This is a genomic window from Stenotrophomonas sp. YJH_SMC_17 (genome assembly GCF_059371655.1).
Genome location: NZ_JCAFUU010000001.1, coordinates 171,757 through 390,073 on the forward strand (window position 1 = coordinate 171,757; position 218,317 = coordinate 390,073).

Consider the following 218,317-nt stretch of genomic DNA (forward strand, 5'->3'; position numbering starts at 1 on the left):
CGGTACTGATCTGCGTGGCCGACGACGATGTGGAGACCTATGCCGAAATGCGGCTGCGCTCCAACCGCATCGACATGGGCAAGGTCCACTTCACCACGGCCGCCTACGACGATACCTGGCTGCGCGACTCCGGCCCGATCACCCTGCGCCGCGCCGACGGCGGTTTCCAGCTGCTGGACTTCCGCTTCACCGGCTGGGGCGGCAAGTTCGATGCCACCCTGGATGACCAGCTGGTGGGGGTGCTCGACCAGGCCGGCGTGTTCAACGACGCGCCAGTGCGCAGCATCCCGTTTGCGCTGGAAGGCGGCGGCATCGAAACCGACGGCGAAGGCACCCTGCTGACCACCTGGAAGTGCCTGCACGAGCGCCACCCGGACCGCGACCGCGACAGCCTGAGCGCCGACCTGGCCGACTGGCTGCAGCAGGACCGCGTGCTGTGGCTGGACCACGGCTATCTGGAAGGCGACGACACCGACGCGCACATCGACACCCTCGCCCGCTTCGCTTCGGTCGACAGCATCGTCTACCAGGCCTGCGACGACGAGAGCGACTCGCACTACGCCGAGCTGCAGGCAATGGGCAACGAACTGGCCGCGCTGCGCACGAAGGATGGCCAGCCGTACCGCCTGTTCCCGCTGCCGTGGGCCCAGCCGGTGATCGACGAGGGCCGCCGCCTGGCCGCGTCGTATGCCAATTACCTGATCGTCAATGGTGCGGTGCTGATGCCGGCCTATGGCGATCCGGCCGATGACCAGGCCCGCGACGTGCTGGCGCAGGCGCACCCGGGCCGCGAGATCGTGCAGGTGCCCTGCCGCTCGCTGATCTGGCAGAACGGCAGCCTGCACTGCATCACCATGCAGCTGCCGGCAGGGCTGTTGAAGGCCTGATGGATGACGTCGGGCCCCGCCCGGCGCCGCTTTTGTAGAGTCGAGCCATGCTCGACTGGCCTTTTGTAGAGCCGAGCCCACGCTCGGCTGGGGCGCTCGCGCAACCGGAGCAGAACGCAGCCGAGCATGGGCTCGGCTCTACAACACCGGCCCATTCAGCGCGCGACACGCCGTTGCCGCCCATCCGCGCTAACATGCAGGTTTTCCCCCGCAGGAACGCCCCGCATGAACTCGCGCAGCCCCCTTACCGTCGCCCTGATCCAGGAGCGCAACCACGGTGATGCCGCCGCCAACCTGGCGGTGATCGAAGCACGCGTGGCCGAGGCGGCTGCGCAGGGTGCCAAGCTGGTGCTGCTGCAGGAACTGCATAACGGTCCGTATTTCTGCCAGCACGAGTCGGTGGACGAGTTCGACCTGGCCGAGCCGATTCCGGGCCCGAGCACCGAGCGCCTGGGCGCGCTGGCGAAGAAGCATGGCGTGGTGCTGGTCGGCTCGCTGTTCGAACGCCGCGCCGCTGGCCTGTACCACAACACCGCCGTGGTGTTCGAGAAGGACGGCACGCTGCTCGGCAAGTACCGCAAGATGCATATCCCGGACGATCCGGGCTTCTACGAAAAGTTCTACTTCACCCCGGGCGACATCGGCTTCACGCCGATCGACACCTCGGTGGGTCGCCTCGGCGTGCTGGTCTGCTGGGACCAGTGGTACCCGGAAGCGGCGCGCCTGATGGCGCTGGCCGGTGCCGAACTGCTGCTCTACCCGACCGCGATCGGTTGGGACCCGGACGACGTGCAGGACGAGAAGACCCGCCAGCGCGACGCCTGGGTGCTGAGCCACCGCGGCCATGCCGTGGCCAACGGCCTGCCGGTGCTGAGCTGCAACCGCGTCGGCCATGAAGCCTCACCGCTGGGTGCGTCGGGCATCCAGTTCTGGGGCAACAGCCACGTGCTGGGCCCGCAGGGCGAGTTCCTGGCCGAAGCCGGCACCGATGCCACGGTTCTGCTGTGCGATGTCGACCTGCAGCGCAGCGAGCACGTGCGCCGCATCTGGCCGTTCCTGCGCGACCGTCGCATCGACGCGTACGGCGACCTGCTCAAGCGCTACATCGACTGAGCCGGAGCCGCGCATGGCCGTCCTCATCCGTGATGCCGGCCCGGCCGACATCGACGCAATCACCGCGATCTACGCGGTGGAAGTGACCGACTTCGTCAACACCTACGAGTACGACATCCCGGATGCGACCGAGATGCTGCGCCGCATGCGCGACATCATCGATCGTGGTTTCCCCTACCTGGTCGCCGAGATCGACGGCCAGGTGGCCGGCTATGCCTATGCCAACACCTACCGCACCCGCGTCGCGTACCAGTGGACCGTGGAGAACTCGGTCTACGTCGATGCCCGCTTCCAGGGCAAGGGCGTCGGCACCGGCCTGCTGCAGGCCCTGATCGACGCCTGCGTGGCGCGTGGCTACCGGCAGATGGTGGCGGTGATCGGCGAACCGACCAATACCGCTTCAATCAAGCTGCACGAACGGTTCGGCTTCGAGCTGGTCGGCGTGTTCCGTGGCCTCGGCCGCAAGCACGGCCGCTGGCTGGATACCGTGCAGATGCAGCGCGCGCTCGGCGACGGCGCCGACACCGCACCTTCCAATGAATGAACCCATGACCGAAACCCTTCCCGAAACCGGCGACGATCTGTTCGCCGGCCAGCCGGTGCGCGTCATCGAACGCGACGGCGTGCGCTACACCCTGCTGGGCACCGCCCATGTTTCGCGCGCCAGCGTTGAAGCCGTGGAGAAAGCCATCGACAGCGGCCGTTTCGACGCGGTGGCGGTCGAGCTGGACCCGCAGCGCCTGCAGGCACTAAGCGACCCGGACACGCTGGCCAAGCTCGACCTGGTCGAGGTGATCCGCAAGGGTCGCGTTGCCCTGTTCGCCGCCAACCTGGCCCTGTCCGCCTACCAGCGACGCCTGGCCGAACAGCTGGACATCGAGCCAGGCGCCGAACTGAAGCGCGCGGTGGAACTGGCCCGCGAACGCGACCTGCCCGTGCACCTGATCGACCGCGAGGTCGGCCTGACCTTCCGCCGTGCCTCGCAGCGGCTGGGCTTCTTCGGCAAGCTGAAGCTGGTCGCGGGGCTCGGCGCTGGCCTGTTCTCGTCCGAGGAAGTGGGCGAAAACGAGATCGAGAAGCTCAAGCAGGGCGACATGCTGGAATCGAGCTTCGGCGAGTTCGCCAGCGAGAGCCCGGCGCTGTACGAGACCATCATCGGCGAACGCGACCGCTACATGGCCACGCGCCTGCGCGAGGAACACAACCCGCAGCAGCGTGAAGTGCTGGCGGTTGTCGGTGCGGGCCACCTTGCAGGGCTGGCGCGTTACCTGGAAACCGACACCGAGGCACCGGCGCCGCTGCGCGCCGAGCTGGAAGCAGTACCGAAGAAGCGCAACATTCCGTGGTTCACGCTGGGCATCCTGGCGATCGTGGCGACCGGCATCGGCGTGGGCTTCTACCGCGGCGGGCTCGGCGTCGGTACCGAACTGCTGGCGACCTGGGCGATGTATACCGGCGGCCTGGCGGGCCTGGGCTGCCTGCTGGCCGGCGGCCATCCCCTGAGCATCCTCACTGCAATCGCGGTGGCGCCGTTCAAGCCGTTCCGCCTGAGCATCCCCACCGGCGCGTTCTCGGCGCTGGTGGAAGCGCGCCTGCGCAAGCCGGCCTACGAAGACTTCCTCAAGCTGCGCGACGATGCGCAGAGCCTGAAAGGCTGGTACCGCAATCGCGTCACCCGCGTGGTGCTGACCTTCATGCTGACCAACATCGGCAGCATGCTCGGCCTGTGGCTGACCACGTTCAAGGTGTGGGGCAAGGTCGCGGGGTAAACCTCAACCGGCCACAGAATCTGTTGCGCCCGAGCCCATGCTCGGGCGGCGCCGCGATGTGGCGAACAGCAGCCGAGCATCGGCTCGGCTCTACCTGGGCACGGCATCTGTAGCGCCCGAGCCCACGCTCGGGCGGCGCCGCAACACGGCGAACAGCAGCCGAGCATCGGCTCGGCTCTACATGGGCGCGGAGTCTGTAGCGCCCGAGCCCACGCTCGGGCGGCGCCGCGACGCGGCGAACAGCAGCCGAGCATGGGCTCGGCTCTACATCGGCACGGCATCTGTTGCGCCCGAGCCCATGCTCGCGCGGCGCCGCGATGTGGCGAACAGCAGCCGAGCATGGGCTCGGCTCTACATGGGAAAACACACGCGGCGAACGAAAAAAAGGGGGAGGCCGCCCCACTACGACCGGCCTCCCCCACACCACAACACGTTGCCGCGCATTACGGTCGAGCAAGCTCGACCACTACACCGGGGTACCCGCCACGACCTCCAGGCCGCGCGCGCGTCGGATCAGCCGCGTCACGGCATTGCGCAGGTCATCCAGCACGGCGTAGATCGTCGGCAGGAACAGCAGGCTGACCACGGTCGAGAACGCCAGGCCGCCGGCAATCGCGCGCGCCATCGGTGCGTACTCCGGGCCGTTGCCGAACATCTGCGTATTGGTCAGCGAGATCGGCACCATCGCCAGGATCGCCGTGCCCATGGTCATCATGATCGGGCGCAACCGCTCGCGTGAGCCTTCCACCAGTGCCTGCGTCCGGCCCATGCCGCCGCGCCGCAGGTTGTTGATGTGCTCGATCATCACGATGCCGTTGTTCACCACCACGCCCATCAGTACCAGGATGCCGATGAAGGACATGATCCCGAACGAAGTGCCGGTGATCCAGAACAGCCAGAACACGCCGAAGATCGAGAACAGCACGCCGCTCATGATCGCCGCCGGGAACAGCAGCGACTCGAACACCGCCGCCATCACCACGTAGATCATCACCAGCGCGATCAGCAGGTTGAACACCATCTGCTGCATGGCCTCGTCATCGTTGCCGTAGTCGCCACCATCGAAGGTGTAGCCATAGCCGGCCGGGAAGTTCATCGGTTTGAGCACCGACTCCATCGCCTTGCGACCGTCCGGCGCGGTGACCTTCTCGGCCAGGTTGGCCTTGATGGTCAGCGTGGTCTGGCGGTTGGTGCGACCGATCTGGGTGGCCGACGAGCCGACGTCAACGGTGACCAGGCTCAGCAGCGGCACGCTGCGGCCATCGCCGGTACGCACGCTGAAACCGGCCAGGTCTTCCGGGCTGCTCTGCTCGGCACCGGCGAAACGCACCCACACCGGCACTTCGTTGTCGCCACGGCGGAACTCGCGCATCGGTGCACCGCGCAGCGCCAGCCCGACAAAGCTGGCCACCTGCTCGGCGTTGAAGCCGAACGCCGCCGCACGCTCGCGGTCGACACGTACCTTCAGCTCACCACCCTTCTCGCCGTTGTCGATGCGCACGTCGCGCAGCTCGGCACGCTGGGCCAGCAGCGGCACCACTTCCTGGCCGATCTCCTGCAGCATCGAACTGGAATCTCCGACCAGCTGCACCTGCACGCCCTGGTTGCCGCCACCGCCGCCATCACCGCCCTGGTTGCCGACGAAGTAGTCGGTCCGCGCCGACTTCGGCAGGCCCTTGCGCAGCTCTTCCTGCAGCGCCTTGATGTCCTTGGCGTACTTTTCGTCCAGGGTGACCACGGTCGAGCTGCCTTCCTGTTCGCTGTACCAGGAATAGACCTGCTTGACGTGCAGGCGTTCACGGTTGGCGTCGATCCAGTTCTCCACCCGCGCCACTTCCTCGGACATCTGCCGGTAGGTGTAGGCGCCCTTCCACATGTAGCCGATGAAGATGTCCTTGCCACCTTCGCCGCCAAACATGTCGACCTTGGTCAGCTTCATCGGCACCAGGCTGACCAGCACCACCAGCACGATGCCGAGCAGGCTCCAGCCGCGATGGCGCAATGACCAGTCCAGCAGCCGGGCGTAGCGGCGCTGCAGGCGCGCGATCACGCCGGTCTGCGAGTGCAGCAGCTTGGGCGTGGCCATGCGCGCGGACAGCATCGGGATCAGGCTGACCGCCACCAGCCACGACGCCAGCAGCGAGACCGAGATGGTGATGGCGATCTGCGCCATGAAAATGCTGATGTTGTTGGTCTCGCCGAACAGGTTCGGCACGAACACGATGCAGTGGCACAGGGTGCCCGCACTGAGGGCGATGGCCACATTGCGGGTGCCGATGATCGAGGCCAGGCGTGGCTGGTCCGGAAGGCGCTCGCGTTCCTGGTAGATGCTCTCCACCACCACCACGGCGTTGTCGACCAGCATGCCCACGGCCAACAGCAGGCCCATCATGGTCAGGATGTTCAGCGTCACCCCGACGAAGTACATGAAGCCCAGGGTGATGGTGAAGCAGATCGGGATGGCCAGGGTCACCATCAGCGTGGACGGCCAATGGCGCAGGAAGAAGAACAGCACGGTGACCGACAGGATCAGGCCGACCGCACCGGCTTCGGCCAGTTCCAGCAGCGAGGACGTCACCGCCTTGCCCTGGTTGTCGATCACCTTGATCTGGACGTCGCGCATCGACGCTTCGGCGCGGATCGCTTCGACCTCGGCCAGCGCCGCGCGCGACACCTCCACCAGGTTGGCGCTGCGCTCCTTGAAGATGTCCAGGCCGACCGCCGGGTTGCCGTCCAGGCGCCGCCCATAGTTCATCCGCGCAGGCTTCAGGCGCACGTCGGCGATGTCGCCCAGGCGCAGGCCCTTGGCGTTGATCACCAGGTCACGCATTTCCTGCAGGTCGGTGATCTCGCCCACCGGCTGCACGCGCACGCGCTGGCCGTTGTCGTCGATCTGCCCGGCCGAGATCGAGAAGTTCAGCGTGCGCAGGCGCTCGCTCAGTTCGTTGATGCTCAGCCCATGCGCGTTGAGGCGGTTCGGGTCGATGGCAATCTCGACTTCGTTCGGCGGCGCGCCGGTGATGTCGACGCGGGCCACGCCGGGGATACGCTCGATGCGCCGCTTGAATTCGCGGTCGAGCATGTCGTACGCGGTGGTCAGGTCGGTGGTGCTGGCCAACCGCACCTTCAGCACCGGCTGGTCGCTGCTGGACCACTTGAACACGTTGTAGCGCTGCAGGTCATCGGGCAGGTCGCTGCGGATCGCATCGATGCGTTCGCGGGCATCGGAGGCGGCGATGGCGATGTCGCGGTCCCAGTCGCTGAACTCGATGAAGATCAGCGCCGCTTCGGAGGTGGCCGACGAACGCATGCGCTTGATGCCGGTCATCGTCGCCAGCGATTCCTCCACCGGGCGGATGATGGTCCGCTCCACTTCCTCCGGGGTTGAACCGGTGTACGGAATCTGCACGAACAGGAACGGCGCGGAGATGTCCGGCAGCGCTTCCAGCGGCAGCCGGAACGAGGCGATCAGGCCGATCACCACCAGTGACACGAAACACATGATGGTGGTGACCGGGCGGCGGATGGAGAACTCGGCAACACTCATGCCGGTTCCTCCGCACCCGCCGCGGTGCCCGCCGCACCCGGCTCGATCTCACCGGCGTGCGTGCGGCCGCGCTCGCGGTAATAGGCATCGCCGCGGCGATCCATCAGGTCGTACACCACCGGGATCACCAGCAGGGTCAGCAGGGTCGACACCAGCAGGCCACCGATCACGGTGATCGCCATCGGCGCGCGCACTTCGGCGCCCTCGCCCATCGCCACCGCCAGCGGCAGGAAGCCGAACAGCGTGCACAGCGTGGTCATGATGATCGGCCGCAGGCGCGAACGTGCGCCCTCTACCAGCGCCTCATGCTTGGCCACGCCGGCCTCGCGCAGCTGGTTGACCTTGTCGATCAGGATGATCGCGTTCTTGGTGACCAGGCCGACCAGCAGGATCAAGCCGATGAACACCACCACCGAGATGGGCTTGCCGGTCAGCATCAGCGCCAGGATCGCGCCGACCAGTGCCAGCGGGATGGTGAACAGGATCACGAACGGATGCAGCAGCGACTCGAACTGCGAGGCCATCACCAGGTAGACCAGGAAGATCGCCAGGCCGAAGGCGAAGATCAGCGACTTCGCCGCCTGCGCCAGCTCCTCGCCCTGGCCGCCGATGTGCAGGCCGACGCCCGCGCCCAGCGGCTGCTCGGCCACCATCTGCTGCACTTCGCGCATGGCAGCGCCCAGGTCGATGTCGCGCAGATTGGCCGAGACCACGGCCACGCGGGTCTGGTCGGCGCGATGGATCTCGCTGGGGCCGGTGGTGGCGACCACGTCGGCGACTGCGTCCAGCGTGACCGGACGGGTGCTGCCCGGATTGACGATCAGCCGGCGGATGCTCTCCACACTGGCGCGGTCGCCTTCCTGCGCCCGCACCAGCACGTCGATCTTGCGGTCACGGAAGCTGTAGCGGGTGGCCACGTCGCCGCGCACCTTCTTCACCACCACATCGGCGATCTGGCGGGTGGTCAGGCCCAGTGCACCGGCACGCTCCTGGTCGAAGCGGATCTGGATTTCCGGGAAGCCCTCTTCCACCGTGGACTTCACGTCGGCGTAGTGCGCATTGCCGCGCAGCATCGCCGCCAGGCGCTGGCCAGCCACTTCCAGCGTCGCCATGTCCTGCCCGCGCAGCTCGATTTCCAGCGGCGTGGAGAAGCTGAACAACGCCGGCCGCGCGAAGTCGACCTGCGCACCCGGATGCTGGCCCATGGTGTCACGCAGGCGCTCGGTGATCTCCGCTTCGGTACGCGCGTTGCCACCGCCTTCCATCACCACGGTCAGCTTGCCGATGTTCTCGCCGCTCTCGGTCGGGCTGGCATCCAGGCGGGTGCCGCTGCCGCTGACGCCATACAGCGAGGCAACCCCCTCGCCGTTGCCGTGGGCCAGTTGCAGCTCACGCACCAGCGCATCGGTCTGCTTCAGCGGCGTGCCGGCCGGCAGCTTCACCGTCATTTCGAAACGGTCCTGTGCCAGCTGCGGAATCAGGTCGGCACCGAGCATCGGCACCAGCGCCATGGTCGCCACGAAGATGATCGTGGCCACGCCCAGCACCTTGCCCGGATGGGCCAGCGCGCTTGGCAGCAGCCGCAGGTAGCCGCGCTCGGCACCGGCATAGGGCTTCATCGCCAGGTCGCTGGCCTTGCGCATCACCGGGCCGACCACCGCCACCACGCCACGCCACGCACGCACGACCAGCCAGGCCAGCGCATAGAAGCTCCAGCGCGCGGTTGCGACGGCACCACGACGACCCAGCGCCACCGGTTTCTGCCAGCGGTTCTGCGGCTGCCACGGTTCGTTCGGCGCCTCTTCCGGGAACGCCAGCGGCGGCCGTCCCTTCAGCGAGCTGAGCATCGGGATCAGGGTCATCGACACCAGCAGCGAGATCGCGATGGCGATCGCCACGGTCAGTGCCTGGTCGCGGAACAGCTGGCCGGCGATGCCGTCGACGAACACCAGCGGCAGGAACACCGCGATGGTGGTCAGGGTCGAGGCGACCACCGCCATGCTCACTTCGCGGGTACCGACGATGGCCGCCTGCAGGATGCCCAGGCCACGCTCGCGGGCCTTGGCGATGCTCTCCAGCACCACGATCGAGTCGTCCACCACCAGGCCGGTGGCCAGCGCCAGGCCGCCCAGCGACATCACGTTCAGGCTCAGGCCCATCTGGCCCATGAAGAAGAACGTGGCGATGATCGAGACCGGCAGCGACAGGCTGATCACGAACGTGCTCCAGCCATCACGCAGGAACAGGAAGATGATCAGGATCGCCAGCAGGCCACCGATCACTGCATCCTTCTTGACGTCGGCGATGGCGTGCTCGATGAAGCGCGACTGGTCCTCGATGGTGGTCATCTCGACATCGGTCGGGAACGTGCCCTTGATCTGCTCCAGGCGCTTGCGGAGCGCTTCGGCGGTGGACACGGTGTTGGCATCGCCTTCCTTGTAGATGGCCAGTTCAACCGATTCCTTGCCGCCCAGGCGGATCACCGCTTCGCGTTCCTTGTAGCCCTGGCGCACGGTCGCCACGTCCTTCAGGCGCACCGGCACACCGTTGGCGACCACGCTGGAGCTGCCGCCGGACGACGCGCTCTGCGCCGCCGATGCCGCCGCGATGGCCGCCGCCGAACCGGTCGACGCGGCGATGTTGAACATCTGCTGCATGGCCGAGTCGGCCGCGCTGCCGTTCGATGCCTGGGTGGTGACCAGCAGGTTGCGGATCTCCTCCAGGTCGGCGAACTGGTTGACGGTACGCACCAGGAAGCGCTGCGAGCCCTCCTCCAGGCGACCGCCGGAGATGTTGATGTTCTCGTCCTTCAGGCGCTTGATGACGGTGTCGATCGGCAGGTTCAGCTGCGCCAGCTTCTGCTGGTCGATGTCGACCTGGATCTCGTCTTCCAGGCCGCCGCCCACCTTCACTGCTGCCACGCCGGTGACCGGCTCCAGCTTCTTCTTCAGGTCTTCATCGGCATAGCGGCGCAGGCCGGTCAGCTCGCGGATCGCGTCGGCATCGCTGGCCGGTGCCACCTTGTTCGACAGCACCAGGCGCATGATCGGTTCGGTGGAAGGATTGAAGCGCAGCAGCACCGGGGCCTTGGCCTCCAGTGGCAGGTTCAGCGCTTCCATCTTATCGCGCACCTCCAGGCTGGCCTGATCCATGTTGGTGCCCCAGGCGAACTCCAGCACCACGTCGCTCTGGCCGGTGCGCGAGACCGACTTCAGCTTGCGCAGGTTCTTGACCACGCCCACCGCTTCTTCGACCGGCTGGGTGATCAGGGTTTCGATTTCGGTCGGCGCCGCACCGGTGTACTCGGTACGCACGGTCAGCGTCGGGTAGCTCAGGTCCGGCAGCAGGTTGACCTTGAGGTTGCCCAGTGCGATCAGGCCGAACAGCAGCAGCGTGACCGTGCACATGGCGATGGTCACGCGGCGGCGGGTGGCGAATTCCACCAGGCCGCCGCGCATGCCGGCGGCGGCGCCGTCGCTCGCCGGCGAGGCACCGTGGTCGTGGCCCGGGGCGGTCATTGCTTGCTCCCGCCCTTGTCTGCGGGCTTGGCGGCGGCTGCAACCGTCTTCGCCTTTGCCTTCGGATCGGCGATCACCTGCACCGTGGTGCCGTCGCGCAGCGCGACCTTGCCGGCGGTGACCACCTGATCACCGGCCGCAAGGCCATCACGGATCTCCACCCACGGGCCCTCGGCGTAACCCAGCTTGACCGGAACGCGTGCGACCTTGCCTTCGCGCACCCGGAACACCGCCGGCTCACCGTCGTCGAGCAGCGCCAGGCGCGGCACCACCAGCGCATCGGCACGCTGGTCGTAATCGATGCGGATGCGCCCGAACATGCCGGGCTGCAGCGCGTGCGCGGCGCCGTCGAAGGCGCTGACCACGCGAAACGTGCCGCTGCCCGAATCCACCACCGGCGCGATGCGGTCGACGGTGCCGGTGAAGCTCTGGCCCGGCAGTGCATCGGCGGCCAGGGTTACCGGCTGACCGGCGCGCAACGTGGCCAGCTCGCGCTCGGGCACGTTGAGGGTGGCCTCCAGCCGCGAGTTGTCGACGATGCGGAAGATCGGGGTGTTGATCTGCACGAAGTTGCCGGTCTTGATCGAGCGCGAAGCGATCACGCCGGAGATCGGCGCCACCACCGTGGTGTAGGACAGTTCCAGCGTGGCCAGGCGGTACTGCGCGCGGACGTTCTCCAGGTCGAAACGCAGCTGGTCGACATCGGCGGCGCTGACCATCTGCTGGCCCACCAGCTTCTGAGCGCGCTGGTAGTTGTTCTCCAGCTTGCGCATCTGCGCTTCGCTCTGGGCAACGGCCAGGCGTGCGCGGTCCGGATCCAGGCGCACCAGCGGCTGGCCGGCGGTGACGCGCTGGCCTTCCTCGACCAGCACCGCCAGCGCCACGCCCGAGGTCTTTGCGACCACCTGCGACTCGGCGCGCGGCTCCAGCGCGGCGGTACCCGTGTAGCTGGCGGCGACCGCGCGGTGACTGGCGACCGCCACTTCGACCGGCACCGCGTCGACCTTCTTCTCCTCCTTGGTCTCGGCGGCCTTGGCTTCGGAATTGGGCCCTGCGGCGCAACCGCCCAGCAGCAGGGAGGTGGAGATCAGCAGTGCGGCAGCGCAGATTCCGCTGCGACGGCCGGACAGGAAGAATGGGTGCGACATCGTCAGGTCCCTGATGGATGCGTGGACAGGTGTTGTAGCAAAGTAATGCACCACTTCACGGCAACACCATATCCCAAAGGTCATGGTGCCTTCACGCCACCGGTGGGAACGACCCCATTTCAGCTAGATGAAACCTGAGGCTATACTCGGGTCGTTCCGTACCCCACGCCGGAACGACCAGACCCGAATCCCCGGAAACGACACCATGCGCCCGCAGCCGCTCGCCGCTTGTCTCGCTCTGGCCGTCCTCCTGCCCTTTGGGGCCGCCGCACAGCCCGCTCCTGCTCCTGCCACACCCGCTCCGGCCCCGGCTCCCGCCGCCGCGCCGGCGCCTGCCGCGCCCACCGGCAACTTCGACAATGGCCGCGTGCTGGCCTACACCTGCCAGGGGTGCCACGGCATCACCGGCTACAAGAACGCCTACCCCAGCTACCGGGTGCCGAAGATCGGCGGCCAGACCCAGCAGTACCTGGCCCAGGCCCTGACCGAGTACCGCCAGGGCAAGCGCCGGCATCCGACGATGCAGGCGCAGTCGATGAGCTTCAGCGAACAGGAGATCGCCGATCTCTCTGTTTACCTGTCCACCGTCAAGTAAGGCCCGCCCATGTCGAAAGCCGCGCATCCGATGCGTCATGCCATCGCCCTGTCCGTTGCCCTGCTGCTGGCCGCCTGTTCGCAGTCGCAGGTGGAAAACAGCGAGAAATCCGCCGCCGACCCGGGCCATGCCAGCGGCGAACACGGCTCTTCTTCTTCGGCCGGCCTGCCCGCAGGCCGCGAGGCCGCCGGTGAAGCCCGCGCCAAGGTGAAGGGCAAGGCCACCAACCAGAGCTGCATCGACTGCCACGGGGCCGACGGCAACGCGCCGATCGACCCGACCTACCCCAAGCTGGGCGGGCAGTACGGTGACTACCTGGCGCACGCGCTGCAGGCCTACCGCGCCGGTGACCGCCAGCACATGCTGATGACGCCGCAGGCGAAGGACCTGAGTGACCAGGACATCGCCGATCTGGCGGCGTACTTCGGTAGCCGGCCCAGCCAGCTGCGGGATCTGCACGGGGTTAAATGACCGCCCCCCGATGGGTGCGGAATCCGCTTTGGTGGGTGCGGACCTTGGTCCGCACTGATGCCGCCATCCACGCATGGCGTGGATCTACCAGCCGAGCGTAGGCTCGGCTCTACAACGTCCGCTGGCATGCCTCGGTAGAGCCGAGCCTACGCTCGGCTGCTCTCCGGTCAGATCACGATGAGCCGAGCGTAAGCTCGGCTCTACATCAATCGGCGCGATCGCTGGCGCCGGTCAACGCTCAGCCTTCCAGCTCTTCCCAGCGCGCGTACGCGGCATCCAGTTCGGCCTGCACCTTGGCCAGCTGCTGGGTGTGCGCGGTCACTTCGGCGCTGCTGCGGGTGTAGAACGACGGGTCGTTCATCGCCGAGGTCAGTCCTTCGACGTCGCCTTCCAGCTTCTCGATGGTCTTCGGCAGCTGCTCCAGTTCGCGTGCTTCCTTGTAGGCCAGCTTCCGCTTGGGTGCCGCCTGAGCAGCTGCCGGCGCGGCAGGTGCTGCGGCCGCCGGCTTGGCGGCGGGGGTCGCGGCAGGGGCTGCCACGCGGGCCGCATAACGCTGCCAGTCGCTGTAGCCACCCACGTACTCGCCGATCACGCCGTCGCCTTCCATCACCAGCGTGGAGGTCACCACGTTGTCGATGAAGTCACGGTCGTGGCTGACCAGCAGCAGCGTGCCGGTGTACTCGCCCAGCAGCTCTTCCAGCAACTCCAGGGTTTCCACGTCGAGGTCGTTGGTCGGTTCGTCCATCACCAGCAGGTTGGACGGCTGCGCGAACAGCTTGGCCAGCAGCAGGCGGTTGCGCTCGCCACCGGACAGGCGGGTGATCGGCGCACGCGCGCGCTCCGGGGTGAACATGAAGTCCTGCAGGTAGGCATGCACGTGCTTGCGCTTGCCGTTGAACTCGAGGAAATCACGGCCTTCGGCCACGTTTTCGATCGCGCTCCAGTCTTCGCGCAGCACCGCGCGGTACTGGTCGAAGTACGCGATCTGCAGATTGGTGCCGGCGTTGACTTCGCCCTTGGCCGGCTGCAGTTCACCCAGCAGCAGCTTCAGCAGCGTGGTCTTGCCGCTGCCGTTGGGGCCGATCAGGCCGATGCGGTCGCCACGCAGAATGGTCGTGGTGAAATCGCGGACCATGGTGCGCTCGCCGAAGGCGAACGAAATGTCCTTGACGTCGATGACCTTCTTGCCGGAGCTGACGCCCTGCGCGGCTTCCATCTTGACGTTGCCGCTGAGGTCGCGGCGCTGCGAGCGCTCCACGCGCATCGCCTTCAGGCGGCGCACGCGGCCTTCATCGCGGGTACGACGGGCCTTGATGCCCTGCCGGATCCATACTTCTTCCTGCGCCAGCAGCTTGTCGAAGCGCGCGTTTTCCTGCGCCTGCGCATTGAGGCGTTCCTCGCGGCGGCGCTCGTAGTTGGCCCAGTCGCCCGGCCAGCTGGTGACCTGGCCGCGGTCGATCTCGACGATGCGGGTGGCCAGCGCACGCAGGAAGCGGCGATCGTGGGTGACGAACACCACGCTGCCGCTCCAGCCTTTCAGGAACGCTTCGAGCCAGTCGATGGCTTCGATGTCCAGGTGGTTGGTCGGTTCGTCCAGCAGCAGCACGTCCGGGCTGGACACGAGCGCGCGGGCCAGCAGCACGCGGCGCTTCATGCCGCCGGACAGGCGACCGAACTCGGCCTCGCCGTCCAGGTCGAGCTTGGTCAGGGTTTCGCTGACGCGCTGGTCCAGGCCCCAGCCGTTGGCGGCGTCGATCTTGGCCTGCACGTTGCCGAGGGCTTCGCCGTCGAATACCTCGGCATGGCTCAGGTGGTGGAACTCGGCCAGCCACTGGCCCAGTTCGCCCAGGCCATCGGCGACGACGTCGAACACCGAGCCAGCGGCGCCGTGCGGCACCTCCTGCTCCAGGCGGGTGACGCGCACGCCCTGCTGCACGCGGACTTCGCCGTCATCGGGCTTGTGGTCGCCGGACAGCAGCTTGAGCAGGGTGGATTTGCCGGCGCCGTTGCGGCCGATCAGGGCGATGCGTTCGCCCGGCTCGATCGACAGTTCGGCCTTTTCCAGCAACAACGGGCCGCCAACGCTGAAGTCGACGTTCTGCAGAGTAATCAGAGGCATCCCCATAGTGTAAGGGCTGGGGAGGTCAGTCGGAATCTCGGCGGCGTGCCGGCCTGCGATTCCGCCCTGTGCGCGATGTCCCCCGACGATGTCTTCGGTAGAGTCGACTTTCAGTCGACTGCTCTTCCCTGAGACCCGCGAAAAGCCCGCGCTGCGCGCGATAGTCGACCAACGGTCGACTCTACAAAACGGCGCTTCTACCCCTCCCCCTCCCCCAGCAACGCCTGCAACCCCGGCAACCATTGCTTGCCCGGGTGGCGTACCAGCCAGAGGGTACGCTGCAGGGGCGGTAGCGGGGTCTCGAGTACGCGCAGGCGGCCCAGCGCCAGCGGCTCTTCCAGTGCGTGACGGGACAGGCAGGCCAGGCCGAGGCCGGCGATGGCGGCCTGCTTGATCGCCTCGGTATTGCCCAGCTGCAGGGTCTGGGCGAAGCCGCGCAGGTGCGGCAACAACGCCTGCTCCACCGCTTCGCGGGTACCCGAGCCGGGCTCGCGCAACAGCCAGCGTGCGCGGCGCAGGTCGTCCAGCGACCAGCGTGCGGGGGCGTCGGCGGCGGCGACGATCACCAGCGGGTCCTGCTGCCAGGCCGTGACCTGGAGGCCACGCTCGTGGCACGGGCCTTCGATCAAGCCGGCGTCGACGTCCAGGCGCTGCACGGCGGCGACCACGCCAGCACTGTTGTCGATGCGCAGATCAACCTCGGCCTGCGGCGCCTGTCGCAGCAGCTCGGCGATGCGCGGCGGCAACAGGTAGTTGCCGATGGTGGTACTGGCGGCCAGCACCAGCCGCAGCGGCGCGCCCTGCCCCGGATCGCCGCCGGCGGCCAGCTGCCGCTCCAGGTCAGCGGCGTTGACCAGCAGCGTGCGGGCAGGCTCCAGCAGCGCGCGGCCGTGGCCGTTCAGGGCCAAGCGGCGGCCGATGCGGTCGAACAACGGGGTACCGAAGTGTGCCTCCAGTTCCTGCAGCGCAGCACTGCTGGCCGACTGCGACAGCGCGATGGCCTGGCCAGCGGCGGTGGTGCTGCCGTGATCGGCGATGGCGACGAAGACCTGAAGCTGGCGCAAGGTCAGGCGCATGTCATTTACCCGCTTGATAGGTAGATTTCACCCATATTATTCGTTTTACAGGTCAGCCATGCAGGCGCACGCTTGCCTGGCCATTCCAGACCTGCCGTTGCCATGAACGCCCCCGCTCTCTCCCCCTGGTCCCTGCCCGCCCTGCGCCAACGCTGGCTGCCGCGCCTGCCCGGCCTGCTGCTGGTCGGCCTGGTCGCGGCGGCGTCGCTGTACCTGGCCGAGCTGCCCTGGCTGCAGGCACACGGCTTGAGCGCGCTGACCGTGGCCATCGTGGCCGGCATCGTGGTCGGCAACATCTTCTACCCGCGGCTGGCACCGAGCAGCGCGGCGGGCGTGGGCTTTTCCAAGCACTGGCTGCTGCGTGCCGGCATCGTGCTGTACGGCCTGCGCCTGACCTTCCAGGACATCGGCCACGTCGGCGTCAGTGGCGTGCTGATGGACGTGCTGGTAGTGGCCAGCACCTTCGGCCTGGCCTGCTGGCTGGGCGTGCGCGTGTTCAAGATGGAACGCGAGGCGGCGATGTTGATCGGCGCCGGCAGCGCAATCTGCGGTGCAGCGGCAGTGATGGCCGCCGAACCGGTAGTGCGTGGCCGTGCGGCGCAGGTCACGGTGGCGGTCTCTACGGTGGTGGTGTTCGGCACGCTGGCGATGTTCCTGTACCCGGCGCTGTATGCGCTGGTGCAATCGCACGGCTGGCTGGTGATGGACGCGCGGCAGTACGGCCTGTTCACCGGTGCGACGGTGCATGAAGTGGCACAGGTGGTGGCGGCCGGCCGTGCGGTCAACGAAGCTGCGGCTGATACTGCCGTGATCACCAAGATGGTGAGGGTGATGCTGCTGGCACCGTTCCTGGTCGCCCTGTCGCTGTGGCTGGCGCGTGGCGGCAAGGCCAGCGCCGACGGCAGCAAGGCACGCATCGTGGTGCCGTGGTTTGCGTTCGGTTTCGTGGCGGTGGCCGGGTTCAACTCGCTGCACCTGCTGCCGGCCGGCCTGCAGGCCGGGCTGGTGCAGCTGGATACCGCGCTGCTGGCGATGGCGATGGCCGCGCTGGGCCTGACCACCCACGTCTCGGCGCTGCGTCAGGCGGGCCTGAGGCCGCTGCTGCTGGCGCTGATCCTGTTCGCCTGGCTGCTGTTCGGTGGCCTGGCGATTCATCAGGGCGTGCTGGCGGTGCTGGGCTGAGCAGGAGCGTGCCGACCAGCGGTCGACACCCACCCGTAGATCCACGCCATGCGTGAATGGCGGGCCCAGTGGGGGGTCAGAGCCCTTTCCTGCGGAAAGGAGGCCGACCCCACCCCATCAGGCGGGACCGGCCGCGCAGGCAGGTACAATGCGCCATGACTGACTTCTCGACCCTGCCGCTGAGCCCGGCCCTGCAGCCCGGCCTGGATGCCCTCGGCTACACCACCCTCACCCCCGTGCAGGCGCAGAGCCTGCCGGCCATCCTCGATGGCCGCGATGTGATCGCACAGGCGCCGACCGGCAGCGGCAAGACCGCCGCCTTCGGCCTGGGCCTGCTGCAGGCCATCGATCCCAGCCTGATCCGCGTGCAGGCACTGGTGCTGTGCCCGACCCGCGAACTGGCCGACCAGGTCGGCAAGCAGATCCGCAAGCTGGCTACCGGCATCCCCAACCTGAAGCTGCTGCTGCTGGTCGGCGGGGTGCCGCTGGGCCCGCAGCTGGCGTCGCTGGAAGGCCACGACCCGCACGTAGTGGTCGGCACGCCCGGCCGCGTGCAGGAGCTGGCACGCAAGCGCGCGCTGAATCTGGGTGCGGTACGCACGCTGGTGCTGGACGAAGCCGACCGCATGCTCGACATGGGCTTCGAGGAACCGATCCGCGAGATCGCCGGCCGCACCCACAAGGATCGCCAGAGCCTGCTGTTCTCTGCCACCTTCCCCGACAGCATCCGCGCCATGGCGCGTGACCTGCTGCGCGATGCGCTGGAAGTGACCGTGGAAGGCGCCGACCAGGCCCCGGCCATCCGCCACCTGTTCTGTGAAGTGGAACCGGCGCACCGGCAGAAGGCGCTGGCCGGCCTGCTGCTGAAGTACACGCCGGAATCGGCGGTGGTGTTCTGCAACACCCGCAAGGACGTGGACGAGGTCGCCAACTCGCTGCAGCAGTTCGGCTTCTCGGCGCTGGCCCTGCATGGCGACATGGAGCAGCGTGACCGCGAGGAAGTGCTGCTGCGCCTGGCCAACCGCAGCTGCAACGTGCTGGTCGCCAGCGACGTGGCCGCACGTGGCCTGGACGTGGAAGAGCTGGCCGCGGTGATCAACTACGAGCTGCCGACCGACGTGGAGAGCTACCAGCACCGCGTGGGCCGTACCGGCCGTGCCGGTGCCAGTGGCCTGGCGATCAGCCTGGTGGCAGGCCGCGAGAAGACCCGCGCCGAAGCCATCGAGGCACAGATGGGGCAGCCGCTGGACTGGCAGAAGACGCCGCTGGCGACGGCGCGCCCGGCCGAGCTGCCGCAGGCAGCGATGCGCACGCTGCGCATCGATGGCGGCAAGACCGACAAGCTGCGCCCGGGTGACATTCTAGGCGCATTGACCGGCGACGCCGGCCTGTCAGCCAAGTTCATCGGCAAGATTGCGATCTTCCCGACCCGCTCCTACGTGGCGATCGCCCGTGAGCAGGCCAACAAGGCCGTGGCCAAGCTGGAAGCCGGCAAGATCAAGGGCCGTCGTTTCCGCGTGCGGGTGATGTAAGGAACAGGGTGGTCGCCGGGCATGGCCCGGCGCTACCGGCATGCCGTGTGTAGCGCCGGGCCACGCCCGGCGACAGGCTCAGAACACCAGTTCGGTGTGCAGTGGCAGGTCCGCTTCCCAGCGTGCGCGGCCGCCGAGGCCGTCCAACTCGACCAGCACGCCGGCACCCACCACCTCGACACCCAGGCGGCGCACCAGCGACAACGCCGCAACCAGCGTACCGCCGGTGGCCAGCACGTCGTCGATGATCGCCACGCGTGCGCCGGCCGGCAGCGCATCGGCATGCACCTCGATGCAGTCGCTGCGGTATTCGAGCGTGTATTCCTCGCGCAGCACCTGGCCCGGCAGCTTGCCCGGCTTGCGCACCGGCACGAAGCCCACCCCCAGTTCCAGCGCCATCGCGGCGCCGAGGATGAAGCCGCGCGATTCGATGCCCACCACCGCGTCCAGCTTCTGGTCGCGCCAACGGTCGGCCATCGCGATGATGGCACCGCGGAAGTCCTCGCCGTGGGCGAGCAGCGGCATGATGTCCTTGAAGAGGATGCCGGGCTTGGGGAAGTCGGCGATGTCGCGCAGGCGGGAGGCCCACTGCGGAGCGACGAGGGCGTCGGTCATGTCACGTTGGCTATCTGATGGCGGCATAGGGTACCTGTTCCGGGCGCCGGCTGCCTGTTGGGGGATGTTCGGCCGGGCTGCGCCCGGCACCTGCAGAGGCCACCGCGCAAGCAAATGCGAAAGCAAATGCCGTATTCCGAGGGATGGAGGGGTGGGCCCGGTTGCGGGGGCCGCTGCAAGTACGTCCATGTAAGCTCGGTCGCCGCATCCATGCGGCTCACGCCCCCGCAACCGGACCCACCCCGCCTTCGATAGTTTCCTGCGATCTGTCGGAACGGCTCGTGGGGTCAGATCCGTTTTCCTGCGGAAAACGGATCTGACCCCATTCTCGTATATCGATATCTGACAGATGTGTCGACCAAGGTCGACACCTACCCACAGCAGCGGGAATCTGTCGGAGGTGGGCGGTGTGGGGCTGCAGGACCGTTGGCGCCATGGATGGCGCCATCGAGCCCCCAGGGACGGGTTTACGGCGTGTCCTGCAGCCCTACACCGCCCCGCCAGACCTTCAGCAATCCAACGCCGCTTTGGCTTTGGCTTTGGCTTTGGCTTTAGCTTTGGCCATGGCCTCTGCGGGTGCAGGGCGCAGCCCTGCCGAAACCCACCCTCAGGAACTGCAGGACAGCATCGAGCAGCCGGCGCGGTTGTCGGCCCACGCCGGGCGCTTGCCGGCAAAGTGCTCCAGCCCGGCGCGTTCGGTATACGGGTCACGCAGTACGTCCTGCAATGCGTGAACACCGCCCAGGTCACCCTGCTCGGCGCGATCGATGGCCTCCTGGGCCAGCCAGTTGCGCAGCACGTACAGCGGATTGGCCGCGGCCATTTTCGCCGTGCGCTCGCTGGCCGACAGCGGATCCACGCGCAGTCGCGCCGCGTAGTCCTGCAACCACTGCTGCAGCGGTGCCTGCACCGACTGCTGGCGCGCCTCGTCGTAGTACACCGCGTCAAGCACGCCCACATCGGGCGACGTTGGATCAACGCGCATCAGCGCGCGCCAGGCCAGCGTCATGTCCATGCTTCCGCCCTGCATCAGCTGCTGCCAGCGCAGGTAGAGCTGCAGGTCCTCATCATCCGCCGCTGCCAGCCCGAGCTTGGCCGCTGCATCGCGACGGGTGCAGGCAACGAACGTGGACTGGTACGCCGCCAGCCCCGCCTGCAACGGTTCGACATTGGCAAACAATGGCGACAACGCCTGCGCCAATCGGCTCAGGTTCCAGTACGCCACCTGCGGCTGGGTGCCGAAACGATAGCGCCGGCCGTGGGCGTCGGTAGTGTTCGGCGTCCAGTCCGGATCGAAGTCCTCGACCCATCCATAGGGACCGTAATCCAGCGTCAGGCCGAGCACGGACAGGTTGTCGGTGTTCATCACGCCATGCACGAAGCCGACGCGCATCCAGTGCGCGATCATCTCGGCAGTGCGCACCGCGATCTGCGCGAACCAGTCAGCGTACAGCGCCTCGCCCTGCCCTTGCAGGCCGGGGAAGTCGCGGGCAATGCAGACATCAACGAGCTCCTGCAGCAACGCGGTTTCACCACGCGAGGCCGGCAGTTCGAATGAGCCGAAGCGCAGGAACGAGGGCGAGACACGGCACACGATGGCGCCGGGCTCGGCACGCGGGTGGCCGTCGTAGAACATGTCGCGCACCACGTCGTCGCCGGTGCCGACCAGCGACAGCGCGCGCGTGGTCGGCACGCCCAGGTGGTGCATGGCCTCGCTGCACAGGAATTCGCGGATGGACGAGCGCAGCACCGCGCGCCCATCGGCACCCCGCGAATACGGGGTCGGGCCGGCACCCTTCAGCTGCAGCTCCCAATGACCGCCATCCGGCGCGACCAGTTCGCCCAGCGAGATCGCGCGGCCATCCCCCAGCTGCCCCGCCCAGTGGCCGAACTGGTGCCCGCCATAATTGGCCGCCCACGGCTGCATGCCGGGGTACAGCGCATTGCCACCGAACACGCGCGCGAAGCCTTCGCTCTCCACTTCATCGGTATCGAAGCCGAGCATCGCCGCCGCCTCCGGCGACCAGGCCAGCAGCGTGGGCGCCGCCACCGGCGTCGGCATCACCGGCGACCAGGCGGCGCCCAGCACTTCGCGGCGGCGCGGGCCGGATTCGGGGTCACCCGGCAGGGCATTCAGCAGGCGATTGTCGAAACGGGGGATGTCGGTATCCATGGGCCTGAGATGGGGGCGACCGCCGCCCGCCTCAATTGCCGCTGAGTGCCTGAAGGTGGCCGCCGTGGGCCTCGGCGCGCTGGTAGGCCGGGCGCTCACCGATACGCTTGAGGAAATCGCGCAGTGCCGGCTTGTCGTCGAGGCCACCGCCCCGTGCGGCCGCAGCCTGGATCGGGAAGCTCATCTGGATGTCGGCTGCGCTGAACCGCTCACCCGCGAACCACGGGCTCTCGGCCAAGCGGCGCTCCATCCAGTCCAGGTGCAGGCGCCGTTGCGGGCCGATGAAGCCACGCTCGGCCTTGTCGGCGATGCTGCGCGCGATCGGGCGGGCGAAGAACGGCATCGGCGCGTTGCGGATGCGGCCCATCACCAGGGTCAGCAACAGCGGCGGCATCGCCGAACCTTCGGCGTAGTGCAGCCAGTAGCGATAAGCGATGCGTTCGGCACCATCGGCCGGCATCGGTGGCGGCGACAGTTGGCGCTGCGTGTCGTAGCGGTCAGCGAGGTAGTCGAGGATCGCGCCGGACTCGGCCAGTACCAGCTCGCCATCCTGCAGCACCGGCGACTTGCCCAGCGGATGCACGCTGCGCAGCTCCGGCGGCGCCAGCAGCGTCTTCGGATCACGCGGATAGCGGCGCAGTTCGTAGTCCAGCCCGAGCTCCTCCAGCATCCACAGCACGCGCAGGGAACGGGAGTTTTCAAGGTGGTGGACGATGCGCATGGGTGGTTCCGCGACGGAAGGAGTCGCCCGATGTTAGCGCGCCCGGCTGCATGCCTTTTGTAGAGTCAAGCCATGCTCGACGTTAGAGAACAGCGGGCAAAAAAAAACGCCGGGAGCTTTCGCTTCCGGCGTTCTGGCTACCAAACGGTAGCAGACGGATTAGACCGCCTGCACCTGGTCAGCCTGCATACCCTTCTGGCCCTGGACGGCGATGAAGGTAACCTTCTGGCCTTCCTGCAGGGTCTTGAAGCCGGTGCCCTGGATGGCACGGAAGTGCACGAACAGGTCCGGGCCGCTTTCCGGGGTGATGAAGCCGAAGCCCTTGGCGTCGTTGAACCACTTGACGGTGCCGGTCTGACGATCAGACATTTGACTAACTCCTGAAACACATGTTGAAAAAAATCGCAGCCACCGGGTATCGGGGCCGAGACTGAGTTGCAGGCGTTGGTAAAGCGGATCGATGAGCGGATCGTGAGATCAACTGCACCAGGCCACGATTCACGGTGACCCTAGCAAACACAGTGGGTCGAACGATACGCGTGTTTTCTGCAAAAAGCGATAGCCCAGACGTTCATGGGCAAACCCCGCCCGCTAGGCGTGGCAAGGCTTGGCAACCGGTCAAGCCTAACCCCGAGTCCCCATTCAGGTTTTTCCTACCCTACACTGGGTAAATGACTGAAGCTGAAACCCAAGCTGAACCCGCCCTCCCCCGCATCTGGGTGGACGCGGACGCCTGCCCCACCGTCATTCGCGACATCCTGTTCCGGGCCGCTGAACGGGTCGGGATCGAGCTGACCCTGGTCGCCAACCAGTGGATCCGCACCCCGCCCTCGCGCTGGCTGCGCTCGATCCAGGTGCCGCAGGGCCTGGACGTGGCCGACAGTGCCATCGTCGAACGGGTGGCCGCCGGTGACCTGGTGGTCACCCAGGACATCCCGCTGGCCGCACTGGTGCTGGAGAAGAAGGCCGTAGCGCTGAACCCGCGCGGCCAGCTGTACACCCCGAACAACATGGCCGAGCGGCTGTCGATGCGCAATTTCATGGAGGAACTGCGCGGCGCCGGGGTGCAGACCGGCGGCCCGCCGCCGCTGGGCCCGCGCGACCGGCAGCTGTTCGCCGCCGAGCTGGACCGCTGGCTGGCGCGGCGACCGGCCCGCTGAACGGGCCTAGTCGCCCTGACCGGGCAGCACCAGGCGGTGCTGGCTGCGGAAGCGCCGTCGCTGCCCGCTCAACGGATCATTAAAGGCCAAGCCCTGCGCCAGCAGCTGCAGGGGCGGCTCGTCCGCCCCCTCCGGGCGCACTCTGAGCTGCGGATACAGGTCGTCGCCCACGATGGGCGCACCCAGCATCGCCATGTGCACCCGCAGCTGGTGCTTGCGGCCGGTTTCCGGCAGCAGCCGGTAGCGCCAGATCGCCCCCTCGGCTTCGACCAGTTCGACCCGGCTGCGCGCATTGGGCTCGCCCGGCACTTCAGCCATGCGGAAGAACGGCTCGTCTGGCGCCAGCCGGCTGTGCCGCAGCAGCGGGAACGCCAGCCCAGGCAGCGCCGGTGCCAGCGCCTCGTAGGTCTTTTCAATGCGGCGCTCGCGGAACAAGCGCTGATAGGCATCGCGTGTCGCCGGCTGGGTCGAAAACAACACCAGCCCCGCCGTGAGCCGGTCCAGGCGGTGCAGTGGTACCAGATCCGTGTTGCCGGTGCGGGCGACCAGGCGCGCCAGCAGGGTTTCGCGCACGTAGCTGCCGGCTGGCGCCACCGGCAGGAAGTGCGGCTTGTCGGCCACCAGCAGGTGCTCATCCAGATGCAGGAGGGTTTCGGCGAAGTGAATCACCGGTTCGTCGGCCACTTCGCGGAAGTACTGGATCTCCAGCCCCACCTGCCAGGGCATGTCCGGCGACAGCGCCCTGCCCTGCACATCCTGCACGCGGCCACGCGCGAACCGGTCCTGCCATTGCGCACGGTCGATGCGCGGGAACCGTGCGCACAGGCCATCAAGCAGGCTGGGCCAGTGGCCGGGTGGCAGCTGCAGGCGGCTGGGCAGGGTCATCGCATCCACTTCTGCGGCGGGAAAGCGTGCAAGCGTGCCACGTTGACGTCCCGCAGACAGCCTGGCAACGGACACCCCGGGAGCAAACCTCTATCATTGTCGTCTTTAGTCCACGGATCCCCCATGGCTCTTACCGCCACCATCCGCAAGGCCGAACTGCAGATCAGCGACATGGATCGCGGCTACTACGCGACCCACAACCTGACCGTGGCCCAGCACCCGTCCGAGACCGACGAACGCCTGATGGTGCGCCTGCTCGCCTTCGCCCTCAATGCCGGTGATCGCCTGGAGTTCGGCCGTGGCCTGAGCACCGACGATGAGCCGGACCTGTGGGAACACGACTACACCGGCGACATCCTGCAGTGGATCGACCTGGGTCATCCCGACGAATCCCGCATCCGCAAGGCCTGCAACCGCAGCCGCCAGGTGCAGGTGATCAACTACGGCGGCAACGCTTCGGAGATCTGGTGGAACAAGCAGAGCAAGGGCCTGGCGCGCTTCGACAACCTGTCGGTGGTCGACCTCGATGGTGCCTTCGTAGAACTGTGGGGCCAGCAGATCCAGCGCGCCATGCGCTGGAGCGTGCTGATCCAGGACGGTGAAGTGCAGCTGCTCAACGATCAGATGCAGCTCGACGTGATCCCTGACTGGCGCAAGCGCGCCAAGGCATGAGCACGATCCGCTGCGACGTGGTGGTCATCGGCGCTGGCGCGGCCGGGCTGATGACCGCGATCACGGCTGGCCAGCGCGGTCGCCAGGTGCAGGTGATCGACCATGCCAACAAGGTCGGCAAGAAGATCCTGATGTCCGGCGGCGGCCGCTGCAATTTCACCAACACCGGCACCACCCCGGCCAACTTCCTGTCGGCCAACCCGCACTTCTGCAAGTCGGCGCTGGCGCGCTACACGCCTTGGCACTTCATCGAGCTGGTCAGCAAGCACGGCATCGCCTATCACGAAAAGGAACTGGGCCAGCTGTTCTGCGACATTTCGTCCAAGCAGATCGTGAAGATGCTGGTGGACGAATGCCAGGCGGCCGGTGCCCAGATCCGCACCGAATGCAGCGTGCAGCGCATCGAGCACGGCAGCGACGGGTTCCGCGTGCACACCACCCATGGCCTGTTCCACTGCGCCTCGCTGGTGGTGGCCACCGGCGGCCTGTCGATTCCGAGCATGGGCGCCACCGGCTTCGGCTACGAGATTGCCCGCCAGTTCGGCCACGAGGTGTTGCCGACCCGCGCAGGACTGGTGCCGCTCACGCTCAGCGGCAAGCACCAGGAGCGGCTGGCCGATCTGAGTGGTGTCGCCCTGCCGATCGAGGCACGCTGCAATGGCAAGCGCTTCCAGAACTCCATGCTGCTGACCCATCGCGGCGTGAGTGGCCCGGCGATCCTGCAGATCTCCTCGTTCTGGCAACCCGGCGATGCACTGGAGCTGGACCTGCTGCCCGGCCAGGATGCCGGCGAGTGGCTGCGCCAGATGAAGCGCGAGCGCCCGGCCGCCGAGCTGCGCACGGTACTGGGTGAGGTGCTGCCCAAGCGACTGGCGCAGCGCCTGTGCGAACACTGGTTGCCCGACCGCCCCGTGCGCCAGCTGGACGAGCCGGTGCTGCGCCAGGCTGCGCAGCTGCTGGGCGCGTTCCCGCTGGTGGCCAGCGGCACCGAGGGCTACCGCACCGCCGAAGTCACCCTGGGCGGCGTGGATACCGCCGAGGTGTCGTCCTCGACGATGGAATCCAAGCGCGTGCCCGGCCTGCATTTCGTCGGCGAGGTGCTGGATGTGACCGGCTGGCTGGGCGGCTACAACTTCCAGTGGGCCTGGGCCAGCGGCCACGCCGCCGGCGGCGTGGTGTGAACCAGATCGCCGTTCGATGCGCGCAAGGGGTGCGCGCATGGACGGTTCGCCGCGCATCGTGTATCTAGTTTCGCAGATTGGGGAGCAGTGCATGCAGAACGCGAACGACATCACCATCCGCCTGCTGATCGTCGATGACAGCGGCGAGAATGCCGAAGCCATCGTCAGCACCCTGCGCAACAGCGGCATCGCGGTGCGCCCGTGGCGCCCGCAGGATGCCGCCGAGCTGGCCCAGGTGCTGTCCAGCCAGGCCATCGACCTGGTGCTGGCTTCGCCCTCGCCGGGTATTCCGCTGCCGCTGGTGGCCCAGCACATTGCCGCCAGCGGCAAGGACATCCCGCTGGTGCTGCTGGCCGAACGCATCGACGAGGACGAGCTGGTACAGGCCAGCAGTCACGGCATCCGCGCCCTCGCCCTGCGCCAGCGCCCCGAGCACCTGCTGGCCGTGGTCCGCGACCAGTGGGTGGACCTGCAGGCACGGCGTGGCCTGCGCCGTATCGAGGCGCAGATGCGCGAGACCGAGCGCCGCTGCGATGCGCTGATCGCCTCTTCGCGGGATCCCATCGCCTACGTGCATGAGGGCATGCACATCCGCGCCAACGACGCCTATCTGGAAATGTTCGGTTACGAGCATTTCGACGACATCGAGGGGATCTCGCTGCTGGACATGGTCGCCGCGCAGCACGTGGAAGGCTTCAAGCAGCTGCTGAAGGGCCTCAGCCGTGGCGAGGCGCCGCCGCCGCAGTACCAGCTCGATGCACGCCACGAAGATGGCAGCGCGTTCCCGGCGACGATGGAATTCACCGCCGCCACCTACGAGGGCGAATCCTGCCTGCAGGTGGTGCTCCGCCGCCGCATGGAGTTCGACCCGGAACTGGCGCGCGAGGTCGAGGACCTGCGCCAGCGCGACCAGGTCACCGGGCTGCTCAACCGACCGACCTTCATGCTGCAGCTGGAAAGCGCAGTGGCCCAGGCCGGGCGCAGCGAGGGCCAGTTCGGCCTGCTGCTGATCGAGCCTGACCACTACGCACGCCTGTTGCCGGATATCGGCCTGGCATCGGCCGACACCCTGATCGGTGCCCTTGCCGCCCTGCTGGCCGAGGTGGGCGGCGAGGATGCACAGCTGGCCCGCTTCGGTGAACACAATTTCGCCGTGCTGCAGGCCGGGCCCTACGCACAGACCGTGGCGCTGGCAGATCGCATCCGCGAAGCCTATGCCGCGCACGTCTTCAGCATCGGCGCGCGCTCGGCCACGGTAACGGTCAGCATCGGTGGCGTGCAGGTGGGCGAGAAGATCGCCAGCATCGGCCAGGTGCTGGCGCGTGCCAGCGAATGTACGCAGGCTGCCGCCGAACTGGGCAATACCTGCCGCATCTTCGACCCGGCCGCCGCCGACCGCGTCGAGGAAGAACGCGTGCTGCGCTGGGTCGCGCGCATCCGTGAAGCGCTGGCCGGCGACGGCTTCCAGCTGCACTACCAGCCGGTGCTGAACCTGCAGGGCGAGCCGCTGGAACTGTACGAGGCCTACCTGCGCCTGGAGCACAACGGCGAGCTGTTGAGCCCCACCGCGTTCCTGGGCATCGCCGAGGAGCACGGCCTGCTGGCCGACATCAACCGCTGGGTGGTTTCGCAGGCCATCGCAGTGCTGGGCCAGCGTGCGCGCCAGGGCCATGCCACCCAGGTGCTGGTGAAGGTGACGCCGGAATCGTTCGACGACCCGCAGATGATCGCCACCCTGCGGCGCGAACTGCAGGCGCAGGGTGTACCCGGCGAACGGCTGTGGCTGCATGCCCCGGAAGCGAAGGTGTTCACTCACCTGCGCAGTGCACAGCAGTTCCTTGCCGAAGTGGCGCCGCTGGGTTGCCGCATCGGCCTGGAGCAGTTTGGTTCGGGGTTGGATTCGTTCCAGCTGCTGGCCCACTTCCAGCCGCAGTTCCTCAAGCTGGACCGCGGTTTCACCAGCGATCTGGCGGCCACCCGCGAAAACATCGACCGCATCAGCCAGATCACCGCACGCGCGCAGGAAGCCGGCATCCGCACCATCGCCGAGTTCGTCAGCGACGCCAATTCGATGACCCTGCTGTTCAGTGCCGGCGTGGACTACGTGCAGGGCGACTTCGTCGGCCCGGCATTGCCGGAGATGGGGTTCGAGTTTGGGTGACGCCTCTCTGTAGAGCCGAGCCACGCTCGGCTGCGGGACTCAAGCGAAGAGCAGCCGAGCATGGCTCGGCTCTACACAAACGAGAAGGCCGGCATTCGCCGGCCTTTTCATTGATCAGGTCATGTCGACCAGATTGTCGATCTTCACGTCCGGGTTGACGTCGGCCTCGTAGTCGACGCCCTCCACACCGAAGCCGAACAGACGCAGGAAATCGGCCTTGTAACCGGCCAGGTCGCTGATCTCGTACAGGTTCTCGTTGGTCACCTGCGGCCACAGCGCGACCACCTTGCCCTGCACGTCCGCCGCCATTTCCTTGTAGTCGGCACGCAGGCGCCCTTCCTCGTCGACCAGCGCGACGGTATGGCCATCACCATCGACCAGATCCTGTCGCAGGCGATCGATCGCCACGCCGTCGGCCTTGCCGCCGTAGAGGATGTCGTACAGCACGTCGAGCTGCTCAATGCAGCCTTCGTGGGTGCCCTTCTCCTTCATTACCTTGAACAGCAGCGACAGGTACAGCGGCATGGTCGGAATGGCCGAGCTGGCCTGGGTGACCACCGCCTTCAGCACCGACACGCGCGCGTCGCCACCGATTTTCGCCAGCTTCTCGCGCAGGCCCAGCACCTTGTTGTCCAGATCCTTCTTGGCGGCGCCGATCGAGCCGTTCCAGTAGATGGCCTGGGTGATCTCTTCGCCCACGTAGGTGAAGGCGGTGGTGGTGCAGCCGTTGGCCAGCACGCCGGCATCGGCCAGCGCGTCGATCCACATCTGCCAGTCTTCGCCGCCCATCACCGCAACGGTACCGGCGATTTCTTCCGGAGTGGCCGGCTGCAGATGGGTTTCGGTCAGCACTTCCTTGTCGGTATCCAGGCCGCGCAGGGTGATCGGCTCACCGATCGGCTTCAGCGTGGAGCTGATGATCTCACCGGTCTTCGGATGCTTGCGCCGCGGCGCAGCCAGGCTGTAGACCACCTGGTCGACCTGGCCAAGATCGGCCTTGATCATCTCGATGGTCCTGGCCTTCACTTCATCGGAGAAGGCATCGCCGTTGATGCTCTTGGCGTACAGGCCGGCTTCGTCGGCGTACTTGTGGAACGCGGCCGAGTTGTACCAACCGGCGGTGCCCGGCTTGGACTCAGTGCCGGGGCGCTCGAAGAAGATGCCCAGAGTCGCGGCACCGCTGCCGAACGCGGCGGTGATGCGCGCCGCCAGGCCGTAACCGGTGGACGCGCCGATGACCAGCACGCGCTTGGGGCCGTTCTGGATCGGCGGGCGCGCGCGGATGTAGTCGATCTGCTGCTTGACCGCGGCTTCGCAGCCGGTCGGGTGGGTGGTGACGCAGATGAAGCCGCGGACGCGCGGTTTGATGACCATGGATACCTCGGGTTGGCAGATGCGGCGCACGGGGCGCTCAGCAGGAATATGGGCGCGCGCCTGCGCGCGCGAACCGCAGGATCGTAGTGCGCGGGGGAAGATTGCACAACCGACGCTGCCGTAGGGTGGTGTTCGTTCTGCAGGGTTGCACCCTGCACCCGCAGAGGCCGGAGCAACGGCCACAGCCAGAGCAACGTCAAAAGCTGGGTTCCTGGCGGTGGGCGGGGTGGGTCCGGTTGAGGGGGACGCTGCAAGTCCCCCTCCGGGGCCCGGCCCAGCCGCTGGCGGCTGTGCGTTCGGGCGCTTGCGAAGCAATGCTTCGCAAGCAAAGCGCCCTCACCCATGTAAGCTCGGTCGCCGCATCCATGCGGCTCACGCCCCCTCAACCGGACCCACCCCGCCTTCGACAGACTTCCGCGATCTGTCAGGACGGCATTCTGCTCTGGTGGGTGTCGACCTTGGTCGACACGGCAGAACTGATCCAAATTTGATCAGCGATATCCGGCAGATGTGTCGACCAAGGTCGACACCTACCAACAGCCGCAGGAAATGATCTGGGGCAGAGCCCCCTGAGTCAGGGGGCGGCCGCGAAGCGGCGGGGGTCTGGGAGCTGGTAAGTGGGGCCCTCGGTTCGCGCAGCGAAGCGTGGGAGCGACAGCTCGCATGCGATGACGCGTACCAGCCCTGCCAACAAAAAACCCCGCTTGCGCGGGGTTCTCTGTGTGCTGCATGCAGCAGGCAATTACGGGCGACGGGCCAGGGCCTCGACGTCCTTCGCCTTCGGCAGCAGATCCTGCTTGCTCACGCGCAGGAAGCCGATCGTCAGCATCGGCACCGCCACCAGGATCGAGGACAGCACCACGATCACCGCACCGATCATGTGCGTCTCGGCCAGGCCTTCCATCGAGCTGCCGCCGTACAGGTACAGGGCCAGCGCGGACAGGAAGAACATCACCGCGGTGATCACCGTACGCGACAGCGTCTGGTTGATCGAACGGTTCAGCACTTCCATCGAGTCCACGCGCAGGCTGCGGAAGTTCTCGCGGACGCGGTCGAAGACCACGATGATGTCGTTGATCGCAAAGCCCATCACCGACAGCAGGCCGGCCAGCACGGTCAGGTCGAACTCACGGCCCAGCAGGGACACGTAAGCCACCGTCACGATCAGGTCGAACATGGCCACGATGCTGGCGGTGACCGCGAACTTCCATTCGAAGCGCACCGCGATGTAGATCAGGAAGCCGGCCAGCATGAAGATGGTGGCGTACAGGCCATTCATCGCCAGGTCCTTGCCGATCTGCGGGCCCACGAACTCGTTGCGCAGCACGGTGGCCTGGTTGTCGGCCGTGGACAGCGCCTTCACCACGGCTGCAGCGGTGGCCTTGTCTTCGCTGGCGGCAGCACCCGTGCCCGGAGCATGTTCGCCGTGCGGCGCCAGGCGGATCAGCAGGTCGGTGTTGCCACCGACGCTCTGCACCTGGGCACCGTCGAAGCCATTCTGCTCCAGCTTGGTACGGACCTGCTCGACGTCCACCGGCTTGTCGAAGCGCGCTTCGATCAGCGTGCCGCCGGTGAAGTCCAGTGCGTAGTTGAAGCCCTTGATGCCGATGATGGCAATCGAGGCCAGGAACACCACGATGGTGACTGCCATGGCGACATGGCGCCAGCGCATGAAGTCGATCTTGGTGTCGTTCGGGAGGATGTGCAGCGGAAACAGTTTCATTGTGCGTGTCGTCCCGTCAGATGGCCACGTTCTGGAGCTTCTTGCGACGGCCGTAGATCAGCGTCGCCAGCGCACGCGACACGGTGATCGCAGTGAACATGGAGGCGAAAATACCGATGATCATGGTCAGCGCGAAGCCCTTCAGCGGACCGGTACCGAATGCGAACAGCGCCACACCGACGATCAGGCCGGTCAGGTTGGCGTCGAGGATGGTGCCGGAGGCGCGCTCGTAACCAGTCACGATCGCGGTCTTGCCCGGCACGCCGGCACGCAGTTCTTCACGGATACGCTCGTTGATCAGCACGTTGGCGTCCACCGACAGGCCGACCGACAACGCCAGGCCGGCGAAGCCCGGCAGGGTCATGGTCGCGCCGAACAGCGACATCACCGCCACCACGATCAGCAGGTTGAACAGCATCGCCGCCGAGGTGATCACACCGAACATGCGGTAGTACACGCTGAAGAACACCAGGGTGAACAGGAATGCGAACACGACCGCGCGCATACCGTTCTTGACGTTCTCCGCGCCCAGGCTCGGGCCGACCACGCGTTCTTCGACGAAGTCCATCGGCGCGGCCAGCGAGCCGGACTTCAGCAGCTTGGCCAGGTCCTCGGCTTCCTTCTTCTGCAGACCGGTGGTCTGGAAGTTCTTGCCGAACACGCCATTGATGTTGGCCACCGAGATCACTTCCTCGTTGACCTTGAAGCCACGCACTTCCTGGCCGTCGACGACGGTCACGGTCGGCACGCGCTCGGTGTAGACCACCGCCATCGGCTTGTTCACGTTGGCGCTGGTGAAGTCGAACATGCGCTGACCGCCGACGTTGTTCAGCGTCACGCTGACCGCCGGCGAACCGCTGTTCGAATCGGTCACGGCCTGCGCACCGACCATCTGGTCACCGGTGACGATCACGCGCTTGTTCAGCAGGATCGGGCCGCGGCCGTCGCGCTGCTGGTAGACCTTGGCTTCCGGCGGGATGCGGCCGGAGGCGATGGCGTCCTGCGCATTGCCCTCGACCACCGCACGGTATTCCAGCGTGGCAGTAGCACCGATCATGCGCTTGGCTTCGGCGGTGTCCTGCACGCCCGGCAGCTGCACGACCACGCGGTCGGCACCCTGGCGCTGGATGATCGGCTCGGCCACACCCAGCTGGTTCACGCGGTTGCGCAGGGTGTTGATGTTCTGCTCGATGGCGCCGTTGGCGATCTGGGTGATCTCGGTTTCCGGTACGGTGACCGTGATGCGATTGCCGCTGACGTCGTAGCCGAGGGTCGGCTGCGCCTTGGCCAGGGCCGCGCGGGCACGCTGCGCGGCATCATCGCCGGCCGACGGGCTGAGGTTGGCCACGATGCTGTTGTCGGCGCGACGCTCCACCGACTGGTAGGCGATGCGCGCGTCACGCAGGGTGCTGCGCACGTCTTCGGTGTAGGCGTCCAGACGCTTGTCCAGGGCAGCTTTCTGGTCGACCTGCAGCACGAAGTGCACACCACCCTGCAGGTCCAGACCCAGCACCATCGGACGACCGCCGAGGTTGGCCAGCCAGTCCGGCACGGTCGAGGCCAGGTTCAGGGCCACGGTGTAGTTCTCGCCGACGGTGTCACGCAGGGCGTCGCTGGCGGCGGACTGCGCCTTCAGGTCCGGCAGGCGGACGATCAGGCTCTCCCCTTCCTTCTCGGCACCGACGGGGGTGATACCGGCCTTCTTCAGGTCGGCCAGCACACGGTCGCGCAGCGCGTCGTCGACCTGTCCGCCACGGTTGGCGGTGATCTGGACGGCCGGGTCCTTCTGGTAGATGTTGGGCAGCGCGTACAGCGCGCTGAGCGCCAGTACGATCAGGATGACGACGTACTTCCAGCGTGGAAATTCGAGCATTGCTTGGGTCCCGCGCGGCGCCATCCCCGGCGCCGCGGTTGTGCATCGGAAAGGGGGTGGCTTACTGGGCCGACTTCAGGGTACCGGCCGGCAGCACGTTGCCGACAGCGCCCTTCTGCACGCGGATGCGCACGTTGTCAGCCACTTCGATGGTGATGAAGTTGTCGCCGATGTCGGTGACGATGCCGGCGATGCCGCCGTTGGTCAGCACTTCGTCGCCGCGCTTGATCTTCTCCAGCATGGCCTTGTGCTCCTTCTGCCGCTTCATCTGCGGGCGGATCATCAGGAAGTACATGATGGCGATCAGGATGATCGGGAACAGCAGCGTGGTCAGGCCCATGCCCTGCGGTTGGCCGCCGGCGGCCTGGGCGTGGGCGGCGGGAATCAGGAAGGCAAGCAGGTTCATCGTTGGTCCTTTGGTTGGGCGGCGCTCCCGTCCCTTCAGGGGCGGGGGTGTCGACCGCGGATCTGGGTCAGCCTTGAAGTATGCCACGGCCCCGGGCGTTCGTCCTTGGGCCGTTTGGCAGGGGGCGTCCGGGTTACAGGGCCGGCGCGACCGCTCCGCGTGCCGCGTAGAAAGACTCACGGAAGGCCAGGAAGGTTCCCGCCTCGATCGCCGCGCGGATGTCGGCCATGAGCTTTTCGTAATAGAACAGGTTGTGCAGCGTGCCCAGCATCGGCGCCAGCATCTCGTTGCAGCGGTCCAGGTGGCGCAGGTAGGAGCGGGTGTAGCCGCCGGTGCAGGCCACGCAGCCGCAGCCCGGCTCGATCGGGTCCATGTCCCGCGCGTACTGGGAGTTGCGGATGCGGACGGTACCGAACGAGGTGAAATAGTGGCCGTTGCGGGCGTTGCGGGTGGGCATCACGCAGTCGAACATGTCCACGCCACGTGCGACACCCTCCACCAGGTCCTCCGGCCGTCCCACGCCCATCAGGTAGCGCGGGCGGTCACCCGGCAGCTCCGGGTCCAGGTGGTCCAGCATGGCGTTGCGCTCGTGCTCCGGCTCGCCCACGGCCAGGCCGCCGATGGCATAGCCGTCGAAGCCGATCGCCTGCAGGGCCTCGGCCGAGCGGCTGCGCAGGTCGGTGTGAACGCCGCCCTGGACGATGCCGAACAGGGCCGCATCGTTGCCCAGCTCGTCATGCGCGTTGCGGCTGCGCTGGGCCCAGCGCAGGCTCAGCTCCATCGAGCGACGGGCGACGTCCTCGGTGGCCGGGTACGGGGTGCACTCGTCGAAGATCATCACCACGTCCGAATCGAGCACCTTCTGGATCTTCATGCTCTCTTCCGGACCCAGGAACACACGGGCGCCATCGGTGGGCGAGGCGAAGGTCACGCCCTGCTCGGTGATCTTGCGGCGGTGGGCCAGCGAGAACACCTGGAAGCCGCCGGAGTCCGTCAGGATCGGGCCATCCCAGCGGCAGAAGCCGTGCAGGCCGCCGTGGTCGGCGATGATGTCCAGGCCCGGGCGCAGGTACAGGTGGAAAGTGTTGCCGAGGATGATCTCGGCGCCCAGCGCGCGCACCTGGTCCGGCAGGATGCCCTTGACCGAGCCATAGGTTCCCACCGGCATGAAGGCCGGCGTTTCCACCGTGCCACGCGGGAAAGTCAGGCGGCCACGGCGGGCACGGCCGTCGCGGGTCTTGAGCTGGAACTGCAGTCGGGACATGGAGCGGTCGTTCAGGCAAATAGTTGCCTATTGTCTCCCAAGAAGGCGTGCGCACCAAGGTGCGCACCCACAGGGGGCCCGCCGCTCCCAGGGCCCCCTACCCCGCCTGCGGGAACAGCAGCATGGCGTCGCCGTAGCTGAAGAAGCGGTAGCGCTGCTCGATCGCGTGCTGGTACGCCTCGAACACCCTTTCCTTGCCGGCGAACGCGGAGATCATCATCAGCAGCGTGCTTTCCGGCAGGTGGAAGTTGGTCACCATCGCGTCGACGCTGCGGATGCGGTAGCCCGGGGTGATGAAGATCTGGGTCTCGCCGGCAAACGGCAACAGTTCGCCATCGCGCATCGCGCTCTCCAGCGCGCGCACCACGGTGGTGCCGACGCCGATCACCCGGCCGCCGGCCGCGCGCGTGCGCCGCACCTGCTGCACCAGCTCAGCGCCCACGTTCAGCCACTCGCGGTGCATCACGTGGTCCTTCAGGTCATCGGCGCGCACCGGCTGGAAGGTACCGGCGCCGACATGCAGGGTGACGTGGCCGAACTCCACGCCCTTGGCCTTCAGCGCCGCCAGCAGCGGCTCGTCGAAATGCAGGCCAGCGGTCGGTGCCGCCACCGCGCCCACTTCGCGCGCGAACACGGTCTGGTAGCGCTCACGGTCATCTACGCCCGGCTCGCGCTGGATGTAGGGCGGCAGCGGCAGGCGGCCGGCGTGCAGCAGCCACTGTTCCAGCGACTCGGGCACATGGAACTGCAGCACGTAGAACTCGCCGTCGCGGCCCAGCACCTCGGCTTCGCCACCGGCGTCCAGGGCGATGCGGCTGCCTGCCTTGGGCGACTTGCTGGCGCCGACCTGCGCTCGGGCCTGCTGGCCGCCGAGCAGGCGCTCGATCAGGATCTCCACGCGGCCACCGCTGGCCTTCTGCCCGAACAGGCGCGCCGGGATCACCCGGGTGTCGTTGAACACCAGCAGGTCGCCCCGCTGCAGCAGCGACGGCAGGTCGCGCACCTGCAGATCGGTGAAGGCGGCCGGTGCCGGTGGCACCAGCATCAGTCGGCTGGCGGAACGTTCGGCCAGAGGAGCCTGCGCGATCAGTTCAGCCGGCAGGTCGTAATGGAAATCGGACTTCTTCAAGGCGGTGGGCGGCAACAGGTCGACAATGGCGCACATTGTACGTCCAGCGTCTGCGAGCCGGTGCGCTTCGCGGCGAACGTCGCGCAAAATGCTGCTATGCAGCAGGTTTCTGCAGGGTTATCGCGCAAAAAAACAAGTGCTAGCATCGAGTTGGAAGTCCGCTGCACGAGCCTGCCCCAAGCGCGCGTGATGACGCGCGTTTTGCTTTTGAAGACCCGTGCGACCCATTGTTTCAGGAGATCTGCAATGAGCTTCATCGAACGCCTCGCCCCCCTGCGCAGCCAGCCCGGCACCCGCCTCACCACCGGCCTGGACGACGCCACCCTGACCGCCCTGTCCGCCCACCACCCGCAGCTGATCGCCGCGGTGGACGCCGCTGCCGAGGAATTCACGCGCGTGCAGGCCGACATGGGGCCGCTGCTGGCGCAGGACGAACAGGCGCAGATCGACGCGATGCAGGACGGCTTCGTCAATTTCTACGCCGATGACGCGGTGACGCCCTACGTGGCGCTGGCCGCGCGCGGCCCGTGGGTGGTCACCCTGAAGGGCGCCGTGCTGTATGACGCCGGCGGCTACGGCATGCTCGGCTTCGGGCATACCCCGGATGCCGTGCTGGAGGCGATGGCCCGCCCGCAGGTGATGGCCAACATCATGACGCCCAGCCTGTCGCAGCAGCGCTTCATTACTGCCCTGCGCGCCGAGATCGGCCACCGCCGTGGCGGCTGCCCGTTCGCCCGTTTCATGTGCCTGAATTCCGGCTCCGAAGCGGTCGGCCTGGCCGCGCGCATCGCCGACGTCAATGCCAAGCTGCAGACCGACCCCGGCGCTCGCCACGCCGGTGCCGCGATCAAGCGCGTGGTGGTCAAGGGCAGCTTCCATGGCCGCACCGACCGCCCGGCCCTGTATTCCGATTCCAGCCGTAAGAGCTACATGCAGCACCTGGCCAGCTACCGTGGCGAGGATTCGGTGATCACCGTGGCGCCTTACGACGAGGCCGGCCTGCGCAAGGTGTTCGAGGATGCCGCACGCAACCAGTGGTTCATCGAGGCAGTGTTCCTGGAGCCGGTGATGGGCGAAGGCGACCCGGGCCGTTCGGTGCCGCCAGCGTTCTATGCCGTTGCCCGCGAGCTGACCCATGCGCACGGCAGCCTGCTGCTGATCGACTCGATCCAGGCCGGCCTGCGCGCGCATGGCGTGCTGTCGATGGTGGACTACCCGGGCTTCGAAGGTCTGGACCCGCCGGACATGGAGACCTACTCCAAGGCACTCAACGCCGCGCAGTACCCGCTGTCGGTGCTGGCGGTGACCGAGCATGCCGCGCAGCTGTACCGCAAGGGCATCTACGGCAACACCATGACCAGCAACCCACGTGCGCTGGACGTTGCCTGTGCCACGCTGGCCCAGCTGACCCCGCAGGTGCGTGCCAACATCGCCGAACGCGGTGCCGAGGCCGTGCGCAAGCTGGAGCAGCTCAAGAGCGAGCTGGGTGGCCTGATCACCAAGGTGCAGGGCACCGGGCTGCTGTTCTCCTGCGAGCTGGCCCCGCAGTTCAAGTGCTACGGTGCCAACTCCACCGAGGAATGGCTGCGCCAGCACGGCATCAACGTGATCCACGGTGGCGAGAACTCGCTGCGCTTCACCCCGCACTTCGGCATGGACAGCCAGGAGCTGGACCTGCTGGTGGGCATGGTCGGCCGCGCCCTGCGCGAAGGCCCGCGCCGCGAGCAGGCGGCGGCGGCGTAAGCCCCCGCTTTTTGTAGAGCCGAAGGCAGCGGCAGGAGCCGCTGCCAACGTCGCTGGCTACGGCCCGGAGGGTGCCGGGCAGGACGACCGGCATAGCCCATGCTCGGCTGGGACATTGCCGCGATCTGAACGAAGAGCAGCCGAGCATGGCTCGGCTCTACAGAAGGCCTCTCAAGGCCTCATACTCTACGCACACCCCGTCCCTGACCGCCTTTTGGTCGGTGACGGGGCGTTTTCGTTTCCGGCCAAGAAACAGGAATATCCATGAAATCGATCTGTGTGTACTGCGGCTCCAACGCTGGCAGCAAGCCGGCCTATACCGAACGCGCCATTGCGCTGGGCGACCGTATCGCCCGCGACGGCCTGCGCCTGGTGTACGGCGGTGGCAACGTCGGCCTGATGGGCACCGTGGCCAATGCCGTACTCGCCGCCGGTGGCGAGGTGACCGGCGTGATCCCGCGCCAGTTGGCCGATTGGGAAGTGGCCCACCGCGGCCTGACCGAACTGGAAATCGTCGGCTCGATGCATGAGCGCAAGTCGCGCATGTTCGACCTGGCCGATGGTTTCGTCGCCCTGCCCGGCGGCTTCGGCACCATGGAAGAGATCTTCGAGATGCTGACCTGGCGCCAGCTGGGAATCGGCAACAAGCCCTGCGCCTTCCTCGATGTGGATGGCTTCTACGCCCCGCTGATCGGCATGATCGACCGCATGGTGGAAGAACGCTTCCTGCACCCGGACCAGCGCCAGGACCTGTGGTACGGCTCGGACATCGAAGAAATGCTGGTGTGGATGAAGAACTACCAGCCGGCCCAGGCATCAAAGTGGATCGACGAAAAGCGCCGCGCCGCCCTGCGTTGAGGTAACCGCACGCGGCAGCTCAGGCTGCCGCGTGCGCCCACGGTGCGGGCCGGCCCAGCAGATACCCCTGGCCGTAATCGCAACCCAGTTCACGCAGTGTATTCCGCTGCGCCTCGGTCTCGATGCCTTCGCCAATGGTCTCGATGCCCAGCGTACGCGCCAGCGACAGCACGCCCTCGACCAGCGCGCGCGTGCTCTGCATTTCCGGGCCATGCAGGCCGGCGATGAAGCTCTGGTCGATCTTCAAGGTGCTGATCGGGAATCGGTGCAGGTAGGACAGCGCCGAGAAGCCGGTGCCGAAATCATCCAGCTGCACCTGGATGCCGCGCTCGCGCAGGCCCTGCAGGATGCGCAGCGTGTGCGGGGCATCGTCGAGCAGCGCCACTTCGGTGATCTCCAGCCGCAGCCGGCGCGGATCGGCACCGCAGCTGTCGAGCAGTCCGAACAGGCGGTCACTGAACTCGGCGGAGCGGAAATGCCGGGGCGAGACGTTCACCGAGACGTAGCCTTCGCCCCCCTGCGCCAGCCCTGCGATGACCTGCTCGTAGATCAGCCAGTCGACCTGTTCGATCAGGCCGCTCTCTTCACCCAGCTCCAGGAATGCGCCCGGCAGCAGCAGGCCACGGCGTTCGTGCTGCCAACGCAGCAGCGCCTCATGACCGACCACTTCGCCGTCGGACAGGCGCACGATCGGCTGGTAGAACGGCAGGAAGTCGCGGTTGTTGATCGCACGGCGCAGATCGGCTTCCAGGTCCAGGCTGCGCATGGCTTCCTCGCGCATGTCCTCGTCGAAGATCGAGCAGCGATCATGGCCCTGTGCCTTGGCCCGGTACATCGCCGCATCCGCATCGCGCAGCAGTTCTTCACCCGTGCGGTAGCGCGGATTCCACAGGGCGATGCCGAGACTGCCCGACGGGAACAGCTCGCGCCCGGCGATCCACATCGATTCCTGCAACGCCAGCAGCAGGCGCTGGCCGAAGTCCAACGCCTGCGCCAGGCCCTGCGGACACTGCAGCAGCACCGCGAACTCATCACCGCCCAATCGTGCAACGACGTCCTCGGCACCGGCCATCGACACGATGCGCTTGGCCACCTCCACCAGCATGCGATCACCGGCGGCATGGCCGATGCTGTCGTTGACCAGCTTGAAGCGGTCAAGGTCGAGGAACAGAACGGCGAACACCGGCCCGCCCTCACGCTTGGCCAGTGCCAGCGCGTCCTGCAGCCGATCCAGCAGGTGCAGGCGGTTGGGCAGGCCGGTCAGGGCATCGTGCATGGCCTGGTGGGTCAGCCGCTGCTCCGCACGCAGGCGCTCGCCGATCTGGCCAAGCAGTTTCTCGTTCACTTCAGCCAGTTCGCGGGTGCGTTCTTCCACGCGCTTTTCCAGCTCGGCATGCGCCGAACGCAGCCGCTGCTGGTCGCGCTGGCGGGCCAGCCCGGTACCGATGTTCTGCGCAACGAAGGTCAGCAGGCGCTGGTCGTGCACGCTGAAAGTGCTGTTCTGGCTGTAGCTCTGCACCACGATCGCGCCGACCACTTCGTCGTCGCGCAGCAGCGGCACGCCCAGCCAGCAGTGCGAGCGCGCACCGTGCTCGCGCACTTCGCCGGCCGCCAGCAGGGCATCGATCTGCGCGCGCGAAGCCAGCAGCGGGCGCCGGTTGCGCACCACGTATTCGGTCAGGCCGCGGCTGAACGGCCGCGGTGCGCGGCTGGCGTTGTGCTCGTCCACCGAATACACGAAGTCCAGGCCGTTACCGGCGGCGTTGACCAGGGCGATGTAGAAATTGCGCGCATCGAGCAGGCGCCCGACCACGCCGTGCACCTGGCCATAGAACTGAGCCAGGCTGTCGGCCGACATCGCCATCTCGGCGATGTTGTAGAGCGCGGTCTGCAGCTGCTCGGCACGGCGCCGTTCGGCTACTTCGTCCTGCAGGCTGCGGTTGGCGCGCTGCAGCTCCTGGGTGCGCCGCTCCACCTGCTGCTCCAGCCGTACCTGCGCCTGGCGGCGGTCCATCGCGGTCTGTACGTGCTGCGCGACGAACCCCAACAGGGCGCGCTCGGCCTCGCCATAGCGGGCGGCACGCTCATAGCTCTGTACCACGATGGCGCCACAGACACGGCCATCGCGCAGCATCGGCACGCCCAGCCAGTCCAGGCTTTCGGGGCCGCGCTGCGGGTCGTGCTCCTGTTCCACCACCTGCGCCAGCAGCTCGCGTGACGGGCCACTGAGCGGCTTGCCATGACGCAGCAGCGCCACGGTCAGGCTGCGCGGCATCTCGCTGGCATCGTGGCTCTGCGAGGGATCGGCAACAAAGTCATCCACCTGGTCGGCGAAGTACAGGAAGCGGATCTGGTCGCGCGCGTCGTCGTACTCGACGATGTAGCAGTTCTCCGCGTACATCAGCGTGCCCAGCACCCCGTGCACGTGGCGCAGCATCTCGCCCATCTCCAGGTCGGCGCCGGCCAGATCGGCGATCTGGAACAACGCCTGCTGCAGCCGCTCAGCCTCTTCCAGGGCCTTGATCTGCCCAGCCTGTCGCCCGCGCTGCAGGGCCAGCTCCATCGCCTGCCGGGCCAGCCCCCACCAGGCCGGCGAAGGCGCTGCATTGGCCACCGACAACAGCAGCCGTGCACCGTCGTACTCCCAACCGTGCTGGCCATCGCCAACGCCGGGTTCCACGAACGCGGCGCCGTCGTTCACGACCGAGGGCCAGCCGCGCTGGCCACGCCCCAGCTGCGGGTCGTCCCAACCGACCCGGACCACCGCCGATTCAGGCAGCAGCGCATGCAACGCCCGCACCAGCGCCGTGCTCAGCACGGCCTCGTGTGGTGGCTCTTCCGCCGGTTCTGCATGCGTGGACAAATGACAATCTCTTGGCGCCGTCTAAGCGGCGCCTCCCCTGAGCCGCCGAGCATAGCGCGCCACCCGGGGGGCAATGGAAGCCCGTAAACCCCGATTCGTGCGCCCGTGCGTTTTTCCTGCTGTCCGCAGCCCCTTCCGAGCCATGAATCTCGCCCTGCCCGCCCCCGCCACCGGCTATGCGCCATCGTCTGCAGGCCTTACCCTGTACGTCGTGGAAGCCAGCGCACTGCCAACCGATGAAGCCTTGATGCTGGCCTGGGCCGGTGGCGACCTGCGCGCGTTCGAGAGCCTGTATGCACGCCACCGCAAGCGCCTGTTCGGCTTCCTGCTGCGGCAGCTGCGCGACAACGCGCTGGCCGAAGAGATCTTCCAGGACGTGTGGCAGCGGGTGATCAGCGCGCGCGCCGGCTGGCAGCCGGAGGCCGCATTCAGCACCTGGCTGTTCCGGATCGCCCACAACCGCCTGAACGACCATTGGCGTGCGGCCCGGCACCGCCCGACTGCCCCGGCCGACGCCGACCTGCGCCTGGCGGCGATCGAAGATGGGCAGACCCCGGAAGCAGAGCTTTCCGAATTCGAACAACGTCGCCGCATCCAGCTGGCGATGGAGCAACTGCCGCCCGAGCAGCGCGAAGTGCTGCAGCTGCGACTGGATCAGGAACTGAGCCTTGAGGAGATCGGCCAGATCACCGGCGTCGGCCGGGAAACCGTGAAATCGCGGCTGCGCTATGCGATGGACAAGCTGCGTGCGGGACTGAACGCATGAACCGAGACGAACACCTGACGCCGGAAGAACGCGAGCTGGCGCGCCTGCTCGGCCGTCGCGCCGAACAGGCACCGCCGCCCGCGCTGGACGCCGCCATCCTGGCCGCGGCCCGCGCAGCCGTGGACGCGCCGGCGGCGGCGGCCGCGCCGGATGCACCACGCAGGCAGCGCACGCGCCCGCGCTGGCCGGCGGTGTTCGGTATCGCCGCCTCGATGGTGTTCGCGATCGGCATCGCCTGGCAGCTGCGTCCGGAACCGCCGCCGGTTCCGGCAGGCGAGGCCGCTGTCGCTGCGGCACCGGCTGCGGCAGACGTCGCGGCCGCCAATCAGGTCGCTGAGAGCAGTGCAGCCGACAGCACGGCTGCCGCTTCGGAAACCGCCGCCGCACCCGCGGCACCGCAGGCAGCCCCTGTTGCCGCCCCTCCGGCACCGTCCGCCGCGCGCGCACCCAGGCCTGCGCCGGCCGAAATCGCTGAAGTACCCGCCCAGGCTGCTCGTTCGATGGCGGCGGATGCGGCCGCCGATACGTCCTTTGCCACGCTCCCGCCCGCCCCGCCCGCCCCGGCCGCAGCGCCGGCAGCAGCACCGCCCGCACCCGCCGCCTACTCGGTACCCGCACCTGCGCCTGCACCTGCACCTGCACCTGCACCGGCATTGGCGCCCGCCCCGGCAGGCGCGTTGAAAGCACGTACTGCCGAGGCGCCGGCGGCCAACGGTGCCGATGCCGGACGGGCGCGGGCGCTGGATCGGGTAGAGATCACCTCGATGAAGCGCCAGGCCCCGAGCCGGTCTGCCCCCGGCATCATGCGCCGTGGCGCCGATCCGGGGCTCAGTGCGGATGCGGTGCAGGCCGAAGTGGACGCCGACGCACAACTGCCGCGCCGCCAGTGGCTGCAGAAGATCCGCGCGCGCCGCGACGACGGCCAGCGCGACCTGGCCCGCGCCAGCCTGGAGCGCTACGTACAGCAGTATCCGGAAGCACGCCTGCCGCGCGACCTGCGTCCGCTGCTGGACGACTGAATCGGACAGTGACCTCCGGCAACCCCGTAGAATGACGGGGATGCCCGATACCCTCGCCCAGCCGGTCAGCCACACGCTGGAAGTCAAACACAGCCGTTTCATCGCCCATGCCACGCCGATCGACGGCGCTACGGCGGCGATGGCATTCCTGCAGCAGGTGGCGGTGATCGACGCCACGCACAACTGCTGGGCCTACCGGCACGGGCAGGACTATCGCTCCAGCGACGATGGCGAGCCCGCCGGCACGGCCGGACGACCGATCCTTGCGGCGATCGACGGCCAGGGCTTCGACCGGGTGATGGTGGTGGTGACGCGCTGGTTCGGCGGCATCAAGCTCGGGGCGGGCGGCCTGGTCCGCGCTTATGGCGGCGCCGCCGCCGAGTGCCTACGCACCGCGCCGCGCCTGCCCCTGGTGGCCATGGCGCGCCTGCGGCTGCTGGCCGGCTTCGAGGATCTGGGCACTCTGCATGCTGCCCTGCCCGCCTTCGGCGCGGACAAGCGCGACGAACAGTTCGACGCCAGCGGGGTGTGCCTGAGGGTCGAATTGCCGGCTGATCAGGTCGACGCATTGAAAATCCGCCTGCGCGACGCCACCCGTGACCGTATCCGCATACAAGATGACGACCAGGATGACTGACAAGGACGACGCTCCCGCTTCGACCCCGCCGCTGCGCCGCCTCGGCAGCCTGCGTACGCTGTGGCCGTTCGTGCGCCGCCACAGCGGCCTGTTCACCGCCTGGCTGCTGGCCCTGGCCGTCTCTTCGGCGGCGACGCTCAGCCTGCCACCGGCCGTGAAGCAGATGATCGATCACGGTTTCAGCAGCGGCGGCCAGATCAACCGCGCCTTTGCCCTGCTCATGCTGGTGGCGGTGGTGATGGCGCTGGGCACGGCCGCACGCTTCTACTTCGTGTCGCTGCTGGGCGAGAAGGTGGTGGCCGATCTGCGCAGCCAACTGTACGCCCACCTGATCCACCTCGGCGCAGGTTTCCATGACCGCAGCCGCAGTGGCGAACTGGTTTCGCGACTGACCGCCGACACCGAACTGCTGCGCAGCGTGGTCGGCTCGACCATGTCGGTCGCCCTGCGCAGCAGCGTGACCGTGGTCGGCAGCCTGGCCATGCTGTTCGTCACCAGCCCGCGGCTGGCGGCGTGGTCGCTGCTGGGCATTCCGCTGGCCGTGCTGCCGATCATCATCGGCGCGCGCAAACTGCGCACCGTCGCCCGCAACAGCCAGGACCGCATCGCCGATGCCAACAGCCTGGCCAGCGAGACGCTGGGCGCGGTGCGTACGGTGCAGGCACATGCGCGCGAGCCGTACGAGCGTGGCCGCTTCGACCACGCACTGGGCGATGCCATCAAGGCCGCACGCCGCCGCATCGGTGCGCAGTCGCTGGTCACCGCCAGCGCCATCCTGCTGGTATTCGGTGCCATCGTCGGCGTGCTGTGGCTGGGCGCCCACGATGTCATCGAAGGCCGCCTGAGCGCCGGCACCCTGGGCCAGTTCGTGCTGTACGCGCTGATCGGTGGTGGCTCGGTGGGCGCGCTGGCCGAAGTATGGAACGAACTGCAGCGCGCGGCCGGCGGCATGGGCCGGATCGGCGAGCTGCTGGAGGAAGACATCGAGATCCGTGCGCCGGCACAGCCGCATGCGCTGCCGCAGCCGCTGCGCGGCGAGATCCAGTTCGACGACGTGGTCTTCCACTATCCGCAGCGACCGGACCAGGCTGCGCTGGATCACTTCAACCTGCATGTGCGCCCCGGTGAGACTGTGGCCCTGGTCGGCCCCTCGGGTGCCGGCAAGAGCACGGTGCTGTCGATGCTGCTGCGCTTCCACGATCCGGCTGCCGGGCGCATCTGCGTGGATGGTATGGACGTGCGCCAGGTCGACCCGGCCGAACTGCGTGGTCAGCTGGCGCTGGTGCCGCAGCAGCCGACGCTGTTCGCCGCCAGTGCACGCGACAACATCCGCTACGGCCGCCTGCAGGCCAGCGATGCCGAGGTCGAGGATGCCGCGCGCGCGGCCGAGGCCGATGGTTTCCTGCGCGCGCTGCCGCAAGGCTACGACAGCGAGCTGGGCGAGCGTGGCGCACGCCTGTCCGGCGGCCAGCAGCAGCGTGTGGCAATTGCACGTGCACTGCTGAAGGACGCACCGATCCTGCTGCTGGACGAAGCCACCAGCGCACTTGACGCCCAGAGCGAGTACGGCGTGCAGCAGGCACTGGAACGGCTGATGGCCGGCCGTACCACGCTGGTGATAGCGCACCGCCTGGCCACCGTGCTCAAGGCCGACCGTATCGTGGTGATGGACCAGGGCCGCATCGTAGCCGAAGGTACGCACGCGCAACTGCTGGCCGAAGGCGGTCTGTACGCTGAACTGGCACGCCTGCAGTTCATCGATTGATGACGGCCGCCTAACATCGCCAGGGCGAAGCTGGCGGCGCATCAACAGCATCCACTGAAGGAGGTGCGCGATGTCGTTCCGTCAGTTCCCGGCCGTCGACAGCCATGGCGAAAGCCACATCATCATCGAGTTCAAGCCCGAGGCGAACGGCAGCGGGCACCATTCCGAAGCCACGCCGCGCTACGAGCTCGACGACGGCCGACTGCTGGTGCGCAATGGCCGCGAATTCACCACCAGTGGTGGCGAGTTGAGGCTGACGATCTGAGGTTCGCGGGGCATGGCTCGGCGCTACCGGATTTCGCATCGCGCTGCCCTGGCGGGTGTCGACCTGGGTCGACACGCTTTTCGCCGGACGCAGCCGTGCACGACTCGACGCCACAAAAAGGCGTGATCAATTTTTGACCAACCATCTTGACAGCCTTGGCTGCCAAGGGTTGCGCGCGGTTATCCACATGTTTGCGCAGAAATCATCCACACCGCCTGTGGATGAATGCGCTCAGCCGAGCACCCGCCCAATGCCGCTGGCGTCCACCTCGGCCGCCGCCGTTGCGATCGCCACCGCATCGCTGCCTGCAACGAATCCAATACGGAAATGGACTTCGCCGCCGGGCGTGCGCGAAGAATGGATCGACGCCAGGCTGATGCGGTGCTGCTCGAACACGTTCAGCAGTTCACGCAACGACCCCGGCCGGTCTTCCGGCAGGTGCACCGACAGCGCATTGCGCTCGGTCAGGTCGGCCAGCAGATAGCCCACCCGTTCAAAGGTGTAGTTGCCCTCGGCCAGCGCCTGCTCGCCGAACGCACTGCGATTGGCCGACAGCAGCTGCTCACGGAATGCGCTGCGTGCAGCGTCGTCACCCTGCCCCACTTGGGCCTGCAGGGCCTGCAGGTGGGCGACCAAGCGCTCCAGCATCGGCGCCACGTACGGGTTGCCGAACTGGATGTCCTCGTAGATCGCCGGGTTCAGTGACAGGATGCGCGAGATGATCGCGGTATCCAGCTCGAACGACGCCGAACGGTAGGGCATCATCGCGGCCAGATCACCCAGCTGCGGCTGATACTGGCGCAGCACGCCGGCCTGGGCCAGGTGGGTCGCATGCACCATCGCCTGCACCAGCGCCATCATCTGGTCGTGGTGCTGCGGCGTGGCGCGCACGCATTCGGCCTGCAACGCCTCGCACAGCGTATCGACCCACGGCTGCCAGTCCTGCAGCCGCGCTTCGCAGACCACCATCACCCGGCCCTTCAAGGTGGGTGCCTTGGGCGGCGCGGTCATCGGGTGCAGCCCGACCACCTCCGCCAGCGAGGCCAACATCGCCTGCACCGGCGCCTCCTTCACCGAGGTCACGTCCAGCCACAGTCGGTCGCGTTCACGGCCTGCGGACTGCCGCACGTACTCGGCGATCAATGCGGGCGTGTGCCGGATCGGCGCCGAGAACACCAGCACGTCGGCCTGCGCCAGCAACTGCTCCGGCGTATGCGATTGCGGATCCGCCGGATCGTGGCCGATCACCGGCAGCTGCATGTGCTGCTGGAAGAAGCCGGTCAACCAGCGCCCGTAGGCGCCAGCACTACCCACGATGCCGACCGTGCGTGGCGTGCGCGTGTGCAAACCGCTCATGCCACGCGTTCGGCGCGGAAGCGCGTGCCTTCAGCCAATGCTGCAGGCGCCGCAGCGATCACGTCGAACTCCTCGAAGCCATGGGCCAGGGTTGCTTCCAGCGCCGCATGGGTACCCGCGATCGCACGCGAGATCGCCTGCTGCATCGATTCACCGCGCAGCAGGAACGACACCACCAGCGACATCAGCACATCGCCGGTGCCGGCCACGTCCACCGGCAGCAGCGGCGAAGTCCATCGCCAGGTTTCCTCGCGACCGACGGCCAGCGTCACCAGTTCGCCCGGATTGCCGCCCACGCTGTGCGCGATCACCCAGTGCGGGCCACGGTCCAGCAGCGTGCGTGCGGCGGCGATGGCATCGGCCTCGGCCAATGCCGGCATGCCGGTGAGGCGATTGAGTTCGAAGGCGTTCGGTGTGACCAGCCACGCATGCGGCAGCAGGCGCTCGGCGAAGATCGCTTCCAGGCCCGGCTCCACATAGGGGCCGGTGTGGGTGTCACCAATGACCGGATCCAGGCAGTAACGCAGCTGCGGGCAGGCCGGCAGGATATCGTCCAGCCAGTCGGCAAACGCGGCGCCGTTGGCAGTGCTGCCGAAGTAACCGGAGACGAGCATCTTCGCCCGCTGCGGCAGGCCACGTTCGCGGGTACCCAGCAGCAGGTCGGCGAACCAGTCGGCCGGCAGCACGCGGCCACGGGTGGTGTCGTAGAACGGCGCATTGCTGAGCAGCACGGTCGGGATTTCGGCTACGCGCACGCCGAGGGCGCGCATCGGTGGCACGGCGGCGCTGTTGCCGGCGTGGCCGTAGACAAGCTGCGACTGAACCGAGATGACATCGATCGGCGACGGGCCGTCGGGCCGCTGGCGGCGGCCGTGGACCAGGTGGCTATCAAGGGATTCGCTCATGACCGCATTCTACGCCCAAGGGGGTTTTCGGCAGGGCTTGCAGCCCTGCACCTGCTCAATGCAACGGCAAAAGCCAAAGCCAGAGCGGCATTCCATGAGATGGCGGGGCGGTGTCGGAGTGCGGGGTGTCAGCGGCATGGATGCCGCTGCCAAGCCTACAGGGACGTACTTGCAGCGTCCCCCGCAACCGGGCCCACCCCGCCATCCCACGGAATGTGGGCTTTTGACGGTGACGTTGATTCAGCAGGTGCAGGGCTGCAAGCCCTGCAAACCCACCCTCCCTCAGTGAACAGCAGGCCGCGACGGCGGCAGCCACGCCGCCACGATGCCGAGCAACGGCAGGAACGCGGTCAGCTGGTAGACGTATTCGATGCTGGTCTTGTCCGCCAGCAGGCCGAGCACCGCCGCCCCCAGTCCGCCCATCCCGAATGCAAAACCGAAGAACAGCCCCGACACCATGCCAATGCGGTGCGGCATCATCTCCTGCGCATAGACCACGATCGCCGAGAACGCCGACGAAAGCACGAAGCCGATCAGCACCGCCAGCACCGTGGTCCAGAACAGATCCGCATGCGGCAGCATCAGTGCGAACGGCGCCACGCCCAGGATTGAAGTCCAGATGATCGGCTTGCGCCCGATGCGGTCACCCAGCGGCCCCCCCAGGAAGCCACCGGCAGCGGATGCGACCAGGAACGCGAACAGGTGCAGCTGGGCCTGCGCCACCGGAATGCCGAAGTGATGGATCAGGTAGAAGGTGAAGTAGCTTCCGATGCTGGCCATGTAGAAGTACTTGCTGAAGATCAGCACCAGCAGGATCGCCAGCACCTTGGCCACGGTGCGCGACGGGTGGCGCGGGGCCATTGACGCGGTGCTGGCCGGACGCGGGGCGCCCAGGTGCAGCGCGTACCAGCGGCCAACATAGGTCAGCAGCGCGATGCCGATCAGTGCGGCGCCGGCAAACCACGACGCGGCATGCTGGCCATACGGCACGATCACCGCCGCAGCGATCAGCGGGCCGAGCGCGGTACCGAAGTTGCCGCCGACCTGGAACACCGACTGCGCGAAGCCATGGCGCCCCCCAGAGGCCAGCCGCGCGATGCGCGAAGCTTCCGGGTGGAAGATGGCCGAACCAATACCGACCAACGCTGCGGCCATCAGCACCACCGCGTAGTTCGGTGCGAAGCCGAGCAGCAGCATGCCGCACAGGGTCGAGGCCATGCCGATCGGCAGCGAGTACGGCGCCGGGCGGCGGTCGGTGGCCGCGCCGACCAATGGCTGGAAGATCGAGGCGGTCAGCTGGTAGGTCAGCGTGATCAGGCCGATCTGGGTGAAGCTGAGGTTGAAGCCGCCCTTGATCACCGGATAGATGGCCAGGATCAGCGACTGCATCATGTCGTTGACCACATGCGAGGTGGAAATGGCGGCCAGCACGCCGGGAGCCACCGGGCGTGAGGGTGTTGCGGGGGAAACCAAGGCAGACATGGACGCAGGTCAGGTTGGGGGCGAGCCACGCATGCTACGGTTGCGCTCTCTTCCCTTCTGCCGCGTTCGGGTCATGGCCTATCGCAAAAAGGACATTGCCGGCGACGTCGACCCGGCCGCACCGTGGCGCGATGTGCCGCTGCACCGCCCGGTCACCTACCGCGTGACCCAATACCCTGCCGGCACCCACATCGCAGGCCACAAGCACCAGCGCCACCAGCTGGTCTACGCCATCTCCGGGCTGATGGTGGTGCGCTCGGAAGTCGGTCGCTGGGTCGTGCCCTCCACCCGCGCGATCTGGATGCCGGCCGGCATGGTGCACGCGGTGGACTGCATTGCCGCCGTGCACATGCGCAGCCTGTACATCGATCCGTCGTTCGCGCCGCAACTGCCGGCCGAGCCCTTCGCGGTGCAGGTGGCACCGCTGCTGCGCGAACTGCTGCAGGCAGCCACCCTGATCAAGGGCGAGCACATCGAGGACAGCCGCGATGGCCGCGTGGTGCGCCTGCTGTTGGACGAACTGCATCGCATGGACGTATTGCCACTGCACCTGCCTGCGCCAAGCGACCCGCGCCTGCAGCGGATCTGCCAACACCTGCAGAAGCATCCGGGTGACGACGCCACGCTGCTCGACTGGGCGCAGGCGCTGGAGGTGGACGTGAAAACCATCCAGCGGCATTTCGCCGGCGAACTGGGCATGACCTTCGGGCAGTGGCGGCAGCAGGCGCGGCTTCTGGCCGCCTTGGAGCGACTGGCGGTCGGCGACAAGGTCATCGATGTGGCGCTGGCGATGGGCTACGACAGCCCGAGCGCGTTCACCAGCATGTTCAAACGGCAGCTGGGGCAGACGCCGGCGGCGTTTTTCCGATGATCCTTTGAACGGCATCCACGCAAGGCGTGAATCCACTGCACCACAAACGACAACGCCGGGCATGGCCCGGCGCTATCGTTCATCGCTTCCGTCGAAAAACTCAGGACGTCATCCGGTCCCAGAAGCCCTTCACGCCGTCGATGAAAGTGGCCGATTTCGGCGAATGCTTGCGCGCTTCCTCGCCGACGAAGGTGGCTTCGAACTGTTCCAGCAGCTTGCGCTGCTCGTTGGTGAGGTTTACCGGCGTCTCCACCACCACGCGGCAGTACAGGTCGCCTTCGCTGCGGCTGCGCACCGAACGCACGCCCTTGCCGCGCAGGCGGAACAGCTTGCCGGTCTGGGTCTCGGCCGGGATGCGGATCTCCGCTTCGCCACCGAGGGTGGCCACGCGCACGGTGTCGCCAAGCGCCGCCTGCGAGATACGGATCGGCACTTCGCAGTGCAGATCATCGCCATCGCGCTGGAAGATGGCATGCTCGCGCACGCGCACTTCCACGTACAGATCACCCGGCGGCGTACCGGCCGGGCCGGCCTCGCCCTCGCCCTGCAGGCGGATGCGGTCGCCGGTGTCGACGCCGGCCGGCACCTTCACCGACAGCACCTTGTCTTCCTCGACACGGCCGTTGCCGTGGCAGGTCTTGCAGGGCTTGGCGATGATCTGGCCGCGGCCGCCGCAGTTGTGGCAGGCCTGCTGCATGGCGAAGATGCCGCGCTGGATGCGCACCTGGCCGCGGCCATGGCACACATTGCAGGTCTCGACCTTGCCGTCTTCGGAGCCACTGCCATCGCAGTCGCCGCATTCGGCCAGGGTCGGGATCTCGATCCGGCGCTCGACGCCGCGCACGGCCTCTTCCAGGTCCAGCTCCATCACGTAGCCGATGTCGGCACCGCGACGGGCCTGGCGCGGACCACCGCCACCGCCGCCAAAGATGTTGCCGAAGATATCGCCGAAGATATCGTTCATGTCCGGACCGCCCGGACCGCCACCACCGCCCATGCCATGCTCGAACGCGGCGTGGCCGTGGCTGTCATACATGCGGCGCTTGTTGCCGTCGGACAGCACTTCGTAGGCTTCCTTGCACTCCTTGAAGGAGGCTTCGGCCGCCGCATCACCCGGGTTGCGGTCCGGGTGGAACTTCATCGCGCAGCGACGGTAGGCCTTCTTCAGTTCTTCGTCGCTGGCGGTGCGGGCAACGCCCAGCACTTCGTAGTAGTCGCGCTTGCTCATAAGGTGAATCAGTTTCCGGAAAGTCGGGATTCGTCAAAGCGGAAGAGCGGAACCAGGTCCGCTCTTGCGTCGGGCGCCCCGACACGCCGGGCGGCGGTCAGGACCCTGGTACGACAACGGGACGCTGGCAGGCAGCGCCCCGTGTCGGTCCGGATCAGGACTTCTTGTCGTCCTTGACTTCGGTGAACTCGGCGTCCACCACGTCATCCGCCGCCTTGCCTGCGTTGCCGGCGTCGCCACCCGGGGCACCACCCTGGTCAGCCGAAGCAGCGGCGAACAGCGCCTGGCCGGCTTCTTCCAGCACCTTCGACTTCGCTTCGATCTGTGCCTTGTCGTCGCCCTTCATCGCGGTTTCCAGGTCGGCCAGTGCCGCCTCGACCTTGCCGATGACATCGCCGCCGACCTTGCTGCCGTGCTCGGTGATGGCGCTGCGGGTGCCGTGGATCAGGGCATCGGCCTGGTTGCGGGCCTGCACCAGTTCCTGGAACTTCTTGTCTTCTTCGCGGTTGGCTTCCGCGTCGGCGACCATGCGTGCGATCTCTTCCTCGGACAGACCCGAACCGGCCTTGATCTCGACCTTCTGTTCCTTGTTGGTCTTCTTGTCCTTGGCCGACACGTGCAGGATGCCGTTGGCGTCGATGTCGAAGGACACTTCCACCTGCGGCAGGCCACGCGGGGCCGGCTCGATGCCGGACAGGTCGAACTTGGCCAGCGACTTGTTGAAGCGGGCCTGTTCGCGCTCACCCTGCAGCACGTGCACGGTCACGGCCGACTGGTTGTCCTCGGCGGTGGAGAACACCTGCGAGGCCTTGGTCGGGATGGTGGTGTTCTTCTCGATGATCTTGGTGAACACGCCACCCATGGTTTCGATACCCAGCGACAGCGGGGTCACGTCCAGCAGCAGCACGTCCTTGACGTCGCCGCCCAGCACGCCGCCCTGGATCGCCGCACCCAGTGCCACGGCTTCGTCCGGGTTGACGTCCTTGCGCGGTTCCTTGCCGAAGAACTCGGTCACCGCCTGCTGCACCTTCGGCATGCGGGTCTGGCCGCCGACCAGGATCACTTCGCTGATGTCGCTCGAACGCAGGCCGGCATCGTTCAGGGCGACGCGGCACGGCTCGATCGACTTCTTGATCAGGTCGTCCACCAGCGCTTCCAGCTTGGCGCGGGTCAGCTTGATGTTCAGGTGCTTCGGACCCGACGCGTCGGCAGTGACGTACGGCAGGTTCACTTCGGTCTGCTGGGCGCTGGACAGCTCGATCTTGGCGCGCTCGGCAGCATCCTTGAGGCGCTGCAGGGCCAGCGGATCCTTGCGCAGGTCGATGCCCTGGTCCTTGTTGAATTCTTCAACCAGGTACTCGATGACGCGGTTGTCGAAGTCCTCGCCACCCAGGAAGGTGTCGCCGTTGGTGGCCAGCACTTCGAACTGCTTCTCACCGTCGACGTTGGCGATCTCGATCACCGAGACGTCGAAGGTGCCGCCGCCCAGGTCGTACACCACGATCTTGCGATCCTTGTTGTCGCCCTTGTCCAGGCCATAGGCCAGCGCGGCCGCGGTCGGCTCGTTGATGATGCGCTTGACGTCCAGGCCGGCGATGCGGCCGGCGTCCTTGGTCGCCTGGCGCTGGCTGTCGTTGAAGTAGGCCGGCACGGTGATGACCGCTTCGGTGACCTTCTCACCGAGGAAGTCCTCGGCGGTCTTCTTCATCTTTTCCAGCACCTTGGCCGAGATTTCCTGCGGGGCCATCTTCTTGCCGTCGCTGGTGGCCACCCAGGCGTCGCCATTGTCATGGGCCAGGATGCTGTACGGGACGTGCGCGATGTCCTTCTGCACTTCGGCGTCGGTGAACTTGCGGCCGATCAGGCGCTTCACCGCGTAGAAGGTGTTCTTCGGGTTGGTCACGGCCTGGCGCTTGGCCGAGGCACCGACCAGGACTTCGCCGTCCTTGGTGTAGGCGACGATCGACGGGGTGGTGCGATCGCCTTCCGAATTCTCGATGACGCGGGCCTTGCCGCCGTCCATGATCGCCACGCACGAGTTGGTGGTGCCGAGGTCGATACCAATGATCTTGCCCATGGGGGAGACTCCTGAGGATGCTTGTTGGGGTCAGTCCGGCCGTTCGGCCGGTGGATGAATACGATGTGGGGGAGGCTCGTGGAACATTCAAGCCATCTCCCGAACGCTGTGTTTCCGGTCGTCCGCCGCGTTCAGCGTCGGGCCGGGTGACGGGTCATTCCCGCCGCCCGGCCCTGCGGGATCAATCGGCGGCCACCACCACCAGCGCCGGCCGCAGCAGGCGCTCGTTGAGCAGGTAGCCCTTCTGGAACACGGTCACCACGCTGCCCGGGGCAGCGCCGGGGGTCGGCACCTGGCTGATGGCCTGGTGGTGTTCCGGGTTGAACGGCTGGCCGATCGGGTCCAGCAGCACCAGGCCGTTGTCGGCGGCGACCTTCAGCAGCTGCTTGTAGGTCAGCTCCAGGCCTTCGCGCAGCGGGTGCGGGTCGTCGCCGGCGGCTTTCAGGCCGGCATCCAGGCTGTCGAACACCGGCAGCAGCTCGCCCAGCAGCTTCTCGTTGGCGAACTTGCGGGCCTGCTCGATGTCACGGGCAACGCGCTTGCGCTGGTTGTCCAGGTCGGCGCGCTCACGCAGCGCATCGGCCTTGACCTGTTCGATTTCGGCGCGCAGGCGCTCGATTTCGTCGCTGGCGCCGGCGGTGGCAGCCGCATCGGCGGCACTCTGCTGGGATTCGATATCTGGCTGTTCGTGGTTCATGTCTGGGTCCCTGGCGGTCACTCTCCGCCTCCAACCACCCTAGTGTGGGCGGGATGCTGCGTTTCAAGCGTCGGATGTTCCCGGCGTGCGTCCGGTCGGTGAAAAGGCCGCGCCGAGCACATCGGCGGTGGCCTGGACCAGCGGGATCATGCGGTCGTAGGCCATCCGCTTGGGGCCGATCACGCCCAGCACGCCCAGCACCTGGCCGTTGGCCGTGTACGGCGCAGTGACCAGCGAGACGCCCTGCAGCGGCATCATCCCGGTTTCCTCGCCGATGAAGATGCGCACGCCCGGCGCCTGGATGGTCCGCTCCAGCAGCTGCAGGATCTCGCGCTTGCTGGAGAACAGCTCGAACAGCTCGCGCAGGCGCTCCAGGTCGGACAGGTCCTGCACCCCCATCAGCCGGGTCTGCCCGGCCACCAGCATGTCGTCGGCCGCCGGCTGCAGGGCCTGCTCGGCCAGCTCGATGCTGTGCGCCAGCAGCTGTTCCAGCTCGGAACGGGCGTCGCGCAGCTCCAGCAGCAGGCGGGTGCGGATCTCGGCCATCGGCAGGCCGGCGAAATGGGCATTGAGGTAGTTGGCCACCTGCTCCAGCTGGCCCGGCGCGAACTCCTGGCGGGTCTCGATGACCCGGTTCTGCACCTCGTTGTCGGCAAACACCAGGATCGCCAGCACGCGGCGCCCGTCCAGCGCCACGAAATCGATCTGGCGGAAGGCGAACTGCTCGCGCCGCGGTGCGCTGACCACGCCGACGAAGTGGCTCATCGCCGACAACAGCTCCGAAGCGCTGCCGAGCAGGGCCTGGGTGCTGCCGCCGCCGGCCAGCTCCTGGCGCAACCGGGCCAACTCGCCCTCGCCCGGCGGCTGCATCTGCAGCAGGCTGTCGACGAACACCCGGTAGCCATGCGCGGTCGGGACGCGCCCGGCCGAGGTGTGCGGCGAGGCCAGCAGGCCCAGGTCCTCCAGGTCGCCGAGGATGTTGCGGATGGTGGCCGGGCTGACCTCCAGCCCGGCCACGCGCGCCAGCGTCTGCGAGCCGACCGGCTCACCGTCCTGGATGTAACGCGCGATCAGCGTGCGCAGCAGATGGCGCGCACGCGGGGCAAGCTGGTCGGGAGAACCGTGCATGGAATCAACCTGTGAGACACGGACACTAGATAATGGCGGCGCATCACCTTGGCAAGTCATTGGACCTCCCTCGCCCGCGTGCTAGCGTTGCGCGGCTGCTGATACCCCCTTACCCATGCTCAGACATCTTTCGATCAAGGATTTCGCCGTCGTCCGCGCCACCGAACTGGAGTTCGGGCCCGGCATGACCGTCGTTTCAGGCGAGACCGGCGCCGGCAAGTCGCTGATGGTCGACGCGCTGGGCTTCCTGTCCGGCCTGCGCGCCGACAGCGGCGTAGTCCGCCATGGCGCCGCCCGTGCCGAGCTTTCCGCCGAGTTCGCGCTGGAGCAGCTGCAGGCCGCGCGCCAGTGGCTGGCCGACAACGAACTGGACGATGAGGAACAGTGCCAGCTGCGCCGCGTGATCCGCGCCGATGGCGGTTCGCGGGCCTGGATCAATGGCCGCCCGGTGACCCTGGCGCAGCTGGGCGACCTGGCCTCGCTGCTGGTGGAGATCCACGGGCAGCACGAACAGCAGGCCCTGCTGACGCGCCCGTCGCAGCTGGCCCTGCTCGACGCCTATGCACGCAACGAAAACGAACGCCGCCAGGTGCGCCGGGCCGCCGCGGCCTGGCAGGCACTGGTCGATGAATCGCTGGCGCTGTCGCAACAGGGTGACGTCAGTGACCGGATCGGCTTCCTGGAGCACCAGCTGCGCGAGCTGGACCGTGAAGACCTGGAGCCGGAGTCGATCGCCGCGCTCGGCGCCAGCCACCGCCGCCAGGCCCACGCCAGCGCCCTGCTGAGCGCCTGCCAGGCGGCCAGCAACCAGCTCAACGGCGACGACGGCAGCTCCGCACTGGACCTGCTGCAGCAGGTACGCCACGAACTGTCACGCCTGATCGAACACGACCCGCGCCTGGGCGAGGTGGATGGCCTGATCGAGAACGCGTCGATCCAGCTGCACGAAGCCCTGTCGCTGCTCGACCGGGTGCACGACGACCTCGACGCAGACCCGGAGCAGTTCGAAGAGAACGAACGCCGTCTCGGCCGCCTGCACGACCTGGCGCGCAAGCATCGCGTGCCGATGGACGAGCTGGGCGCGCAGCGCGAGCGCATGCATGCCGAAGTGGAACAGCTGCGCGGCGCCGACGAGCGCCTGCAGCGCCTGGCCGGCGAGATCGACAAGGCCGCCGCGGCCTGGCGCGTGCAGGCCGAGGCACTGACCGCCAGCCGCCGCAATGCCGCTGCCGAGCTGTCGGCCACCACCACCGGGATCATCGCCGAGCTCGGCATGGGCGGTGGCCAGTTCCTGATCGAGCTGGAGCCGCAGGATGCCGGCAAGCCCGATCCGCAGGGTGCCGAGCGCGTGGAATTCCTGGTCGCCGCCAACGCCGGGCAGCCGCCGCGCGCCCTGCGCAAGGTCGCCTCGGGCGGTGAACTATCGCGTATCTCGCTGGCCATCGAAGTGGCTGCGCTGGACCTGGATGCGGTGCCGACCATGGTGTTCGACGAAGTTGATTCCGGCATCGGTGGCGCCGTGGCCGACATCGTCGGCCAGAAGCTGCGCGCCCTCGGCGAGAAGCGCCAGGTACTGTGCGTGACCCACCTGCCGCAGGTCGCCTCCAAGGGCCACGCGCACTACCGGGTCAGCAAGGCGCCGGTGGAAGGCATGACCCAGAGCGCCGTGGAGAAGCTGGACAGCAAGGCGCGCGAGGAAGAGCTGGCGCGCATGCTCGGTGGCGTGGAAGTGAGCAAGGAGGCGCGCGCCGCTGCGCGCAAGCTGCTGCAGGTGTAACGCCGACCGGGCCGAGCATGGGCTCGGCTCTACAGGAACATCCCGAACGAAACCGACATGTAGAGCCGAGCCCATGCTCGGCTTCTGTCCGCCGGCGCTCTCACCCCAAGGGCCGCGCCAGGTCCACCGTTTCCACCAGGTAATCCAGGAACGCGCGCACCCGCAGCGGCAGGTAGCCGCCCTGCCCCAGAAACACCGCGTGCACCTCTTCCAGGTCACCGGGATTGGCTTCCTCCAGCACCGGCAGCAGGCGTCCGGCGGCGATGTCGGCCTGCACCTGGAACGCTGCCAGCCGTGCCATGCCCAGCCCACCCAGCACCAGCTGGCGCAGTGCATCGCCGTTGCTGGCACGGGCATTGCCGCTGGGCAGCAGCATCCGTTCGCGACCGTCCTGCAGCAGCGGCCACCCCTGCATCGCCCGCGCATGGCCAATGTCCAGCCGGTTGTGCGACTGCAACGCTTCCACGGTGGCCGGCAGGCCATGCCGCTGCGCATAGGCCGGCGCGGCCACGATCATCATCCGCGTCGCGCCCAGCCGCCGCGCCACCAGGCTGGAGCTTTTGAGCGGGCCAGCCCGCACCGCCACGTCGGTGCGCTGCTCCAGCAGGTCGATCACCTCGTCGTTGAGGGTCAGGTCCACGCCCACCTGCGGGTTGCGCTGCAGGAACGCCGGCAGCAGCGGCAACAGGAAATGCTGGCCGAACGGCACATTGGAGTTGACCCGCAGGCGTCCGCGCGGCTCGGCATGGGCACTGGCGCAGCGCTCGGCCTCGTCCAGATCGGCCAGCACGCGCAGGCCGCGCTCGTAGAACGCGCAGCCCTCCGGAGTCAGCTGCAGCTGGCGGGTGGAACGCTGCAGCAGGCGGGTGCCCAGCCGTTGCTCCAGCCGTGCCACCAGCTTGCTGACCGCCGAGGGGGTCATGTCCAGCGTGCGGGCGGCCGCGGAAAAGCCACCGGTCTCGATCACCCGCACGAACACTTCCAGTTCGCCGGATCGGTTGATGTCGGAGCGCGCCATGGTGATGAATCCAGTTCACAGATGATTATCCGTGCGCAGTCTAGTTCACAGATGAGGGCGGAATCACCATGGCCTTCCCTCCACCCAGGATTGCCCGATGAACCGCTTCAGCCAGCTCGCCGTCCCCGCATTGATCGTCCTGTCCGGCGCCGCCAGCGCCGCCCCGGCCCCGCCTTGGGTCGCCAGCTGGCAGGCCAGCCCGCAACCGGTCTGGGGCGCGGATTTCCTGTTCCCGCCCCTGATACCGGCGTCGCTGCACGACCAGACTTTCCGCCAGACCGCGCGCATCAGCCTGGGCGGCACACGCCTGCGCATCCGACTGAGCAATGCTTATGGCACGCAGCCGCTGCGGATCGGTGGCGCCAGCGTCGCTCCGCAGGCCGGTGCGACGCCGCAACAGCTCCGCTTCGATGGCCGGCCAGGGGTGTTGATCGGCCCCGGCCAGGAACGGCTGAGCGATCCGCTGCCGCTGGCTGTGCAGGGTGGTCAGGCGCTGCAGGTCAGCGTCTTTGTGCCGGCGCCGACGCCGCTGCAGACCTTCCACTGGGACGGCCGCCAGACCAGCTGGATCGCCCCCGGCGACCAGCACCTGGCACGCGACCTGAGCGATGCCACCGCCACCACGGCCCGATTGTTCCTGACCGGCATCGAGGTCGAGGCGCCGGCCAGCACACGCAGCGTGGTGGTGATCGGCGATTCGATCACCGACGGCGCGACCGCCAGCCTCGACCGGGACCAGCGCTGGACCGACCACTTGGCCGCGCGTCTGGCACCGCGGGGCATCGCCGTGGTCAACGCCGGCATCTCAGGTGGCCGGCTGCTGCGCGACGGCATGGGCGCATCCGCACTGGCCCGCTTCCGGCGCGATGCGCTGGATCAACCTGGCGTGGCCAGCGTGATCGTGCTGATCGGCATCAACGACATCAGCTGGCCCGGCACCGCGTTCGCCCGCGAGCAGCCCCGGCCCACGCTGGCCGAGCTGCAGACGGGCTATCTCGCGCTGGCCGAACAAGCCCACCGCCGGGGCATTCGGATCGTGGGCGCGACCCTGCCGCCGTTTGCCGGGGCCCTCCCCGGCACGCCGCTGGACGATTACTACCAGCCGGACAAGGACGCCCTGCGCCAGCGGCTCAATGCCTGGCTGCGCTCGGACAGCCCGTTCGATGCGGTGATCGACCTGGACACCGCAATGCGCGACCCAGCCGATCCGTCGCGGATGGCCACCGCGTATGACTCCGGTGACCACCTTCATCCGGGGGATGCAGGCAACCGGGCGATGGCCGGGGCGGTGGATCTGGACGTGCTGCTTGGAGGTCAGGGGTCGGCTGGGGTCGGATCCCTTTGCGCCAGCAAAGGGCTCTGACCCCAGCACGCGACCCGGCAACGAAAAACCCCGGGCAGGCCCGGGGTCTCGTCGCATCTGGCTGCTGGATCGGCCTACTTGCGCTTCTTGCGCACGTACAGCACCAGCGAGTGCTCTTCCAGCTCGTAGCCGTGGTCGGCTGCGATCTTGCGCTGCAGCTCCTCGATCTCGTGGCTCTCGAACTCGATGATCTTGCCGCTGTCCACGTCGACCATATGGTCGTGGTGGCCGCCACGGTCCAGCTCGTAGACGGCCTGACCGCCCTCGAAATTGTGCTTGAGCACGAGGCCGGCGGCCTCGAACTGGGTCAGCACCCGGTAGACCGTCGCCAGGCCGATCTCATCGCCATGCTCCAGCAGCTGGCGGTAGATGTCTTCGGCGGTCATGTGGTGCTGGGCATTGCGCTGTTCAAGCAGCGCCAGGATCCGCATCCGCGGATGGGTCACCTTCAGGCCGACTTTACGCAGGTCGTGGGTTTCCATAGGTCTCCGTTCATTGGCGATTTAGCGCCAGCTGCCTCGGATTGGGTCGCGGTGGCACGCCGGGAGTGTATCATCGGTTTGATTTCCCCAACCGCCAGTCCCGATGCGCAATCTCCTGTTGGTCGCCGCCGTCGCCCTGTCCACCACCGGGTGCGGCATCATCTACAAGCAACCCATCTATCAGGGCAACCTGATCCGGGAAGATGCCGTGGCCAAGCTGCAGGTCGGGCAGAGCAAGCAGCAGGTCACCGCGCTGCTGGGCACCCCGTCCATTCCCGACCCGTTCCACGCCCAGCGCTGGGACTACACCTCCAGCCAGCGCGTGAACCGCCTGGGCCGTACCGAAGTGAAGAACTTCGTGGTGTTCTTCGAGAATGACGCCGTGACCCGTTGGGAAGGCGACTACTTCCCGGGCAACGACAAGGCCCTGGCCCAGCAGACCGTGCGCCAGTTCGGCCGCAACCTGCCGAAGGACAAGAAGAAGAAGGGCCGCTGAGGCTCCTGCCCGTCCGCAGGGACGGGTTGCCGGGATCAACCGCCGAGCGCGCGACGCCGGCGGTTGTCCTTGGGATCGGCCAGCAGGGGGCGCAGCAGCTCGATGCGGTCCCCGTCCAGCAGCGCCTGCTGTGGACGTGCCAGCACGCCATGCACGGCGGCGGCCGGACAATCGGCACTGCCTTCAAGCGCGGCGGCGGCAATGGCGTCGGCGACGGTCGCACCCTCTTCCAGCTGCAAGCGGCGCGACAGCACCCGCTGCGGCCAGGCCAGCACCACTTCGACCTCGATCATCGATCAGGCCTCGTCGGCGACGCGGACGAAATCATTGACCATGCGATCGGCCAGCCCCTGGAAGCCGATCGCCAGGGCCGGACCGAGCAGGCGCGAGCTGGGTTCGAATTCCAGGGTGAGGGTGACCTTGCAGGCATCCTCGGCCAGCGCATGGAACTCCCAGCGGCCGTGCAGCTGCTTGAACGGGCCGTCGCGCAGCTGCATATCGATGCTGTGCGGGCGCTGCAGGATGTTCTCGGTCTGGAACCAGGTGCTGAACGAACCCAGGCCCAGGTCAAGACGCGCCACCAGCCGGTCCTCGCCCTGCTCCAGGATCTGGGCAGCCGAGCACCAGCGGAAGCGGCGCGGATAGGCCTGGACATCGTTGACCAGATCGAACATGCGAGCGGACGAATGCTCGACCAGGGCGCTGCGGCGGATAGTAGGCATGAATACAGGACGTTTCGGCAATCGACCGGGCGGGCCCGAATCGGAGACAATACGGAAATGAGCAAGAACAGCGGCAAGGATAAAGCAAAGAGCGCGACGGCCAACAAGACCATCGCGTTGAACAAGCGTGCCCGCCACGAGTACCACATCGAAGAGCGCTTCGAGGCCGGCCTGGCCCTGCAGGGTTGGGAGGTGAAGTCGATCCGCGCTGGCCGCGGCAACATCATCGACGCCTACGCCTACGTGAAGCGCGGCGAGATCTTCCTGATCGGCGCGCAGATCACCCCGTTGATCCAGGCTTCCACCCACGTGGTGGCCAACGACCGGCGCGAGCGCAAGCTGCTGCTGCACCGGAGCGAGATCGACAAGCTGGTCGGCAAGGTCGAGCGCGATGGCTACACGATCGTGCCCACCGCGATGTACTGGAGCAAGAACAAGATCAAGCTCGAAGTCGCGCTGGCCAAGGGCAAGCAGACCCACGACAAGCGCGACGCCGCCAAGGACCGCGACTGGGCGATCGAGAAGCAGCGCGTGATGCGTCGCGGCAACCGCGACGCGTAAGGCTGTAGCGCCGAGCCATGCTCGGCTTCGGCAAGAAGGGCAGCCGAGCGCAGGCTCGGCTGTAAAAAAGGCGGGTCAGCCCGCCAGCATGCCCTGCCCGCGCATGCGCGGCGCCAGCGCCGCATGCATCACCGCCAGGTGCATCACCACCGCCAGTTCCGGCGCATGGCGATCATCACCTGCGCGCCACTGCCGGGCCAGTTCGGCGGCATCGGCAGGCAACAGCGCCAGCAGCTGGGCATCATCCAGCAGATCGGCAGCGCCCTGCAGCTGGCGGGCCATCTGCCGCGACTGCCATACGTGGACACCGATACTGAGACTGGCCAGCGACATCAGGACCACGGCCAGGCCATGCTCGAACCACTGCGACAGCACTTCCGGACCCCACAGCAGGGCCGCCAGCACCGCAAGGCCCGGCAGGCGCCAGCCCAGCCAATGGATGCGCCCGCGCTGTGACCAATGCACCACCACCGCGCTGGCGACGAGTGCCGCAGCTGCCGTCGCCGGCAGCTCAGTCAGCCAGGTGGCCGCCAGCAGCAGCGCCAGCACCGCCCAGACCCAGCCTGGCGGCAACGCCCGCCGCTGGTAATCGGCACCGACCGGGCCGATCAGCTGTCGCAGGCTGCGTTGTTGGCTTGCATCGGTCACCCACAGTCTCCGTATCTGTCCTGGCTCGGATGGTCGTCGCCAGTGTGTCGCAAATTCGTGCCAATGACGTTACCAATCCGCTATGACGGCGGCTCTACAACTTGTTGCGGATGCCAAGGTGACTGTTCAGGCGTTTTGCCGTAGCATTACCAGCGTTGGGCAGGCTCTGACCGTGGCAACGCGGGATCGGCCCTGTACCTTGCAGCACTGTAGAAACCGGGGGTGCATTGGTTTCGACGGGGGTTGTGAAGTCGCCTGGCGCATGCCGAGGGGGTAGCTTTCCTCGTAAATCCAGCTGCAAAACTCTAGTTGCCAACGACGACAACTACGCTCTGGCCGCTTAAGGCCTAAGCCTCGAAACCGCTTGTGTCCATGCTCGCGGTGTAGAGTCACTATCATGGAATCGCGCTGGGTGGCTGCCTGTCAGTCCGGCACTAGAACACAACAGGCTGGTTCCCGGATGCGCTTTGCACGCCGTGCTGTTCGGGGACGAGATCCAACGGTGAGCTAAGCATGTAGTGCTGGGGATGGAGTGCCTTCGGACGGCGGTTCAATTCCGCCCACCTCCACCAACGAACGGTTCGTCAAGGACCGGAGAAGCCCGGAAACCCCCGCATCACAAGGGTTTCCGGGCTTTTTTATTGTCCGCAGCTGACCGGGGCAATCCGTTTCAATCCATGAGACGGTGGGGGTATATCAAGGGGTATCCGACCGCACCCACTGAAGCGATACCCCCAATGCCTCTGACCGACGCAGCCATCAGGCGCGCCAAGCCCAGCGACAAGCCGCAGAAAATCACCGACGGTGGCGGCCTGTACCTCTACCTCACCCCGACCGGCGCGCGCAGCTGGCGCTGGAAGTACCGCGTCGCCGGCAAGGAGAAGCTGCTGTCGATCGGCCTGTACCCGGATGTCTCCCTGGCGCGCGCGCGCGAGGCCCGCGACGAAGCCCGCCGGCTGCTGGCCCGAGGCGTCGACCCGGGCGCGCAGAAGAAGGCCGCTGCCCTCGCCCAATCCGCCTTGGGCTCGGACAGCTTCGAGACCATCGCCAATGAGTGGCTGGCCACACGCCCCTGGGTGTCCAGCTATGCGGAGAAGGTCGAAGCTTGGATGAAGAACGACGTGTACCCCTGGATTGGGTCACGCTCTGTCGCCGACCTCACCGCGCCTGACTTCCTCCGGGTGGCCCGGCGCATCGAGGACCGCGGCGCGATCGAGTCCGCGCACCGGATCATGCAGAACTGCGGCCAGATCATGCGGTACGCCGTGGCCACTGGCCGGGCCGAGCGAAACCCGGTTGCCGACCTGAAGGGAGCGCTCGCGCCGCCGAAGGAAGCCCACCACACAGCGATTACCGACCCCGTGCAGCTGGGTGGCCTGCTGCGCTCCATCGAGGCATACGGCGGATCTGCCATCACCCGGGCGGCGCTGCGGCTGGCGCCGCTGGTGTTCCTGCGTCCTGGCGAACTGCGGCATGCGGAATGGGAGGAGTTCGACCTCGACGCGGCCGTGTGGACCATCCCTGCCAGCAAGATGAAGATGCTTGCTGCGCACCTGGTGCCGCTGTCCAGGCAGGCGCTGCAGATCCTGGAGGACATCAAGCCGATTACCGGCCGGCACAAGTGGGTGTTCTCTGGCGCCCGCGATGCCAAACGCCCGATGTCGGAGAACGCCGTTACTGCAGCGCTGCGCAACATGGGTTACGACCGCACGATGATGACCGGCCACGGCTTCCGCGCGACGGCTCGTACCATTCTGGACGAGGTCCTGCACTTCCGCCCGGACATCATCGAGCACCAGCTTGCTCACGCGGTGAAGGATCCCAACGGCCGGGCCTACAACCGCACATCGCACCTGCAGGAGCGCGTGCGGATGATGCAGGTCTGGGCGGATTACCTCGATGGCCTACGCGATGGCAACGTGGTGAAGCTGCGGGCTGGATGATGCCTACACGCCGCGCTGCATCTGCTGCAGCCCTGCCCTCACCCACGCCTTGGTGCGGACGTCCCTCGCTCGGGGCTTGGTCTCTGCCGGCGGCTTGCGTGGTTCAAGCGCTGCCTTGATCCGCTCGACCTCCTTCGCCCCAGCCTCGGCCAGACGCCGGGCCTGTTGCTGCTGCTCACGGGTCGGCGGCAGGCCGGGCAGCGGGGGCTCCGGTTCGATCGGCGTGCTATCGGTCAGCCGGGCAACCGCCTGGCGCAGGGGCAGATCAGGGTAGAGCCTGGCCGCACACCAGCGCTCAGCGTACCGCTTCGCCTGCCGGACGTTGACCGCGCGCACTTCCTTCACCTCCCAAAATTTGTGGCCTTCCAGCCATAAGCGCACCCCAGGACTACCATCGAGTTCGACGCCAGCCGTCTCCCGGCCGATGTACCAAAGCGCCCAGCGCTCACCCGTCTGGACCCAGCCAGAACGAATCGGGGCGCTGCGGGAGCCGTGGGAGGACTGCATGGGGGGAAGGATACGAACAGCCATCGCAGATCCTGCGAACAGAGCGGTCACCTAAGACGTCGAGAAGCGTACCAATCGAGAGAATTCGCCTCAGACACGCTCCCGTTGCTCATCATATGCATAATGCGACAGCGTTAAAGGCCGCACGTCGAGAAATTGCAATCCGAGCACCGGGTCCTCCAAAGTCCGAACATCAAAAAGGCACGACTAAGTGAACGCTGAAAGGAAAACTATTGACAACCTGAGGGAGATGGTTTCGCTGCTACGCCCGGGAGGAATCGGCCATGACGACGAGAATTCATTTAAATCGTGGGGATTTCAAGCAGACGGCATCCACGTTGAAACCGCAGGTGCATCAAGATATGTGGAATGCAGCCGTGCTGCACACGAATCAAAAGCAGCCCACGACTACGACTACGCCGATTTCGAAAAGCGAGTAGTCAGCAATTTCTTTAAATCTGTACAAAATGAAGACCCGCCAACAGACAGCGAGCTTAAAGAGTTCTTGAAGACACTTGAGAGCGAGAAAACATTCTCCTGCCTGGTAACAAGAGAGCTTCATGGAGCACACCTTGCCAACAGCTCAGGACCACTGACGCTCGGCCCATTTATTATCTACAACTATAAACTTCACAAAAACCACATTCATCCCAATGCCGAGGTGGATCCACAAATCGATGGCCACGCAGAGTACCTGATAGGAATTAATGTCGAAGCAAAAACAATTGAGCGCGCCAAGCAAAAAGCCGACGAGCAATTTGAGGTATTTGAACGCCTAGTTCGCTTTATGGTCGGCCCCAATACACACTTCGAGGTTAACGTATTTGGCGCTCATGGCAGATACAGCGAGAACGCCTACATTTTCTCGGACGGACGCCCACTGTCTCAACAATTTGCCTGGAAGGGATCAATACAGTCGCTACCACTGGATGACGAACACTTCCGGAAAGAAGAGACCGGAATGAATTTGCTCTGGAATGCGACTAAGAATTCAAGCACCCCAGCCCTCCACCAACGCCTCATGAACGCCGCGAAGTGGCTTGGAGACTCTTATCTAGAAAGCGACAAAGCGAGTGCATTTATTAAGGCCGCAATTGCCCTAGAGGTATTATTCACATCAAATGAAAAGTCCATAATTAGCCCATCTATTTTGAGCTCGATATCAGAATCAGTAGCGTGCATCCTAGGCGATGACCTGAAGACCCGTATATCTTTAGAGAAGAGGTTGAAGGATCACTACAGCACTAGATCCGCCATCGCCCATTCCGGCAAGAACAACGTCAGCCCGTCCGACGTTGAGGAGTTCCGATGGATGGTGCGGCAGGCGATAGCCAGAGTTATGGGCACTCCAACTTTGCGAGACTTGGGAACAATCGAGAAGCTCCATGAGCACCTGAAGTCTTTGAAATATTCGTTTGCGCCAATTCACTGAGCTACGGAAGGCATTTTTTGTCGCATCCACGTCTTAGCTCGACACACCAGCCGATCGGTTCGGTAGGCCTGTCACACGAGCCATTAGGGGGTAGTTAGCAACCATCAGCTGTGACTGCACATGCCTACGCCGCCAACCGGTGCTCATAGAACGGGTGCCGCTTGTCGTCGAAGACCCGGTACAGCGCAGCCAGATTGGCCGGATCCGGGTTGAGCCAGGCATCCACGTGCTCGGGCTTGATGTTGATGACGGTCCGGTCGTGGCCGGCGGCGGCCACCTCGGGCTCGGGGTCGTCGGTGATGGCGGCAAACGACAGCAGATCCGGCTCTTTGCCAGCCGGATCCTTCCAGTGCGACCACAGGCACGCCACCAGCATCGGCTCGCCCGTGCGCGGGGTGAACTGCACCACCTGGTTCTTCCCGTCCGGGCCTTCGACGTTCTCGTAGAACGTGTCGACCACCATCAGGCCGTGGGTGTGTCCGAACGCCGGCGCCCAGAACTTCTCCAGGCTGTCGCGACGGGCGTTGTAGGTGCCGGGGAAGCGCTGGTCGTAGTTGGCCGGCTTGCCAGCCAGGCGGCACTGGTAGCGCATCGGCTTGATGACCAGCTTCCCGCCCTCGGAGACGATCACCGGGGCGTAGACGCCGGGAAATATGCGGCTGTCGCGGTCCTTCGGCTCAACGCGTTGCAGGTCCGCCAGCCGCGCCTTCGCCCGCTCAATCTTGTTGCCGGCGATCCGCACGTCCTCCCGGGCCTTCTTCGTCTCCTTCACCTGCAGCGCGCGCTCAGCGTCGGCCAGCCGCTTGCGATTGGCGAACAGTTCCTGCTCCAGGATGGCGGCCTCGGCCCTGTTCCATTGCTCGACCTCGGCCCACACCGCCAACTCCGCTGGGCTCGCGCCGGCCCGGAAGGCGTCATCCATGGCCTTCGGCGTCTTGGGCCGCTTCTTGCCCGGGTCGTGTGCGTAGAGCGCGGCGAACTCCTGCAGCGACAGGGTGGCGCCGGTCATCCTGACCAGCTTCTGATAGGCGGCGGTGATCTGGGCGGAGTAGCACATGGGCGCAATCTGGCTAACCCAGCGTGTGGCGGCCGTGATGACCTGGCCAGATAACCCAGTCGCCAATCAGTAGCCGGTCATGTCCATCACAGCCATGGCCGCGTTCTGAGAGGCCACGGTGTAGCCGGCCGGCACCTGCGTGCCGGTGTATGGACCGTACTGCCGCATTGACTGCGGGGTCATGCCCAGTACTACCTTATCGCCCAGCACCGCTCCGCCTGCCACGCTGACGTTCTCGCGCTGCCAGTACTGATCCGGGCCACCAGCGCCTGCACGGGTGAAGGTCATTACTGAGGAGAACGCATTGACCAGCGGCAGGACGGCCCACTTCCGTCCACCGGCAGGCATCCCGATGTTGCCCTGCCAGTTGCCATTTCCTGGCCCAGCCCTGAGATCTACCACCCTGGCCACCTTCTTGCCGGCGTCGAACATCAGCTGTTGAGCAGCGTTGTAGATCTTCAAGCCGACGTTGCTGGGAGCGCCTTGAGGCTCGGCAAACACCCACCATTCGACCGTCTCACCAGGCGAGCCGAACAGGTAGATGCCGGCCGGGTAGCCATCAACGTAGTTGATGGCCCCCGGATCGAAGCGCACACACGTGCCGCCGGCACGTCCTTCCGTGGTCGGCCAGCTGGTGCCAGTCGCGCCCAGGTCGTAGGTCCAGACCGTCATACCGCGCGTGGCGTAGACCACAAGCGGCTTGATCCCGTAGCCGTAGGCCAGATACCAGCCCGCCTCGGCCACCGGCTCGCTCACAGGGCGCACCTCGACGTTGAAGTGATCGGGGCCCCGAGGCATTGATCCACACCCGCACGGCGGATCTCGATGCCACTCTGGCTCGCGTCAAAGGCGGTGGACAGCCACATCGCCGAAGGAGCAGCCGCGTGACCGACCACGACTTCTTCGCCGCCATGACCGTCGGCATCCCGCCCATCACCCCGCCCGTCAGCCCGGCGCCCGCGCCGGCCGAGCCTGCCGCCGCACAGGAGACCGAGTAATGCGCCACCTGGCCCTGCCCTTCTACTGCGCGGTCGCAGTCGGCCTGCTCCTCCCCCTGCTCGCTTGGGCCCTGCGCAACCAGGTCGACGCCATCGCCCTCGCCTGCGCCATCGGCGCCGTGTTCTTCGCCTGGCGCTGCTGGGAAGACCTCCAAACCAGCTGGCCGGCGTTCAAGGCCGAGATGCAGCGCCGCAGCGATGAACGACAGCGCGGCCCGCTCTCCGCCGACGACACCCACTGATCCCTGCCCTGCGCTCGCCCCCTGTAGGGCAGGGAACCCGCGCCGGCCGGATTCCACCAGCCGGCAACCCATTCCAGGAGTCCAGCGTGCGTAACCAGCTCGACATCTTCGACCACGGCCCAGCCCGCATGGCAGCGGCCAACCGCGCGGCCGCCGAACGCGCACTGCACGACGTGCAGTTCACCGCCACCGTCCGGCAGGAACGCCACGCGTACTACGTGGGCGAGGCCGAACGCTGGGAACACCTCGCCGCGCACAGCGTGCGCTCCACCAACAGCAAGGACATGCAGGCATGAGCAACGAAAAGAAGACCCTGGCGGACGTGAAGCCCGGTGGGAGGGTGAGGCTGGAGGATCAGGCCATCAGCACCACCGAGCTGCGCCGCAATGCGCATGTTCTGGTGCTGCAGGAGCTGCGTACCCGGTTCACCGATGCCGGCAGCCCGTCGCGCACCGCAGCATTGGACGCGGCTACCTCTGCCCTCTCCGCCCAGCCCTCCCCGGGGGGGCAGGGGGATGCGTTGAAGGCGCTGGATGATCTGGCTGCGTTCTGTAGCGACGACGCAGCAACGGTGGATCGCCACGTCGCCGTGATCCGCGCCGCCCTCGCCGCCCGCCAGCCGGTGGGGGAGCCGGTGGGGTACCGTTCGCGGTACATTGAATCGGATCGAGTGGGCATATGGATGTACCACCGCGAACGCCCAATGTACGAAAGTGACGTTGAGGTGCAATCGCTCTACGCCGCTCCGCCCGCGCAGGCCGTGGACCTGGAACGCTTCCGTCCGGCCGTCATGACTTCGCTGGGTTTGTCCCATCCAAACAGCACCGAGCGCGAGACACTGCGCGAGCTGCTGGACGTGATCGACAGCCAAGCGGTGGGCAATGGCTAGATTAGCCGTTTGCACTTTCCTCCGGCTCGGCGGCCTTAGCCTCCGGCGCAGCCGCCATTTCCGCTCGCAGAATTTTCAACCCAGCCTCCGAGCGAGCGGTCAACCGTTCCATATCGCCTATCGCGGCTTCAGCATGGCCGACGCTATAACGCTCCATCGCTTCTATCGCAGAATCAATAAGATCGAGCAGGTCGAGCCCAAATTTTACTCTGGGGTACGCCATTTCCCTCCAATGTTCCTGAGCTTTCGACTCGATAACGGAAGGTTCTACGCCCGGACTTTGATTGAAAAACTGCCAAGTCGTCAGCACAGACAGGAGCAAGAATGCATCTCTATCGTCGAAACCTTGCAGTCGATCGGCACAACTGCGCAGAAAGACGAGGTCGTTGAGCGGCGTACGGGCCGCAAAACTTGCAACAGTAGAAGAAGCAATCTCTTCTGTAATGAAAGGGCTCCAGGTAAGGAGCTTAGGCACCAGCGCCCGCTTTGCATACGCAAGCTCCCTGGCAAAAGCGCGAGCCAGTTGTGTCGCTATCGTGCGCTGCGCTTGTTTCGTCGCATCCCACTCTCGCTGCTGAATTGCCTCTGCCTTTTCTCGCTCGGCGGTCACAGCCCGTTTGGCTGCTTCAACCTGTGCTCCGGCGGCCTTCAAGGCAACTATCACTGCCGCCAGCGTGGCGATCGCAGCAGCCCATCCGCCGATAGCGGAAACTGCGGCCCAATCGAGATTGCAGGAGGCGGTCGCCTCGAAGCAGGGAGTCAGGTACTGGAAGTCGGACATCTACAGTTCCATCTGTGGAATCTCGCGCATTCTGCCATGCCCGCGACTCCGAGGGACGCTGACTGTGACTGACCAGTTGCTCGCCGCTGCACGGGCCAAGCACACAGCGCGCGTCTTCCTCAGCGAGGCGCGAGCGCGGAGGAATGGCCTTGGCTACTGGTTCTCGTTCAACGCCGCTCAGCGCGCGCGTTTGCGCGCTACCGCCCCCGCACCGCTGCCGGCACCACCGCGCGCAGCTGCACTGCCGGCCCAACTGGACCTATTCGCATGACCGCATCACTGCCCGTTTCCCCCGCCACCGTTGTCGAGGCCACCAAGGCATCGTCACGTGTCGCAGCGGTCGTCACCACCATGCGCCGCCTGGGCGCCGCCGGCGCGCCGATCTCGGCGGACCAGGTTCGGGAGTGGGGAGACATCCTCCTGCAGGATCTGTACTCACAACCGCCCGTGCGCTGGGAGTACCGCAACAAGAGCGACGTGGGGCCAGGGTGCTGGGTGACTGCTACCCCTGAGCACTTCTATCACGCCCCGAAGCGGGGGTGGGTCGTGCGCGCTCTGTGGGAAACCCCGCGCGTCATCCAGCCCGAACGCGACCACCACTTCAAGGGCGGCACCTGCACCAGGTGCGGCGATCCCGAGGACTGGGCCGGGCCCGACTGCATGCCGCTACCCACACCCGTTGACCCGCGCGCAAAGCTGCCATTCGATCCCCGTTGGCTGCTTCAGCCCTTGCGGTGGCTGCGTGACGCCGGACCTGGCGCCCTCAACCGTTACGACCGCGAACACCGGGCCAAGCAAGCTGCCTTCCTGATCGAGCAGCTTGAGGCCCATTACCCGGAGTGCAAGAAGCCATGACCCAGGAACATATCAGCCACCCGCAAGGGTTGCCGAACTGCGCCGCCGGCCACCGAGCGCGCCACATCCACGACAAGCGCTGCGCCTCCGCCGGCGGTGGCCACTTGGTCGAGTGCGCCTGCAGGTCGACCAGCAAGCACGCCGATCCCGACAAGGCCATCGCAGCGTGGCGACGGCTCAACCGGCCAGAGCGCAGCGCGCGCCCGCCCGCGGCGGCTGCGGCGGCCGACAACGTCCTGCAGTTCCAGCTCGGCCTGGCCGAGCGCAAAGCCAAGACCCAGCGCGCGGCGCTGGCTTCGATCTGAAGGAGGACACCATGGCTACTGAGCCGCTCGTTTTCATCAAGATGCCCGAGGTCAGGCGCCGCACGGGTTTGGGAAAGACCACGATCTACGACCGGATCAGTGCCGGCACCTTCCCTGCGCCTGTGCCGCTCGGCGGCAACGCGGTAGGCTGGGTCGAGGCTGAGGTGGACGCCTGGCAGGCCGCACGGGTTGCCGAGCGGGATGGAATTGAACCCGCCAAGGCTGCATAGAGTGGGGGTATTGCTGGGGGTATCGGTTTCCGACACCAGCACCAACCACCTTCACCATCAACAACTTACGTTCATATTGCGGTAGGGCCCACCTCCACCATCTGTATGGCCTGTCGAGGCCGCAAGAAGCCGGATCTCCCGCAACGGAGTTCCGGCTTTTTTGTTTCCCGCCGTCACCCTCCTTCATCAGCGCATGCCGGCAACCCACCCCTACACCTTGTCGCGCTTGAGGTTCCTCGTCCCCTGCCAGGATCATGAGGACCATCCTGGCGTCTGCAACAGGACCCGGATCCATCATCACAGACGCGATGATGGGAAAGACGATGAAAGCGCCGCCCAGCGGCGGGAACAGCGCTTACGCAGGTGGTGTCTGAGCGACGGGGCCAGTTCGGTTCACAGAGTTCATTCCCTTGAGGTGTAAAAAACCTGTGGATGGCTTGGGCAGGAGCGCGGGTACTTGAAACCTGCACCTCCTGCCGCGGAGCATGTGCCAATATCGCCGCACGCGTTGCCTGCTCTCAACAGAAGGACCTGCCATGAAAGCCCCCCTCGCCCTCGCACTGCTCTTCGGCGCATTCGCCGCGACTCCGGCCGCGCACGCCGCCGCACCGGCCATCGCGCCCGCTGGCACCGCCACGCTGGAGGCCCTGCTGGCCTGCAAGGCCGGATCGAACTTCAGCGAGGCCGACGCCATCGATGCACTGCAGGCCGCTGGCCTGGCCAGGAAACCGGGTGGCACCTTCGAGCCGGAGGACACGCCGGTCGCCCTGTTCGGCGGTACCGTCACCAGTGCTGATGTGAACGTGGCCGAGGGCGAGAAGAGCCTCTTCGTCTACTTGAACGGCGTTGACTCCAAGCGACTGGCCAAGGCGTGGTCAGTGACCACGGTCAACGAGCACGCCAACACCGAGGAGCCTTCATACGTGAAGGCCATCGACAAGCGACACACCCTGCACGTGATCGCAGGCGACGACTACGAAGGCTATTCCGCTGCCGTGAAGTGCCAGATCACCCGGTAACGGCACCACCTGCGCTACAGCCAACGCCGCACGCGTTGGCGGAACAACGGATACACCTCGGGGAAGCGGGCCAGCAACGCCCGCTCCTCCGGCATGATCTGCAGCCAGGTGATGTACAGCACGAACAACGGCACAGCCAGCAACGCGATCGCGCTCTGCAGGTACAACATCGCGCCGGCCAGGACCGTCGCCTGGCCCAGATACATCGGATTGCGCGTGTAGCGGTACACGCCGCGCGTGACCAACGCGCTCGATGCCGACGGGCGCAGCGGATTGACCGTGGTACGCGCGCGCTGGAACGCCAGCTTCGGCAGCAGGTTCAACATCACGCCGATGGCCACCACCCCGGTGGCCAGCACTGCCGGCACCGGCAGAGGCAACATCGCACCCGGCCACAGTCGGCTGCCCAGCCAGCCGAGGCCTGCGCACAACAACATCACCAGCGGCGGCGGGATCCGGGTCTCAAGCCACCTCATCGCAGTCCCTGCATCGCTCCATTCACCCCAGTGTCACACGAACCTGCCTGAATCGCTTGCATGGCAGCGGCCCAGGGGCCCAAACCGACCGCCCGGTATCTTCCGCTTTGACAGGCCAACCGCTAGAGTGGCGCCACCGCGCAGGAGGATCGAATGGCTACCACGGGCTTGGGCTTCATCGGCCGCACGACCCTCATCATTATCGTGCTGCTCGGCCTGGGCGGCTGCGCGACGCTGCGCCAGTTCGGTCCATCGGTGCAGGTCGCCTCGGTCACGCCGGGCCAGTACATCGCGCTCAAGCGGGGTGACATCCTCACCACCGGCAAGCTCAGCTCGGCCACGATGGAAACGCTGCGCGTGGCCGGCCTCGATGAAGGCCTCTGCGCCAAGCCCGGCCTGCCCTGCATCGAGGCGATGGAAGCCAGCATCCTGGTGCGCGAGGAAGACAAGCGTTCAAGCCTGGCCGAACTGTGGCTGCAGTACGCGATGACCCTGCCCGCGCCAAAGCGCGAGTACTCGGCTTCGGGCCGCGCCAAGACCGCCATCACCGAACTGGATGCCGACTTCCAGCCGCGCCTGGACGCGTGGATGCAGGTGGCGCGGCAGGCCTACGCCTATCTTTTCTTCACCGAACGCACGGCCAACCAGCGTGGCTTCGAAGACCGCCAGACCCAGGTGCGCGACTATTACAACCTGGCTGTGCAGGAGGCATCGGTGCAGCTGTACAACGCGTATGCGACCGGGCGCGTACGCAATGATGCCAGCCACCTGACGCTGGGTCGCTGGACCTTCGTGCTGGCGCCGCCCACAGACGCATCGCCCTTGGAAACACGCACGCCGAGCGAGCTGGTTCCCGCAGCCTCGCTGTCGTTCACCGGCACGCTGCGCAGCGTGCATCGCCGCGATGGCTTCGGTGCCGAGCTGGTGGCGGTGATGGACGATCCAGCGACCGCCTCGACCACCTCGCCCCCTGCCGCGCAGGCCAGCGCTTCGGCCACGCAGAGCTGGAGCGAGATGCCCTCGCCATCGATGACGGTGCTGTTGCGCTTCTCCGGGAAGAACCTGTGGGAAGTGCTGCACGATGACGAGCCGGAACTGGAGATCCACGATCCCTACCAGGTCACGGAAGTGACCCTGCACGGACAGCAAGTGCCGCTGGCCGCGAACTTCACCGCCGGCTATGCATTGTGGCTGGCCCGCTCCAACTTCAGCCACCAGTCGCTGCGCTCGCTGTTCGGCGGCAAGGGCGGCATCGAAACACCGCATCTGTACATGATGCAGCCCTACGATCCGAACCGCCGCGTGCTGCTGATGATCCATGGCCTGGCCAGCAGCCCGGAAGCCTGGGTGAACGTTGCCAACGAACTGATGCGTGACGACGAGATCCGCCAGGATTTCCAGATCTGGCAGTTCTACTACCCCACCAACATGCCCATCGCGATGAGCCACGATGCGATGCGTCGTACGCTGGCCGAAGTGTTAAGGCACTTCGACCCCAGCGGCAAGGCGCAGGCCTCGCATGACATGGTGCTGGTGGGGCACAGCATGGGCGGCGTTATCGCTCGGCTGATGATCTCTTCCTCGGGCGACCACCTGGTCGATACCCTGCTCGCCACCGCGCAGATGACGCCCGCACAGCGCGAACTGCTGCGCACCAAGGGCGCGCCGGTGCTGACCTTCCTGCCGGAACCGGAAGTGTCGCGTGTGGTGTTCATCGCTACGCCACACCGCGGTACCGACGTGGCGGGCACCCGCCTGGGCCGCTGGATCGGACGCCTGGTGCGGCTGCCCCTGACGGTACTGGAAGACGTGGCCACCATCGCCAACGACGGTCAGATCGACCGCAATGACGGCAAGCACGGCTACCAGATGAACAGCATCCAGAACCTCGACAAGGACGATCCGTTCGTCCGCGCCGTGGCCGACCTGCCGATGTCGCCGAAGGTGCACTACCACTCGATCATCGCGCGCGCCAAGGCCGAGGGCCCGCTGGAAAAGACCGACGACGGGCTGGTGCCGTACTGGAGCTCGCACCTGCCGCACGCGGCGTCGGAGAAGGTGATCGTGTCCGGGCACAGCGTGCAGGAAGCTACGCCGGCCATCGTCGAGCTGCGCCGGATCCTGCATGAGGACATGCAGGAACACGGGCGAGCGGGAAAGTAACCGATCTTTCCTGCGGATCAGGCCGTCGGCGCGCGCCGCGAGAAGGTGCCGTGCAGCGCCGCCGGAATGGCGAAGCCCTCCATGCGCACCTCAGGCTGGAAGGCGGCGCTGGGGGTGAAACGGAATTCGCGTGCCAACAGCGCGCACAGCAACACCAGTTGCGCATTCCCCACCGCCGATCCCACGCAGGAGCGCGAGGGGAAACCGTAAGGCACATAGATGCCGGCGGTGCGCTTGCGGCGCTCGGGCAGCCAGCGGTCGGGATCGAACTGCAGCGGGTCATCCCAGTACTTCGCCGAGCGATGCTGGATGAACGAGCTCAGTTCGAACACTGTGCCTTCGGCGATGGCCTGCCCTTCCACCTGCAGGTCGCAGGCGGCCACGCGACGGTTGTTGAAGGGCGTGGAATACAGTCGCATCACTTCCTTCAGGAAGCGCATGGTGCAGGGAATCCTGGCGATCGGCAGTGCATGGATCTCCGCATCCGAGAGCGGCGCGAATTCCTCCTCGATGCGTTGGCGCCATTGTGGATGCATCTGCAGCGCCAGCAGCAGGCAGGCGGCCATCATGCCAGGCACGCCGGAAATGGCGATCAGCTGCACGGTCACCAGATAGGTGACCTTGTCCAGGCCGATGCGCGCGCGCAGGGTCAGCAGTGACTGCGCGTAGTCCAGCGCCGAACGTCCGCTGCGGACGCGGCGCTTGAGTTCGGCGGCGATCGCCCGCGATTCGCCACGACCGATGAGAAAGTTGCGCAGCAGATGACGCCGATGGATGACCTGCTCGACCTGGGTGCTGTAGCGCAGATGCAGGGCACGCTCGATGGCTGCGGTACCGCGCGCGTCGAGGCCGTCGATCACCAGCGGCACCAGCGGATGCGCCATCACTTTCCACACCGCAGGCGTGGCATCCAGCTCGTGCCCGCACAGTGCGTCCAGGGCCTGCCGCATGCGCGACTGCAGCGCCTCCAGGGTCTGCGCCCCGGTGAGCTCAGCACTGCAGGCGGCGATCAGGCTGCGTACTTCGGTCCAGCGCACGCGCTCGTGCCGGCGGAACAGATCGGCCAGCGACTCGACCACGAACAGGTGCTCGGAATTCTCCTTGTCGACCTTGCCGGCCAGCTCCGGGCAGAACACCCCGATACCGCCCGTTTCCAGTTTCAGCACCGGTCCTTCGCGCTCCACGCGCGCAGCCAGGCGCTCGGCAGCAATGGTGCTGCCTTCATTCGACATCCCTTGCATGCAGTGCGTCTCCGGCAGGAAGGGACTCGAAAGACGAGTCCCTTCGTCTTGCTACCGCTCAATCGCGGGGTTGCCCCGCAGGATCAGAACTCGATCCAGAGCGGCCAGGTATTCCACACACTGCTCTTCTCGTTCGGATGGATATTCAGAGTGACGCGCAATGCTCGGGCGAATCTCTTCATTTTCATTCCTTTGCTTGCTGTGTGGTTATGCCGGGATTATCCCGGCACGGGCTAGATAACACGACATAATCCCGCTGTCCAACCGGCCCGGTGGCGCGACGCAGCATTCCGGCCGGTCGATTGAGGGGAATCCCTCATCGCGCCTGCGCACCCGGCCTCCTATGCTGGGCACACTTTCTCCCCAATGGAGGTCCGCATGAACACGCAGGAACCCAGCCGCCAGCCCAGCCCCGATCCGGCCGAGCGCGACGCGTTCTTCCCGTCGCCCTACTCGCTGTCACAGTTCACCTCGCCCAGGAGCGACCTTTCCGGTGCCGACTACCCGGACGCACGCCGCGACGGCCGCTGGAAGGTGCTGATGATCGCCGCCGACGAGCGCTACCTGCCCACCGCCAACGGCCAGCTGTTCTCCACCGGCAACCATCCGGTGGAAACCCTGCTGCCGATGTACCACCTGGACAAGGCCGGCTTCGACATCGACGTAGCCACGCTGTCCGGCAACGCCGCCAAGTTCGAGTGGTGGGCGTTCCCGCATGAGGACAAGGAAATCGGCGGACTGTACGCGCGTTATGAACACCGCTTCCGCCAGCCGCTGCCGCTGGACGAGGTGGTCGCCGGCCTCGCTGCGGATTCGGATTACGCGGCAGTGTTCATTCCCGGTGGCCATGGTGCACTGATCGGCCTGCCGCAGAGCCGCGCCGTGAAATCGGTCCTGCACTGGGCCATGGCCGAACAACGCCACATCATCACCCTTTGCCACGGGCCGGCCGCACTCCTCGCTGCAGGCGTCGACGAGGCCGATGGCGGCGCGCTGTTCCGCGGCTACCGCATCTGCGCCTTCCCCGATGCGATGGACCGGCAGACGCCAGAGATCGGCTACATGCCCGGGCAGCTGCCTTGGTTCTTCGGTGAACGCCTGGCGCAGCAGGGCGTGCAGATCGTCAACGACGGCATCGATGGCAGCGTGCTGCAGGATCGCCTGCTGTTGACCGGCGACAGTCCGCTGGCCGGCAATGCGCTGGGCAAACTGGCCGCACGTACCCTGCTGGATGCACTGGCCGGGCGCTGATACGGATGACAGCACTGGTGCAGGCGCTGCTGGAACTGGAACGCGCCCGCTCGCTGAGCGCGGTGGGTGCGGTCCTGCGCGGCATTGCAGCCCCCCTTGGCTATGACCGCGTGCTGGTGTTCGCCACCGGCACCGGCCTGGAGCGCGGCACGCAACGCGTGTACTGGATCGAGGGTGACTGGCTCGGCGATGGCAGCGACACCGACCTTGCGCGCTACCTGCACGCCTGCCCGGTCAATCGCCACGTCCTGGACAGCGACGCGGCGTTCTTCTGGAGCAAGCGCCAGGGCGCTCGCGGCGAACGCTATCAGGTAGTGAAGCAGCCGCGTGGCGAAGGCCTGCATGGCCTGCAGGTGCCGGTGTTCGGCACCAGCGGCCTGGAAGGCGCGATCAGTTTTGCGGGAACATCCATAGATGCATCGGCCAGCGCGCGGCTGCAGCTGGATGCTGCTGCAACCGCAGCATTCCGGGCTGCACGCCGTTTGGCCGAATCGCCCGTCGCGCTCTCGGGACGTACGCTGAGCACACGCGAGCGCGAGGTGCTTCGCTGGGTGGCCGCCGGACGCCGGCAGGCCGAGATCGCGGCCACGCTTGGGCTGTCGGCGCGCACCGTGGAGAACCATCTGCGTCGCGCGCGCCAGCGCCTGGGTGTGGCAACCACCGCACAGGCGGTACGCGCTGCCAGCCGACGCGGCGAGATCGAAGACTGATCAGGGCGGGCACTTCCGGCAGCAGGATCCGCGTGTTACACACGCCATGCGCATGTGCGCGATTGCAGAACGCAGGGATGGTGCTCATGAAACTGCAACTGGCCACGATGGCCGCGTTGGTTGTGGCAACTGCAACCCTGGGTCCGGTGGCGGATGCCAATGCCGGAGTACCGGGATCGAGCGTCTCGTGTGTACCCGTGAACGTGGATCGCAACCGCGTCCACCAGCATTGCACGGAGACTTATGTCGACGAACAGGGCAATGTGCACGAAGCCGAGTACTGGATCGACGAGTACGGCAACCCCTATCTGAAGTAAGCCCCCATCGACAAGGAGCGTGAAGATGAGACTGCATGAAGGTTGGTCGGCATGTTCGTTTGCCGCCGTGTTGGCCGTGTCGATGCTGGCCCCGGTCGCCACCACCGCGGCGGCCGAAGTCGTCGAGGTCCAGGAAGAGTGCGTGCCCTTCCGCATCGCTGGCAACGTGTTCCACCAGCGCTGCACGTCGTACGTGCTCTACGACGATGGCACCCGCGAAGTGACCGGGCATTACAACCGTGACGAGAACGGGATGATCTACGACCCCTGATCGCCCTGCGCGGTCCGCCGGGCGGGGCGTTGATCCCCCGCCCGGCATCTCCCAGCCGCCCATCCCGGCATACCGCTGCCTTCGCCTTCCATGGCATGCTCCGTGAAACCGTTTTCATGGAATGGAGGGATTCCACGATGTTGTCGCGTCTCCGTCGCCCTGCGCTGTGTGCGCTGCTGGCGCTTGCTCTACCCGCCGTTACCCTGGCCGCTGCACCGGCACCGCTGAAAGTGATGTCGTTCAACGTCCGCACCCCGGCCGATACCGAACCGGGCAAGCGCTGGCCCGATCGCCGCGATGCGATGGTCAAGGTCATCCTCGATGCGCACCCGGCGGTGATCGGCACCCAGGAGCTGGTGAAGGAACAGGCTGACTACCTCTCCGAGCACCTGCCCGGCTATCGCTGGTTCGGCGAAGGGCGCCGCGGTGGCAGCGGTGACGAACACATGGGCGTGTTCTACGACAGCAAGGTGCTGGCGATCGAACAGTCCGGCAACTTCTGGCTGTCCGACACGCCGTACGTACCCGGCAGCATCACCTGGGGCAACCTGTATCCGCGCATGGTCACCTGGGCGTTGTTCCGACGGCTGGACGATGGCCGTCGCTTCTATTTCATGGACACCCACCTGCCCTACCGCGACGAAGACGAGCCGCGCCGGGTAAAGGGTGCCGAACTGATCGGCAGGCATCTGGCGACCCTGCCGGCCGACCTGCCCGTGGTGCTGACCGGTGATTTCAACAGCGAGCCCGGCGGCGACACCTACAAGGCGTTCACCCGTCTGCTGCAGGACACCCGCACCCAGGTGAAGACTCCGCAGGGCCCGCGCCTGACGTTCCACGATTTCACCGGCAAGGCCACCGTGCAGCTGGACTGGGTGCTGGTGCGTGGCTTCCACGCGCGCCGCTTCCTCACCGATGACCGCCGCATCGGCGGCGTGCTGCCATCGGATCACTTCCCGCTGGTGGTCGAGCTGGACTGGCCGAAGCACTGAACCTGTACGGCAGCCGCGGCTAAGGCGGCGGCTGCCGCGACAACAGGCGGTACAGCGCCTGATGCTGGTTGCGCGCCTGGCAGATGCGGGCACCGACCGCCAGAAATACGGAGATGCCGATCAGGCCCAGCCCCAGCATCGGGTCCTGCAGGCGCATGAAGCCCACCGCAGCAGCCATCGTGGCCAGCACCATCAGCACCACGACCGCCACCGACAGCCCGGCACCGTGAGGTCCCGGATCACCGAACAGCATCCACCGGGTATCTCGTTTGCCATCGGTCATGACCTTCCCTCCCAGAAGCCTGCCCCACTAGTTACACCGTGGACACGTGTTACGGCAGAGTCAGAAGCGTCATAACTGTGATAAGGCGCACAGCATGCGCGACGGCGACCCTGACTGCGGTCGCGAACCGTGGCCTGCAGCGTGCCCCCCGTGCGAGCCGGACGCGTGGCAGCCCGGCATCGGCCCTGAAAGAACAAGGGGACGGAAGCCATCGCTTCCGTCCCCTGCCGGTTACTGCACCTGCGCCACGCTCGGTAGCTGCGGCGACTGACCCCAGCCGCCCAGCGCCTTGTACACGCCGACCACACTGACATTGACCTCGGCTTCGGCAGCCGCCAACGCGTCATCGGCCGCCAGCTGCGTGCGCTGCGCGTCAAGCAGGGTCAGGAAATCTTCCGAACCCTCGCGATAGCGGATCTGCGCCAGCGATTCGGCACGCCGCGCCGCCTGTGCCTGCTCGACCACGATCGCCAGCCGTGCCTGTTGCTTGGAGTAGCGGGTCAGTGCGTTCTCGGTGTCTTCCAGCGCCAGCAGCACCGCCTGCTCGTACTGCGCGGCCACGCCTTCGGCCTCGGCCTTGCTGGCACGCAGGCGAGCACGCACGGTGCCGAAATCGAATGCCGCCCAGCTCAGCGACGGCGTCAGCGACCACGCCTTGTTGTTGCCGTTGACCAGGCCGCTGGCGTCGCCACCGAGGAAGCCGACGAAGCCGGACAGCGACAGCCGCGGGAACAGATCGGCGGTGGCCACGCCCACGCGTGCCGTGGCAGCGGCCAGGCGACGCTCCGCCACGCGCACGTCGGCACGCTGGCGCAGCAGTTCACGGGTATCGCCCAGTGGCAACGCTTTGGCGAAGGCCGGCACTTCATGCGGTGCCAGCATTGCCGTCAACACTTCCGGCCGCTGGCCCAGCAATACCGCCAGACGGTTGCGCGACTGCGTCTCGGCCACTTCCAGCAGCGGTATGTCGGCCTCGATCGCCTTCAGGCGGGCACGGCTGCTCTGCACATCCAGCTCGCTGCCGGCGCCCAGCTCCCAGCGCGCCTCGGTCAGCTTCTGCGTATCGCGCAGGTTCTCCAGCGTGTGCTGGGCCACGGCGATGCGCTTCTGCGTGCCACGCAGCTCGAAGTAGTTGCGCGCCACTTCGGCGGCGACCAGTACCTGTGCATCGGCCAGGTTGGCCTGCTCGGCGTCGAGGTCGGCTCGCGCGGCTTCTGCAGCACGGCGCTTGCGGCCGAACAGATCCAGCTCCCAGCCGGCGTCGAAGCCGAGCTGGTAGCTTTCACTGAACACCCGCTGCCCACCCAGCTGCGGATCGGGTTGCTTGCGGCGGTCGTAGCTGCCGCCTGCGGTGATGTGCGGGGCCTGGTCGAAACGGCTTTCGACGAACACCGCCCGGGCCTGGCTGACGCGGGCCACCGCCACGCGCAGATCGAGGTTGTCCGACAGGGCACCGTGCACCAGTTCTTCCAGCACCGGGTCATCGAACTGCGCCCACCAGCTGGCCACCGGCGAGGTGGTGCTGAATACCGGCTGCTGCGCACCCTGCAGCACCACCGGCTCCTGCACGGGCGCCTTGTAGTTCGGGCCGACGCTGACACAGCCCGCCAGCACCAGGCTGGAGACGGCCATCGCCAACGTGCGGATCACCATGGCAGCACCTCGCCCAGGTAGGTGAAGCTGCCGCTGGCGCCGGATTCACCGATCAGTGCCATTTCCACGCTGGAACGTGCGCCTTCGCTGATTTCGATTTCGCCGTTGCCGCCGTTCATGTCGGTCTTCACGTACCCCGGATGCACGGTGTTGACCTTGATCGGGGTGTTGCGCAGTTCGTAGGCCAGGCTCAGGGTCCAGCTGTTCACCGCCGCCTTGGAGGCGTTGTAGGCCGGGATCTTGAAATCGTAGATGCCCGACGCCGGGTCGGCGTGCAGGGTCTGCGAGCCGAGCATGCTCGATACGTTGACGATGCGGCCGGACTTGGCCTGCTTGACCAGCGGCAGGAACGCCTGGGTCACCGCTACCAGCGCATACACGTTGGTGTCGAAGGTACGCTTCCAGGTATCGAGCGACTGCTCCGACGGCGCCTGCGCCGGGTTCTCGATCATGATGCCGGCGTTGTTGACCAGGATGTCGAGGCGGCCATGGCGCTGGCGCACCTGCTCGACCGCTTCGGCGATGCTGGCCGCATCGGTCACGTCCAGCTGGATGGCTTCCACCGGCAGGCCCTCGGCCTGCAGCTTCAGCGCCTGCTCCACGGCGGTCTCGCGCTTGCGGCCGGCCAGCAGCGTGTGCACGCCGGCCTGGGCCAGCTGGCGCACGGTCTCGGCACCGATGCCGCGGGTGGCGCCGGTGACCAGCGCGATCTTGTTCTGATGGGTATTCATGGATTCATGCCTTGTGAGGGGGAGGCCGCCGCCGGCCGGTGACCGGCGGCGACGGGGTTCCATGTCAGTGGTGGATGGTCGGCTCGCCGTGCTGCACCAGCTGGCCACCACCGTTGCGGGTGACGAACTTGCGCAGGGCGACGTAGAACACCGGGGTGAGGAACAGGCCGAACAGGGTCACGCCCAGCATGCCGGCGAACACGGTGATACCGGTCACCGAGCGCACTTCGGCGCCTGCACCGTGCGACAGCACCAGCGGCACGGTGCCGGCGATGAACGCGATGGAGGTCATCACGATCGGGCGCAGGCGCAGGCGGCAGGCTTCCAGCGCGGCTTCAACGATGCCCTTGCCGCCCATCTCCAGCTCTCTGGCGAATTCGACGATCAGGATCGCGTTCTTGCACGCCAGGCCCATCAGCACCACCAGGCCGACCTGCACGAACACGTTGTTGTCACCACCGGTCAGCCACACGCCAAACAGCGCGGACAGCAGGGTCATCGGCACGATCAGGATCACCGCCAGCGGCAGCGACCAGCTCTCGTACAGCGCAGCGAGCACCAGGAAGGCCAGCATGATCGCCACCGGGAACACAATGAAGGCGGCCTTGCCCTGCGTTGCCTGCTGGTAGCTCAGGTCGGTCCATTCGGTGGTCATGCCCACCGGCAGCACCTTGCCGGCAATCTCGGTCAGCTTGTTCATCGCTTCGGCCGAGGACAGCAGGCGCGGGTCGGCTTCACCAGCCAGGTCCGCAGCCGGGTAGCCATTGAAGCGCAGCACCGGGTCCGGGCCGAAGGTCTGCTTGATGGTGACCATCGAACCGATCGGCACCATTTCGCCGCGGTCATTGCGGGTACGCAGCTTGCCGATGTCCTCCACCGTCTCGCGGAACGGACCGTCGGCCTGTGCGATCACCTGCCAGGTACGGCCGAACTGGTTGAAGTCGTTCACATACGCCGAACCCAGGTAGGTCTGCAGCGTGTCGAACAGTTCGGTGAGCTGCACGCCCTGTGCCTTGGCCTTGACGCGGTCCACCTCGGCATCCAGCTGCGGCACGTTGGCCTGGTAGCTGGAAATCGGGAAGGCCATGCCCGGCGTCTGCGCAACGGTACCCTGCATCGCCTGCACGGCATTCTGCAGCGCGCCGTAACCCAGGTTGCCACGGTCCTCGATGAACATCTGGTAGCCGTTGCCGTTACCCAGGCCGAGGATCGGCGGCGGCATCATCGCGAAGGCGAAGCCTTCCTGCAGCCCGGCGATCTTCTGGTTGATCTCGGCATTGATCTGCGCAGCGGTACGGCCATGACGCTCGGCGAACGGCTTGAGCGGAATGAACGCCACACCGGTGTTCGGCGTGTTGGTGAACTGCAGCGCGTTCAAACCCGGGAACGAGATGGTGTGGGCCACGCCGTCGGTTTCCTGGGCGATCTTGGCGACCTTGCGCAGCATTTCATCGGTGCGCGCGATCGATGAGCCTTCCGGCAGCTTCACACCGGCAATCAGGTACAGCTTGTCCTGGGTCGGGATGAAGCCCGGCGGTACCAGCTTGAAGATCACACCGGTACCGACCAGCAGGATCGCGTAGACCACGAACACCGCACCGCGACGGCCAAGGATGCGGGCCACGCCACGCTCGTACTTCTCCGAGCTGGACTTGAAGAAGCGGTTGAACGGACGGAACACCCAGCCGAACAGGCGATCGATCAGGCGGCTCGGGCCGTCCTTCGGTGCGCCATGGGCCTTCAGCAGGCGCGCGGCCAGCGCCGGCGACAGGGTCAGCGAGTTGATCGCCGAGATCACCGTGGAAATGGCGATGGTGACCGCGAACTGCTTGTAGAACTGACCGGTGACACCGGACAGGAACGCCATCGGCACGAACACGGCACACAGCACCAGCGCGATCGCCACGATCGGGCCGGACACTTCACGCATGGCCTGGTGTGCCGCCGCGGTGGGCGACAGCCCTTCCTCGATGTTGCGTTCGACGTTCTCCACCACCACGATCGCGTCGTCGACCACGATGCCGATCGCCAGCACCAGGCCGAACAGGCTCAGCGTATTGATCGAGAAGCCCAGCAGGTACAGCGCAGCAAAGGTACCGACTACCGACACCGGCACCGCGATCAACGGGATGATCGAGGCACGCCAGGTCTGCAGGAACAGGATCACCACCAGCACCACCAGCGCGATGGCTTCCAGCAGCGTGGAGACCACGGCCTTGATCGAATCGCGCACGAAGATGGTGGTGTCATACACGGCTTCGTACTTGACGTCGGCCGGCATGGTCTTCTGCATCTCGTCCATCGTCGAGATGACATGGTCACGAATCTCCAGCGCGTTCGCACCCGGCGACTGGAAGATACCGATACCGACCGCGTTCTTGCCGTCCAGCTGCGAACGCAGGGTGTAGTCACCCGCACCCAGTTCCAGGCGGGCCACGTCGGACAGGCGCACGATCTCGCCATCGGTGCCGCTCTTGAGCACGATGTCGCCGAATTCCTTCTCGGTCTTCAGCCGGCCCTGGGCATTGATCAGGGTCAGGAACTTGCTGTCCGGCAGCGGTTCGGCGCCGAGCTGGCCGGCCGACACCTGCACGTTCTGCTCGCGCATGGCGCGCACGACGTCGCTGGCGGTCAGCCCGCGCGATGCCACCTTGTCCGGGTCCAGCCAGGCGCGCATGGCGTAGTCGCCGCCACCGAAGATCTGCGCGTCACCCACGCCCGGAATACGCGCCAGCGCGTCCTTGACGTGCAGGCGTGCGTAGTTGCGCAGGTACAGGGTGTCGTACTTGCCTTGCGGCGAGGTCAGGTGCACCACCATCAGGAAGGTCGGCGACTGCTTCTGCGTGGTCACGCCCTGCCGGCGCACGTCTTCGGGCAGGCGCGCCTGCGCCTGCGCCACGCGATTCTGCACCTTCACCGCCGCCGCGTCCGGGTCGGTGCCCGGGCGGAAGGTGACGGTCATCTGCAGCACGCCGTCCGAGCCGGCGACCGACTTCAGGTACATCATGCCTTCAACGCCGTTGATGGCTTCTTCAAGCGGCGTGGCGACGGTCTCGGCAATGACCTTGGGGTTGGCGCCCGGATACACCGTGCGCACGACCACCGACGGCGGCACCACTTCGGGGTACTCGCTGATCGGCAGGATCGGAATCGTGATCAGGCCTGCGGCGAAGATCACGATCGACAGCACCGCCGCGAAGATCGGCCTGTCGATGAAGAAACGGGAAAAGTCCATGGAGGAATTCCTGGGAAAGGCTGACGGCGGGCAACAGCCACCCTGCCCCTCGCCGGGATGACGAAGGCAGGGAAGGCTGCCGCTGGCGCCGGCAGCTAAGCGGGGACGCGGATCAGGAGACGGCGGATCAGTGCTTCAGGGCAGCAGTGGCATCGCGGCCCGGTGCCGGCGCCGGCTGTGGCTGCATCACCACCGCCTTGGCCTGCACCGGCATGCCCGGCATGAAGACCTTCTGCACGCCGTCGATGATCACCTTGTCACCGGCGGCCAGGCCGTGCTCGACGATACGCAGGCCGTCGGCGGTGCGGCCGAGCTGGATGTCGCGGCGCTGGGCCTTGCCATCCTTGTCGACCACGTAGACGTACTTGCGGTCCTGGTCGGTCAGCACCGCCTTGTCGTCGATCAGCAGGGCCTGGAACTGGCCGCTGCCGAGCAGCTGCACGCGGGCGAACAGGCCCGGCGTGAACTGGCGGTCGGCGTTGTCCAGCAGTGCGCGGACGCGGATGGTGCCAGTGCTGCGGGCAACCTGGTTGTCGAGGAAGTCGACCTTGCCCGCGTGCGGGTAGCCTTCTTCACCGGACAGGCCGACCTTCACCGGCAGTTCGCTGTCACGCTCGCTCGGGCGCTCACCCTTGCGTGCCATCTGGGCATAGCGCAGGAAGGTGCTTTCGTCGGCATCGAAGTAGACGAACACGGTATCCAGCGAGACCAGCGTGGTCAGCACGCTGGCGCTGTCGCCGGCGGTGACCAGGTTGCCGGCGGTGACCATCGCGCGGCCGGCACGGCCGTCGATCGGTGCACGCACCTTGGTGAACTCCAGGTTGAGGCGGGCCGCATCCAGCGCCGCCTGCGCGGCCTGAACGGCGGCGCCGGACTGGTCGGCGGCGGCACGACGCTGCTCGGCGGTCTCGGTGGAGATCGCCTGCTGCTCGGACAGCCGCTTGGCACGCTCGGACTCGCTGCGGGCCAGCGTGGCCTGGGTACGTGCCCGGGCCAGCTCGGCCGCAGCGCGATCGTACTCGGCCTGGTAGCTGCGCGCGTCGATGGTGAAGAGCACTTCGCCCTTCTTCACTTCCTGGCCTTCGACGTAGTTGACCTTGTCGATGTAGCCGGACACGCGCGGACGCAGTTCAACGCTCTGTACCGCTTCGACGCGGCCGCTGAATTCGTCCCACTGGCTGACCTGCTTGACCAGCACCGGCGCTGCGCTGACCTGCGGCGGAGGTGGTGCACCGGCTTCTTCGGCATGGCCGCCGCTGCAGGCCGCCAGCACGGCCGCGGCGAGGATCGACACGCCGACCATCGCGATGCGATGGCCGAAACGATGTGGGGTGGTATTGGGGGAAGTCATGGCATGCATCCGTACGGAGGGGTGGTACAGCTATATGAGAACGTGTTGCAAAAATCGGCGCCGCATACTGCGACCTCAACCTTGGTCGAGGTCAAGCGACGCCTGCGGTATCGCGCCACAAAGGGGGGACTTCAAGGTGCAGCAGGCCGCGCGGCAATTCGGCATCGCTGCTGTCACACCGGACGATGGCGCGGTTGTCACGGCAACCATCCAGCAGTGAGACCACGCGGCGGCCGACCAGCAGCGAGCTGGGCCACTCGATGCAGGCGTTGGCGGCGTTGGCCGGCGTGCACACCGGGCTGCACACTTCCAGCATCTGCGCGCGCACGCCCAGCGCCTGCGCTTCCTGGTGCACCACCTGCGCATACATGCGCAGTGCAGCGGTGGTGATCGAGGTTTCGCCGTAGCCCGCCCATGGCTTGGCGTTGGCCGGGCTGCCGATCATCACGTAGCGGCGCGCGTGCACGTTGTCCTGCAGCAGCGGCAGCAGGTGACGCACCGCGTGTACGTGCGGCATCAGATCGGCCTGCATCGCGCCCATCAGTTCATCACCGTTGCGATCGGTCACCCGGCCGCGGCGGTACGGGCCGCCCATCGCGGCGATCACCGCCGCCAGCGGTCGCGGGCGCTGCGCGATGCGTTCGGCCAGCGCGCGCGCCGATCCATCGTCGCTGAGCGAACCCAGCACCGTCTCCAGGCCCGGCTCATCGGCAAACTGCTCGTGCAGTGCCGCCAGCCGGCCCGGGTCGCGGCCAACCACAAGCACAGGGCTGCCGGCCTCCAGCAATGCGCCGACCACGCCCTGGCCGACCGCACCGGTGCCACCGAGAACCAGGACTTCGGGCGTCAGTATCCCATTCACGGGACATTTCCTCCCAAATCCGGGATAGTCCCGATTCGACGCAGGCGGTCGCCCTTGTGCGGGGCCAGGCGGATCGCGCCGCCACGCTGCTGACGCATGGGGGCGGTAAACTCACGAAAGTCCTTGTGCACCAAGGAACTCGGACGGGCTTCGACGGTCATCGCCAGGTCCAGGGTGTTCTGGCCGGCGTTCCGGAGTCGGGCAAGAATGTTGCGCAGGCTCATGGGGGACGGGCTCCAATTAGCGAATGGCGCCACGATAGACCTCAAACCTTTACTTGATTAGTCCTGATTAAGGGGAATAATCATCCCGCACCCGGTCCAATCGTTCTGTCACGATTGTCCCATCCCCGACGTCCAGGACCCCCGACCATGTCCCACGATCTCAACGAGACGCTGATCTTCGTCAAGGTGGTCGAGCAAGGCAGCTTCATTGCCGCTGCCAAATCGCTCGGCCTGCCCAAGACCACGGTCAGCCGCAAAGTGCAGGAGCTGGAAACGCGCCTGGGCGCGCGACTGCTGCACCGGACCACGCGACGCCTCGGCCTGACCGAGGCCGGTTCGATCTATCACGAGCATTGCCAGCGCATCGCCCGCGAGCTAGAAGAAGCCGAGAGCGCGGTGAGCCAGTTGCAGTCCGGCCCGCGCGGCTGGCTGCGCTTCACCGTGCCCTACTCGATCGGCATCACCTGGATCGCCCCGCTGCTGGGCCAGTTCCATGCGCAGTATCCAGAGATCCGCCTGGACATGCACATGGGCAACGAGAAGCTGGACCTGATTGCAGGTGAAGCGGATCTTGCACTGCGCGTGGGTGCCCTGCCCGATTCCAACCTGGTCGCGCGCAAGCTCGGCAGCCTGCGCACGCAGGTGTTCGCCAGCCCGGCCTACATCGAACGCTATGGCGAGCCGCTGCATCCGGAAGAGCTGCAGTTCCATCGCATCCTGGCCATGCGCAAGCCGTACCACACCGGCAACTCCCCGCGCTTCACCTGGCAGCTGGGCGAGAACGGCGGCGAACTGCGCGACTTCCCGGTCACCCCGCTGATGACGGCCAACGACATGTCTGCGTTGAATGGCGCGCTGGTGTGTGGCGAAGGCCTGCTGCTGACCGGCGACGTGATGGCCAAGCCGTTCGTCGAGTCGGGCATGGTGCGCCGCGTACTGGCCGGCTGGACCGGCCCGGAAGTGGACTTCAACGCCGTGTTCGCCGGTGGCCGCCTGGTCTCGCCGAAGGTGCGTGCGTTCGTCGACTTCCTGGTCGAGAAGCTCAACTTCGACGCCAACTACATGCTGGCCCAATGCCCGGGCGCGAAGCTGGCACAGCAGCAGAAGGCGCAGGAAGACGCGGCACTGGAAAGCAGCGGCAAGCGCATCCTGGAGAAGGTGGCCGCTTCGGCGGCATGACCGAGGGTATCCACGCATGGCGTGGAACTACCCCGGCCGCTGTGCAAGCACGTGTTCGACCAGCGCGCGCAGTTTCGGCTCGGATTGGCGACGGCTGGGGTAGTACAGGAAGAAGCCTGCGAACCGCGGGCAGAACGCATCCAGCACGGACACCAGTTCGCCGCGCTGCAGCCAAGGGCGCCAGGTTTCTTCCATGCCGATGGCCAGCCCCGCCCCGGCCAACGCCAACCTGAGCATTACGCCCATGTCGTTGCTGGTGATTTCCGGCTGCACATCGACACTGAACTCCCGGCCGCGCTCCTCGAACTCCCAGCGATAAGGCGCCCTGCCCGGCGCGCTGCGCCAGCCGATGCAGCGATGGGCGGCCAGCTCACGCGGATGGGTCGGCAGCACGTGCGCGTCGCGATAGTCCGGCGAGCACACCACAAGCTGGCGTTGCCGCGCCGACACCGGAACCGCGACCATGTCCTGGGCAATGACCTCGCCCAGACGCACCCCGGCGTCGAAGCCTGCGCCGACGATGTCGAACACGTCGTCGGTCACCGTGATGTCCACCTGCAGCGCCGGATAACGTGCCGCGAACGTGGCCAGCAACGGGCCCGCCAGGAACGCCTCGGCGATGGAGGACACCGCAAGCCGCAATTGCCCGGAGACGGCGGCCTGGCGGCGCACGCTGGCCTCCAGCGCATCGCCCAGCTCCGCCAGCGCAGGGCTGACCGAAACCAGCAGGGACTGCCCGGCGTCAGTGAGGCTGACGCTGCGCGTCGTGCGCTGCACCAGGGCAACACCCAGCGACTGTTCCAGCTTGGCGATGGTCTGGCTGACCGCCGAGCGGGTCACCCCCAGTTGCTGGGCCGCACCCGTGAAGCTGGCGCAATCCGCCACCCGCTGGAAGACCGCCAGGGCATTGAGGTCGATCGGCATTGTTTAGCAACTCTGAACAAGGTGATCAGCAGTAGCCATCTTATCGCGACAAGGTGCGGCGTCTACCGTGGTTGCACCGGGCACGCCCCGGCACTCCCCACTCCTTCAGAGACACTGCCATGAGCCTTTCCCGAACCATCCTGATCACCGGTGCCTCCAGCGGCATCGGCGCCGGCATCGCCCGCGCCCTCGCCCGACCAGGTGCGCGCCTGGTACTCGGTGCCCGCCGAGTGGATCGCCTGCACGCACTTGCCGACGAACTGCGCCAACAAGGTGCCGAGGTGCAGGTCCACGCGCTCGACGTAACCCAGCGGACGCAGGTCGAGGCGTTCGCCGAGGCCGCGCGGCAGCACTTCGGTTCAATCGATGTGATCGTCAACAATGCCGGCGTGATGCCCTTGTCCCGGATGGCGTCGCTGAAAGTGGAGGAATGGGACCGGATGATCGACGTCAACATCCGCGGCGTGCTCTACGGCATTGCCGCCGTGCTGCCCGGGATGATCGCGCAGCGTGGTGGCCAGATCATCAACATCGCCTCGGTTGGCGCACTGAGCGTATCGCCCACTGCAGCGGTGTACTGCGCGACAAAATATGCGGTGCGTGCGATCTCCGAGGGCCTTCGCCAGGAGCACCGCGAGTTGCGGGTGACCTGCATCCATCCTGGCGTGGTCGAGAGCGAGTTGGCGGACAGCATCACCGATCCTGCTGCAGCCGAGCTGATGGTCGGCTACCGCGCCATCGCGCTGCAGCCGGATGCGATTGGACGCGCGGTGCGGTTCGCCATCGAGCAACCGGCCGATGTGGATGTGAATGAGATCGTAGTGCGACCTACCGCGACGGTGTGAGGTGGGGAAAGGACGCGTAGAGTCGAGCCATCGGCGTGCCGGGCAAGCTCGGCACCTACAAAAATGCCGCCTGCAAGGGCGGCATTTTCGGTCCGGCTATGACTGGCTTCCGGTAGATGCCGACCTTGGCCGGCGCCGTTCGCACAAGCCGCGAACGGGAACGCTATCGGCGTGCCGAGCACGCTCGGCACCTGCAAAAATGCCGCCTGCAAGGGCGGCATTTTCGTTCCGGCTACGCCGGAACTGTAACGCTGCGCGTTACTGCTTCAGCGGAATCACGCGGATCTCGACGCGGCGGTTCTTTGCACGGCCGGCGTCGGTGCTGTTGTCGGCAATCGGATACGCCTTGCCGGCGCCCAGGGTTTCGATACGCACGCTCTGCACGCCCTGGCCGATCAGGTACTGGGCGACCGAGTCGGCGCGTTCCTTCGACAGTCGGTTGTTCACAGCGTCGCTGCCGATGCTGTCGGTGTGGCCGACCACTTCGATCATGGTCTGGTTGTACTCACGCAGCGTACCGGCGACGCCATTGAGCGAGCCGTAGAACTGCGGCTTCAGGGTCGCCTTGCCGAAGTCGAAGGTGATGCCGTCCGGCAGGTTCAGCATGATGTTGTCGCCCTGGCGCTGCACATCGATGCCGGTATTGGCAGTGCGCTCACGCAGGGCGCGTTCCTGGCGATCCTGGTACTGGCCGACGGCGGCGCCGCTGAGCGCGCCGATACCTGCGCCGATCAGCGCGTGCTGGCGGCGCTCGGTGGCGCTGTCGCCGGTGAGCAGGCCGGCGGCCACGCCGATGGCGGTACCGATCAGCGCATTGCGGCCGGTGCGGTTCTGCTGCTCGGTCGGGTTGCCGTACTGGTCACTCTGCACATAGGAGCCGCCGGTGGCGCAGGCCGACAGGACGGCCGCACTCATCAGGGCCAGTGCGACGTTGCGGGTGGTGTTGCGGATCATGGGGTTCTCCTTGGTTTCCGGTCGGGCCGACGGCTTGCGGGCGCAAAGAGAATAAACAGGCAAATGCGATGTCGGGATGATGATCCCGCCCGATGACAGGCCCGCGTTCAGCTAACTGACCGGATCGCTCAGGTCGCCCTTTACCCCCGCCCCCGACTGGCGGTAAGCCGCCAGCGCGGCGTCGCGGCCCGCAGCCAGATCCACCAGCGGCGTGCGCGGATAGTCCGGTGCGTGTGCGGCCAGCAGCAGCGGATGCTGCCAGGGCGCAAAGCGTGCCTTCACCGGCAGCGCCGCCAGCTCGGGTACCCAACGGCTGATGTAACGGGCCTGCGGATCGAACTTCTCGGCCTGGGTGACCGGGTTGAAGACGCGGAAGTAGGGTGCGGCATCTGCGCCGGTCCCTGCCACCCACTGCCAGCCCATCGTGTTGTTGGCCAGGTCGGCATCGACCAGGGTGTCCCAGAACCAGCGCGCGCCGTGCAGCCAGTGCGCACGCAGGTGCTTGCACAGGTAGCTGGCAACGATCATCCGCACCCGGTTGTGCATGTAGCCGGTGTGCCACAGCTCGCGCAGACCGGCATCGACGATCGGCACACCGGTGTTCCCGCGCTGCCAGTCGTGCAGCTGCGTGGCACTGGGGTCTGCCCACGGAAAGCGGTCAAAGCGCGGGTTGAGGTTGTCGGTCGGCGTCTTCGGGAAGTGATGCAGCAGGTGGTAGGCAAAGTCGCGCCAGCCCAGTTGGCGCAGGTAGCCATCGATGTCGGCGTCGGTGCCGGCGTTGCGTAAGCCCTCCAGCGCACGGGCGATGCGCCAGGGTGCGATTTCGCCGAAATGCAGGTGCGGCGACAGCCGCGAGGTGCCGACACGGTCCGGGAGGTCACGCTGTTCGCGGTAGCCGCGCAGCGCGCCGTCCTTGAATACCGACAGCGCCTCCAGCGCACCGGTTTCGCCCGGCTGCCAGTGCTCCCAGAAGCCGGTGTCCCAGTCCAGCGTCGGTGCCAGCTGGAGATCATCCAGTACGAGGCTGTCGACCGAATGTGCCGGCAGCGTCTCCGGCGCGGCCTGCAATGCTGGCAAACGCCAATGGCTGAGTACGTTGCGCCAGTACGGGGTGAATACCTTGTACGGCTGTCCCTGCTGGGTGGCGATATCCCAGGGCTCGAACAACAGGCTGCCATTGCAGCTCTGCGCGTCGATGCCCTGCTCACGCAGCGTGCGCTTGATGGTGGCATCGCGTGGCTGGGTCGCAGGCTCGTACTTGCGGTTCCAGTACACGGCTTCGGCGCCGGTCTGCTCGATCAGGGCCTGCAGCGTCGGCAGGCTGTCACCGCTGCGCAGCACCAGCGAGGAACCGCGCGCGCGCAGACCCGCATCCAACGCGGCCAGGGAACGATGGCGCCACGCATCGGAGGCCGCGCCCGGCGCCCACTCGCCTTCTTCGTGCGGCGCATGGATGTAGACCGGCACTACGTCGTGCCCTGCATCCAGCGCGGCCTGCAGGGCCGGATTGTCCTGCAGCCGCAGATCACAGCGGAACCATACCAACGCTACCGACACAGACACCGCCTTTGTTGTTGAAGGCGGACATGATAGCCAGCGGTGGTGAAGGCGCTGCACGCAGACACCCTCTGCTAGGCTGCCGGGCCGCCCCCTCGCTGGACCCTGACATGGATGATCTGCATGCCCCATTCGCCCGCTTCGGCCTGCTACGGGCCCAGCACGAGGGTGACTGGCAGGGTCCTTTCCCGCTGCCGCCTGTACTGGCGCGGTTCTACGCGCAGGTGGGACCGCTGGGTCATGAGATCAATGCGAAGGTGGGCAATGCCGGCATCACCCTTCCGGGCCTCGATGTCTGGATACCGCCGCTGCGGCGTCTGTGGGGTCACCAGGCCGGCTATCGCTGGCATGGCGTCAGCGGCGAGCCGATCGACAACTGGCCATCGAACTGGCTGGTGATTGCCGATCGCGGCGCCGATCCGTTCATCCTCGACCTGGATGACGGCCGTGTGCTGTTCAGCCATCACGGTGCCGGCCTGCTGGATGCCGGCGAGATCGCCGCCGACGTGCCGATTCTGGTGGCCGCGCTGGTGGCCGCCGGCACCGTGTATCTGGATGCGGGTGACGACCTCTACAACGATGACGACGATGGCGGCATCCGCGCCGTGCATGAGGGAAGCGGCGTTGCAGGCGGTTGCGCAGGTGCTGGGCAACCGCCTGGACGCTGAGAGCTTCATTCAATCGCTGATGGGGTGAATCCACGCAGGGCCTGGTTCTACTTTTCGAAGCGCTGCATCGCCTCGCTGATCAGCGCCCGCGCCTCGGCAGCGTTGCCCCATCCGTTGAGCTGCACCGGGTTGCGCCCGGCCGGCAGGTCCTTGTAGACCCGGAAGAACGCTTCGATGCGCTGCCGTTCGATCTCCGGCAGATCCTTCAGATCGCGGATGTTGGCGTAGGTCGGATCCACCTTGTCGGTCGGCACGCCGATGATCTTCTCGTCGTGCTCACCGCCGTCGATCATCTTCAGGTAGCCGATTGGCCGGAAGCGCACGATCACGCCCGGATGCAGGGGTTCGCGGGTCAGCACCAGGGCGTCCAGCGGATCGTTGTCGCCCGCCAACGTGCGCGGCATCGAACCGTAGTTGGCCGGATAGGCGACCGGCATCGACTGGAAACGATCCACATGCATCAGGCCGTCTTCCTTGATTTCGTACTTGGTGAAGCTCCCTGCCGGAATCTCCACCGCCAGATTCACTTCCTGCGGTGCCTGCTTCGGCTGCGCCGCCAGGAAGGGATGCAGCACGGAATCGGCAGCGGTCACCGTACTGGCCAGCAACAGCAGGGCAGCGCCGATGGCGGCGAACGGCAGGATGCGGTGGGGCGTGGTCATCGGCATCTCCTCATTCCCAGCAGCGGTCGGTACGACCCTTGGCGGTCTGTGCGCGCGGGCAGTCGCGTGGCGTAATGCGGCCTTCAGTCAGCTCCGTGCGCTGCTTGCCCCCCTTGGCATCGCGACGCAGCTCGAAGGCATCGTAGAGACGACCGGTCACGGTACGCGCCTCATAGCGCAGGTGCTGTGGGTCGATGTGCAGCACCTGGAACAACTGGGTATCCTCGGCCACCGGATCCATCGTCTTTCGTGCCTCGTCAGAGAGACGGTACTGCTTTGGCCCCGCCACGGTCACCACGTACTGTGGCGGCGCGGCCTGCCCTTCGCCACGGCGACCGTAGGTGTGATCGTGGCCCTGCAGCACCAGATCGACGTTGTGGCGGCGCACCACCGGCAGCAGCACGTCGCGCAGCGCAGCGTTCTCGCGTCCTTCGCGCGGCGAATAGAACGGCTGGTGCAGCAGCACGAGGGTCCATGGCTGCGGATTGCCGGTCAGCACCTTGTCCAGCCATTGTGCCTGTGCCTTGGCGGTGCCCAGATCGAGTGCCGACGTGCCATCGACCACCGCCACGCGCACGCCCTGCGCATCGAACCAGTAGCTGGTCTGCTGTGCGGCGCTGGCGCCATTGCCCGGCAGCGCGAACGTGACCGGCCAATGCTTGCCCAGCACGCGGCGCTCCTGCGGCGTGTCCTCGAACTCCTCGAAGTACTCGTGGTTGCCGATCGCAGGCGCCACCAGCGTTTCCTGCGCCAGCCAGCTGGTCGCAGCAAACCACTCGCCCCACTCGCTGTCATCCATGTTGTCGCCGCCGCTGACCAGATCGCCGGCAAACAGGCTCATCCGCGCCTGCGGTGCAGCCTTCAGCGCGGCACGCACTACCCGGCTGACATGGCTGACGTTCTTGTTCTGGGTGTCGCCGAAGTACAGCAGGGTCAGCGGCTGGTCGGCGGCGGCCAGCGTGCGCAGCTGGTTCCAGGCGCTCCAGCTGCCATTGCCCTGCACGCGATAGACGTACTGGGTATCCGGTTGCAGGCCGCCGATGTCGGCGCGGTGGTGGTGCGACAGCCCGTTCTCGGTCTGCAGCGCGCGTGTCGTGGCACGCGCCTGCCGGATGCCTTCGATGGCCGGTGAATCACCGGCGATGGCAATCTCCAGCAGCGGCGCCTGCACGCTGCCATCGGTGCGCCATGCCACGGCGAAACCGTGGCTGGGATCGGCTGCAGGCGAAGCCACGATGCGGTCAGGCACCGTGGTTGCCGCGTAATGGCGGCTGCCCGCAGGAACCTGGGTGTTCGGTTCAGCCGCGGCGAACGACAGCGACGGCACGGCCAACAGCAGGCCCAACACCAGCGTGTACATCACGCAAGGCCGGCTCATGCGCCACACTCCAGCGGCAGCGCCAGCTGCTTGGCGATGCTTTCCCAGTCAAACGCCACCACGCCCTGGTCGTCGTGCACCGCGTACAGCGCACCGTGCGGGAAGCGTGCGCTGGGTTGCTGCATCATCCAGATGCCGTCGGTGTTGGCCACGGTATTGCCCTGGAATGCGCCCACCGGCTTCAGGGTATGGCGATCGAACAGGTGGAACACGCTGCGCTGCTTGCCCTGTTCGGTGGTGATCCACCAGCCGTCCTTGCCACAGGTGCGCAGGGTCACGCCTTCGGCCTGTGCCTTGAACACATCACGCCCGAAGGTGGTGCCGGTGAAACGCCCCGCCAGCGTGTAGACCTTGAACTCGCTGGCGTAGCTCTCGTCCTCCTCAGCGATCAGCAGGCGGTCGTTCTCGGGGTCGCCCCAGATCGATTCGACCACGCGCAGGGCACCCGCCTCACTGGTGTCACCAATGCTGGCCACACGTTTCGCTTCGACCTTCGCACCGTCGCGGGTCACCTGGTACTGGCGCACGCGCTTGTCCAGCTCCGCCAGCGGCGGCAGGATGTCACGGCCCTGTGCATCCTCGCCGTTGTCCCAGGAGTCGGTGACGTAGACGCTGTAGCCATCGGCACGGCGGTCGACCCACAGCCCGTACGGCTTGCGCAGGTCGTCCGCAGCGAAGGTCGCCAGCGGGGTGAAGTCCGGCAGGCCCAGCACCTGTACGCGGTGATTGTCGCGCTCCACGACCCACAGCAGATCGTCGGTCACCGCGATGCCGTTTGGGCGGTCGAACTGCCCTGGCGCGGTGCCGCTGCTGCCGACGTCGCGCAGGTGCTGGCCGGTGCTGCCGTCGTAGACCACCAGCTTGTCGGTGGCCTTGGCAGTGGCGATCAGCCACAGCTTTCCGTCGGGTGCACGCCAGGCGGCCGGCGAATCAATGTTGTCCGCTGGCGTCATCGGCGAAAGAAACGCCTCGGCGATGGTAACGACCGTGCGACCGGCGGTGGCCTTCGCCGTGGTCGTGGCCGCGGCCGGATCAATGCCGGCGGCCGGCGTGCAGCCCGCCAGCAGGGCAGCCGCCAGCGCCGCGGCCATGACGGTGATGCGACGCCCCGTCACAGTGCCACCTTCAGGCCCAGCGCGTAGGTACGGCCATACTCTTCCATCTGCAGGGTGCGCGAGCGCGTGCCCTGGTACAGCTCAAGCGGCTTGTCCAGCAGGTTCTGTGCTTCCAGGTACATGCTCACGCGCGGGGTGAACTTGTAGTCCAGCGAGAAGTCGAGCTGGGTATTCGGCGCAACGTAGATGTCGAAGGCGCGGCCCTTGCCGATGCTGTCCAGGTACTCGCTGCGGTATACCGCCGCCAGCCGCGTACTCAGACCGTACTTCTCATAGCCGATATGGGCACTGTAGACGTGCTTGGAGGCACGCGGCAGGGTGAAGTCCTCGCCTGAGCGGTCCTTGATGCCGGCATCGAACGTGGTGTCCAGCCAGGTGCCGCTGGCACCGACCAGCAGTCCATCCAGGCCGGAAGGCAGGAAGGCCAGCTGCTGCTGCCAGTTGAACTCGGCACCACGCACGGTGGCCTTGCGGCCGTTGATCGGCTGGGTCACGTCGAAACCGCCATAGGCCGGATCATTGGTGCGCACGGTTTCCACGATGTAGCCGTCGATCGACTTGTGGAACAGGCCCAGCGAGACGATGCCGCTGGTGCCGATGTACTTCTCCACCGACAGGTCGATGTTCTTCGATTCGTACGGGTCCAGTTCCGGATTGCCCAGACGCACTTCCTCGTCACCCCGGCTGTAGCCCACGCGCGGTGAAATGTCACCGAACGAGGGGCGAGATACGGTCTTGTTGGCCGAGGCACGCAGCACCCAATCGTCTGCGGCGTCGTAGCGCAGTTGCAGGCCCGGCAGCACGTTGGTGTAGCTGCTGTTGGCCACGCGCGGGGTGACGGTGAAGCTGCGGCCGTTGGCCGCCGCGTCCACCTGGTTCCCGGTCGCCTTGAACTGGGTGTTCTCCACGCGCACGCCGCCGATGATGCGCAGTGCACCGATGTCCCAGGTGCCCATCGCGTAGCTGGCGAAGATGTCCTCGCTGGCCACGTAGTCTTCTTCCAGCGAGGTCATCGCGTTGCCGCCAATGTCCTGGGGGCGGGCGCTGTACTGGCTGCCATTGGCCGCCCGGAACGCGCGCATCGCCGCCGAGTCCATGCCGTCGCCCAAGGTGCCGTGGCGGTGTTCGGGCGAGGAGGTGCTCCAGCTCGACAGAGCGACCTTGGGGCCGACGCGCAGTTCGTTCTCGTCGACGTTGACGTCGCGGTCGCGCCAGCGGCCCAGCAGGCCGATCTTGATGCTGCCGCTGTCGCCGTCGAAACGCACGTTGACCTGCGCGCTGTGTTCCTTGTCATTCACCTGCTTGGGCGAGAGCACGAAGCGGTCGAAGGCATAGTTGCTGTTGTCCAGCCACTGCGGATTGTCGAAACTGTAGCTGGGCAGGCGGCTGCTCTGGTCAAGCGTGCCATTGAAGGCCTTGCCGTTGAGCTTGAAGCGCGCTTCCATCTCGTCATTCACCCGCTCCTCGGTGCGGGTGTAGCCCACCTTGTAGTCGACCACCGCGTTGGTCAGCGTGTTCTCACCGCCCAGGCTGGCCGCGAAGGTGTTCTCCTTCTTGGTGCGATAGCGCATGCGCTTGTCGATCGAATCCTTAGGCATGCCGTCCAGGCGGTACTGATCGGTACCGGTCTTGACCATCTTGGCGTCGTCGAAGTTGAAGATCACACGCTGGCGGGTTTCGGCATCGTCGAACTGGCTGTACAGCGTGCGCAGGTAGTACCTGCTGTCTTCGTTCGGGCGCCAGTCGAGGTTGAGGTTGGCGCCGATGCGCTTGCGCTCGATCTCATACTTGCGGTGCTGCAGGTTGATCGCGGTGACGTCGCCAGGTGCGGCGTCATCCTCGCCGTCGTACTCCACTTCGGTGTTGTCCGACTCGAACTTGCGCTTCTGATAGTTCACGCCCAGCGCCACGCCGAAGGTGTCGTTGAACACTTCGCTGTAGTTGAAGGCCGCCTTCGGACTGGTCTCGCCGGACAGCTGCTGGTGGCTGCCTTCGATCTTGCCGCGCAGGCTGCGGCCGTCGCGGTCAAAGGCCGAAGCCGATTCCACCAGCACGGCGCCGCCGATGGCATCGCCGGGCATGTCCGGCGTGGGCGACTTGACCACGCGCAGGCGCTCGGTGGAATCGGACGGGATGACGTCCAGCGGGGCGGCGCGACTGGAATCCTCCGGCGTGCCCACGGCGATGCCATCCACGCTTACACTGTTGAGATTGGCATCCAGGCCACGAATGACCACGAAGCGGCCCTCGCCCTGGTCGCGGGTGACGCTGATGCCCGGCAGGCGCTGCAGCGATTCGGCCACGTTCTTGTCCGGGTACTGGCCCAGGGCATCGGAGGACACCGCGTCCTCGATCGCGTCGCTGCTGCGCTTGAGGTCCACCGCACGGATCTGCGATTCGAGCTGGGCGCGCACTTCGATGCGGTCCAGGTCGACCGCATCGGTGGCCACCGCGCCGGTGGCGGCGACCGCCTGCTGCCCGGCGGCCTGCAGCGGTGCCGCAGCCCCCATCGCCAGGGTCAGGCTGATGGCAACGGCCAACGGAGTCTTGATATGCACTGGGAATCCCCATTCCTGTTAAGAATGGGTCTGCACGGTATGTCCGCAAGGTTGCATGGCCGTGACACCGATCTGCACATTTCATGCAGGCCACCTCCGGCGCTGGTTTGGGGTTGGGCGGCCAATCCGGCAAAATGGCGGCCTCTCTCCTTCTTCCCCTTCCCGACCATGAAGATCGTCGAAGTGCGCCACCCGCTGGTGCAGCACAAGATCGGCCTGATGCGCAACGCCGCGCTCAGCACCAAGGATTTCCGCGAACTGGCCAACGAGCTGGGCACCCTGCTGGCCTATGAGGCCACCGCCGACCTGGACACCGAACCGCACACCCTGCCCGGTTGGGCCGGTCCGGTCACCGTGCAGCGCATCGCGGGTGCCAAGATCACCGTGGTGCCGATCCTGCGCGCTGGCCTGGGCATGCTCAGCGGCGTGCTGTCGCTGATCCCGGCCGCCCGGGTCAGCGTGGTCGGCCTGCAGCGCGATGAGGAAACCCTGCAGCCGGTGCCCTACTTCGAGCGCCTGACCGGCCGACTGGAAGAGCGCGATGCGTTGATCCTGGACCCGATGCTTGCCACCGGCGGCACCCTGATCGCCACCATCGACATGCTCAAGCGTGCCGGTGCCCGCCGCATCAAGGGCATCTTCCTGGTGGCCGCGCCGGAAGGCATCGAGGCGGTCAAGGCCGTGCACCCGGACGTGGAGATCTACACCGCGGCCATCGATGCCCAGCTCAACGACAAGGGCTACATCCTGCCGGGCCTGGGCGATGCCGGCGATCGCATCTTCGGTACCCGCGTCGGTTGATCCGGCGAACCGGGGTCAGAGCCCTTTCGTGCCGAAAGGGATCTGACCCCAGGCGCTACCCCAAGCGCTGTACTACAGGCCGGCTGCGGCGGCCGGGGCAGCAATCTTCACGTGGCCTTGCTGCCAGCAGGCCAATGCTCCGCGCACCCGCCACCGCTTGGAGTGTCCCCGATGAAAGCTTCATTCCTGCTGGCCGCTGTCCTGCTGGTCAGCCTGCCCTTGGCCGCCAATGCCACCACGCCGCAGCAGCAGCGCATGGCCGACTGCTCGGCAAAGAACAAGGGCCTGAAGGGTGACGCCTACAAGACCGCGCAGAGTTCCTGCCTCAGTGGCCACGCCGCCGAAGCCAAGCCGGCCAATGCGCAGCAGGAACGCATGCGCAAGTGCAACGCTGACGCGGGTGCCAAGAAGCTGGCCGGTGATGCGCGCAAAACCTTCATGAGCAGCTGCCTGAAGGCCTCGTAGCATCGCTCGTCCAGATCAATCAAATGGGGTCAGAGCCCGTTGCGCAGCAACGGGATCCGACCCCGACAGATCGCAGCCAACCGTCAGAGGCGGGGCTGCAAGCCCTGCCGACGACACCCCTCACCCCAGCGCGCACGCCTTCAGTTCGCCCTGCTCGTGCAGGGTCACGAAACGGCCTTTGTCATCGCGGCCCAGCTGCGCCAGCGCCACCTGCGGGTCGTGGGTGAAGAACAGATGTACGTTGCGCGCCAGCTTGTCTTCGAGGAACTGCCGCTTCTCGTCGATCAGCAGTTCGGCGTTGCGGTCGTAGCCCATGGTGATCGGCACGTGCACCCATGAGCGACCGGGAATCAGGTCCGCACAGAACACCACCCCACCGTGCGCAACCTCGCCGGCGTGCGCGTGGCCGACGATCTCGGCCAGCATCAGCCCCGGCGTATGCCCATCGCTGTAGCTGAAGCGCACGCTGCGGCCCAGGGCTTTGGAACACTCGCCGTCCACCACTTCCAGGCGGCCGCTGGCCTGCAGCAGGCCAGGCAGCTCCGGAATGAAGCTGGCCCGGTCGCGCGGATGCGGCTGCATGGCGCGTTGCCAATGCTGCGCACCCACCACGTAGGTCGCGTTGGGGAACAGCAGCTCCGGCTGACGCCCTTCGCTCCACGCCGCCAACAGGCCACCGGCATGGTCGAAGTGCAGGTGGCTGAGCACCACCACGTCGATATCCTCGTGCTCGAAGCCGGCCTCGCGCAGAGAATCGATCAGCACGTGCTGGCTTTCCTGCACGCCGTAACGCTCGCGCATGCGCGGGTCGAAAAACGCCCCGATACCGGTTTCGAACAGCACCGTCTTGCCTTCCAGCGGACTGGCAAGCAGTGCGCGGCAAGCCAGCTCGATGCGATTGAGCTCGTCCGGTGCCGCCCATTTTTCCCACAACGCGCGCGGCGCGTTCCCGAACATCGCGCCGCCATCAAGGCGCTGCGAGTTTCCACGAATAGACCAGAGTTTCATGCGTGGATTATCGGCGCCGGACCGTTAAATAATCGCTAGAAGGCAAACGGAAAACCCCGCCGTGGCGGGGTCCTGGTGATCTGCCACATAGCCGGCCAACGGCCGGTACTACCGCATCAGCGGGCCGGAACGACCTGGGCGCTGCCCACCGGATTGCGCGGGTCGCTGCCGCCGAACAGCCTATTGGCCTTGCGGTCCCATTCCACCGTCTGCAGGTTGCCCCAGACGTGGCTGGAACCGCGGCCGCCCGCGGCGACATTGCCCGGCAGGTCGATCTTGTGGCCCATCGCCTGCAGCTGCTTCACCGTCGCCGCGTCGAACGCATCGTCCTCGGCTTCGATCAGGTCCGGCAGCCACTGGTGGTGGTAACGCGGCAGCGCGGCAACCTGCTGCGCATCCAGGCCGGCGTCGTAACCGAGGATGCCCAGCAACACCATGGTGATGATGCGGCTGCCACCCGGGGTGCCCAGCACGATCACCTTGTCGCTGTTTTCCATGAAGGTGGGCGTCATCGAGCTGAGCATGCGTTTGCCCGGCTTCGGCGCATTGGCCTCGTAGCCCATCACGCCGAACGCATTGGGCGTGCCCGGCTTCAGCGCGAAGTCGTCCATCTCGTTGTTCAGCAGCACGCCGGTGCCCTTCGGAATAAGCCCCGAGCCGTACAGCAGGTTGACGGTCTGGGTGGCGCCGACGCGGTTGCCATCGCGGTCGATGATCGAGAAGTGCGTGGTCTCGTCGTCTTCCAGCGGCGTCGGGTTGCCCGACAGCAGGTCGCTGGGCGTGGCCTTCTCCGGATGGATGGTAGCGCGCAGGCCCTGCGCGTAGTCCTTGCTGGTCAGCACCTTCTGCGGGATCTGCACGAAGTCCGGATCGCCGAGGAAGAAGGTGCGGTCGCGGTAGGCGCGGCGCATCGATTCCACCACCAGGTGGGTGCGGTGTGCCGGGTCCATCTGCTTGATGTCCCAGCCTTCCAGGATCTGCAGCATGCTGGCCAGCGCGATGCCACCGGACGACGGCGGCGGCGCGGTGGTGATCTTCCAGCCGTTGTAGTTGAAGACGATCGGCTCGCGCTGCTTCACCCGGTAGCCGGCCAGCTCTTCAGCGGTCCACTTGCCGCCCGCCTGCTTCACGCCGGCCAACAGCAGCTTTCCGGTCTGGCCCTTGTAGAAGCCATCGAAGCCACCCATCGCCAGGCGTTCCAGCGTCTGCGCCAGTTCCGGCTGCTTGAACAGGTCACCGGTGGCGATCGGCTTGCCGTTGCGCAGGTAGACCTCACGGGTGCCGGGATAGCGTTCCATCACTTCGCGGCGCGACGCATAGCCCTTGGCCATGCGGTCGTACACCGGGAAGCCTTCGCGCGCGATGCGGATCGCCGGCTGCAGCGATGCAGACAGCGGCAGCTTGCCGTGCTTGGCCGACAGCTCGACCAGCGCTGCGGGCAGGCCCGGAATACCGGCCGACCAGGCCCCGTTTACCGAGCGGTCGCGGTCCAGGTTGCCCTGCTTGTCGAGAAAGGCCTGCGGCGTGGCGGCGGCCGGCGCGGTCTCGCGCGCGTCCAGCATCACGTCCTTGCCGGTGGCCGCGTCATGCAGCAGGAAGAAGCCCCCGCCGCCCAGGCCGGAGCTGATCGGCTCGACCACCGCCAGCGTGGACGACACCGCCACCGCGGCATCGAAGGCATTGCCGCCCTGCGCCAGGATGTCGATGCCGGCCTGGGTGGCCAGCGCATGGCCACTGGCAATGGCCGCGCCATCGGGGCGCTCGGCACGGGCCGGGCTGTCGGCCCAGACCATCGGGCTCAGCAGCAGGCCGAGCAGCAACAGGGGGCGGACGATCAGCGTCTTCATTCGGATGGGGGCTCCGCGTAGAGTTCGGGGTGATCGTGCTGCAACTGGCGCAGCTTGGCCAGCAGCTGGTCTTCCGTTTCCACGATCTCCGGGTCCGGGTCGATGCATTCGACCGGGCAGACGACCACGCACTGCGGTTCGTCGAAATGACCCACGCATTCGGTACAGCGCGCAGGGTCGATCACGTAGATGGTTTCACCCATCGAAATGGCCTGGTTCGGGCAGGCCGGCTCGCAGACGTCACAGTTGACGCAGAGCTCATTGATTTTCAGCGACATGGCGATACTCCTCGCCCGCGCCTTGGGACAAGGACCGCCCCGCGCGGGCGCGCGGAACGGTCAGGTCATCAGCGGCACCCCTGCAGGATGCCGCCCGGGCCACGCCGCAGCGTGGCCGCCACGGCTCGGTCTTACTTGGCTTCGACGAAAATGTACTCGGCGCCGGTCGGCTGCACGGCTGCCTGCACGCGGGCGTTGTCGGCCGACTGGCCGATGAATACGACGCGCACGCCCTTCATCGAATCCGGCGACACGTCCTTGAAGACGGTCTGGATCATGTCAGCCATCTTGCCCGAGGCCGACGAACCGAAGGCCAGCATGTTGCCCGGCTGCACGCCACGGGCCACGGCCTGGGTCGCGCTCTCGGTCTGGCGCTCGTACTTGGCCTGGAAGTCCGGGTCCGATTCCGGCGAGAGGTAGTACAGGAACGGGCTGTTTGTGATGTTGCCCATGTTCTGGATGGCCACTTCCTGCAGGTACTTCTTCCAGCCTGCATCGTCATCCTTGGACGGGGCGACCAGGGCCTGCTTGGCCTCGTCGACCGGAGCGGCCTCTTCCTTCTTGCAGGCGGTGAAGGCCAGGGCCAACGAAGCGATCATCATCGCGCGCATGGTGGTGTTCATGGGTTTCCTCCCGGAATGGTGCGTGGTGTTGTACGTAATGGGGTGCGGGTACAGCAGGGCTTAGGACTGTGCCGCCTTCGCTTCGCGGACCTTGCGCAGGGCTTCGAGCACCGCGGCCGGCACGAAGCCGGACACGTCGCCGCCCAGGCGCGCGATCTCGCGGACCAGCGAGGACGAAATGAAGCTGTGCTGCTCGGCCGGGGTCAGGAACAGGGTCTCGACCTCGGGGATCAGGTGACGGTTCATGCTGGCCATCTGGAACTCGTACTCGAAGTCGGACACCGCGCGCAGGCCGCGCAGCAGCACCCCGCCCTGGACCGAGCGCACGAAATGCGCCAGCAGAGTGTCGAAGCCGATGACCTCGACGTTGCTGTGGTGGCCGAGTGCGCCACGCGCCAGCTGCACGCGCTGTTCCAGCGGCAGCGCCGGGCCCTTGGACGGGCTCTGCGCCACGCCCACCACGACCTTTTCAAACAGCGGCGCGGCCCGGCTGACCAGGTCGATATGACCATTGGTGATCGGGTCGAACGTGCCGGGGTAGACGGCAATGCGGCGGTTGGCCACGGTCATGGGCGGATGCAGATGTTCAGATGAGGTCAAAGTGTAGCAGTGGCACGGCGGTACAGGGCAAAGCGCACCTCGCGGGTACCGCCCTCGCGGTGCAGCAGCCAGTCCGGCGGCAGCGCCGGCGCGTGACCGGCCGGCGACTCCAGGTACAGCCAGGCGTCGGCAGCCAGGTGCCGGGGCAGCTGCGCCAGCACGTCCTGCCACAGGCCATCGGCGAACGGCGGGTCAATGAAGACCAGGTCGGCCTGCTGCGCCGGCGCGCCCTGCAGCCAGCGCAGGGCATCGGCCTGCACCACGGTGATCTGGTCGCTGGCCTGCAGCTTGGCTACGGCAGCGGTCAGATTGCGGCCCAGCTGAGCATCACGCTCGACCAGGGTGGCGTGGGCGGCACCGCGCGACACCGCTTCCAGGCCCAGCGCGCCACTGCCTGCGAACAGGTCCAGCACCCGTGCACCGCCCAGCTTGGGCATCAGCCAGTTGAACAGGGTCTCGCGCACGCGGTCGCTGCTGGGCCGAAGCCCCGGCAGGGTCGGCACAGGCAAGCGGGTATTGCGCCAGCGCCCGCCGATGATGCGGACCTGGCCGTCAGTGCCCCCACGGCCGCTCACCGGCGCCCCCGGCGGGAGGTATTCGAGAATTTCAGCATGAGCGGGATTGTAGTCGTCCGGGCGGCGCCCGGGGACGCGCCAACGCATGCGCGCTGTCGCTCCCACGCTTCGCTGCGCGAAACGCGGGCCCCACTTACCAGCTTCCCCCCCCCCCGCCGCTTCGCGGCCGCCCCCTGACTCAGGGGGCTCCGCCCCAGACGCGATCCGATGCTCGACATACAGGCCAGTTTTATTTCGATATCTGACAGATGTGTCGACCAAGGTCGACACCTACCAACCGCCGAGTGAACCCGTCAGAGGCGGGGCGGTGTGGGTTGGCAGGACCGTTGGCGCCATGGATGGCGCCATCGAGCCCCCAGGGACGGGTTCACGGCGTGTCCTGCCAACCCGCACCGCCCCGCCATCCCAAGGAACGCCAGCTGTTGCTGTTGCTTCGGCTGTTGCTGTTGCTTCGGCCGTTGCCGTTGCCCTGGCCTCTGTGGGTGCAGGGCGCCGCCCTGCCAGAACACCCCCCTTGATTTCGGGACAATCATCCCTACCCCTTGGCGAGGCCGCACGCGCTGGCGCGGCATTGCACATGGAGCCTTAATCGATGACCGAGACCACCCAGACCGAAACCCTTGGCTTCCAGACCGAAGTCAAGCAGCTGCTGCAGCTGATGATCCACTCGCTGTACTCCAACAAGGAGATCTTCCTCCGCGAGCTGGTCTCCAACGCTGCCGACGCCGCCGACAAGCTGCGCTTCGAGGCCCTGACCCAGCCGGCCCTGCTGGAAGGCGACAGCGAACTGCGCGTGCGCGTCAGCTTCGATCCCGCCGCCCACACCATCACCATCGAAGACAACGGCATCGGCATGAGCCGCGCCGAAGCCATCGCCCACCTCGGCACGATTGCAAAGTCCGGTACCGGCGACTTCCTGCGCCAGCTGTCCGGCGACCAGAAGAAGGATTCGCAGCTGATCGGCCAGTTCGGCGTCGGCTTCTACAGCGCCTTCATCGTTGCCGACGAAGTGGAAGTGACCTCGCGCCGCGCCGGCCTGGCTGCCGGCGAAGGCGTGCGCTGGACCTCGCGCGGCGAAGGCGATTTCGAGGTAGCCACCGTCGACAAGGCCGAGCGCGGCACCCGCATCGTGCTGCACCTGAAGGAAGGCGAGCATGACTTCGCCGATGGCTGGCGCCTGCGCAGCATCCTGAAGAAGTACTCGGACCACATCGGCCTGCCGATCCAGATGCCGAAGGAAGGCGGCGAAGAAGGCGCTGCTGTCGAATGGGAAACCGTCAACCGCGCCAGCGCGCTCTGGACCCGCCCGCGCACCGAGATCAGTGACGCCGAGTACACCGAGTTCTACAAGCACGTCGCGCACGACCACAGCGACCCGCTGGCGTGGAGCCACAACAAGGTCGAAGGCAAGCTGGAGTACACCTCGCTGCTGTACGTGCCCGGCCGCGCGCCGTTCGACCTGTACCACCGCGACGCGCCCAAGGGCCTCAAGCTTTACGTGCAGCGCGTGTTCGTAATGGACCAGGCCGAGCAGTTCCTGCCGCTGTACCTGCGCTTCATCAAGGGCGTGGTTGATTCCAACGACCTGTCGCTGAACGTCTCGCGCGAGATCCTGCAGTCCGGTCCGGTCATCGACTCGATGAAGGCCGCGCTGACCAAGCGCTCGCTGGACATGCTGGAGAAGCTGGCCACCGACAAGCCCGAGCAGTACGCCACGTTCTGGAAGGAATTCGGCCAGGTGCTGAAGGAAGGCCCGGCCGAGGACTACAACAACCGCGAGAAGGTGGCCGGCCTGCTGCGCTTCGCCTCCACCCGTGGCGACGCCGATGCGCAGACCGTGTCGCTGGCCGACTACATCGGCCGCATGGCCGAAGGCCAGGACAAGATCTATTACCTGACCGGCGAGAGCTACAGCCAGGTGCGCAACAGCCCGCACCTGGAAGTGTTCCGCAAGAAGGGCGTGGAAGTGCTACTGCTGACCGACCGCATCGACGAGTGGCTGATGGGCTACCTGACCGATTTCGACGGCAAGGGCTTCGTTGACATCGCCCGTGGCGACCTCGACCTGGGCGCGCTGGAGACCGAAGCGGACAAGCAGGAACAGGAAGCCGCCGCCAAGGACAAGCAGGCCCTGGTGGAGCGCCTGAAGACGGTGCTGGGCGATGACGTGGCCGAGGTGCGCGTGTCGCACCGCCTGACCGATTCGCCGGCGGTGCTGGCCATTGGCGAACAGGACCTGGGCCTGCAGATGCGGCAGATCCTGGAGGCCAGCGGGCAGAAGGTGCCCGACAGCAAGCCGGTGCTGGAGATCAACCCGGGCCACCCGCTGATCGCCAAGCTGGATGCCGAAGGCGATGGCGCACGTTTCGACGATCTGGGCCGGGTGCTGTTCGACCAGGCCGCGCTGGCCGCCGGTGACAGCCTGAAGGACCCGGGCGCCTACGTGGCGCGCCTGAACAAACTGCTGCTGGAGCTGTCGGCCTGATCGAGGCGGTGGTCGCCGGGCATGGCCCGGCGGTGCCTTGGTAGAGGCCCACCTTGGTTGGCGCCCCAAAAGCGTGCCAACCAAGGTTGGCACCTACCAGGGCAGGTCAAGCATGCCAGCCAGGGTTGGCACCCACCAGGGGCGGCGGTTGGCGCCTGCCGAGGGGGCTCAGGCTTCGCGATCCAGCAGCGAGCCCAGCATCTGGTCCTGGCGGCGGATCACCGTGGCATTGGCGGCGAAGGCCACCACTTCGGCTTTCGCTGCCAGCAGATCTCCCAGCGGTGCACTGACATCGGCGCCGGCAGGGGTCACCGAGGCCTGCACTCCGCCCTGCTCCACCGCACTACGCTGCAGCTGCAGGCGCTGGGCATCCGGGGTCGCCAGATTGGCCACGTTGTGCGCGGCCAGCTGCACGCCCTGCTGGGCTGCACGCATGCCACTGCGTGCCGTTCCCATCACGTTGTTCATGGCGGTCTCCGGGCCGCACTGCGCAGCCCTCCGGACCGGTTAACGGCCGATGGGCCGCGACCTTGAGTCCACATCGGCCCGACAGGCCCGAGTGGTAGCATATCCCTCTGATTTCAGCGCCTTTTGCCAATGCTCAGTTTTTTCCGCCGCAAGAAGCCCCAGGATGCCCCCGCAGCGGAGGCACCCAAGACCCAGCACTACTCGGCTGAAGAGCTGGCGGCGGCGTTTCCGTCGGCCGCGCCGGTCGAGGACAAGCAGCCGGCTCCTGTAGCCGTACCGGCCGAGCCTGCACCGGTCGAGCCGCCCCCCGCAGCCGTCGTTCCGGTCGCTGTCGCGCCCACACCGGTGATTCCGGCTCCAGCCGCACCGGTTCCGGCAGCTCCGGCGCCGATCGACGTTGCTCCCATCGCGCCTGCGGCCATCGAACCCGCACCGGTACCTGAGTCCGCCCCGGCCCCGGTCGCCGACGACCTGCCCGCCGCCGCGTCGGTCGACGCCGTGCCCGCTCCGGCCGGCAAGCCCGGCTGGCGCGAACGCCTGCGCAACAGTGTCATCGCGCGCAGCTTCGGCGGCCTGTTCTCGCGCAACCCCAAGCTCGACGACGACCTGCTGGACGAGCTGGAAACCGCACTGATCACCGCTGACGTCGGCGTCGGCGCCACCACCGACCTGGTCGAAGGCCTGCGCAGGCGCATGAAGTCGCGCGAGTTCGCCGATGCCAATGCGCTGCTGGCCGCGCTGCGCGCCGAGCTGATCGCGATCCTGCAGCCGGTGGCCAAGCCGCTGGTGATCGACCGCAATGCCAAGCCCTTCGTGGTGCTCACCGTCGGCGTCAACGGCGTCGGCAAGACGACCACCATCGGCAAGCTGGCCAAGCGCTTCAAGGATGATGGCCACAGCCTGATGCTGGCCGCCGGCGATACCTTCCGTGCCGCGGCCGTGGCCCAGCTGCAGGCCTGGGGCGAGCGCAATGGCGTGGCCGTGGTCGCCCAGGGTCAGAACGCCGATGCCGCTTCGGTGGCGTTCGACGCGCTGCAGGCAGGCAAGGCCCGCGGTACCTCCGTGCTGATTGCCGATACCGCCGGCCGCCTGCACACCCAGTCCGGCCTGATGAACGAACTGGGCAAGATCCGCCGCGTGCTCGGCAAGATCGACCCCACCGCGCCGCATGAAGTGCTGATGGTGATCGACGGCACCACCGGCCAGAACGCGCTGTCGCAGCTGCGCCAGTTCAATGCTGCGGTGAACGTGACCGGCCTGGTGGTGACCAAGCTGGACGGCACTGCCAAGGGCGGCGTGGTGTTCGCGCTGGCCCGCGAGTTCGGCATTCCGATCCGCTTTGCCGGCATCGGCGAGCGCCCGGAAGACCTGCGCGTGTTCGATCCGGAAGCCTTCGTCGACGCCCTGCTGCCTGAAGCGCTGGGTGCCTGATATACCGTGCAGCCACCGCACTCTGGTGCAGCCACCCCTGGGGTGGCGCTACGAGGGTGAACCCACGGCTGGCTGCCTCTCTGGAACACCGATGCCCCGCCAGCCGCACGCCAGCGCCGACACTGCCCAGCACGACGGCTTCGTCGCCCGCCTGCTGCACTGGTTCGACGACCACGGCCGCCACGACCTCCCCTGGCAGCACCCCCGCAGCCCCTACCGGGTCTGGCTGTCGGAGATCATGCTGCAGCAGACCCAGGTGGCCACGGTCATTCCGTATTTCCAGCGGTTCCTGCAGCACTTCCCGACCCTGCCCGACCTTGCCGCTGCCAGCAACGACGCGGTGATGGCGCAGTGGGCCGGGCTTGGCTACTACGCTCGCGCCCGCAACCTGCACGCGGCAGCCAAGCGCTGCGTCGAACTGCACGAGGGCGACCTGCCGCGTGATTTCGAGGCGCTGCACGCCCTGCCCGGCATCGGCCGCAGCACCGCCGGTGCGATCCTCAGCCAAGCCTGGAACGACCCGCTCGCGATCCTCGATGGCAACGTCAAGCGCGTGCTGAGCCGTTACCACGGCATCGACGGCTTCCCCGGCCTGCCGGCCATCGAGAAGCAGTTGTGGGCCATCGCCGAGGCGCACGTGGCACAGGTTCCGGCCGGACGCATGGCCGATTACACCCAGGCGCAGATGGACCTGGGCGCCACCGTCTGCAGTCGGGCCAAGCCGGCATGCGTGATCTGCCCGCTGCAGGACGACTGCGTGGCACGCCGCGAAGGCCGCACCGCTGAGTTGCCGACGCCCAAGCCCAGCAAGACCCTGCCCGAACGCGTCGCGGTCGCCCTGCTGCTGCGCGACGCCCAGCAGCGCGTGCTGCTGCAGAAGCGGCCGGATACCGGCATCTGGGCGCAGCTGTGGACGCTGCCGCAGGCCGAGACGGGAAGCGACCTGCAGGACTGGTTCGACACACATGTGGACGGCTCGCTGGAAGATGCCGACGAACTGCCGGTGCTGCAGCACACCTTCAGCCACTACAAGCTGCATCTGCAGGTACTGTCGCGGCAGGTACACGGCCTGCGCGTGGAAGAACCCACGCTGCGCTGGGTGGCTGCCGACGAACTGCCCGCGCTGGGCCTTCCGGCGCCGATCCGCAAGCTGCTCGACGGCGCCACGATCAAGACGCCGAAACGAACCTCCAAGAAATCCCGCAACCACGAGTGAGTGCCATGCCCCGAACCGTCTTCTGCCAGTACGAACAACGCGATGCCGAGGGCCTGGACTTCGTGCCCTACCCCGGTGAGCTGGGCCAGCGCATCTTCAACAACATCGGCAAGCAGGCCTGGGCCGCGTGGCTGGCCCACCAGACCATGCTGATCAACGAGAACCGGCTGTCACCGCGCACGCCGGAGCACCGCGCGTTTCTTGAAGGCGAACTGGTCAAGTTCCTGTTCGAGAAGGACGCGGAGAAGCCCGCAGGCTTCGTTCCGGAAGCCTGACCCACAGGTCGTGCCGGCCGCTGGCCGGCAACCTGGCATCCGTGCGATGCCGGCCAGCGGCCGGCACTACCGCCCTATTTCGCGTTTTCCTCGCGCTCCTGCACCTGCGCCTGGCGCAGCTCCTGTTCGGAAGCACGCAGCGCCTTGACGTCCAGCTTGCGGATGCTGTTGATGAAGCACGGCATGCGCGGGCCGCCGGCAGGGTCACGCACCAGCACCTTGTCGAAGCGCGCCGAGACACGGTTCATCTGGCTGGTCAGGCCGATGGCGGTGGCATACGGCAGATCCTGGCAGGGGCCGTTCAATTCCAGCAGGTAGGCTTCGCTGGGTCGCGTCCAGACCGCCAGCGCGCTGTCACCCAGCTCGGTCCAGCCATTGAGGCTGCCGAAGAACTGCATGTCATTCTGTGGTGCACCGGCGTGGGCCCGGTACAGGTCCAGCTTTTCGGTGCTGCTGAGCCGGCCGGTGGTGGCGCAGGCGGCCAGGGCCATACAGAGGCCGGCCAGCAGAAGCGGGGTCTTCATGGCGATCTCCTTGGGGAACTGGCGCCATCATGCGCCCGACCGGGCAACGCTGGCGCGAAGGCCGGCGGCCCCATTCAGCCGCTGGTCGGCGCCTTCCCTGGCCGACCAGGGTCGGCTTCCACCCAAGCTGGCCCAGCGACTCAGACGTCGGCGTGGGCCAGCGCGTGCAGGCGCCCTTCGCGCAGCTCCAGCACCCGGTCCAGGCGACGCGCCAGGCTGCGGTCGTGGGTGACCAGCACCAGGCTGGTATGGCGCGCGCGGTTGAGCTCCAGCATCAGCTCGAACACGGTACCGGCGGTGCGGTCATCCAGGTTGCCGGTCGGCTCGTCACCCAGCACGCAGGCCGGGTGGTTGACCAGTGCGCGCGCGACGGCGGCGCGCTGGCGCTCGCCACCGGACAGTTCACCCGGCTTGTGGTCCAGGCGATGGCCCAGGCCGACCGCTTCCAGCAGCGTGGTGGCGCGGCTGCTCGCCTCGGCCACCGCGGTGCCGGCCAGCAGCACCGGCATCATCACGTTTTCCAGCGCGGTGAACTCCGGCAGCAGGTGATGGAACTGGTAGACGAAGCCCAATGCCTGGTTGCGCAGCAGGCCACGCGCGGTGTCCGACAGCGCCGACATGCGCTGGCCGGTCACGTAGACCTCGCCGGCGGTCGGAATGTCCAGGCCGCCCAGCAGGTGCAGCAGCGTGCTCTTGCCGGCGCCGGAGGCACCGATGATCGCCACCGTCTCGCCGGCGGTCACGGTCAGGTCCAGGCCATCGAACACCGGGGTCTGCATGCGCCCTTCGGCGTAGGTCTTGCCCAGTGCTTCGGCGCGGATCACTTCATCGCCGCGGTTGAAGACCTTATTCATAACGCAGGGCCTCCGCCGGCTGGGTGCGTGCTGCCCGCCAGGCGGGATACAGGGTGGCCAGGAAGCTCATCAGCAGTGCGACCACGGTGATCGCCACCACGTCGCCGGTCTGCATGTCGGTTGGCAGGCCGGTGATGTAGTACACATCCTCCGGCATCAGCTTGACGTTCAACACGCTCTCGATGGCGCCGAGGATGCGCTCCAGGTTGAGGGTCAGGGTGATGCCACCGATCAGGCCGGCCAGCGTTCCGAAGATGCCGATCAGCGAGCCCTGCACCATGAACACCTGCATCACGCCGCCCGGCGTGAGGCCGAGGGTGCGCAGGATGGCGATGTCGGCCTGCTTGTCGGTCACCAGCATCACCTGCGAGGAGACCAGGTTGAAGGCGCCCATGGCGATGATCAGCGACAGCAGGATGCCCATCACCACCTTCTCCATGCGCAGCGAGTGGTAGAGATTGGCGTTCTGCTGGGTCCAGTCGCTCACGCGGTAGGCACCGCCGAGGTTCTGCGCCAGATCCACGCCCACTTCCAGCGAGCGGTCCATGTCGTGCAGTTTCAGGCGCACGCCGGTGGCACCGTCGCTGCGCAGTACGCGCTCCAGGTCCTGCATGTTGGCGAAGCCGACGCCTCGGTCGACCTCGTTGTAACCGGCCTCGAAGATGCCACTGACGGTGAAGCGTTTCATCCGCGGCACCGCGCCGGCAGGCGTGCCCTGCACTTCTGCAAAGGTCACCAGCACCTGGTCGCCAACGTCCACGCCCAGCCAGATCGCCAGCTCCTTGCCCAGCAGCACGTTGAAGCTGCCCGGCTTGAGGCTGTCATAGCTGCCCTTGGTGATCTTCTTGTCGATCACCGACACCTTCGGTTCAAGCGCCGGGTCGATGCCCTGGATGATCGCGCCCTGCACGCGCGGGCCGCTGATCATCGACTGGATCTCGATGTACGGCGCGGCACCGGCCACGCGCGGATCCTTGTTGGCCACCTCGACCACCCGCATCCAGTCCGGCATCGGCTCGCCGTCGCGGCTGATGGTGGTGTGCGCGGTCATCTGCAGCAGGCGGCTGCGGATTTCCTTCTGGAAACCGCTCATCACCGCCAGGGTGGTGATCAGCACCGTGACGCCGAGCGCGATGCCCAGGATCGATGCCATCGAGATGAAGGAGATGAAGCCGTTGCGGCGTTTGGCGCGCAGGTAGCGCAGGCCGATGGCCACGGGGATGGGTTTGAACATGCAGGCACGCCGGTCAATTCAGCTTATGGTGCCATCGACCGGGGCTGACGGGAAACGCTGCGTGCGGCGACGGCCAGTCGCAGTTCACGTCGCTGCCCGGAATCGAGCACATCCGGCCAGAACAGCAGGCGCCGGCGGCGCCGATCCTCACGCCAGAGCAACAGCAGCCAGGGGCCGCGCACCACCAGCTGCGGTGTGTCGATGTCCTGCCCCGCCACCTGCAGCGGCGCGGGGGCGGGCGGCAGCAGCACCCCCTGGCGCGGCCTGCGAAGCCGCCACAGCCCTTCGGCAAGGCCAACCGCCCAGGCCAGCAGCACGGCGGGAATCATCAGCCGCGGCGGCAGGTCCGAAGCGTGCAGCAGCCAGGGCGCAGCCAACAGCACCACCAGTTGGGCGACGGCCTGCAGGCGCGACGGGCGCCACTCAAGGCTTGAGGGCGAGGATCTTCTGCATGAGGGGGATCGCGTGCGCATGCGGGCAGGCCTCGTAGCCCATGAACCAGCGCCACAACTTATCGTCCTCGCAGTCGAGCAGGAACAGGAAAACCTCGCGCTCTTCGGTCGGCGCAGTGCTCCATTCGTGGTCGAGGTAGCGCCCGAACAGCTGATCCAGCTCACGCATGCCGCGGCGGCACCGCCAGCGCAGCTTCTTCAGCAGAACGTCTTCTTCCATTGTGCTTCTCCAGATACAGCAAAGCCACGCATGGCGTGGCTCTACTGATGTGGTGCGGCCACGCGTGGCGTGGCTCTACCGGGTACAGCCAGAGCCGATCAGGCGCGGCGTTCCATCATCAGCTTCTTGATCTCGGCGATCGCCAGCGCCGGATTCAGGCCCTTCGGGCAGGTCCGGGCGCAGTTCATGATGGTGTGGCAGCGGTACAGCTTGAACGGATCTTCCAGATCGTCCAGGCGCGCACCGGTGTCCTCATCGCGCGAGTCGATGATCCAGCGGTAGGCCTGCAGCAGGATCGCCGGGCCCAGATAACGTTCGCCGTTCCACCAGTAGCTCGGGCAGCTGGTCGAGCAGCAGGCGCACAGGATGCACTCGTACAGGCCGTCCAGCTTCTTGCGGTCTTCCGGCGACTGCAGGCGCTCGCGGTCCGGCGGTGCCGGGGTCTGGGTGCGGATCCACGGCTTGATCGACGCGTACTGCGCGTAGAAGTGGGTCAGGTCCGGAACCAGATCCTTGACCACGTTCATGTGCGGCAGCGGATAGATCGGCACTTCCTTCTTGCCGCAGTCCGAGATGGCTCGGGTGCAGGCCAGGGTGTTGGTGCCGTCGATGTTCATCGCGCACGAACCACAGATACCTTCGCGGCAGGAGCGGCGGAAGGTGAGGGTCGGGTCGATCTCGTTCTTGATCTTGATCAGGGCGTCCAGGACCATCGGGCCGCAGGCGTCCAGATCGACTTCATAGGTATCGGTGCGCGGGTTGCTGTCGTCGTCCGGACTCCAGCGGTAGATCTTGAAGGTGCGCACGTTCTTCCCGCCGTTCTTGACGGGGAAGTGCTTGCCCTTCGTGATCTTGGAATTCTTGGGGAGTGAAAACTCGGCCATGGCTGCTCTCGTTGGCTCAGGCGGCCCGCGCCCTTGGGCGCGGATTGCATGGTAGGCGGGGTCGGATCAGTACACGCGCGGCTTCGGCGGCACCACGGACACGTCGTCGGTCAACGTGTACATGTGCACCGGACGGTAGTCGAAGCTGCACTTGCCCTTCTCGTCGACGCTGACCAGGGTGTGCTTCTGCCAGTTGACGTCGTCGCGGTCCGGATAGTCCTCGTGCGCATGCGCGCCGCGGCTTTCCTTGCGCTGTTCGGCCGAGTTGATCGTCGCCACCGCGTTGAGCAGCAGGTTGTTCAGCTCGTAGGTCTCGATCAGGTCCGAGTTCCAGACCAGCGAACGGTCGGAGACCTTCACGTCCTGGAACGAGTCGAAGATCTTGTCCATCTTCTCGCAGCCTTCCTTCAGCGTCTGGCTGGTACGGAAGACGGCGGCGTCGGCCTGCATGGTGCGCTGCATGCGATCGCGGATGACCGAGGTCGGGGTATCGCCGTTGGCGTGGCGCAGCTTGTCCAGCAAGCCCAGCGCCTTGTCGCAGGCATCGGCCGGCAGCGGCTTGTGCGATGCGCCCGGCTTGATGGTCTCGGCGCAGCGGTTGGCCACCGCACGACCGAACACCACCAGGTCCAGCAGCGAGTTCGAGCCCAGGCGGTTGGCGCCGTGCACGGACACACAGGCCGCTTCGCCGATGGCGTACAGGCCCGGCACCACGGCATTGTCGTTGTCGCCGACCTTCTGCACCACTTCGCCGTGGTAGTTGGTCGGGATGCCGCCCATGTTGTAGTGCACGGTCGGGATGACCGGGATCGGCTGCTTGTGCACGTCGACGCCGGCGAAGATGCGGGCGCTCTCGGCGATGCCCGGCAGCTTCTCGTCGATCACGCCCGGGCCGAGGTGGGTCAGGTCGAGCAGGATGTGATCCTTGTGCTCGCCGACGCCGCGGCCTTCGCGGATCTCGATGGTCATCGAACGGCTGACCACGTCGCGCGAGGCCAGGTCCTTGTAATGCGGTGCGTAGCGCTCCATGAAGCGCTCGCCGCTGCTGTTGCGCAGGATGCCACCTTCACCGCGGACACCCTCGGTGATCAGGCAACCGGCGCCGTAGATGCCGGTCGGGTGGAACTGCACGAACTCCATGTCCTGCATGGCGATGCCGGCGCGCATGGCCAGGCCGCCACCGTCGCCGGTGCAGGTGTGCGCCGAGGTGGCGCTGAAGTAGGCACGGCCGTAGCCGCCGGTGGCCAGCACCACACCCTGGGCGCGGAACAGGTGCAGCGTGCCGTCGGACATGTCCAGGGCCAGCACGCCGCGGCAGGCGCCTTCGTCGTCGAAGATCAGGTCGAGCGCGAAGTACTCGATCATGAAGCGCGCGTCGTGCTTCAGCGACTGCTGGTACAGGGTGTGCAGCATCGCGTGGCCGGTACGGTCGGCCGCCGCGCAGGTACGCTGCGCCGCCGGGCCTTCGCCGTACTTGGTGGTCATGCCACCGAACGGGCGCTGGTAGATCTTGCCTTCGGCGGTGCGCGAGAACGGCACGCCGTAGTGTTCGAGTTCGATGATGGCGGGGATGGCCTCACGGCACATGTACTCGATCGCGTCCTGGTCACCCAGCCAGTCCGACCCCTTGATGGTGTCGAAGAAGTGGTAGCGCCAGTCGTCCTCGCCCATGTTGCCGAGTGCGGCCGAGATACCGCCCTGGGCGGCAACGGTGTGCGAACGAGTCGGGAAGACCTTGGTCAGGCACACGGTCTGCAGGCCCTTGGCGGCCAGGCCGAACGTGGCGCGCAGGCCGGCGCCGCCGGCGCCGACCACGACCATGTCGTACTTGTGTTCGGTGATCTTGTAAGCGGACATCTAATCTGGATTCCTGTGTTGGTGCCTGGGCTCAGGCAACGCCGAGGGCGATGCGGCCCACCGCAAACACACTGACGATCATGCCGAGCACGGCGACGAACTTCACCGCGGTCTGCAGCACCAGGGCCAGCAGCGATTCGTGGATGTAGTCTTCCAGCACGACCTGCATACCGAGCTGCGCGTGCCAGAACATGGCGATCAGCAGGCCGATCAGAGGCACTGCGTTCCACGGCTTGGCCACGGCGGCGGCGGCGGTCGCGTAGTCCGAGCCCAGCAGGCCCAGCACGAAGACCAGGAACCAGATGCCCAGCACCACCAGCGCGGCGGCGGTCAGGCGCTGGTGCACGAAGTGCTCGGTGCCGGTCTTGGCCGAGCCAAGGCCGCGCACGTTCTTCAGCGGGGTACGGAACTTGCTCACGCGGCACCTCCGAACATCACATAGGCCCACACCAGCAGGGTGATCACCAGGCTGCCGGTGACCGACAGCCAGCTGCTGCGGATGAAGGCGGGGATGCTGAAGCCGATGGCGAAGTCCTGCACCACGTGGCGGATGCCATTGCACAGGTGATAGGCGAACGACCATGTCCACGCGAACAGGAACACGCGGCCATACCAGGCCCCGGCATGGCCGGTGAAGCAGTTCCAGGACTCGGGCCCCATCATCAGGGCCAGCAGGCCGGCAGCGATGATGAGGGCACCAACAGACAGAAAGACGCCAGTGGCTCGATGCAGGATCGAGGTGGCCATCTGAATCTGCCAGCGATACACCTGAAGGTGCGGGGAAAGTGGGCGTTGTCTGGTCGCCATTCGCTGGGCTCGTTGTCTCGGCTGGGCGGCACACGGCCGCGTTGGCTCAATGCTGATCAGAAATCGATGCAGCGTCCGTTTTTCTCCCAATCGCCATACCGCACCGGATCAAGTCCGCCGCGGCCGCCGAATTCCTCTGCTTTTTCCTGTTCCACGGGCACGGGTGCCGCGGGGACCAGCGGGGCTTCAGATTCGTCGTCGGGAGTGGGGGTTGTTTGGCCTATCATGTTCGGTCTCGCAACGCACAAATTTTAGACCTCGTTCACGTGCCTGACAACCTGCCCCCTGCTTTCGTCGGATATCCGCGCCTGCCCGGCCACCAGCTGCTGAGCCTGCAGGGTGTGGATGCGGCCGTTTTCGCCCACGCCCAGTTCAGCAGCGACGTCACTGCCCTGCCCCTGCTGCACTGGCAGTGGAGCGCCTGGCTGAGCGCCAAAGGCCGCACCCTGGCGGTGTTCCAGCTGCTTCGGCTGGCCGACGACCACGTGATGCTGGTGCTGGCCGACGGTGATGCCGATGCGATTGCGTCGCAACTGCAGCGCTTCGTGTTCCGCCGCAAGGTGAAGGTGCAGGTACGCAGCGACCTGGCCGTGGCCGGAGCGTTCACTGCGCCGGAGGCTGCCAGCAGCGCCGCGATCGCGCAGGCCGCAGGTGATGGGTGGGAACTGGACCTGGGCAGCGATGCCCTGCCGCGCACCCTGCGCATTGGCGCCGCCGATGCCTTTGCCGCCGGCAGCGAAACCGATGAGGCCGCTTTCGCCCTGGCCTGGCGCCAGGCCGACCTGCGCTACGGGCTGCCACGGCTTGATGAAAGCCAGCGCGAAGTGTGGACCCCGCAGCAGCTGGGCCTGGACCGCCTGAACGGCTACAGCGTGAAGAAGGGCTGCTACCCGGGCCAGGAAATCGTTGCCCGTACCCACTTCCTCGGCAAGGCAAAGCGCGCGGTGCAGCTGCTGCATACCGCCGCACCGGCGCAGGCCGGCGAGGGCGTGCAGCAGGACGGCGCCGCGCCGGGCACGATTGCCAGCGTGGCTGGTGAGCTGGCGCTGGCGGTGCTGCCACTGGAGGCCGGCGACGCCGAGCTGCAGGTGGGCGGCGCAGCGGCGCAGCGTATGCCGCTGCTGGATGGGTTGGCGCGCTGAGGTTCACGCCGGGCACGGCCCGGCGCTACCACTTCATCCGCGCATGGCGTGGATCTACTGAACCCACCTTCTGCAGAGCCGAGCCCATGCTCGGCTTCTCCATGAAATACAGTCGAGCGTGGGCCCGGCTCTACAGCATCAGAGGCGTTCGCCGGTTTCGGCGTTGAAGAAGTGCAGGCCCTGCGGGTGGATCGCCACGCGGATGTCCTCGCCCACGGCCGGCAGCGACTGCGGCGCCACGCGCATGGTCAGTGCGTGCTGGCCACTGCTGAGGTTGACGAAGATTTCATTGCCGACCGGTTCGATGCCTTCGATGCGTGCGGTGAACGCATGCGCACCCTCGGCGCCGGCCGGCTGCAGGTGTTCCGGACGCACGCCCACCGCGATCGGCTTCTGCAGCCACGCCGGATTGATCGTGGCCTGGCCCAGCGGTGCACGCCAGTCGCCGTCGACCACGGTCACGCCGCTGGCGTCGCCCTGCAGCGTGCCACGCAGCACGTTCATCGCCGGGCTGCCGAGGAAACCGGCCACGAACAGGTTGGCCGGGCGGTCATACAGCGCCATCGGCGTATCGATCTGCTGGATGATGCCGTCCTTCAGCACCACGATGCGCTGGCCCAGGGTCATCGCTTCGACCTGGTCGTGCGTCACGTAGATCATGGTGGTGCCCAGCTTGCGGTGCAGCTGCGCGATCTCGGTGCGCACGCTGTGGCGCAGCTTGGCATCGAGATTGGACAGCGGCTCGTCGAGCAGGAACACCGCCGGCTCGCGCACCAGCGCACGGCCCAGTGCCACGCGCTGGCGCTGGCCACCGGACATCGCCTTGGGCAGCTTGTCCATCATCTCGGTCAGGCCCAGCGTCTGCGCCGCTTCGGCGATGCGCTTGTCGATGGTCGCCTTGTCATGGCCGCGCAGCTTCAGGCCGAAGGCCAGGTTCTCGGCTACGGTCATGTGCGGGTACAGCGCGTAGCTCTGGAAGACCATGGCGATGTCGCGGTCCTTCGGCGCCACGTCATTGACCACGCGGTCGCCGATGCTCAGCGTGCCGCCGCTGATCTCTTCCAGTCCGGCCACCATCCGCAGCAAGGTCGACTTGCCACAGCCGGACGGACCGACCAGCACCATCAGCTCGCCATCGGCAACCTCGAAGGTGGCGTCCTTCACCGCGACCTGGCCGTTGTCATAGACCTTGCGCACACCCTGCAACTGCACTTTTGCCATATCACCTATCCGGTCCGCCCGAAGCCGGGCTGTCTTTTGGGACTGCCTCGGCCCTCCCGATGGCAGTGATGATTGCGCGCTTGCCGCATGACGGCGAGCACTGCAATCGAATACAGTTGCCCATTCTGCCATGTAAACGTTTTCACGTGGCACTATCCGATGATCGGTGCGCACCGATCTGCGTCGGCGGTGGAACGAAGCTTCCGCCGAGGCAGTGGTTTCGAATGGAACGGTCTTCCGCAGCCCGGTAGAACGGCCCTGACGAACCCCGGACAGGCAGTTGCGCGGATGTCCCACGAACCCAGCCATGAAGCGATTGACAACGATGTCACCCGGATCTGAAACTCGAGCGATGCACGACACCCTCTTCCTGTTCGGTGCCACAGGTGATCTGGCCCAGCGCTACCTGTTCCCTTCGCTGCTTCGCCTGCTTGGCGACGGCCTGCTGCCGGAGGACTTCCGCATCCGCGCACTGGCCCTGTCCGGGCATGACACCGAAGCCTTCCATGACATCCTGCGCCCGCGCCTGCAGCAGGCCATGCCGATGGCCTCGCAGGACGACATCAACGGCCTGCTGCGCCGCATCGACTACCGTTCGGTCGACCTGCGCGACGTCGATTCGGTCGCCGCCGCGGTCTCCGACCTGGTGGACCGCAAATGCGTCAGCTACCTGGCCATTCCGCCAGGCCTGTACATCTCCACCTGCGAGGGCCTGGCCAAGGGCGGCGCCCTCGCCGCGCCGGCGCGCCTGATGCTGGAGAAGCCGATCGGCAGCGACAGCGAGAGCGCCGAGGAGATCATCAGCACCATTGGCCAGTGGATCGACGAGGACCGCGTGTTCCGCCTCGACCACTATCTGGGCAAGGCGGCGGTGCAGAACCTGATCGCACTGCGCTTCGGCAACACGCTGCTGGAAGCGGTGTGGAACCGCAACTACATTGAATCGGTGCACATCCTGGTCGCTGAAAGCGAAGGCGTGGATGGCCGCGACGCCTACTACGCCCGTTCCGGCGCGCTGCGCGACATGGTGCAGAGCCATATCCTGCAGCTGCTGTGCATGGTGGCGATGGAGCCGCCGGCCTCGCTGGAAGCCGATCGCATCCGCGACGAGAAGGTCAAGGTACTGCGTGCGCTGCGCCCGCTCGATGCCAGGCACGCCGCGCGTGACAGCATCCGTGGCCGCTACACCGCCGGGACCATCAACGGCCAGCCGGCGCAGGCCTACCAGCCACCGGAAGGCAGCGACGTGGAAACCTTCGCCGGCGTCACCGCGCATATCGACAACTGGCGCTGGAGCGGCGTGCCGTTCCATCTGGTCACCGGCAAGCGTTTGCCCGAACGCACCACCCGCGTGGTGGTCACGCTGAAGCCGGTCACCCACTGGCTGTTCGAGCGCCCGCAGCGCGCGCATGCCGCACCGAACCGCCTGGTGTTCCAGCTGCAGCCGCAGGAGAACATCGAACTGGGCCTGATGAGCAGCCTGGCCGGCCCGGAATGGGGCGCGCTGGAACTGCATCCGCTGGAACTGGAGCTGTCGGTGCCGACCGGCCTGCACCGTCGCATCGCCTACGAACGCCTGTTCCTGGACGCCTTCAACGGCAACCACACGCTGTTCGTGCGCGACGACGAAGTGCGTGCCGCATGGGCCTGGATCGACAGCGTGGCCGATGCCTGGAAGGCGGCCAAGCTGCCGCTCGAACCCTACCCCGCGGGCCAATGGGGCCCGAGCAACGCAACGGAGTTCCTGCCGCAGGGCGTGGATGCACCCGACAGCGGAGCGTCGGCATGAGTGCCGTCTCGCAGCCGGTGCTGGTCGCCGACATCGGTGGCACCAACGCCCGCTTTGCCTTGGCCGACACCTCGCTGGACGCGCCATTGCTGAAGGAGAGCATCCGCGAGTACGCAGTGGCGGAGTTCCCGTCGCTGGGGGATGCCGCGCGCCACCACCTGGAACAGATCGGTGCTGCGGCCAGCCGTGGCGTGTTCGCCGTCGCCGGCCGTGTCGACGGTGACGAGGCCCGCATCACCAACCATCCTTGGGTGATCTCGCGCAGCCGTACCGCAGCGATGCTGGGTTTCAACGAACTGCACCTGATCAACGACTTCGCCGCGCAGGCGATGGCGATCTCGCTGCTGCAACCCGATGACGTAGTCCAGGTTGGCGGTGCCGCCTGGGTGCCGGGCAAGCCAGGTCAGCCGCGCAACTACGCGGTGATCGGGCCGGGCACCGGCCTGGGTGTCGGTGGCCTGATCCTGCGCCACGGCCGCTGCTATCCGCTGGAAACCGAAGGCGGCCATGTAAGCTTCCCGCCGGGAACACCGGAAGAGATCCGCATCCTGGAGATCCTGTCGGAGCAGTTCGGGCGCGTCTCCAACGAGCGGCTGATCTGCGGCCCTGGCCTGGTCAACATCCATCGCGCGGTGTGCGAGATGGCCGGCATCGACCCGGGCCAGCTGCAACCGGTGGACGTGACCGCCCGCGCCCTGCATGGCGATCCGCAGGCAATGCGCACCGTCGATGTGTTCTGCGCCGTGTTCGGCGCCATTGCCGGCGACCTGGTATTGACCCAGGGCGCCTGGGACGGCGTGTTCCTGACCGGCGGACTGACCCCGAAGATGCTCGATTCACTGCAGCACTCCGGGTTCCGCCAGCGCTTCGAGCACAAGGGGCGGTTCTCTTCGATCATGGCGCGGGTGCCGTCGCTGGCCGTGATGCATCCCCATGCCGGACTGCTGGGCGCCGCTGCCTATGCCGCCGACGCCGAACGTGACGCACCAGGAGTTGCCGCATGAGCCCCACCTTCCACGACGACCGCATCGACTTCATCCAGCATGGCGATGCCGATGGCTGGATCGAGGCGGTGGCCGCCGAGATGGCGCAGACCCTCAGCCACGACATCAATGAAGTAGGCCGTGCGCGCATCCTGCTGTCCGGGGGCACCACGCCGGCCCCGGTGTACCAGGCCCTGGCCGAACTGGACGTGCACTGGGACCGCGTGGAGGTGAGCCTGGCCGACGAGCGCTGGCTGTCGCCGCAGGATCGCGACAGCAACGCCTGGCTGGTCCGCGAAAACCTGCTCAAGCGCGCCGAAGGCGCCCATTTCGATCCGCTGGTGCGGATCGGCAAGCCGCTGCCCGAATGCGTCTACACCGCCAACCTGCAGGCCCAGCACAGCCAGCCGCCGAGCCTGGTGGCGCTGGGCATGGGCAACGACGGCCACACCGCCTCGCTGTTCCCGGGCGCGAAGGACCTGGCCCGTGCACTGGAAAGTACCCTGCCCTACGCAGCGCTGGATGCCACCGGCTGCCCGGGCGCGAACCAGTGGCCGCTGCGCATCACGCTGACCCCGCATGGCCTGCGCCAATGCCGCCAGCGCCTGCTGCTGCTGCGCGGCAAGCAGAAGCTGCAGGTGCTTCGCCAGGCGCTGGACAGCAATGACGCCCAGCAGTACCCGATCCTCAATGCGATCAACCTGGACGGCGCGCGCCTGCGCGTCCACTGGGCTGATTGATGTCGGCGGCGGCGCACGCCGCCGCTTGCCTCTCGCCACCACGAACGCCGGTAGCCAATGAGCCTCCATCCGCAACTGCAAGCCATCACTGAGCGCGTCATCCGCCGCAGCGCCGCCTCGCGCGCTGCCTACCTGGCCGCGATCGACGCCTCCCTGCGCGAGGGCCCGTTCCGCAGCCGCCTGAGCTGCGGCAACCTCGCCCACGGATTCGCCGCCTGCGGCGGCACCGACAAGAGCCGCCTGCGCGGTGGCGTGACGCCGAACCTGGGCATCATCACCGCGTACAACGACATGCTGTCGGCGCACCAGCCGTTCGAGACCTATCCCGAGCAGATCCGCGAAATCGCCCGCGAGCTGGGCGCCACCGCACAGGTGGCCGGCGGCGTGCCGGCGATGTGCGACGGCGTCACCCAGGGCCGAGGCGGCATGGAACTGTCGCTGTTCTCGCGCGATGTGATCGCACAGGCGACCGCCATCGGGCTCAGCCACGACATGTTCGACACCACCGTCTACCTCGGCGTGTGCGACAAGATCGTGCCGGGCCTGCTGATCGGTGCACTGGCCTTCGGCCACCTGCCGGCGGTGTTCGTGCCGGCCGGCCCGATGACCCCGGGCATTCCGAACAAGCAGAAGGCCGAAGTGCGCGAGCGCTACGCCGCCGGCGAAGCCACCCGCGAAGAGCTTCTGGAAGCCGAGTCCGCGTCGTACCACGGCGCTGGCACCTGCACCTTCTACGGCACCGCCAATTCCAACCAGGTGCTGCTGGAAGCGATGGGCGTGCAGCTACCGGGTGCGTCGTTCGTCAACCCGGGCACGCCGCTGCGTGATGCACTGACCCGCGAAGCCACCGAACGTGCGCTGGACATCACCGCGCTGGGCGATGACTTCCGTCCGCTGGGCCGGATCATCGACGAGCGCGCGATCATCAACGCGGTCATCGCGCTGATGGCCACCGGTGGGTCGACCAATCACACCATCCATTGGATCGCCGTGGCACGCGCCGCCGGCATCGTGCTGACCTGGGACGACTTCGACGAGCTGTCGCAGCTGATCCCGCTGCTGGCCCGCGTCTATCCGAACGGCGACGCCGACGTGAACCGCTTCGCTGCGGCCGGCGGCCCGGCCTTCGTGTTCGGCGAGCTGATCAAGGCGGGCCTGATGCACGGCGACCTGGTCAGCGTCGCGCGTGGCGGCATGGCCGACTATGCGCGCGAGCCGCAGCTGCGCGACGGCCGGCTGGTCTATCTGCCGGGCCTGGAACGCAGCGCCGATGACGAAGTGGTGCGTGGCGTCGACAATCCGTTCGAGCACCAGGGTGGCCTGCGCCTGCTGCGCGGCAATCTGGGCAAGTCGCTGATCAAGCTGTCGGCGGTGAAACCGCAGTACCGCACGATCGAGGCCCCGGCGGTGGTGGTGGATGCACCGCAGGTGTTGAACAAGCTGCACGCCGGTGGCCTCCTGCCGCAGGATTTCGTGGCGGTGGTGCGCTACCAGGGCCCGCGTGCCAACGGCATGCCGGAACTGCATTCGCTGGCACCGTTGCTGGGCCTGCTGCAGAACCAGGGCCGGCGCGTGGCGCTGGTCACCGACGGCCGCCTGTCCGGTGCCTCGGGCAAGATTCCGGCGGCGATCCATGTGACGCCGGAAGCGGCGCGCGGTGGCCCGCTGGCCAAGGTCCGCGAGGGCGACATGATCCGCCTCGATGGCGAGGCTGGCACGCTGGAAGTGCTGGTGGATGCGGCGGAATGGGCCGCACGCTCGCTGGCACCGAACACCGCGCCGGCCGCGCATGACCTGGGCCGCAATCTGTTTGCGACCAACCGTCGCGTGGTGGGTCCGGCGGACCAGGGGGCGATTTCGATTTCGTGCGGGCCGGCGGCGGCCGATGGTGGGCCGTGGGAGTACGACGCGGAGTACGAGCTGGGGCATGATGCCGCGGCTGCGGCGGCGCCGCATGAGGCGAAGGACGCCTGAAGCGAAAAGCCGCGGCAGGCTTCCCGGCCTGGGCAGTAGAGCGCCCTGGCCGGGACACGCCGTAAACCCATCCATGGGGGCTCGATCGCGGCATCCATGCCGCTCACGGTCCCGGCCAGGGCGCTCTACTGCCCTTGGACAATTCCCGGCGCGTCATCTGCGCTGCGGCCACTGAATCAAGAAGAGCAAAGGCAAGGGCAAAAGCATGGGTATCGAACAACATCAGGTGAAGGCGGCGGAGCTGTTGCATGCGGCGGGAATCCTGCCGGTGGTGACGATTCATACGCTGGACCAGGCGCGGGCGGTCAGTGCGGCGCTGCTGGAAGGTGGCCTGCCGGCCATCGAGCTGACGCTGCGGACGCCGGTGGCGATGGAAGCGCTGGCGATGCTCAAGCGCGAGCTGCCGGATGCGGTGGTGGGCGCGGGCACGGTGCTGACCGTGGAGCAGATGCAGCAGTCCATCGATGCAGGTGCGGATTTCCTGGTGACGCCGGGTACGCCGCCGGCCCTGGCTGATGCGCTGGCCGCTGCGCCGCTGCCGGTGGTGCCGGGTGCGGCCACGCCGACCGAGCTGCTGTCGCTCTACGCGCGCGGCTTCCGTGTGTGCAAGCTGTTCCCGGCCACGGCCGTGGGCGGGCTGGCAATGATCAAGGGCCTTGCTGGCCCGGTGGCTGACCTGAAGCTGTGCCCGACCGGTGGCATCACCGAGAACACCGCCGCCGAATACCTCGAACAGAAGAACGTGGTCTGCATTGGTGGTTCGTGGATGGTGCCGGGCAACTGGATCGCCGACGGCGAATGGGACAAGGTGCGCGCCAGCGCCGCCGACGCCGCGAAGATCATCCAGCGCGTTCGCGGCCACTGAGCCCAACGCAGCTGTAGAGCCGAGCCCACGCTCGGCTCCACGCCAGCGGAATGGAAAGCAGCCGAGCATGGGCTCGGCTCTAGAGGACCAGCATCCAGAGCGGGCAAAGCGCGCGACCCGCTCCCGCTCTTCCTTCTTCATTCCGCGGTGGACGCGCACGGAACCTGTCCGTGGCCCTGCGGAGGGATGGCGCGACCGAGCCTCCAGAATCCAACCGCACCACCACCGCGAGGGGCTCAGCCGTTGGCCGAAACCCGTTACAGGGGCCGTGCCGGATCCACCAGCCCGTACTGGCTGGCCATCCGCGCCAACGCGATGTTGTCGTGGATCCCCATCTTCTCGAACAACCGCGCCTTGTGCGTATTGACCGTCTTCGCACTCAGGCTCAGGCGCCGCGCGATGTCTTCCTGACGCAGGCCCTGGGTCAGCAGCAGCGCCACCTCAAGCTCGCGCGGCGACAGGTTGTCGAACGGCGAACCGTTGCCTTCCACCGTCGACAGCGCCAGGTTCTGCGCGATGCTGGTGCCCAGGTACCGACGGCCACCTGCCACATCACGCACCGCACGCAGCAGTTCCTGCGCATCGCAGCCCTTGCCGATGTAGCCGGCCGCGCCGGCTTCGAGCAGGCGCTTGGGCAGTGGGCCGTCTTCCAGCACCGACACGATCACCACGCGGGTGTTGCGGTGGCTGCGGACGATGCGCTCGGTCACTTCCATGCCGCTCACGCCCGGCAGATGCAGGTCGCACAGCACCACGTCCGGCAGCAGCTGGCGGACCTCGCGCAGCGCGTCCTCGCCGGTTTCGGCTTCGCCCACCACCTCGATGTCGGTTTCCCCCGACAGAATCATCTTCATACCGGTGCGGACCAGCGCGTGGTCATCCACCAGGTAGACTCGAATCGTCATCCACGTACCTCTTCGAATGCGGCCATTGCAGGTCAAGCTAGGCAGGGTGCCGATACCCTGCAAGCGCGTCCGGAATGCGGCGCTGGCGATCTGCCTTGCGCATCACATAACCGCGCGTTGTGCTTACCCCCTGTCTTGCAGAACCTGCTGCAACGAAACAACTGATCTATCACGTAGACGTCCCTCAAGGGCCGTCCACGTCAAACCCCCTGTGTTGGTGCTTCGCTGGCCTTCGCTGGCGGCGGGCCGTGACGTCGCCAAGGATGCCGGCGACTGAACATGACCAGATAGCACCCTACCACCCAAACCAGCGCGGCACACCATCCGGCCAGGATGTCGGAGGGGTAATGCACCCCCAGATAGACCCGCGACACGCTGACCAGCAGGCTGAACGCGGGTGCCAGCATCAGGACCGGCCAGCGCCAGCGGGTGTTCCAGGCCAGCAGCACCAGGGTCACCGCCAGGGTCATCGAACCCATTGCATGCCCGCTGGGAAAGCTGAACGTCGATTCCGGCGCGATCGATTCCCACAGGCTGGGGCGCTGGCGCTGGAAGAACTGCTTGCTGCCCATGTTCAGCAGCGCCGATCCCACGAAGCTGACCCCCACGAAGGTCGCCTCGCGCCAACGCCGGTAGCCCAGCAGCGCGCCGATGATCAGCACGTCGGCCGGGATCAGGAACCACTCGTAGCCCAGTTTCGAGATGAGCACGAAGAAGCGGTCCAGCCAGGGCGAATGCAGGCCATGCATCTGCCACAGCAGGGGGGCATCGAAATGGAACGATTCAAACTCGTGCACTTCGTCCGCCAGGGCGACGAAGCCCGCCAGCGGCAGCAGTACGCCACCGAACAACAGGACCAGGCGCCAGGCGTTGCGCGCCATCCAGTGGCGGAAACCGGAGGCGGACTCCGGTGCAGCGAGGATCGCAGGCTTATCCGGCGCTTCGGACATATTTGTGTTCGACGTAATCGTCGATCAGGGCGACGAACTCCTGGGCGATGTTGTCGCCACGCAGGGTCACCTTCTTCTCGCCATCGACAAACACCGGGGCCGCCGGCGTTTCACCGGTGCCCGGCAGCGAGATGCCGATGTTGGCATGCCGCGACTCACCCGGTCCGTTGACGATGCAGCCCATCACCGCCAGGGTCATGTTCTCTGCACCCGGGTGGTGGATCTTCCACAGCGGCATTTTCTCGCGCACGTGGTTCTGCACCACCTTGGCCAGCTCCTGGAAGAACTCGGAGGTGGTGCGGCCGCAGCCCGGGCAGGCCGTGACCAGCGGCGTGAAGGCACGCTGGCCGGTGGTCTGCAGCAGTTCCTGGGCGACGATCACTTCCTGCGTGCGCGACTGGCCCGGTTCCGGGGTCAGCGAGATGCGGATGGTGTCACCGATGCCTTCCTGCAACAGCACGCTCAGCGCCGCCGACGATGCCACGATGCCCTTGCTGCCGATACCGGCCTCGGTCAGGCCCAGGTGCAGGGCGAAGTCAGAGCGCTGGGCCAGGTCGCGGTACACCGCGATCAGCTCCTGCACGCCACTGACCTTGGCCGACAGCACGATGCGATCGCGCGGCAGGCCCAGCTCCACTGCCTGCTCGGCCGAATCCAGCGCCGAACGGATCAATGCTTCGCGCAGCACGCGGCCTGCATCCCAGGGCTGTTCGCGCAGGTTGTTCTCGTCCATCAGCTTCGCCGCCAGGGCCTGGTCCAGCGAGCCCCAGTTGGCGCCGATGCGCACCGGCTTGTTGTAGCGGATCGCGAACTCGATCAGCTGCGCGAACTGCAGGTCCTTCTTCTTGCCGAAGCCGACGTTGCCCGGGTTGATGCGGTACTTGGCCAGTGCTTCGGCACACGCCGGTTCGGCGGTCAGCAGCTGGTGGCCGTTGTAGTGGAAGTCACCGATCAGCGGCACGTCGATGCCCATCATCGCCAGCTTGTCGACGATGCGCGGGATCGCCGCAGCGGCTTCAACGGTGTTGACGGTCAACCGCACCATTTCCGAACCGGCACGCCACAGCTCGGCCACCTGCTTCACGCTGGAGGCCACGTCAGAGGTGTCAGTGTTGGTCATCGACTGCACCACCACCGGTTTGCCACCGCCAACGGTGACCCCGCCGATCTGGACGGCATGGGTCTGGCGGCGCGGCCAGGCAGTGGCATCGGAGGGGGGAGTCGGGCGGGTGACGGCGTCGTGCATGAGCGCATTCTACCGCCCGGCCCCGCATTCGGGGTGACTCGCATTCAGCCCGCGGCACGGCTGCGGCCTATTGTCGCAGGCACGCCTGCGCGTGAACGCATACGATGAGCGTGCATGACCGGTCCCGACGCCCCGTTTCTCCGAACCCTGTGCAGCCTGCGCTGGCTTGCCGTAGGTGGCCAGGCCGCCACCATCCTGGTCGCCACCTGGGTGCTGGGCCTGCCGTTGCCGCAGCTGCCGCTGTGGGCCGGCGTGGCAGTGCTGACCCTGTTCAATGTCTATACCCAGCTGCGTCCGGAAGCGGCTGACACGGCACCGCTGACCGCGTTCGGCCACATCCTGGTGGACGTGATCATCCTGACCTGGATGGTCGGCTGGAGCGGCGGCATGGCCAACCCCTTCAGTTCGCTGTTCCTGATCCTGATCGCACTGGCCGCGTTCGCCCTGCCCCTGCGCTGGGCGCTGGCGGTCGCGCTGGCCTGCCTGCTCGGCTACGCCGCCAGCGGTATCTTCGGCCAGCCCCTGCCGGACGGCTACTTCCGCGCGCAGGATCTCAACCGCTGGGGCGTGGTTGCCAATTTCCTGATTTCCGCTGCGGTGGTGCTGGCATTCTCCACCCGCCTGGCACTGGCCCTGCGGGAGCGCGAACTGGAACTGTCGGCGCTGCGCGAGCGCTTCGCCCGCAACGAAGGCATCGTCGCCCTGGCGACCCATGCCGCGTCGGTGGCGCACGAACTGAATACACCGCTGGCCACCATGACCCTGCTCGCCGACGACGTGGCCGAGCGCAGTGAAGAGCCGGAAGTGCGCGAGGACATGGAAACCCTGCGCGAGCTGCTGGTGCAGTGCCGCGAGCGTGTGCTGGCGCTGGCCGCACCGGCCTCGGCGGACGGCCCGGGCCGGGCGGTATCCACGGCCCAGCAGGTGCTGGAACAGTGGCGACTGGTGCGTCCGACCATCGATCTGCACCGCAACGAGGATGCACCGCTGCGGCTGCCGCTGGATCCCGGCGTGGGCCATCTGCTGATGGTCCTGCTCAACAATGCCGCCGATGCCGGCGAACAGGCGGGCCGGCCGCGCGTGGACCTGGACCTGCGCATCGAAGGCAACGATCTGATCGGCGAGGTGCGCGACTACGGCCACGGCTTCAACGCGCGCGCCGCGGTGCTGCCGGGCAAGCTGTTCGGCAGCAGCAAGAGTGAAGGCATGGGGGTCGGCCTGGCCCTGTCCCATGCCACCATCGAACGCCTCGACGGCGAGATGTGGATGCGCCCGGCCCAGGGGGCCGGCAGCCGCGTCGGCTTCCGCCTGCCGCTGGCCCTACGCGAGGAAACCCCATGAGCGCCTCAACCCTCGGCCTGCTGGTCGACGACGACGAACTGTACCTGCGCACGCTGCAGCGCAGCCTGGCCCGCAAGGGGCTGGAAACGCAGACCGCGCAGGATGCCGCCAGCGCACTGGCGTTGGCCCGCCAGCATCCGCCCGCCTTCGCGTTGATCGACCTGAAGCTGGGCAGCGACTCCGGCCTGGCGCTGATCCAGCCGTTGCGCGCCCTGCGCGCGGACATGCGGATCCTGCTGGTCACCGGCTACGCCAGCATCGCCACGGCGGTCGAAGCGATCAAGCTCGGGGCCGATGACTATCTGCCGAAGCCGGCCACGGTGCCGATGATCCTGCGCGCCCTCGGTGAGGAAGATGACGGCCCGGCCGACGAGGGCGAAATGGAAGTGCCGGACGCGATGACGCCGATCAGCCGCCTGCAGTGGGAGCACATCCAGCAGGCGATGCATGAGACCGGCGGCAACGTATCGGCGGCCGCGCGCCTGCTCGGCATGCACCGCCGCTCGCTGCAGCGCAAGCTGGCCAAGCGGCCCAGCCCGGAACGCGATCCGAGCCGGTGATCGCTGCCGGTCCCTGCCGGCTCAGGCCTCCGCCAGTGCCGGCCGGTCCTGCGTCGCGCTGGGACGCGACCCCATCGCATTGGCCCGCGCCGCCATGGTCTCCTGCAGCAGCGGCGAGGGCAGCACGCAGGCTGGGTGCATGCGCAGGAAGCCGTAGACCGCGCCTGCCAGCCCGATCATCAGCCCCGGCGTAAACGCCGCACGGGTCAGGCCACCGACCATGCCCTGGTGCTCTTCGATCGACGAGATGATTTCGATGGCCGCCTCATCTTCGGGATACGGGCAGCCGAGCGGATCCAGCGCGGCCGCCAGCACCAGCAGTTCCCGGCTGGAAACATCGCCATGGCACAGGGTGTGGCTGAACCCCCATTTGCCACGCGTATCGGCAACCGCGCGGCGCATGTCGCGCAACTGCGCCGGATCGCCGGTACGGGCGTACAGATCCGCAGCGGCCAGACCGATGCCGACACTGCCATGACACCAGGTCGGGAAGTTCTTCTGGCCGTCCTGGAGATGGATGTCGCGCCAGTGCCCGGTATGCGGTTCGAACAGCGCTGCCTGGAACGCAAACGCACCTTCGGCAAGCTGCCGCCAGTCAGCACGCTCCGCCGCGCTGCCGGCCTCCGAGCGCGCCAGCCGCGCCAATGCCCACCCCATGCCCATCGCGCCATGGCCAAAGCCACCGATCGGCTCCCGGAACTGCGGCGTCGGCCATCGGGCGCCCTCGGCATCGACGATCGCCGCGTCCTGCATGCGGCGCCCCGCTGCAGCCGCCAATGCCAGCCACCGCGTATTGCCGGTGGCCTCGGCGAGCGCCAGCAACGGCAGGATCATGCCCGACACGCCATCAATCAGTTCGAATTTCACCGGCCCCTGGAAGCCGCGGTGTTCCGCCGCGTCCGCGCAGTGCTCGGCCAACGCCAGCAAGGCTGGCCGCTGCAGCAGATCGTGCAGTGCCAGCAGTGTCCAGATCTGGGAACCCGTACCGACGAACCCGCCATCAATCTCGGCGGGATGCCGTTCGCACATGGTCTGGAACACCGCGATGGCGCCCTCGATGGCCGGATCCAGCCCCGCCACGGCGTCGGCGCGCCCCTGCTCCACTTCGCGACGGTAGGCAGCCAGCGCGAAAGCGATGCCTCCCAGCCCGAAGTACAGGTCAGGCTGCACGGGCTGAACCGTCCACCCGGTACGCGTCACCTCGGGCGTGATCCAGGTCATCGAACCGTCTTCACCATGCACGGCAAGCCGCAGAAGATTCTCCACCGCACGTGCCGCCAGCGTACGTCGGCGCTGATCCAGATCGTCCGCGCGCGGTTGCCGCGCCGCGTAGCTGTAGCCCGACCGGGCCTCGGCGCGGGCCAGCGCATGCTGGTTCAGATCGGTGGCCACCAGCGTACTGCGGATGGTCACGTCTTCCAGATCGATGCGCATCGCGCGCCAGTTGTCGGCGATGGCGCGGATACGGGCCGCATCCAGCTGCGAGGTGAAAATCGGAATATCGCCGTGGCGCAGGTCATCCACTTCGCCGCGGACGGTGTCCAGGTCCGATGGCGCAGCCGGCGACACCGCCGCATTGCGCACCAGCAGATCAATCGCGCGTTCCACCGCCTGGGCTTCCTTGTGCAGTGACGCCGGATGCCAGAGCATCCGGCCGAGCTCGGCGTAGGCCATGGTCGGCCGCCGCACATCCCGCACCTGGCAGCCTTCGAAACCGGCCAGCAACGGCATCAGTTCGCCCCTGGCATCCAGCGCACGCAGGCGCCCGCTGGCATCGACGAAACCCTCGCTGATGTGGTCCCAGTACAACGAAACATCCGGCTGCGGGCTCGGATGGTTCTGTGCGATGGCGACCTCTGCCTCGACCAGGCCCAGCCGCGCCGGCGCCGTCCCGTCTTCGATGATCACCGGCACCTGCACGCGCGGTTGCTCGCCCGGCAGTGCGCCGGCGGCGGACAGGTCCACGCCTTCCATGCCGAGGCCGGTGGTGCGGAACGGCACGATACCGGTGCGCAGCACCGAATTGCGCATCAGCTTGACGGCCGTGTCGTAGGCATCGCCCAGACCGGAGGGTTCGACGTCGATGACCTGCGAGAACACGCTTTCGGCGTCGACCACCACCGGCACCGGCCCGACCGCGATCAGGTTCTCCAGGTGGATGTCGGTCCCGCCCACCAGGCGCAGGATGGCCAGCCAGTGGCCGAGACCGCGGTAATAGGCCCGCAGCTCCTCGTCACCGGAACAATAGCGGTGCGCGGCAAATGCGGCCCAGCCGTGGCTGCCACGATCCACCACGCGCGGCACGCGTACCCGGCCAGGGCCCTCGCCGAAGACGGCGGCAAGCAGGCCATCAAGCGTGGCATCGATGCGCAGCGAGCGCGGCTTGTACATCAGCGCACCGCCGTCGAACTGCAACCGCGCCACGGTCCGTCCGCCACCGTGCAGGTCACCGCGCCCCAGCGACACGGCACGCAGCGATCCTGCCGGACTGCCGAGCAGGTCCGTCAGCAGCGCACGATCACGGCCGATGCGCGCGGCCAGCTCCACCACGGCCGCGCATTGTCCTTCGAGCATGCGCGACAGCCGCGGCAGCAGCACCGGGTAGCGTCGCTGCAGATGCTCATGGAAGCCCTCGCCGGTGGCGAGGGCCACGAATTCGTCCAGCGCACCGGCGCCCTCAAGCGGGCCGATGTCACCACCGCGCGCGGCCGCATGCAGTTCCAGCAACAGCACGCGGTTGAGCTTGAGCTGGGCATGTTCACGAAGCGCCGCATCGCCCTGCTCATGCAGGAGCGCGCGCTCGTCCGGCCGCAGATCGATGGCGGGGTCATGCAGGCCAGCCGCCAACGCGGCGCGCGCCTCGGCGAGGAAATGTTCGGTGATGCGCGCAAACGCGGCCGCAGCCGGAGAAGCGGTCATTACGCCCCCTGCAAAGTGTCCAGAGTCTGTTCCAGTCGCCGGCACGCAGCGCAAGCCGCTGCGTGCCGGCTCGGGCTACATCAACAGCACAGGCAGTGATTGACCACCGACATCGTGGTGGTGCATTCGGTACCGCCACCCGTGATCAGGGTGTCGGAGGCCGACGTGAGCGCGGACTCGGTGGCCCCAGCGCCATAGATGAACAGCGAACCCGCAGGGTTGGCGCATCCATCCACATCGTCCGCGCCGTTGAGCCAGCCGGACACAACATCGTCATTCAGATCCATTCGCAATCTCCTGTCATTCACAACATGAGGCGTTGAGAACGTGGATCGATTCCACGTTCCTTCGGATACGGCCAGTCCCTGGCATCAACATCATGCTGCGAGCGATACTGGATGACAGGTACAGCCGCCCGTGCACACTGCATTGGCACGCAATGCACAGTCAAGCTGCGCTGCGGCAGGCACGCGGAAGCGCTGCATGCGCAGCGCGGAAACGGGACGGAATGCGTGGCCGCGCAGCCCTTCATGCGCGACCGGATCGAAGGCAACCGGAGACACAGCGGATGGCCGGCTGGCGCCGGCCCATCCGCACCCCGTATCAGCCCTTCAGCTGCGCAAGAATCTCGCGGGTCATCGGATCGGCAACCGCCACATCCTCGCCCTGCAGCGCCGGCAGCAGGCCACTGGCCAGCTGCTTGCCCAGTTCAACGCCGAACTGGTCGAAGGCGTTGATGTTCCAGATCACCGACTGCACGTACACGGCGTGCTCGTACATGGCGATCAGCGCACCCAGCGCCTGCGGGGTCAGCGCGTCGAGCAGGATCAGCGTGCTCGGGCGGCCGCCCGGATAATCGCGGTGCGGGTCGTCGCTGCTCTGGCCGTTGGCCAGCGCCTCGGTCTGTGCCAGCAGGTTGGCCAGCAGCGCCTGATGATTGATCGTGTAGGGATCATCGTTGTGCACGCAGCCGATGAAATCGGCCGGCACGATGCTGGTGCCCTGGTGCAGCGCCTGGAAGAAACTGTGCTGCACGTCGGTGCCCGCCCCGCCCCACCACACCGGCACGGTGTCGGTGGTGACCGGCTGCCCATCACGCTGCACGCGCTTGCCCAGGCTTTCCATCACCAGCTGCTGCAGGTAGGCCGGCAGCAACGCCAGGCGCTGGTCGTAGGTCATCACCGCGTGCGTGGCATGGCCCAGCACGTTGCGGTTCCAGATGTCGGTCAGGCCGTGCAGCACCGGCAGGTTGCGCTCCAACGGCGCATCCAGTGCATGCGCGTCCATCTGCGCGGCACCTTCCAGCAGTTGTTCGAAACGCTCGAAACCGATGGCCAGTGCAATCGGGAAACCGACGGCCGACCACAGCGAGTAACGGCCACCGACCCAATCCCACATCGGCAGCACGCGATCGGCGGCGATGGCGAAGGCCTTGGCCGCACGCTCAGGGTTGGCGCTGACCGCGTACAGGCGCTCGCTGCCACCCAGCCAGTCGTGCAGGATCTGCCCGTTGAGCAGGGTTTCCTGGGTACCGAAGGTCTTGGAAATGAGGATGCCGGCGGTCCTGGCCGGATCCAGCGTGGCCAGCGTGCGCTGCATGGCGGCGCCGTCCACGTTCGACACGAAATGCACGCGCAGGCGCGCGCCGCTGACCGGGCGCAGCGCATCGGCGACCAAGCGTGGACCGAGATCGGAACCGCCGATGCCGACGCTGACCACGTCAGTGACGCCGCTGTCTTCCAGCGCGCGCACCAGCACACCCATGCGCTGGCGGATTTCGCGGGCGGTGGCATAGGCCTCGGCGGCAACCGGCGCATCAACCACGTCGCCACGCAGCGCGGTGTGCAGTGCGGCGCGACCTTCGGTCAGGTTGACCTGCTCACCACGGAACAGGCGGCTGATGGCGCCGCCGACATCACGATCAGCGGCCAATGCCAGCAGGGCCTGCAACGCCGCGGCATCGTATTTCTGCCGGGCGAAGTTGACGTACAACGGACCGACCCGCAGCGCCAGATCCTGCACGCGGCCAGGTTCGGCGGCGAGGAGGCTGGGGATGCTCGCGCCCTTCAGGCGCTGGGCGTGGGAATGCAGCGAGTCGAATCCGTTGTTCGTTGTCATGCGGCCTGGGTCGGGATCGTGTCGTTGGTGTGGGTGATCTGGTTCTTGCCATCAACGTACACCAGCTTCGGCTTGAAGCTGTCAGCTTCCTGCTCGGTCATGCTGGCAAACGCGGCGATGATGATGATGTCACCGACCTGCACGTGGCGTGCAGCGCCACCGTTGAGCGACACCACACCGCTGCCGGCTTCGGCGCGGATGGCATAGGTCGAGAAGCGCGCACCGTTGGTCACGTCCCAGATGTGCACCTGTTCGAACTCGCGGATGCCCGTGGCTGCCAGCAGGTTGTCATCGATGGCGATCGAGCCTTCGTAGTTCAGCTCGGAATGGGTGACGGTGGCGCGATGGATCTTGGTCTTGAGCAGGGACAGGTGCATGGGGGCGCTGCAACGGCAAAGGAAAGAGCGGATTCTAGCACCCGCTCGGCCCTCGTCAGGGGTCTGCGTCAGGACGCTGAAGGCCGTTCAGGCGCCCTCGCCCGGCGGCATTGCCTGAGCGCGGCCGGAGGCCCCCTCCAGCGAGAGGCGGAACACCGTATGGAAGGCCAGCCCGGCAACCACGCCGAAGCCGCCCGCCGCCAGCACCAACAAGGCGTAGCCGATCACATCGAAGGTATCGACATAGCGCAGGCGTTGCAGCCAGGTGCCCTGGTCTTCCCCCGGCCAGGCACAGGTCGCCATCGCCACCGCGCCCAGCCCGAATCCCACCAGCAGGAAACCGATCCGGCGCAGGCGCTGCTGAGATTGCTGGATCAAGGCCATGGGCAGCAGCACGGCAATCGCGTTGCAGGCCGCCAGTACGAACATCACTCCACCACCGGTGAGCGCAGGCATCGGCGTACGCCTGAATTCAAGCGCGAACAACAGGCCGCCAAACAGCTGGGCCGGCAGCATGCCTGCCGCCAGTACTGCCAGGATTGAGGCCTGGGCGAGGCGGCCCGCATCAGTGTCCGGTGCTTTCATTTCCAGTCTCCCGTCCGTGGGATGGTGAGAGGCGCCCCGTGGGGGCGCCCCGGAGCCAGGTGCGGCTCAGAACTCCAGGTTGTCGATCAGACGCGTCGTGCCCAGTCGCGCGGCGATCAGCGCCACGCGGCCGCCGCCGTCGAAGGTCGGCTCGACCAGTTCCGGGGTGCGCAGCACCGCGTAGTCGACCTGGAAGCCAGCGGCCTGCAGTGCGGCCGTGGCATCGGCCTCGATCTGCGCCCGCGCCTGCCCGGCCACGTAGCCTTCGCGCATGCCCAGCAGGGTGCGGTGGATGGTGGTGGCCAGCGGGCGCTGGCTGGCGTCCAGGTACTGGTTGCGCGAGCTCTTGGCCAGGCCGTCCTCGTCACGCACGATCTCGGCACCGACGATCTGGACCGGGAACGACAGCTCGGCCACCATCTGCTTGATCACGGCCAGCTGCTGGTAGTCCTTGCGACCGAACACGGCCACGTCCGGCTGCACCTGCAGGAACAGGCGCGCGACCACCGTGCACACGCCGTCGAAGTGGCCCGGGCGGCTGGCGCCTTCAAGCACTTCACTGACACCCGGGGCGTGCATCTGCGTGGTCTTGTCCACGCCCAGCGGGTACATCGCATCGACGCTGGGCAGCCACACCGCGTCGCAGCCGACCTGCTCCAGCCCGGCCACGTCGGCCTCGGGCGTGCGCGGGTAGCGGCTGAAGTCTTCATTCGGCCCGAACTGGGTCGGGTTGACGAAGATGCTGGCCACGACCTTGTCGGCGTATTGCCGCGCCAGGGTAACCAGCGAATGGTGGCCACCGTGCAGGTTGCCCATGGTCGGCACCAGCGCCACGCGCAGGCCCTCGCGCTTCCACTGGGCGATCTGCCCGCGCAGCGCGCCGAGTTCATTGAAGGTCTGGATCATTGGGCGTAGGCGTGCTGTTCATCAGGGAAGCTGCCGTCGCGCACGGCGTCGGCAAAGGCGCGGGTGGCTCCGGCCACCGAGCCGCCTTCGGCAAGGAAATCCTTGACGAACTTGGGGCGGCGATGGCCACTGTCGAGGCCGAGGAAATCGTGCAGCACCAGCACCTGTCCATCGCACTGCGGGCCGGCACCGATGCCGATGGTCGGCACATCCACCGCCGCGGTCACTTCCGCAGCGACCGGGGTCGGCACGCATTCGAGCACCATGATGCTGGCGCCGGCGGCCGCCACGGCCCTGGCATCCTCCACCAGCTGGCGTGCGGCATCGCCACGGCCCTGGATCTTGAAGCCGCCCAGGCGCAGCACCGACTGCGGGGTCAGGCCCAGGTGCGAGCAGACCGGGATCTCACGCTCCACCAGGTAGCGGATGATGTCGACCTTGAAGCCCGCGCCTTCGATCTTGACCATCTCGGCACCGGCCTGCAGCAGCTGCAGCGAGGCATCCAGTGCGCGCTCCGGCGTAGCGTCGGCGCCGAACGGCAGGTCGGCCACCAGCAGCGCACGCTGCAGCACGCGGGACACCGCACGGGTGTGGTAGACCATGTCGGCCACGGTCACCGGCAGGGTCGAATCATGGCCCTGCACGACCATGCCCAGCGAATCGCCGATCAGGATCAGGTCGACGCCATTGGCATCGAACGTGCGGGCGAAGCCAGCGTCGTAGGCGGTCAACATGACCAGCTTCTGGCCATTGCGCTTGGCCTCGGCCAGGGCAGGTACGGTCCAGGGCTTGCTGTCTGCGTGGGTGCTCATGTGCTGATAACCGGGGGAGATAACACGGGCATTATCACCCGATCGGCGCGATCCCGCAGGCATCCACCCGCATCACTGCATCCCGCACGCGGCCATGGCCGGGAATGGCCAGATCCGGCGCGATTTCGGCCAGGGGCACCAACACGAAGGCACGTTCGTGCATGTAGGGATGCGGTACCTGCAGGCCAGGCTGGTCAAGTACCTGCGCGCCATACAGCAACAGGTCCAGGTCCAGCGCGCGCGGGCCCCAGTGCACCGCCGCATCGCGCACGCGGCCGAAACGCTGCTCCAGCGCCAGCATCGCCTGCAGCAGTTCATCGGCCGCCAGTGACGTTTCGACCGCGGCCACCGCATTGACGAACGGTGGTTGGTCTTCATTGCCCCAGGCCGGCGTTGCGTACAGGTGCGAGGCCTGCAGCATACGGGTCCCGGGCAGGCCGTCCAGCGCGGTGATCGCCGCGCCGACAGTCATGGCCGCGTCGCCGAGGTTGGCGCCGAGCCCGATCCACGCAGGCGTCATGGCTTATTCGCCAGCTGCACCGGCCGAGGCACCCGGACGGCGGCGACGACGGCGACGCTTGCGCGGTGCACCGTTCTCATCATCGCCCTCTTCGCTGTGCATCGCATCCAGCGACGATTCCAGCTCGCGGCCGGACTGGGCCTGTGCCTCACGCCAGAATTCCACATCGGCAGCGTGCTCGGACGAGGCCACCTGGCGCAAACTGAGGAAGTCGAACGCGGCGCGGAAGCGCGGGTGGGTCAGCGTACGGAACACGCGCTTGCGCTGGCGCGAGCCGAAGCGCGACTGCAGCAGCCAGATCTCCTGCATCGGCAGCGAGAAGCGGCGCGGCAATGCGATGGTGCTCAGCTGCTGCACGGTCACGCGGTCGGCAGCACGACGCTGCGCTTCCTCCGGTGCAACGCCCTGTTTGAGCAGGGTCGCCTGCGCGCGGCAGAACGCCGGCCACAGCAGCAGCGCGAACAGGAACGCCGGCGAGACCGGCTCGTCGTTGGCCACACGTGCATCGGTGTTGGCCAGGCCCTCGACCAGCATGCGGCGCAGCGCGCCGGTGCGGTTGCACTTCAGCGCCTTGCCGCTTTCCGGGAACAGCACGTCGAACAGGCCGTAACGCTCCAGGCCTTCGAAACTGGCGACGCCATGCCCGGACAGGAACAGCTTCAGCACTTCCTCGAACAGGCGCGCCGGCGCGGCTTCGTTGAGCAGGCCGGCCAGGTGCGGAATCGGTGCGGCCGTGCCCTCTTCGATCTGGAAGCCGAGCTTGGCAGCCAGGCGCACCGCACGCAGCATGCGCACCGGGTCTTCCTGGTAGCGCTGTACCGGGTCGCCGATGAGTTTCATCAGGCGCGCCTGCACGTCTTCGAAGCCGCCGGTGTAGTCACGCACCGAGAAGTCCTCGATGGCGTAGTACAGGGCGTTGCAGGTGAAGTCGCGGCGGACGGCGTCGTCTTCGATGGTGCCGTACACGTTGTCGCGCACGAGCATGCCGTTTTCCATCTCGCGGTCGCCGCTGCCGTCATCGCTGTTGGCGCGGAAGGTGGCGACTTCGATGATCTCGCGGCCGAACACAACGTGGGCGAGGCGGAAGCGGCGGCCGATCAGGCGGCAGTTGCGGAACAGCTGCTTGACCTGTTCGGGCGTGGCGTCGGTGGCCACGTCGAAATCCTTGGGTTGGCCATTGACCAGCAGATCGCGCACCGCGCCGCCGACAAGGTAGGCGCCGAAGCCGGCATCGCGCAGGCGATAAAGCACGCGCAGGGCGTTCGGGCTGATGTCCTTGCGGGAGATCGTGTGCTGGTCGCGCGGGATGACGCGCAGGCTGAACGGTGATGTAGCAGAGGAAATGATGTTGGCGCTTCCGGTTGAAGTTTCGGGATTGCCCAATGGCATCGAGGTGCATATACTAGCGCTCCTGCCTCGGCAGCGACACAGTTACGCTCCCTTCGTCTAGTGGTTAGGACGTGGCCCTCTCAAGGCTAAAACAGGGGTTCGAGTCCCCTAGGGAGCGCCAGTCGCCGCAGCAGGAACCGAAAAAGCCCGCCTTGTGCGGGCTTTTCTGTTTTCCGGGATTGCGGTGATTGCGGTCGGGTTGGTCGCTTTGGCGCCTCCCTGCAATCGGCTCGAGCCGGCGGGGTCACCCAGGGCAGGACACGCCGTGAACCCATCCATGGGGGCTCGATGGCGCCATCCTTGGCGCCAACGGTCCTGCCCTGGGTGACCCCACCGACTCTGGACGGTTTCCCGCCAGCTGCGGCAACAACCGACCAGCGCTTCGCCGCATCCGCACGCACCATGAAACTGTCAGGAGGGGGCAGACCGCCCTCTCAGGCTCTGGACAAGCAGGCGCCAACGGAACGCAACCGAAGCCAATCGCCGTCAGCCTTCCATCTGCTCCAGCTCCTTGCCCTTGGTCTCGCGCACGTAGCGGACCACGAAGAAGACCGAGAGGATGGCCGCCACCGTATAGATGCCGTAGGCGCCGGCCAGGCCGATGCCGGCCAGCAGCATCGGGAAGGTCACGGTGATCGCGAAGTTCGAGGTCCATTGCGCCGCGCCAGCCACCGCCAGCGCCGGGCCGCGGATCTGGTTGGGGAACATCTCGCCCAGCATCACCCACATCACCGGGCCCCAGGACATGTTGAAGAACACGACGTAGACATTGGCCGCGACCAGCGCCAGCCGGCCCATGCCGTCGGACAGCTGCAGGCGACCGTCGGCCAGGCTGCCGCTGGCGAACGCGACCACCATCAGCACCAGCGCCACCGACATGCCGACCGAGCCGATCCAGAGCAGCGGCTTGCGCCCGATGCGGTCGATCAGCAACACCGTCAGCAGGCACGCACCGATGCTCAGCGCACCCGACAGCACATTGATCAGCAGCGCATCGCTTTCTGAGAAGCCCACCGCCTGCCACAGCACCGCACCGTAGTAGAACACCACGTTGATGCCGACCAGCTGCTGGAACATCGCCAGCCCGATGCCGACCCAGAGGATCGGGCGCCGCTTGCCGCTGGCCTTGTCGCGCAGATCGGCGAAGCGCGGCTTGTGCTGGTCCTGGGCCAGACTGGCCTCGATCTCTGCCAGCTTGGTCGCGGCCGTGCCCTCGCCATACAGGCGCGACAGCACCGCCCGCGCCTGCTCCGGGCGTCCCTTCACGACCAGGAAGCGCGGGCTTTCGGGGATCACCAGCAACAGCAGCAGGAACAGCCCCGAGGGCAGCGCCTGCATCCAGAACATCCAGCGCCAGGCCTCCTGGCCCAGCCACAACGGCTCGGTCGAGGCTCCGGCAGCTCGGGCCAGCAGGTAGTTGCTGAGGAACGCCGCGAACAGGCCGCAGATGATCGCCATCTGCTGCACCGTGGCCAAGCGCCCGCGGTAGCGCGCCGAGGCCACTTCCGCGATGTAGGCCGGCGACATCACGCTGGCCGCCCCCACCGCGAAGCCACCGAGCACGCGTGCAGCGATGAACAGCCAGGAGGCGTGGGCCGCACCCGCACCCAGCGCCGAGACCAGGAACATCAGTGCCGACACGATCAGCACGCCACGACGGCCCAGGCGGTCACCCAGCCAGCCGGCCAGGAAAGCGCCGATCGCGCACCCCAGCAGCATCGAAGCGACTTCGAAACCGAGCGCCGCCTCGCTGGAGTTGAAGGCCTGGCGCAGGCCGTCAACTGTGCCATTGATGACACCACTGTCGAAGCCGAACAGGAATCCACCGAGGGTGGCCACGCAGCTGATCAGGACGATGAATGCAGTGTTCTCACCGCCGTGGGGCGCGATGCTGGGCTGGGCCGGGGACATGGACGATCCTGCTGGGAAGGGAGTCCGGCCACGCGGGGTGACCGATCGCCCCGCAGCGTCGCACAGGCCCTGCCCTGCCGCCAATGACCGCCACGGCCGCGCCTGCCAGACGCCCGATTTCCGCCCTGCGCCGACACCGGGGGCCAACCTGTTCTAGAATTGGCGGGTTCAGGAATCGATCCACCCCCAGCCCATGCCCTTTGTCGTCACCGAAAACTGCATCAAGTGCAAACACACCGATTGCGTGGAAGTGTGCCCCGTGGATTGCTTCCACGAAGGCCCGAACTTCTTGGTGATCGACCCGGATGAGTGCATCGACTGCACCCTCTGCGAGCCGGAGTGCCCGGTCAATGCGATCTTCCCGGAGGACGATGTGCCGGCCGGCCAGGAAGGCTTCGTCGCGCTCAATGCCGAACTGGCAAAAGAGTGGCCGGTGCTGACCGTGCGCAAGGATCCGCCCGCCGACGCCGGCGAATGGGACGGCAAGCCGGACAAGCTGAAGCTGCTGGAGCGCTGAGGCGCCAGCGGCGGCAAAAGGAAAGGGCGCCGTCGGCGCCCTTTTCCATTTCCGGCAGGTGCCAACCTCGGTTGGCACAAAAGCGCCGACCAGGGTCGGCCTCTACCAGAGCGGGTGCGGACCAAGGCCCGCCCCCATCCGGCCGGTCCTTAGTGGGCCAGCTTCGCCTTCAGCGCGGCGATCAGCTTCACCGGTGCTTCAGCGGTGGCCGGCAGGCCACGCGGGTCGACCGCGGAGATGTAGGCGCCGGCATCGACGGCGACCACGCGCACCAGGAAGTTGCTGCCTTCGTAGGCCACGTCATACGAGCCCAGCAGCTGCGCGCGGCTGGCGATCGTCAGGCCTTCCACGCCTTCCAGCGCGGTGCCGACCTTGGCGAAGGCCTCATCCTTGCCACCGGCAATGGTGAAACCGGTGTTGCCAACGGCCGGGGCCGCAGCCACCGGGGCTGCCGGCTTGGTCGCCGAGGCAAGGGTCGGCACCTTGTTGTCACCGGTGGTGGCCGGCAGGTTCAGGTCCGGCGGTACTTCCAGCGGGCGCATTTCCGGGGCCAGGGCGTAGTCGCCCTTGACGCCACGCTTGAAGCAACCGGTGGTACCGGCCGCAACAGCTACAGCCAGCAGGGCGTAGGACAGCACGCGGACAGTGGAAACGGATTGACGCATGTGAATCTCCTGGGTCAGACCAAGACGAAAGGTCAGTGGCTGGAAAGGGCTTCGAGGGCGGCGATGTCGCCGGCAAGATGGTCGGCGGCCGCATGGTGCGGCGCCGACAGCGGCAGCAGCGGCAGGCGCAGGTCGTGGCCGATGCCGACGCGGCGCAGCAGCGCCTTGACCGGAATCGGGTTCGGCTCGACACCGCAGAAGTCATGGAACGGCTGCAGGCGCGCATCCCAAGACCCGGTGGCTTCGTGGTCGTGGGCGGCGGCCAGTTCGCACATCCGGCGGTAGGCGCCGGGAAGTACGTTGGAGCCGACCGAGATCAAGCCATCGACGCCGGCCTGGATCGACCGTGCCGCCGTGCCGTCGTCGCCGCTGAGCACGGCGAACTGCGGGCTGCGCAGGGCCAGCAGGGCCTGCACCCGGCCGGTGTCGCCCACCGCCTCCTTGATGCCGACGATGTTGGGATGGCTGGCCAGTTCGGCGACGGTCTCCGGCTGCATGTCGCAACCGGTACGGCCGGGCACGTTGTACAGCACGACCGGCAACCCACCCTGGTCGGCCACCGCGCGGTAGTGCGCGATCAGGCCAGCCTGGGTCGGCCGCACGTATGGCGGGGTGACCACCAGCGCGTGGCTGGCACCGAGTGCAGCGGCGCGGCGGGTCTGTTCGATGGTCTTGGCGGTGCCCGACAGGCCGGTGCCGGCGATGACCGGGATACGGCCGCCGATGCGCTCGACCGCGCTGGCCAGCAGCAGGTCGTACTCGGCATCGGTGAGCGTTGCCGCTTCGCCGGTCGAGCCGGCAACGACAACGCCATGGACGCGACCTTCCAGTTGCAGGTGCAGCAGGCGCTGCCAACCGTCGGGATCGAGGGCGCCGTCGGCCCGGAACGGGGTCGCCAGCGCGGTGATGAGGCCGGAAAGGGACAAGGACGTGCTGCTCTTGGCTGGGAAGGGAAAACGCCCGCCACGAAAGGCCGGGGGCGACCTGAATGTTACTTGCGGCGCGAAAGCACGGGCAAGTATGCTGGACACTGGTGGATCCCCGCCTCTGGCGGGCATTCAGACTAACGCATGCATTACCCGGAATCGCCTTGACCGACACCACCCCGCGCCCCGCGCCGAGCGAAAACCACCTCCTGATCAACGCCTATACGACGCATCCGGAGTCCCCCCTGCTGTCCGTCACCCGCCGCATCGCCGACAGCGGCTGCAATCTGGTGGACGCACGCCTGGCCACGGTCGGCCGCGATGTCTCGGTCACCGCCCTGGCCACCGGCTCGTGGGACTCGGTGGCCAAGCTGGAAGCGATGCTGACCCGGCTCGAGCGCGAGGAAGGCCTGAAGCTGGTCTGGTACCGCACCGCCGCCAAGCAGGCACAGTCCAACCTGCTGCCGTACATCGTCGAGGTGATCGCCGCCGACAAGCCGGGCATCCTGTTCCAGCTCGCCGATTTCTTCGACCGCCAGGGCATCACCATCGAGAACCTGCAGAGCACGCGCTACCGCGCCATGCAGACCGGTGCCGAAATGTTCAGCGCGCAGGTCACCATCGGCGTGCCGGCCAACATGCACATCGCCGCGCTGCGCGACGATTTCCTCGAGTTCTGCGACCACCTGAACTTGGACGCGATCATGGACCCGATGAAATTCTGATCGGACGTGCGGATTTTCGCGCGCCTCTCACGGGCGCGTGGCGTTTCATGCAATTGTCGTAGAAACAACCCAGGCTCGACAGAAGGACCTCATGAACAACGGCGATACCCTGGACAGCACCACCCTCTCCCTGCCGCTGGCACTGTCCGGTGGCGACCAGGCCACCCTCGGCGACTATGCCGGCCAGTGGCTGGTGTTGTACTTCTACCCCAAGGACAGCACCCCGGGCTGCACCACCGAAGGCATCGACTTCAATGCGCTGCTGCCGAAGTTCAGGAAGGCCGGTGCGGTCGTGCTCGGGGTATCGCGCGATTCGGTGAAGTCGCACGACAACTTCTGCGCCAAGCAGGGCTTCAGCTTCCCGCTGGTCAGTGATGGCGACGAAGCGCTGTGCAACGCCTTCGACGTGATCAAGATGAAGAACATGTACGGCAAGCAGGTACGTGGCATCGAACGCAGCACCTTCCTGATTTCCCCCGACAGCCGCATCGTGCAGTCCTGGCGCAAGGTCAAGGTTGCCGGCCATGCCGATGCCGTTCTCGCCGAACTGAAGGCCTCCCAGTCCAAGTGAGTCCCACTGCCTACTGTGTCTGCCATCACCCTGCCCCGCAGCAGGCCATGGTGGTTTTTCCCTGTCCGTAACCAGGAATCGACGATGACCCGAGGCAAGCGCATCTACGTGCTGGATACCAACGTGCTGATGCACGATCCCACCGCGCTGTTCAAATTCGAGGAGCACGACGTCTACCTGCCGATGCAGGTGATCGAGGAGCTGGACAACGGCAAGAAGGGCACCTCCGAAGCGAGCCGCAACGCCCGCCAGGTGAGCCGCTTCCTCAACGAGCTGGTGCAGGCATCGGGCCTGGACAACCTGGCCGACGGCATTCCACTGCAGCGACCCAACGGCCTGCAGCTGCGCGGCAAGCAGAGCGCGGGCAAGCTGCGATTCCAGACCAGCCATTTCGATGCCGGCAAGAGCTTCGGCAAGGTCATTCCGGACAACGCCATCCTCGGCGCGATCCTGGCCCTGAAGGAAGAGACCCCGGACCTGCCGGTGGTGTTCGTTTCCAAGGACATCAACCTGCGGATCAAGGCCGCCATCGCCGGCATCGTGTCCGAGGACTACGAGAACGACCGCGCGCTGGACGATTTCAGCCTGCTCTACACCGGCGCCACCGAGCTGCCGGAAGACTTCTGGAAGCGCCACGGCGACGACCTGCGCAGCTGGAGCGACAAGGGCCGTACCCATTACGAAATCCTTGCGCAGGACGGCGAGGAGTGGTACCCGAACCAGTACGTCTACCTGCCCGGCGAAGACGAGGTCGAACTGCGCGTCAGCCGCGTGGTCGGCGATGGCAAGGTGGTGCTGTCGCTGGTCGATGATTTCCGCCACGGCAGCCACGCCGTGTGGGGCATCAGTGCGCGCAACCGCGAGCAGAATTTCGCACTGAACGCACTGATGGACCCGGAGATCGACTTCGTCACCCTGCTGGGTACCGCCGGTACCGGCAAGACCCTGCTGGCGCTGGCCGCCGGCCTGGCCCAGACCATGGACCAGCAGCGCTACCGCGAGATCATCATGACCCGCGCCACGGTGAGCGTCGGCGAGGACATCGGCTTCCTGCCCGGCACCGAAGAAGAAAAGATGACACCGTGGATGGGCGCGCTGACCGACAACCTGGAAGTGCTCACGCACAACCAGGAAGGCGGCACCTGGGGCCGCCAGGCCACCAACGACCTGCTCGCCAGCCGCATCAAGATCCGCTCGATGAACTTCATGCGCGGTCGCACCTTCCTGTCCCGCTACCTGATCCTGGACGAGGCGCAGAACCTCACCCCGAAGCAGATGAAGACGCTGATCACCCGTGCCGGCCCCGGCACCAAGATCGTCTGCCTGGGCAACGTCGAGCAGATCGACACCCCGTACCTGACCGAAACCACTTCGGGCCTGACCTACGCGGTGGATCGCTTCAAGAACTGGCCGCATAGTGCACACATCACCCTGCGCCGTGGCGAGCGTTCGCGCCTGGCCGATTACGCTTCGGAGGTGTTGTGAACCGCTGCACCCGCCTGCTGCTGCCCACCGCTGCGATCACCCTCGCAGCCGTGCTCGGCGCCTGCACGACCACGCGCGGCCCGGCCAGCGTGCCGACCGCCGAGCGTACCGGCCAGTCCTGGGTGGTCACCCGCCCAATCATCGCCGCGCAGGTACTCGACACCTGCTCGCGACCCAGCCCCGGCCGCGAGGCCGGGCGGGTCAGCGGCTACTGGGCGCCCAGCCGGCAGCAGGTCGATCAGCTGGAAGCGCGGCTGTCATCGCTTGAGGCACAGGTGCCGAAGGTGCTGGACTTCGACCGCCAGTACGTCGGCATCGAAAGTGCCGGCAAGCGGCTGATCTACATCAACGCCTTCCATCTGCCCGACGACAGCGGCATCAATCCGGCACGGGAAGCGATCCGCGCCTGCGATGGCGGCGCGCAGTTCTGGGGCGCCGTGTTCGATCCGGCCAGCAACACCTTCAGCGAGCTGCAGTTCAACGGCGGCTTCGGCGGGCCCTGAGGGGCCCCGCCGATGGGAATACGCCTGCCCACCTGGGTCTGGATCGGCGCGGTCGCGCTGTCGTGCGTGGCCGGCATGGTGAATGTCGTCGGCTTCCTCGGTTTCGAACACCAGGCGGTCAGCCACATGACCGGCAGCACCAGCCAGCTGGGCATGGCGCTGGCCCAGGGGGACTGGCGAGCCGTGGGGCACCTGTGGGGACTGCTGATCGCCTTTTCGCTGGGTGCGATGCTCAGCGGCCTGCTGATCCAGGACAGCGCCCTGCAACTGGGCCGGCGCTATGGCGTGGCACTGGCGCTGGAGTCGGCGCTGCTGCTGATCGCCATTCCGCTCTTTGAACAACACCAGATCTGGGGCGCACTGGCCGCCGCCATGGCCTGCGGCCTGCAGAACGCGATGGCGACCACCTTCAGTGGCGCGGTGGTGCGCACCACCCACCTCAGCGGCATGTTCACCGACCTGGGCATCGGCCTCGGCCACCTGCTGCGCGGGCTGCCGCTGCAGGTGCGGCGCCTGACCCTCAGCGGACTGATCATCAGCGGCTTCCTCGCCGGAGGCGTCATCGGTGCCTGGCTGTTCGTGCGCTGGCAATACGACGCCCTGCTCGCCCCTGCGCTGCTGACCGGACTGACCGGACTGGGTTATGTCCTGTACCAGCAGTGGGCGCGTTGGCGGCATTGAGAGTCGCGCTGCGGGCGCCTGGGGGTCAGATCCCTTTTCCTGCGGAAATGGGATCTGACGCCGCCTGACGGATCAAAGGCATCCACGCATGGCGTGGATCTACCCTCCCCTGCGGGACCACGGCACAATCGCGTGATGAGCCCGACCACCCCCGTTTCCGCCCTCACCATCGCCGGCTCCGACTCCGGCGGCGGCGCCGGCATCCAGGCCGACCTGAAGGCCTTCGCCGCGCATCGCGTGCACGGTCTTTCGGCGATCGCCGCGATGACCGCACAGAACACCCGCGGCGTGACCGCCGTGCATGTGCCACCGATCGACTTCCTGCGTGCACAGCTGGACGCCTGCTTCGACGACTTCGACATCCACGCGGTGAAGCTCGGCATGCTGGCCAACGCCGACGTGATCAACGCCGTCGCCGACATACTGGAGAAGCATCGTCCGCCCCACGTGGTGCTGGACCCGGTGATGGTCGCCACCAGCGGCGCACGCCTGCTCGAAGACAGCGCATTGCAGGCCATGCGTGAGCGCCTGATCCCGCTGGCCACGCTGATCACCCCCAACACACCGGAAGCAGAACTGCTGGTCAGCCGGAAGATCAACAACGGCGATGACGCCGAACAGGCCGCCTCCGCCCTGCTCGACCTCGGCGCAGGCGCGGTGCTGCTGAAAGGCGGCCACCTGCTGGAAGGCAATCGCGTGATCGACCGTTACTTCGACGGTGTCAGCAGCGAAGAATTCATCCATGCCCGCCTGCCGCTGGACGCGCACGGCACCGGCTGCACGCTGGCCTCGGCCATTGCTGCGCAGCTGTGCAATGGCCTGAGCCTGGCCAATGCCTGCGAAGCCGGCATCGACTACGTGGCACGCGGGCTGCAGCAAGGCTATGCGCCGGGGCGCAGCGAGGTACGGGTGCTCGAGCACTTCGGCGCGGCGCCGCACGCATGAGCCTGACGCCGCGCATCCTCGCCGTGCAGTGCAACGACGGCCATCGCTACGAAGTGATCGCCTGCGTACCTGCACAGCCCATCGCACGCCTGCTGTGGCTGCCGGCACTGGGCGTAGCCGCGCGCCACTACCTGCCGCTGGCGCAGGCGCTGGCGGCGAAGGGCGTGGCGGTCTACCTGCATGAGTGGCGCGGCAACGGCAGCAGTTCGCTGCGGCCGTCGCGGACGCAGGACTGGGGCTATCGGGAGGTGCTGGAACAGGATCTGCCGGGCAGCCAGGCCGTTCTGGCTGCAGCGGATGACCAGGCTGGCGCCCTGCCCTGGATCATCGGCGGCCACAGCCTTGGCGGGCAGCTGGCCTGCGTGCACGCAGGCCGCAATCCGCAGCACTTCAACCGGCTGTGGCTGGCCGCCAGCGGCTCACCGTTCTGGCGTGGTTTTCCGCCCCCACGCGGCTGGCTGCTGCCACTGGTCTACCGCTTCCTGCCGTGGATCGCGCAGCGCCAGGGCGTCCTGCATGGCCGTCGCCTCGGCTTCGGCGGCACGGAGGCGCGTGGCCTGATCGCCGACTGGGCGCGTGTGGGCCTGAACAACCATTACGCCGCAGTCGGCATGGACGAAGACCTCGACGCACAGATGGCGCGCGTGCACGGCAGCGCGCAGGCGGTGCTGATGGAACATGACTGGCTGGCACCGACCGGATCGATGCGCGCGCTGCTGGCGAAACTGCCGAATGTGGTCGCGCAGCTGCGCGTGCTGTCGGCGCAGGAACTGGGTGCGCGCGCCGATCACTTCGCTTGGCTGAAGGCCCCGGACGCCGTGGCTGACAGCTTTTTCATTCAGTTGGATGAAAATTTTCACAAAACTGTTGACGGTGCGCGCCGACATCCGCATAATTCCGCTCCTGTCGCAGGGCGCCCGTAGCTCAGTTGGATAGAGTACCTGGCTACGAACCAGGCGGTCGGGAGTTCGAATCTCTCCGGGCGCACCACTCGACAGGTTTCCAGCATCCGCCGCTGGAAATAAGGTAAAATTTGATTGTGTACCGCGCGCCCGTAGCTCAGTTGGATAGAGTACCTGGCTACGAACCAGGCGGTCGGGAGTTCGAATCTCTCCGGGCGCACCATACACAGTCAGCACAACAAGTTTATGTAATTGGCGCCCGTAGCTCAGTTGGATAGAGTACCTGGCTACGAACCAGGCGGTCGGGAGTTCGAATCTCTCCGGGCGCACCATTACACCGAAACAGCAGGCCTCGGCCTGCTGTTTTTTTATATGCGTTTTTCGGCAGGGCTGCGCCCTGCACCTGCAGAGGCTTCAAGCCAAGGCAACGGCAACAGCAAACGCAAACGCTGGCATTCCGTGGGTTGGCGGGGCGGTGCCGGAGTGCGGGGACGCCGCAAGTACGTCCCTGTAGGCTTGGCAGCCGCATCCATGCGGCTGACACCCCGCACTCCGACACCGCCCCACCTCTGACAGATTTCCGCGATCTGATGGATCCACCCCATGCGTGGATGAATCTCCATCGAGTTCGAGTTCGAATATTTCGACAATTGATCGAAGAGCATCCACGCATGGCGTGGATCTACTGTGTCGACCAAGGTCGACACCCACCGATCGCACCAGCACCGACAGATCGCCTGAAACGGTCGAAGGCGGGGCGGGTCCGGTTGCGGGAGTGTCCGCGGCATGGACGCCGCGGCCAAGCCCCCATGGACGGGTTTACGGCGTCTCCCGCAACCGGATCCACCCCGCCATCCCTCAGCAAACCAGCTTCTGCTGTTGCTGTTGCTGTTGCTGTTGCTGTTGCTCTGGATCGTAGCGGGTGCAGGGCGCAGCCCTGCCGTACACCTACCCCCTGGCCATCGCCTGCCACCACTGCGAAAGCAGCTCCGGCCTGCGCAGGCGCTCTCGCCACCAGCGCAACGCGGCGCCGTCCTCGCCGGTGCGCCAGGCCAGCCAGAAGGTCTCTTCCGGCTTGTGTTCCTCCACCTCGCGGATCACCAGCTGGCCGCGTGCCACCGCAGCGCGCGCGCACGGCTCGGGCAGGAAGCCGAAGCCCACGCCTTCGCATTGCAGCTTCAGCTTGCTGGCCATGTCCGGCACCGTCAGCATCTCCTGCCCCATCAACAGGCCGACCGTGCGTGGCAACAGCCGCCGCGCCGAATCGGAGACCGCGATCGCGCAGTGCTCGGCCAGCTGGTCGCGCCCAAGCACGCCTGGTACTGCAGCCAATGGATGATCGGGCGCGACCGCGAATACGAACTCCACCGTCCCCAGCGGCTCAACCACGTAACCGCCACCACTGGGCCCCTCGCCCGGCGCGCCGACCAGCAGGTCGGCACGGCGATCCAGCAGGGCCTCCCAGGTACCGGACAGGGCCTCGCCGATCAATCGCAGCCGGGTCGGTGCCTCGGCCTCACGGAACGCGGCGATGTCCGGGCCCAGCAGCCAGGTCGGGAACACCGAGTCCACCGCCAGGGTCAGCTCGGTCTCCCAGCCCGACGCCACCCGGCGTACCCGCAGCTCCAGCTCGCGGGCCGCGCGCAGCAGATGCCGCCCCTCGTCCAGCAACGCGCGCCCAGCCTCGGTGGGCTCGGCGCGCGGGCCAATCCGGTCGAACAACTGCACGCCCAGATCCTCCTCCAGCTTGGCCACGGTGTAGGAGATGGTCGAGGGCACCTTGTGCAGGGCCTTGCCGGCGCCGGCGAACGAGCCGCGGCGGTCGATGGCGTCCAGGATCTGCAGGGCATCGAGGCTGAGCTTGAGCATTCGAATTTTTCGATGATGGCTGTCAAAACTATCCGTTTTTCAAACCCGGTGCGCAAGCGGATACTTCTCTCCAACGGGGAAACACAGCGGCCACTGGCCCGCCCCCGCCCCATCGAAAACATCGAACAAGGAGATTCCATCATGCTGCAGATCCGCAAGAGCGCTACCCGTGGCCTGGCCGAGCATGGCTGGCTGTCCTCGCGCCATACCTTCTCCTTCGCCAACTACTACGACCCGCGTTACGTCAGCTTCGGGCCGCTGCGGGTGATCAACGAAGACAAGGTGATCGGCGGCCAGGGCTTCGGCACCCACGGCCACAGCAACATGGAGATCATTTCCTACGTGCTGGGCGGTGCGCTGGAACACAAGGACTCGATGGGCACCGGCTCGGTACTGCGCTACGGCGACGTGCAGCGCATGAGCGCCGGCAGCGGCGTCACCCACAGCGAGTTCAACCACTCGGCCGACGAGACCGTGCACTTCCTGCAGATCTGGATCTTCCCGGACACCGAGAACATCGCGCCGTCCTACGAGGAGACCCACTTCACGCCGGACAGCAAGCGCGGACAGCTGCGCCTGATCGCTTCGCCGGACGGTGCCGACGGTTCGCTGCGCATCCACCAGGATGCCCGCATCTTCGCCACCATCCTTGATGGCGGCCAGAAGCTGCACCATGCCCTCGGCAACGGCCGTGGCGCTTACGTGCAGGTGGCGCGTGGCCAGCTGCAGGTCAACGGCATCACCCTGGAAGCCGGTGACGCACTGCAGGTCAGTGACGAAGCGCAGCTGACCCTGGAAAACGGCAACGACGCCGAAGTGCTGGTGTTCGACCTGCCGCTGTGACGACAACGCCCGCGATGCCATCCAGCATCGCGGGCGTCCTTGTAGAGCCGAGACCATGCTCGGCTGGCTGTCAAACCGCAGCCGAGCGTGGGCTCGGCTCTACAGGGCCCGCGTCAGAACCTGTAATTCAAGCTCAACCGAGCATTACGCGGCTCGCCCCAGGTGCAGGTGCTGTACCAGCTGAAGATCGTGCGGCAGTTCCACCGCCTGCACGCGGTCATGGCCACTGCCATGCAGTTGCACAATTACCTTGGCCCAGCGTGCGGCCCCGCCCCGGAATCCATGGACGAGGAGGATGGTCGATGTCGTGCTCATGCGCAGATTTCCGGGAGCGGCCAGGCGGAATGCCAACCGCCGCCACTGTCAGCGTGTGGCGTCACCCCCTGGAGACGCGATCGGGACACTGCAATCGTATGCGCCGTCCGATGTCATCCATGGCACTTGCCGATCCCGGCTGCAAACGTTTTCATGACCGCATTCCCTGGAGATCTCCACCGCGCATGACGCCCTCATCCCCACGTGCCCAGCAGCACGCCACCCGCGCCGCCTTCTTCATCCCCGGATTCGCTACCGCCGCCTGGGCGCCGATGGTGCCCTACGCCAAAGCCCAGGCCGGGCTGTCCGATGCCAGCCTGGGCGCGGTGCTGCTGTGCCTCGGCCTCGGCTCGCTGCTGGCGATGCCGCTGGCAGGCGCGCTGACCGGGCGGTTGGGCTGCCGCCGGGTGATGGTGATCACCTGCGCGATGATCCTGTGCGCCCTGCCCCTGCTGGTACTGGCGCCAACACCACTGGCACTCGGCGCGGCGCTGTTCGTGTTCGGCGCTGGCGTGGGCGCACTGGACTGCGCGGTGAACATGCAGGCGGTGGCGGTCGAGCGCGATGCCGGGCGGCCGATGATGTCGGGCTTCCATGCCTTCTACAGCATCGGCGGCTTCGTCGGCGCCGGCTGCATGACCGGCCTGCTGGTGCTTGGAACGCCGTTGTGGATGGCCGCGCTGGTCTCTGTGGCAGCACTGCTGCTGGTTACGGTCCTGTCGGCGCCGCACTGGCGCCCACAACGGATCCTGCATGAAGGACCGTTGCTGGCACTGCCGCACGGCGTAGTGTTGTTCATCGGCGTGCTGGCCTTCGTGGTGTTTCTTGCCGAGGGCTCGATGCTGGACTGGAGCGCGGTGTTCCTGGCCGAAGTGCGGCAGGTGCCGCGTGACCAGGCCGGGGCTGGCTTTGCGGTGTTCACCCTGGCAATGACCGCGATGCGGTTGTTCGGCGATGGCATCGTCGAGCGACTTGGCCGCACCCGCACGATCGTGATCGGCGGCATCACTGCAGCGGCCGGCTTCAGCCTCGCCACGCTGGTGCCATCGTTCCCGGTGGTACTGGCCGGCTACGTGCTGGTCGGGCTGGGCTGCGCCAACATCGTGCCGGCGCTGTTCTCGATGGCCGGCCAGCAGCGGGTGATGCCGGAGAGCATCGCCATCACCGCGGTCACCACGCTGGGCTACGCCGGCATCCTCGCTGGCCCGGCAGCCATCGGTGCGCTGGCGCACGCCACCGGCCTCGGCTTCGCCTTCCTGTGCGTGGCCGCCCTGCTGCTCGGCGTAGCCGCCTCCGCGCGCGCACTGGCACAACGCCTGCCCTGACACAAAAAGGAGGCAGAGGGGATCAAGCCGTTTCCCGCACACCTGCGGACAGAAACGACTTGATCCCTCCGCCCCGCTTTCTCAGGTGTGGGTCAGCCACTCGGCCTGGGCTGGCAGCTGCGGGGCCGGGCAGGCGCTCTGCGGGTGGTGCTCGTCGCGCGCCATCCAGTCGTCGACCACGCCGGCCAGCAGGTCCAGCCGCAGCGGCAGGGTGATGTGGTCCTCGCCGCGCATCTCGATGTAGTGCGCGCGCGGGTTGGCCAGGGCCAACTCTCGGCCCTGGCTGACCGGAATGTGCTGGTCGCCCTGCCCGTGCAGCAGCAGTACGCAGGCGCGGGTATCGGCCAGCGCGCGGGCCACGTCCACCCGGTCCAGATCGACGTCGATGCGGCGGCTGGCGGCGGCGATCACCTGGTTGATGTCCTGGCCGCCGTAGCGCCAGCGCGCGTAGGAGGCCACCGCCTGCGCCTTCAGGCCTTCCGGCTGCAGGCCCATCAGGTGCGGAATCATCGTGCGGATGGCCACGCCGGCGTTGGCGAACGATTCCATCGCCACCACGCCTTCCACCTGGTCCCCCAGCTTGTCGGCGGTGAACACGGCCGTGGCCGCCCCGTACGACACCCCGAACAGATACAGCGGGCCGGTCACTTCGCCGCGCGCACGCAGCTCGTTGATCACATCGACCACATCGTCCGATTCATAGGTGCCATAGCCGGAAGGCCCCGCACCGGACTGGCCATGATTGCGCAGGTCCAGCGTGACCACGCGGTAGCCGGATTCGGCCAGCTGCAGCGACCAGGGCAACATCGAATCACCGTTCATCATCCAGCCGTGCAGCAGCACCACGGTGCCGCGCGGCACCTGCGCATGGAACGGCTGCGGTACCGCCAGGCTCAGCCCGGTGTCCAGCGGCAGGCCGTTCTCGTGGCGCTGCGGCAGGTAGCGGTAACGCGCACCGTAGTCGCCGGGGTCGAACACGCGCCAGAAGATCGGCACGCCATCGCGCCCCGGCGCGAAGCCATGGCGGTTGGGCAGTGCGGCGATGGCCGCGGCGATGCGCGGACGATCGAGCAGGGTCGACACGCCACCCGGCGCGATCAGCCGATCGGCGAGCGAGGTGGACGAGGCATTGATCGAGGAGGAGCATGCAGCCAGCCACAGGCCGGCGCACGCCAGCAACAACAGCAGCAGGCGCTTCATGGGCAATCAGGGAAAAGGTGCGACAGCGTGGCAGGTTAGCGATGCGGTAGCGGGCCATCTATCGCGCGCGGATGACGGCTTGATGACAGCGCAGGAACGATTCAGCTTGGTGCACAGGCTGTATCCGTACGGTCATTGATCCGGATCAATGAACGCGCGCGCGGGAGTGCCCACAGTGCCGCCATGCGCACCTCGCTCAAGCTCGCCCTTGCCCTGGCCGCCACCGTGGCCGCCGCTTACGGCATCGCCCGCACCACGCCCTACTGGTTTGCGCCGCGGCAGACGGGCCAGGTCGATATCAACGACCCGACGCTGATCGCGCAGGGCCAGTACCTGTCGCGCGCCGCCGATTGCGCGGCCTGCCATACCGCACCGGGCGGCAAGCCGTTCGCCGGTGGCCTCGGCATGCAGACGCCGATGGGCACGATCTACTCGACCAACATCACGCCCGATCCGCAGACCGGCATCGGTGCCTATGACTACGCCGACTTCGAGCGTGCAGTGCGCCGCGGCATCCGCCACGATGGCCAGCCGTTGTATCCGGCCATGCCGTACGCCTCGTATGTGATCGCCAGCGATGCGGAGATCAAGGCGCTTTACGCCTATTTCATGGGCTCGGTACAGCCGGTGAAGCAGGACAACGCCGACAGCACCATCCCGTGGCCGGCCAACATGCGCTGGCCACTGGCCTGGTGGCAGCTCCTGTTCGCACGCCCGCGCAGCTTCAACCCGGATCCGAAGCTGGATGCCGGTCAGCAGCGCGGCGCCGAACTGGTGGAAGGCCTGGCCCATTGTGGTGCCTGCCATACCCCCCGCGGCCTGGCTTTCCAGGAAAAGGCGATGGCTGACGATGGCAGCCGCCAGTTCCTGTCCGGCTCGGTGCTGGAAGGCTGGTATGCGAAGAACCTGCGCAATGAATCGACCGGGTTGGCCAGCTGGAACGAAGGCGAGATCGTCGACTTCCTGCGCACTGGCCGCACCGATCGTTCGGCGGCCTTCGGCGGCATGGCCGACGTGGTCGAGCACAGCACGCAGTACCTGTCCGACGCTGACCTGCTGGCGATGGCACGCTACCTGAAGCAGCTGCCCGCCCGCGATGGACGAAGCGCGCAGTGGTCGCCCGGCACCGATACGACCACCGCCGCACTGCGCAGCGGCGATTACCGGGTGGCCGGATCGCTGGCCTATGCCGAGCACTGCCAGGCCTGCCATCGCGCCGACGGCCGCGGCATGCCGCGCGTCTATCCGGCCCTGGCCGGCAACTCGATCGTGTTCGCCGATGATCCCAGCTCGCTGGTCCAGGTGACCCTGATCGGCGGCCGCACGCCGCATACGCCGCATGACCGCATGGCCTTCACCATGCCCGGCTTCGAGCAGCTGCCGAACGCGAAGCTGGCACAGATCCTGACTTTCATCCGCAGCAGCTGGGGCAACCAGGCCAGCGCGGTGAGCGAGGTCGACGTGGCGCGGATGCGCCGGGTGGTACGCGACAAGCCGGTGCACTACGTTCCGCAGGAGGCCACACGATGAAGCGCTCGCGCAGACGTTCCCGCCTGCTGATCGGCAGCGCGATCACCATGGCGCTGCTGGCCGGTGCTGGCACCCTTGCCTATCGCCACCTGTACCCGGACCTGGATGCCGCCGTGGCCAGCACGATGGATATCCTCGATGCGCACGGCCCGGACCTGGATGCCGCCGTGGCCAGCACGATGGATATCCTCGATGCGCACGGCAAGGTGGTCGGCCACTACCACGCGCCCAGTGCCGAAGAGATCGCCGGGCTGGGCAATGCCGAGTCGGTGATGCTGGGTCGCCGCCTGCTCAACGAAACCGCGAGGCTGCTGCCGGACAATGTCGGCAACGATCTGAACTGCAATTCGTGCCACATGGCCGAAGGCAAGCGACCGTTCGGCAACCACTATTTCAACACCGGCGGTGGTGCCTATCCGCGTTACATGCCCCGCCCGGGCAAGGTGATCGGGCTGGCCGAGCGCATCAATGGCTGCCTGCAGCGTTCGATGAACGGCAAGCCTCTGCCGAAGGACGCACCGCAGATGCGCGCGATGCTCGACTACATGGCGTGGTTGAGCAGCCCCGTGCCAGACGGTGCAAAGGTCGCCGCCCCCAGCGAAGGGCCGATCGACAGCACGCTGACACCGGACCCGATCCGCGGCCAGGCGCTGTACGCCGTGCAGTGCGCAGCGTGTCACGGCGACAACGGCGAAGGCCGGCGCGACGCCAGCGGTGACATCGCCTTCCCGCCGCTGTGGGGCGACCACAGCTTCAACATCGGTGCGGGCATGGCGCGCCTCTACAAGGCCGCCGGCTTCATCAAGCACAACATGCCACCGGCAGTGACCCGCGAGCCCCCGCTCGGGCAACAGTTGCTGCCCGACAAGGATGCCGTGGACATCGCCAGCTACTTCATCAACCAGCCGCGACCGGACTTCGCCAACAAGACCAAGGACTGGCCGCGCGACCCGAAGCCCAAGGACGCGCGCTACTGAGCACGCCGCGGGTCAGCGCTTGACCAGCTCGACCCGGCGGTTGCGCGCCTTGCCGTCCTCGCTGCCGTTGTCGGCCACCGGTTTGTCGGCGCCGAAGCCGGCTGCCCGCAGGCGGTCAGGCGCGATGCCCTGGGCGGTGAGCGCGGCCACCACCGACGTCGCACGGTCCTGCGACAGGGTGCGGTTGTGTGCTGCGGCACCGCTGTTGTCGGTGTGGCCTTCAATCGAGAGCTTCAACGAAGGATCGCCACGCAGAAGGTCCAGCACCTGCGCCAGCTGCGGTTCGGAGGTTGGCAGGATCTGTGCCTTGTCAGTGGCAAAGTTGACCTGGATCGCCACCCGGCCATCACTGTCGAGCTTCTTCTTCAGCGCATCGGCCGGCAGCAGCGCCGCTGTCTGCGCGAATCCCTTGCGCTCGGCCACCACCCAGCCGGCACTGAGGTATTCCAGCCGCGCGTGCACCCACACCTGGCGGCCATCGGCCAGGTCCACGCGGTAGACCACGCTGTCGTAGTTGTTCCAGTTGTAGCTGGCGGATTCGCTGTAGGCCGACTGCACCTGCTTCGAAACGCCCTCGGCGGCCTCGAGCGGAATACGGCCCTCGAACACCTTGGTGCCCTTTGCCTGCTCCATCATCGCTTCGAGGTTGCGGCGTACTTCATGCATCGAGTACTCACGCTCGCCCTTGTCGAAGTCGGCAGCGAAGATGCGGCCCTCGACCTGCTCGAAATGATCGCCGGTCCAGAACGGGAAGGCATCGAAGTCACGCTGCTTGGCCTTGTTGCGGTCGCGATAGCCGGCGGGCAGGGACAGGTGCGGGAAGGTCTCCAGCCACTGTGCGGTGGCCTTGAATGGCACTTCATCCACCACCACCAGGCCGGCGCCGTTGCTGTCGACTTCCAGCTGCACCCAGACGTTGCGGTTGGCCTGGCGCAGTACGTAGACCGTGGTCGGTGCATCCTGTTCACCGTTCACCGCATCGATGAATCCGCCACCGATCTCGCCTTCCAGCTGCGGGCCGTAGTAGATGTCGCGCCGCAGCGTGCCTTCGAACACCTTGCGGCCACCGGCGGCGGTGATCACGCCATCGAAATTGCGCTGCACTTCCAGTGCGGAGAACGTTTTGTCGGGAGCGCCCTGGGAGTCTGCAACGATGCGTGCCGACCAGCTCGGCCCCTCCACCCAGTGCACGCCGTCGCCCATGCGGAACGGGAAGCGTGCCCAGGCGCGTGGGTGCGGGGCGTTCTGTGGCGCGTAGCCCTGCGGCAGGCTGAAGAACGGCAGCTCGCCCAGCACGGCGTCACTCAGTGGCACGCTGGCGATATCGAACGGCACCTGCGGTACTGGTTTGCCATCGCGATCGGTCAGGCCCGCGCCCTCGGCAGGTGCCGGAGATCCCGCTGACGTGACGGCCGGCGCTGCGGTCTCGCCCGCCGTCGGTGGTGCCACCGGTGCCACCTGTTCGTCTGGCGGCGTGCGGTTGCACCCCGCCAACAGCACCAGGGCTGCGCCCCCCAACCAGATCTTCGATCGCATCTGCATCGCCACCACCTCAGGTCCATTGAAGCGCCGAGCATACCCGAAGGCCGTGACCGGCCCCACAGTGCCATCGTAGTTGCGCGGCCACGTCATGCCGATGTCATTGGCGCTGCCGACACTCGGGGGCTTCCCTCCCTTGCAGGTCCGGTTTCGATGCGAACGATTGCGCGCTTTCCCCGTATTTCGCTGCTTGCCCTGCTGATCGCCCCCGCACTGGACGCCCTGGCCGAAGCACCGCAGGGCGAGGCGGCCGAAGCGCGCAGCAGTGATGCCCGTACCCTGGACCAGGTGCAGGTGATCGGCCAGGCCACCAGCTACGCCAAGACCTCGGTACGCGCGGAGACGCTGAACCGGCAGACAGTGATGAGCAGCGTCAACGACGCGCTCAACGAAGTACCCGGCGTGGTGGTCAGTGAAGCCGATGCGACAGGTTCTTCGGTATGGGGCACGCAGATCAGCATGCGCGGCTTCGTCACCAACCGCGATACGCAGCAGATTGGTACCACCATCGATGGCCTGCCGAACGGTGGTTCGGGCTACGGCGGCGGCTCGCTGGCCAACCGCTACATCGACACCCTCGACCTGGAGACGGTGGAGGTCAGCCAGGGCACCGCCGATATCTCCTCGCGCTCGAACGAGGCGCTGGGCGGCACGCTCAACTTCCTCACCAGCGATCCGCTGCAGGACAGCCGCCTGCGCTTCGTGGTCGGCGCAGGTGACAACGATGCGCGCAAGTACTACGTGCGCTACGACACCGGCCTGCTCGGCGGCCACACCCGTGCCTGGGTCAGCGCCTCCTCGTCGAAGGTGCACGACTGGATCGACGGCACCGGTCACGCCAGCAACGACCACATCGCCGGCAAGTTCATCACCGAACTGGATCGCTGGACGCTGACCGGCTACCTGTCCTACAACGACGCCGACGAGCCCGAATACACCAGCGTTTCGCCGACGGGCTTCGCCACCAACCCGGAGCGCGACAACCTGGTGGGCACCCTGACCGGCATCCCGTACCTGGACCAGAACTACCGCTCCGGTTCGCGTGCGCTGCGCGAGAACACCTTCGGGTACCTGCGCGCGGCGTTCGATGGCGGCAATGGATTCAAGGCCTCGATGGCCGCCTACGGGCACCGCATGCAGGGCCGTGGCGACTGGCTGCCACCGTACCTGGCACAGGTCAGCGATGACGGTGCGGGCCGCCCCGAGTCGGAGTACATCGGAGGAAAGACCGTGTACGGCGGCAGCAACCGTGGCCAGATCTTCTTCGTCAATCCCGACGGCAGCGCCGCACAGCGCCTGGCCAGCTGCACGCCGCGGCCGGGCTTCACCGCCGAGTACGATCCGAACTGCTACGCCGGCAATGTACTTGGCGCGCAGTCGTATCGCCATACCCACTACGACAACGACCGCGTGGGCGTGACCGCTGACGTCGAGTGGCGGCAGACCTTCGGCGCGCTCGACAACACCATCCGTGGCGGCCTGTGGGTGGAGAAACTGGACCGTTCGGCGCGCCGCGACTGGCATCGCCTGCTCGCTGTCGGCCAGAGCATCGACTTCGACCACCAGCCGTACTGGGTGCAGTTCGAGGACAAGTACAAGGTCGACGAGCAGATGTACTACGTCGAGGACGTGGCCCGCTTCGGTCCGTTCAGCGCGCGCCTGGGCGTGAAGCAGTTCTTCGTCGACCAGTTGCGCCGCCGCGTGATCGGTGCCAGCGAGCACGTGACCTCCGACTCCAGGTCCGATCCGCTGCTGTCCACCGGCGTCACCTGGGCGCCGGGCGTGGAAGGCATGGAGCTGTTCGCCGGCTTCTCGCAGAACTTCGCCGCGATTCCGTCCGGCGTGCTTGGTGAAACCGACCCGCAGCGCTTCCGCAACGTCGAGCCCGAAACCGCCGACAACATCGAAGTGGGCATGCGCCTCAGCCGCTGGCCGCTGACCGCCTCGGTCACGCTGTACAACATCAAGTTCGACAACCGCATCGTCTACCTGCCGGCGGGCTTCGTCAGCGGTATCGATTACCTGGGCGAGACCGACGGTGTCTACGAGAACTTCGGTGGCGTGGAAAGCAACGGCCTGGAAGCGGCGTTCGGTTATGGCTGGGACAATGGCTGGCGGATCAACGCGGCCTACACCTACAACCGCTCCAAGTACCTGGGCAGCGGCACTGCCGCACGTGATGCCCAGCTGGGCATCGTCGACGGCGCCAAGGTGATCGGCCAGCCGGAGAACACCCTGGTGCTGTCGGCCGACTGGCAGGGCGCCAACTGGAACTTCGGCCTCTCCGGCCGCTACCTGGGCACGCGCTACCTCGATGCCGCCAACGTCAACAGGCTGCCGTCGGCCACGGTGTTCAACGCCAACATCGGCTTCGACCTGCAGGGCCTGTCGCCACGGCTGAAGGGCTTGGGTGCCAACCTGGTGGTGAGCAACCTCACCGATAAGCGGTATCTTGCAGGGGTGGACGGCCGCGACAACGCCTTCATCGGCGCTCCGCGCACCGTCGGCATCTCCTTCCGCGTGGACCTGTGAGTGAGCCCGTGACCGATATCGGCCGACGCCGGTTGTTGCAGGCCGGCGTTGCCGCCGGCCTTTCTCCGCTGCTGCCCAGCATCGCCCGAGCCGCAGCGATCGCCCCTGCCGCGCAGACGCGCAGCCTGGAAGACCTGCAGCACATCGTGGTGTTCATGCAGGAGAACCGTTCGTTCGACCACTACTTCGGCACGCTGCCGGGGGTACGTGGCTTTGGTGATCGGTTCGTCGCCCCGGCCGCCGCGCTGCAAGCAGGTGGCCGCACCCGCAGCCTGTGGCTGCAGCCCGATGCCAGCGGCGAGCGAGCGATCGCGCCGTTCCCGCTGGATACCGCCGCGCACTTCGGCTACATGCGCGTGGAAGGTACGCCGCATACCTGGCCCGATGCGCAGCGCGCCTGGGACCATGGCCGCATGGGGCAATGGCCGAAGGCCAAGCAGAACCACTCGATGGGCTACTTCCAGCGCAGCGACCTGCCGTTCCAGTTCGCGCTGGCCGATGCCTTCACGATCTGCGATGCGTACCACTGCGCCATGCAGGCCGGCACCAACCCGAACCGGGTGTTCCTGTGGACCGGCCACAACGATGCACAGGCCCGTGCCGGTGGCCCGGTAATCGCCAACTCGCATGACAACTTCCCCGAACACGGCGGGCATCCGGCGTCGTACCGCTGGACCAGCTATGTCGAGCGCCTGCAGAACGCCGGCGTGTCCTGGCAGATCTACCAGGACATGGCCGACAACTTCACCGACAACCCGCTGGCCGGCTTCGAGGCGTTCCGTCGTGCCTACAGCGCGGCACCCGGACATGATCCGCAGCTGCGCGCACGCGCTGTCAGCACCCGTGGCCTGCCACAGCTGCGCCAGGACGTACTCGACGGGCGCCTGCCTCAGGTCAGCTTCATCATCGCCGATGCCGCCGGCAGCGAACATCCTGGCCCGTCCAGCCCGGCCCAGGGCGCGGCCTATACCGCGCGCGTGCTGGATGCGCTGACCGCCGATCCGGAAGTGTGGAGCCGCACCGCCCTGCTGCTGATGTTCGACGAGAACGACGGATTCTTCGACCACATGCCGCCACCGGCCCCTCCCTCAGCGGTGAACGGTGGATGGGCAGGTGCCTCGTCGGTCAGTACCGAGGGCGAGTATCACCGTCATCCCGCACCGGGCGACGAGAAGTACGATGCCGCCGAACTGCGCGGGCGCCCGTATGGTCTCGGTCCGCGTGTGCCGCTGTACGTGATTTCGCCGTGGAGCCGCGGCGGCTGGGTCGATTCGCAGGTGTACGACCACACCTCGGTCATGCGCCTGATCGAACGTCGCTTCGGCGTGGCCGCACCGGACATCTCGCCGTGGCGCCGTGCGGTCTGCGGGGATCTGAGCAACGCGTTCGACTTCGCCCAGCGTGATACCCGGCCGTTCGTGCGCGGCCTGCCGGACGTGAGCGCGGTGGCCGCGCGTGCCGCCGCCCTGCCGGGACGCACCGTGCCCGCGTTGCCCGAGGGACTGAAGCCGGCGAAACAGGAAAGCGGTGTACGCCCGGCGCGTGCCCTGCCCTACCGGCCGCAGGCATCGATCGCTGCGGTCGACGCTGCGGGCGTGGATCTGACGTTGTCCTGCGAAGGCGCAGCGGCTGTGCTGCATGTCTACGACCGGCTGCGGCTGGATGCGGTGCCACGCCGCTACACGCTGCTGCCCGGTAGGCCGCTGCGCGAGCGCTGGCCGCTGGATGCCCAGGGCCGCTATGACCTGTGGTTGCTCGGCCCGAACGGCTTCCACCGCCACTTCAAGGGCAGTGCCAAGGCATCCGCGGTCCAGGCCACGGTCGAGCGTGCGGATGGCCAGCTGCGGCTGCGCCTGCGCAACCTGGGTGACAGCGCGCAGCAGGTGCGCGTGCAGGCGGGGGCCTATGCCGGGCACATGCCCGAGCAGACTCTGGCACTGCCGGCGCATGCGGAGACCTCGATCGCCTGGGATGCGCCCCCTACCGCAGGCTGGTACGACCTGCAGCTCAGCGCGGGTGAAAGCGTGCTGCGCCTGGCCGGACGCGCCGAGGATGGCCGCCCCGGCACCAGCGACCCGGCAATGGGAAGCGAGCCATTGCGCTTCGATCACGATTAGGCAATCACGCCCTTATGGAGCCGAGCACGGCTCGGCTCTACACAAGCGAAGCAACACTGGATTGGCGCAGACCCAAGCCGCGCCCGTCTACCCGCGATCCGGACACGCGCCTACGCTTGTCTCCTCGGTGGCCGCCACGGCCGCCCTTCGCGTCACGGCCCTGCCGTTGCGACCCCGCTCCAGTGCTGTGCGCCCTGCCGGTGTTGTCGCCCAGGCAGACGTCCGACCGGCGCCCTCTGGAGACCGTCATGAACCAAGCCCTGATCCCCTTCGATACCGATCCGCTGGAAACGCGGGAGTGGCGTGAATCGCTGGAGGCGGTGATGCAGGCCGGCGGCCGGCCGCGCGCGCACTACCTGATCGACCAGCTGAGCGATCTGGACGCCCAGCAGCACGGCGACCTGCATACCCGTGCTTGGACCGCCTACGTCAACACCATCCCGCCCGAGCGCCAGCCGGCCTACCCCGGTGACCTGGCCATCGAGCGCCGCCTGAACGCGATGATCCGCTGGAACGCGATGGTGATGGTGCTGCGCGCCGGCAAGCACTCCAACGTCGGTGGCCACATCGCCACCTACCAGTCCGCGGCGGTGCTGTACGACGTGGGCTTCGATCACTTCTTCCGTGGCCGCACCGATACCTTCGACGGCGACATGATCTACATCCAGGGCCACTCCGCACCGGGCATCTATGGCCGCGCGTACGTCGAAGGCCGCATCGATCCGGCACGGATGGACAACTTCCGCCGTGAAGCCGGTCGCGAAGGCCTGTCCTCGTATCCACACCCACGCCTGATGCCGGAGTTCTGGCAGTTCCCCACCGTGTCGATGGGACTGGGCCCGCTGACCGCCGCCTACCAGGCGCGCTACATGCGCTACCTGGAATACCGCGGTCTGAAAGAACACCAGGGCCGCAAGGTCTGGGCCTTCCTCGGTGACGGCGAGATGGACCAGCCCGAATCGCTGGCGGCGATCTCGCTGGCCGGCCGCGAGCGGCTGGACAACATCGTGTTCGTGGTCAACTGCAACCTGCAGCGCCTGGATGGTCCGGTACGCGGCAACGCCAAGGTCATCCAGGAACTGGAAGGCACCTTCCACGCAGCCGGCTGGAACGTGATCAAACTGATCTGGGGTAGCGGCTGGGACGACCTGCTGGCCCGCGACCACAGCGGCCTGCTGCGCCAGCGCATGATGGAATGCGTGGACGGCGACTACCAGACCTTCAAGTCGCAGAGCGGCGCCTATGTGCGCGAGCATTTCTTCGGCCGCCACCCTGAGCTGCTGGAACTGGTCGCGCACATGAGCGACGACGATATCTGGGCGCTGGCGCGTGGCGGCCATGATCCGCAGAAGGTCTTCGCTGCGTACCAGCAAGCGGTGAACACCAGCGGCCGGCCGACGGTGATCCTGGCCAAGACGGTCAAGGGTTTCGGCATGGGCGAAGCCGGCGAAGGCCAGAACATCAACCACCAGCTGAAGAAGATGAGCGCCGATGCGGTGCGTGCCTTCCGCGATCGTTTCAACCTGCCGGTCAGCGACGAGCAGCTGGAGGACATGCCGTATCTGCGTCCGGAGCCGGGCAGCCCCGAGGCGACCTACTTCGCCGAGCGCCGCCGCATCCAGGGCGGCCAGCTGCCGGCGCGGCTGGCGAAGGTCGATCCGCTGCCGCTGCCGCCGCTGTCGATCTTCAACACCCAGCTGCAGGGCAGTGGAGATCGCGGCCAGTCCACCACCATGGGCTTCGTGCGCATCCTCACCCGCCTGCTGAAGGACCCGGACCTGGGCAGGCTGGTGATTCCGATCGTGCCCGATGAATCGCGCACCTTCGGCATGGAAGGCCTGTTCCGCCAGATCGGCATCCACTCCTACCTGGGCCAGTTGTACACACCGCAGGATGCCGGCCAGCTGAGCTACTACAAGGAGGCCAAGGACGGCCAGATCCTGCAGGAAGGCATCAACGAATCCGGAGCGATCTGTTCGTGGATCGCCGCCGGCACCGCCTACAGCAATCACGGCCTGGCCACGATTCCGTTCTATATCTTCTATTCGATGTTCGGCCTGCAGCGCGTTGGCGACCTCGCTTGGGCCGCCGCCGATGCACGTACGCGCGGCTTTCTGCTCGGTGCCACGTCGGGCCGCACCACGCTGATGGGCGAAGGCCTGCAGCACGATGACGGCCACAGCCACGTGCTGTCGTCGGTGATTCCCAGCTGCGTGTCCTACGACCCGACCTACAACTACGAGCTGGCGGTGATCATCCACGACGGCCTGCGCCGCATGTATGTCGAGCAGGAAGACATCTACTACTACATCACCGTGCTCAACGAGAACTATCCGCAGCCGGCACTGCCCGAAGGTGCCGAGGCCGGCATCCTGAAGGGCCTGTACCTTCTGCATCCGGCACCGGCCGACAACGCCTCGCAGCCGCGCGTGCAGTTGATGGGCAGCGGCGCAATCCTGCGCGAAGTGGAAGCGGCGGCTGCGCTGCTGCAGCAGGACTTCGGTGTCGCCAGCGATGTCTGGAGCGCGACCAGCCTGACCGAACTGCGTCGCGACGGCCTCGCCGTCGAGCGCTGGAACCTGCTGCACCTGGCCGAGAAACCGCGCGTACCCTACGTGCAGCAGTGCCTGCTGGGCCACGAAGGCCCGGTGGTGGTGGCCACCGACTACATGAAGATCGTCGGCGACCAGATCCGTCCCTTCATCAACGACCGCCGCTTCACCGCATTGGGCACCGATGGCTTCGGCCGTTCCGACACGCGTGAATCACTGCGCACGTTCTTCGAAGTGGATCGTCACTTCATCGTACTGGCCGCCCTGAAGTCGCTGGCCGATGAAGGCCGCATCGAGCGCTCGCGGATGCAGCACGCCATCGACAGGTACGGCATCGACTCCGGCAAGCGCGATCCGGCCGCGGCGTAAGGCGGCTGCATTCGCCACGCCCGCGGTACGGGCGTGGTGTATGCATCGCTAGGGCACCCGCTTGAACAGATTGGTCTGCAGGATCGGCGTACCGTCGTGGCCGTAGAACGCCTTGGTCTCGGTCATCGTCGTGCGGTCGGCGGCCACGGTATAGATGCGGGTGGACGCGGGCGTGCCATGGTCCACCAGCTGCATCACCAGGGTGTTCGGCGCCGGCAGTTTCAGGTTGGCCTTGTCCGCGCCGTAGGTGCCGGACAAAGGCCCCGGCGTGCCGTCGAGGGACAGCGTGCCATCGGACTTCATGGTCATGCCGTCGTGCAGGACGATGTCGACGTGCGAACTCCAGCGTCCACCCCCGGCATCCTTGAATTCCAGCACCACTTGTTTCGGGCGCTGCGCCTCGGGCAGCGCCGAGGTGGCAAGGTCCAGCGACCAGCGTCCCAGCAGCGGTGAGGGCGAAGCCTCCACGGCCAGCGCCGGAACGGCGGCCAGCGAAAGCGCAGACAACAACACAGCGGACAGCAGCTTCATACGTTGCTCCGTTCTCGTGAAGAAGATGCTGCGTGAAGCGCTGTGGGGCGCAGCATCCGGATCGTGCACAGCATCGGCGCCCCGCACAAGGCAGGGCGCTGAACGGCCGGCAACCTCATTCGCGCCTCCCGTGTGTTCGGCCTCACGACCAGAACCAAAACGCTCTTGTTGCCCACAATAGTTACGTTATAACATTTTACGCTATTTTCACGGAGCGTGTCATGCGTCGCCATCTGCTTGCTGCAGCCATCCTGCTTGCCGTCCACACCGCCCATGCGGCGGACGAGCGCACCCTTCCCACCCTCCAGGTCGAGGCCTCCCAGCCCTCGCGCATCGACAGCCGGGTCACCGTCGACAACCCGCATGCGCAGAACCGCACCCTGGGCAACCTGCTGGAGCACGTCTCCGGCGTGCAGAGCAGCGCCTTCGGCCCGAATACCGGCGCGCCGGTCATCCGCAGCCTCAGTGGCAACCGCGTGCAGATCCTGCAGGATGGCCAGTCCATCCTTGGCATGAACGCGATCAGCGGCGACATCAACATCCCCTTCGATCCACTGTTCGTGCGCAGCGTCACTGTCAACAAGTCCTCCGACACCGTGCGCTACGGCGGCAACGCGATCGGCGGCAGCGTGGAGATCGATTCCGGCCTGATCTCGCGCAGCATGGAAGACAAGGACCAGTCGATGGAACTGGTCCTGCGCAAGGGCGTCAATGCTGCGGACGCGCAGGGCTTCCGCATGAACTTCAACAACCAGCGCAACGTCTCGACCAACCTGCAGGTCTCTCGGCAGCGCATCTCGCACTACGACATCCCCGGCAACAGCAAGGCCAGTGTCTGCAACTCCCGCCTGTTTCCGCCGGCCGGTGGCGTGAACTCTGCGCTGGCCGACAGCTGCCAGAAGGAAGCGCGCGTGCAGCAGATCTACAACAAGGCCTCGCAGCCGTACATCGACCAGTTCATGACCGAGAACCCGGACTGGGCCGATGGTGACTTCTCGTTCTACACCAACAGCCCGACCTCGGTCTGGCAGCGCCGTACCTACATCAACCCGGTCAATCCGGCCTATGTCGCCGGCACGCCGTCATACGTACAGAAACAGATCAACAATGATGTGACGCCCGACTACCATCACCGGCTGGGCAACAGCTACGCGCGCAACTCGCAGGTAGCCATCGGCTCCACGTTGTTCTTCGACCGCGGCTACGTTGGTTTCAGTATCGATGCCAAGGACAGCGAATACGGTGTGCCGGGCTTCTCGATGCAGAACCTGTCGTTCGGTTCCAACTATGCCGACGGGCTGCCGGTGGGTGTGGTAATCAGGCAGGAGCGCTACGCGCTGGAAGCGCTGCTGCGCGATCCGCTGCCGGGGCTGGAGCGTGCCGAACTGCGTGTTTCGAAGCTCGACAATACCTCCGGCGAGCGGCTGGGCACTTCCAGGGCCAACGACTACGATTTCGAGAGTACCCAGGCCGAACTGCTGCTCAGCCACCAGCGGCTCGGACCGCTCAGCGGCCTGCTCGGTTTCAGCCACCAGTCGCGTGACGTGACCGGCAGTGGCTCGCTGCGCTATCTGCCTGATGTGGATTCCCGCAGCAACGCCGTGTTCCTGAAGGAAACGCTGGACGTCGGCTGGGCCACCTTCGACGCCGGCGTGCGCCACGAGCGTGTCGATCACGAACTGAAACCGAGCCGCTTCACGACCGCGCGCAATGCTGCCAACACGAAACTGCAGGATCGTTCCTACCGGCTCAACAGCTACAGCGTGGGTTCGTATGTCGAGCTCGGTCCGTTGTTCGCGGCCAAGGTGCGCTACTCGTCCTCGCAGCGCGCACCGGAGATCAATGAGTTGTATGCGAGCAACGCGCACTACTCGGTGATGACCCAGGAAGAAGGCAACCAGAATCTTGAGCCGGAACGCGCGAAGAACCTCGAGCTGACCGGCCTGTTCCACGTAGGCGGTTTCGAACTGTCGGCCACCGCCTACCGGATGAAGTACGAGAACTATCTCTACCTCGGCTATTCCGGCGTGCAGACGGCCAACCGCCTGCCACTGAAGTACTGGAAACAGACCGACACCACGGTGAAGGGGTTCGAGATCGACGCATCGCAGGCTTTGGACCTCGGCCGCTATGGCACGTTGAACGTGTCCGCCTTCGCCGACCTGGTGAAGAACAAGGCCGATCGTCCCGATGCACTGCGCGCGCACAACGATGGTGAGTACCTGCCGAACATGCCGACCAACCGTTACGGCGCCACCGTGCAGTGGCAACGCGAAGGCTGGAAGGCGCAGCTGTCCAGCACCTACTACGACACGCAGAAGTACCTCGGCCGCAACGTCAGCGAAGAGATTCCGCTCGACGCGTTCAACCTGGTCGACCTGCAGGTCAGCCGTGAACTCCCGGTGCGCAACAGCTACATCGCCGGCATGGAAGTGTTCGTCAACGGCAGCAACCTGCTCAATGAGGAAGCGCGCCCGCACAACTCGCCGCTGAAGTACATCGCGCCGTTGCCTGGGCGTGGGTTCCAGGTGGGGGTGACGGTGAAGCTCTGACGGTCAACCAATGGCGCCGCCCGCGGTTCAATGAACTGCGGGCTCGGCGCAGTAGCGGCGATGTTGCGCTTCAAACCCGGTCTGATCCACCATCAGCAGAAAATAGAGATGGAAAGGAACTGGATGCGTCCCCTTCTACTTGGCGTGTTGCTGTGCCTGTCGTCCGGTGCCAACGCGGCCTCCGCGATCGTTTACGACGACGATGGCCGCTACGGCTACGCGATGAACCACGGCACCCTGTCGGCTGCGATGCAGCGCGCACTGCAGCACTGCGCCGTTCGGTCCCGCAACTGCGCACAGACGTCCACGACCACCGCGGTGGGATATTCGGCGATCGCTGTCGGCACCGTCGCCATGGGCTTCGCACTTGGGGAAAAGACGGCGGACGCCGCACAACGCAAGGCGGAAAGGATGTGCAGGCAGCGCGCCGATGACTGCACGCTGGCCATTCTCTGGCGCGAAACGCCGGGCGACATCGCGCTGTCCGCTCATCCTGGTCATCGGGTGCCGGAGCCCAGGCTCTACTCTTTGCCCGAAGTCGGGAAGGTCACGCCCAGCAGCACCGACTAGGTCCTCACGGCGCGGCGGTTTTTACTGCGTTGAACAAAGAAAAACGCCTGCAGATCGAGGATCTGCAGGCGCTTCTTTGTATCTGGCGGAGTGAGAGGGATTCGAACCCTCGATAGAGCTTTTGACCCTATACTCCCTTAGCAGGGGAGCCCCTTCGGCCACTCGGGCATCACTCCGGGGTTTTCTCCGCGTCTGGTGCGTTGCACCTCAGCGGGGCGTGAATCATAACGTTAATCGAGTGCGAAGGTAAAGCGTTATTCGGCAGAATTTTCGCTACCGGTGCCACCGGCTTCGTCACCGCGCTGGATGCGCTGATAGATCTCTTCGCGATGCACAGCGACGTCCTTCGGCGCGGTGATGCCGATACGCACCTGGTTGCCCTTGACGCCAAGCACGGTGACGCTCACCGAGTCACCGATCATCAGGGTTTCGCCGACGCGGCGAGTCAGGATCAACATTTTTGCAAGTCTCCATGGAACCGTGTGGAAGGGTATCCCCCACCGGCTTGACGCTCCGTCAAGAAGCGCTACCACGACAAAGGGAAAAGATTTCGCAATGGTACCGTCAGCCGTCCCGCTCCTACAAGGAGGGGGACGGCCAGGTTCATCACAGGCGGGGGCTGACCCATTCGACGACTGCAGCCAGCGCAGTGGCAAGGGCGGGCCCGTCCTCGCCACCACCCTGGGCGAGGTCCGGGCGTCCGCCGCCCTTGCCCCCGATCTGACTGGCGATATGGGACAACAGTTCCCCGGCCTTGACCTTGCCCATTGCGCTGCCGTTCACACCCGCGACAAGGGCGGCCTTGCCGTCCTGGGCGCCGGCCAGCACGATCACCGCGTCGCCCAGCTGCTGCTTGAGGCGGTCCATGGCGTCACGCAGGGCCTTGGCGTCGAAGCCCTCCAGACGGGCCGCCAGCACCTTCACGCCGGCAACCTCGACGGCCTGGCCGGACAGGTCGGCCGTGGCACCTGCGGCGACCTTGGCCTTCACGGCTTCCAGTTCGCGCTCCAGCTGCTTCTGGCGCTGGCCAAGGGCACGGATCTTCTCGACCACATCGGCTGCACTGCCGCCGAGCAGGTCGGCGGCCTCGGCCAGCCGGGCCTCTTCGGCGTCCACGTAGTCCAGGGCGCCCTGGCCGGTGACGGCCTCGATGCGGCGCACGCCGGCGGAGACACCGCCCTCGGAGGTGATCTTGAACAGGCCGATGTCGCCAGTACGGTTGACGTGGGTGCCACCGCACAGCTCGGTGGAGTAGTCCCCCATCTTCAGTACGCGCACGTTTTCGCCGTACTTCTCGCCGAACAGCGCCATCGCACCGAAGTCCAGCGCTTCCTGCATGCCCATGTTGTGCACTTCGGCGACGTTGTTGGCGCGCACCTGCTGGTTGACCTTGCGCTCGATCACGGCCAGCTCTTCCGCGCTGATCGGCTGGAAGTGCGAGAAGTCGAAACGCAGGCGATCCGGGGCGACCAGCGAGCCCTTCTGCTGCACGTGGGTGCCCAGCACTTCGCGCAGAGCGGCATGCAGCAGGTGGGTGGCCGAGTGGTTGAGGATGGTGGCGCCACGGCGCTCGCCATCGACCTGGCCGGACAGGACGTCGCCAACCTTCAGGCCACCTTCGGACAGGGTGCCGACGTGGCCATGGAACTGGCCGGCGAACTTCTGGGTATCGTCCACCGCCAGGCGCACGCCGTTGCCGGACAGCACGCCGGTGTCGCCGACCTGGCCACCGGATTCGGCGTAGAACGGGGTCTGGTCGGTGATCACGATGACCGCATCACCGGCATCGGCCGACTGCACCGGACGACCGTCCTTCAGCACGGCCAGCACGGACAGGCCATCGGCCTGCAGGCGGTCATAGCCGAGGAAGCGGGTTGGGCTGAGAGTCGCCACCAGCTCTGCCGGCAGGGTCACACCGCCGCCGAACTTGCCGGCCGCACGTGCGGTTTCGCGCTGCTGTTCCATCGCAGCATCGAAGCCGGCGATGTCGACGGTCAGGTCACGCTCGCGGGCGATGTCCTGGGTCAGGTCGAGCGGGAAGCCATAGGTGTCGTACAGGCGGAAGGCGTCAACGCCCGGGATCACGCCATTGCTGACCTTGCCCGCGACGTCTTCGAAGATCTTCATGCCAGCATCGAGGGTTTCAGCAAAACGCTCTTCCTCGGCCTGCAGTGCGCGGGTGACGGTGTCCACCGCCGCCGGCAGTTCCGGATAGGCCTCGCCCATCTGCTCGACCAGGGTCGGCACAAGCTTGCTGAAGAACGGCTGGCGCACGCCCAGCATCCAGCCGTGGCGCAGGGCGCGGCGGATGATACGGCGCAGCACGTAACCACGGCCTTCGTTGGACGGCAGCACGCCATCGACGATCAGGAACGAGCAGGCACGGATGTGATCGGCGATCACGCGCAGCGACTTGTTCTCCAGGTCGGCGGTGCCGGTCAGCTCCGAGGCCCTGCGGATCAGCGCCTGGAACAGGTCGATCTCGTAGTTGGTATGCACGTGCTGCAGGATCGCCGCCAGGCGCTCCAGGCCCATGCCGGTATCCACGCACGGGGCCGGCAGCGGCACCAGGGTGCCGTCGGGCTGGCGGTCGAACTGCATGAACACCAGGTTCCAGATCTCGATGAAGCGGTCACCGTCTTCATCCGGAGAACCCGGGGGGCCACCGGCGATATGGTCGCCGTGGTCGTAGAAGATCTCGGTGCACGGGCCACAGGGGCCGGTGTCAGCCATCTGCCAGAAGTTGTCCGAGGCGAACGGTGCACCCTTGTTGTCGCCGATGCGCACGATGCGCGCTTCCGGAATGCCGACCATGTCGCGCCACAGTTCGTAGGCTTCGTCGTCGGTCTGGTACACGGTGACCAGCAGGCGCTCGGCCGGCAGCTTCCAGACCTGGGTCAGCAGCTCCCAGGCCCAGGCGATCGCGTCCTTCTTGAAGTAGTCGCCAAACGACCAGTTGCCCAGCATTTCGAAGAAGGTGTGATGGCGGGCGGTGTAGCCGACCTGGTCGAGGTCGTTGTGCTTGCCGCCGGCGCGCAGGCAGCGCTGGACGTCGGCCGCACGCACATAGCTGCGCTTCTCCGCGCCAAGGAACACGTCCTTGAACTGCACCATGCCGGAGTTGGTGAACAGCAGGGTCGGATCATTGCCCGGCACCAGCGGCGCCGACGGCACGATGGTGTGGCCTTTGCCCTTGAAGAATTCAAGGAAGTCGCTGCGGATCTGGGAGGTCGTGAATTTGGCGGATGCGTTCATTGGGGGCTGGCAGTCTGCGGGCCGGCGGACCCGGACCACCGGCCGCGTTGGCCAGGGTCGCGAGGGACCGCCGAAAACCTAAAGGGTATCAGGCCCGGCGCCGCCAGTCTCAGTCATCCGGGTCGTAGCGGGTCGCGCGACGGATACTGTCGCCGTCGAAGCCGCGCCGGGCCAGCAGATCGGCCGCCTTGCGCCGCTGCGTCAGATCCTGCGGGCCGGCCTCGCCGAAGCGCCGGCGGACCAGATCACGGGCGTTTTCCTGCCAGTCGCCTTCGTAGCTGTCCATCGCCGCGGCAATGGCGGCACTGTCCAGGCCGTGGGTGCCGAGTTCGGCACGGACATGGATCGGCCCATAGCCGGTGTTGGCGCGCATCCGCACCAGGTTCTCGGCGAAACGGGTGTCGTCCTGCCAGCCGGCCTCGGTCAGCTTGGCGACGGCGGCCTGCGCGGCCTCGTCTTCGATGCCACGGGCGGTCAGCTTGCGGGTCAGTTCCTTGCGCGAGTGCTCGCGGCGGACCAGCAGGCCCAGCGCCCGTTGCACGGGGGTCTGCTCACGCGGCCGGCGCTTGCGGCCGGTCGGAATGTCTTCGGCATTGGACATGGGTACTCCAAGGATGGCGCCATCCGTGGCGCCCAGCCCATCCCTGGGCGATTCGAACCTGCGGGACAGGACGACGTCACTGACGGCGCCGCCCTGCCCCACAGCAAGCCTTACTCGTCGTCGCCTTCGTCGTCGCCTTCCTCGCGGGCCGCTTCGGCCGGCTGGAACTTCTCGCGCAGCTCGGCTTCGAGCTTGGCGGCGACGGTGGGGTTGTCGCGCAGATAGCCTCGGGCGTTGTCCTTGCCCTGGCCGATGCGTTCTTCACCGTAGCTGTACCAGGCACCGGCCTTCTCGACCAGCTTGGCATCCACGCCCATGTCGATCAGTTCGCCTTCGCGGCTGATGCCTTCGCCATACAGGATCTCGGTGATGACCTGCTTGAACGGCGGTGCCAGCTTGTTCTTGACGACCTTGATCTTGGTCTGGTTGCCGATGATCTCGTCGCCCTTCTTGATCGCACCGATGCGGCGGATATCCAGGCGGACCGAGGCGTAGAACTTCAGCGCGTTGCCACCGGTGGTGGTTTCCGGGCTCTGGCCCGGCATCATCACACCGATCTTCATGCGCAGCTGGTTGATGAAGATCACCAGCGTGTTGGAGCGCTTGATGTTGCCGGTCAGCTTGCGCAGCGCCTGGCTCATCAGGCGGGCCTGCAGGCCCGGCAGCTGATCGCCCATCTCGCCTTCGATTTCAGCCTTCGGGGTCAGCGCGGCAACCGAGTCGATCACCAGGATGTCGACCGAACCCGAACGGACCAGCATGTCGGCGATTTCCAGCGCCTGCTCACCGGTATCCGGCTGCGACAGCAGCAGGTCGTCCACGTTCACGCCCAGCTTGGCGGCGTAGATCGGGTCCAGCGCGTGCTCGGCGTCGATGAAGGCCGCGGTGCCGCCCATCTTCTGGCATTCGGCGATGGCCTGCAGGGTCAGCGTGGTCTTGCCCGAGGATTCCGGGCCGTAGATCTCGACGACACGGCCCTTCGGCAGACCGCCAATGCCCAGTGCGATGTCGAGCATCAGCGAACCGGTCGGGATGGCTTCGACGGGCTCGACCACACGGTCGCCCATGCGCATCACCGAGCCCTTGCCGAACTGCTTCTCGATCTGGCCCAGAGCTGCAGCGAGGGCGCGCTTCTTGTTCTCGTCCATCGGTTGGGTCCTTGCAGAGGTCGTGTCGTTGGAGGTGCTGTCTTTGGGGGTCTTCTTTGCCATGGGCTCACTTTAAGTCGGACGTATCGCACAGGCTGAGATTCTGCCCGGCGCTCTGAAAAGAATTATCGGACATCCGTACCAACCTCAGTGGAACCAGAGAATCGCCACAAAAGACCGCGGGGTAATGCGTTATGGAACGGGTCACCGGTTGGGTCGCAACAGGCCGCAATAGAGGCCTTCGATCGAGAAGTCCTGGTCCGGCAGCACCTCGATCGGCTTGTAGTCGGGGTTGCGCGGCAGCAGGCGGATACGATCCTTGGCGATCTTCAGCAGCTTGACGGTGATCTCGTCATCGATACGGGCCACCACGATCTGCCCGGAATGGGCGTCGCGGGTGCGGTGCACGCCGATCAGGTCACCGTCGAAGATGCCCTCGTCGATCATCGAGTCGCCCTGCACCTTCAGCAGGTAGTCCGGCGCTGGCGAGAAGAAGACCCGGTCCAACACCACGAAATCGTCCGAGCCGATATCGGCGCCGATCGGCAGGCCGGCCGCAACGCGGCCGAGCACTGGCAGGCGCAGAACGCTGTCGGGCAGACTTGGCTCGGCCAGCTTCTCGACCGGCGGTGCCTGCACCAGGCGGATGCCGCGCGCCTGGCCTGGGATGCGACGGATCGCACCGGCCTGTTCCAGGGCCTCCAGGTGGTACTGGGCCGCGCGCACGCCCTTGAAGCCGAACGCGCGTGCGATTTCCGTCTGCGACGGCGGCGCGCCTTCGCTCTCGATACGCTCGGCGATCAACTGCAGGATCGCCTGCTGGGTGTCGGTCAGGTCCATGGTTAGTAGTATTACTACTAATGCCTCGGACTGCAAGTGCCGGGGGCGACAGGGCGTGCGGACCTGTGGAGCCGGGGCATGCCCGGCAAGCGTCCCCCGGCCAGCCGGCCGGTCGGCGAAGGCGAAGGCAAAAGCAAAGGCAGCCGACTAACAGTCGGCTCTACAGGAATCGCTGCGCGATTCCGCGGTTCCCTTTGGGAACCGCTGCGGCAAGCACACTAGGTGTGCTTGCCGCTTCTCCATATCGAAAACAGGATCCACACGCCGCAGACGCCGGCGCCGATGAAGCCGCACACGCCCAGCGCCAGCAGCCAGCGGCTGGAGACACCGCCGACGCTGTGCATCACGATCGACGAGCCGATGATCAGCGCGGCGGTGACGATGCCCATCACCAGCCGGTTCGCGGCACGGTTGACCTGCTCGCCGAAGCCCTGCAGCGCGCTGGTCTCGACCTTCAGCTGCAGGCGCCCACGGCGCGCCGCCTGCACAAGTTTGCGCAGGTCGCGTGGCAGCTCACCGGCGAAATCGACCAGGCCCAGCAGGCTGCGGCGGCCACGTTTGAGCAGCGCCTTGGGCGCATAACGCTGCAGCACCACCCGCTCCAGGAATGGGCGCGCGGCACTGGCCATGTCGAAATCCGGGTCCAGCTGCCGGCCCATGCCTTCCAGGGTCAGGAACGCCTTGATCATCAGCGCCAGGTCGGCCGGCAGGGTCAGGCTGTAGCTGCGCAGCAGCTGGGTGATGTCGCCCAGCATCAGGCCGATGCGCAGGTCCTTCAGCGGCACGCCGCGGTACTGGTCGACGAACTGGCTGATGTCGTGCTGCAGCCGGTTCTCGTCCACTTCCACGCCACCGGCCCAGTCCAGCAGCACGTCGGCCACGCCCTGCGGGTCCTGCTCGACCAGCCCGTGCAGCAGCTGCGCGACCTGGAAGCGGCGCACCTCGGACAGCGCGCCGACCATGCCGAAATCGATCACGCCGATGCGGCCGTCGCGCAGGTAGATGATGTTGCCCGGGTGTGGATCGGCGTGGAAGCTGCCGTCCTCGAGCACCATCTTCAACACGATGTCGGCGCCGCGCCGGGCCAGTTCACGGCGGTCCAGCCCGGCCGCATCGACACCGGCCAGGTCACGGCCGGGAATGCCGTCGACGAAGTCCTGCACGTTCAGGCTTTCGCAGGTCCACTGCCAGTGCACGCTGGGAATCAGGATGTCGTCGCGGCCACTGAAGTTGCGCGCGATGCGCTCGGCGTTGCGGCATTCGGCGGCGAAATCCAGTTCGCGGCGCAGCGACACGGTGAACTGCTGCACGACCTCGGCCGGACGATAGCGACGCAGGTCCGGCAGGCGCGCCTCGACGATCTCGGCCAGCCGCGCCAGCAGGCGCAGGTCGGCCTCGACCACATCCCGGATGCCGGGACGACGCACCTTCAGCACCACCTCGCGGCCGTCATGCAGGCGTGCGCGATGGGCCTGTGCCAGCGACGCGGCTGCCATCGGGGTTTCATCGAGGAAGGCAAACACCTCGGCCGGTGAGGCGCCAAGGTCGGACTCGAGCTGCTCGCGGATATCGGCGTACGGCAGCGCAGGTACCGCGTTCTGCAGCTCGGACAGCTCGGCGATCCATTCCGGCGGCAGCAGGTCGACGCGCGTCGCCAGCACCTGGCCGAGCTTGACGAAGGTCGGGCCAAGATCCTGCATTGCGCTGCGCACGCGCACCGGCGCGGTCATCCGCAGCAGTTCCTGACGGTCCTCGTTCCAGTGCAGCAGGCGCCCTGCCCGCTCCAGCGTGGTGGCCAGGCCAATGCGCCGCACCACGTCGCCGAAGCCGTAGCGGATCAGGACGACGGCGATCTCCTGCAGTCGGCCCAGGTCACGGACCGTGCCCAGCGTTTCCCACATCATGCGTGCTCCGGACGATTACCGGAGCAGCATGTCACAGCTGGGCGTCGATGCCGCGCAATGCCGCCGCCACGGTTTGGCGGCGGATGGCTTCGCGGTCGCCGTCAAACTGGAACAATTCGGCGCGAGCGTAGCCGCCACGGCGCTTCCAGCCGATCCAGACACTGCCGACCGGCTTGTCCGGGCTGCCGCCACCGGGGCCGGCGATGCCGGTCACCGCCACCGCGATGCCGGCACCGGAATTGACCAGCGCGCCGGAGACCATTTCCAGCACGGTTTCGCGGCTGACCGCGCCGAACTGCTCCAGGGTCTGCGCACGCACGCCCAGCAGGCGCTGCTTGGCCTCGTAGCTGTAGACCACCATGCCGCAGTCGAAGAACGCCGAGGAACCGGCGATATCGGTCATGCACTTGGCGATCCAGCCACCGCTGCAGCTTTCGGCGGTCACCAGCTGCAGCGAGGCCTGCTGCAGGCGCTGCCCGAGCGCGGCGGACTGGGCGTTGAGATCGGCGTCGGTGGGGATGGACATCGGCATGACGGTGGGGTGAAGAACCTGCACGTTGTACCGCAGATGACAGCGTGATGTCCCGCGCCGTCGCAAAGGAAGCCGCCGGGCATGGCCCGGGGCTGCCTCACCACTCCGGCAGTTTTTCCGGCAACAGGGCGCGGATCGGCGCACCGTCGGCACTGGCAGCCAGCTTCTCGGCTTCGGCAATCGGCAGGTCGACCTGCAGCAGCCAGCCTTCTTCATCGGCCTGCTCGCTGCGGATCACTTCCAGCTGGTGCAGGCGCGCGCGCAGGCGGCCGGCATCGGGTGGCAGGCGCAGTTCGCCGGTGACGTGCTGCAGGCCCAGGCGCTTGCCCAGTACCGCCTGCAGCAGCTCCAGGCCCTGCCCGTCGCGTGCGGAAATCCATACGCGTTCACGCCGCGATTCGTCCGGGATGCCGTCCTGGCCATCGTGGCGGACGTCGGCACCATCGATGCGGTCGATCTTGTTGAACACCAGCAGCTGCGGCAGATCGCCGGCACCGACCGCGGTCAGCACCTCGTCGACCTGGGCGATGCGCTCCTCGCGGTGCGGATCGGCGGCGTCGACCACGTGCAGCAGGAAATCGGCCTCGCGTGCCTCCGACAGCGTCGATCGGAACGCGGCAACCAGGTCATGCGGCAGGTCGCGGACGAACCCGACGGTGTCAGCCAGCACCACGTTGCCGCCCGGCACCGCGATGCGGCGCACGGTCGGGTCCAGCGTGGCGAACAGCTGGTCAGCCGCGTAGGCCTCCGCGCCGGTCATGGCATTGAACAGGGTCGACTTGCCGGCGTTGGTATAGCCCACCAGAGCCACGCGCGGCAGTTCGCTACGCACGCGCGCACGGCGCATCTGGGTGCGCTGCACTTCGACCTTTTCCAGGCGTTTCTGCAACTGCTCGACCCGCTTCTGCAGCAGGCGGCGGTCGGTTTCCAGCTGGGTTTCACCCGGGCCACGCAGGCCGATTGAACCGCCGCGCTGTCGTTCCAGGTGGGTCCAGCCGCGCACCAGCCGCGTGGCCAGGTGACGCAGCTGCGCCAGCTCGACCTGCAGCTTGCCTTCGTGACTGTGCGCACGCTGGGCAAAGATGTCCAGGATCAGGCCGGTACGATCGATCACCCGGCGCTCCAGGAACCGTTCCAGGTTGCGTTCCTGGCCCGGGCTCAGCGCATGGTTGACCAGGATCAGGTCGGCGCCACTGGCATCGGCCGCGGCCTTGATCTCGTCCAGCTTGCCGCTGCCGATCAGGGTCGACGGATTCGGGCGGTCCAGGCGCGCGGTGATCGTCGCGGCGATGCTGGCCCCAGCCGAGCGGGCCAGATCACCGAACTCTTCCAGCACATCGTCTTCCAGCTTGCCGAAATGCGGCTGGATCAACAGGGCGTGTTCACCCTTTTTCGAGCGGTCAAACATTCACCGCTCCGGTCTTACTCGTCTGCTTCATCACCTGCCTGACCACCTTCACCCGACTGCACATAACCACCGCCCGGACCAACCTTCACGTTGCGTGCCGGAACCACCGTGGAAATGGCGTGCTTGTAGACCATCTGGCTGACCGTATTGCGCAGCAGCACCACGAACTGATCGAACGACTCGATCGTGCCCTGCAGCTTGATGCCGTTCACCAGGTACACCGAAACCGGCACGCGTTCGCGCCGCAGTGCATTCAAGAAAGGATCCTGCAGCGATTGCCCCTTGGACATTGCACACTCCTGATTATTGTTCTTATTGGGTTGCCGACGGTTGCCACGGCCCCCGAGCCGCCCGCCGACCGGTGATGTTACACGGCTGGCGGGGGTTCAGCGTGCGACGAAGGTCGACACTGCGCCGGCCAGGCGCTCCCCATCCACATGGGGGTCGAACCAGCGCGCATCAAGCTCGCCGCGCAGCCAGGTCAGCTGGCGCTTGGCCAGCTGGCGGGTGGCGAAGATCGCCTTGTCACGGAAACGGGCGGCATCGCCCTCCCCGTCCAAGTATTCCCAGGCCTGGCGGTAACCGACCGCGCGCACCGCCGGCAGGTCCAGCGGCGCCTCCACCGCGGCCATTTCCGGCATCGCGCGCAACGCCCGCACCTCGTCGAGGAAGCCCTGCGCCAGCATGAGATCGAAACGGGCCTCGATGCGCTGGTGCAGGACGGCGCGGTCACGCGGCGCCAGGATCAGCTTGAGGGTGCGTACCGGCAGCGGCGCCACGCCCGGCCGGCGCTGCCATTCACTGATCGGGGTGCCGGTGAGGCGATAGACCTCCAGCGCCCGCTGGATGCGCTGCGGGTCGGTGGCGTGGATGCGCGCGGCGGCGGCCGGATCGACCTCGGCCAGCTCCGCATGCAGCGCTGCCCAGCCACGCCCGGCGGCTTCGGCGGCCAGTGCCGCGCGCAGCTCCGGGTTGGCCTCCGGCATCGGCGACAGGCCCTGCAGCAGGGCCCGGAAGTACAGCCCGGTGCCACCGGCCAGGATCGGTGTCTTGCCACGCGCTACGATGTCGGCCACGGCACGGCCGGCGTCGGCAGCGAACTCGGCCGCCGAATAGGTCTGCCACGGATCACGCAGGTCCAGCAGATGGTGCGGCGCCTGCGCGCGCTCGGCGGCATCGGGCTTGGCCGAACCGATATCCAGATGCCGGTAGACCAGCGCCGAATCGACGCTGACGATCTCGCCATCCAACTGCCGGGCCAGCGCGATCGCGGTAGCGGTCTTGCCACTGGCGGTCGGCCCCATCACGGCGATCGCCAGCGGCCGCCGGTCGATGCCCATCAGTCTTCGTCCGGCCAGCGGATCGACGGCGCGGCGTCGGCACGCGGCGTCGGCACGGCATCGACGGCCTGCCAGATCTTCAGTGCATCGACGGTGGCCGCCACGTCGTGCACGCGCACGATGCGGGCGCCGCGCTGGACCGCGATCAGATGCGCGGCCAGCGAGGCAGCCACGCGTTCGGACGGCGTATCGCGGCCGGTCAGTTCGCCAAGGCTGCGCTTGCGCGACAGCCCGGCCAGCATCGGCACGCCCAGCTCCAGGAAGCGCTCGGAGCGTGCCAGCAGTGTCATGTTGTGGGCAGTGGTCTTGCCGAAACCGAAGCCGAGATCGATCAGCAGGTTCTTCTTGGCGATGCCGGCCATCTCGGCAGCGAACAGCCGCTGCACCAGGAAGCCATGCACCTCGGCGACCACGTCGTCGTAGTGCGGATCGGCCTGCATATGGCCCGGCTCACCCTGCATGTGCATCAGCACCACCGGCACTCCCGCGTCCACAGCGGCTTCCAGTGCACCGTCCTGGCGCAGGCCGAAAATGTCGTTGATCATGCCGGCGCCGGCGGCCACTGCTGCGCGCATCACCTCCGGCTTGAAGGTGTCGATGCTGATCGGCACCTGGCTGCGGGCAGCCAGCTGCTCGATCACCGGGATCACGCGACGCAGCTCTTCCTCGACCGATACCGGCGCAGCGCCCGGGCGGGTCGATTCGCCGCCGATGTCGAGCAGGTCGGCGCCTTCCTCCACCAGCTTCAGGCCGTGCGCTACGGCGGCTTCGGTTGTGTCGTGCGCGCCGCCGTCGGAGAACGAGTCCGGCGTGACGTTGACGATGCCCATGACCCGGGCACGGTCCAGGCGCAGGATGCGGCCGGCGCAATCGAGCTGGGGCGAGGTATCGAACATGGGCAATCCTGCAGGGACAACGGCGGGTAGTTTAGTTCGGCAGGGCGGCGCCCTGCACCCGCAGAGGCTTCAGGCCAAGGCAACGGCAACGTCAGAAGCGGGCATTCCGTGCGATGGCGGGGTGGATCCGATTGCGGGGGGCGCCGTAAATACGTCCATGTAGGCTCGGTCGCCGCATCCATGCGGCTCACGCCCGCGCAACCGGACCCACCCCGCCTTCGACAGATTTCCGCGATCTGCAGTAGATCCACGCCATGCGTGGATGAATCTCCATCGGAATCGAATATTTCGAATTGGAGTCGAAATGCATCCACGCATGGCGTGGATCCACCGTGTCGACCAAGGTCGACACCTACCAACAGCAGCAGGAATCTGTCAGAGGTGGGGCGGTGTCGGATGGCGGGGTGTCAGCCGCATGGATGCGGCTGCCAAGCCCCCATGGATGGGTTTACGGCGTCCCCGCCATCCGACACCGCCCCGCCAAACCACGGAATACCACTGTTGCTGTTGCTCTGGCTCGTAGCAGGTGCAGGGCGCAGCCCTGCCGGCACCCTCAACGGCGGCGGCGCTTGCGGTCCACGTACAGGGTCTTGGCGATGCTCAACACGATGCCGACCGCAATACCCACCACGCAGCCCAGCAGCAGGTTGTCGGCGCCCAGGCCTACGCCCACGCCCACCACCGTGGCGATGATCATTTCGACGGTGTGGGAAATCGGTTCGGGCTTCGGGGCGGACATGCAGACTCCAGCGTCAGATCGGTACATCGGAAGGGGCCGGTGGCCCGGAAACGACAAGGCCGGGTTGCCCCGGCCTCGTCTGGTGTCACGTGCAGCAGGCCGTCAGTGCGATTCGGCCGGGCCTGCGATCGGCGGCAGCGGACGGGCGTCGCCGCCCTTGTCGTTGCCGCCGTCCTTGTTCGACTTGTTCCAGCCGGCCGGCGGCGGCGGATCGCGGCCCTCCATGATGGCGTCGATCTGCGGCGCGTCGATGGTCTCGTACTGCAGCAGCAGCTGCGACATCGCGTGCAGCTTGTCGATGTTGGCCGTCATCAGCTCGGTGGTGCGTGCGTAGGCCTCGTCGAGGATGTTGCGCACTTCCTCGTCGATGCGGCGCGCGGTGTCGTTGGACACGCTCTTGTGCTGGGTGACCGAGCGACCCAGGAACACCTCGTCATCCTCTTCGCCATAGGCGATCGGGCCGAGCTGGTCGGACAGGCCCCACTTGGTGACCATGTTGCGGGCCATCTTGGTGGCGCGTTCGATGTCGTTGGAGGCACCGGTAGTGACCTTGTCGGCACCGAAGATCAGCTCCTCTGCGACACGGCCGCCGTACAGCGAGCACAGCTGCGACTTGATCGCCACGCGGTTCATCGAGTACTTGTCGCCTTCCGGCAGGTACATGGTCACGCCCAGCGCACGACCGCGCGGAATGATGGTGACCTTGTAGACCGGGTCATGCTCGGGCACCAGGCGACCGACGATGGCGTGGCCAGCCTCGTGGTAGGCGGTGAGGGTCTTCTCCTCCTCGCTCATGGCCATCGAGCGGCGCTCGGCACCCATCAGGATCTTGTCGCGGGCACGGTCGAAGTGGTCCATTCGGACTTCCTTCTCGTTGCCACGCGCGGCGAACAGGGCGGCCTCGTTGCAGAGGTTGGCCAGGTCGGCACCCGAGAAACCAGGGGTACCACGCGCGATCACCATCGGCTCGACGTCGTCGGCCAGCGGCAGCTTGCGCATGTGGACCTTCAGGATGTGCTCGCGGCCCTTCACGTCCGGCAGGCCGACCACCACCTGGCGGTCGAAACGGCCCGGACGCAGCAGCGCCGGGTCCAGCACGTCCGGACGGTTGGTCGCGGCGATCACGATCACACCTTCGCCACCCTCGAAGCCATCCATTTCGACCAGCAGCTGGTTCAGCGTCTGCTCGCGCTCGTCATGACCGCCGCCCAGGCCGGCGCCACGGTGGCGACCGACGGCATCGATTTCGTCGATGAAGATGATGCACGGGGCGTGCTTCTTGGCCTGCTCGAACATGTCGCGCACGCGGCTGGCGCCGACGCCGACGAACATTTCCACGAAGTCCGAACCGGAGATCGAGAAGAACGGCACCTTGGCTTCGCCGGCGATGGCCTTGGCCAGCAGCGTCTTGCCGGTACCCGGCGGGCCGACCATCAGCACGCCGCGCGGAATCTTGCCGCCCAGCTTGGTGAACTTGGACGGGTCGCGCAGGAAGTCGACCAGTTCGCCCACTTCTTCCTTGGCCTCGTCGCAGCCGGCGACGTCGGCAAAGGTGACCTTGATCTGGTCTTCGCCCTGCAGCTTGGCCCGCGACTTGCCGAAGGACATCGCGCCCTTGGCACCGCCGCCACCGCCCTGCATCTGGCGCATGATGAACAACCAGAAGCCGATGATCAGGATGACCGGCAGGAAATTCATCAGGATCGCACCGAGGGAAATGCCGCTGGACGGCTCCTCCTGCACGATTTCCACGTTCTTGGTACGCAGCACGTTGATCAGGTCACGATCGAACGGCGCGGTGATGGTGGACGACTGCCCACCGCGGGTGGTGTAGGTCAGCTGGCTGGTGCCGCCGCGCATGTCGCCGCCGAAGGCGACCTTCTGCACGTTGCCGCTGTCCACCTGGTCCAGGAACTGCGAATACGACGCGCCCTGCGCCCCGGCCCCGGAGGACTTGGGCGAGAAGCTCTGGAAGACCACCATCAGCACGACGGCGACGACCACCCATAGCAGGAGGTTCTTGGTCAAGTCGTTCATCCTCATTGGCTCCGGTGTTCCTCTCAGTGCTGGCGTTGCGTTGGGGTCGAACTTGCGTACGTTGCGAGCTTACTTCATGTGGGCGCGTTTTCCCTGACCCAAGGCATACACCTCGGGCGAGCGCTTGCGCGAGGCTTCCGGCTTGCGGATGGAGACCTTGTCGTACCGGCGGCGCATGTCCCGCACGTAGTCGTCAAAGCCTTCGCCCTGGAACAGCTTGATCAGGAACGCCCCACCGGTCTTGAGGTGGTTGTCGGCAAAATCCAGGGCCAGCTCCGCCAGGTGCATCATCCGCGGCTGGTCGACCGCGCCCACACCACTCTTATTGGGGGCCATGTCCGACAGCACAAGGTCTACCGGCTGATCCCCGAGCATGGCTTCAAACTGCGATAGGACGGCTTCTTCCCTGAAGTCACCGTGAAGGAACTCCACGCCAGCCAGCGGCGGCATGTCCAGGATGTCCAGGGCGAGCACGCGGCCGGTGTCACCAATCTGTCTCCGAACCTGCTGAGACCAGCCGCCCGGTGCCGCGCCGAGGTCGACCACCACCATGTGCGGCTTCAGCAACCGGTCACGTTCGAGCAGCTCTTCGAGCTTGTAGGCCGCGCGCGAGCGCATGCCTTCGGCCTGCGCCTTCTTCACGAAGGGGTCGGAGAAGTGTTCCTTGAGCCAGCGCTGGCTGCTTTTGCTGCGGGTAGCCATTGAAAATAGGGGCTGATGGGGTCCTCATGATACCCTGATCGCCCCATTCAACCGTGTTTTCCTGCATGCCCACCGCCCTGACCGCCTCCCAGACCCGTTTCCTGCGCGGCCAAGCCCACGACCTGAAGGCCCTGCTGCAGACCGGCGGCAAGGGCGTGACCCCGGCCTTCATCGCTGAGCTGAACGAAGTGCTGGAGCGCCACGAGCTGGTGAAGGTGAAGGTCGCCGCCGAGGACCGCGAAGCGCGGGATGTGATGATCGGCGAGATCGTCGAAGCCACCGAGAGTGCTCTGGTGCAGCGCATCGGCCACGTCGCCGTGCTGTACCGTCCGAGCAAGGAACAGCGCCAGATCGTGCTGCCGCGCGGCTGATCGCTCGACTGCCATGCAGCTGAACCACGAACCGCCGGATTACGCCTACAGCCTGAGCGCCGCCGATGGCCGCTCAGCCCGGGTCAACGAGCTGGTGCTGGCCAGCAGCTTCTTCCTGACCCCGGACCAGCTGGTCGAGCACTGGCCGGTGAAGCAGGCCGCCGAACTGCAGCTGGCCGACTTGGAGCCGATCCTGGCGCTGAACCCGGCACTGATCGTACTCGGCACCGGCGACCGCCAGGTGTTCCCGCCGGCGGTGGTGATGGCGGCCTGCCTGTCGCGCGGCATCGGCCTGGAAGTGATGAACAATCCGGCCGCCGCGCGCACCTTCAACATCCTTGCCGGCGAAGGCCGCAAGGTCGCCGCCGCCTTCATTCTCGAAGGCTGACGTGGTGCCGCCGGACATGGCCCGGCGCTACCCTGGATCACACTTGACTCTGTAGCGCCCGAGCCCATGCTCGGGCGGCGCCGCATCGCGGCGAGAAAAGCCGCCGGGCACGGCCCGGCGCTACCCGTCTCTGCCTGGTCAGCGCGCCGGCAGATACTGCTGCGGGTCGACCGGCTTGCCGTTGTAGCGAATCTCGAAGTGGACCATGTCGCGGTTCGCACCGGTACGGCCCATCTCGGCGATCTGCTCGCCGGCCTTCACGCTCTGGCCTTCGTTCACCAGGCGCTTGCGGTTGTGGCCATAGGCCGACAGCCACTGGTCACTGTGCTTGATGATGATCAGCTCGCCGTAGCCGACCAGGCCGGCACCGGAGTACACCACCACGCCATTGGCGGTGGCCTTCACCGGCTGGCCGCTGGTGCCGGCGATATCCACGCCCTGCTTGGTTGCGTCACCGGCCACGTAGCGGCCGACGATGGCGCCATCAGCCGGCCAGCGCCAGGCGATGTTGCTCTTCACCGGTCCCACCGGGGTGGTGGTCGGCGCGGTGCTGCCCGTGCTGCCACCTCCTGAACGCGGCGGGGTCACCACCGTGGTCGGCGCGCGGCCACCGCTGGCACCGGCCGGATACAGGCGGATCACCTGGCCCGGATGAATGGTCGACGGGTTGTCCAGGCGGTTCCAGGCGATCAGGTCGGCCGGAGTGATGTCGTGGATGCGGGCCAGCGCATAGATGGTATCGCCCTTGCGCACCACTACGCTCTGCCCGGGCTTGGGCACCGAGGTCTTCGGCGTGGCCACGCCGCCGCCGGCGCTGCCGCTGCCGCCCGGGCGGACCACGGTGGCGGTGCCGCAGGCGGCCAGGGTGGAAACCAGCAACACCAGCGCGCCGATGCGCACTCCCTTGCTCAGACGATCAGGACTCATGCGAACTTCGACCTCCATACAAGCCAGGCGACCAGCACCACCACCAACGCAGTGGCGATCCAGCCCAGCGGTTCAATCCAGCGGCGCAGCGCCGCTTCGGCACGCGCACCACCGATACGAATGACCGCGGCCAGCACGTACACGCGCTTGCCACGACCGATCAGCATGCTCAACAGATACTGCGGCATCGGTACGCCGACGATACCCGATGCCCACGTGAAGACCTTCATCGGGATGGGCATGAAACCGCCCAGTACCAGGAAGGTGAACACCGCCCACGGCGACTCGGCCATCTTCGCCTGCACGGTGGTGATGCCCTGCTCGATCGCCGGCAGCATGCCCAGCGCTTCGAACAGCGGCTTGATCGCTTCGAAGGCGAAGTGGCCCAGCGCGTAGCCGACCACCGCCCCGACCATCGAGCCGGCCAGGCTGAGGGTGGCGAACCACCAGCCGCGCTTGGGCTGGGCCACGCACATCGGCGCCAGCATCACCTCCGGCATCACCGGGAAGATGATCGCTTCAAAGAAGCTCAGCACTGTCAGGTAGGTCGGCGCGCGTTCGTGCGCCGCCCACTTCATCGCCCGCTCGTACAGCGGCCCGAAAATCTTCATGCAAACCCTGCTCCGTGGATTAGTCGAGCATGCCGGACAGCAGCGGCACGAACGTGACCGGCGCCAGCACGCGTTGTTCGATGCTGCCATCAGCCTTGCGGTCCAACTGCACCAGCGACTGTCCGCCCGGACCGCCAACCGGCGCGATCAGGCGGCCGCCCTCGGCCAGCTGCCCGACCAGCTCATCGACCAGCGCCGGTGCTGCTGCAGTGACCACGATGGCATCGAACGGGCCATGTTCGGCCCAGCCGGCACGGCCGTCGTCATGCTTGGTGCGGATGTTCATGCCCAGTGCGCGGAAGCGCTTGCGTGCCTGCCGCAGCAGGTCGCCGATGCGCTCGACGGTGTAGATCTCCAGGCCCAGCGCGCCGAGCACGGCGGCCTGGTAGCCGGAGCCGGTTCCGACTTCCAGCACCTTCTTCGGTGATACCTGCAGCACGGCTTCGGTCATGCGCGCCACCACCCACGGCTGGGAGATGGTCTGGCCGTGGCCAATCGGCAGGGCCGTGTCTTCGTAGGCACGCGAGGCCAGCGCCTCATCGATGAACAGATGACGCGGCACCACCCGGATCGCATTCAAGGTCGACTCGTCGACAATGCCGGCTTCGCGCAGGCGATCGACCAGGCGGTCACGCACGCGCTGCGAGGTCATGCCGATACCGACGGCTTCCGGCTGCAGGCGCAAGCGTGGGCTCATGCCGGCTGGTCCAGCGCGGCGCTGAGGCCGCCGACCCAGCTGGCCACCTTATCCAGGGCCTGGTAGCGGGTCAGGTCGACCTGGATCGGGGTGATCGAGATGTGGCCGGTGCGTACCGCGTGGAAATCGGTGCCGGGGCCGGAGTCCTGCTCACGACCGGCCGGGCCGATCCAGTAGACCTCGTTGCCGCGCGGGTCCTTCTGCGCGATGCAGCCTTCGGCGCGATGGCGGTTGCCCAGGCGCGTGACCTCGAAGCCCTTGACCTCGTTCCACGGCAGGTCCGGCACGTTGACGTTGAGGATGGTGTCGGCGGGCAGCGGATCGGCCTTGAGCCGGGCAACGATCTCGACCGCGGCGCGCGCAGCGGTCTCGAAATGCTTCGGGTCGTGATTGCGGCTGACCAGTGAAACAGCGACGGCCGGCAGGCCGAGGAAACGACCTTCCATCGCCGCCGAGACGGTGCCGGAATAGATCACGTCATCGCCGAGGTTGGCGGCATTGTTGATGCCGGACACGACAATATCGGGCTCGAATTCAAGCAGGCCGGTCAGCGCCAGGTGCACGCAGTCGGTGGGCGTACCGGCCACCGAGACGGTGTAATGGTCGATGCGCTTGAGGCGGATCGGCAGGTCCAGGGTCAGTGAGTTGCTGGCGCCGGAGCGATCGCGGTCGGGTGCGACCACCGTGACTTCGTGCCCAGCCTCGCGCAGTACCGAGGCCAGCATCCGGATGCCTGCGGCGTCGACACCGTCGTCGTTACTCACCAGGATTCGCATCTTCGATTTAACCGCTTGATTTTCCAAGAATTCGATTCCGTCACCGTGCAGTGTGGGCGGGACCGTCGTGCTCCCTTCCGAAGCCGTCGACCCTGCAAGGGCATCATCTATTGTGCCGCATGCGAGCCGCCGGTCCTACCCTGCCGGCGGTCACGACCGACATCGAACCGTCATAGGCAGACCTGCGCCGGCGGTTTACCCTGTGCGCATGTCGCACCCAGAAGACGAAGATCCCGCCGCATTGTTCCGTGCGGCCATCGGCGAAGTGACGCCGCTGCGCAAGGATGCCGAGCCGGCCCCTGCCGCGCCCCGGCCGAAACCGCGCGCGCGCATGGCCGAACGCGACGAGGCCGAAGCCGCCGGCGAGTTCGCCCGGCTGCTGCGCGACAGCACGCCGCTGGAAGCCGGCGACGTGGCCAGCTATCGCCGCGACAACCTGCCACCGCGCCTGTTCCAGCGCCTGAAGCGTGGCCAGTATTCGGTGCAGGACGAACTGGACCTGCATGGTGCCACCGCCGCGCAGGCGGAGACGCTGCTGCGCCAGTTTCTGCTGGAAGCGCATGCACATGAGTACGGCTGCGTGCGCATCATCCACGGCAAGGGATTGCAGTCCGACGCTGGCGCGCCTGTACTGAAGAACCTGGTCGACCGCCTGCTGCGGCTGCGCAACGACGTACTGGCGTTCCATTCGGCGCCGACCGGGCAAGGCGGTACTGGCGCGGTGCTGGTGTTGCTGGCGCGGCGGTAAAGAAGGGGACGCTCTGTCTCCAGGTAGAGTCGACTGTCAGTCGACTGCTCTTCCAGCGGCACGCGAAAACCGCGCGCCCTGCTCAGGCCTGCGAGGCGTCTTCGACAGGGCCGAGCTCGTGCAGCACGGCGGTGGCGTAGCAGCCGGGCGGCAACGCAAACGACAGTTCCAGCACGTCGTCGGCCAGCCACTGATGCTGCAGCAACGCCGGGCGCAGGCGCAACGCGCGGCGCTCCTGTTTCAGGCGCGCATCTTCCAGGCCGGCGCGCAGTGCCTTCGACTCGTCGTCGTCCAGCGCGGCCAGCTCCAGCTCACGTGCAGCGTCGGCGCTGCGCAGCTCGCCTTCGCCCCACAGCGGCGCGCTGGGATGGATGTCGAAACGCGCCAGGCGCTCGGCCAGCACATCGGTGTACGGCTCGGGGCCGAACACGCTGCGGCTGCCATCGAGCATCCACACTTCCCCCTCCAGCGGCTGATCCCAGTTGCCCTGCTCCACGCGCGCGGCCAGCACGCGATTGAACAGCGCCGAGCGGGCGGCTGACAGCAGCAGCGAGCGCTGATCCTTGCGCATGCGGCGGCCACCGAACATCGCCAGTGCGGCCGGCACGTTGCCGCCGTCGCGGCCAAAGCGTTGCTCGCCGAACCAGTTCGGCAGACCGCGCGCGGCAATCTGCTGCAGGCGCTCGCTGATCGCGGCGGCATCGCCCTGCACTTCACGCAGCACCAGCCTGAAGCGGTTGCCGGCCAGTGCGCCACGCTGCAGCTTGCGGTTGTGCCAGGTCGCTTCGAGCACTTCGATCTCGTCACTGGCCAGCTCGGCCAGGTCCGGCGCGACGCGCTTGGGCAGGTGCACGCTGAAACGCTGGGTGGTGACCGCGTGACGATCCTTCATGCCGGCGTAGCTGACCGCCATTTCCGGCAGGCCCGCCCACTTGGCCAGCAGCTTGGCCACGTGCACGGTGTTGGCGCCGCGCTTGCGGATGTGCAGCAACAGGTGCTCGCCTTCACCGGTGGCCTCGAAGGCCGGCAGTTCATCCACCTGGAAATCGTCCGGCGTGGTGCGGATGCGCGCCGTCAACAACGGTGCACCGAACGCGAGCGGCAACGGGATCATGCCGCCACCAGCAACACGACCGCCTGTGCGGCAATGCCTTCACCACGGCCGGTGAAGCCCAGCTTTTCCGAGGTGGTGGCCTTGACGCTGACCGCATCCAGCGGCAACTGCAGCAGTCCGCCGATGCGCTCACGCATGGCCAGCGCATGCGGGCCGACCTTGGGCCGCTCGCAGATCACGGTGATGTCGGTGTTGCTGACACGCCAGCCGCGCTCGCGCAGCAGGCTGTCACAATGGCGCACGAAATCGCTGCTGTCGGCGCCCTTCCAGCGGTCGTCACTGGGCGGGAAATGCTGGCCGATGTCACCCAGCGCCAGCGCGCCGAGCATCGCATCGCACAAGGCGTGCAGGATCACGTCGCCATCGCTGTGCGCAAGCACGCCACAGCTGTGTGGAACGTTCACGCCGCCAAGCATGATGTGATCGCCTTCGCCGAAGGCATGGACGTCGTAGCCCTGGCCGATGCGGACGGGCGGGAACGGTGCGGTGCTCATGGATGCAACCCTTGCAGCAGGGCCGCGCGGGCATTCAGCTGGCGCGGCGGGAAAGTACGAATTCGAACCGGTCCAGATCGGCCGGGGTGGTGACCTTGAAGTTGTCCTCGCTGCCTTCCACCAGCAGCGGGCGCTGGCCCTGGCGCTCCATGGCCATGGCCTCGTCGGTGACTTCGACACCGGCGGCAGCGGCGTCGGACAGCGCGCGGCTGAGCTGGTGACGGCGGAACAACTGGGGGGTCAATGCGCGCCACAGGCGCTCGCGCGGTTCGGTGCCATCGATGCCACCGTCGTCACCCGCACGCTTGAGCGTGTCGCGCACCGGGGCAGCCAGGATTGCGCCGACCGGGTCGGCACGGCCGACTTCAAGCAGGCGGCCGAGATCGGCCGGCGAAAGGTTCGGCCGCGCGGCATCGTGGACCAGTACGAACTCATCAGCACGCACCGTCTCCGGCAGCGCCTGCAGGCCAGCCAGCACCGAAGCGGCACGGGTCGCGCCACCGATGCAGGTCAGCACCGGCTTGCCCGCCCACTCGTTCCAGCCGGGCCAGTCGGCGTCGTCCTGGCCGATCACCACCATCGCCCCGGCCACGGCCGGGTGCGCCAGCAGGGCGTCCAGGGTATGGGCAAGCAGGATCTGCCCACCTGCCTGCAGGTACTGCTTGGGCAACGGCGCGCCGAAGCGGGTGCCACGCCCAGCAGCCGGAACCACGACCCAGATGGCCGCACTCATGGCACGTCCGCCGGGTGCTCGCCGACCTGCGCGCTGACGCTCGCCGCAGGCTGCGCCGGATGCACCGGCGCATCCTCGACCACGCGGTAGAACTTTTCGCCAGGCTTGATCATGCCGAGCTCGCTGCGCGCGCGTTCCTCGATGGCGGACTGGCCTTCCTTGAGGTCCTTCACTTCGGCAGCCAGCGCATCATTGCGCTGCTGCAGGCCCTCATTGTCCCGCTCCTGGTTGGCGACCTGGGCTTCGAGCATCATCACTTCACCCGAATTGCCCGGACCGAACCAGAAGCGGTACTGCAGCCAGCCCAGCAGCAGGGCCAGCACCAGCAGCATCCAGCGCCAGTCGCGCATCGGCTCAGCGCTTCAGCGAAACGAACGCGTCACGACCGGCGTAACGCGCGCCGGCGCCGAGGGCTTCCTCGATGCGCAGCAGCTGGTTGTACTTGGCCACGCGATCGCTGCGGCACAGCGAGCCGGTCTTGATCTGGGTGGCGGTGGTGGCCACGGCGATGTCGGCGATGGTGGTGTCTTCGGTTTCGCCCGAGCGGTGCGAGACCACGGCGGCATAGCCGGCGCGATCGGCCATGGCGATCGCTTCCAGGGTTTCGCTCAGGGTGCCGATCTGGTTGACCTTGATCAGGATCGCGTTGGCGGTGCCCGAGTCGATGCCTTCCTGGAAGATCTTCGGGTTGGTCACGAACAGGTCGTCGCCGACCAGCTGCACCTTCTTGCCGATGCGGTCGGTCAGCAGCTTCCAGCCGGCCCAGTCGTTCTCGGCCAGGCCATCTTCAATGGTGATGATCGGGTACTGCGCGGCCCAGTCGGCGAGGAAGTCGACGAACTGCTCGGAGGTCAGGCGCTTGTTCTCGCCGACCAGGTTGTACTTGCCGTTCTCGAAGAACTCGCTGGAAGCCACGTCCAGGCCCAGCAGCACGTCTTCACCGGCGGTGTAGCCGGCCTTGCCGATCGCTTCGAGGATGGTGTCCAGCGCTTCGACGTTGCTGCGGAAGTCCGGCGCGAAGCCGCCTTCGTCGCCGACCGCCGTGCTCAGGCCGTGGCCCTTCAGCACCGACTTCAGCGAATGGAAGATTTCGGTACCGGCGCGCAGCGCTTCGGAGAACGAGGTGAAGCCGACCGGCAGCACCATGAACTCCTGGAAGTCGACGTTGTTGTCGGCATGCGCACCGCCGTTGATGATGTTCATCATCGGCACCGGCAGCGACGGGGTCACGCCGGTCTTGGCGGCCAGGTACTGCCACAGTGCCTGCTTGCCCGATGCGGCGGCGGCATGCGCGGCGGCCATCGAAACACCCAGCAGTGCGTTGGCGCCCAGGCGGCCCTTGTTCTCGGTGCCGTCGAGGTCGATCAGGCGACGGTCGAGGCCGGCCTGGTCGGTGGCCTCGAAGCCCTTCAGCGCGGCGGCAATCGTGGTGTTGACGTTGTCGACGGCCTTGCGCACGCCCTTGCCCAGGTAACGGGTCTTGTCGCCGTCACGCAGCTCGACCGCTTCCTTGGTGCCGGTCGAGGCGCCGGAGGGAACCGCGGCACGACCGAACGAACCGTCCTCCAGGATGACTTCGGCTTCCAGCGTGGGGTTGCCACGGCTGTCGAGGATTTCACGGGCGTGGATGCTGCGGATCGTACTCATGGTCGGGCCGGTTACCTGTCTGGAGAGGGGGCGACAAAACGAATGCCGCGTGATTATCCCCGGCTGCCCGCCACTTGCCAAATGGCGCGGGCGCCGTCAGGCCAGAGTGGCCCCGATCACCATCAGGATCAACGACATCATCACCACCAGCAGGCCACCGGCAATGGCGGCCACTACGCCGCCGCGGCGGCAACGCCAGGCCATCACCATCGCCACCAGGCTGCCAAGGAAGGACAGCACGAGCACGGCCAGTGCAGCCAGGTTCCAGTACTGCATGGCCTGCATGCCATGGCTGCCATCCCCGGGCGAACCGAAACTGGCGGCGAAGGCGAATACAGCTGCCACCAGGCCGGCCCAGGCAAGAACAGCCAGCGCCAGCGCGATCAGGCCCCAGGGCCGATCACGGGTTGCCAGGGTCGCATTCATCAGAACAGCCCGTAGAACAGGGCACCAAGCCACAGCGACAGCAGGATGATCGCCAACCCGGCGGCCACCTTGCCACGGTTCAGGCGCCAAGCCAGTACGGCGGCAACGACGCATCCCACGGCGCCGACCAGCTCTGCAACCAGCAGCGCAATGAAGTACGCGCGCAGATTGAGCGCGCTGCCGCCATCACCCGGTGGGCGCACGGACGCTGCGCCGATCAGCACCAGCCCGAACATACCCACGGTGAACAGCGCGGCCAGGGCCAGTGCGATCAAGCCCCACGGCCACTGCTTCCAGTGCCGGCGGCGGCGCTGGTTTTCCAGCGCCAGCCACGGGTCACGACTCACGCGAAGCGCGAGAAGCCGTGCTTCTTGGTCACCGCATCGAGTTCCATCAGGGTCTCGAGCAGCGCTTCCATCTGGTCCAGCGGCCATGCATTGGGGCCATCGGACAGCGCCTTGGACGGGTCTGGATGGGTCTCGGCGAACAGGCCGGAGATGCCCACCGCCACGGCGGCACGGGCCAGCACCGGCACGTGCTCACGCTGGCCACCGGAACTGGTGCCCTGCCCACCCGGCAGCTGCACCGAATGGGTGGCGTCGAACACCACCGGGCAACCGGTCTCGCGCATCACCGCCAGCGAACGCATGTCGCTGACCAGGTTGTTGTAGCCGAAGCTGGCACCGCGCTCGCAGACCATGATCTGCTCGTTGCCGGTGGCCTTGGCCTTCTCCACGACCGGCTTCATGTCCCACGGCGCCAGGAACTGGCCCTTCTTGATGTTGACGGGCTTGCCGGCCGAGCACACCTTGCGGATGAAGTCGGTCTGGCGGACGAGGAACGCCGGGGTCTGCAGCACGTCCACCACCGAGGCCACTTCGTCCATCGGGGTGTATTCGTGAACGTCGGTCAGCACCGGCACGCCGATCTGCTTCTTGACCTCGGCCAGGACCTTCAGGCCCTCTTCCATGCCCGGGCCGCGGAAGGCGGTGCCCGAGGTGCGGTTGGCCTTGTCGAAGCTGGACTTGAAGATGAAGTTCACACCGAGCTTGTCGGTGATCTCCTTCAGCTTGCCGGCGGTATCAAGCTGCAGCTGCATCGACTCGATCACGCAGGGGCCGGCGATCAGGAACAGGGGCTGGTCCAGCCCGACCTCGAATCCACACAGTTTCATGGCGTTTCCTTGTTGTCCGCAGCACCGGACGGGCCGGTGCGCTGGGGGTTGAAGCATGCAGGATGGGGGCCGAAGCCCCCAGTCACAAGTCAGGCGCGCGCTTCGGAAAGCAGCTTGCCGCCGGCCTTGCGCTCGCGCGCGGCACGGATGAAACCGATGAACAGCGGGTGGCCGTCACGCGGCGTGGACAGGAATTCCGGGTGCGCCTGGCAGGCCAGGAACCACGGGTGCGCGTCGCGCGGCAGTTCGACCACTTCCACCAGGGTGTCGTCCATCGACTTGCCGGCGATCACCAGGCCAGCATCTTCCAGCTGGGTGCGGTAACGGTTGTTGAACTCGTAACGGTGGCGATGGCGCTCGGCGACGACGTCCTTGCCGTACAGTTCGCGGGCCAGCGTGCCCGGCTTGAGGCGTTGTTCCTGCAGGCCCAGGCGCATGGTGCCGCCGAGGTCGCTCTTGTCGTCGCGCTTCTCGACATCGCCGGTAGCGGTGCGCCATTCGGTGATCAGGCCGATCACCGGGTTCGGCGACTGGCGGTCGTTCTCGGTGCTGTTGGCACCTTCCAGGCCCACCACGTTGCGCGCGTAGTCGACAACGGCCGCCTGCATGCCGTAGCAGATACCGAAGTACGGCACCTGCTGCTCGCGGGCGAACTTCGAGGTCAGCACCTTGCCTTCGAAACCACGGTCACCGAAGCCACCCGGCACCAGGATGCCGTCGACATCCGCCAGTGCAGCCATGTCGGTGCCTTCCAGGTCCTGTGCTTCCAGCCACTTCAGGTTGACCTTGGTGCGCTGGCGCAGGCCGCCATGCTTCAGCGCTTCGCCGACCGACTTGTAGGCGTCCTGGTGATCGACGTACTTGCCGACCACGGCGATGGTCACTTCGTCCAGCGGGTGCAGGGTCGCATCGACCGCGTCTTCCCACATCGACAGATCAACCGGGCCCGCCTTGTCGACCAGCTTCAGCTGATTGACCACGATCTCGTCCAGGCGCTGTGCATGCAGGCCCGACGGGATGCGGTACAGCACGTCCACATCCGGCACGCTGATCACCGCGCGTTCGGACACGTTGGTGAACTGGGCGATCTTGCGGCGCTCCGAATCCGGCACCGCCTGTTCCGAACGGCAAAGCAGCACGTCCGGCTGGATGCCGATCGAGCGCAGTTCCTTCACCGAGTGCTGGGTCGGCTTGGTCTTCAGCTCGCCGGCGGCGCCGATGTACGGCACCAGGGTGAGGTGCATGAACAGCGCCTTCTCCGGGCCGCGCTCGGTGCGCACCTGGCGGATCGCTTCCAGGAACGGCAGCGACTCGATGTCGCCGACGGTACCGCCGATCTCGACCAGGGCCACGTCGTAGCCTTCGGTGGCTTCATCGATGCAGCGGCGGATCTCGTCGGTGATGTGCGGAATGACCTGCACAGTCGCGCCCAGGTAATCGCCGCGGCGCTCCTTGCGGATCACGTTCTCGTAGATGCGGCCGGTGGTGACCGAGTTCTTGCGGCTCAGGCGGGTGCGCACGAAGCGCTCGTAGTGGCCCAGGTCGAGATCGGTCTCGGCGCCGTCGTCGGTGACGTAGACCTCACCGTGCTGGAACGGGCTCATGGTGCCCGGGTCGACGTTGATGTACGGGTCGAGCTTCATCATCGTGACCTTCAGGCCACGGGCTTCGAGAATGGCGGCCAGTGACGCAGCGGCAATGCCTTTGCCGAGCGAGGACACCACGCCGCCGGTTACGAAAATCAAGGGAGTCATGGCTGCAAGCATCCTGTCTGGAAATGGAAAACGGCAACACCACGCGCACCCGGAGGGCGGGCATGGAGCTTGAAGGGGGTTTTCCGGTTCGCTGGGGCAGCGAGGGAGGTGCTGGGCCGTGCGGCGGCAGGCGCCGGACGGGGACCACCCTGCGAGGTCGGGGCGGCCGTGCCGGTCAAATCGACCGTCACCTGCGACCCGCATTGCTGGCGACCACGCATGGTCGTGCCAGCCCATTCGCAAAGGGTGGACACGCACTTGCTCCCGGAAAGCCATAGTTTACAGATTGATGGCCGCCAACCCAAGAGGCAGTTGCGGCCATCCCCCAAAAGAAACGCCCCGCTGGGCGGGGCGTCGGGGGGCGAATCCCTTGCGGCAAGGGCTTCAGAGCGCGGAAGCGTTACTTCTTCTTCCTCGCCTCTTCTTCCTCTTCCTGCTGCGGGGCCGGCTGGCCCTGCGCCTTCATTTCGGCATTGGCCTGGGCGCGGCGCTTGGCCTTGGCATCGGCTTCAGCCTGTGCCTTATCGGCCTGGTCACCCTGCTGCGGGGCCGGCTGGCCGGCGTTCTGCGCCACCACCATCGGCACTGCAACGGCGGCGGCGGCCAGGATCGCAATGGTCAGCAACTTCTTCATGAGGTCCTCCTCGCGGTATGGCTTGGATGTTTCGACCCAACGGGGGTCGCCGGCGTTCAGACTCCAGCGACTGCCATTTTACCCCCTCCCCGCCGCCGAGGCTGAACCGCAGGCGTGCAAATTCGCCGCACAGACCGCACACTTGCGCGTCGCTCCGCGCTTTAGAAGATAGATGAACGCCCGCTATAACGCCGCCGATATTGAAGTCCTGTCCGGCCTTGACCCGGTCAAGCGCCGTCCCGGCATGTATACCGACACCGCGCGCCCGAACCACCTGGCGCAGGAAGTGATCGACAACTCGGTGGACGAGGCCCTCGCCGGCCACGCCCGCTCGATCGAGATCACCCTGTACAAGGACGGCAGCGTGGAAGTCAGCGATGACGGCCGCGGCATGCCGGTGGACATCCATCCGGAAGAGAAGATCCCCGGTGTCGAGCTGATCCTCACCCGCCTGCATGCGGGCGGCAAGTTCAGCAACAACAACTACACCTTCTCCGGCGGCCTGCACGGCGTCGGCGTCAGCGTGGTCAACGCGCTGTCGACCCTGGTGGAAGTGCACATCAAGCGCGAAGGTGCCGAACACCGCATCACCTTCCGCAACGGCGACCGCGCTACCCCGCTGGAAGTGGTCGGCAGCGTCGGCAAGAAGAACACCGGTACCCGCGTGCGCTTCTGGCCGGACCCGAAGTACTTCGATACGCCGAAGTTCGCGGTGCGCGCGCTCAAGCACCTGCTGCGCGCCAAGGCCGTGCTGTGCCCGGGCCTGACCGTCAAGCTGACCGACGAGGCCACCGGTGAAGTCGACACCTGGTACTACGAAGACGGCCTGCGCGATTACCTGAAGCTGGAGCTGGGCGAGCGCGAATCGCTGCCGGCCGACCTGTTCGTCGGCAACCTGAAGAAGGACACCGAGGTGGTGGACTGGGCCGTGGCCTGGCTGCCGGAAGGCGAGCTGGTGCAGGAAAGCTACGTCAACCTGATTCCCACCGCCCAGCACGGCACCCATGTCAACGGCCTGCGTACCGGCCTGACCGAGGCGCTGCGCGAGTTCTGCGACTTCCGCAACCTGCTGCCGCGTGGCGTCAAGCTGGCCCCGGAAGACGTGTGGGACCGCGTGTCGTTCGTGCTGTCACTGAAGATGACCGACCCGCAGTTCAGCGGCCAGACCAAGGAACGCCTGTCCTCGCGCCAGGCCGCCGGTTTCGTTGAAGGCGCCGCCCACGATGCGTTCAGCCTGCTGCTGAACCAGAACGTGGAGCTGGGGGAGAAGATCGCGCAGATCGCCATCGAGCGCGCCAGTGCGCGCCTGAAGACCGAGAAGCTGGTCGTCCGCAAGAAAGTCACCCAGGGCCCGGCGCTGCCCGGCAAGCTGGCCGACTGCATCAGCCAGGACCTGTCGCGCACCGAGCTGTTCCTGGTGGAAGGTGATTCGGCAGGCGGCAGCGCCAAGCAGGCCCGCGACAAGGACTTCCAGGCCATCATGCCGCTGCGCGGCAAGATCCTGAACACCTGGGAAGTTTCATCCAACAGCGTGCTGGCCTCGGAAGAAGTGCACAACCTGGCCATCGCCATCGGCTGCGACCCGGGCAAGGATGACATCAGCGGCCTGCGCTACGGCAAGGTCATCATCCTGGCCGACGCGGACTCCGACGGCCTGCACATCGCAACGCTGCTGACCGCACTGTTCCTGAAGCACTTCCCGGCGCTGGTCGATGCCGGCCACGTGTTCGTGGCGATGCCGCCGCTGTTCCGCATCGACGTGGGCAAGCACGTGTTCTACGCCCTGGACGAAGAAGAAAAGCGCTCGATGCTGGACAAGATCGAACGCGAGAAGATCAAGGGCGCCATCAATGTGACCCGCTTCAAGGGCCTGGGCGAGATGAATCCGCCGCAGCTGCGCGAGTCGACCATCCACCCCGATACGCGCCGACTGGTGCAGCTGACCGTGGACGATCGCGAGCAGACAAGTTCGCTGATGGACATGCTGCTGGCCAAGAAGCGCGCCTCCGACCGCAAGGGCTGGCTGGAGTCGAAGGGCGACCTGGCCTCGCTGGAAGTCTGACTCCCGCAGCCCTCCTGTAGAGCCGAGCCCACGCTCGGCTGCATTCCGCGTCGTGCCGGGCAGCCGAGCATCGGCTCGGCTCTACAGAGATCCCGCCGCCATCGGCAAACCCTGCGGCGCCATAATGCGCGTCCACCCGTGTGGACCATCGTATTGGCCAGCCACTCGTTGCTGTTCCCTGCCCTGCCGCTGCACAGCGCGCGTTTGGTGCTGAGCCCGATCCGCCGTGACGACGCGGCCGCGCTGTTCACGCTGCAATCCAACCCGGATGTAATGCGCTGGTGGAACCACCCGGCCTGGACACGTCCGGCCGAGGCCCGCGAACAGATCGACGACGATCTTGCCGCGCACGCCATCGGTACCCAGCTGAAGCTGGCCGTGCGCGAATCATTGGACGGTCCGCTGCTGGGCATCTGCGTGGTGTTTGCCATCGATCGTGACGCCGCGCGGGCAGAGATCGGCTATCTGCTTGCACCCGACCGCCAGGGCCAGGGCTACATGCATGAGGCCCTGCAGCAGATGCTGGCCTATCTGTTCCGAACCCTGCACCTGCACCGCATCGAGGCCGAGATCGACCCGCGCAATGTGCCGTCGGCGCGCGTGCTTGACCGCCTCGGCTTCCGCCGCGAGGGGGTGCTGCGCCAGCGCTGGCGCATCCAGGGCGAACTTTCGGACTCGGCCGTCTACGGCCTGCTGGCTGACGACGCGGCGACAACCGCCCTGCCCGCTTGACCCAATCTGGCCGCAAGCCGTTGCGGCTCGTGGCCATGCCTTTGGACACATACGGCCCGGGCATCACCGGCCTAGCATCGGAACCCCCTTCCGCTGCCGATACGGTGCCATGAAGTCCCTGCTGCACACTGCCGCGCTCTGCGTCGGCCTGCTCATCGCCCCTGCCACGGTACTGGCCGCGCCCGCCGCCGACGCCAAGCCCGACCCGAAGGACGACAAGACCGAAGCTCCCACGCTGCCCGCCGATGCGTCGGTCCGCCAGAGCATGCGCCTGGCCGGCCGCACGCTCGACTACACCGCCACCGTCGGCACCCTGCCGGTGCGCGACGACAAGGGCAAGGTGATCGCCGATGTGGTGTTCACTGCCTACACGATGGCGGGCAAGGATCGCCCGGTGACGTTCGCGCTCAATGGCGGCCCCGGTGCCTCGTCGGTCTACCTCAACATGGGCGCGATCGGGCCCAAGGTGGTCACCTTCGGTTCGGAAGGTGACAGCGCCTCGGCACCGGCCACCCTGCACGACAACCCGGGCACCTGGCTGGACTTCACCGACCTGGTGTTCATCGATCCGGTCGGCACCGGCTTCAGCCGCGCCCGCATCGGCGACGATGAAGCGAAGAAGCAGCTGTACAACCCCGGCGCCGATATCGAATACCTGTCGCGCTCGATCTACGACTGGCTGCTGCGCAACCAGCGCATGGCCTCGCGCAAGTACCTGACCGGCGAGAGCTACGGCGGTTATCGCGGCCCGCGCATCACCCACTTCCTGCAGACCCGGCTGGGCGTGGCGATGAACGGCCTGGTGCTGGTCTCGCCTTACCTGAGCCCGACCCTGGAAGACAACGCCGACGTCTCGCCGATGGCGTGGATGCAGACGCTGCCGTCGATCGCCGCAGCGCACCTGGAGCGCCAGGGCAAGCTGACCGACGCGGCGATGCGCGAGGTGGTCGAGTACACCCGCGGCGACTACGCCACCGCGTTGATGAAGGGCCGCAGCGATCCGCAGGCGACCGAAGCGATGCTGCGCCGGGTGACCGAGCTGACCGGGCTGGACCCGCAGTTCGTGCGTCGCGCTGGCGGCCGCCTGGAAACCCAAGCCTACCTGCGTGAGGTGTTCCGCGACAAGGGCACGCTGGGCAGCCGCTACGATTCCAACGTGACCGCCTTCGATCCGTTTCCGAACGATCCGGAGCAGCGCGCCAACGATCCACTGCTGGACAGCATCATCGCGCCGACCACCACCGCGATGGTCGACTTCGTGACGCGTGTGGTCGGCTGGAAGGTGGATGCGCGCTACCAGGCGCTGAACTACGACGTGAACCGGCTGTGGGACCGCAATGGCGATCTGCGCCAGGGCGCGGTGACCCAGCTGCGCCAGGCGGTGGCGATCGACCCGCATCTGCAGGTGCTGATCGTGCACGGCTGGAATGACCTGTCGTGCCCGTTCATGGGTTCGATCCTGACGGTGGACCAGATGCCGGCGATGGGCAGCAACCCGGACCGGGTGCAGGTGCGCAGTTATCCGGGTGGGCACATGTTCTACAGCCGGGCGGACAGCCAGGCGGCGTTCCGCAAGGATGTGCAGGCGCTGTTCCAGCGCAATTGAGGGGTTCGGCCGGGCCTGCGGCCCGGCACCCGCTGACGGCAACGGCAACGGCGACTGCAAAAGCTGGCTTCCTGAGGGCTGGCGAGGTGGGGTGGGGTGGGGTTGCAGGACACGCCGTAAACCCATCCTTGGGGGCTCGATGGCGCCATCCATGGCGCCAACGGTCCTGCAACCCCACCCCACCCCACCCCGCCGCTGACAGGTTCCTGCTGCTGTTGGTGGGTGCCGACCGTTGGTCGGCACGGGATCGGATCCCTGCTTCTGCTCTGGTAGGTGTCGACCTTGGTCGACACGATGTGTGCGGAAAAAATTCTTTGCCCATGAAAAAGCCCGCCGGATATCGGCGGGCTTTTTCGTTTGCAACCTTGGCGTGGCAATCAGGTCCAGCCGAACAGCTCGAACAGCTTGAGGATCAGGTACGCACAGCCGCCGGCCGCCGGGATGGTCAGGATCCAGGCCCAGACGATGCGCTCGATCACGCCGAACTTCAGCGAGCGCGGGTTCTTGGCGAAGCCCACGCCCATGATCGCGGTGGAGATGCTGTGCGTGGTCGAGACCGGCATGCCGAAGTGGGCGGCCAGGGTCAGGATGGTGGCCGAGCTGGTTTCCGCGGCGAAGCCGTGGATCGGGTGCAGCTTGACCATCTTGTGGCCCAGCGTCTTGATGATCTTCCAGCCGCCCGAAGCGGTACCGGCGGCCATCACCACCGCACAGGTCAGCACGATCCACATCGCGATGCCGTCACCGGCGTGCGCGTCCGGGTGCATGAAGGCCAGCCAGGACGGCAGGTCGTTCAGTGCGCCGGTGGCTTCGGCACCGATCAGGGTCATGGCGATGATGCCCATCGTCTTCTGCGCGTCGTTGTGGCCGTGGGCGAAGCCCATGTAGGCCGCCGAGGCGATCTGCGCCTTTCCGAAGAAGGCGTTGACGATGCGCGGACGGGCCAGGCGGCCGATGGCGCCACCGATCTTGGCCAGGCCGGCGATCAGGCCCCACAGCAGCACCATCACCACGATGCCCAGCAGGAAGCCGGCGATCGGCGAGGTGATCATCGGCACGAACACCTTCCACAGCAGGCCCTTGTTCTGCGCCCAGCTGCCCAAGCGCTCGGACCAGATCAGCGCGTCCCAGTTGTTGTGGGCCGCGGCCAGGCCGGCGCCGCAGAGGCCGCCGATCAGCGCGTGCGAGGACGAGGACGGCAGCCCCTTCCACCACGTGATCAGGTTCCAGATGATGCCGCCGAGCAGCGCGCACAGGATGACCTGCGGGGTGACATCGACGACGTTGGTGTTGAGCAGGCCGGAGGCGATCGTCAATGCGACGGCCGTACCGGTCAGCGCACCGATCAGGTTCATGAAGGCGGCCAGCATCACCGCCCAGCCGGGCGAGAGCACCTTGGTCGCCACCACGGTGGCAATGGAGTTGGCGGTGTCGTGGAAGCCGTTGATGAACTCGAAGACGAGCGCGGCCAGGATCACCACCAGGACAAGGGTCAACATGCGGCGGCGTCCGTCAGCTGTTCTTCAACACGATCTGGTACGCCACCACGCCGGCCTCGCGGCAACGGTCGATGGCCTTTTCCAGGATCTCGAAGAATTCCTTCAGCAGGAACATCTGCAGGTTGTCCAGGCGGCCGGAGTAGATGTCGCGGTACAGCTCGAGCATCAGGCGGTCGGCCTCGTTCTCCAGCGAACGCAGCTTCTCGTTCAGCGCGGTCATCCGGTCCAGGTTCATGTGACGCAGGTCGGCCACCATCTCCACTACCACGCCGGCAGCCTGTTCCAGCATCGCCGCGCGCGGCGCGAAGTCGATGTGTTCCAGGTGAGTCGTGGCCAGCGAATAGCGATCGGCAAACTTCTCGATCTGCTTCGGAATCTTGTACAGGGCCGAACCCAGCGCTTCGATGTCTTCGCGCTCGATCGGGGTCATGAAGCTGTCCACCAGCGCCTGGCTGATCTTGTCCGAGGCCGCGCGCTCGCGCAGGCGGGCCAGCTTGAAGGCGTCCAGCGCGGGCTGGCGGTCGGCCTCGCGCAGCATGGAATGCAGCGCCTTGGCGGCGTCGGAGGCCGCGACGGCGGCCTCATCAAGCAGGGTGTAGAACTGTTTGCCGGAACCGAAAATGGTCTGCAGAGAGAACATTGAGAAACCTGTCAGCCGTCGCGGGAAGGACGGCACCAGACGGAATTATGACGGCTAGATGACCATCTCGGGTATCCCTGCGCCCTTTCCGGGCTTCGAGACCCTCAACCTGAACAGGCAGTTGCCACCCGGACACGCCCCTTTGCTAAGATGCCAGCGCGCCTTCGGGCGCACCCTATGGACGACGACCCTTATCCCCCTGCGCCGCGCCGGACCCCGATCCTGAGCGCCTGCCGCCATCGCAAGCACCCGCCCTCCCTGCCACCAACCGGGGACGATGCCCGTGTTTGAAATGATCCTGATTGTCTTCGCGCTTGTTCTGTTGAACGGCTTCTTCGCCATGTCCGAGATGTCGGTCATGACCTCGCGCAAGAGCCGCCTGAAGCAGATGGCCGCCACCTCCAAGCGCGCTGCCAAGGCGCTGGAGCTGTCGGAGAAGCCGGAGAGCTTCCTGTCCACCGTGCAGATCGGCATCACTGTGATTGGCGTGCTGACCGGCTACCTCGGTGGTGAGGCGCTGGGCGAAGCCTTCGCCGGCTGGATCCAGGGCCTGATGCCGGGCTTCGCCTACGCCGGCAACATCGGCACCGCGCTGGCGGTCAGCCTGATCACCTTCATCACGCTGATCTTCGGCGAACTGGTGCCCAAGCGGCTGGCACTGACCCGTTCGGAGGCCATTGCCGGCCTGGTGGCGATGCCGATGAGCTGGCTGGCCAAGCTGGCCCTGCCCTTCGTCTGGCTGTTGTCCAAGACGACCCAGCTGGTCCTGCGCCTGTTCGGCCTGGGCAAGGATGAAGTCGCCTCGGTGACCGAAGAAGAGATCCGCATGCTGGTGGCCGAGAGCCACGAGGCCGGCGTGATCGACGCCCACGAGCGCGACATGATGAACCGCGTGATGCGCCTGGGCGACCGCACCGCCGACAGCCTGATGACCCCGCGCAACCGCATTGCCTGGCTCGACACCCAGGCCGGGCTGGAGCGCAACCTGGAAATCATGGCCGAGCACGAGTTCTCGCGGTACCCGGTGTACCGCGACAACGACATGGACGTGGTCGGCGTGCTGGAACTGAAGTCGCTGGCCACGCGCATGGCGCGCGGTGACAACGCGCTGTTCCAGACCCTGCGCGAGCCCCTGTACGTCTCCGAATCGACCCATGCGATGAAGCTGCTGGAGATCTTCCGCGAGGAACAGCAGTCGATGGCACTGGTGGTGGACGAGTACGGCGAGATCCAGGGCCTGGTGACCATCAGCGACCTGATGGGCGCGGTGGTCGGCCGCCTGCAGGCGGTGGAGAACGCCGACGAGGATGCGCTGGTGGTGACCCGCGAGGACGGCTCGCTGCTGGTGGACGGCTCGCTGCCGATCGAAGACGTGCGTGAACTGATCGGCAGCAACGAGCTGCCCGATGCCGAGGATGGCGACTACTACACGCTGGCCGGCATGTGCATCCACTACTTCGGCCGCATTCCGCACGCGGGCGAGTACTTCGACTGGGCCGGCTGGCGCTTCGAGGTGGTCGACCTGGATGGTGCGCGGGTGGATAAGCTGCTGCTGCGCACGCTGTCCGACGAGCAGGCCGATGAGCTCACCGCCTGAGGCCGGCCAGGGTCCGGGCATCGAGCGCCCGGCCTACCGCAACGAGGGCATCCGCACCCTCCTGGAGATGTTCGCCTCCGGTGATCCGGCCGAACACATGCCGCTTGGCCAGATCCTGTGCAACCTGCAGCAGAGCGCGTTCGGCGTATTCCTGTTCGTAGCGATCCTGCCCTCGTTCATTCCGATTCCGGGCATGGGCGGCGCGGTCAGCGGCCCACTGGTGGTCCTGATCGGCCTGCAGATGCTGTGCTGCCTGCGCCGCCCCTGGTTGCCCGGTTTCATTGCGCGGCGCGGGCCGAAGCGCGGCACCATGCACCGCTTCCTCGACCGTATCGATCGCCCGCTGCGGCGTCTGGACAAGATGCTGAAGCCGCGCCTGCCCCAGCTGCTGACACCGCTGCCGGCGCACGCCTTCACCGGCCTGCTGCTGGTGCTGCTGGGCATCCTGCTGTCGCTGCCGATTCCCTTCACCAACTTCCTGTTCGGCTTCCAGTTGCTGCTGTTCTCGCTGGCGCTGCTGGAACGCGATGGCGCGCTGATGCTGTTCAACTGGATCGCGGCGCTGGCGGCGATCGCCTTCTTCGGCTTCAGTTCGGGGCAGCTGGTGGGTTATACCGTCGATCTGTTCCAGCGCTGGTTCTGAACCAGGAACCGGTAGAGCCGGCCGCTGGCCGGCTGCCACGTTTCCAGGTTTGCCGGCCAGCGGCCGGCACTACCAATACCGGACATCGGCCCTCAACGCAGATCGATGAAACCGTTGTCGGCCAACGCCGCCGGCTCGTCCTGCACCGCCGACAGCACGAAGGTCAGCGCCTTGCCCAGCAGCGTGCCCGGACCATCCCAGTATTCAGCACTGTCGGCGCGCACATGGATCAGGCGCAGGTTGGGGTCATCCTTGCCACCGGGGAAGAACAGCTTCATCGCCGGTGACCACAGCTCCTCGATCTTCGCGCGGTCGTCGACGATGCGCGCACGCCCCGCCACCGACACATAGGTGTTCTTCGACGGTGAGGCGTAGGCCACGTTCACCCGCGGATCGAGCGCGATCTCGGCCACCTTCGGGCTGTCGGCGGTGATCACGAACCACAGGTCACCATCGAAGTTGACCTGCTGGGTGGCCAACGGCCGGCTGTAGAGTCGTCCGTCAACGCCGGTGGTGGTGAACATCGCCACCTCCACGTCCTTGATCAGTTCGGCCAGCTGGGCAATGTGTTCGGCGCGGGTCTCGGCCATGGTGGGGACTCCAGAAGTGGGAGCCCCCATCAGACGCTGATCGGCTGCAACGGGCCGTGACGCGATTGTTCAGCCCGCGTGGCGGGCATGCCAGGCGTGCATCGCCAGTTCGAACGAACGCAGGCGCGCGCGGTGGTCGTACAGGTTGGCGGTGAGCATCAGTTCGTCGGGCTTGTGCCGCTCGACGAAGGCGGCGATGCCCTCGGCCACCTGCTGCGGATCACCCAGCACGGTGCAGGCCAATGCCCGCTCCACGCCCAGCTTTTCATGCGGTTCCCAGAAGGACTCGATGTCGTCGATCGGTGCCGGAATCTTGCCCGGCCGGCCACGACGCAGATTGACGAAACTCTGCTGCTGGCTGGTGAACAGGCGGCGCGACTCGGCTTCGCTGTCGCTGGCGACAACGTTCAGCGCCAGCATCGCGTGCGGCTGCTTCAGCGTGGCCGAAGGGCGGAACTCGCGGCGGTACACCGCCAGCGCCTCGTACATCACGTCGGGCGCGAAGTGCGAGGCGAACGCGTACGGCAGGCCCATCGAGGCGGCCATGCGCGCACCGAACAGGCTGGAACCGAGGATCCAGGTCGGCACCCGCAGGCCGCCACCCGGGACCGCCTGTACGGCCTGGCCGGGTTGCACCGGCTCGAAGTAATGCAGCAGTTCGCGCACGTCCTGCGGGAACTGGTCGGCGCTGTCGAAGTAGCGGCGCAGTGCACGCGCGGTCGGCTGATCGGTCCCGGGTGCGCGGCCCAGGCCGAGGTCGATGCGGTCCGGATACAGCGACGCCAGCGTGCCGAACTGCTCGGCCACCTGCAGCGGGGCATGGTTGGGCAGCATGATGCCGCCGGCACCGACGCGGATGCGCTTTGTGCCCCCGGCCACATGGCCGATCAGCACAGCGGTGGCCGCGCTGGCGATGCCGGGCATGTTGTGGTGTTCGGCCAACCAGTAGCGGCGGTAGCCCAGCGCATCGGCGTGCTGGGCCAGTTCCAGCATGTTGGCGAAAGCGGCTGTGGTGTCACTGCCCTCGCAGACCGGGGCCAGGTCAAGGATCGACAACGGGATCATCAGGCGGTTTTCCGTCACAGGATTCCCCTTCTGATGGGGACGGCAGGGTGCAACGGCCAGTGTCGGTGGCGGGATGCTGATTCCCGTGGGGCGGGTTCAGCGCCCACCGGAACGTGTAGCGCAGAGCCCGTGCTCGGCTGCCTTTCGTCGACCAGCAGCCGCCGAGCATGGGCTCGGCTCTACAGGAGCGCGGTCAGAGCGCGGTTAGAACGCGCTCGGACGCGGCTCCGGCAGCGGCTGGTCGACCATGGGCTTCAGCTCGGCATCCAGCGCCACGCGCTCGTCGAACACGAAGCAACGCCCCTCGTAGCCTTCGCCGCCCACCTCCTCGAAGTAACCGAGGATGCCACCGTCCAGCTGCAGCACATTGTCCATGCCGTCATTGACCATCCACAGCGCCGCCTTCTCGCAACGGATGCCGCCGGTGCAGAAACTGACCACGGTGCTGTCCTTCAGCGCTTCGCGGTGCGGCGCCAACGCCTCGGGCAGGTCGGTGAACTTGTGGATGGGCAGCACCAGCGCGTCCTTGAAGGTGCCGTACTCCACCTCCTGCAGGTTGCGCGTGTCGAGCATCACCACCGGCTTGCCGGCGTCGTCATGCCCTTGGCGCAGCCACCGCTGCACCGTGGCCGGATCAACCGCAGGCGCACGCGGATAGTCCAGCGGCTGGCCGTCATCGCGGCGGAAGCTGATGATCTCGTCCTTCACCTTGGCCTTCAGCCGCGCGAACGGCTGGTGCTCGCTGAGGCTGGTCTTGACCCGCAGATCGGCAAAGCGCGCATCTTCGCGCAGCGCCGCATAGAAGCCCTCGATATCTCCTGGCGCGCCGGCCAGGAACAGGTTCAGGCCCTCGCCCGCCACCAGGATCGTGCCACGCAGCTCAGCCGCCTCGGCGCGCGCCAGCAGCTGGTCGCACAGGGCCTGGGGAGCGTCGATGACGGCGAAATGGTAGGCAGCGGTGTTGGCGATCATTGCGCCATTTTAGCGCCTCCCGCCCGCACTGACAGTTCCCGGGGTCAGAGCCCTCTGCGCGGCAGAGGGATCCGACCCCGGCAGATACCCGGAATCTGTCAGAGGCGCGGCGGTGTGGGCAGGCGGGGCCGTTGGCGCCATGGATGGCGCCATCGAGCCTGTCCACACCGCCACGCCATCCCACGGAAACCAGCTTTTGACGTGGCAGTTGCGTCTGCGGGTGCCGGATGCAACCCGGCCGCCGCCCCTTAAGCGCGCAGCAGCATGAACGGCAGCAGCATCAGCGCCGCCGCGCCGGCCATCGCCAGCAGCACCAGCACCACGTACAGCGGACGCTGCCGGAACAGGCTGCCGAAGGTCTCGGCGGTTCCGTCGCGCACTGCCTGCTCACGCTCAGCGCGGATGCGAGGACCCCGCTCGGCCTGGTACTCGGCCATCAGGGCCTTCGCACGCGGATGATCGGCGTCCTCGCGCAGCCACAGGCCACCGTTGGAAATGCCCCACGGGCTGGGTTCGGTGCGATACCAGGCGATGCCGTGCCGGTCGAGCAGCGTGCAGACATCGGCATATTCGTCGTCGCCGACATTGCGCAGATTGAGCAGGAGTTTTGCCATGCCCCCATGATACCCGGCGCCGATGCGCTACCCTTGCCGCCCTTGCCCCGCGCCCTTCCGGAGACGCCCGATGCGCCGCCTGCTGCTTCCCCTGCTGCTGTCCCTCGCCGCCGCTGGCTGCTCGACCGAACCGTCCGGCCCGCCGCCCGGCGGCACCCTGACTGCCTTCGAGCGCATCGATACCGTGCCCGGCACCGGGGCCGAAGCCGTCTCCGGCAGCAAAGTGACCGTGCACTACACCGGCTGGATCTACGACAACCGCACCGAAACCAAGCACGGCAAGACCTTCGACAGCTCGGTCAGCCGTGGCGAACCGTTCACCTTCGCGCTGGGCGCCGGCCAGGTCATCCGCGGCTGGGATGAGGGCGTGGCCGGCATGAAGGTCGGCGGCAAGCGCACCCTGATGATCCCGCCGGACTACGGCTACGGCGACCGCCGCGTCGGCCCCATTCCGGCCGGTTCGTCGCTGGTGTTCGACGTCGAGCTGCTCGATGTCAAACCGTAATACCGCACTGCCCAAGCGGGTCGCCGTCATCGGCGGCGGCCCGGCCGGCCTGTTCGCCGCCGAGCGCCTGCGCGCCGCTGGGCTGGAGGTCGACCTGTACGAGGCCAAGGGGTCGCCCGGCCGCAAGTTCCTGATCGCCGGCAAGGGCGGGCTCAACCTCACCCATTCCGATCCGCGGCCGTTGTTCGACAGCCGCTACCGCGAGCAGGCTGCCGTGGTCGGTCGCTGGCTGGATGGCTTTGACGCGCAGGCACTGCGTGACTGGGCCGCCGGCTTCGGCGTCGAGACCTACGTGGGCAGCTCTGGCCGGGTGTTTCCGGTCGACCGCAAGGCGGCGCCGCTGCTGCGCGGCTGGGTGCGCCGATTGAAGGAACAGGGCGTGCGCCTGCATGCCAACCATCGCTGGACCGGTTGGAGCAACGACGGCGCCCTGCGCTTTGGCACCGAAGCGGGCGAAATCGATGTCCACGCCGATGCCACCGTGCTGGCGATGGGCGGCGGCAGCTGGCCGCAGCTGGGCAGCGATGGCGCCTGGGTTGCGCCACTGCAGGCGCGCGGCGTGGACATCGCGCCGCTGCAGTCAGCCAACTGCGGCTTCGACGTGGACTGGACCCCGTTCTTCGCCCAGCGCAATGCTGGCGCGCCATTGAAGCCGGTGGTCGCGCACTGGATCGACCTGGCTGGACAACCACAATCGCTGCAGGGCGAGTGCGTGGCCAGCGAATACGGCATTGAGGGCAGCCTGATCTACGCATTGGCCGCCGACCTGCGCGAAACCATCAACCGCGACGGCCACGCCACGCTGTGGTTGGACCTGGTGCCAGGTCGCGACGAAGCGCGCTTGCTGGCCGACCTGTCGCGCCCGCGCAAGGGCCGCAGCTTCGGTGAGCACCTTCGCCGCCAGGCCGGCCTGGATGCGGTGAAGGCCGCACTGGTGTTCGAGCGCCTGGGCAAGGAGGCCGGCAATGATCTGCGGGCCGTAGTTGCCTCCCTCAAGCGCCTGCCGCTGCGCCTGCTGCGTCCAAGGCCGATGGCCGAGGTGATCAGCACCGCCGGTGGCGTGCGCCTGGAGGCGCTGGATGATGGCCTGATGCTGCGGGCAGTACCGGGCGTGTTCTGCGCCGGCGAGATGCTGGACTGGGAGGCGCCGACCGGCGGCTACCTGCTGACCGCGTGCTATGCCAGCGGCCTGCGTGCTGCGGAAGGCGTGATCGGGTGGCTGGCGGAGCGGTGACGCCTGCCTTGTAGCGTCGAGCCATGCTCGACGGCTTCATCGATTGAATCAAAAACAGCCGAGCGTGGGCTCGGCTCTACAACAGCCGTCGAGCTGCATCACCACGGCCGGCGCATGCTCACCGAGGCCAGCGCCACGCCGCTGGGATGTGGGTAGGCCCTCGCGCTTACGCTGATGAACCCCTGCCGCTGATAGAACGGCACGGCATTGAGCGAGGCCGACAGCACCACCTCACGCTCACGATCAGCCATCGCCAACAGGCGCTGCATCAGCGCCTGCCCAATCCCCTGGCCGCCACGGTCGGGATCAACAAACAACGCGTCGACTTCATTGGCGTCGGCATCAAACACGCCGAAGCCAAGCAGGGCACCCTCCCCATCCTCGGCCACCACGCAACCGCCCTGCCCCAGCAAGTGCGCGTACTGCGACGGTGGCGGCGAGGCCGACCATGGCGCGATGACCTCGGGTGGGTAATGACTGCTGCAGGTCTCACGCACGCACCGTGTGCGCAGGGCCCACAGCGTGGCCACATCGGCAATCGTGCCGCGCCTGAACTGCATGGCATCTCCTTGTACAGCCGAGCGCATGCTCGGCTGTTCTTCGTTCCACTATCACGATGAGAGAAGCAGCCGAGCATGGGCTCGGCTCTACAGCAACACGTTATCGCGACTTGCTGGCGCGCAGCGCCTGGATCTTCGGCGGCGGCTGGAAGGAATCGCTGCGCGCATCGGCCCAGAACGCATGGAACACTGCGTGGTCCGGCACCTTGTGCAGCAGTTCGCCCGGTTCCAGGTAACGGTACAGCGAGGCCAGCGAACGGATCTCGACGGGCGAAACACGACGCAGGATGTGCTCCGGGCCCAGCTCCGCCGGGTCGTTCAGGCCCGCGGCGCACAGTAGCTCCTTGAGTGCGTGCAGGGTGTGCTCGTGGTAGCTGTACACGCGGGTGGCCTTGTCCGGTGCATCCAGGTGCTTCCAGCGCGCCGGGTTCTGGGTGGCGATGCCGGTCGGGCACTTGTCGGTGTGGCAGCTCAGCGACTGGATGCAGCCCAGCGCGAACATGAAGCCACGACCAGCATTGCACCAGTCGGCCCCCAGCGCAATGGTCCGCGCGATGTCGAACGCACTGGTGATCTTGCCGGCCGCACCGATGCGGATGCGCTCGCGCAGGTCCAGGCCCACCAGGGTGTTATGCACCAGCAGCAGCGCTTCGTGCATCGGCACACCCACATGGTCGACGAATTCCGCCGGTGCTGCGCCGGTGCCGCCTTCGGCGCCGTCCACCACGATGAAGTCCGGCAGCAGGCCGGTTTCCTGCATTGCCTTGGCGATGCCGAACCACTCCCACGGGTGGCCGATGGCCAGCTTGAAACCAACCGGCTTGCCACCGGACAGCTCGCGCAGGCGGGCCACGAACTGCAGCAGTTCAACCGGCGTCGAGAACGCCGAGTGACGCGACGGCGACACGCAGTCCACCCCCATCGGCACGCCACGCGTCACCGAAATCTCTGCGGTCACCTTCGGCGCCGGCAGCACGCCGCCGTGCCCCGGCTTGGCGCCCTGCGACAGCTTGATCTCGATCATCTTGACCTGGTCGTGGGTCGCGTTGGCAACGAAGCGTTCCTCGCTGAAGGCGCCCTTTTCATCACGGCAACCGAAGTAGCCCGAGCCGATTTCCCACACCAGATCACCGCCCATCTCCCGGTGGTAGGGCGAGATCGAACCCTCGCCGGTGTCGTGATAGAAGCCGCCCTGGCGCGCGCCTTCGTTCAGCGCGCGGATGGCATTGGCCGACAGTGAACCGAAGCTCATCGCCGAGATGTTGAACACGCTGGCCGAATAGGGCTTGGCACAGTTCGGGCCGATCAACACGCGGAAGTCATGCTTGGCGATGGCGGTCGGTGCCAGTGAATGGTTGATCCACTCGTAATCCACCGCGTAGGTGCTGCGCAGGGTGCCGAACGGCACCGTGTCCATCTCGTTCTTGGAACGCTGGTAGATCAGCGCGCGCTGCTGGCGCGAGAACGGCACATCCTCCAGGTCGCTCTGCACGAAATACTGGCGGATCTCAGGGCCGATCGACTCCAGGCCATAGCGGAAGTGCGCCATCACCGGATAGTTGCGGCGCAGCGTGCTGCGCTTCTGCAGCAGATCCCAGGTCCCCAGCGCCACCATCGCGGCAGTCAGGCCGACGCCCCAATACCAGGCCGGCCATATCGTGGCCAGCCACAGGCATATCGGGAACATCAGGATGGCGAGCAGGTAGACGACATACCGGTGCATGGCTTTCCTCGGTTGCAACTGTCCCCGAGTCTACCGCGCTGCCCGCCATGCGGGCTTACAGGCGACCGTCAACCACGTTGCGCGGCCAGGCCGATTTCACGTCGTAGACCAGTCCACCGGGGGCCAGCAGGGCACGGATGGCCGCTTCATCCATGGCCTTGAAGCGGGCATGGGCCACCGCCAGCACCACGGCGTCATAGCCGCCGGGAACCGGTTCGGCCAGCCAATGCACGCCCGCATCGGCCAATGCCGCCGGGCCGACCCATGGGTCACTGACCGCGACCTGTGCACCGGCATCACCCAGGCGCTGCGCCAGCTCCAGCGCTCGGCTGTTGCGCAGGTCCGGGCAGTCTTCCTTGAAGGTCACGCCGAGCACCAGCACCCGTGACTGCGCAGGCAGGCGGCCACGCTCGGCCAGCATCGCCAGCACGCGTGCGGCCACGTGTTCGCCGACGCGGTTGTTGACCTGCCGCGCGGTGTGGATCAGGTCCGGGTGGTAGCCCACGCTCTCGGATTTGTGCAGCAGGTAGTACGGGTCCACGCCGATGCAATGGCCACCGACCAGCCCGGGCCGGAACGGCAGGAAATTCCATTTGCTTCCG

Annotated in this window: 207 protein-coding genes, 5 tRNA genes and 1 other RNA gene (2 of these 213 running past the window's edge); 88 read left to right on the forward strand and 125 right to left on the reverse strand. The window is 66.8% G+C overall.

From position 1 onward, the window contains the following. The 4 genes from AC5P8Z_RS00745 to AC5P8Z_RS00760 form a co-directional block, all read left to right on the forward strand. Positions 1–887, forward strand: partial view of an agmatine deiminase family protein gene (locus AC5P8Z_RS00745; RefSeq protein ID WP_495227788.1) — the 3' portion only. Its footprint begins 151 nt before the window's first position; only the last 887 of its 1,038 coding nucleotides appear in the window; its start codon lies off the left edge, out of view; the stop codon is at positions 885–887. Between the two features lie 225 nt (positions 888–1,112). Beyond that, positions 1,113–2,000, forward strand: a complete 888-nt coding sequence (locus AC5P8Z_RS00750; RefSeq protein WP_049442792.1) for a carbon-nitrogen hydrolase — start codon at positions 1,113–1,115, stop codon at positions 1,998–2,000. A gap of 13 nt (positions 2,001–2,013) precedes the next feature. Beyond that, positions 2,014–2,544: a GNAT family N-acetyltransferase gene (locus AC5P8Z_RS00755; protein WP_049429014.1), complete on the forward strand. Its 531-nt coding sequence runs from the start codon at positions 2,014–2,016 to the stop codon at positions 2,542–2,544. Positions 2,545–2,548: 4 nt separating this feature from the next. Next, the gene (locus tag AC5P8Z_RS00760; RefSeq protein WP_495227789.1) at positions 2,549–3,769 is read left to right on the forward strand and encodes a TraB/GumN family protein; all 1,221 of its coding nucleotides are present in this window, start codon (positions 2,549–2,551) and stop codon (positions 3,767–3,769) included. Between the two features lie 466 nt (positions 3,770–4,235). Here AC5P8Z_RS00760 and AC5P8Z_RS00765 read toward each other — a convergent pair whose 3' ends face one another. The 3 genes from AC5P8Z_RS00765 to AC5P8Z_RS00775 are packed head-to-tail and all read right to left on the reverse strand — an operon-like array spanning position 4,236 to position 11,982. Further along, positions 4,236–7,316: an efflux RND transporter permease subunit gene (locus AC5P8Z_RS00765; RefSeq protein ID WP_286071710.1), complete on the reverse strand. Its 3,081-nt coding sequence runs from the start codon at positions 7,314–7,316 to the stop codon at positions 4,236–4,238. Beyond that, on the reverse strand, positions 7,313–10,834 hold the full coding sequence (locus AC5P8Z_RS00770; RefSeq protein WP_495227791.1) for an efflux RND transporter permease subunit: 3,522 nt from the start codon (positions 10,832–10,834) through the stop codon (positions 7,313–7,315). The genes AC5P8Z_RS00765 and AC5P8Z_RS00770 overlap by 4 nt, the downstream gene beginning before the upstream one ends. Continuing rightward, complete coding sequence (locus tag AC5P8Z_RS00775) at positions 10,831–11,982, reverse strand: efflux RND transporter periplasmic adaptor subunit (RefSeq protein WP_495227793.1); 1,152 nt, start codon at positions 11,980–11,982, stop codon at positions 10,831–10,833. Before AC5P8Z_RS00775 ends, AC5P8Z_RS00770 begins: the two co-directional genes overlap by 4 nt. Before the next feature lie 205 nt (positions 11,983–12,187). On the opposite strand from AC5P8Z_RS00775, the gene AC5P8Z_RS00780 reads away from it, so the two are divergent. Further along, complete coding sequence (locus AC5P8Z_RS00780; protein ID WP_132809931.1) at positions 12,188–12,577, forward strand: c-type cytochrome; 390 nt, start codon at positions 12,188–12,190, stop codon at positions 12,575–12,577. A gap of 9 nt (positions 12,578–12,586) precedes the next feature. Next, a complete protein-coding gene (locus AC5P8Z_RS00785; RefSeq protein ID WP_019661289.1) occupies positions 12,587–13,048 on the forward strand; it encodes a c-type cytochrome in 462 nt (153 codons plus the stop codon). Positions 13,049–13,286: 238 nt separating this feature from the next. Here the strand turns inward: AC5P8Z_RS00785 and AC5P8Z_RS00790 are convergent, their stop codons facing one another. Together AC5P8Z_RS00790 and AC5P8Z_RS00795 are read right to left on the reverse strand one after the other, a co-directional pair. After that, positions 13,287–15,167 (reverse strand): ATP-binding cassette domain-containing protein, encoded by a 1,881-nt coding sequence (locus AC5P8Z_RS00790; RefSeq protein WP_495227796.1) that lies wholly within the window; start codon positions 15,165–15,167, stop codon positions 13,287–13,289. 197 nt (positions 15,168–15,364) lie between these two features. Then, a complete protein-coding gene (locus AC5P8Z_RS00795) occupies positions 15,365–16,243 on the reverse strand; it encodes a LysR family transcriptional regulator (RefSeq protein WP_495227798.1) in 879 nt (292 codons plus the stop codon). A gap of 102 nt (positions 16,244–16,345) precedes the next feature. Between AC5P8Z_RS00795 and AC5P8Z_RS00800 the strand changes: the two genes are divergently transcribed. Both AC5P8Z_RS00800 and dbpA read left to right on the forward strand, forming a co-directional pair. After that, entirely contained in the window at positions 16,346–17,425 is a 1,080-nt protein-coding gene (locus tag AC5P8Z_RS00800) for a YeiH family protein (RefSeq protein WP_495227800.1), read from the forward strand. Between the two features lie 155 nt (positions 17,426–17,580). Further along, positions 17,581–18,957, forward strand: coding sequence for an ATP-dependent RNA helicase DbpA (dbpA, locus tag AC5P8Z_RS00805; RefSeq protein ID WP_495227801.1), 1,377 nt, complete (start codon positions 17,581–17,583; stop codon positions 18,955–18,957). A gap of 78 nt (positions 18,958–19,035) precedes the next feature. Here the strand turns inward: dbpA and AC5P8Z_RS00810 are convergent, their stop codons facing one another. From AC5P8Z_RS00810 to AC5P8Z_RS00825, 4 genes are all read right to left on the reverse strand, one after another. Further along, positions 19,036–19,572 carry an adenine phosphoribosyltransferase gene (locus tag AC5P8Z_RS00810; RefSeq protein WP_495227803.1) on the reverse strand — a complete coding sequence of 179 codons (537 nt, stop codon included), beginning with the start codon at positions 19,570–19,572 and terminating at the stop codon, positions 19,036–19,038. A gap of 607 nt (positions 19,573–20,179) precedes the next feature. Continuing rightward, positions 20,180–21,745 carry a protein adenylyltransferase SelO gene (locus AC5P8Z_RS00815; protein WP_495227804.1) on the reverse strand — a complete coding sequence of 522 codons (1,566 nt, stop codon included), beginning with the start codon at positions 21,743–21,745 and terminating at the stop codon, positions 20,180–20,182. 31 nt (positions 21,746–21,776) lie between these two features. Then, positions 21,777–22,466 (reverse strand): glutathione S-transferase family protein, encoded by a 690-nt coding sequence (locus tag AC5P8Z_RS00820; protein ID WP_495227806.1) that lies wholly within the window; start codon positions 22,464–22,466, stop codon positions 21,777–21,779. Positions 22,467–22,625: 159 nt separating this feature from the next. Continuing rightward, a complete protein-coding gene (locus AC5P8Z_RS00825) occupies positions 22,626–22,835 on the reverse strand; it encodes a cold-shock protein (RefSeq protein ID WP_004153307.1) in 210 nt (69 codons plus the stop codon). A gap of 302 nt (positions 22,836–23,137) precedes the next feature. Here AC5P8Z_RS00825 and AC5P8Z_RS00830 point away from each other — a divergent pair, with 302 nt between their 5' ends. After that, the gene (locus tag AC5P8Z_RS00830) at positions 23,138–23,626 is read left to right on the forward strand and encodes a YaiI/YqxD family protein (protein ID WP_059034065.1); all 489 of its coding nucleotides are present in this window, start codon (positions 23,138–23,140) and stop codon (positions 23,624–23,626) included. A gap of 6 nt (positions 23,627–23,632) precedes the next feature. Here AC5P8Z_RS00830 and AC5P8Z_RS00835 read toward each other — a convergent pair whose 3' ends face one another. Beyond that, a complete protein-coding gene (locus tag AC5P8Z_RS00835; RefSeq protein ID WP_495227808.1) occupies positions 23,633–24,511 on the reverse strand; it encodes a pseudouridine synthase in 879 nt (292 codons plus the stop codon). A gap of 123 nt (positions 24,512–24,634) precedes the next feature. On the opposite strand from AC5P8Z_RS00835, the gene AC5P8Z_RS00840 reads away from it, so the two are divergent. The 3 genes from AC5P8Z_RS00840 to AC5P8Z_RS00850 all read left to right on the forward strand — a co-directional run bounded on the left by AC5P8Z_RS00840 (position 24,635) and on the right by AC5P8Z_RS00850 (position 28,525). Further along, the gene (locus AC5P8Z_RS00840; RefSeq protein WP_495227809.1) at positions 24,635–25,183 is read left to right on the forward strand and encodes a YaeQ family protein; all 549 of its coding nucleotides are present in this window, start codon (positions 24,635–24,637) and stop codon (positions 25,181–25,183) included. Next, entirely contained in the window at positions 25,180–26,364 is a 1,185-nt protein-coding gene (locus AC5P8Z_RS00845; RefSeq protein WP_495227810.1) for a BaiN/RdsA family NAD(P)/FAD-dependent oxidoreductase, read from the forward strand. The genes AC5P8Z_RS00840 and AC5P8Z_RS00845 overlap by 4 nt, the downstream gene beginning before the upstream one ends. A 91-nt stretch (positions 26,365–26,455) precedes the next feature. After that, the gene (locus AC5P8Z_RS00850; protein ID WP_295567807.1) at positions 26,456–28,525 is read left to right on the forward strand and encodes an EAL domain-containing response regulator; all 2,070 of its coding nucleotides are present in this window, start codon (positions 26,456–26,458) and stop codon (positions 28,523–28,525) included. A gap of 114 nt (positions 28,526–28,639) precedes the next feature. On the opposite strand, the gene fabV is transcribed toward AC5P8Z_RS00850, so the two are convergent. The 6 genes from fabV to queA form a co-directional block, all read right to left on the reverse strand. Then, positions 28,640–29,899: an enoyl-ACP reductase FabV gene (gene fabV, locus AC5P8Z_RS00855; RefSeq protein ID WP_495227811.1), complete on the reverse strand. Its 1,260-nt coding sequence runs from the start codon at positions 29,897–29,899 to the stop codon at positions 28,640–28,642. A 742-nt stretch (positions 29,900–30,641) separates the two neighbouring features. Further along, positions 30,642–31,622: a protein translocase subunit SecF gene (gene secF / locus AC5P8Z_RS00860; RefSeq protein ID WP_286071697.1), complete on the reverse strand. Its 981-nt coding sequence runs from the start codon at positions 31,620–31,622 to the stop codon at positions 30,642–30,644. Positions 31,623–31,638: 16 nt separating this feature from the next. Then, positions 31,639–33,495: a protein translocase subunit SecD gene (gene secD, locus AC5P8Z_RS00865; RefSeq protein ID WP_495227813.1), complete on the reverse strand. Its 1,857-nt coding sequence runs from the start codon at positions 33,493–33,495 to the stop codon at positions 31,639–31,641. A gap of 61 nt (positions 33,496–33,556) precedes the next feature. Then, on the reverse strand, positions 33,557–33,901 hold the full coding sequence (yajC, locus tag AC5P8Z_RS00870; protein ID WP_006434333.1) for a preprotein translocase subunit YajC: 345 nt from the start codon (positions 33,899–33,901) through the stop codon (positions 33,557–33,559). Positions 33,902–34,034: 133 nt separating this feature from the next. Continuing rightward, positions 34,035–35,165: a tRNA guanosine(34) transglycosylase Tgt gene (gene tgt, locus AC5P8Z_RS00875; protein ID WP_197620309.1), complete on the reverse strand. Its 1,131-nt coding sequence runs from the start codon at positions 35,163–35,165 to the stop codon at positions 34,035–34,037. A 97-nt stretch (positions 35,166–35,262) separates the two neighbouring features. Beyond that, the gene (queA, locus tag AC5P8Z_RS00880) at positions 35,263–36,330 is read right to left on the reverse strand and encodes a tRNA preQ1(34) S-adenosylmethionine ribosyltransferase-isomerase QueA (protein WP_495227814.1); all 1,068 of its coding nucleotides are present in this window, start codon (positions 36,328–36,330) and stop codon (positions 35,263–35,265) included. A gap of 210 nt (positions 36,331–36,540) precedes the next feature. On the opposite strand from queA, the gene AC5P8Z_RS00885 reads away from it, so the two are divergent. Then, positions 36,541–38,037 carry an aminotransferase class III-fold pyridoxal phosphate-dependent enzyme gene (locus AC5P8Z_RS00885; protein ID WP_495227815.1) on the forward strand — a complete coding sequence of 499 codons (1,497 nt, stop codon included), beginning with the start codon at positions 36,541–36,543 and terminating at the stop codon, positions 38,035–38,037. A gap of 264 nt (positions 38,038–38,301) precedes the next feature. Then, the gene (locus AC5P8Z_RS00890) at positions 38,302–38,895 is read left to right on the forward strand and encodes an LOG family protein (protein ID WP_286071692.1); all 594 of its coding nucleotides are present in this window, start codon (positions 38,302–38,304) and stop codon (positions 38,893–38,895) included. A gap of 19 nt (positions 38,896–38,914) precedes the next feature. Here AC5P8Z_RS00890 and AC5P8Z_RS00895 read toward each other — a convergent pair whose 3' ends face one another. Continuing rightward, positions 38,915–41,758, reverse strand: a complete 2,844-nt coding sequence (locus AC5P8Z_RS00895; RefSeq protein ID WP_295567792.1) for a bifunctional diguanylate cyclase/phosphodiesterase — start codon at positions 41,756–41,758, stop codon at positions 38,915–38,917. Between the two features lie 247 nt (positions 41,759–42,005). On the opposite strand from AC5P8Z_RS00895, the gene AC5P8Z_RS00900 reads away from it, so the two are divergent. The 5 genes from AC5P8Z_RS00900 to AC5P8Z_RS00920 all read left to right on the forward strand — a co-directional run bounded on the left by AC5P8Z_RS00900 (position 42,006) and on the right by AC5P8Z_RS00920 (position 46,210). Next, positions 42,006–42,524 (forward strand): RNA polymerase sigma factor, encoded by a 519-nt coding sequence (locus tag AC5P8Z_RS00900; protein WP_495228306.1) that lies wholly within the window; start codon positions 42,006–42,008, stop codon positions 42,522–42,524. Continuing rightward, a complete protein-coding gene (locus AC5P8Z_RS00905; protein WP_495227816.1) occupies positions 42,521–43,543 on the forward strand; it encodes a hypothetical protein in 1,023 nt (340 codons plus the stop codon). The genes AC5P8Z_RS00900 and AC5P8Z_RS00905 overlap by 4 nt, the downstream gene beginning before the upstream one ends. A gap of 40 nt (positions 43,544–43,583) precedes the next feature. Beyond that, complete coding sequence (locus AC5P8Z_RS00910; protein WP_286071689.1) at positions 43,584–44,180, forward strand: IMPACT family protein; 597 nt, start codon at positions 43,584–43,586, stop codon at positions 44,178–44,180. Then, positions 44,173–45,945 carry an ABC transporter transmembrane domain-containing protein gene (locus AC5P8Z_RS00915; protein ID WP_295567787.1) on the forward strand — a complete coding sequence of 591 codons (1,773 nt, stop codon included), beginning with the start codon at positions 44,173–44,175 and terminating at the stop codon, positions 45,943–45,945. Before AC5P8Z_RS00910 ends, AC5P8Z_RS00915 begins: the two co-directional genes overlap by 8 nt. A gap of 70 nt (positions 45,946–46,015) precedes the next feature. Then, on the forward strand, positions 46,016–46,210 hold the full coding sequence (locus AC5P8Z_RS00920; protein WP_049428506.1) for a hypothetical protein: 195 nt from the start codon (positions 46,016–46,018) through the stop codon (positions 46,208–46,210). Between the two features lie 231 nt (positions 46,211–46,441). Here the strand turns inward: AC5P8Z_RS00920 and AC5P8Z_RS00925 are convergent, their stop codons facing one another. The 3 genes from AC5P8Z_RS00925 to AC5P8Z_RS00935 all read right to left on the reverse strand — a co-directional run bounded on the left by AC5P8Z_RS00925 (position 46,442) and on the right by AC5P8Z_RS00935 (position 49,953). Beyond that, positions 46,442–47,566: a prephenate dehydrogenase gene (locus AC5P8Z_RS00925; RefSeq protein ID WP_495227818.1), complete on the reverse strand. Its 1,125-nt coding sequence runs from the start codon at positions 47,564–47,566 to the stop codon at positions 46,442–46,444. After that, positions 47,563–48,471, reverse strand: a complete 909-nt coding sequence (gene pdxY / locus AC5P8Z_RS00930; protein ID WP_495227820.1) for a pyridoxal kinase — start codon at positions 48,469–48,471, stop codon at positions 47,563–47,565. The genes AC5P8Z_RS00925 and pdxY overlap by 4 nt, the downstream gene beginning before the upstream one ends. Before the next feature lie 282 nt (positions 48,472–48,753). Next, on the reverse strand, positions 48,754–49,953 hold the full coding sequence (locus AC5P8Z_RS00935; protein WP_495227821.1) for an MFS transporter: 1,200 nt from the start codon (positions 49,951–49,953) through the stop codon (positions 48,754–48,756). 73 nt (positions 49,954–50,026) lie between these two features. Between AC5P8Z_RS00935 and AC5P8Z_RS00940 the strand changes: the two genes are divergently transcribed. Continuing rightward, positions 50,027–50,824, forward strand: coding sequence for an AraC family transcriptional regulator (locus tag AC5P8Z_RS00940; RefSeq protein ID WP_295567780.1), 798 nt, complete (start codon positions 50,027–50,029; stop codon positions 50,822–50,824). Positions 50,825–50,924: 100 nt separating this feature from the next. Here the strand turns inward: AC5P8Z_RS00940 and dnaJ are convergent, their stop codons facing one another. The 4 genes from dnaJ to hrcA all read right to left on the reverse strand — a co-directional run bounded on the left by dnaJ (position 50,925) and on the right by hrcA (position 55,954). Next, positions 50,925–52,052 carry a molecular chaperone DnaJ gene (gene dnaJ, locus AC5P8Z_RS00945; protein WP_286071683.1) on the reverse strand — a complete coding sequence of 376 codons (1,128 nt, stop codon included), beginning with the start codon at positions 52,050–52,052 and terminating at the stop codon, positions 50,925–50,927. Between the two features lie 154 nt (positions 52,053–52,206). Next, entirely contained in the window at positions 52,207–54,129 is a 1,923-nt protein-coding gene (dnaK, locus tag AC5P8Z_RS00950) for a molecular chaperone DnaK (protein ID WP_286071682.1), read from the reverse strand. Positions 54,130–54,310: 181 nt separating this feature from the next. After that, positions 54,311–54,826 carry a nucleotide exchange factor GrpE gene (gene grpE, locus AC5P8Z_RS00955; RefSeq protein WP_286071681.1) on the reverse strand — a complete coding sequence of 172 codons (516 nt, stop codon included), beginning with the start codon at positions 54,824–54,826 and terminating at the stop codon, positions 54,311–54,313. A gap of 63 nt (positions 54,827–54,889) precedes the next feature. Further along, complete coding sequence (gene hrcA, locus AC5P8Z_RS00960; protein WP_295567775.1) at positions 54,890–55,954, reverse strand: heat-inducible transcriptional repressor HrcA; 1,065 nt, start codon at positions 55,952–55,954, stop codon at positions 54,890–54,892. Between the two features lie 115 nt (positions 55,955–56,069). Between hrcA and recN the strand changes: the two genes are divergently transcribed. Further along, entirely contained in the window at positions 56,070–57,731 is a 1,662-nt protein-coding gene (gene recN / locus AC5P8Z_RS00965) for a DNA repair protein RecN (protein ID WP_111112059.1), read from the forward strand. A gap of 100 nt (positions 57,732–57,831) precedes the next feature. On the opposite strand, the gene AC5P8Z_RS00970 is transcribed toward recN, so the two are convergent. After that, positions 57,832–58,749, reverse strand: coding sequence for a LysR family transcriptional regulator (locus tag AC5P8Z_RS00970; protein ID WP_286071678.1), 918 nt, complete (start codon positions 58,747–58,749; stop codon positions 57,832–57,834). Positions 58,750–58,846: 97 nt separating this feature from the next. On the opposite strand from AC5P8Z_RS00970, the gene AC5P8Z_RS00975 reads away from it, so the two are divergent. Further along, complete coding sequence (locus tag AC5P8Z_RS00975; RefSeq protein WP_495227822.1) at positions 58,847–60,112, forward strand: SGNH/GDSL hydrolase family protein; 1,266 nt, start codon at positions 58,847–58,849, stop codon at positions 60,110–60,112. 74 nt (positions 60,113–60,186) lie between these two features. Here the strand turns inward: AC5P8Z_RS00975 and fur are convergent, their stop codons facing one another. Continuing rightward, a complete protein-coding gene (gene fur / locus AC5P8Z_RS00980; RefSeq protein ID WP_005409235.1) occupies positions 60,187–60,594 on the reverse strand; it encodes a ferric iron uptake transcriptional regulator in 408 nt (135 codons plus the stop codon). A gap of 103 nt (positions 60,595–60,697) precedes the next feature. On the opposite strand from fur, the gene AC5P8Z_RS00985 reads away from it, so the two are divergent. Then, the gene (locus AC5P8Z_RS00985; RefSeq protein ID WP_014036847.1) at positions 60,698–61,090 is read left to right on the forward strand and encodes an outer membrane protein assembly factor BamE; all 393 of its coding nucleotides are present in this window, start codon (positions 60,698–60,700) and stop codon (positions 61,088–61,090) included. 35 nt (positions 61,091–61,125) lie between these two features. Here AC5P8Z_RS00985 and AC5P8Z_RS00990 read toward each other — a convergent pair whose 3' ends face one another. Both AC5P8Z_RS00990 and AC5P8Z_RS00995 read right to left on the reverse strand, forming a co-directional pair. Beyond that, complete coding sequence (locus AC5P8Z_RS00990) at positions 61,126–61,383, reverse strand: RnfH family protein (protein WP_075674726.1); 258 nt, start codon at positions 61,381–61,383, stop codon at positions 61,126–61,128. 3 nt (positions 61,384–61,386) lie between these two features. After that, positions 61,387–61,812, reverse strand: a complete 426-nt coding sequence (locus AC5P8Z_RS00995) for a type II toxin-antitoxin system RatA family toxin (protein WP_286071676.1) — start codon at positions 61,810–61,812, stop codon at positions 61,387–61,389. A 57-nt stretch (positions 61,813–61,869) separates the two neighbouring features. Between AC5P8Z_RS00995 and smpB the strand changes: the two genes are divergently transcribed. Next, the gene (smpB, locus tag AC5P8Z_RS01000) at positions 61,870–62,373 is read left to right on the forward strand and encodes an SsrA-binding protein SmpB (RefSeq protein WP_286071675.1); all 504 of its coding nucleotides are present in this window, start codon (positions 61,870–61,872) and stop codon (positions 62,371–62,373) included. Positions 62,374–62,448: 75 nt separating this feature from the next. On the opposite strand, the gene AC5P8Z_RS01005 is transcribed toward smpB, so the two are convergent. Next, positions 62,449–63,021 (reverse strand): hypothetical protein, encoded by a 573-nt coding sequence (locus AC5P8Z_RS01005; protein WP_286071674.1) that lies wholly within the window; start codon positions 63,019–63,021, stop codon positions 62,449–62,451. Between the two features lie 218 nt (positions 63,022–63,239). Here AC5P8Z_RS01005 and ssrA point away from each other — a divergent pair. Further along, positions 63,240–63,593, forward strand: a transfer-messenger RNA (tmRNA) gene (gene ssrA, locus AC5P8Z_RS01010). Positions 63,594–63,758: 165 nt separating this feature from the next. Beyond that, a complete protein-coding gene (locus AC5P8Z_RS01015; RefSeq protein ID WP_495227824.1) occupies positions 63,759–64,964 on the forward strand; it encodes a tyrosine-type recombinase/integrase in 1,206 nt (401 codons plus the stop codon). A gap of 3 nt (positions 64,965–64,967) precedes the next feature. On the opposite strand, the gene AC5P8Z_RS01020 is transcribed toward AC5P8Z_RS01015, so the two are convergent. Further along, the gene (locus tag AC5P8Z_RS01020) at positions 64,968–65,495 is read right to left on the reverse strand and encodes a hypothetical protein (RefSeq protein WP_495227825.1); all 528 of its coding nucleotides are present in this window, start codon (positions 65,493–65,495) and stop codon (positions 64,968–64,970) included. Positions 65,496–65,682: 187 nt separating this feature from the next. Between AC5P8Z_RS01020 and AC5P8Z_RS01025 the strand changes: the two genes are divergently transcribed. Continuing rightward, entirely contained in the window at positions 65,683–66,903 is a 1,221-nt protein-coding gene (locus tag AC5P8Z_RS01025; RefSeq protein WP_495227827.1) for a hypothetical protein, read from the forward strand. Positions 66,904–67,027: 124 nt separating this feature from the next. On the opposite strand, the gene AC5P8Z_RS01030 is transcribed toward AC5P8Z_RS01025, so the two are convergent. Both AC5P8Z_RS01030 and AC5P8Z_RS01035 read right to left on the reverse strand, forming a co-directional pair. Further along, entirely contained in the window at positions 67,028–67,960 is a 933-nt protein-coding gene (locus AC5P8Z_RS01030; protein ID WP_495227828.1) for an SOS response-associated peptidase family protein, read from the reverse strand. A gap of 66 nt (positions 67,961–68,026) precedes the next feature. Beyond that, positions 68,027–68,716: a hypothetical protein gene (locus AC5P8Z_RS01035; RefSeq protein ID WP_495227829.1), complete on the reverse strand. Its 690-nt coding sequence runs from the start codon at positions 68,714–68,716 to the stop codon at positions 68,027–68,029. Positions 68,717–68,957: 241 nt separating this feature from the next. Here AC5P8Z_RS01035 and AC5P8Z_RS01040 point away from each other — a divergent pair, with 241 nt between their 5' ends. The 3 genes from AC5P8Z_RS01040 (at position 68,958) to AC5P8Z_RS01050 (ending at position 70,089) form a co-directional block, all read left to right on the forward strand. Next, positions 68,958–69,200 carry a hypothetical protein gene (locus AC5P8Z_RS01040; RefSeq protein WP_495227831.1) on the forward strand — a complete coding sequence of 81 codons (243 nt, stop codon included), beginning with the start codon at positions 68,958–68,960 and terminating at the stop codon, positions 69,198–69,200. An 86-nt stretch (positions 69,201–69,286) separates the two neighbouring features. Continuing rightward, on the forward strand, positions 69,287–69,496 hold the full coding sequence (locus AC5P8Z_RS01045; RefSeq protein ID WP_495227832.1) for a hypothetical protein: 210 nt from the start codon (positions 69,287–69,289) through the stop codon (positions 69,494–69,496). Then, entirely contained in the window at positions 69,493–70,089 is a 597-nt protein-coding gene (locus AC5P8Z_RS01050) for a hypothetical protein (protein WP_495227833.1), read from the forward strand. The genes AC5P8Z_RS01045 and AC5P8Z_RS01050 overlap by 4 nt, the downstream gene beginning before the upstream one ends. Position 70,090: 1 nt before the next feature. Here the strand turns inward: AC5P8Z_RS01050 and AC5P8Z_RS01055 are convergent, their stop codons facing one another. Continuing rightward, on the reverse strand, positions 70,091–70,870 hold the full coding sequence (locus AC5P8Z_RS01055) for a hypothetical protein (RefSeq protein WP_495227835.1): 780 nt from the start codon (positions 70,868–70,870) through the stop codon (positions 70,091–70,093). A gap of 267 nt (positions 70,871–71,137) precedes the next feature. Between AC5P8Z_RS01055 and AC5P8Z_RS01060 the strand changes: the two genes are divergently transcribed. The 4 genes from AC5P8Z_RS01060 to AC5P8Z_RS01075 all read left to right on the forward strand — a co-directional run bounded on the left by AC5P8Z_RS01060 (position 71,138) and on the right by AC5P8Z_RS01075 (position 73,279). Beyond that, entirely contained in the window at positions 71,138–71,725 is a 588-nt protein-coding gene (locus AC5P8Z_RS01060; protein ID WP_495227836.1) for a hypothetical protein, read from the forward strand. Further along, entirely contained in the window at positions 71,722–72,030 is a 309-nt protein-coding gene (locus AC5P8Z_RS01065) for a hypothetical protein (RefSeq protein WP_495227838.1), read from the forward strand. Before AC5P8Z_RS01060 ends, AC5P8Z_RS01065 begins: the two co-directional genes overlap by 4 nt. A gap of 11 nt (positions 72,031–72,041) precedes the next feature. After that, on the forward strand, positions 72,042–72,260 hold the full coding sequence (locus AC5P8Z_RS01070; RefSeq protein WP_478428110.1) for a helix-turn-helix transcriptional regulator: 219 nt from the start codon (positions 72,042–72,044) through the stop codon (positions 72,258–72,260). Positions 72,261–72,796: 536 nt separating this feature from the next. Continuing rightward, positions 72,797–73,279 carry a hypothetical protein gene (locus AC5P8Z_RS01075; protein WP_495227839.1) on the forward strand — a complete coding sequence of 161 codons (483 nt, stop codon included), beginning with the start codon at positions 72,797–72,799 and terminating at the stop codon, positions 73,277–73,279. 14 nt (positions 73,280–73,293) lie between these two features. Here the strand turns inward: AC5P8Z_RS01075 and AC5P8Z_RS01080 are convergent, their stop codons facing one another. Then, a complete protein-coding gene (locus tag AC5P8Z_RS01080; RefSeq protein ID WP_286071671.1) occupies positions 73,294–73,755 on the reverse strand; it encodes a methyltransferase family protein in 462 nt (153 codons plus the stop codon). Positions 73,756–73,908: 153 nt separating this feature from the next. Here AC5P8Z_RS01080 and AC5P8Z_RS01085 point away from each other — a divergent pair, with 153 nt between their 5' ends. Further along, a complete protein-coding gene (locus AC5P8Z_RS01085; protein ID WP_295567753.1) occupies positions 73,909–75,918 on the forward strand; it encodes an esterase/lipase family protein in 2,010 nt (669 codons plus the stop codon). Positions 75,919–75,935: 17 nt separating this feature from the next. On the opposite strand, the gene AC5P8Z_RS01090 is transcribed toward AC5P8Z_RS01085, so the two are convergent. Next, entirely contained in the window at positions 75,936–77,159 is a 1,224-nt protein-coding gene (locus AC5P8Z_RS01090) for a cytochrome P450 (protein WP_286071669.1), read from the reverse strand. Between the two features lie 378 nt (positions 77,160–77,537). On the opposite strand from AC5P8Z_RS01090, the gene hchA reads away from it, so the two are divergent. The 5 genes from hchA to AC5P8Z_RS01115 all read left to right on the forward strand — a co-directional run bounded on the left by hchA (position 77,538) and on the right by AC5P8Z_RS01115 (position 80,700). Continuing rightward, on the forward strand, positions 77,538–78,410 hold the full coding sequence (hchA, locus tag AC5P8Z_RS01095; RefSeq protein ID WP_495227842.1) for a glyoxalase III HchA: 873 nt from the start codon (positions 77,538–77,540) through the stop codon (positions 78,408–78,410). 5 nt (positions 78,411–78,415) lie between these two features. After that, entirely contained in the window at positions 78,416–79,120 is a 705-nt protein-coding gene (locus tag AC5P8Z_RS01100) for a PA1136 family autoinducer-binding transcriptional regulator (protein WP_295567746.1), read from the forward strand. A gap of 86 nt (positions 79,121–79,206) precedes the next feature. Continuing rightward, a complete protein-coding gene (locus tag AC5P8Z_RS01105; RefSeq protein WP_295567744.1) occupies positions 79,207–79,437 on the forward strand; it encodes a hypothetical protein in 231 nt (76 codons plus the stop codon). A gap of 25 nt (positions 79,438–79,462) precedes the next feature. Continuing rightward, positions 79,463–79,708, forward strand: coding sequence for a hypothetical protein (locus AC5P8Z_RS01110; protein ID WP_295567743.1), 246 nt, complete (start codon positions 79,463–79,465; stop codon positions 79,706–79,708). Between the two features lie 137 nt (positions 79,709–79,845). Further along, on the forward strand, positions 79,846–80,700 hold the full coding sequence (locus AC5P8Z_RS01115; RefSeq protein ID WP_295567741.1) for an endonuclease/exonuclease/phosphatase family protein: 855 nt from the start codon (positions 79,846–79,848) through the stop codon (positions 80,698–80,700). A 19-nt stretch (positions 80,701–80,719) separates the two neighbouring features. Here the strand turns inward: AC5P8Z_RS01115 and AC5P8Z_RS01120 are convergent, their stop codons facing one another. The 7 genes from AC5P8Z_RS01120 to AC5P8Z_RS01150 all read right to left on the reverse strand — a co-directional run bounded on the left by AC5P8Z_RS01120 (position 80,720) and on the right by AC5P8Z_RS01150 (position 89,039). After that, the gene (locus AC5P8Z_RS01120; protein ID WP_495227845.1) at positions 80,720–80,983 is read right to left on the reverse strand and encodes a hypothetical protein; all 264 of its coding nucleotides are present in this window, start codon (positions 80,981–80,983) and stop codon (positions 80,720–80,722) included. A gap of 231 nt (positions 80,984–81,214) precedes the next feature. Then, positions 81,215–82,636, reverse strand: coding sequence for an efflux transporter outer membrane subunit (locus tag AC5P8Z_RS01125; protein ID WP_495227846.1), 1,422 nt, complete (start codon positions 82,634–82,636; stop codon positions 81,215–81,217). After that, positions 82,630–83,367, reverse strand: a complete 738-nt coding sequence (locus AC5P8Z_RS01130; RefSeq protein WP_006433769.1) for an SDR family oxidoreductase — start codon at positions 83,365–83,367, stop codon at positions 82,630–82,632. The genes AC5P8Z_RS01125 and AC5P8Z_RS01130 overlap by 7 nt, the downstream gene beginning before the upstream one ends. Before the next feature lie 64 nt (positions 83,368–83,431). Continuing rightward, the gene (locus tag AC5P8Z_RS01135; RefSeq protein ID WP_286071660.1) at positions 83,432–86,602 is read right to left on the reverse strand and encodes an efflux RND transporter permease subunit; all 3,171 of its coding nucleotides are present in this window, start codon (positions 86,600–86,602) and stop codon (positions 83,432–83,434) included. A 127-nt stretch (positions 86,603–86,729) separates the two neighbouring features. Further along, positions 86,730–87,953: an efflux RND transporter periplasmic adaptor subunit gene (locus tag AC5P8Z_RS01140; RefSeq protein WP_495227847.1), complete on the reverse strand. Its 1,224-nt coding sequence runs from the start codon at positions 87,951–87,953 to the stop codon at positions 86,730–86,732. Between the two features lie 91 nt (positions 87,954–88,044). Then, entirely contained in the window at positions 88,045–88,815 is a 771-nt protein-coding gene (locus AC5P8Z_RS01145) for an SDR family NAD(P)-dependent oxidoreductase (RefSeq protein ID WP_286071659.1), read from the reverse strand. Further along, positions 88,812–89,039, reverse strand: a complete 228-nt coding sequence (locus AC5P8Z_RS01150) for a hypothetical protein (RefSeq protein ID WP_005409108.1) — start codon at positions 89,037–89,039, stop codon at positions 88,812–88,814. Before AC5P8Z_RS01150 ends, AC5P8Z_RS01145 begins: the two co-directional genes overlap by 4 nt. A gap of 147 nt (positions 89,040–89,186) precedes the next feature. On the opposite strand from AC5P8Z_RS01150, the gene AC5P8Z_RS01155 reads away from it, so the two are divergent. Next, entirely contained in the window at positions 89,187–90,218 is a 1,032-nt protein-coding gene (locus tag AC5P8Z_RS01155; RefSeq protein WP_005416157.1) for a LysR family transcriptional regulator, read from the forward strand. A gap of 27 nt (positions 90,219–90,245) precedes the next feature. On the opposite strand, the gene AC5P8Z_RS01160 is transcribed toward AC5P8Z_RS01155, so the two are convergent. Next, positions 90,246–91,142, reverse strand: a complete 897-nt coding sequence (locus AC5P8Z_RS01160; RefSeq protein ID WP_286071657.1) for a LysR family transcriptional regulator — start codon at positions 91,140–91,142, stop codon at positions 90,246–90,248. 119 nt (positions 91,143–91,261) lie between these two features. On the opposite strand from AC5P8Z_RS01160, the gene AC5P8Z_RS01165 reads away from it, so the two are divergent. Further along, a complete protein-coding gene (locus AC5P8Z_RS01165) occupies positions 91,262–91,987 on the forward strand; it encodes an SDR family oxidoreductase (protein ID WP_286071656.1) in 726 nt (241 codons plus the stop codon). Between the two features lie 258 nt (positions 91,988–92,245). Here the strand turns inward: AC5P8Z_RS01165 and AC5P8Z_RS01170 are convergent, their stop codons facing one another. Together AC5P8Z_RS01170 and AC5P8Z_RS01175 are read right to left on the reverse strand one after the other, a co-directional pair. Next, the gene (locus AC5P8Z_RS01170; RefSeq protein ID WP_005416156.1) at positions 92,246–92,941 is read right to left on the reverse strand and encodes a YiaD family glycine zipper/OmpA-like lipoprotein; all 696 of its coding nucleotides are present in this window, start codon (positions 92,939–92,941) and stop codon (positions 92,246–92,248) included. 111 nt (positions 92,942–93,052) lie between these two features. After that, on the reverse strand, positions 93,053–94,498 hold the full coding sequence (locus AC5P8Z_RS01175) for a cryptochrome/photolyase family protein (RefSeq protein ID WP_286072013.1): 1,446 nt from the start codon (positions 94,496–94,498) through the stop codon (positions 93,053–93,055). A 110-nt stretch (positions 94,499–94,608) separates the two neighbouring features. Between AC5P8Z_RS01175 and AC5P8Z_RS01180 the strand changes: the two genes are divergently transcribed. Continuing rightward, positions 94,609–95,166 carry a hypothetical protein gene (locus tag AC5P8Z_RS01180; RefSeq protein ID WP_495227850.1) on the forward strand — a complete coding sequence of 186 codons (558 nt, stop codon included), beginning with the start codon at positions 94,609–94,611 and terminating at the stop codon, positions 95,164–95,166. A gap of 47 nt (positions 95,167–95,213) precedes the next feature. On the opposite strand, the gene AC5P8Z_RS01185 is transcribed toward AC5P8Z_RS01180, so the two are convergent. From AC5P8Z_RS01185 to AC5P8Z_RS01200, 4 genes are read right to left on the reverse strand one after another with little or no spacing between them, the layout of a single operon-like run. Continuing rightward, positions 95,214–95,828 carry an inorganic diphosphatase gene (locus tag AC5P8Z_RS01185; protein ID WP_286071654.1) on the reverse strand — a complete coding sequence of 205 codons (615 nt, stop codon included), beginning with the start codon at positions 95,826–95,828 and terminating at the stop codon, positions 95,214–95,216. A gap of 10 nt (positions 95,829–95,838) precedes the next feature. Next, positions 95,839–97,206 (reverse strand): purple acid phosphatase family protein, encoded by a 1,368-nt coding sequence (locus tag AC5P8Z_RS01190; RefSeq protein ID WP_495227852.1) that lies wholly within the window; start codon positions 97,204–97,206, stop codon positions 95,839–95,841. Continuing rightward, positions 97,203–98,297 carry an NHL repeat-containing protein gene (locus AC5P8Z_RS01195; RefSeq protein ID WP_286072011.1) on the reverse strand — a complete coding sequence of 365 codons (1,095 nt, stop codon included), beginning with the start codon at positions 98,295–98,297 and terminating at the stop codon, positions 97,203–97,205. Before AC5P8Z_RS01195 ends, AC5P8Z_RS01190 begins: the two co-directional genes overlap by 4 nt. A gap of 20 nt (positions 98,298–98,317) precedes the next feature. Further along, positions 98,318–100,831 (reverse strand): TonB-dependent receptor, encoded by a 2,514-nt coding sequence (locus tag AC5P8Z_RS01200; protein WP_495228307.1) that lies wholly within the window; start codon positions 100,829–100,831, stop codon positions 98,318–98,320. 216 nt (positions 100,832–101,047) lie between these two features. On the opposite strand from AC5P8Z_RS01200, the gene upp reads away from it, so the two are divergent. After that, entirely contained in the window at positions 101,048–101,680 is a 633-nt protein-coding gene (gene upp / locus AC5P8Z_RS01205) for a uracil phosphoribosyltransferase (RefSeq protein ID WP_005409099.1), read from the forward strand. Between the two features lie 171 nt (positions 101,681–101,851). Beyond that, entirely contained in the window at positions 101,852–102,145 is a 294-nt protein-coding gene (locus tag AC5P8Z_RS01210; RefSeq protein WP_012479780.1) for a PsiF family protein, read from the forward strand. 120 nt (positions 102,146–102,265) lie between these two features. On the opposite strand, the gene AC5P8Z_RS01215 is transcribed toward AC5P8Z_RS01210, so the two are convergent. The 6 genes from AC5P8Z_RS01215 to rsmD all read right to left on the reverse strand — a co-directional run bounded on the left by AC5P8Z_RS01215 (position 102,266) and on the right by rsmD (position 107,163). Then, the gene (locus AC5P8Z_RS01215; RefSeq protein ID WP_286071652.1) at positions 102,266–103,153 is read right to left on the reverse strand and encodes an MBL fold metallo-hydrolase; all 888 of its coding nucleotides are present in this window, start codon (positions 103,151–103,153) and stop codon (positions 102,266–102,268) included. A gap of 116 nt (positions 103,154–103,269) precedes the next feature. Then, on the reverse strand, positions 103,270–105,000 hold the full coding sequence (gene ggt, locus AC5P8Z_RS01220) for a gamma-glutamyltransferase (RefSeq protein WP_495227854.1): 1,731 nt from the start codon (positions 104,998–105,000) through the stop codon (positions 103,270–103,272). Continuing rightward, positions 104,997–105,278, reverse strand: a complete 282-nt coding sequence (locus tag AC5P8Z_RS01225) for a YfhL family 4Fe-4S dicluster ferredoxin (RefSeq protein WP_010484376.1) — start codon at positions 105,276–105,278, stop codon at positions 104,997–104,999. Before AC5P8Z_RS01225 ends, ggt begins: the two co-directional genes overlap by 4 nt. Before the next feature lie 131 nt (positions 105,279–105,409). Beyond that, positions 105,410–105,901 carry a hypothetical protein gene (locus AC5P8Z_RS01230; RefSeq protein WP_286071651.1) on the reverse strand — a complete coding sequence of 164 codons (492 nt, stop codon included), beginning with the start codon at positions 105,899–105,901 and terminating at the stop codon, positions 105,410–105,412. A 60-nt stretch (positions 105,902–105,961) separates the two neighbouring features. After that, entirely contained in the window at positions 105,962–106,471 is a 510-nt protein-coding gene (gene coaD, locus AC5P8Z_RS01235; protein WP_010484372.1) for a pantetheine-phosphate adenylyltransferase, read from the reverse strand. A 26-nt stretch (positions 106,472–106,497) separates the two neighbouring features. Next, the gene (gene rsmD / locus AC5P8Z_RS01240; protein WP_345783111.1) at positions 106,498–107,163 is read right to left on the reverse strand and encodes a 16S rRNA (guanine(966)-N(2))-methyltransferase RsmD; all 666 of its coding nucleotides are present in this window, start codon (positions 107,161–107,163) and stop codon (positions 106,498–106,500) included. 505 nt (positions 107,164–107,668) lie between these two features. Between rsmD and htpG the strand changes: the two genes are divergently transcribed. Next, complete coding sequence (htpG, locus tag AC5P8Z_RS01245; protein WP_286071649.1) at positions 107,669–109,561, forward strand: molecular chaperone HtpG; 1,893 nt, start codon at positions 107,669–107,671, stop codon at positions 109,559–109,561. 168 nt (positions 109,562–109,729) lie between these two features. Here htpG and AC5P8Z_RS01250 read toward each other — a convergent pair whose 3' ends face one another. Next, positions 109,730–110,029, reverse strand: a complete 300-nt coding sequence (locus AC5P8Z_RS01250; RefSeq protein ID WP_286071648.1) for a hypothetical protein — start codon at positions 110,027–110,029, stop codon at positions 109,730–109,732. A 129-nt stretch (positions 110,030–110,158) separates the two neighbouring features. On the opposite strand from AC5P8Z_RS01250, the gene ftsY reads away from it, so the two are divergent. From ftsY to AC5P8Z_RS01265, 3 genes are all read left to right on the forward strand, one after another. Then, positions 110,159–111,460, forward strand: coding sequence for a signal recognition particle-docking protein FtsY (gene ftsY / locus AC5P8Z_RS01255; RefSeq protein WP_295565895.1), 1,302 nt, complete (start codon positions 110,159–110,161; stop codon positions 111,458–111,460). A gap of 91 nt (positions 111,461–111,551) precedes the next feature. Then, positions 111,552–112,676 (forward strand): A/G-specific adenine glycosylase, encoded by a 1,125-nt coding sequence (gene mutY / locus AC5P8Z_RS01260; RefSeq protein WP_495227855.1) that lies wholly within the window; start codon positions 111,552–111,554, stop codon positions 112,674–112,676. A 5-nt stretch (positions 112,677–112,681) separates the two neighbouring features. Continuing rightward, the gene (locus tag AC5P8Z_RS01265) at positions 112,682–112,951 is read left to right on the forward strand and encodes an oxidative damage protection protein (RefSeq protein ID WP_019661206.1); all 270 of its coding nucleotides are present in this window, start codon (positions 112,682–112,684) and stop codon (positions 112,949–112,951) included. Positions 112,952–113,025: 74 nt separating this feature from the next. On the opposite strand, the gene AC5P8Z_RS01270 is transcribed toward AC5P8Z_RS01265, so the two are convergent. From AC5P8Z_RS01270 to AC5P8Z_RS01315, 10 genes are all read right to left on the reverse strand, one after another. After that, entirely contained in the window at positions 113,026–113,475 is a 450-nt protein-coding gene (locus tag AC5P8Z_RS01270) for a DUF6491 family protein (protein ID WP_495227856.1), read from the reverse strand. A gap of 140 nt (positions 113,476–113,615) precedes the next feature. Then, positions 113,616–114,329: a lipoprotein-releasing ABC transporter ATP-binding protein LolD gene (lolD, locus tag AC5P8Z_RS01275; protein WP_014036806.1), complete on the reverse strand. Its 714-nt coding sequence runs from the start codon at positions 114,327–114,329 to the stop codon at positions 113,616–113,618. Continuing rightward, on the reverse strand, positions 114,322–115,563 hold the full coding sequence (locus tag AC5P8Z_RS01280; protein ID WP_286071643.1) for a lipoprotein-releasing ABC transporter permease subunit: 1,242 nt from the start codon (positions 115,561–115,563) through the stop codon (positions 114,322–114,324). The genes lolD and AC5P8Z_RS01280 overlap by 8 nt, the downstream gene beginning before the upstream one ends. 23 nt (positions 115,564–115,586) lie before the next feature. Beyond that, complete coding sequence (locus AC5P8Z_RS01285) at positions 115,587–116,036, reverse strand: hypothetical protein (protein WP_343229512.1); 450 nt, start codon at positions 116,034–116,036, stop codon at positions 115,587–115,589. After that, entirely contained in the window at positions 115,987–116,235 is a 249-nt protein-coding gene (locus AC5P8Z_RS01290; RefSeq protein ID WP_005409080.1) for an FAD assembly factor SdhE, read from the reverse strand. The genes AC5P8Z_RS01285 and AC5P8Z_RS01290 overlap by 50 nt, the downstream gene beginning before the upstream one ends. Positions 116,236–116,333: 98 nt before the next feature. Next, on the reverse strand, positions 116,334–117,119 hold the full coding sequence (locus AC5P8Z_RS01295; protein WP_005409079.1) for a succinate dehydrogenase iron-sulfur subunit: 786 nt from the start codon (positions 117,117–117,119) through the stop codon (positions 116,334–116,336). A 66-nt stretch (positions 117,120–117,185) separates the two neighbouring features. Beyond that, the gene (sdhA, locus tag AC5P8Z_RS01300; protein ID WP_286071642.1) at positions 117,186–118,976 is read right to left on the reverse strand and encodes a succinate dehydrogenase flavoprotein subunit; all 1,791 of its coding nucleotides are present in this window, start codon (positions 118,974–118,976) and stop codon (positions 117,186–117,188) included. 31 nt (positions 118,977–119,007) lie between these two features. After that, entirely contained in the window at positions 119,008–119,394 is a 387-nt protein-coding gene (gene sdhD / locus AC5P8Z_RS01305) for a succinate dehydrogenase, hydrophobic membrane anchor protein (protein ID WP_005409077.1), read from the reverse strand. After that, positions 119,391–119,783, reverse strand: coding sequence for a succinate dehydrogenase, cytochrome b556 subunit (gene sdhC / locus AC5P8Z_RS01310; RefSeq protein ID WP_005409076.1), 393 nt, complete (start codon positions 119,781–119,783; stop codon positions 119,391–119,393). The genes sdhD and sdhC overlap by 4 nt, the downstream gene beginning before the upstream one ends. Positions 119,784–119,839: 56 nt before the next feature. Further along, on the reverse strand, positions 119,840–120,010 hold the full coding sequence (locus tag AC5P8Z_RS01315; RefSeq protein ID WP_005409075.1) for a DUF1674 domain-containing protein: 171 nt from the start codon (positions 120,008–120,010) through the stop codon (positions 119,840–119,842). 39 nt (positions 120,011–120,049) lie between these two features. Here AC5P8Z_RS01315 and ygfZ point away from each other — a divergent pair, with 39 nt between their 5' ends. Further along, positions 120,050–120,925, forward strand: coding sequence for a CAF17-like 4Fe-4S cluster assembly/insertion protein YgfZ (ygfZ, locus tag AC5P8Z_RS01320; RefSeq protein WP_286071641.1), 876 nt, complete (start codon positions 120,050–120,052; stop codon positions 120,923–120,925). A 138-nt stretch (positions 120,926–121,063) separates the two neighbouring features. On the opposite strand, the gene AC5P8Z_RS01325 is transcribed toward ygfZ, so the two are convergent. Beyond that, entirely contained in the window at positions 121,064–122,146 is a 1,083-nt protein-coding gene (locus AC5P8Z_RS01325; RefSeq protein ID WP_286071640.1) for an ABC transporter ATP-binding protein, read from the reverse strand. Positions 122,147–122,498: 352 nt separating this feature from the next. Here AC5P8Z_RS01325 and zwf point away from each other — a divergent pair, with 352 nt between their 5' ends. The 5 genes from zwf (at position 122,499) to eda (ending at position 128,497) form a co-directional block, all read left to right on the forward strand. Continuing rightward, a complete protein-coding gene (gene zwf, locus AC5P8Z_RS01330; protein WP_343229511.1) occupies positions 122,499–123,935 on the forward strand; it encodes a glucose-6-phosphate dehydrogenase in 1,437 nt (478 codons plus the stop codon). Further along, the gene (glk, locus tag AC5P8Z_RS01335; protein WP_286071638.1) at positions 123,932–124,939 is read left to right on the forward strand and encodes a glucokinase; all 1,008 of its coding nucleotides are present in this window, start codon (positions 123,932–123,934) and stop codon (positions 124,937–124,939) included. The genes zwf and glk overlap by 4 nt, the downstream gene beginning before the upstream one ends. Further along, on the forward strand, positions 124,936–125,658 hold the full coding sequence (gene pgl, locus AC5P8Z_RS01340; RefSeq protein WP_295565878.1) for a 6-phosphogluconolactonase: 723 nt from the start codon (positions 124,936–124,938) through the stop codon (positions 125,656–125,658). Before glk ends, pgl begins: the two co-directional genes overlap by 4 nt. A gap of 57 nt (positions 125,659–125,715) precedes the next feature. Next, the gene (edd, locus tag AC5P8Z_RS01345) at positions 125,716–127,632 is read left to right on the forward strand and encodes a phosphogluconate dehydratase (RefSeq protein WP_286071636.1); all 1,917 of its coding nucleotides are present in this window, start codon (positions 125,716–125,718) and stop codon (positions 127,630–127,632) included. A gap of 205 nt (positions 127,633–127,837) precedes the next feature. Next, a complete protein-coding gene (gene eda, locus AC5P8Z_RS01350; protein ID WP_495227857.1) occupies positions 127,838–128,497 on the forward strand; it encodes a bifunctional 4-hydroxy-2-oxoglutarate aldolase/2-dehydro-3-deoxy-phosphogluconate aldolase in 660 nt (219 codons plus the stop codon). A gap of 257 nt (positions 128,498–128,754) precedes the next feature. On the opposite strand, the gene AC5P8Z_RS01355 is transcribed toward eda, so the two are convergent. The 3 genes from AC5P8Z_RS01355 to ispG all read right to left on the reverse strand — a co-directional run bounded on the left by AC5P8Z_RS01355 (position 128,755) and on the right by ispG (position 131,598). Then, positions 128,755–129,402: a response regulator gene (locus tag AC5P8Z_RS01355; RefSeq protein WP_054171469.1), complete on the reverse strand. Its 648-nt coding sequence runs from the start codon at positions 129,400–129,402 to the stop codon at positions 128,755–128,757. Between the two features lie 200 nt (positions 129,403–129,602). Then, positions 129,603–130,352 carry a phosphatase PAP2 family protein gene (locus tag AC5P8Z_RS01360; protein WP_495227858.1) on the reverse strand — a complete coding sequence of 250 codons (750 nt, stop codon included), beginning with the start codon at positions 130,350–130,352 and terminating at the stop codon, positions 129,603–129,605. Beyond that, a complete protein-coding gene (ispG, locus tag AC5P8Z_RS01365) occupies positions 130,333–131,598 on the reverse strand; it encodes a flavodoxin-dependent (E)-4-hydroxy-3-methylbut-2-enyl-diphosphate synthase (RefSeq protein WP_106467705.1) in 1,266 nt (421 codons plus the stop codon). Before ispG ends, AC5P8Z_RS01360 begins: the two co-directional genes overlap by 20 nt. 114 nt (positions 131,599–131,712) lie before the next feature. On the opposite strand from ispG, the gene AC5P8Z_RS01370 reads away from it, so the two are divergent. Together AC5P8Z_RS01370 and AC5P8Z_RS01375 are read left to right on the forward strand one after the other, a co-directional pair. Next, the gene (locus AC5P8Z_RS01370) at positions 131,713–132,939 is read left to right on the forward strand and encodes an ATP-binding protein (RefSeq protein WP_295565871.1); all 1,227 of its coding nucleotides are present in this window, start codon (positions 131,713–131,715) and stop codon (positions 132,937–132,939) included. Further along, a complete protein-coding gene (locus tag AC5P8Z_RS01375) occupies positions 132,936–133,499 on the forward strand; it encodes a response regulator transcription factor (protein WP_495227859.1) in 564 nt (187 codons plus the stop codon). The genes AC5P8Z_RS01370 and AC5P8Z_RS01375 overlap by 4 nt, the downstream gene beginning before the upstream one ends. A 21-nt stretch (positions 133,500–133,520) precedes the next feature. Here the strand turns inward: AC5P8Z_RS01375 and AC5P8Z_RS01380 are convergent, their stop codons facing one another. The 9 genes from AC5P8Z_RS01380 to pcnB form a co-directional block, all read right to left on the reverse strand. Then, a complete protein-coding gene (locus AC5P8Z_RS01380) occupies positions 133,521–136,418 on the reverse strand; it encodes a type 2 lanthipeptide synthetase LanM family protein (RefSeq protein ID WP_286071631.1) in 2,898 nt (965 codons plus the stop codon). 80 nt (positions 136,419–136,498) lie between these two features. Then, positions 136,499–136,705 carry a DUF6229 family protein gene (locus AC5P8Z_RS01385; protein WP_049483047.1) on the reverse strand — a complete coding sequence of 69 codons (207 nt, stop codon included), beginning with the start codon at positions 136,703–136,705 and terminating at the stop codon, positions 136,499–136,501. A 316-nt stretch (positions 136,706–137,021) separates the two neighbouring features. Further along, positions 137,022–138,536, reverse strand: a complete 1,515-nt coding sequence (pgi, locus tag AC5P8Z_RS01390; protein WP_286071630.1) for a glucose-6-phosphate isomerase — start codon at positions 138,534–138,536, stop codon at positions 137,022–137,024. Continuing rightward, complete coding sequence (gene panD / locus AC5P8Z_RS01395) at positions 138,533–138,913, reverse strand: aspartate 1-decarboxylase (protein WP_005409061.1); 381 nt, start codon at positions 138,911–138,913, stop codon at positions 138,533–138,535. The genes pgi and panD overlap by 4 nt, the downstream gene beginning before the upstream one ends. Positions 138,914–139,000: 87 nt before the next feature. After that, complete coding sequence (locus AC5P8Z_RS01400; protein ID WP_295565866.1) at positions 139,001–139,498, reverse strand: hypothetical protein; 498 nt, start codon at positions 139,496–139,498, stop codon at positions 139,001–139,003. 66 nt (positions 139,499–139,564) lie between these two features. After that, positions 139,565–140,404: a pantoate--beta-alanine ligase gene (gene panC / locus AC5P8Z_RS01405; protein WP_495227862.1), complete on the reverse strand. Its 840-nt coding sequence runs from the start codon at positions 140,402–140,404 to the stop codon at positions 139,565–139,567. Continuing rightward, positions 140,401–141,216, reverse strand: coding sequence for a 3-methyl-2-oxobutanoate hydroxymethyltransferase (gene panB / locus AC5P8Z_RS01410; protein ID WP_286071627.1), 816 nt, complete (start codon positions 141,214–141,216; stop codon positions 140,401–140,403). The genes panC and panB overlap by 4 nt, the downstream gene beginning before the upstream one ends. Positions 141,217–141,250: 34 nt before the next feature. After that, entirely contained in the window at positions 141,251–141,736 is a 486-nt protein-coding gene (folK, locus tag AC5P8Z_RS01415) for a 2-amino-4-hydroxy-6-hydroxymethyldihydropteridine diphosphokinase (RefSeq protein WP_286071626.1), read from the reverse strand. A gap of 3 nt (positions 141,737–141,739) precedes the next feature. Further along, entirely contained in the window at positions 141,740–143,119 is a 1,380-nt protein-coding gene (gene pcnB, locus AC5P8Z_RS01420) for a polynucleotide adenylyltransferase PcnB (RefSeq protein ID WP_495227864.1), read from the reverse strand. A gap of 52 nt (positions 143,120–143,171) precedes the next feature. Between pcnB and AC5P8Z_RS01425 the strand changes: the two genes are divergently transcribed. Beyond that, positions 143,172–143,246 (forward strand) — tRNA-Glu (locus AC5P8Z_RS01425). Positions 143,247–143,611: 365 nt separating this feature from the next. Here the strand turns inward: AC5P8Z_RS01425 and AC5P8Z_RS01430 are convergent. Next, positions 143,612–145,036: a sugar porter family MFS transporter gene (locus AC5P8Z_RS01430; RefSeq protein ID WP_495227865.1), complete on the reverse strand. Its 1,425-nt coding sequence runs from the start codon at positions 145,034–145,036 to the stop codon at positions 143,612–143,614. Positions 145,037–145,229: 193 nt separating this feature from the next. Between AC5P8Z_RS01430 and fdxA the strand changes: the two genes are divergently transcribed. Next, positions 145,230–145,553, forward strand: a complete 324-nt coding sequence (gene fdxA / locus AC5P8Z_RS01435; protein ID WP_005409054.1) for a ferredoxin FdxA — start codon at positions 145,230–145,232, stop codon at positions 145,551–145,553. Positions 145,554–145,702: 149 nt separating this feature from the next. Here the strand turns inward: fdxA and AC5P8Z_RS01440 are convergent, their stop codons facing one another. Beyond that, the gene (locus AC5P8Z_RS01440; RefSeq protein WP_495227866.1) at positions 145,703–146,218 is read right to left on the reverse strand and encodes a hypothetical protein; all 516 of its coding nucleotides are present in this window, start codon (positions 146,216–146,218) and stop codon (positions 145,703–145,705) included. A 32-nt stretch (positions 146,219–146,250) separates the two neighbouring features. Then, on the reverse strand, positions 146,251–147,144 hold the full coding sequence (gene dapA, locus AC5P8Z_RS01445; protein ID WP_295565857.1) for a 4-hydroxy-tetrahydrodipicolinate synthase: 894 nt from the start codon (positions 147,142–147,144) through the stop codon (positions 146,251–146,253). Between the two features lie 164 nt (positions 147,145–147,308). On the opposite strand from dapA, the gene AC5P8Z_RS01450 reads away from it, so the two are divergent. The 10 genes from AC5P8Z_RS01450 (at position 147,309) to AC5P8Z_RS01495 (ending at position 153,288) form a co-directional block, all read left to right on the forward strand. Next, positions 147,309–147,869, forward strand: a complete 561-nt coding sequence (locus AC5P8Z_RS01450) for a glycine cleavage system transcriptional repressor (protein ID WP_005409051.1) — start codon at positions 147,309–147,311, stop codon at positions 147,867–147,869. 91 nt (positions 147,870–147,960) lie between these two features. Continuing rightward, the gene (locus tag AC5P8Z_RS01455; RefSeq protein ID WP_295565855.1) at positions 147,961–148,440 is read left to right on the forward strand and encodes a peroxiredoxin; all 480 of its coding nucleotides are present in this window, start codon (positions 147,961–147,963) and stop codon (positions 148,438–148,440) included. Positions 148,441–148,524: 84 nt separating this feature from the next. Then, positions 148,525–149,925: a PhoH family protein gene (locus AC5P8Z_RS01460; protein ID WP_014036782.1), complete on the forward strand. Its 1,401-nt coding sequence runs from the start codon at positions 148,525–148,527 to the stop codon at positions 149,923–149,925. After that, positions 149,922–150,428, forward strand: a complete 507-nt coding sequence (locus tag AC5P8Z_RS01465; protein WP_495227868.1) for a hypothetical protein — start codon at positions 149,922–149,924, stop codon at positions 150,426–150,428. Before AC5P8Z_RS01460 ends, AC5P8Z_RS01465 begins: the two co-directional genes overlap by 4 nt. A 12-nt stretch (positions 150,429–150,440) precedes the next feature. Then, positions 150,441–151,109: a YoaK family protein gene (locus AC5P8Z_RS01470; RefSeq protein WP_286071618.1), complete on the forward strand. Its 669-nt coding sequence runs from the start codon at positions 150,441–150,443 to the stop codon at positions 151,107–151,109. A 135-nt stretch (positions 151,110–151,244) separates the two neighbouring features. Further along, on the forward strand, positions 151,245–152,054 hold the full coding sequence (gene thiD / locus AC5P8Z_RS01475) for a bifunctional hydroxymethylpyrimidine kinase/phosphomethylpyrimidine kinase (protein WP_495227870.1): 810 nt from the start codon (positions 151,245–151,247) through the stop codon (positions 152,052–152,054). Further along, complete coding sequence (locus tag AC5P8Z_RS01480; protein ID WP_286071616.1) at positions 152,051–152,977, forward strand: alpha/beta hydrolase family protein; 927 nt, start codon at positions 152,051–152,053, stop codon at positions 152,975–152,977. Before thiD ends, AC5P8Z_RS01480 begins: the two co-directional genes overlap by 4 nt. Beyond that, positions 152,968–153,044, forward strand: a tRNA-Arg gene (locus AC5P8Z_RS01485). The genes AC5P8Z_RS01480 and AC5P8Z_RS01485 overlap by 10 nt, the downstream gene beginning before the upstream one ends. A 58-nt stretch (positions 153,045–153,102) precedes the next feature. Continuing rightward, positions 153,103–153,179, forward strand: a tRNA-Arg gene (locus AC5P8Z_RS01490). Between the two features lie 32 nt (positions 153,180–153,211). After that, positions 153,212–153,288 (forward strand) — tRNA-Arg (locus AC5P8Z_RS01495). Between the two features lie 616 nt (positions 153,289–153,904). Here the strand turns inward: AC5P8Z_RS01495 and AC5P8Z_RS01500 are convergent. Then, positions 153,905–154,825, reverse strand: coding sequence for a LysR family transcriptional regulator (locus AC5P8Z_RS01500; protein ID WP_495227871.1), 921 nt, complete (start codon positions 154,823–154,825; stop codon positions 153,905–153,907). Between the two features lie 141 nt (positions 154,826–154,966). Between AC5P8Z_RS01500 and AC5P8Z_RS01505 the strand changes: the two genes are divergently transcribed. Next, positions 154,967–155,668: a pirin family protein gene (locus AC5P8Z_RS01505; RefSeq protein WP_286071614.1), complete on the forward strand. Its 702-nt coding sequence runs from the start codon at positions 154,967–154,969 to the stop codon at positions 155,666–155,668. Between the two features lie 144 nt (positions 155,669–155,812). On the opposite strand, the gene AC5P8Z_RS01510 is transcribed toward AC5P8Z_RS01505, so the two are convergent. Further along, positions 155,813–155,983, reverse strand: coding sequence for a hypothetical protein (locus tag AC5P8Z_RS01510; protein WP_495227873.1), 171 nt, complete (start codon positions 155,981–155,983; stop codon positions 155,813–155,815). Between the two features lie 185 nt (positions 155,984–156,168). On the opposite strand from AC5P8Z_RS01510, the gene AC5P8Z_RS01515 reads away from it, so the two are divergent. Further along, complete coding sequence (locus tag AC5P8Z_RS01515; RefSeq protein WP_495227874.1) at positions 156,169–157,308, forward strand: MFS transporter; 1,140 nt, start codon at positions 156,169–156,171, stop codon at positions 157,306–157,308. 81 nt (positions 157,309–157,389) lie between these two features. Here AC5P8Z_RS01515 and AC5P8Z_RS01520 read toward each other — a convergent pair whose 3' ends face one another. Beyond that, the gene (locus tag AC5P8Z_RS01520; protein WP_295565832.1) at positions 157,390–158,508 is read right to left on the reverse strand and encodes an alpha/beta fold hydrolase; all 1,119 of its coding nucleotides are present in this window, start codon (positions 158,506–158,508) and stop codon (positions 157,390–157,392) included. Positions 158,509–158,691: 183 nt separating this feature from the next. Here AC5P8Z_RS01520 and AC5P8Z_RS01525 point away from each other — a divergent pair, with 183 nt between their 5' ends. Next, a complete protein-coding gene (locus AC5P8Z_RS01525) occupies positions 158,692–160,038 on the forward strand; it encodes a c-type cytochrome (RefSeq protein ID WP_286071610.1) in 1,347 nt (448 codons plus the stop codon). Continuing rightward, a complete protein-coding gene (locus tag AC5P8Z_RS01530) occupies positions 160,035–161,015 on the forward strand; it encodes a c-type cytochrome (RefSeq protein WP_495227877.1) in 981 nt (326 codons plus the stop codon). The genes AC5P8Z_RS01525 and AC5P8Z_RS01530 overlap by 4 nt, the downstream gene beginning before the upstream one ends. A gap of 12 nt (positions 161,016–161,027) precedes the next feature. Here AC5P8Z_RS01530 and AC5P8Z_RS01535 read toward each other — a convergent pair whose 3' ends face one another. Then, a complete protein-coding gene (locus AC5P8Z_RS01535; protein ID WP_495227878.1) occupies positions 161,028–162,557 on the reverse strand; it encodes an OmpA family protein in 1,530 nt (509 codons plus the stop codon). Positions 162,558–162,707: 150 nt separating this feature from the next. Between AC5P8Z_RS01535 and AC5P8Z_RS01540 the strand changes: the two genes are divergently transcribed. The 3 genes from AC5P8Z_RS01540 to aceE all read left to right on the forward strand — a co-directional run bounded on the left by AC5P8Z_RS01540 (position 162,708) and on the right by aceE (position 170,124). Then, positions 162,708–165,086, forward strand: coding sequence for a TonB-dependent receptor domain-containing protein (locus tag AC5P8Z_RS01540; protein ID WP_495227880.1), 2,379 nt, complete (start codon positions 162,708–162,710; stop codon positions 165,084–165,086). Between the two features lie 8 nt (positions 165,087–165,094). Next, complete coding sequence (locus tag AC5P8Z_RS01545) at positions 165,095–167,203, forward strand: phosphocholine-specific phospholipase C (RefSeq protein ID WP_495227882.1); 2,109 nt, start codon at positions 165,095–165,097, stop codon at positions 167,201–167,203. A gap of 248 nt (positions 167,204–167,451) precedes the next feature. Next, the gene (aceE, locus tag AC5P8Z_RS01550; RefSeq protein WP_286071605.1) at positions 167,452–170,124 is read left to right on the forward strand and encodes a pyruvate dehydrogenase (acetyl-transferring), homodimeric type; all 2,673 of its coding nucleotides are present in this window, start codon (positions 167,452–167,454) and stop codon (positions 170,122–170,124) included. Positions 170,125–170,172: 48 nt separating this feature from the next. Here the strand turns inward: aceE and AC5P8Z_RS01555 are convergent, their stop codons facing one another. After that, on the reverse strand, positions 170,173–170,655 hold the full coding sequence (locus AC5P8Z_RS01555) for a LuxR family transcriptional regulator (RefSeq protein WP_495227884.1): 483 nt from the start codon (positions 170,653–170,655) through the stop codon (positions 170,173–170,175). Positions 170,656–170,876: 221 nt separating this feature from the next. Between AC5P8Z_RS01555 and AC5P8Z_RS01560 the strand changes: the two genes are divergently transcribed. Beyond that, on the forward strand, positions 170,877–173,207 hold the full coding sequence (locus AC5P8Z_RS01560) for a TonB-dependent receptor domain-containing protein (protein ID WP_495227886.1): 2,331 nt from the start codon (positions 170,877–170,879) through the stop codon (positions 173,205–173,207). Between the two features lie 60 nt (positions 173,208–173,267). Further along, positions 173,268–173,777 carry a DUF4189 domain-containing protein gene (locus tag AC5P8Z_RS01565; RefSeq protein ID WP_495227887.1) on the forward strand — a complete coding sequence of 170 codons (510 nt, stop codon included), beginning with the start codon at positions 173,268–173,270 and terminating at the stop codon, positions 173,775–173,777. Between the two features lie 83 nt (positions 173,778–173,860). Here the strand turns inward: AC5P8Z_RS01565 and AC5P8Z_RS01570 are convergent. The 15 genes from AC5P8Z_RS01570 to rlmE all read right to left on the reverse strand — a co-directional run bounded on the left by AC5P8Z_RS01570 (position 173,861) and on the right by rlmE (position 189,179). Then, positions 173,861–173,953: transfer RNA gene (locus AC5P8Z_RS01570), tRNA-Ser, on the reverse strand. Between the two features lie 78 nt (positions 173,954–174,031). After that, positions 174,032–174,235 (reverse strand): carbon storage regulator CsrA, encoded by a 204-nt coding sequence (gene csrA / locus AC5P8Z_RS01575; RefSeq protein WP_004152909.1) that lies wholly within the window; start codon positions 174,233–174,235, stop codon positions 174,032–174,034. Between the two features lie 148 nt (positions 174,236–174,383). After that, complete coding sequence (gene alaS / locus AC5P8Z_RS01580) at positions 174,384–177,032, reverse strand: alanine--tRNA ligase (RefSeq protein WP_495227889.1); 2,649 nt, start codon at positions 177,030–177,032, stop codon at positions 174,384–174,386. 109 nt (positions 177,033–177,141) lie between these two features. Then, a complete protein-coding gene (gene recX / locus AC5P8Z_RS01585) occupies positions 177,142–177,633 on the reverse strand; it encodes a recombination regulator RecX (protein ID WP_286071600.1) in 492 nt (163 codons plus the stop codon). 110 nt (positions 177,634–177,743) lie between these two features. Continuing rightward, positions 177,744–178,781, reverse strand: coding sequence for a recombinase RecA (gene recA, locus AC5P8Z_RS01590; protein WP_049420399.1), 1,038 nt, complete (start codon positions 178,779–178,781; stop codon positions 177,744–177,746). A 204-nt stretch (positions 178,782–178,985) separates the two neighbouring features. Continuing rightward, positions 178,986–179,621, reverse strand: coding sequence for a transcriptional repressor LexA (gene lexA, locus AC5P8Z_RS01595; protein WP_495227890.1), 636 nt, complete (start codon positions 179,619–179,621; stop codon positions 178,986–178,988). 218 nt (positions 179,622–179,839) lie between these two features. Then, complete coding sequence (ubiB, locus tag AC5P8Z_RS01600) at positions 179,840–181,522, reverse strand: 2-polyprenylphenol 6-hydroxylase (RefSeq protein WP_495228308.1); 1,683 nt, start codon at positions 181,520–181,522, stop codon at positions 179,840–179,842. A gap of 34 nt (positions 181,523–181,556) precedes the next feature. Next, positions 181,557–182,051 carry a CinA family protein gene (locus tag AC5P8Z_RS01605; protein ID WP_005409020.1) on the reverse strand — a complete coding sequence of 165 codons (495 nt, stop codon included), beginning with the start codon at positions 182,049–182,051 and terminating at the stop codon, positions 181,557–181,559. 103 nt (positions 182,052–182,154) lie between these two features. After that, positions 182,155–183,465, reverse strand: coding sequence for a ribosome rescue GTPase HflX (gene hflX / locus AC5P8Z_RS01610; protein ID WP_049434772.1), 1,311 nt, complete (start codon positions 183,463–183,465; stop codon positions 182,155–182,157). A gap of 14 nt (positions 183,466–183,479) precedes the next feature. Then, positions 183,480–183,755, reverse strand: a complete 276-nt coding sequence (gene hfq, locus AC5P8Z_RS01615) for an RNA chaperone Hfq (protein WP_004152891.1) — start codon at positions 183,753–183,755, stop codon at positions 183,480–183,482. 96 nt (positions 183,756–183,851) lie between these two features. Continuing rightward, positions 183,852–184,805, reverse strand: a complete 954-nt coding sequence (gene miaA / locus AC5P8Z_RS01620; protein ID WP_495227892.1) for a tRNA (adenosine(37)-N6)-dimethylallyltransferase MiaA — start codon at positions 184,803–184,805, stop codon at positions 183,852–183,854. Continuing rightward, the gene (gene folP, locus AC5P8Z_RS01625) at positions 184,805–185,701 is read right to left on the reverse strand and encodes a dihydropteroate synthase (protein WP_495227893.1); all 897 of its coding nucleotides are present in this window, start codon (positions 185,699–185,701) and stop codon (positions 184,805–184,807) included. The genes miaA and folP overlap by 1 nt, the downstream gene beginning before the upstream one ends. 553 nt (positions 185,702–186,254) lie before the next feature. Then, a complete protein-coding gene (locus AC5P8Z_RS01630; protein ID WP_014036752.1) occupies positions 186,255–186,440 on the reverse strand; it encodes a hypothetical protein in 186 nt (61 codons plus the stop codon). 102 nt (positions 186,441–186,542) lie between these two features. After that, positions 186,543–188,477: an ATP-dependent zinc metalloprotease FtsH gene (gene ftsH, locus AC5P8Z_RS01635; RefSeq protein ID WP_295565798.1), complete on the reverse strand. Its 1,935-nt coding sequence runs from the start codon at positions 188,475–188,477 to the stop codon at positions 186,543–186,545. A 69-nt stretch (positions 188,478–188,546) separates the two neighbouring features. Beyond that, positions 188,547–189,179, reverse strand: coding sequence for a 23S rRNA (uridine(2552)-2'-O)-methyltransferase RlmE (gene rlmE, locus AC5P8Z_RS01640; RefSeq protein ID WP_005409014.1), 633 nt, complete (start codon positions 189,177–189,179; stop codon positions 188,547–188,549). A 65-nt stretch (positions 189,180–189,244) separates the two neighbouring features. Between rlmE and yhbY the strand changes: the two genes are divergently transcribed. After that, positions 189,245–189,550 (forward strand): ribosome assembly RNA-binding protein YhbY, encoded by a 306-nt coding sequence (yhbY, locus tag AC5P8Z_RS01645; protein ID WP_286071595.1) that lies wholly within the window; start codon positions 189,245–189,247, stop codon positions 189,548–189,550. A 13-nt stretch (positions 189,551–189,563) separates the two neighbouring features. Continuing rightward, a complete protein-coding gene (locus AC5P8Z_RS01650; RefSeq protein ID WP_495227895.1) occupies positions 189,564–189,938 on the forward strand; it encodes an Mth938-like domain-containing protein in 375 nt (124 codons plus the stop codon). Between the two features lie 138 nt (positions 189,939–190,076). Here AC5P8Z_RS01650 and AC5P8Z_RS01655 read toward each other — a convergent pair whose 3' ends face one another. The 4 genes from AC5P8Z_RS01655 to surE are packed head-to-tail and all read right to left on the reverse strand — an operon-like array spanning position 190,077 to position 192,949. Beyond that, entirely contained in the window at positions 190,077–190,865 is a 789-nt protein-coding gene (locus AC5P8Z_RS01655) for a peptidoglycan DD-metalloendopeptidase family protein (RefSeq protein ID WP_495227897.1), read from the reverse strand. Beyond that, a complete protein-coding gene (locus AC5P8Z_RS01660; RefSeq protein ID WP_286071592.1) occupies positions 190,862–191,476 on the reverse strand; it encodes a YqaA family protein in 615 nt (204 codons plus the stop codon). Before AC5P8Z_RS01660 ends, AC5P8Z_RS01655 begins: the two co-directional genes overlap by 4 nt. A 19-nt stretch (positions 191,477–191,495) precedes the next feature. Next, positions 191,496–192,173: a protein-L-isoaspartate(D-aspartate) O-methyltransferase gene (locus AC5P8Z_RS01665; RefSeq protein ID WP_495227898.1), complete on the reverse strand. Its 678-nt coding sequence runs from the start codon at positions 192,171–192,173 to the stop codon at positions 191,496–191,498. After that, entirely contained in the window at positions 192,170–192,949 is a 780-nt protein-coding gene (gene surE, locus AC5P8Z_RS01670; protein WP_495227899.1) for a 5'/3'-nucleotidase SurE, read from the reverse strand. Before surE ends, AC5P8Z_RS01665 begins: the two co-directional genes overlap by 4 nt. 208 nt (positions 192,950–193,157) lie before the next feature. Here surE and AC5P8Z_RS01675 point away from each other — a divergent pair, with 208 nt between their 5' ends. Continuing rightward, entirely contained in the window at positions 193,158–193,697 is a 540-nt protein-coding gene (locus AC5P8Z_RS01675; RefSeq protein ID WP_286071590.1) for a Smr/MutS family protein, read from the forward strand. An 82-nt stretch (positions 193,698–193,779) separates the two neighbouring features. On the opposite strand, the gene truD is transcribed toward AC5P8Z_RS01675, so the two are convergent. The 10 genes from truD to AC5P8Z_RS01725 all read right to left on the reverse strand — a co-directional run bounded on the left by truD (position 193,780) and on the right by AC5P8Z_RS01725 (position 201,673). Then, positions 193,780–194,811 carry a tRNA pseudouridine(13) synthase TruD gene (gene truD, locus AC5P8Z_RS01680; protein ID WP_495227901.1) on the reverse strand — a complete coding sequence of 344 codons (1,032 nt, stop codon included), beginning with the start codon at positions 194,809–194,811 and terminating at the stop codon, positions 193,780–193,782. After that, positions 194,808–195,305 (reverse strand): 2-C-methyl-D-erythritol 2,4-cyclodiphosphate synthase, encoded by a 498-nt coding sequence (ispF, locus tag AC5P8Z_RS01685; RefSeq protein WP_286071587.1) that lies wholly within the window; start codon positions 195,303–195,305, stop codon positions 194,808–194,810. Before ispF ends, truD begins: the two co-directional genes overlap by 4 nt. 34 nt (positions 195,306–195,339) lie before the next feature. Next, entirely contained in the window at positions 195,340–196,038 is a 699-nt protein-coding gene (gene ispD / locus AC5P8Z_RS01690; protein WP_295565782.1) for a 2-C-methyl-D-erythritol 4-phosphate cytidylyltransferase, read from the reverse strand. Next, on the reverse strand, positions 196,035–196,388 hold the full coding sequence (gene ftsB / locus AC5P8Z_RS01695; RefSeq protein ID WP_019338191.1) for a cell division protein FtsB: 354 nt from the start codon (positions 196,386–196,388) through the stop codon (positions 196,035–196,037). The genes ispD and ftsB overlap by 4 nt, the downstream gene beginning before the upstream one ends. Positions 196,389–196,392: 4 nt before the next feature. Next, complete coding sequence (gene eno / locus AC5P8Z_RS01700) at positions 196,393–197,685, reverse strand: phosphopyruvate hydratase (RefSeq protein WP_295565779.1); 1,293 nt, start codon at positions 197,683–197,685, stop codon at positions 196,393–196,395. 96 nt (positions 197,686–197,781) lie between these two features. After that, positions 197,782–198,111 carry a hypothetical protein gene (locus AC5P8Z_RS01705; RefSeq protein ID WP_495227902.1) on the reverse strand — a complete coding sequence of 110 codons (330 nt, stop codon included), beginning with the start codon at positions 198,109–198,111 and terminating at the stop codon, positions 197,782–197,784. Then, entirely contained in the window at positions 198,111–198,458 is a 348-nt protein-coding gene (locus AC5P8Z_RS01710; RefSeq protein WP_322547743.1) for a hypothetical protein, read from the reverse strand. The genes AC5P8Z_RS01705 and AC5P8Z_RS01710 overlap by 1 nt, the downstream gene beginning before the upstream one ends. Further along, positions 198,455–199,285 carry a 3-deoxy-8-phosphooctulonate synthase gene (gene kdsA, locus AC5P8Z_RS01715; protein ID WP_010485995.1) on the reverse strand — a complete coding sequence of 277 codons (831 nt, stop codon included), beginning with the start codon at positions 199,283–199,285 and terminating at the stop codon, positions 198,455–198,457. Before kdsA ends, AC5P8Z_RS01710 begins: the two co-directional genes overlap by 4 nt. Positions 199,286–199,374: 89 nt before the next feature. Beyond that, positions 199,375–201,039, reverse strand: a complete 1,665-nt coding sequence (pyrG, locus tag AC5P8Z_RS01720; RefSeq protein WP_495227904.1) for a CTP synthase — start codon at positions 201,037–201,039, stop codon at positions 199,375–199,377. A 400-nt stretch (positions 201,040–201,439) separates the two neighbouring features. Next, entirely contained in the window at positions 201,440–201,673 is a 234-nt protein-coding gene (locus AC5P8Z_RS01725) for a hypothetical protein (protein ID WP_286071580.1), read from the reverse strand. Between the two features lie 172 nt (positions 201,674–201,845). Between AC5P8Z_RS01725 and parE the strand changes: the two genes are divergently transcribed. The 3 genes from parE to AC5P8Z_RS01740 all read left to right on the forward strand — a co-directional run bounded on the left by parE (position 201,846) and on the right by AC5P8Z_RS01740 (position 206,073). Then, positions 201,846–203,735, forward strand: a complete 1,890-nt coding sequence (gene parE / locus AC5P8Z_RS01730; RefSeq protein WP_495227906.1) for a DNA topoisomerase IV subunit B — start codon at positions 201,846–201,848, stop codon at positions 203,733–203,735. 153 nt (positions 203,736–203,888) lie between these two features. Then, positions 203,889–204,467, forward strand: coding sequence for a GNAT family N-acetyltransferase (locus AC5P8Z_RS01735; RefSeq protein ID WP_495228309.1), 579 nt, complete (start codon positions 203,889–203,891; stop codon positions 204,465–204,467). 109 nt (positions 204,468–204,576) lie between these two features. Then, on the forward strand, positions 204,577–206,073 hold the full coding sequence (locus tag AC5P8Z_RS01740) for a S10 family peptidase (protein WP_495227907.1): 1,497 nt from the start codon (positions 204,577–204,579) through the stop codon (positions 206,071–206,073). A gap of 377 nt (positions 206,074–206,450) precedes the next feature. Here AC5P8Z_RS01740 and AC5P8Z_RS01745 read toward each other — a convergent pair whose 3' ends face one another. Next, positions 206,451–207,572 carry an inorganic phosphate transporter gene (locus AC5P8Z_RS01745; RefSeq protein ID WP_006431323.1) on the reverse strand — a complete coding sequence of 374 codons (1,122 nt, stop codon included), beginning with the start codon at positions 207,570–207,572 and terminating at the stop codon, positions 206,451–206,453. Positions 207,573–207,585: 13 nt separating this feature from the next. Continuing rightward, complete coding sequence (locus AC5P8Z_RS01750) at positions 207,586–208,212, reverse strand: DUF47 domain-containing protein (protein ID WP_004152833.1); 627 nt, start codon at positions 208,210–208,212, stop codon at positions 207,586–207,588. Positions 208,213–208,504: 292 nt separating this feature from the next. On the opposite strand from AC5P8Z_RS01750, the gene AC5P8Z_RS01755 reads away from it, so the two are divergent. Continuing rightward, on the forward strand, positions 208,505–209,809 hold the full coding sequence (locus AC5P8Z_RS01755) for a hemolysin family protein (protein ID WP_286071576.1): 1,305 nt from the start codon (positions 208,505–208,507) through the stop codon (positions 209,807–209,809). Beyond that, on the forward strand, positions 209,793–210,452 hold the full coding sequence (locus AC5P8Z_RS01760) for an exopolysaccharide biosynthesis protein (protein WP_049428963.1): 660 nt from the start codon (positions 209,793–209,795) through the stop codon (positions 210,450–210,452). Before AC5P8Z_RS01755 ends, AC5P8Z_RS01760 begins: the two co-directional genes overlap by 17 nt. A gap of 92 nt (positions 210,453–210,544) precedes the next feature. On the opposite strand, the gene AC5P8Z_RS01765 is transcribed toward AC5P8Z_RS01760, so the two are convergent. From AC5P8Z_RS01765 to AC5P8Z_RS01780, 4 genes are all read right to left on the reverse strand, one after another. Next, on the reverse strand, positions 210,545–211,042 hold the full coding sequence (locus tag AC5P8Z_RS01765) for a pyridoxamine 5'-phosphate oxidase family protein (RefSeq protein WP_286071575.1): 498 nt from the start codon (positions 211,040–211,042) through the stop codon (positions 210,545–210,547). Between the two features lie 69 nt (positions 211,043–211,111). Beyond that, a complete protein-coding gene (locus AC5P8Z_RS01770) occupies positions 211,112–212,107 on the reverse strand; it encodes an LLM class flavin-dependent oxidoreductase (protein WP_495227910.1) in 996 nt (331 codons plus the stop codon). Positions 212,108–212,311: 204 nt separating this feature from the next. After that, the gene (locus AC5P8Z_RS01775) at positions 212,312–213,079 is read right to left on the reverse strand and encodes a sulfurtransferase (protein ID WP_495227911.1); all 768 of its coding nucleotides are present in this window, start codon (positions 213,077–213,079) and stop codon (positions 212,312–212,314) included. 248 nt (positions 213,080–213,327) lie between these two features. After that, the gene (locus tag AC5P8Z_RS01780) at positions 213,328–213,693 is read right to left on the reverse strand and encodes a DUF6164 family protein (RefSeq protein ID WP_495227912.1); all 366 of its coding nucleotides are present in this window, start codon (positions 213,691–213,693) and stop codon (positions 213,328–213,330) included. Positions 213,694–213,763: 70 nt separating this feature from the next. Between AC5P8Z_RS01780 and AC5P8Z_RS01785 the strand changes: the two genes are divergently transcribed. Next, positions 213,764–214,198: an FKBP-type peptidyl-prolyl cis-trans isomerase gene (locus tag AC5P8Z_RS01785; protein ID WP_286071572.1), complete on the forward strand. Its 435-nt coding sequence runs from the start codon at positions 213,764–213,766 to the stop codon at positions 214,196–214,198. After that, positions 214,185–215,432: a TIGR03862 family flavoprotein gene (locus AC5P8Z_RS01790; protein ID WP_495227913.1), complete on the forward strand. Its 1,248-nt coding sequence runs from the start codon at positions 214,185–214,187 to the stop codon at positions 215,430–215,432. Before AC5P8Z_RS01785 ends, AC5P8Z_RS01790 begins: the two co-directional genes overlap by 14 nt. 98 nt (positions 215,433–215,530) lie before the next feature. On the opposite strand, the gene AC5P8Z_RS01795 is transcribed toward AC5P8Z_RS01790, so the two are convergent. The 3 genes from AC5P8Z_RS01795 to AC5P8Z_RS01805 form a co-directional block, all read right to left on the reverse strand. After that, positions 215,531–215,992 carry a GNAT family N-acetyltransferase gene (locus tag AC5P8Z_RS01795; protein ID WP_286071570.1) on the reverse strand — a complete coding sequence of 154 codons (462 nt, stop codon included), beginning with the start codon at positions 215,990–215,992 and terminating at the stop codon, positions 215,531–215,533. Positions 215,993–216,092: 100 nt separating this feature from the next. Then, positions 216,093–217,715, reverse strand: coding sequence for an FMN-binding glutamate synthase family protein (locus tag AC5P8Z_RS01800; protein ID WP_286071569.1), 1,623 nt, complete (start codon positions 217,713–217,715; stop codon positions 216,093–216,095). Positions 217,716–217,770: 55 nt separating this feature from the next. Then, positions 217,771–218,317, reverse strand: partial view of a nucleotide sugar dehydrogenase gene (locus AC5P8Z_RS01805; protein ID WP_495227914.1) — the 3' portion only. It continues 740 nt past the right edge of the window; 547 of the gene's 1,287 nt are visible here — the last part of the coding sequence; the start codon falls outside the window, past its right edge; it ends in the stop codon at positions 217,771–217,773.

What these genes read in the sequence shown, in the direction of transcription:
- AC5P8Z_RS00750 (WP_049442792.1), top strand. Translation starts at nt 1,113, where the DNA reads ATGAACTCGCGCAGCCCCCTTACCGTCGCCCTGATCCAGGAGCGCAAC.
- AC5P8Z_RS00755 (WP_049429014.1), top strand. Translation starts at nt 2,014, where the DNA reads ATGGCCGTCCTCATCCGTGATGCCGGCCCGGCCGACATCGACGCAATC.
- AC5P8Z_RS00760 (WP_495227789.1), top strand. Translation starts at nt 2,549, where the DNA reads ATGACCGAAACCCTTCCCGAAACCGGCGACGATCTGTTCGCCGGCCAG.
- AC5P8Z_RS00765 (WP_286071710.1), bottom strand. Translation starts at nt 7,316, where the DNA reads ATGAGTGTTGCCGAGTTCTCCATCCGCCGCCCGGTCACCACCATCATG.
- AC5P8Z_RS00770 (WP_495227791.1), bottom strand. Translation starts at nt 10,834, where the DNA reads ATGACCGCCCCGGGCCACGACCACGGTGCCTCGCCGGCGAGCGACGGC.
- AC5P8Z_RS00775 (WP_495227793.1), bottom strand. Translation starts at nt 11,982, where the DNA reads ATGTCGCACCCATTCTTCCTGTCCGGCCGTCGCAGCGGAATCTGCGCT.
- AC5P8Z_RS00780 (WP_132809931.1), top strand. Translation starts at nt 12,188, where the DNA reads ATGCGCCCGCAGCCGCTCGCCGCTTGTCTCGCTCTGGCCGTCCTCCTG.
- AC5P8Z_RS00785 (WP_019661289.1), top strand. Translation starts at nt 12,587, where the DNA reads ATGTCGAAAGCCGCGCATCCGATGCGTCATGCCATCGCCCTGTCCGTT.
- AC5P8Z_RS00790 (WP_495227796.1), bottom strand. Translation starts at nt 15,167, where the DNA reads ATGCCTCTGATTACTCTGCAGAACGTCGACTTCAGCGTTGGCGGCCCG.
- AC5P8Z_RS00795 (WP_495227798.1), bottom strand. Translation starts at nt 16,243, where the DNA reads ATGCGCCTGACCTTGCGCCAGCTTCAGGTCTTCGTCGCCATCGCCGAT.
- AC5P8Z_RS00800 (WP_495227800.1), top strand. Translation starts at nt 16,346, where the DNA reads ATGAACGCCCCCGCTCTCTCCCCCTGGTCCCTGCCCGCCCTGCGCCAA.
- dbpA (WP_495227801.1), top strand. Translation starts at nt 17,581, where the DNA reads ATGACTGACTTCTCGACCCTGCCGCTGAGCCCGGCCCTGCAGCCCGGC.
- AC5P8Z_RS00810 (WP_495227803.1), bottom strand. Translation starts at nt 19,572, where the DNA reads ATGACCGACGCCCTCGTCGCTCCGCAGTGGGCCTCCCGCCTGCGCGAC.
- AC5P8Z_RS00815 (WP_495227804.1), bottom strand. Translation starts at nt 21,745, where the DNA reads ATGGATACCGACATCCCCCGTTTCGACAATCGCCTGCTGAATGCCCTG.
- AC5P8Z_RS00820 (WP_495227806.1), bottom strand. Translation starts at nt 22,466, where the DNA reads ATGCGCATCGTCCACCACCTTGAAAACTCCCGTTCCCTGCGCGTGCTG.
- AC5P8Z_RS00825 (WP_004153307.1), bottom strand. Translation starts at nt 22,835, where the DNA reads ATGTCTGATCGTCAGACCGGCACCGTCAAGTGGTTCAACGACGCCAAG.
- AC5P8Z_RS00830 (WP_059034065.1), top strand. Translation starts at nt 23,138, where the DNA reads ATGACTGAAGCTGAAACCCAAGCTGAACCCGCCCTCCCCCGCATCTGG.
- AC5P8Z_RS00835 (WP_495227808.1), bottom strand. Translation starts at nt 24,511, where the DNA reads ATGACCCTGCCCAGCCGCCTGCAGCTGCCACCCGGCCACTGGCCCAGC.
- AC5P8Z_RS00840 (WP_495227809.1), top strand. Translation starts at nt 24,635, where the DNA reads ATGGCTCTTACCGCCACCATCCGCAAGGCCGAACTGCAGATCAGCGAC.
- AC5P8Z_RS00845 (WP_495227810.1), top strand. Translation starts at nt 25,180, where the DNA reads ATGAGCACGATCCGCTGCGACGTGGTGGTCATCGGCGCTGGCGCGGCC.
- AC5P8Z_RS00850 (WP_295567807.1), top strand. Translation starts at nt 26,456, where the DNA reads ATGCAGAACGCGAACGACATCACCATCCGCCTGCTGATCGTCGATGAC.
- fabV (WP_495227811.1), bottom strand. Translation starts at nt 29,899, where the DNA reads ATGGTCATCAAACCGCGCGTCCGCGGCTTCATCTGCGTCACCACCCAC.
- secF (WP_286071697.1), bottom strand. Translation starts at nt 31,622, where the DNA reads ATGAAACTGTTTCCGCTGCACATCCTCCCGAACGACACCAAGATCGAC.
- secD (WP_495227813.1), bottom strand. Translation starts at nt 33,495, where the DNA reads ATGCTCGAATTTCCACGCTGGAAGTACGTCGTCATCCTGATCGTACTG.
- yajC (WP_006434333.1), bottom strand. Translation starts at nt 33,901, where the DNA reads ATGAACCTGCTTGCCTTCCTGATTCCCGCCGCCCACGCCCAGGCCGCC.
- tgt (WP_197620309.1), bottom strand. Translation starts at nt 35,165, where the DNA reads ATGTCCCGACTGCAGTTCCAGCTCAAGACCCGCGACGGCCGTGCCCGC.
- queA (WP_495227814.1), bottom strand. Translation starts at nt 36,330, where the DNA reads ATGTGCGCCATTGTCGACCTGTTGCCGCCCACCGCCTTGAAGAAGTCC.
- AC5P8Z_RS00885 (WP_495227815.1), top strand. Translation starts at nt 36,541, where the DNA reads ATGAGCTTCATCGAACGCCTCGCCCCCCTGCGCAGCCAGCCCGGCACC.
- AC5P8Z_RS00890 (WP_286071692.1), top strand. Translation starts at nt 38,302, where the DNA reads ATGAAATCGATCTGTGTGTACTGCGGCTCCAACGCTGGCAGCAAGCCG.
- AC5P8Z_RS00900 (WP_495228306.1), top strand. Translation starts at nt 42,006, where the DNA reads ATGCTGGCCTGGGCCGGTGGCGACCTGCGCGCGTTCGAGAGCCTGTAT.
- AC5P8Z_RS00905 (WP_495227816.1), top strand. Translation starts at nt 42,521, where the DNA reads ATGAACCGAGACGAACACCTGACGCCGGAAGAACGCGAGCTGGCGCGC.
- AC5P8Z_RS00910 (WP_286071689.1), top strand. Translation starts at nt 43,584, where the DNA reads ATGCCCGATACCCTCGCCCAGCCGGTCAGCCACACGCTGGAAGTCAAA.
- AC5P8Z_RS00915 (WP_295567787.1), top strand. Translation starts at nt 44,173, where the DNA reads ATGACTGACAAGGACGACGCTCCCGCTTCGACCCCGCCGCTGCGCCGC.
- AC5P8Z_RS00920 (WP_049428506.1), top strand. Translation starts at nt 46,016, where the DNA reads ATGTCGTTCCGTCAGTTCCCGGCCGTCGACAGCCATGGCGAAAGCCAC.
- AC5P8Z_RS00925 (WP_495227818.1), bottom strand. Translation starts at nt 47,566, where the DNA reads ATGAGCGGTTTGCACACGCGCACGCCACGCACGGTCGGCATCGTGGGT.
- pdxY (WP_495227820.1), bottom strand. Translation starts at nt 48,471, where the DNA reads ATGAGCGAATCCCTTGATAGCCACCTGGTCCACGGCCGCCGCCAGCGG.
- AC5P8Z_RS00935 (WP_495227821.1), bottom strand. Translation starts at nt 49,953, where the DNA reads ATGTCTGCCTTGGTTTCCCCCGCAACACCCTCACGCCCGGTGGCTCCC.
- AC5P8Z_RS00940 (WP_295567780.1), top strand. Translation starts at nt 50,027, where the DNA reads ATGGCCTATCGCAAAAAGGACATTGCCGGCGACGTCGACCCGGCCGCA.
- dnaJ (WP_286071683.1), bottom strand. Translation starts at nt 52,052, where the DNA reads ATGAGCAAGCGCGACTACTACGAAGTGCTGGGCGTTGCCCGCACCGCC.
- dnaK (WP_286071682.1), bottom strand. Translation starts at nt 54,129, where the DNA reads ATGGGCAAGATCATTGGTATCGACCTCGGCACCACCAACTCGTGCGTG.
- grpE (WP_286071681.1), bottom strand. Translation starts at nt 54,826, where the DNA reads ATGAACCACGAACAGCCAGATATCGAATCCCAGCAGAGTGCCGCCGAT.
- hrcA (WP_295567775.1), bottom strand. Translation starts at nt 55,954, where the DNA reads ATGCACGGTTCTCCCGACCAGCTTGCCCCGCGTGCGCGCCATCTGCTG.
- recN (WP_111112059.1), top strand. Translation starts at nt 56,070, where the DNA reads ATGCTCAGACATCTTTCGATCAAGGATTTCGCCGTCGTCCGCGCCACC.
- AC5P8Z_RS00970 (WP_286071678.1), bottom strand. Translation starts at nt 58,749, where the DNA reads ATGGCGCGCTCCGACATCAACCGATCCGGCGAACTGGAAGTGTTCGTG.
- AC5P8Z_RS00975 (WP_495227822.1), top strand. Translation starts at nt 58,847, where the DNA reads ATGAACCGCTTCAGCCAGCTCGCCGTCCCCGCATTGATCGTCCTGTCC.
- fur (WP_005409235.1), bottom strand. Translation starts at nt 60,594, where the DNA reads ATGGAAACCCACGACCTGCGTAAAGTCGGCCTGAAGGTGACCCATCCG.
- AC5P8Z_RS00985 (WP_014036847.1), top strand. Translation starts at nt 60,698, where the DNA reads ATGCGCAATCTCCTGTTGGTCGCCGCCGTCGCCCTGTCCACCACCGGG.
- AC5P8Z_RS00990 (WP_075674726.1), bottom strand. Translation starts at nt 61,383, where the DNA reads ATGATCGAGGTCGAAGTGGTGCTGGCCTGGCCGCAGCGGGTGCTGTCG.
- AC5P8Z_RS00995 (WP_286071676.1), bottom strand. Translation starts at nt 61,812, where the DNA reads ATGCCTACTATCCGCCGCAGCGCCCTGGTCGAGCATTCGTCCGCTCGC.
- smpB (WP_286071675.1), top strand. Translation starts at nt 61,870, where the DNA reads ATGAGCAAGAACAGCGGCAAGGATAAAGCAAAGAGCGCGACGGCCAAC.
- AC5P8Z_RS01015 (WP_495227824.1), top strand. Translation starts at nt 63,759, where the DNA reads ATGCCTCTGACCGACGCAGCCATCAGGCGCGCCAAGCCCAGCGACAAG.
- AC5P8Z_RS01020 (WP_495227825.1), bottom strand. Translation starts at nt 65,495, where the DNA reads ATGGCTGTTCGTATCCTTCCCCCCATGCAGTCCTCCCACGGCTCCCGC.
- AC5P8Z_RS01030 (WP_495227828.1), bottom strand. Translation starts at nt 67,960, where the DNA reads ATGTGCTACTCCGCCCAGATCACCGCCGCCTATCAGAAGCTGGTCAGG.
- AC5P8Z_RS01040 (WP_495227831.1), top strand. Translation starts at nt 68,958, where the DNA reads ATGCGCCACCTGGCCCTGCCCTTCTACTGCGCGGTCGCAGTCGGCCTG.
- AC5P8Z_RS01050 (WP_495227833.1), top strand. Translation starts at nt 69,493, where the DNA reads ATGAGCAACGAAAAGAAGACCCTGGCGGACGTGAAGCCCGGTGGGAGG.
- AC5P8Z_RS01055 (WP_495227835.1), bottom strand. Translation starts at nt 70,870, where the DNA reads ATGTCCGACTTCCAGTACCTGACTCCCTGCTTCGAGGCGACCGCCTCC.
- AC5P8Z_RS01060 (WP_495227836.1), top strand. Translation starts at nt 71,138, where the DNA reads ATGACCGCATCACTGCCCGTTTCCCCCGCCACCGTTGTCGAGGCCACC.
- AC5P8Z_RS01065 (WP_495227838.1), top strand. Translation starts at nt 71,722, where the DNA reads ATGACCCAGGAACATATCAGCCACCCGCAAGGGTTGCCGAACTGCGCC.
- AC5P8Z_RS01070 (WP_478428110.1), top strand. Translation starts at nt 72,042, where the DNA reads ATGGCTACTGAGCCGCTCGTTTTCATCAAGATGCCCGAGGTCAGGCGC.
- AC5P8Z_RS01075 (WP_495227839.1), top strand. Translation starts at nt 72,797, where the DNA reads ATGAAAGCCCCCCTCGCCCTCGCACTGCTCTTCGGCGCATTCGCCGCG.
- AC5P8Z_RS01080 (WP_286071671.1), bottom strand. Translation starts at nt 73,755, where the DNA reads ATGAGGTGGCTTGAGACCCGGATCCCGCCGCCGCTGGTGATGTTGTTG.
- AC5P8Z_RS01085 (WP_295567753.1), top strand. Translation starts at nt 73,909, where the DNA reads ATGGCTACCACGGGCTTGGGCTTCATCGGCCGCACGACCCTCATCATT.
- AC5P8Z_RS01090 (WP_286071669.1), bottom strand. Translation starts at nt 77,159, where the DNA reads ATGCAAGGGATGTCGAATGAAGGCAGCACCATTGCTGCCGAGCGCCTG.
- hchA (WP_495227842.1), top strand. Translation starts at nt 77,538, where the DNA reads ATGAACACGCAGGAACCCAGCCGCCAGCCCAGCCCCGATCCGGCCGAG.
- AC5P8Z_RS01100 (WP_295567746.1), top strand. Translation starts at nt 78,416, where the DNA reads ATGACAGCACTGGTGCAGGCGCTGCTGGAACTGGAACGCGCCCGCTCG.
- AC5P8Z_RS01105 (WP_295567744.1), top strand. Translation starts at nt 79,207, where the DNA reads ATGAAACTGCAACTGGCCACGATGGCCGCGTTGGTTGTGGCAACTGCA.
- AC5P8Z_RS01110 (WP_295567743.1), top strand. Translation starts at nt 79,463, where the DNA reads ATGAGACTGCATGAAGGTTGGTCGGCATGTTCGTTTGCCGCCGTGTTG.
- AC5P8Z_RS01115 (WP_295567741.1), top strand. Translation starts at nt 79,846, where the DNA reads ATGTTGTCGCGTCTCCGTCGCCCTGCGCTGTGTGCGCTGCTGGCGCTT.
- AC5P8Z_RS01120 (WP_495227845.1), bottom strand. Translation starts at nt 80,983, where the DNA reads ATGACCGATGGCAAACGAGATACCCGGTGGATGCTGTTCGGTGATCCG.
- AC5P8Z_RS01125 (WP_495227846.1), bottom strand. Translation starts at nt 82,636, where the DNA reads ATGGTGATCCGCACGTTGGCGATGGCCGTCTCCAGCCTGGTGCTGGCG.
- AC5P8Z_RS01130 (WP_006433769.1), bottom strand. Translation starts at nt 83,367, where the DNA reads ATGAATACCCATCAGAACAAGATCGCGCTGGTCACCGGCGCCACCCGC.
- AC5P8Z_RS01135 (WP_286071660.1), bottom strand. Translation starts at nt 86,602, where the DNA reads ATGGACTTTTCCCGTTTCTTCATCGACAGGCCGATCTTCGCGGCGGTG.
- AC5P8Z_RS01140 (WP_495227847.1), bottom strand. Translation starts at nt 87,953, where the DNA reads ATGACTTCCCCCAATACCACCCCACATCGTTTCGGCCATCGCATCGCG.
- AC5P8Z_RS01150 (WP_005409108.1), bottom strand. Translation starts at nt 89,039, where the DNA reads ATGAGCCTGCGCAACATTCTTGCCCGACTCCGGAACGCCGGCCAGAAC.
- AC5P8Z_RS01155 (WP_005416157.1), top strand. Translation starts at nt 89,187, where the DNA reads ATGTCCCACGATCTCAACGAGACGCTGATCTTCGTCAAGGTGGTCGAG.
- AC5P8Z_RS01160 (WP_286071657.1), bottom strand. Translation starts at nt 91,142, where the DNA reads ATGCCGATCGACCTCAATGCCCTGGCGGTCTTCCAGCGGGTGGCGGAT.
- AC5P8Z_RS01165 (WP_286071656.1), top strand. Translation starts at nt 91,262, where the DNA reads ATGAGCCTTTCCCGAACCATCCTGATCACCGGTGCCTCCAGCGGCATC.
- AC5P8Z_RS01170 (WP_005416156.1), bottom strand. Translation starts at nt 92,941, where the DNA reads ATGATCCGCAACACCACCCGCAACGTCGCACTGGCCCTGATGAGTGCG.
- AC5P8Z_RS01180 (WP_495227850.1), top strand. Translation starts at nt 94,609, where the DNA reads ATGGATGATCTGCATGCCCCATTCGCCCGCTTCGGCCTGCTACGGGCC.
- AC5P8Z_RS01185 (WP_286071654.1), bottom strand. Translation starts at nt 95,828, where the DNA reads ATGACCACGCCCCACCGCATCCTGCCGTTCGCCGCCATCGGCGCTGCC.
- AC5P8Z_RS01190 (WP_495227852.1), bottom strand. Translation starts at nt 97,206, where the DNA reads ATGAGCCGGCCTTGCGTGATGTACACGCTGGTGTTGGGCCTGCTGTTG.
- AC5P8Z_RS01195 (WP_286072011.1), bottom strand. Translation starts at nt 98,297, where the DNA reads ATGGCCGCGGCGCTGGCGGCTGCCCTGCTGGCGGGCTGCACGCCGGCC.
- AC5P8Z_RS01200 (WP_495228307.1), bottom strand. Translation starts at nt 100,831, where the DNA reads ATGGGGGCTGCGGCACCGCTGCAGGCCGCCGGGCAGCAGGCGGTCGCC.
- upp (WP_005409099.1), top strand. Translation starts at nt 101,048, where the DNA reads ATGAAGATCGTCGAAGTGCGCCACCCGCTGGTGCAGCACAAGATCGGC.
- AC5P8Z_RS01210 (WP_012479780.1), top strand. Translation starts at nt 101,852, where the DNA reads ATGAAAGCTTCATTCCTGCTGGCCGCTGTCCTGCTGGTCAGCCTGCCC.
- AC5P8Z_RS01215 (WP_286071652.1), bottom strand. Translation starts at nt 103,153, where the DNA reads ATGAAACTCTGGTCTATTCGTGGAAACTCGCAGCGCCTTGATGGCGGC.
- ggt (WP_495227854.1), bottom strand. Translation starts at nt 105,000, where the DNA reads ATGAAGACGCTGATCGTCCGCCCCCTGTTGCTGCTCGGCCTGCTGCTG.
- AC5P8Z_RS01225 (WP_010484376.1), bottom strand. Translation starts at nt 105,278, where the DNA reads ATGTCGCTGAAAATCAATGAGCTCTGCGTCAACTGTGACGTCTGCGAG.
- AC5P8Z_RS01230 (WP_286071651.1), bottom strand. Translation starts at nt 105,901, where the DNA reads ATGAACACCACCATGCGCGCGATGATGATCGCTTCGTTGGCCCTGGCC.
- coaD (WP_010484372.1), bottom strand. Translation starts at nt 106,471, where the DNA reads ATGACCGTGGCCAACCGCCGCATTGCCGTCTACCCCGGCACGTTCGAC.
- rsmD (WP_345783111.1), bottom strand. Translation starts at nt 107,163, where the DNA reads ATGCGTTGGCGCGTCCCCGGGCGCCGCCCGGACGACTACAATCCCGCT.
- htpG (WP_286071649.1), top strand. Translation starts at nt 107,669, where the DNA reads ATGACCGAGACCACCCAGACCGAAACCCTTGGCTTCCAGACCGAAGTC.
- AC5P8Z_RS01250 (WP_286071648.1), bottom strand. Translation starts at nt 110,029, where the DNA reads ATGAACAACGTGATGGGAACGGCACGCAGTGGCATGCGTGCAGCCCAG.
- ftsY (WP_295565895.1), top strand. Translation starts at nt 110,159, where the DNA reads ATGCTCAGTTTTTTCCGCCGCAAGAAGCCCCAGGATGCCCCCGCAGCG.
- mutY (WP_495227855.1), top strand. Translation starts at nt 111,552, where the DNA reads ATGCCCCGCCAGCCGCACGCCAGCGCCGACACTGCCCAGCACGACGGC.
- AC5P8Z_RS01265 (WP_019661206.1), top strand. Translation starts at nt 112,682, where the DNA reads ATGCCCCGAACCGTCTTCTGCCAGTACGAACAACGCGATGCCGAGGGC.
- AC5P8Z_RS01270 (WP_495227856.1), bottom strand. Translation starts at nt 113,475, where the DNA reads ATGAAGACCCCGCTTCTGCTGGCCGGCCTCTGTATGGCCCTGGCCGCC.
- lolD (WP_014036806.1), bottom strand. Translation starts at nt 114,329, where the DNA reads ATGAATAAGGTCTTCAACCGCGGCGATGAAGTGATCCGCGCCGAAGCA.
- AC5P8Z_RS01280 (WP_286071643.1), bottom strand. Translation starts at nt 115,563, where the DNA reads ATGTTCAAACCCATCCCCGTGGCCATCGGCCTGCGCTACCTGCGCGCC.
- AC5P8Z_RS01285 (WP_343229512.1), bottom strand. Translation starts at nt 116,036, where the DNA reads ATGCGCACGCGATCCCCCTCATGCAGAAGATCCTCGCCCTCAAGCCTT.
- AC5P8Z_RS01290 (WP_005409080.1), bottom strand. Translation starts at nt 116,235, where the DNA reads ATGGAAGAAGACGTTCTGCTGAAGAAGCTGCGCTGGCGGTGCCGCCGC.
- AC5P8Z_RS01295 (WP_005409079.1), bottom strand. Translation starts at nt 117,119, where the DNA reads ATGGCCGAGTTTTCACTCCCCAAGAATTCCAAGATCACGAAGGGCAAG.
- sdhA (WP_286071642.1), bottom strand. Translation starts at nt 118,976, where the DNA reads ATGTCCGCTTACAAGATCACCGAACACAAGTACGACATGGTCGTGGTC.
- sdhC (WP_005409076.1), bottom strand. Translation starts at nt 119,783, where the DNA reads ATGGCGACCAGACAACGCCCACTTTCCCCGCACCTTCAGGTGTATCGC.
- AC5P8Z_RS01315 (WP_005409075.1), bottom strand. Translation starts at nt 120,010, where the DNA reads ATGATAGGCCAAACAACCCCCACTCCCGACGACGAATCTGAAGCCCCG.
- AC5P8Z_RS01325 (WP_286071640.1), bottom strand. Translation starts at nt 122,146, where the DNA reads ATGGCAAAAGTGCAGTTGCAGGGTGTGCGCAAGGTCTATGACAACGGC.
- zwf (WP_343229511.1), top strand. Translation starts at nt 122,499, where the DNA reads ATGCACGACACCCTCTTCCTGTTCGGTGCCACAGGTGATCTGGCCCAG.
- glk (WP_286071638.1), top strand. Translation starts at nt 123,932, where the DNA reads ATGAGTGCCGTCTCGCAGCCGGTGCTGGTCGCCGACATCGGTGGCACC.
- pgl (WP_295565878.1), top strand. Translation starts at nt 124,936, where the DNA reads ATGAGCCCCACCTTCCACGACGACCGCATCGACTTCATCCAGCATGGC.
- edd (WP_286071636.1), top strand. Translation starts at nt 125,716, where the DNA reads ATGAGCCTCCATCCGCAACTGCAAGCCATCACTGAGCGCGTCATCCGC.
- eda (WP_495227857.1), top strand. Translation starts at nt 127,838, where the DNA reads ATGGGTATCGAACAACATCAGGTGAAGGCGGCGGAGCTGTTGCATGCG.
- AC5P8Z_RS01355 (WP_054171469.1), bottom strand. Translation starts at nt 129,402, where the DNA reads ATGACGATTCGAGTCTACCTGGTGGATGACCACGCGCTGGTCCGCACC.
- AC5P8Z_RS01360 (WP_495227858.1), bottom strand. Translation starts at nt 130,352, where the DNA reads ATGTCCGAAGCGCCGGATAAGCCTGCGATCCTCGCTGCACCGGAGTCC.
- ispG (WP_106467705.1), bottom strand. Translation starts at nt 131,598, where the DNA reads ATGCACGACGCCGTCACCCGCCCGACTCCCCCCTCCGATGCCACTGCC.
- AC5P8Z_RS01370 (WP_295565871.1), top strand. Translation starts at nt 131,713, where the DNA reads ATGACCGGTCCCGACGCCCCGTTTCTCCGAACCCTGTGCAGCCTGCGC.
- AC5P8Z_RS01375 (WP_495227859.1), top strand. Translation starts at nt 132,936, where the DNA reads ATGAGCGCCTCAACCCTCGGCCTGCTGGTCGACGACGACGAACTGTAC.
- AC5P8Z_RS01380 (WP_286071631.1), bottom strand. Translation starts at nt 136,418, where the DNA reads ATGACCGCTTCTCCGGCTGCGGCCGCGTTTGCGCGCATCACCGAACAT.
- AC5P8Z_RS01385 (WP_049483047.1), bottom strand. Translation starts at nt 136,705, where the DNA reads ATGGATCTGAATGACGATGTTGTGTCCGGCTGGCTCAACGGCGCGGAC.
- pgi (WP_286071630.1), bottom strand. Translation starts at nt 138,536, where the DNA reads ATGACAACGAACAACGGATTCGACTCGCTGCATTCCCACGCCCAGCGC.
- panD (WP_005409061.1), bottom strand. Translation starts at nt 138,913, where the DNA reads ATGCACCTGTCCCTGCTCAAGACCAAGATCCATCGCGCCACCGTCACC.
- AC5P8Z_RS01400 (WP_295565866.1), bottom strand. Translation starts at nt 139,498, where the DNA reads ATGAAAGCACCGGACACTGATGCGGGCCGCCTCGCCCAGGCCTCAATC.
- panC (WP_495227862.1), bottom strand. Translation starts at nt 140,404, where the DNA reads ATGATCCAGACCTTCAATGAACTCGGCGCGCTGCGCGGGCAGATCGCC.
- panB (WP_286071627.1), bottom strand. Translation starts at nt 141,216, where the DNA reads ATGAGCACCCACGCAGACAGCAAGCCCTGGACCGTACCTGCCCTGGCC.
- folK (WP_286071626.1), bottom strand. Translation starts at nt 141,736, where the DNA reads ATGACGCCTGCGTGGATCGGGCTCGGCGCCAACCTCGGCGACGCGGCC.
- AC5P8Z_RS01430 (WP_495227865.1), bottom strand. Translation starts at nt 145,036, where the DNA reads ATGTCCCCGGCCCAGCCCAGCATCGCGCCCCACGGCGGTGAGAACACT.
- fdxA (WP_005409054.1), top strand. Translation starts at nt 145,230, where the DNA reads ATGCCCTTTGTCGTCACCGAAAACTGCATCAAGTGCAAACACACCGAT.
- AC5P8Z_RS01440 (WP_495227866.1), bottom strand. Translation starts at nt 146,218, where the DNA reads ATGCGTCAATCCGTTTCCACTGTCCGCGTGCTGTCCTACGCCCTGCTG.
- AC5P8Z_RS01455 (WP_295565855.1), top strand. Translation starts at nt 147,961, where the DNA reads ATGAACAACGGCGATACCCTGGACAGCACCACCCTCTCCCTGCCGCTG.
- AC5P8Z_RS01460 (WP_014036782.1), top strand. Translation starts at nt 148,525, where the DNA reads ATGACCCGAGGCAAGCGCATCTACGTGCTGGATACCAACGTGCTGATG.
- AC5P8Z_RS01470 (WP_286071618.1), top strand. Translation starts at nt 150,441, where the DNA reads ATGGGAATACGCCTGCCCACCTGGGTCTGGATCGGCGCGGTCGCGCTG.
- thiD (WP_495227870.1), top strand. Translation starts at nt 151,245, where the DNA reads ATGAGCCCGACCACCCCCGTTTCCGCCCTCACCATCGCCGGCTCCGAC.
- AC5P8Z_RS01480 (WP_286071616.1), top strand. Translation starts at nt 152,051, where the DNA reads ATGAGCCTGACGCCGCGCATCCTCGCCGTGCAGTGCAACGACGGCCAT.
- AC5P8Z_RS01500 (WP_495227871.1), bottom strand. Translation starts at nt 154,825, where the DNA reads ATGCTCAAGCTCAGCCTCGATGCCCTGCAGATCCTGGACGCCATCGAC.
- AC5P8Z_RS01505 (WP_286071614.1), top strand. Translation starts at nt 154,967, where the DNA reads ATGCTGCAGATCCGCAAGAGCGCTACCCGTGGCCTGGCCGAGCATGGC.
- AC5P8Z_RS01510 (WP_495227873.1), bottom strand. Translation starts at nt 155,983, where the DNA reads ATGAGCACGACATCGACCATCCTCCTCGTCCATGGATTCCGGGGCGGG.
- AC5P8Z_RS01515 (WP_495227874.1), top strand. Translation starts at nt 156,169, where the DNA reads ATGACGCCCTCATCCCCACGTGCCCAGCAGCACGCCACCCGCGCCGCC.
- AC5P8Z_RS01520 (WP_295565832.1), bottom strand. Translation starts at nt 158,508, where the DNA reads ATGAAGCGCCTGCTGCTGTTGTTGCTGGCGTGCGCCGGCCTGTGGCTG.
- AC5P8Z_RS01525 (WP_286071610.1), top strand. Translation starts at nt 158,692, where the DNA reads ATGCGCACCTCGCTCAAGCTCGCCCTTGCCCTGGCCGCCACCGTGGCC.
- AC5P8Z_RS01530 (WP_495227877.1), top strand. Translation starts at nt 160,035, where the DNA reads ATGAAGCGCTCGCGCAGACGTTCCCGCCTGCTGATCGGCAGCGCGATC.
- AC5P8Z_RS01535 (WP_495227878.1), bottom strand. Translation starts at nt 162,557, where the DNA reads ATGCAGATGCGATCGAAGATCTGGTTGGGGGGCGCAGCCCTGGTGCTG.
- AC5P8Z_RS01540 (WP_495227880.1), top strand. Translation starts at nt 162,708, where the DNA reads ATGCGAACGATTGCGCGCTTTCCCCGTATTTCGCTGCTTGCCCTGCTG.
- aceE (WP_286071605.1), top strand. Translation starts at nt 167,452, where the DNA reads ATGAACCAAGCCCTGATCCCCTTCGATACCGATCCGCTGGAAACGCGG.
- AC5P8Z_RS01555 (WP_495227884.1), bottom strand. Translation starts at nt 170,655, where the DNA reads ATGAAGCTGCTGTCCGCTGTGTTGTTGTCTGCGCTTTCGCTGGCCGCC.
- AC5P8Z_RS01560 (WP_495227886.1), top strand. Translation starts at nt 170,877, where the DNA reads ATGCGTCGCCATCTGCTTGCTGCAGCCATCCTGCTTGCCGTCCACACC.
- AC5P8Z_RS01565 (WP_495227887.1), top strand. Translation starts at nt 173,268, where the DNA reads ATGTTGCGCTTCAAACCCGGTCTGATCCACCATCAGCAGAAAATAGAG.
- csrA (WP_004152909.1), bottom strand. Translation starts at nt 174,235, where the DNA reads ATGTTGATCCTGACTCGCCGCGTCGGCGAAACCCTGATGATCGGTGAC.
- alaS (WP_495227889.1), bottom strand. Translation starts at nt 177,032, where the DNA reads ATGAACGCATCCGCCAAATTCACGACCTCCCAGATCCGCAGCGACTTC.
- recX (WP_286071600.1), bottom strand. Translation starts at nt 177,633, where the DNA reads ATGTCCAATGCCGAAGACATTCCGACCGGCCGCAAGCGCCGGCCGCGT.
- recA (WP_049420399.1), bottom strand. Translation starts at nt 178,781, where the DNA reads ATGGACGAGAACAAGAAGCGCGCCCTCGCTGCAGCTCTGGGCCAGATC.
- lexA (WP_495227890.1), bottom strand. Translation starts at nt 179,621, where the DNA reads ATGGACCTGACCGACACCCAGCAGGCGATCCTGCAGTTGATCGCCGAG.
- ubiB (WP_495228308.1), bottom strand. Translation starts at nt 181,522, where the DNA reads ATGTGGGAAACGCTGGGCACGGTCCGTGACCTGGGCCGACTGCAGGAG.
- AC5P8Z_RS01605 (WP_005409020.1), bottom strand. Translation starts at nt 182,051, where the DNA reads ATGTCCATCCCCACCGACGCCGATCTCAACGCCCAGTCCGCCGCGCTC.
- hflX (WP_049434772.1), bottom strand. Translation starts at nt 183,465, where the DNA reads ATGTTTGACCGCTCGAAAAAGGGTGAACACGCCCTGTTGATCCAGCCG.
- hfq (WP_004152891.1), bottom strand. Translation starts at nt 183,755, where the DNA reads ATGTCCAAGGGGCAATCGCTGCAGGATCCTTTCTTGAATGCACTGCGG.
- miaA (WP_495227892.1), bottom strand. Translation starts at nt 184,805, where the DNA reads ATGGGCATCGACCGGCGGCCGCTGGCGATCGCCGTGATGGGGCCGACC.
- folP (WP_495227893.1), bottom strand. Translation starts at nt 185,701, where the DNA reads ATGTTCGATACCTCGCCCCAGCTCGATTGCGCCGGCCGCATCCTGCGC.
- AC5P8Z_RS01630 (WP_014036752.1), bottom strand. Translation starts at nt 186,440, where the DNA reads ATGTCCGCCCCGAAGCCCGAACCGATTTCCCACACCGTCGAAATGATC.
- ftsH (WP_295565798.1), bottom strand. Translation starts at nt 188,477, where the DNA reads ATGAACGACTTGACCAAGAACCTCCTGCTATGGGTGGTCGTCGCCGTC.
- rlmE (WP_005409014.1), bottom strand. Translation starts at nt 189,179, where the DNA reads ATGGCTACCCGCAGCAAAAGCAGCCAGCGCTGGCTCAAGGAACACTTC.
- yhbY (WP_286071595.1), top strand. Translation starts at nt 189,245, where the DNA reads ATGCCCACCGCCCTGACCGCCTCCCAGACCCGTTTCCTGCGCGGCCAA.
- AC5P8Z_RS01650 (WP_495227895.1), top strand. Translation starts at nt 189,564, where the DNA reads ATGCAGCTGAACCACGAACCGCCGGATTACGCCTACAGCCTGAGCGCC.
- AC5P8Z_RS01655 (WP_495227897.1), bottom strand. Translation starts at nt 190,865, where the DNA reads ATGAGTCCTGATCGTCTGAGCAAGGGAGTGCGCATCGGCGCGCTGGTG.
- AC5P8Z_RS01660 (WP_286071592.1), bottom strand. Translation starts at nt 191,476, where the DNA reads ATGAAGATTTTCGGGCCGCTGTACGAGCGGGCGATGAAGTGGGCGGCG.
- AC5P8Z_RS01665 (WP_495227898.1), bottom strand. Translation starts at nt 192,173, where the DNA reads ATGAGCCCACGCTTGCGCCTGCAGCCGGAAGCCGTCGGTATCGGCATG.
- surE (WP_495227899.1), bottom strand. Translation starts at nt 192,949, where the DNA reads ATGCGAATCCTGGTGAGTAACGACGACGGTGTCGACGCCGCAGGCATC.
- AC5P8Z_RS01675 (WP_286071590.1), top strand. Translation starts at nt 193,158, where the DNA reads ATGTCGCACCCAGAAGACGAAGATCCCGCCGCATTGTTCCGTGCGGCC.
- truD (WP_495227901.1), bottom strand. Translation starts at nt 194,811, where the DNA reads ATGATCCCGTTGCCGCTCGCGTTCGGTGCACCGTTGTTGACGGCGCGC.
- ispF (WP_286071587.1), bottom strand. Translation starts at nt 195,305, where the DNA reads ATGAGCACCGCACCGTTCCCGCCCGTCCGCATCGGCCAGGGCTACGAC.
- ispD (WP_295565782.1), bottom strand. Translation starts at nt 196,038, where the DNA reads ATGAGTGCGGCCATCTGGGTCGTGGTTCCGGCTGCTGGGCGTGGCACC.
- ftsB (WP_019338191.1), bottom strand. Translation starts at nt 196,388, where the DNA reads ATGCGCGACTGGCGCTGGATGCTGCTGGTGCTGGCCCTGCTGCTGGGC.
- eno (WP_295565779.1), bottom strand. Translation starts at nt 197,685, where the DNA reads ATGAGTACGATCCGCAGCATCCACGCCCGTGAAATCCTCGACAGCCGT.
- AC5P8Z_RS01705 (WP_495227902.1), bottom strand. Translation starts at nt 198,111, where the DNA reads ATGAATGCGACCCTGGCAACCCGTGATCGGCCCTGGGGCCTGATCGCG.
- kdsA (WP_010485995.1), bottom strand. Translation starts at nt 199,285, where the DNA reads ATGAAACTGTGTGGATTCGAGGTCGGGCTGGACCAGCCCCTGTTCCTG.
- pyrG (WP_495227904.1), bottom strand. Translation starts at nt 201,039, where the DNA reads ATGACTCCCTTGATTTTCGTAACCGGCGGCGTGGTGTCCTCGCTCGGC.
- AC5P8Z_RS01725 (WP_286071580.1), bottom strand. Translation starts at nt 201,673, where the DNA reads ATGAAGAAGTTGCTGACCATTGCGATCCTGGCCGCCGCCGCCGTTGCA.
- parE (WP_495227906.1), top strand. Translation starts at nt 201,846, where the DNA reads ATGAACGCCCGCTATAACGCCGCCGATATTGAAGTCCTGTCCGGCCTT.
- AC5P8Z_RS01740 (WP_495227907.1), top strand. Translation starts at nt 204,577, where the DNA reads ATGAAGTCCCTGCTGCACACTGCCGCGCTCTGCGTCGGCCTGCTCATC.
- AC5P8Z_RS01745 (WP_006431323.1), bottom strand. Translation starts at nt 207,572, where the DNA reads ATGTTGACCCTTGTCCTGGTGGTGATCCTGGCCGCGCTCGTCTTCGAG.
- AC5P8Z_RS01750 (WP_004152833.1), bottom strand. Translation starts at nt 208,212, where the DNA reads ATGTTCTCTCTGCAGACCATTTTCGGTTCCGGCAAACAGTTCTACACC.
- AC5P8Z_RS01755 (WP_286071576.1), top strand. Translation starts at nt 208,505, where the DNA reads ATGATCCTGATTGTCTTCGCGCTTGTTCTGTTGAACGGCTTCTTCGCC.
- AC5P8Z_RS01760 (WP_049428963.1), top strand. Translation starts at nt 209,793, where the DNA reads ATGAGCTCACCGCCTGAGGCCGGCCAGGGTCCGGGCATCGAGCGCCCG.
- AC5P8Z_RS01765 (WP_286071575.1), bottom strand. Translation starts at nt 211,042, where the DNA reads ATGGCCGAGACCCGCGCCGAACACATTGCCCAGCTGGCCGAACTGATC.
- AC5P8Z_RS01770 (WP_495227910.1), bottom strand. Translation starts at nt 212,107, where the DNA reads ATGATCCCGTTGTCGATCCTTGACCTGGCCCCGGTCTGCGAGGGCAGT.
- AC5P8Z_RS01775 (WP_495227911.1), bottom strand. Translation starts at nt 213,079, where the DNA reads ATGATCGCCAACACCGCTGCCTACCATTTCGCCGTCATCGACGCTCCC.
- AC5P8Z_RS01780 (WP_495227912.1), bottom strand. Translation starts at nt 213,693, where the DNA reads ATGGCAAAACTCCTGCTCAATCTGCGCAATGTCGGCGACGACGAATAT.
- AC5P8Z_RS01785 (WP_286071572.1), top strand. Translation starts at nt 213,764, where the DNA reads ATGCGCCGCCTGCTGCTTCCCCTGCTGCTGTCCCTCGCCGCCGCTGGC.
- AC5P8Z_RS01790 (WP_495227913.1), top strand. Translation starts at nt 214,185, where the DNA reads ATGTCAAACCGTAATACCGCACTGCCCAAGCGGGTCGCCGTCATCGGC.
- AC5P8Z_RS01795 (WP_286071570.1), bottom strand. Translation starts at nt 215,992, where the DNA reads ATGCAGTTCAGGCGCGGCACGATTGCCGATGTGGCCACGCTGTGGGCC.
- AC5P8Z_RS01800 (WP_286071569.1), bottom strand. Translation starts at nt 217,715, where the DNA reads ATGCACCGGTATGTCGTCTACCTGCTCGCCATCCTGATGTTCCCGATA.